Source organism: Leuconostoc citreum (assembly GCF_007954785.1).
Lineage (GTDB): Bacteria > Bacillota > Bacilli > Lactobacillales > Lactobacillaceae > Leuconostoc > Leuconostoc citreum.
The window spans coordinates 1,038,085-1,268,770 of the sequence record NZ_CP042410.1; the positions used below are offsets into that span (position 1 = coordinate 1,038,085).

214 protein-coding genes, 4 tRNA genes, 1 other RNA gene, 1 riboswitch and 2 other annotated features (2 of these 222 running past the window's edge) are annotated in these 230,686 nt (G+C 39.5%); of the genes, 38 read left to right on the forward strand and 181 right to left on the reverse strand.

The window, feature by feature from the left end:
• Positions 1–790: the 3' portion of a helix-turn-helix domain-containing protein gene (locus FGL72_RS05165; protein ID WP_085698926.1), read on the forward strand. It extends 314 nt beyond the left edge of the window; only the last 790 of its 1,104 coding nucleotides appear in the window; its start codon lies beyond the left edge, outside the window; its stop codon occupies positions 788–790.
• 91 nt (positions 791–881) lie between these two features.
• Here the strand turns inward: FGL72_RS05165 and FGL72_RS05170 are convergent, their stop codons facing one another.
• From FGL72_RS05170 to glmS, 16 genes are all read right to left on the reverse strand, one after another.
• Positions 882–1,871 (reverse strand): aldo/keto reductase, encoded by a 990-nt coding sequence (locus tag FGL72_RS05170; protein ID WP_004903445.1) that lies wholly within the window; start codon positions 1,869–1,871, stop codon positions 882–884.
• A 2-nt stretch (positions 1,872–1,873) separates the two neighbouring features.
• The gene (locus FGL72_RS05175) at positions 1,874–2,773 is read right to left on the reverse strand and encodes an SGNH/GDSL hydrolase family protein (RefSeq protein ID WP_085698924.1); all 900 of its coding nucleotides are present in this window, start codon (positions 2,771–2,773) and stop codon (positions 1,874–1,876) included.
• A complete protein-coding gene (locus FGL72_RS05180) occupies positions 2,770–3,744 on the reverse strand; it encodes a ribose-phosphate diphosphokinase (RefSeq protein WP_085698922.1) in 975 nt (324 codons plus the stop codon). The genes FGL72_RS05175 and FGL72_RS05180 overlap by 4 nt, the downstream gene beginning before the upstream one ends.
• A gap of 46 nt (positions 3,745–3,790) precedes the next feature.
• Entirely contained in the window at positions 3,791–6,190 is a 2,400-nt protein-coding gene (gene recD2 / locus FGL72_RS05185; RefSeq protein ID WP_146992835.1) for an SF1B family DNA helicase RecD2, read from the reverse strand.
• Between the two features lie 30 nt (positions 6,191–6,220).
• On the reverse strand, positions 6,221–6,874 hold the full coding sequence (locus FGL72_RS05190; RefSeq protein ID WP_004903453.1) for a histidine phosphatase family protein: 654 nt from the start codon (positions 6,872–6,874) through the stop codon (positions 6,221–6,223).
• Between the two features lies 1 nt (position 6,875).
• On the reverse strand, positions 6,876–7,214 hold the full coding sequence (locus tag FGL72_RS05195) for a DUF1831 domain-containing protein (protein WP_004903455.1): 339 nt from the start codon (positions 7,212–7,214) through the stop codon (positions 6,876–6,878).
• Positions 7,215–7,296: 82 nt separating this feature from the next.
• Positions 7,297–8,412, reverse strand: a complete 1,116-nt coding sequence (locus FGL72_RS05200) for a BMP family lipoprotein (protein WP_040190075.1) — start codon at positions 8,410–8,412, stop codon at positions 7,297–7,299.
• Between the two features lie 124 nt (positions 8,413–8,536).
• Entirely contained in the window at positions 8,537–9,976 is a 1,440-nt protein-coding gene (locus FGL72_RS05205) for an RsmB/NOP family class I SAM-dependent RNA methyltransferase (RefSeq protein WP_004904127.1), read from the reverse strand.
• Positions 9,973–10,887, reverse strand: coding sequence for a ribokinase (gene rbsK, locus FGL72_RS05210; RefSeq protein WP_004903462.1), 915 nt, complete (start codon positions 10,885–10,887; stop codon positions 9,973–9,975). Before rbsK ends, FGL72_RS05205 begins: the two co-directional genes overlap by 4 nt.
• A 185-nt stretch (positions 10,888–11,072) precedes the next feature.
• On the reverse strand, positions 11,073–11,498 hold the full coding sequence (locus FGL72_RS05215) for a phosphate-starvation-inducible protein PsiE (protein ID WP_004907269.1): 426 nt from the start codon (positions 11,496–11,498) through the stop codon (positions 11,073–11,075).
• Between the two features lie 51 nt (positions 11,499–11,549).
• Entirely contained in the window at positions 11,550–15,863 is a 4,314-nt protein-coding gene (locus tag FGL72_RS05220; protein ID WP_085698918.1) for a PolC-type DNA polymerase III, read from the reverse strand.
• 53 nt (positions 15,864–15,916) lie between these two features.
• On the reverse strand, positions 15,917–17,632 hold the full coding sequence (locus tag FGL72_RS05225) for a proline--tRNA ligase (protein ID WP_004907278.1): 1,716 nt from the start codon (positions 17,630–17,632) through the stop codon (positions 15,917–15,919).
• Positions 17,633–17,712: 80 nt separating this feature from the next.
• Positions 17,713–18,969, reverse strand: coding sequence for an RIP metalloprotease RseP (gene rseP, locus FGL72_RS05230; protein WP_085698916.1), 1,257 nt, complete (start codon positions 18,967–18,969; stop codon positions 17,713–17,715).
• 4 nt (positions 18,970–18,973) lie between these two features.
• A complete protein-coding gene (locus FGL72_RS05235) occupies positions 18,974–19,768 on the reverse strand; it encodes a phosphatidate cytidylyltransferase (RefSeq protein ID WP_004903473.1) in 795 nt (264 codons plus the stop codon).
• Positions 19,769–19,771: 3 nt separating this feature from the next.
• On the reverse strand, positions 19,772–20,557 hold the full coding sequence (locus FGL72_RS05240; RefSeq protein WP_004903475.1) for an isoprenyl transferase: 786 nt from the start codon (positions 20,555–20,557) through the stop codon (positions 19,772–19,774).
• A 118-nt stretch (positions 20,558–20,675) separates the two neighbouring features.
• Positions 20,676–22,481, reverse strand: a complete 1,806-nt coding sequence (glmS, locus tag FGL72_RS05245; protein WP_040190069.1) for a glutamine--fructose-6-phosphate transaminase (isomerizing) — start codon at positions 22,479–22,481, stop codon at positions 20,676–20,678.
• A 184-nt stretch (positions 22,482–22,665) separates the two neighbouring features.
• Between glmS and ade the strand changes: the two genes are divergently transcribed.
• On the forward strand, positions 22,666–24,321 hold the full coding sequence (gene ade / locus FGL72_RS05250) for an adenine deaminase (protein WP_004903478.1): 1,656 nt from the start codon (positions 22,666–22,668) through the stop codon (positions 24,319–24,321).
• Positions 24,322–24,323: 2 nt separating this feature from the next.
• Complete coding sequence (locus tag FGL72_RS05255; RefSeq protein WP_004903480.1) at positions 24,324–24,830, forward strand: hypothetical protein; 507 nt, start codon at positions 24,324–24,326, stop codon at positions 24,828–24,830.
• Positions 24,831–24,866: 36 nt separating this feature from the next.
• Here FGL72_RS05255 and FGL72_RS05260 read toward each other — a convergent pair whose 3' ends face one another.
• The 4 genes from FGL72_RS05260 to FGL72_RS05275 all read right to left on the reverse strand — a co-directional run bounded on the left by FGL72_RS05260 (position 24,867) and on the right by FGL72_RS05275 (position 29,222).
• Entirely contained in the window at positions 24,867–27,278 is a 2,412-nt protein-coding gene (locus tag FGL72_RS05260) for an FtsK/SpoIIIE family DNA translocase (RefSeq protein WP_048801372.1), read from the reverse strand.
• 134 nt (positions 27,279–27,412) lie between these two features.
• Positions 27,413–27,484, reverse strand: a tRNA-Glu gene (locus FGL72_RS05265).
• 71 nt (positions 27,485–27,555) lie between these two features.
• Positions 27,556–28,068 (reverse strand): tRNA (cytidine(34)-2'-O)-methyltransferase, encoded by a 513-nt coding sequence (locus FGL72_RS05270; RefSeq protein ID WP_004903484.1) that lies wholly within the window; start codon positions 28,066–28,068, stop codon positions 27,556–27,558.
• On the reverse strand, positions 28,065–29,222 hold the full coding sequence (locus FGL72_RS05275) for an AI-2E family transporter (protein WP_004904145.1): 1,158 nt from the start codon (positions 29,220–29,222) through the stop codon (positions 28,065–28,067). Before FGL72_RS05275 ends, FGL72_RS05270 begins: the two co-directional genes overlap by 4 nt.
• A gap of 173 nt (positions 29,223–29,395) precedes the next feature.
• On the opposite strand from FGL72_RS05275, the gene mvaD reads away from it, so the two are divergent.
• Genes mvaD through fni form a run of 3 tightly spaced genes read left to right on the forward strand, consistent with a single transcriptional unit; the run spans position 29,396 to position 32,423 of the window.
• On the forward strand, positions 29,396–30,346 hold the full coding sequence (gene mvaD / locus FGL72_RS05280) for a diphosphomevalonate decarboxylase (protein ID WP_085698915.1): 951 nt from the start codon (positions 29,396–29,398) through the stop codon (positions 30,344–30,346).
• Positions 30,339–31,358 (forward strand): phosphomevalonate kinase, encoded by a 1,020-nt coding sequence (locus FGL72_RS05285; protein ID WP_004904148.1) that lies wholly within the window; start codon positions 30,339–30,341, stop codon positions 31,356–31,358. Before mvaD ends, FGL72_RS05285 begins: the two co-directional genes overlap by 8 nt.
• 3 nt (positions 31,359–31,361) lie before the next feature.
• Positions 31,362–32,423: a type 2 isopentenyl-diphosphate Delta-isomerase gene (gene fni / locus FGL72_RS05290; protein ID WP_040190060.1), complete on the forward strand. Its 1,062-nt coding sequence runs from the start codon at positions 31,362–31,364 to the stop codon at positions 32,421–32,423.
• Positions 32,424–32,437: 14 nt separating this feature from the next.
• On the opposite strand, the gene hpt is transcribed toward fni, so the two are convergent.
• From hpt to recU, 23 genes are all read right to left on the reverse strand, one after another.
• Entirely contained in the window at positions 32,438–33,001 is a 564-nt protein-coding gene (gene hpt, locus FGL72_RS05295; protein ID WP_085698913.1) for a hypoxanthine phosphoribosyltransferase, read from the reverse strand.
• On the reverse strand, positions 32,998–34,293 hold the full coding sequence (gene purB / locus FGL72_RS05300) for an adenylosuccinate lyase (RefSeq protein WP_004908177.1): 1,296 nt from the start codon (positions 34,291–34,293) through the stop codon (positions 32,998–33,000). The genes hpt and purB overlap by 4 nt, the downstream gene beginning before the upstream one ends.
• Positions 34,294–34,471: 178 nt before the next feature.
• Positions 34,472–35,689: an OFA family MFS transporter gene (locus FGL72_RS05305; RefSeq protein WP_085698911.1), complete on the reverse strand. Its 1,218-nt coding sequence runs from the start codon at positions 35,687–35,689 to the stop codon at positions 34,472–34,474.
• 131 nt (positions 35,690–35,820) lie between these two features.
• A complete protein-coding gene (locus FGL72_RS05310; RefSeq protein ID WP_139987899.1) occupies positions 35,821–36,624 on the reverse strand; it encodes an alpha/beta hydrolase in 804 nt (267 codons plus the stop codon).
• 67 nt (positions 36,625–36,691) lie between these two features.
• A complete protein-coding gene (locus FGL72_RS05315; RefSeq protein ID WP_085698907.1) occupies positions 36,692–38,356 on the reverse strand; it encodes a formate--tetrahydrofolate ligase in 1,665 nt (554 codons plus the stop codon).
• Between the two features lie 41 nt (positions 38,357–38,397).
• Positions 38,398–39,651, reverse strand: coding sequence for a phosphoribosylamine--glycine ligase (gene purD / locus FGL72_RS05320; protein ID WP_085698905.1), 1,254 nt, complete (start codon positions 39,649–39,651; stop codon positions 38,398–38,400).
• A gap of 173 nt (positions 39,652–39,824) precedes the next feature.
• Positions 39,825–40,286: an 8-oxo-dGTP diphosphatase gene (locus tag FGL72_RS05325; protein ID WP_085698903.1), complete on the reverse strand. Its 462-nt coding sequence runs from the start codon at positions 40,284–40,286 to the stop codon at positions 39,825–39,827.
• A gap of 67 nt (positions 40,287–40,353) precedes the next feature.
• Positions 40,354–41,880, reverse strand: coding sequence for a bifunctional phosphoribosylaminoimidazolecarboxamide formyltransferase/IMP cyclohydrolase (gene purH, locus FGL72_RS05330; RefSeq protein WP_085698901.1), 1,527 nt, complete (start codon positions 41,878–41,880; stop codon positions 40,354–40,356).
• Complete coding sequence (purN, locus tag FGL72_RS05335) at positions 41,877–42,467, reverse strand: phosphoribosylglycinamide formyltransferase (protein ID WP_085698899.1); 591 nt, start codon at positions 42,465–42,467, stop codon at positions 41,877–41,879. Before purN ends, purH begins: the two co-directional genes overlap by 4 nt.
• Positions 42,461–43,498, reverse strand: a complete 1,038-nt coding sequence (gene purM / locus FGL72_RS05340) for a phosphoribosylformylglycinamidine cyclo-ligase (RefSeq protein ID WP_085698897.1) — start codon at positions 43,496–43,498, stop codon at positions 42,461–42,463. Before purM ends, purN begins: the two co-directional genes overlap by 7 nt.
• Positions 43,495–45,117, reverse strand: coding sequence for an amidophosphoribosyltransferase (purF, locus tag FGL72_RS05345; protein WP_004904170.1), 1,623 nt, complete (start codon positions 45,115–45,117; stop codon positions 43,495–43,497). The genes purM and purF overlap by 4 nt, the downstream gene beginning before the upstream one ends.
• Positions 45,099–47,321 carry a phosphoribosylformylglycinamidine synthase subunit PurL gene (gene purL / locus FGL72_RS05350; RefSeq protein ID WP_085698895.1) on the reverse strand — a complete coding sequence of 741 codons (2,223 nt, stop codon included), beginning with the start codon at positions 47,319–47,321 and terminating at the stop codon, positions 45,099–45,101. The genes purF and purL overlap by 19 nt, the downstream gene beginning before the upstream one ends.
• A gap of 59 nt (positions 47,322–47,380) precedes the next feature.
• Positions 47,381–48,049, reverse strand: coding sequence for a phosphoribosylformylglycinamidine synthase subunit PurQ (purQ, locus tag FGL72_RS05355; RefSeq protein ID WP_085698893.1), 669 nt, complete (start codon positions 48,047–48,049; stop codon positions 47,381–47,383).
• Positions 48,046–48,312, reverse strand: coding sequence for a phosphoribosylformylglycinamidine synthase subunit PurS (gene purS / locus FGL72_RS05360; RefSeq protein WP_004903526.1), 267 nt, complete (start codon positions 48,310–48,312; stop codon positions 48,046–48,048). The genes purQ and purS overlap by 4 nt, the downstream gene beginning before the upstream one ends.
• A gap of 11 nt (positions 48,313–48,323) precedes the next feature.
• Positions 48,324–49,067, reverse strand: a complete 744-nt coding sequence (locus FGL72_RS05365; RefSeq protein WP_085698891.1) for a phosphoribosylaminoimidazolesuccinocarboxamide synthase — start codon at positions 49,065–49,067, stop codon at positions 48,324–48,326.
• Positions 49,054–50,169 (reverse strand): 5-(carboxyamino)imidazole ribonucleotide synthase, encoded by a 1,116-nt coding sequence (gene purK, locus FGL72_RS05370; RefSeq protein ID WP_040190051.1) that lies wholly within the window; start codon positions 50,167–50,169, stop codon positions 49,054–49,056. Before purK ends, FGL72_RS05365 begins: the two co-directional genes overlap by 14 nt.
• A complete protein-coding gene (purE, locus tag FGL72_RS05375) occupies positions 50,166–50,651 on the reverse strand; it encodes a 5-(carboxyamino)imidazole ribonucleotide mutase (protein ID WP_004904181.1) in 486 nt (161 codons plus the stop codon). Before purE ends, purK begins: the two co-directional genes overlap by 4 nt.
• A gap of 279 nt (positions 50,652–50,930) precedes the next feature.
• On the reverse strand, positions 50,931–52,406 hold the full coding sequence (locus FGL72_RS05380; protein ID WP_004903532.1) for an ABC transporter substrate-binding protein/permease: 1,476 nt from the start codon (positions 52,404–52,406) through the stop codon (positions 50,931–50,933).
• Between the two features lie 168 nt (positions 52,407–52,574).
• An RNA gene (gene rnpB, locus FGL72_RS05385) (RNase P RNA component class B) lies at positions 52,575–52,945 on the reverse strand.
• Between the two features lie 43 nt (positions 52,946–52,988).
• Positions 52,989–53,369 carry a cell division regulator GpsB gene (gpsB, locus tag FGL72_RS05390; protein ID WP_004904184.1) on the reverse strand — a complete coding sequence of 127 codons (381 nt, stop codon included), beginning with the start codon at positions 53,367–53,369 and terminating at the stop codon, positions 52,989–52,991.
• Positions 53,370–53,444: 75 nt separating this feature from the next.
• A complete protein-coding gene (locus FGL72_RS05395; RefSeq protein WP_170167815.1) occupies positions 53,445–54,014 on the reverse strand; it encodes an SLOG family protein in 570 nt (189 codons plus the stop codon).
• A 52-nt stretch (positions 54,015–54,066) separates the two neighbouring features.
• A complete protein-coding gene (locus tag FGL72_RS05400; protein ID WP_004904187.1) occupies positions 54,067–56,223 on the reverse strand; it encodes a transglycosylase domain-containing protein in 2,157 nt (718 codons plus the stop codon).
• Between the two features lie 24 nt (positions 56,224–56,247).
• Positions 56,248–56,865: a Holliday junction resolvase RecU gene (gene recU, locus FGL72_RS05405; protein ID WP_004903542.1), complete on the reverse strand. Its 618-nt coding sequence runs from the start codon at positions 56,863–56,865 to the stop codon at positions 56,248–56,250.
• Positions 56,866–57,077: 212 nt separating this feature from the next.
• On the opposite strand from recU, the gene FGL72_RS05410 reads away from it, so the two are divergent.
• The 4 genes from FGL72_RS05410 (at position 57,078) to FGL72_RS05425 (ending at position 61,497) form a co-directional block, all read left to right on the forward strand.
• Entirely contained in the window at positions 57,078–57,752 is a 675-nt protein-coding gene (locus FGL72_RS05410) for a response regulator transcription factor (RefSeq protein ID WP_004904190.1), read from the forward strand.
• Positions 57,749–58,744, forward strand: coding sequence for a sensor histidine kinase (locus FGL72_RS05415; protein WP_040190044.1), 996 nt, complete (start codon positions 57,749–57,751; stop codon positions 58,742–58,744). The genes FGL72_RS05410 and FGL72_RS05415 overlap by 4 nt, the downstream gene beginning before the upstream one ends.
• A 78-nt stretch (positions 58,745–58,822) precedes the next feature.
• Positions 58,823–59,587, forward strand: coding sequence for an ABC transporter ATP-binding protein (locus FGL72_RS05420; RefSeq protein WP_004904194.1), 765 nt, complete (start codon positions 58,823–58,825; stop codon positions 59,585–59,587).
• The gene (locus FGL72_RS05425) at positions 59,584–61,497 is read left to right on the forward strand and encodes an FtsX-like permease family protein (protein WP_085698885.1); all 1,914 of its coding nucleotides are present in this window, start codon (positions 59,584–59,586) and stop codon (positions 61,495–61,497) included. The genes FGL72_RS05420 and FGL72_RS05425 overlap by 4 nt, the downstream gene beginning before the upstream one ends.
• Before the next feature lie 98 nt (positions 61,498–61,595).
• Here FGL72_RS05425 and FGL72_RS05430 read toward each other — a convergent pair whose 3' ends face one another.
• Positions 61,596–62,078, reverse strand: a complete 483-nt coding sequence (locus FGL72_RS05430) for a kinetochore Spc7 family protein (protein WP_004908142.1) — start codon at positions 62,076–62,078, stop codon at positions 61,596–61,598.
• Positions 62,079–62,518: 440 nt separating this feature from the next.
• Between FGL72_RS05430 and FGL72_RS05435 the strand changes: the two genes are divergently transcribed.
• Together FGL72_RS05435 and FGL72_RS05440 are read left to right on the forward strand one after the other, a co-directional pair.
• Positions 62,519–62,965 (forward strand): hypothetical protein, encoded by a 447-nt coding sequence (locus tag FGL72_RS05435; RefSeq protein ID WP_004904202.1) that lies wholly within the window; start codon positions 62,519–62,521, stop codon positions 62,963–62,965.
• A gap of 276 nt (positions 62,966–63,241) precedes the next feature.
• Positions 63,242–64,336, forward strand: coding sequence for a DNA/RNA non-specific endonuclease (locus FGL72_RS05440; RefSeq protein WP_085698881.1), 1,095 nt, complete (start codon positions 63,242–63,244; stop codon positions 64,334–64,336).
• A gap of 200 nt (positions 64,337–64,536) precedes the next feature.
• On the opposite strand, the gene guaA is transcribed toward FGL72_RS05440, so the two are convergent.
• The 9 genes from guaA to leuS form a co-directional block, all read right to left on the reverse strand.
• A complete protein-coding gene (guaA, locus tag FGL72_RS05445) occupies positions 64,537–66,084 on the reverse strand; it encodes a glutamine-hydrolyzing GMP synthase (protein WP_004908136.1) in 1,548 nt (515 codons plus the stop codon).
• A gap of 34 nt (positions 66,085–66,118) precedes the next feature.
• Positions 66,119–67,099: an IMP dehydrogenase gene (locus tag FGL72_RS05450; protein WP_004904205.1), complete on the reverse strand. Its 981-nt coding sequence runs from the start codon at positions 67,097–67,099 to the stop codon at positions 66,119–66,121.
• Positions 67,100–67,122: 23 nt separating this feature from the next.
• Complete coding sequence (gene guaB / locus FGL72_RS05455; protein WP_085698879.1) at positions 67,123–68,295, reverse strand: IMP dehydrogenase; 1,173 nt, start codon at positions 68,293–68,295, stop codon at positions 67,123–67,125.
• A gap of 199 nt (positions 68,296–68,494) precedes the next feature.
• Positions 68,495–68,591: riboswitch (purine riboswitch) on the reverse strand.
• A gap of 100 nt (positions 68,592–68,691) precedes the next feature.
• Positions 68,692–69,582, reverse strand: a complete 891-nt coding sequence (gene htpX, locus FGL72_RS05460; protein WP_004900296.1) for a zinc metalloprotease HtpX — start codon at positions 69,580–69,582, stop codon at positions 68,692–68,694.
• Positions 69,582–70,130, reverse strand: coding sequence for a LemA family protein (locus FGL72_RS05465; RefSeq protein ID WP_004900299.1), 549 nt, complete (start codon positions 70,128–70,130; stop codon positions 69,582–69,584). Before FGL72_RS05465 ends, htpX begins: the two co-directional genes overlap by 1 nt.
• Before the next feature lie 79 nt (positions 70,131–70,209).
• On the reverse strand, positions 70,210–71,127 hold the full coding sequence (locus FGL72_RS05470) for a hypothetical protein (RefSeq protein ID WP_085698877.1): 918 nt from the start codon (positions 71,125–71,127) through the stop codon (positions 70,210–70,212).
• Between the two features lie 4 nt (positions 71,128–71,131).
• Positions 71,132–71,959: a hydrolase gene (locus tag FGL72_RS05475; RefSeq protein ID WP_085698875.1), complete on the reverse strand. Its 828-nt coding sequence runs from the start codon at positions 71,957–71,959 to the stop codon at positions 71,132–71,134.
• Between the two features lie 123 nt (positions 71,960–72,082).
• A complete protein-coding gene (locus FGL72_RS05480; RefSeq protein WP_085698873.1) occupies positions 72,083–74,047 on the reverse strand; it encodes a putative polysaccharide biosynthesis protein in 1,965 nt (654 codons plus the stop codon).
• Positions 74,048–74,121: 74 nt separating this feature from the next.
• Positions 74,122–76,533 carry a leucine--tRNA ligase gene (leuS, locus tag FGL72_RS05485; protein ID WP_004908127.1) on the reverse strand — a complete coding sequence of 804 codons (2,412 nt, stop codon included), beginning with the start codon at positions 76,531–76,533 and terminating at the stop codon, positions 74,122–74,124.
• A 98-nt stretch (positions 76,534–76,631) separates the two neighbouring features.
• Positions 76,632–76,831, reverse strand: a binding site (T-box leader).
• A 46-nt stretch (positions 76,832–76,877) separates the two neighbouring features.
• On the opposite strand from leuS, the gene FGL72_RS05490 reads away from it, so the two are divergent.
• Genes FGL72_RS05490 through FGL72_RS05500 form a run of 3 tightly spaced genes read left to right on the forward strand, consistent with a single transcriptional unit; the run spans position 76,878 to position 78,825 of the window.
• Positions 76,878–77,516 (forward strand): phosphatase PAP2 family protein, encoded by a 639-nt coding sequence (locus FGL72_RS05490; protein WP_085698871.1) that lies wholly within the window; start codon positions 76,878–76,880, stop codon positions 77,514–77,516.
• On the forward strand, positions 77,500–78,021 hold the full coding sequence (locus FGL72_RS05495; protein WP_085698869.1) for an SAM-dependent methyltransferase: 522 nt from the start codon (positions 77,500–77,502) through the stop codon (positions 78,019–78,021). Before FGL72_RS05490 ends, FGL72_RS05495 begins: the two co-directional genes overlap by 17 nt.
• Positions 78,022–78,036: 15 nt before the next feature.
• Positions 78,037–78,825 carry a peptidylprolyl isomerase gene (locus FGL72_RS05500; protein WP_085698867.1) on the forward strand — a complete coding sequence of 263 codons (789 nt, stop codon included), beginning with the start codon at positions 78,037–78,039 and terminating at the stop codon, positions 78,823–78,825.
• Positions 78,826–78,864: 39 nt separating this feature from the next.
• Here the strand turns inward: FGL72_RS05500 and FGL72_RS05505 are convergent, their stop codons facing one another.
• The 3 genes from FGL72_RS05505 to FGL72_RS05515 form a co-directional block, all read right to left on the reverse strand.
• On the reverse strand, positions 78,865–79,302 hold the full coding sequence (locus tag FGL72_RS05505) for a universal stress protein (RefSeq protein ID WP_004900325.1): 438 nt from the start codon (positions 79,300–79,302) through the stop codon (positions 78,865–78,867).
• A 107-nt stretch (positions 79,303–79,409) separates the two neighbouring features.
• Positions 79,410–80,114: a ribose-5-phosphate isomerase RpiA gene (gene rpiA, locus FGL72_RS05510; protein ID WP_170167816.1), complete on the reverse strand. Its 705-nt coding sequence runs from the start codon at positions 80,112–80,114 to the stop codon at positions 79,410–79,412.
• A 72-nt stretch (positions 80,115–80,186) separates the two neighbouring features.
• A complete protein-coding gene (locus FGL72_RS05515; protein WP_085698865.1) occupies positions 80,187–80,921 on the reverse strand; it encodes an amino acid ABC transporter ATP-binding protein in 735 nt (244 codons plus the stop codon).
• A gap of 140 nt (positions 80,922–81,061) precedes the next feature.
• Here FGL72_RS05515 and FGL72_RS09750 point away from each other — a divergent pair, with 140 nt between their 5' ends.
• Positions 81,062–81,205, forward strand: coding sequence for a hypothetical protein (locus tag FGL72_RS09750; protein ID WP_004900334.1), 144 nt, complete (start codon positions 81,062–81,064; stop codon positions 81,203–81,205).
• Between the two features lie 89 nt (positions 81,206–81,294).
• Here FGL72_RS09750 and tuf read toward each other — a convergent pair whose 3' ends face one another.
• The 3 genes from tuf to FGL72_RS05530 form a co-directional block, all read right to left on the reverse strand.
• On the reverse strand, positions 81,295–82,482 hold the full coding sequence (gene tuf, locus FGL72_RS05520) for an elongation factor Tu (RefSeq protein WP_004900335.1): 1,188 nt from the start codon (positions 82,480–82,482) through the stop codon (positions 81,295–81,297).
• Between the two features lie 163 nt (positions 82,483–82,645).
• Complete coding sequence (locus FGL72_RS05525) at positions 82,646–83,575, reverse strand: type I site-specific restriction-modification system, R (Restriction) subunit (protein WP_040176722.1); 930 nt, start codon at positions 83,573–83,575, stop codon at positions 82,646–82,648.
• Positions 83,576–83,645: 70 nt separating this feature from the next.
• Complete coding sequence (locus FGL72_RS05530; RefSeq protein WP_133286227.1) at positions 83,646–85,463, reverse strand: ribonuclease J; 1,818 nt, start codon at positions 85,461–85,463, stop codon at positions 83,646–83,648.
• 203 nt (positions 85,464–85,666) lie between these two features.
• Here FGL72_RS05530 and FGL72_RS05535 point away from each other — a divergent pair, with 203 nt between their 5' ends.
• On the forward strand, positions 85,667–86,299 hold the full coding sequence (locus FGL72_RS05535) for a hypothetical protein (RefSeq protein ID WP_085698861.1): 633 nt from the start codon (positions 85,667–85,669) through the stop codon (positions 86,297–86,299).
• A 91-nt stretch (positions 86,300–86,390) separates the two neighbouring features.
• Here the strand turns inward: FGL72_RS05535 and rplT are convergent, their stop codons facing one another.
• The 8 genes from rplT to larD all read right to left on the reverse strand — a co-directional run bounded on the left by rplT (position 86,391) and on the right by larD (position 93,304).
• Entirely contained in the window at positions 86,391–86,810 is a 420-nt protein-coding gene (rplT, locus tag FGL72_RS05540; protein ID WP_004900351.1) for a 50S ribosomal protein L20, read from the reverse strand.
• A gap of 81 nt (positions 86,811–86,891) precedes the next feature.
• On the reverse strand, positions 86,892–87,089 hold the full coding sequence (gene rpmI, locus FGL72_RS05545) for a 50S ribosomal protein L35 (protein WP_004900365.1): 198 nt from the start codon (positions 87,087–87,089) through the stop codon (positions 86,892–86,894).
• 62 nt (positions 87,090–87,151) lie between these two features.
• On the reverse strand, positions 87,152–87,691 hold the full coding sequence (gene infC / locus FGL72_RS05550) for a translation initiation factor IF-3 (RefSeq protein ID WP_216769572.1): 540 nt from the start codon (positions 87,689–87,691) through the stop codon (positions 87,152–87,154).
• A gap of 170 nt (positions 87,692–87,861) precedes the next feature.
• Positions 87,862–88,497, reverse strand: coding sequence for a DUF1361 domain-containing protein (locus FGL72_RS05555; protein ID WP_146992837.1), 636 nt, complete (start codon positions 88,495–88,497; stop codon positions 87,862–87,864).
• 96 nt (positions 88,498–88,593) lie between these two features.
• The gene (locus FGL72_RS05560; RefSeq protein WP_004900372.1) at positions 88,594–89,967 is read right to left on the reverse strand and encodes an amino acid permease; all 1,374 of its coding nucleotides are present in this window, start codon (positions 89,965–89,967) and stop codon (positions 88,594–88,596) included.
• Between the two features lie 96 nt (positions 89,968–90,063).
• Entirely contained in the window at positions 90,064–92,025 is a 1,962-nt protein-coding gene (gene thrS / locus FGL72_RS05565; protein ID WP_004908108.1) for a threonine--tRNA ligase, read from the reverse strand.
• A gap of 91 nt (positions 92,026–92,116) precedes the next feature.
• Positions 92,117–92,322: a binding site (T-box leader), on the reverse strand.
• Positions 92,323–92,358: 36 nt separating this feature from the next.
• Positions 92,359–92,481 (reverse strand): hypothetical protein, encoded by a 123-nt coding sequence (locus tag FGL72_RS09910; RefSeq protein ID WP_004900377.1) that lies wholly within the window; start codon positions 92,479–92,481, stop codon positions 92,359–92,361.
• A 103-nt stretch (positions 92,482–92,584) separates the two neighbouring features.
• Entirely contained in the window at positions 92,585–93,304 is a 720-nt protein-coding gene (larD, locus tag FGL72_RS05570) for a D/L-lactic acid transporter LarD (RefSeq protein ID WP_004900379.1), read from the reverse strand.
• A 251-nt stretch (positions 93,305–93,555) separates the two neighbouring features.
• Here larD and FGL72_RS05575 point away from each other — a divergent pair, with 251 nt between their 5' ends.
• Complete coding sequence (locus FGL72_RS05575) at positions 93,556–94,008, forward strand: flavodoxin (RefSeq protein ID WP_133286229.1); 453 nt, start codon at positions 93,556–93,558, stop codon at positions 94,006–94,008.
• A gap of 44 nt (positions 94,009–94,052) precedes the next feature.
• On the opposite strand, the gene FGL72_RS05580 is transcribed toward FGL72_RS05575, so the two are convergent.
• The 4 genes from FGL72_RS05580 to serC all read right to left on the reverse strand — a co-directional run bounded on the left by FGL72_RS05580 (position 94,053) and on the right by serC (position 97,662).
• Positions 94,053–94,775 carry a YebC/PmpR family DNA-binding transcriptional regulator gene (locus FGL72_RS05580; protein WP_004900382.1) on the reverse strand — a complete coding sequence of 241 codons (723 nt, stop codon included), beginning with the start codon at positions 94,773–94,775 and terminating at the stop codon, positions 94,053–94,055.
• 123 nt (positions 94,776–94,898) lie between these two features.
• Positions 94,899–95,387 (reverse strand): phosphatidylglycerophosphatase A, encoded by a 489-nt coding sequence (locus tag FGL72_RS05585; protein ID WP_146992839.1) that lies wholly within the window; start codon positions 95,385–95,387, stop codon positions 94,899–94,901.
• Positions 95,388–95,395: 8 nt separating this feature from the next.
• Positions 95,396–96,574 (reverse strand): 3-phosphoglycerate dehydrogenase family protein, encoded by a 1,179-nt coding sequence (locus FGL72_RS05590; RefSeq protein WP_004900387.1) that lies wholly within the window; start codon positions 96,572–96,574, stop codon positions 95,396–95,398.
• Positions 96,571–97,662 carry a 3-phosphoserine/phosphohydroxythreonine transaminase gene (gene serC, locus FGL72_RS05595; RefSeq protein ID WP_004904228.1) on the reverse strand — a complete coding sequence of 364 codons (1,092 nt, stop codon included), beginning with the start codon at positions 97,660–97,662 and terminating at the stop codon, positions 96,571–96,573. Before serC ends, FGL72_RS05590 begins: the two co-directional genes overlap by 4 nt.
• A gap of 251 nt (positions 97,663–97,913) precedes the next feature.
• On the opposite strand from serC, the gene FGL72_RS05600 reads away from it, so the two are divergent.
• From FGL72_RS05600 to FGL72_RS05610, 3 genes are all read left to right on the forward strand, one after another.
• A tRNA-Leu gene (locus FGL72_RS05600) sits at positions 97,914–97,997 on the forward strand.
• Positions 97,998–98,308: 311 nt separating this feature from the next.
• The gene (locus FGL72_RS05605) at positions 98,309–100,105 is read left to right on the forward strand and encodes an ABC transporter ATP-binding protein (protein WP_085698856.1); all 1,797 of its coding nucleotides are present in this window, start codon (positions 98,309–98,311) and stop codon (positions 100,103–100,105) included.
• Positions 100,106–100,121: 16 nt separating this feature from the next.
• Positions 100,122–100,355: a hypothetical protein gene (locus tag FGL72_RS05610; protein ID WP_243130139.1), complete on the forward strand. Its 234-nt coding sequence runs from the start codon at positions 100,122–100,124 to the stop codon at positions 100,353–100,355.
• A 28-nt stretch (positions 100,356–100,383) separates the two neighbouring features.
• Here the strand turns inward: FGL72_RS05610 and pta are convergent, their stop codons facing one another.
• Positions 100,384–101,376 carry a phosphate acetyltransferase gene (gene pta / locus FGL72_RS05615; protein WP_012305091.1) on the reverse strand — a complete coding sequence of 331 codons (993 nt, stop codon included), beginning with the start codon at positions 101,374–101,376 and terminating at the stop codon, positions 100,384–100,386.
• Between the two features lie 106 nt (positions 101,377–101,482).
• Complete coding sequence (locus FGL72_RS05620) at positions 101,483–102,142, reverse strand: uracil-DNA glycosylase (RefSeq protein WP_146992843.1); 660 nt, start codon at positions 102,140–102,142, stop codon at positions 101,483–101,485.
• A 42-nt stretch (positions 102,143–102,184) separates the two neighbouring features.
• Between FGL72_RS05620 and FGL72_RS05625 the strand changes: the two genes are divergently transcribed.
• Positions 102,185–102,724: an LURP-one-related/scramblase family protein gene (locus tag FGL72_RS05625; protein WP_004900403.1), complete on the forward strand. Its 540-nt coding sequence runs from the start codon at positions 102,185–102,187 to the stop codon at positions 102,722–102,724.
• A 91-nt stretch (positions 102,725–102,815) separates the two neighbouring features.
• Here FGL72_RS05625 and mmuM read toward each other — a convergent pair whose 3' ends face one another.
• The 11 genes from mmuM to FGL72_RS05680 form a co-directional block, all read right to left on the reverse strand.
• The gene (gene mmuM / locus FGL72_RS05630) at positions 102,816–103,730 is read right to left on the reverse strand and encodes a homocysteine S-methyltransferase (protein WP_085698850.1); all 915 of its coding nucleotides are present in this window, start codon (positions 103,728–103,730) and stop codon (positions 102,816–102,818) included.
• A complete protein-coding gene (locus tag FGL72_RS05635) occupies positions 103,717–105,129 on the reverse strand; it encodes an amino acid permease (RefSeq protein ID WP_004904239.1) in 1,413 nt (470 codons plus the stop codon). The genes mmuM and FGL72_RS05635 overlap by 14 nt, the downstream gene beginning before the upstream one ends.
• Before the next feature lie 389 nt (positions 105,130–105,518).
• On the reverse strand, positions 105,519–106,247 hold the full coding sequence (locus tag FGL72_RS05640) for an ABC transporter ATP-binding protein (protein WP_004900410.1): 729 nt from the start codon (positions 106,245–106,247) through the stop codon (positions 105,519–105,521).
• The gene (locus tag FGL72_RS05645) at positions 106,244–107,029 is read right to left on the reverse strand and encodes an ABC transporter ATP-binding protein (protein ID WP_085698848.1); all 786 of its coding nucleotides are present in this window, start codon (positions 107,027–107,029) and stop codon (positions 106,244–106,246) included. Before FGL72_RS05645 ends, FGL72_RS05640 begins: the two co-directional genes overlap by 4 nt.
• Positions 106,995–107,975 (reverse strand): branched-chain amino acid ABC transporter permease, encoded by a 981-nt coding sequence (locus FGL72_RS05650; RefSeq protein WP_004900416.1) that lies wholly within the window; start codon positions 107,973–107,975, stop codon positions 106,995–106,997. Before FGL72_RS05650 ends, FGL72_RS05645 begins: the two co-directional genes overlap by 35 nt.
• Positions 107,976–107,979: 4 nt before the next feature.
• The gene (locus FGL72_RS05655) at positions 107,980–108,858 is read right to left on the reverse strand and encodes a branched-chain amino acid ABC transporter permease (RefSeq protein ID WP_004900420.1); all 879 of its coding nucleotides are present in this window, start codon (positions 108,856–108,858) and stop codon (positions 107,980–107,982) included.
• An 11-nt stretch (positions 108,859–108,869) separates the two neighbouring features.
• The gene (locus tag FGL72_RS05660; RefSeq protein ID WP_085698846.1) at positions 108,870–110,042 is read right to left on the reverse strand and encodes an ABC transporter substrate-binding protein; all 1,173 of its coding nucleotides are present in this window, start codon (positions 110,040–110,042) and stop codon (positions 108,870–108,872) included.
• A gap of 28 nt (positions 110,043–110,070) precedes the next feature.
• Positions 110,071–111,213, reverse strand: a complete 1,143-nt coding sequence (locus FGL72_RS05665) for a PTS sugar transporter subunit IIC (protein ID WP_004904244.1) — start codon at positions 111,211–111,213, stop codon at positions 110,071–110,073.
• A gap of 372 nt (positions 111,214–111,585) precedes the next feature.
• On the reverse strand, positions 111,586–112,215 hold the full coding sequence (gene upp / locus FGL72_RS05670) for a uracil phosphoribosyltransferase (protein WP_036058363.1): 630 nt from the start codon (positions 112,213–112,215) through the stop codon (positions 111,586–111,588).
• A gap of 112 nt (positions 112,216–112,327) precedes the next feature.
• The gene (gene brnQ, locus FGL72_RS05675; protein ID WP_099044953.1) at positions 112,328–113,692 is read right to left on the reverse strand and encodes a branched-chain amino acid transport system II carrier protein; all 1,365 of its coding nucleotides are present in this window, start codon (positions 113,690–113,692) and stop codon (positions 112,328–112,330) included.
• On the reverse strand, positions 113,685–114,488 hold the full coding sequence (locus tag FGL72_RS05680; protein WP_004908082.1) for a 2-keto-4-pentenoate hydratase: 804 nt from the start codon (positions 114,486–114,488) through the stop codon (positions 113,685–113,687). Before FGL72_RS05680 ends, brnQ begins: the two co-directional genes overlap by 8 nt.
• Positions 114,489–114,772: 284 nt before the next feature.
• On the opposite strand from FGL72_RS05680, the gene FGL72_RS05685 reads away from it, so the two are divergent.
• Positions 114,773–114,845, forward strand: a tRNA-Arg gene (locus FGL72_RS05685).
• Between the two features lie 36 nt (positions 114,846–114,881).
• On the opposite strand, the gene FGL72_RS05690 is transcribed toward FGL72_RS05685, so the two are convergent.
• From FGL72_RS05690 to FGL72_RS05780, 19 genes are all read right to left on the reverse strand, one after another.
• Positions 114,882–115,496, reverse strand: a complete 615-nt coding sequence (locus tag FGL72_RS05690) for an ECF transporter S component (protein WP_085698842.1) — start codon at positions 115,494–115,496, stop codon at positions 114,882–114,884.
• A gap of 144 nt (positions 115,497–115,640) precedes the next feature.
• Positions 115,641–115,961 carry a PTS lactose/cellobiose transporter subunit IIA gene (locus FGL72_RS05695; protein ID WP_004900446.1) on the reverse strand — a complete coding sequence of 107 codons (321 nt, stop codon included), beginning with the start codon at positions 115,959–115,961 and terminating at the stop codon, positions 115,641–115,643.
• A gap of 1 nt (position 115,962) precedes the next feature.
• Complete coding sequence (locus FGL72_RS05700; protein ID WP_004900450.1) at positions 115,963–116,283, reverse strand: PTS sugar transporter subunit IIB; 321 nt, start codon at positions 116,281–116,283, stop codon at positions 115,963–115,965.
• 133 nt (positions 116,284–116,416) lie between these two features.
• The gene (gene ileS, locus FGL72_RS05705; RefSeq protein ID WP_146992845.1) at positions 116,417–119,209 is read right to left on the reverse strand and encodes an isoleucine--tRNA ligase; all 2,793 of its coding nucleotides are present in this window, start codon (positions 119,207–119,209) and stop codon (positions 116,417–116,419) included.
• 285 nt (positions 119,210–119,494) lie between these two features.
• A complete protein-coding gene (locus FGL72_RS05710) occupies positions 119,495–120,175 on the reverse strand; it encodes a DivIVA domain-containing protein (RefSeq protein ID WP_085698836.1) in 681 nt (226 codons plus the stop codon).
• A gap of 36 nt (positions 120,176–120,211) precedes the next feature.
• Positions 120,212–121,003, reverse strand: coding sequence for a YlmH family RNA-binding protein (locus tag FGL72_RS05715; protein WP_004904253.1), 792 nt, complete (start codon positions 121,001–121,003; stop codon positions 120,212–120,214).
• 7 nt (positions 121,004–121,010) lie between these two features.
• The gene (locus FGL72_RS05720; RefSeq protein WP_004900463.1) at positions 121,011–121,274 is read right to left on the reverse strand and encodes a YggT family protein; all 264 of its coding nucleotides are present in this window, start codon (positions 121,272–121,274) and stop codon (positions 121,011–121,013) included.
• A gap of 4 nt (positions 121,275–121,278) precedes the next feature.
• The gene (locus FGL72_RS05725) at positions 121,279–121,749 is read right to left on the reverse strand and encodes a cell division protein SepF (protein ID WP_004900466.1); all 471 of its coding nucleotides are present in this window, start codon (positions 121,747–121,749) and stop codon (positions 121,279–121,281) included.
• 119 nt (positions 121,750–121,868) lie between these two features.
• Positions 121,869–123,182 carry a cell division protein FtsZ gene (ftsZ, locus tag FGL72_RS05730; protein WP_085698834.1) on the reverse strand — a complete coding sequence of 438 codons (1,314 nt, stop codon included), beginning with the start codon at positions 123,180–123,182 and terminating at the stop codon, positions 121,869–121,871.
• 21 nt (positions 123,183–123,203) lie between these two features.
• Positions 123,204–124,577 (reverse strand): cell division protein FtsA, encoded by a 1,374-nt coding sequence (ftsA, locus tag FGL72_RS05735; RefSeq protein WP_004900473.1) that lies wholly within the window; start codon positions 124,575–124,577, stop codon positions 123,204–123,206.
• A gap of 127 nt (positions 124,578–124,704) precedes the next feature.
• Entirely contained in the window at positions 124,705–125,415 is a 711-nt protein-coding gene (locus FGL72_RS05740; RefSeq protein ID WP_186727993.1) for a cell division protein FtsQ/DivIB, read from the reverse strand.
• A gap of 31 nt (positions 125,416–125,446) precedes the next feature.
• A complete protein-coding gene (murG, locus tag FGL72_RS05745; protein ID WP_085698828.1) occupies positions 125,447–126,556 on the reverse strand; it encodes an undecaprenyldiphospho-muramoylpentapeptide beta-N-acetylglucosaminyltransferase in 1,110 nt (369 codons plus the stop codon).
• Between the two features lies 1 nt (position 126,557).
• Complete coding sequence (gene murD / locus FGL72_RS05750) at positions 126,558–127,907, reverse strand: UDP-N-acetylmuramoyl-L-alanine--D-glutamate ligase (RefSeq protein ID WP_146992974.1); 1,350 nt, start codon at positions 127,905–127,907, stop codon at positions 126,558–126,560.
• A gap of 51 nt (positions 127,908–127,958) precedes the next feature.
• Positions 127,959–128,921 carry a phospho-N-acetylmuramoyl-pentapeptide-transferase gene (mraY, locus tag FGL72_RS05755; protein ID WP_004900482.1) on the reverse strand — a complete coding sequence of 321 codons (963 nt, stop codon included), beginning with the start codon at positions 128,919–128,921 and terminating at the stop codon, positions 127,959–127,961.
• A gap of 10 nt (positions 128,922–128,931) precedes the next feature.
• A complete protein-coding gene (locus FGL72_RS05760) occupies positions 128,932–131,112 on the reverse strand; it encodes a penicillin-binding transpeptidase domain-containing protein (protein WP_004904266.1) in 2,181 nt (726 codons plus the stop codon).
• A 2-nt stretch (positions 131,113–131,114) separates the two neighbouring features.
• A complete protein-coding gene (ftsL, locus tag FGL72_RS05765) occupies positions 131,115–131,471 on the reverse strand; it encodes a cell division protein FtsL (protein ID WP_004900487.1) in 357 nt (118 codons plus the stop codon).
• A 17-nt stretch (positions 131,472–131,488) separates the two neighbouring features.
• Positions 131,489–132,430 (reverse strand): 16S rRNA (cytosine(1402)-N(4))-methyltransferase RsmH, encoded by a 942-nt coding sequence (gene rsmH / locus FGL72_RS05770; RefSeq protein WP_012305087.1) that lies wholly within the window; start codon positions 132,428–132,430, stop codon positions 131,489–131,491.
• 18 nt (positions 132,431–132,448) lie between these two features.
• On the reverse strand, positions 132,449–132,880 hold the full coding sequence (gene mraZ / locus FGL72_RS05775; protein WP_004900495.1) for a division/cell wall cluster transcriptional repressor MraZ: 432 nt from the start codon (positions 132,878–132,880) through the stop codon (positions 132,449–132,451).
• A gap of 153 nt (positions 132,881–133,033) precedes the next feature.
• Positions 133,034–133,378: a hypothetical protein gene (locus tag FGL72_RS05780; RefSeq protein WP_004900496.1), complete on the reverse strand. Its 345-nt coding sequence runs from the start codon at positions 133,376–133,378 to the stop codon at positions 133,034–133,036.
• Positions 133,379–133,536: 158 nt separating this feature from the next.
• Here FGL72_RS05780 and FGL72_RS05785 point away from each other — a divergent pair, with 158 nt between their 5' ends.
• Positions 133,537–133,743 (forward strand): DUF4044 domain-containing protein, encoded by a 207-nt coding sequence (locus FGL72_RS05785; RefSeq protein WP_004900498.1) that lies wholly within the window; start codon positions 133,537–133,539, stop codon positions 133,741–133,743.
• A 58-nt stretch (positions 133,744–133,801) separates the two neighbouring features.
• Here FGL72_RS05785 and FGL72_RS05790 read toward each other — a convergent pair whose 3' ends face one another.
• The 19 genes from FGL72_RS05790 to pepV form a co-directional block, all read right to left on the reverse strand.
• A complete protein-coding gene (locus FGL72_RS05790) occupies positions 133,802–135,499 on the reverse strand; it encodes a DAK2 domain-containing protein (RefSeq protein WP_146992847.1) in 1,698 nt (565 codons plus the stop codon).
• Positions 135,500–135,506: 7 nt separating this feature from the next.
• Positions 135,507–135,866, reverse strand: a complete 360-nt coding sequence (locus tag FGL72_RS05795) for an Asp23/Gls24 family envelope stress response protein (protein WP_085698822.1) — start codon at positions 135,864–135,866, stop codon at positions 135,507–135,509.
• Positions 135,867–136,030: 164 nt separating this feature from the next.
• The gene (gene rpmB / locus FGL72_RS05800) at positions 136,031–136,231 is read right to left on the reverse strand and encodes a 50S ribosomal protein L28 (RefSeq protein WP_004900506.1); all 201 of its coding nucleotides are present in this window, start codon (positions 136,229–136,231) and stop codon (positions 136,031–136,033) included.
• Positions 136,232–136,319: 88 nt separating this feature from the next.
• A complete protein-coding gene (gene trxA / locus FGL72_RS05805) occupies positions 136,320–136,634 on the reverse strand; it encodes a thioredoxin (RefSeq protein ID WP_004904273.1) in 315 nt (104 codons plus the stop codon).
• A 46-nt stretch (positions 136,635–136,680) separates the two neighbouring features.
• Entirely contained in the window at positions 136,681–137,319 is a 639-nt protein-coding gene (locus FGL72_RS05810) for a thiamine diphosphokinase (RefSeq protein ID WP_004900514.1), read from the reverse strand.
• A complete protein-coding gene (gene rpe, locus FGL72_RS05815; protein WP_085698820.1) occupies positions 137,319–137,975 on the reverse strand; it encodes a ribulose-phosphate 3-epimerase in 657 nt (218 codons plus the stop codon). Before rpe ends, FGL72_RS05810 begins: the two co-directional genes overlap by 1 nt.
• A 16-nt stretch (positions 137,976–137,991) precedes the next feature.
• On the reverse strand, positions 137,992–138,897 hold the full coding sequence (rsgA, locus tag FGL72_RS05820) for a ribosome small subunit-dependent GTPase A (protein ID WP_085698818.1): 906 nt from the start codon (positions 138,895–138,897) through the stop codon (positions 137,992–137,994).
• A gap of 53 nt (positions 138,898–138,950) precedes the next feature.
• Positions 138,951–140,843 (reverse strand): Stk1 family PASTA domain-containing Ser/Thr kinase, encoded by a 1,893-nt coding sequence (gene pknB / locus FGL72_RS05825; RefSeq protein ID WP_004904278.1) that lies wholly within the window; start codon positions 140,841–140,843, stop codon positions 138,951–138,953.
• 2 nt (positions 140,844–140,845) lie between these two features.
• Positions 140,846–141,592, reverse strand: a complete 747-nt coding sequence (locus tag FGL72_RS05830; RefSeq protein ID WP_004904279.1) for a protein phosphatase 2C domain-containing protein — start codon at positions 141,590–141,592, stop codon at positions 140,846–140,848.
• A 30-nt stretch (positions 141,593–141,622) separates the two neighbouring features.
• Positions 141,623–142,975 (reverse strand): 16S rRNA (cytosine(967)-C(5))-methyltransferase RsmB, encoded by a 1,353-nt coding sequence (rsmB, locus tag FGL72_RS05835; protein WP_040176687.1) that lies wholly within the window; start codon positions 142,973–142,975, stop codon positions 141,623–141,625.
• Entirely contained in the window at positions 142,965–143,936 is a 972-nt protein-coding gene (gene fmt, locus FGL72_RS05840) for a methionyl-tRNA formyltransferase (RefSeq protein WP_040176686.1), read from the reverse strand. The genes rsmB and fmt overlap by 11 nt, the downstream gene beginning before the upstream one ends.
• Before the next feature lie 174 nt (positions 143,937–144,110).
• Positions 144,111–146,531: a primosomal protein N' gene (gene priA, locus FGL72_RS05845; protein WP_085698815.1), complete on the reverse strand. Its 2,421-nt coding sequence runs from the start codon at positions 146,529–146,531 to the stop codon at positions 144,111–144,113.
• A gap of 71 nt (positions 146,532–146,602) precedes the next feature.
• Positions 146,603–147,187 carry a ribosome biogenesis GTP-binding protein YihA/YsxC gene (gene yihA / locus FGL72_RS05850; protein WP_004900535.1) on the reverse strand — a complete coding sequence of 195 codons (585 nt, stop codon included), beginning with the start codon at positions 147,185–147,187 and terminating at the stop codon, positions 146,603–146,605.
• 4 nt (positions 147,188–147,191) lie between these two features.
• Positions 147,192–148,439 carry an ATP-dependent Clp protease ATP-binding subunit ClpX gene (gene clpX, locus FGL72_RS05855; RefSeq protein ID WP_040176683.1) on the reverse strand — a complete coding sequence of 416 codons (1,248 nt, stop codon included), beginning with the start codon at positions 148,437–148,439 and terminating at the stop codon, positions 147,192–147,194.
• 215 nt (positions 148,440–148,654) lie between these two features.
• Entirely contained in the window at positions 148,655–149,950 is a 1,296-nt protein-coding gene (gene tig, locus FGL72_RS05860; RefSeq protein ID WP_085698811.1) for a trigger factor, read from the reverse strand.
• 56 nt (positions 149,951–150,006) lie between these two features.
• On the reverse strand, positions 150,007–151,350 hold the full coding sequence (locus FGL72_RS05865; RefSeq protein WP_004904286.1) for a cytosine permease: 1,344 nt from the start codon (positions 151,348–151,350) through the stop codon (positions 150,007–150,009).
• Between the two features lie 95 nt (positions 151,351–151,445).
• Positions 151,446–152,222 (reverse strand): SDR family NAD(P)-dependent oxidoreductase, encoded by a 777-nt coding sequence (locus FGL72_RS05870; protein ID WP_085698808.1) that lies wholly within the window; start codon positions 152,220–152,222, stop codon positions 151,446–151,448.
• Positions 152,223–152,355: 133 nt separating this feature from the next.
• On the reverse strand, positions 152,356–153,498 hold the full coding sequence (locus FGL72_RS05875) for a nicotinamide-nucleotide adenylyltransferase (RefSeq protein ID WP_085699288.1): 1,143 nt from the start codon (positions 153,496–153,498) through the stop codon (positions 152,356–152,358).
• A 339-nt stretch (positions 153,499–153,837) separates the two neighbouring features.
• Positions 153,838–155,253, reverse strand: a complete 1,416-nt coding sequence (gene pepV / locus FGL72_RS05880; protein WP_085698805.1) for a dipeptidase PepV — start codon at positions 155,251–155,253, stop codon at positions 153,838–153,840.
• A gap of 235 nt (positions 155,254–155,488) precedes the next feature.
• On the opposite strand from pepV, the gene FGL72_RS09755 reads away from it, so the two are divergent.
• The 3 genes from FGL72_RS09755 to FGL72_RS05890 are packed head-to-tail and all read left to right on the forward strand — an operon-like array spanning position 155,489 to position 157,379.
• Entirely contained in the window at positions 155,489–155,650 is a 162-nt protein-coding gene (locus tag FGL72_RS09755; protein ID WP_004900552.1) for a hypothetical protein, read from the forward strand.
• A gap of 54 nt (positions 155,651–155,704) precedes the next feature.
• Positions 155,705–156,538, forward strand: coding sequence for an NAD(P)H-hydrate dehydratase (locus FGL72_RS05885; RefSeq protein WP_085698803.1), 834 nt, complete (start codon positions 155,705–155,707; stop codon positions 156,536–156,538).
• Positions 156,539–156,554: 16 nt separating this feature from the next.
• Complete coding sequence (locus tag FGL72_RS05890) at positions 156,555–157,379, forward strand: exodeoxyribonuclease III (protein ID WP_004900556.1); 825 nt, start codon at positions 156,555–156,557, stop codon at positions 157,377–157,379.
• 38 nt (positions 157,380–157,417) lie between these two features.
• Here the strand turns inward: FGL72_RS05890 and FGL72_RS05895 are convergent, their stop codons facing one another.
• The 3 genes from FGL72_RS05895 to tsaE are packed head-to-tail and all read right to left on the reverse strand — an operon-like array spanning position 157,418 to position 158,902.
• Positions 157,418–157,951: a 3'-5' exonuclease gene (locus FGL72_RS05895; protein ID WP_085698801.1), complete on the reverse strand. Its 534-nt coding sequence runs from the start codon at positions 157,949–157,951 to the stop codon at positions 157,418–157,420.
• Between the two features lies 1 nt (position 157,952).
• The gene (locus FGL72_RS05900) at positions 157,953–158,456 is read right to left on the reverse strand and encodes a GNAT family N-acetyltransferase (protein WP_085698799.1); all 504 of its coding nucleotides are present in this window, start codon (positions 158,454–158,456) and stop codon (positions 157,953–157,955) included.
• Positions 158,453–158,902, reverse strand: a complete 450-nt coding sequence (tsaE, locus tag FGL72_RS05905; RefSeq protein WP_170167817.1) for a tRNA (adenosine(37)-N6)-threonylcarbamoyltransferase complex ATPase subunit type 1 TsaE — start codon at positions 158,900–158,902, stop codon at positions 158,453–158,455. The genes FGL72_RS05900 and tsaE overlap by 4 nt, the downstream gene beginning before the upstream one ends.
• 72 nt (positions 158,903–158,974) lie before the next feature.
• Here tsaE and pncB point away from each other — a divergent pair, with 72 nt between their 5' ends.
• From pncB to FGL72_RS05920, 3 genes are read left to right on the forward strand one after another with little or no spacing between them, the layout of a single operon-like run.
• Positions 158,975–160,324: a nicotinate phosphoribosyltransferase gene (gene pncB / locus FGL72_RS05910; RefSeq protein ID WP_085698795.1), complete on the forward strand. Its 1,350-nt coding sequence runs from the start codon at positions 158,975–158,977 to the stop codon at positions 160,322–160,324.
• Position 160,325: 1 nt separating this feature from the next.
• Entirely contained in the window at positions 160,326–161,153 is an 828-nt protein-coding gene (gene nadE, locus FGL72_RS05915) for an ammonia-dependent NAD(+) synthetase (RefSeq protein WP_004906445.1), read from the forward strand.
• A 34-nt stretch (positions 161,154–161,187) separates the two neighbouring features.
• Positions 161,188–161,877, forward strand: coding sequence for a MucBP domain-containing protein (locus FGL72_RS05920; protein WP_004906446.1), 690 nt, complete (start codon positions 161,188–161,190; stop codon positions 161,875–161,877).
• A gap of 36 nt (positions 161,878–161,913) precedes the next feature.
• Here FGL72_RS05920 and FGL72_RS05925 read toward each other — a convergent pair whose 3' ends face one another.
• Genes FGL72_RS05925 through FGL72_RS05955 form a run of 7 tightly spaced genes read right to left on the reverse strand, consistent with a single transcriptional unit; the run spans position 161,914 to position 167,337 of the window.
• A complete protein-coding gene (locus tag FGL72_RS05925; protein ID WP_004908953.1) occupies positions 161,914–162,996 on the reverse strand; it encodes a SepM family pheromone-processing serine protease in 1,083 nt (360 codons plus the stop codon).
• Complete coding sequence (coaD, locus tag FGL72_RS05930; protein ID WP_004903085.1) at positions 162,996–163,472, reverse strand: pantetheine-phosphate adenylyltransferase; 477 nt, start codon at positions 163,470–163,472, stop codon at positions 162,996–162,998. The genes FGL72_RS05925 and coaD overlap by 1 nt, the downstream gene beginning before the upstream one ends.
• A gap of 16 nt (positions 163,473–163,488) precedes the next feature.
• Complete coding sequence (gene rsmD, locus FGL72_RS05935) at positions 163,489–164,049, reverse strand: 16S rRNA (guanine(966)-N(2))-methyltransferase RsmD (RefSeq protein WP_036058562.1); 561 nt, start codon at positions 164,047–164,049, stop codon at positions 163,489–163,491.
• Between the two features lie 29 nt (positions 164,050–164,078).
• Entirely contained in the window at positions 164,079–164,366 is a 288-nt protein-coding gene (locus FGL72_RS05940) for a YlbG family protein (protein WP_004903092.1), read from the reverse strand.
• Complete coding sequence (locus FGL72_RS05945; protein ID WP_100665344.1) at positions 164,363–165,547, reverse strand: FtsW/RodA/SpoVE family cell cycle protein; 1,185 nt, start codon at positions 165,545–165,547, stop codon at positions 164,363–164,365. Before FGL72_RS05945 ends, FGL72_RS05940 begins: the two co-directional genes overlap by 4 nt.
• A gap of 6 nt (positions 165,548–165,553) precedes the next feature.
• Entirely contained in the window at positions 165,554–166,630 is a 1,077-nt protein-coding gene (pepA, locus tag FGL72_RS05950; RefSeq protein WP_085698791.1) for a glutamyl aminopeptidase, read from the reverse strand.
• A 26-nt stretch (positions 166,631–166,656) separates the two neighbouring features.
• Complete coding sequence (locus tag FGL72_RS05955) at positions 166,657–167,337, reverse strand: 2,3-bisphosphoglycerate-dependent phosphoglycerate mutase (protein ID WP_004905620.1); 681 nt, start codon at positions 167,335–167,337, stop codon at positions 166,657–166,659.
• Positions 167,338–167,632: 295 nt separating this feature from the next.
• Between FGL72_RS05955 and FGL72_RS05960 the strand changes: the two genes are divergently transcribed.
• A complete protein-coding gene (locus FGL72_RS05960; protein ID WP_004903102.1) occupies positions 167,633–168,940 on the forward strand; it encodes an NCS2 family permease in 1,308 nt (435 codons plus the stop codon).
• Positions 168,941–169,010: 70 nt separating this feature from the next.
• Here FGL72_RS05960 and recN read toward each other — a convergent pair whose 3' ends face one another.
• The 23 genes from recN to gnd form a co-directional block, all read right to left on the reverse strand.
• Entirely contained in the window at positions 169,011–170,696 is a 1,686-nt protein-coding gene (gene recN, locus FGL72_RS05965; RefSeq protein WP_004908955.1) for a DNA repair protein RecN, read from the reverse strand.
• A 27-nt stretch (positions 170,697–170,723) separates the two neighbouring features.
• Positions 170,724–171,179, reverse strand: coding sequence for an arginine repressor (locus FGL72_RS05970; protein ID WP_146992975.1), 456 nt, complete (start codon positions 171,177–171,179; stop codon positions 170,724–170,726).
• On the reverse strand, positions 171,172–172,014 hold the full coding sequence (locus FGL72_RS05975) for a TlyA family RNA methyltransferase (RefSeq protein ID WP_004905624.1): 843 nt from the start codon (positions 172,012–172,014) through the stop codon (positions 171,172–171,174). Before FGL72_RS05975 ends, FGL72_RS05970 begins: the two co-directional genes overlap by 8 nt.
• Entirely contained in the window at positions 172,011–172,925 is a 915-nt protein-coding gene (locus FGL72_RS05980) for a polyprenyl synthetase family protein (protein ID WP_085698789.1), read from the reverse strand. The genes FGL72_RS05975 and FGL72_RS05980 overlap by 4 nt, the downstream gene beginning before the upstream one ends.
• Complete coding sequence (locus FGL72_RS05985) at positions 172,918–173,142, reverse strand: exodeoxyribonuclease VII small subunit (RefSeq protein WP_004903115.1); 225 nt, start codon at positions 173,140–173,142, stop codon at positions 172,918–172,920. Before FGL72_RS05985 ends, FGL72_RS05980 begins: the two co-directional genes overlap by 8 nt.
• A complete protein-coding gene (gene xseA, locus FGL72_RS05990) occupies positions 173,135–174,421 on the reverse strand; it encodes an exodeoxyribonuclease VII large subunit (protein WP_040189961.1) in 1,287 nt (428 codons plus the stop codon). Before xseA ends, FGL72_RS05985 begins: the two co-directional genes overlap by 8 nt.
• Before the next feature lie 55 nt (positions 174,422–174,476).
• Complete coding sequence (locus FGL72_RS05995) at positions 174,477–175,619, reverse strand: CamS family sex pheromone protein (RefSeq protein ID WP_085698787.1); 1,143 nt, start codon at positions 175,617–175,619, stop codon at positions 174,477–174,479.
• Positions 175,616–177,661, reverse strand: a complete 2,046-nt coding sequence (ligA, locus tag FGL72_RS06000; RefSeq protein ID WP_085698785.1) for an NAD-dependent DNA ligase LigA — start codon at positions 177,659–177,661, stop codon at positions 175,616–175,618. Before ligA ends, FGL72_RS05995 begins: the two co-directional genes overlap by 4 nt.
• Before the next feature lie 72 nt (positions 177,662–177,733).
• Positions 177,734–179,983, reverse strand: a complete 2,250-nt coding sequence (gene pcrA, locus FGL72_RS06005; protein WP_085698783.1) for a DNA helicase PcrA — start codon at positions 179,981–179,983, stop codon at positions 177,734–177,736.
• A 101-nt stretch (positions 179,984–180,084) separates the two neighbouring features.
• Entirely contained in the window at positions 180,085–180,714 is a 630-nt protein-coding gene (locus tag FGL72_RS06010) for a glycoside hydrolase family 73 protein (RefSeq protein WP_004903126.1), read from the reverse strand.
• Positions 180,715–182,439 (reverse strand): thiol reductant ABC exporter subunit CydC, encoded by a 1,725-nt coding sequence (gene cydC, locus FGL72_RS06015; RefSeq protein ID WP_085698781.1) that lies wholly within the window; start codon positions 182,437–182,439, stop codon positions 180,715–180,717. It abuts the gene before it with no gap.
• Positions 182,436–184,163 carry a thiol reductant ABC exporter subunit CydD gene (cydD, locus tag FGL72_RS06020; protein ID WP_146992850.1) on the reverse strand — a complete coding sequence of 576 codons (1,728 nt, stop codon included), beginning with the start codon at positions 184,161–184,163 and terminating at the stop codon, positions 182,436–182,438. The genes cydC and cydD overlap by 4 nt, the downstream gene beginning before the upstream one ends.
• Before the next feature lie 81 nt (positions 184,164–184,244).
• The gene (cydB, locus tag FGL72_RS06025; protein WP_004903133.1) at positions 184,245–185,258 is read right to left on the reverse strand and encodes a cytochrome d ubiquinol oxidase subunit II; all 1,014 of its coding nucleotides are present in this window, start codon (positions 185,256–185,258) and stop codon (positions 184,245–184,247) included.
• Entirely contained in the window at positions 185,258–186,730 is a 1,473-nt protein-coding gene (locus FGL72_RS06030; RefSeq protein WP_004903135.1) for a cytochrome ubiquinol oxidase subunit I, read from the reverse strand. The genes cydB and FGL72_RS06030 overlap by 1 nt, the downstream gene beginning before the upstream one ends.
• Positions 186,731–186,911: 181 nt before the next feature.
• Complete coding sequence (locus tag FGL72_RS06035; RefSeq protein WP_004903137.1) at positions 186,912–187,208, reverse strand: DUF1292 domain-containing protein; 297 nt, start codon at positions 187,206–187,208, stop codon at positions 186,912–186,914.
• A 103-nt stretch (positions 187,209–187,311) separates the two neighbouring features.
• Positions 187,312–187,743 carry a Holliday junction resolvase RuvX gene (ruvX, locus tag FGL72_RS06040; protein WP_004903139.1) on the reverse strand — a complete coding sequence of 144 codons (432 nt, stop codon included), beginning with the start codon at positions 187,741–187,743 and terminating at the stop codon, positions 187,312–187,314.
• Positions 187,743–187,994 (reverse strand): IreB family regulatory phosphoprotein, encoded by a 252-nt coding sequence (locus tag FGL72_RS06045; RefSeq protein WP_004903140.1) that lies wholly within the window; start codon positions 187,992–187,994, stop codon positions 187,743–187,745. Before FGL72_RS06045 ends, ruvX begins: the two co-directional genes overlap by 1 nt.
• Before the next feature lie 106 nt (positions 187,995–188,100).
• Positions 188,101–190,785: an alanine--tRNA ligase gene (alaS, locus tag FGL72_RS06050; RefSeq protein WP_085698777.1), complete on the reverse strand. Its 2,685-nt coding sequence runs from the start codon at positions 190,783–190,785 to the stop codon at positions 188,101–188,103.
• A gap of 261 nt (positions 190,786–191,046) precedes the next feature.
• Positions 191,047–192,381: an aspartate aminotransferase family protein gene (locus FGL72_RS06055; protein ID WP_085698775.1), complete on the reverse strand. Its 1,335-nt coding sequence runs from the start codon at positions 192,379–192,381 to the stop codon at positions 191,047–191,049.
• A gap of 68 nt (positions 192,382–192,449) precedes the next feature.
• Positions 192,450–193,877, reverse strand: coding sequence for an APC family permease (locus FGL72_RS06060; RefSeq protein ID WP_004903146.1), 1,428 nt, complete (start codon positions 193,875–193,877; stop codon positions 192,450–192,452).
• A 102-nt stretch (positions 193,878–193,979) separates the two neighbouring features.
• Entirely contained in the window at positions 193,980–195,362 is a 1,383-nt protein-coding gene (locus FGL72_RS06065; RefSeq protein ID WP_012305075.1) for a gluconate:H+ symporter, read from the reverse strand.
• Positions 195,363–195,422: 60 nt separating this feature from the next.
• Positions 195,423–196,961 carry a gluconokinase gene (gene gntK / locus FGL72_RS06070; RefSeq protein WP_004903151.1) on the reverse strand — a complete coding sequence of 513 codons (1,539 nt, stop codon included), beginning with the start codon at positions 196,959–196,961 and terminating at the stop codon, positions 195,423–195,425.
• 111 nt (positions 196,962–197,072) lie between these two features.
• A complete protein-coding gene (gene gnd / locus FGL72_RS06075; protein ID WP_004903153.1) occupies positions 197,073–197,981 on the reverse strand; it encodes a phosphogluconate dehydrogenase (NAD(+)-dependent, decarboxylating) in 909 nt (302 codons plus the stop codon).
• Between the two features lie 157 nt (positions 197,982–198,138).
• Between gnd and FGL72_RS06080 the strand changes: the two genes are divergently transcribed.
• Positions 198,139–198,990 carry a MurR/RpiR family transcriptional regulator gene (locus tag FGL72_RS06080; RefSeq protein WP_004903155.1) on the forward strand — a complete coding sequence of 284 codons (852 nt, stop codon included), beginning with the start codon at positions 198,139–198,141 and terminating at the stop codon, positions 198,988–198,990.
• Positions 198,991–199,023: 33 nt separating this feature from the next.
• Here FGL72_RS06080 and udk read toward each other — a convergent pair whose 3' ends face one another.
• The 4 genes from udk to ccpA all read right to left on the reverse strand — a co-directional run bounded on the left by udk (position 199,024) and on the right by ccpA (position 203,495).
• The gene (udk, locus tag FGL72_RS06085; protein WP_004903157.1) at positions 199,024–199,656 is read right to left on the reverse strand and encodes a uridine kinase; all 633 of its coding nucleotides are present in this window, start codon (positions 199,654–199,656) and stop codon (positions 199,024–199,026) included.
• Positions 199,656–200,369: an acetolactate decarboxylase gene (budA, locus tag FGL72_RS06090; RefSeq protein ID WP_085699286.1), complete on the reverse strand. Its 714-nt coding sequence runs from the start codon at positions 200,367–200,369 to the stop codon at positions 199,656–199,658. Before budA ends, udk begins: the two co-directional genes overlap by 1 nt.
• A 140-nt stretch (positions 200,370–200,509) precedes the next feature.
• Positions 200,510–202,366, reverse strand: a complete 1,857-nt coding sequence (locus tag FGL72_RS06095; RefSeq protein WP_085698774.1) for an acyltransferase family protein — start codon at positions 202,364–202,366, stop codon at positions 200,510–200,512.
• Between the two features lie 121 nt (positions 202,367–202,487).
• Positions 202,488–203,495, reverse strand: coding sequence for a catabolite control protein A (gene ccpA, locus FGL72_RS06100; RefSeq protein WP_085699284.1), 1,008 nt, complete (start codon positions 203,493–203,495; stop codon positions 202,488–202,490).
• 212 nt (positions 203,496–203,707) lie between these two features.
• Here ccpA and FGL72_RS06105 point away from each other — a divergent pair, with 212 nt between their 5' ends.
• Complete coding sequence (locus FGL72_RS06105; RefSeq protein ID WP_146992852.1) at positions 203,708–204,808, forward strand: M24 family metallopeptidase; 1,101 nt, start codon at positions 203,708–203,710, stop codon at positions 204,806–204,808.
• Between the two features lie 28 nt (positions 204,809–204,836).
• Here FGL72_RS06105 and FGL72_RS06110 read toward each other — a convergent pair whose 3' ends face one another.
• From FGL72_RS06110 to FGL72_RS06170, 13 genes are all read right to left on the reverse strand, one after another.
• On the reverse strand, positions 204,837–205,571 hold the full coding sequence (locus FGL72_RS06110; RefSeq protein ID WP_036061180.1) for a CPBP family intramembrane glutamic endopeptidase: 735 nt from the start codon (positions 205,569–205,571) through the stop codon (positions 204,837–204,839).
• A 203-nt stretch (positions 205,572–205,774) separates the two neighbouring features.
• Positions 205,775–206,605, reverse strand: coding sequence for a Cof-type HAD-IIB family hydrolase (locus FGL72_RS06120; RefSeq protein ID WP_004905735.1), 831 nt, complete (start codon positions 206,603–206,605; stop codon positions 205,775–205,777).
• A 52-nt stretch (positions 206,606–206,657) separates the two neighbouring features.
• Positions 206,658–207,113 carry a SprT family protein gene (locus FGL72_RS06125; RefSeq protein WP_133286233.1) on the reverse strand — a complete coding sequence of 152 codons (456 nt, stop codon included), beginning with the start codon at positions 207,111–207,113 and terminating at the stop codon, positions 206,658–206,660.
• Positions 207,110–208,624, reverse strand: coding sequence for an ABC transporter permease/substrate-binding protein (locus FGL72_RS06130; RefSeq protein WP_146992854.1), 1,515 nt, complete (start codon positions 208,622–208,624; stop codon positions 207,110–207,112). The genes FGL72_RS06125 and FGL72_RS06130 overlap by 4 nt, the downstream gene beginning before the upstream one ends.
• 102 nt (positions 208,625–208,726) lie before the next feature.
• Positions 208,727–210,070 (reverse strand): dihydrolipoyl dehydrogenase family protein, encoded by a 1,344-nt coding sequence (locus FGL72_RS06135; RefSeq protein WP_223245998.1) that lies wholly within the window; start codon positions 210,068–210,070, stop codon positions 208,727–208,729.
• Between the two features lie 49 nt (positions 210,071–210,119).
• On the reverse strand, positions 210,120–210,602 hold the full coding sequence (locus FGL72_RS06140; RefSeq protein WP_004903187.1) for a GAF domain-containing protein: 483 nt from the start codon (positions 210,600–210,602) through the stop codon (positions 210,120–210,122).
• A 366-nt stretch (positions 210,603–210,968) separates the two neighbouring features.
• Positions 210,969–211,220, reverse strand: coding sequence for an acyl carrier protein (locus tag FGL72_RS06145; protein WP_004903188.1), 252 nt, complete (start codon positions 211,218–211,220; stop codon positions 210,969–210,971).
• 54 nt (positions 211,221–211,274) lie between these two features.
• Positions 211,275–212,321: a phosphate acyltransferase PlsX gene (gene plsX, locus FGL72_RS06150; RefSeq protein ID WP_004903191.1), complete on the reverse strand. Its 1,047-nt coding sequence runs from the start codon at positions 212,319–212,321 to the stop codon at positions 211,275–211,277.
• A gap of 107 nt (positions 212,322–212,428) precedes the next feature.
• Complete coding sequence (locus FGL72_RS06155) at positions 212,429–213,811, reverse strand: amino acid permease (protein WP_004903194.1); 1,383 nt, start codon at positions 213,809–213,811, stop codon at positions 212,429–212,431.
• 161 nt (positions 213,812–213,972) lie between these two features.
• Entirely contained in the window at positions 213,973–214,098 is a 126-nt protein-coding gene (locus tag FGL72_RS09915; RefSeq protein ID WP_004905743.1) for a hypothetical protein, read from the reverse strand.
• Positions 214,099–214,248: 150 nt separating this feature from the next.
• Positions 214,249–214,322: transfer RNA gene (locus FGL72_RS06160), tRNA-Lys, on the reverse strand.
• A 161-nt stretch (positions 214,323–214,483) separates the two neighbouring features.
• Positions 214,484–215,065, reverse strand: coding sequence for a DNA-directed RNA polymerase subunit delta (gene rpoE / locus FGL72_RS06165; RefSeq protein WP_004903195.1), 582 nt, complete (start codon positions 215,063–215,065; stop codon positions 214,484–214,486).
• 25 nt (positions 215,066–215,090) lie between these two features.
• Positions 215,091–215,540, reverse strand: a complete 450-nt coding sequence (locus tag FGL72_RS06170; RefSeq protein WP_012305070.1) for a YwiB family protein — start codon at positions 215,538–215,540, stop codon at positions 215,091–215,093.
• Between the two features lie 152 nt (positions 215,541–215,692).
• Between FGL72_RS06170 and FGL72_RS06175 the strand changes: the two genes are divergently transcribed.
• Positions 215,693–217,048 (forward strand): HD domain-containing protein, encoded by a 1,356-nt coding sequence (locus tag FGL72_RS06175; RefSeq protein WP_004909086.1) that lies wholly within the window; start codon positions 215,693–215,695, stop codon positions 217,046–217,048.
• 44 nt (positions 217,049–217,092) lie between these two features.
• On the opposite strand, the gene FGL72_RS06180 is transcribed toward FGL72_RS06175, so the two are convergent.
• From FGL72_RS06180 to FGL72_RS06190, 3 genes are all read right to left on the reverse strand, one after another.
• The gene (locus FGL72_RS06180) at positions 217,093–217,755 is read right to left on the reverse strand and encodes a YceI family protein (RefSeq protein WP_085698767.1); all 663 of its coding nucleotides are present in this window, start codon (positions 217,753–217,755) and stop codon (positions 217,093–217,095) included.
• Between the two features lie 160 nt (positions 217,756–217,915).
• Complete coding sequence (locus tag FGL72_RS06185) at positions 217,916–219,181, reverse strand: MFS transporter (RefSeq protein ID WP_004909090.1); 1,266 nt, start codon at positions 219,179–219,181, stop codon at positions 217,916–217,918.
• Between the two features lie 189 nt (positions 219,182–219,370).
• Positions 219,371–221,905, reverse strand: coding sequence for a M1 family metallopeptidase (locus FGL72_RS06190; RefSeq protein ID WP_085698765.1), 2,535 nt, complete (start codon positions 221,903–221,905; stop codon positions 219,371–219,373).
• Positions 221,906–222,082: 177 nt separating this feature from the next.
• Between FGL72_RS06190 and FGL72_RS06195 the strand changes: the two genes are divergently transcribed.
• Positions 222,083–224,176 carry a cation:proton antiporter gene (locus tag FGL72_RS06195; RefSeq protein ID WP_004909096.1) on the forward strand — a complete coding sequence of 698 codons (2,094 nt, stop codon included), beginning with the start codon at positions 222,083–222,085 and terminating at the stop codon, positions 224,174–224,176.
• Between the two features lie 79 nt (positions 224,177–224,255).
• Here the strand turns inward: FGL72_RS06195 and miaA are convergent, their stop codons facing one another.
• Positions 224,256–225,140 (reverse strand): tRNA (adenosine(37)-N6)-dimethylallyltransferase MiaA, encoded by an 885-nt coding sequence (gene miaA / locus FGL72_RS06200; RefSeq protein ID WP_085698763.1) that lies wholly within the window; start codon positions 225,138–225,140, stop codon positions 224,256–224,258.
• The gene (locus tag FGL72_RS06205) at positions 225,133–225,888 is read right to left on the reverse strand and encodes a glycerophosphodiester phosphodiesterase family protein (protein ID WP_085698761.1); all 756 of its coding nucleotides are present in this window, start codon (positions 225,886–225,888) and stop codon (positions 225,133–225,135) included. Before FGL72_RS06205 ends, miaA begins: the two co-directional genes overlap by 8 nt.
• Before the next feature lie 85 nt (positions 225,889–225,973).
• On the opposite strand from FGL72_RS06205, the gene FGL72_RS06210 reads away from it, so the two are divergent.
• Positions 225,974–226,156, forward strand: a complete 183-nt coding sequence (locus FGL72_RS06210; RefSeq protein ID WP_004903213.1) for a DUF3042 family protein — start codon at positions 225,974–225,976, stop codon at positions 226,154–226,156.
• 28 nt (positions 226,157–226,184) lie between these two features.
• Here the strand turns inward: FGL72_RS06210 and FGL72_RS06215 are convergent, their stop codons facing one another.
• A complete protein-coding gene (locus FGL72_RS06215) occupies positions 226,185–226,796 on the reverse strand; it encodes a TetR/AcrR family transcriptional regulator (RefSeq protein WP_004903216.1) in 612 nt (203 codons plus the stop codon).
• 145 nt (positions 226,797–226,941) lie between these two features.
• Between FGL72_RS06215 and FGL72_RS06220 the strand changes: the two genes are divergently transcribed.
• A complete protein-coding gene (locus FGL72_RS06220; RefSeq protein WP_085698759.1) occupies positions 226,942–228,684 on the forward strand; it encodes an MFS transporter in 1,743 nt (580 codons plus the stop codon).
• 47 nt (positions 228,685–228,731) lie between these two features.
• On the opposite strand, the gene FGL72_RS06225 is transcribed toward FGL72_RS06220, so the two are convergent.
• The 3 genes from FGL72_RS06225 to FGL72_RS06235 form a co-directional block, all read right to left on the reverse strand.
• The gene (locus FGL72_RS06225) at positions 228,732–229,502 is read right to left on the reverse strand and encodes an SDR family oxidoreductase (RefSeq protein ID WP_146992856.1); all 771 of its coding nucleotides are present in this window, start codon (positions 229,500–229,502) and stop codon (positions 228,732–228,734) included.
• Positions 229,503–229,579: 77 nt separating this feature from the next.
• Entirely contained in the window at positions 229,580–229,933 is a 354-nt protein-coding gene (locus FGL72_RS06230) for a hypothetical protein (RefSeq protein ID WP_085698755.1), read from the reverse strand.
• Entirely contained in the window at positions 229,917–230,312 is a 396-nt protein-coding gene (locus FGL72_RS06235) for a TetR/AcrR family transcriptional regulator (RefSeq protein ID WP_085698753.1), read from the reverse strand. The genes FGL72_RS06230 and FGL72_RS06235 overlap by 17 nt, the downstream gene beginning before the upstream one ends.
• A 138-nt stretch (positions 230,313–230,450) precedes the next feature.
• Between FGL72_RS06235 and FGL72_RS06240 the strand changes: the two genes are divergently transcribed.
• A protein-coding gene (locus FGL72_RS06240) for a redoxin domain-containing protein (RefSeq protein ID WP_085698751.1) crosses the window boundary here: on the forward strand, positions 230,451–230,686 show its start. Its footprint extends 331 nt past the window's final position; the window shows 236 of its 567 coding nt (coding positions 1–236); it begins with the start codon at positions 230,451–230,453; its stop codon lies beyond the right edge, outside the window.

The window sequence follows — 230,686 nt, forward strand, 5'->3', positions numbered from 1 at the left end:
GATCATTTATACGTTGAAAACGTCACGAAGCGCACCAGATGAAACGCTACATCTCCAACATATAAGCAAAGTAGACCAGAATGGTATGATCATAAAGTTTGGTTCAGCGGCTTATTACAAAGTAGAAAAAGATATCATCCAAGCCATTATCTATTCTCATCAAAATGACCTCATTAATGCACTGGAAAGAATATCCCAAATTAATTTGTTTAACGTCCAAAATGATAGTTACACAACTTCTCGTTTAGAAAAAAACTATTTAATTTCGTATATTGCTATTTTGAACCGTGCGGTTATTCAATGGGGTTATCCCGTTTCTTTAGCTTTTAAAGTGCATCACGAATTAATGAAAGAGCTTGAATCTATCAAGAAAATTCCAACTTTTTCGCAAGTACTTCAAGGTATTACTTGGTATTATTTTCAAACAATCAAGGAATACCGTACAACAAACTTTCTACCGCTGCACTTACGTATAAAATCATACATTAATGAGCACATTGGCGAAAATATTACTTTAAACGATATTGCAAGTGCGTTACATGCATCAAAAAAAACACTCAACCCTGCATTTAAAAAAGAATATAAACTGACAATTACCCAGTTTATCAGACAACGAAAAGTGGCGGTAGCAAAGGAGTTACTCATCGCCTGTGAATCAAGTACCATCGAAATTTCTGAGTTGTTATCATTTTCGTCACAAAGTTATTTTATTAAAACATTTAAAGACTTAACTGGTACCACGCCTCAATATTTTCGTGAACATTTTTTTGATCAGCACCTGCACCTCTAAAATTTCTCAATGATGCAGGTGCTGATCAAAAAACAGCCAATATGTATTAGCATATTGGCTGTTTTTTATGTGATAGTCACACTTAATTTTGTTAATTTAAAATTTTATTGATTTTTGCTATTTCATCTGTACTAAACGCCATGTGATCACTGAATGATAAATTATCAACCAAATGTTCAATATTACTGGCGCCGATCACGACGCTGGCAACACGTTGATCTTTGAGTAACCAAGCTAACGCCATTTGCGACAGCTTTTGCCCACGGGCTTGTGCAACTAAGTTTAGTGCATTTAGTTTCTCAATCAATTTATCCTTACCATTCTCAAATAAGAACTCATTTGTACGATGGATAGGATAATCATCCGGAATAGCTTTCAGATATCGATCAGTTAAAAGCCCTTCAGCTAACGGACCATATGCAATCAAGCCCGCGTGATGCTTATCAAGGACTGACAATAAGCCATCTTCTTCTGCCGTGCGATTTAACATATTATAAGATACTTGATTACCAATAAATGGTGTGCCCAAATCATCGAATATTTTTGCAATTGCCTCTGTTTGTTCAGCTGTATAATTTGATACACCAACATAAAGTGCTTTACCTTGTCGTACGATTAAATCAAGTGCGCGTGCTGTTTCTTCCAACCTTGTGTTGGGATCCCAACGATGCGCGTAAAAGATATCCACATAATCCAACCCCATACGTTTTAGACTTAAGTCGAGTGCTGCAGTGAGTGTTTTTTTGCCAGAAAATTCGCCTAGCGGACCAGGCCACATGTGATATCCTGCCTTTGTCGTAATGACCAATTCATCGCGATATGGCTTCAAATCACTACGATAAACTTGTCCAAAAGTTTCTTCTGCCGTACCATTACTTGGTCCATAATTAGAGGCATTATCAAAACTAAATATACCGCTATCAAATGCCTTAAGAATTACTTTCTTAGAGTTTTCAAGTGGCATTTGGTCACCTAAATTCCGCCATAAACCAAATGACACGGCTGGTAAAATCAAACCCGAATCACTCACTCGACGGTAAGGTAATTTTTCATAACGCTGTTCATCTGCTGCATATACCATAATTAAATTCCTTTCAAAATATATTCTGCAATTTGTTGATGTTCTAAAATATTTGGGTGGACACGTTCATCTGTTGCGAGCCATTGTGAAGCGTCAAATAACGTAAACTGCGAAAAACGCTTGATTTCTTCTTGGAATACCGTTTTAAATGCCCCATTTAAAGGGACAAGTAAAATAATTCTAGCTGTATGAAAACGTTTGATCAGCTCAAGCAAATAGATACGTAACCCAAAAGCAAAACTGTCGGCCGTTGCATGGTAATTAAAATCATTTGTACCATAGTTCACAATAACTAAATCTGTTATAACGCGTCGTCGCGCAACATTTTCTGCTACGTGCCATAACGCTTCAATAGCTGTTGGCTGCTGAAAAGGCGCATGTGCGGTAAGCCCTGTGCCACCATAAGCAATACGACTCATTGGCTTGTTTAGTGCAGTAGCAACTAAATAGGGATAACTTAATTCCGGATGATGCCCATCAATTGCCATATCTTCGCCAGCAGAAATGGAATCACCAACAAATGTTATAAAGGGTTTATTTATTTCAATTGGTGTTATATCACCTTGATCCACGCTCATACCTAGCAGTATCACTTGCTCTGACCACAGTGTGAGGCTATCACAGGCAATAGTGCGTAGCATGACGGTAATCGCAACATCTGTCATATTATCTGGTACAGCAAAAGATAAAGTTTCACCATCAACAGTGACATCTTGCCAAACTGTGGCACCCATTTTAACAGCAAAAGATAGACCGGGATAAGACCTTTGGAACGTACATTGTACCTTTTTGACATGATGCGCGTTAAATTGAATAGTGGCACCAAATTGCGTGGTTACAGCATGTTGGTCTACCATCCCCCATTCTGGTGATAATAGTGGCTTTATATCAACTGATTTCATAATTTCACATCCAAATTATCCGGACTTTTTAAAATATCTTCAATGCTTTCGCAAGCCGCCACTCGCTTTATCGCTTCAGCAAATGGTTCAGCAACAGAAATTTGCGTTAATTTGTTAAACTGCTTTGTCTCAGGTACTTCAATACTATTGGTTACCAACACCCGCTTAATAGCAGAATTTTCTAATTTAGAAACAGCATGATCAGATAAAACAGCATGCGGCGCGACAGCATATAGTTCCGTAACACCCGCAGCCACTAATGCCTGACTGGCAACCATCATACTTGAGCCAGTATCAATAATATCATCTAAGAGAATTGCTCTTTTTCCTTTGACGTTACCAGTAACACTGTCAGGCTTATTGGTAACCTTTTCTTCAGTACGATGATCCACTACAGCCCATTCGGCATGCAATAATTTCGCAAATTTGCGAGCACGGCTAACACTAGCATGATCTGGTGCAACAACGACGAGGTCATCACCTAATAACTGATTAGCATAAAAATAGTGCCCGAGTGCCGGCATTGAAATTAGGTGGTCAACAGGGATATCAAAAAATCCTTGAACTTGATCAGCGTGTAAATCAAGTGTGATAACCCGCTTAACACCCTGCGATTCTAACATATTAGCAATTAGCCGTGCAACAATCGGTTCGCGAGAGCGCGCTTTACGGTCTGAACGTGCGTAACCAAAGTACGGAATAACCACATTGATTGTTCGAGCAGAGGCGCGTCTTGCGGCGTCAATAAAAATCATCAATTTCATGAAGTTATCATTTACAGGCTCTGTAATACCCTGAATCACATAAACATCACGTCCGCGAACCGTTTGGTGAATACGTTCATAAATTTCATTATCTGCAAACTGTTTGACATCAATAGTGGACAACTCAATGTCTAAAATTTGGGCAATCTCTGTTGCTAATTGTGGATTACTTCCAAGACTAAATATTTGATATTCAGGGGGCGTCATATCATGCTCTCCATTTTTCTTTCTAATTTTATTATAACAGCATTTTTTAATTTAACATGAAATCATCTGGGGTAACCTCGTTCATACCAATCATTGGATCAATGGTTTGCGCCGAAATAATACCAGCTGTCAGTTGGTAAGTTAGAACGGTTTTCTCGGGCTCATCTTGCTTGATAATTGTTTTTTCAGAGGTTTTATTGTCGACAATTGATGCTTGTAAGCGCTGCTTTAAAGTAGTCGCACGTTGTGGCACCGGTGTTTTGGCTGCCCGATTGAAAGCTTGATAATCACCAACCAAAATTAATGCTTCTTTAGCTCGTGTGATTCCTGTGTACAATAGGTTCCTATTCAGCATAAGACCGAATTGAGAGGTCAGGACCATAATGACCAATTTAAATTCATTCCCTTGCGCTTTGTGAACTGTTGTCGCGTATGCCAAAGTAAGTTGACTGAGATCTTTTTTAGTATATGCTAACTCTTTGCCATCAAAATCAACGACCAAACGGTCTTCATGATCTTCATTGCCCTTATCTTGTTTAGATTGAACAGCAATAATTGTGCCCATGTCACCATTGTAAACATCCCGCTCGCTATCGTTTTCCAACTGTAAAACTTTATCACCCTTACGAAAATAGGTGTGCCCAAATTGCAGTGACTTTTTCGTTGCCTTTTCTGGATTAAATAGTGCTTGTGCCATCGTATTTAATGTCAGCACACCAGCTGATGTTTTATAAATGGGTGTTAATATTTGTAGGTCATCTTGTGTATAGTTTTTCTTAATTGCAGCTTGTACAACTTGTTTAATCGCTGTTTCTGCTTGCTCTGGTGATACCATGAACGTGGAACGATCATGTTTATTCTCTAAGAAATCCTCAGGTAATCGGCCACTTTTAATATTTTGTGCTAATGCGGTAATACTACTACCACGGCCTTGTCGATAAATCGTTTCAAGCTCAATGTGTGGCAGAATACCACTGTTAACCAAATCAGCTAAGACATTGCCCGGCCCCACGGAAGGTAGTTGATCTGAATCACCAACGATAATCAATTTCATACCACTAGGAATGGCTGCCAACAACTTAGCCGTTAACTCAATATCCAGCATTGAGGCTTCATCGATGATTAAGAGTCCACCGAAAATTGGATTTTCGTTATCAAATTCCGGCTCCCCCAAATCAGTAATTCCAAGTAAACGATGAATAGTTGTCGCATCATGTCCAGTCACTTCAGTCATCCGTTTAGCTGCTCGACCAGTTGGGGAGGCCATTTTAACGGCATATAACTTTAAAAAATCCTGAGCATTATCGGCAAATTTGGCATGGTGCTGTAGTATTTTTTGCCACGTCGCAACAATTGATTTAACAATAGTGGTTTTACCAGTTCCCGGGCCACCAGTTAATAAAAACACCTGCGCATTAAGCCCTGCTTTGACGGCCGCAATCTGTGTGTCATCTAATATTAATTGGCTTGGTGTGTCAAACCCTGAATCAACATCAGCTGCTGTTAGGTCAATCGGTGCTGGTGCATGGACCAAGCGTGTCAAATGCTGTGCAACCTTATTTTCAGCGACATAAAGGGTCGTTGCGTAAATTTTATCGTCGTCAACTGTTAAAACATGCTGTTCAATCAACATCGTTATCGCTGAATCAATAGCTGAGTCAATCCGATTTTCACGTAATAATTGATAACTTATTTGCCGGAGTTGTTCACGCGTGACGTATGTATGGCCATACTGAAAACTCACATTCATGATGGCCGCATATACTGCAGCCTGTAAACGTTTGGTATCTAATCTGTCGATGCCCAATTGTTGACCGACTACATCAGCTACTTTAAATGATATACCATCAAATTCAAACACGAGACGATAAGGGTCGTGCAACAAAATATCTTGTGCCTCTTGACCGTATTGATCATATAAACGGCCAGTAATATCTGCTCCAATACCAAATTGATTACCAATTTGAAATAGTCGTTCTAACCCTAGATTTAATTGTAAATTACGTACTAACTTTTGTGCTGTCGCAGGCTTTACTAAGCCATCTAACACAGTGGCGTCCTTTAAGATTAAATCTACAGCATTTAAGCCTAGATGTTCGACAATTTTTTCAGCTGTTTTTTGACCAATACCAGAAAATTGCCCACTAGCAAAGTATTTAATTAATCCATTTTCGTCTGGCGGCATTTCATGCTCATACCTCACCACCTTGAGTTGTTTACCATACTTTGGGTGCCGCACGATTGTGCCATAAAAAGCATACATACTGCCTTCCTGAACATCAGCAAATGTCCCAGTAGCAATAATTTCTGGTTCATCCCATTGGTTTAACGTTGCATCATCTATTTGAATAGACAAAATCTTGAAATAAGAGTCATTAGACGCAAAAATCACATGTTGTAACGTACCAGATACCTTATCTAATTGTTGTTCTTCCTGATAAACCATGCGTCGTCTTACTTCAGGTCTCCATTATCACTATATTGTCGTTGTATCGTTCTGTGCTTTATTAAGATAAGACGTATTATTCCAGTCAACAACTTTAAATGTTTGTCCGTCTTCGGTTGACAGTATTGTAGTCGATGTATTACTTAACCCACCTCTTTCACGAATAGCCATTCGTGGTGTCTGAAGTAGCCCATTGATACCAAATGATAATGCCATACCATGAGAGATAATTAAAATATTATCATCCGGATACTTTTCTGCTAAATTTTTGATAAATCGAACAAATCGTTTCTCTGCTTTAGTGTAGCCTTCACCGTCAAATTCTTGTCCTTCAAATTCATCTAAATTTTCACGGTAATTATAGTATGCTGTTGCATATTTTTGTTTCACGTTTGCAACTAATTCGCCTTCCCATTGACCCAACCCAACTTCAGCAATATTAGATCGTAATGAGACATGCCCACGATATTTCATTGTTCGCAAAATGTTTTTTGCAGTTATTCGTGCCCGTCGTAATGGTGAGGCAAAGACATGCGCAAAAGAAACATCTTTTAAGTATTCGCCGACCTTAATCATGTCGTCATAGCTTGAGGGCAATAATTCAGAATCGCCATTGCCACCCTGAAAGCGCCGTTCAAGATTCCATTCAGTTTGACCATGTCGTACAAAGTAAAATTTCGTCATATTAAATCTTTTCCAGCACACCACGTGCTACTAATTCCGTCATAAAAAATTGATACAGTTGTACCATGTTAGTCGCCTGTGCATGCTTAAAAATATCAATACGTGCCAAATCACCAGCAGAAACAGTGCTTAATTTAAAGCCAGTTAACTCTTTATTGACAGTTACTTTTAATTGTATGGCATTTGCCAATGCTTTTTCCGGCTCTAAGGAGCGATGTAACACATAAGCACCGGCGTTATTAGTTATAAAGCCCAAATCACCCAATGTATATTTTTTAATATCTTGACTTATTTGATAAGTTGCATCTCCCGGTATCGATACTTGTTGCTTAAAAGCCATTTGTCTCGCCTTTCTACTTAAAAATACTAATTCCATTATAACAAAAAAGCACCCCTACTCGGACGCTTTTTACGATAACTATTTAGAATTTTTGGTTAAATTGTGACCCCTCAGGGTGATTGGGTACTTTAATTGTACCGTTGATGATTGCTTTTTGAGCTTTTTCTACTGCTGCTTTTTCTGAAGTTGATAACTCTGAATCAGTTAAATAGACACCATGTTCTTTTAAGCCATAGGCAATCGTCTTGCCACCAGGGAATTTTTTAGTTTTATTGTAATCAGTTGCTATATTTTTAACACCATCGCCAACAGAAGTAATTGATGAAGCTAATGTTGAGGTTGCTGACTTACCATCTTTCGAAGTGTATGCCCCGTCAGATTTTTGATCGCGATCGACACCAATAATATAGAGACGGTCCTTTGAATCGGCGGTCAATTTAGTGTTTTCAGCTTTAGCTTCTGAAAATGCACCATTACCAACAAATCCAGCAGCAGCAAAAATTGTCTTGATACCAGATGCATACATTGTTGCAGCGATGGTCTTACCCTTTGCTGAATCTGTAAATGAGTTAGCATATTGTTTTTCAACTTTTAATGTGGGGTCAGTTGCTTTAACACCCGCCTCAAATCCAGCATCAAAGGCATCAATAATGTTTCCATGAATGCCACCAATAAAGCCAAGCGTCTTTTCGCCATTCTCCTTGGCTTTTGTTGCAGCAGCCACACCGGCTAGATACGATGATTGCTCAGAACGAAACATCACTGAAGCGACATTTGGCCGATTAGTCACGATATCATCAACTAACACAAAATTCTGTTTTGGATTAAGCTGAGCTGATTTTGTAATCGCTTGATTCAACGAATAACCGATACCATAAACAATATTATACTTTTTGTTTTTTGTCGCTAAATTGAAGTTTTGATCCAAATCCGAATGATCTGCCGTTGTAAAATAAGTTACCGGTGCATTCTGCCCTGACTTCATATTATTCGCCTTGGCGTAAGCTTTAGCGCCTTCCCAAGCTGACTGATTAAATGAATGGTCGTCAACACCACCTGTATCTAATACAAGACCAAGCTTTGCGCCTTTGTGTGTTTCTGCATCGGATTTTTTTTGACCCGTCGTAGCAGCATAAATACCGCCACCAACAATCACAACTGCAGCAGCACCAATAATAATTTTAGTTGATTGATTCATGGTGATTTTCTCCTTTATCGAGGTATAACATTGTATAGCACCAACCTCTTGTTAATAAGTACAAATTAATATTATAGGTCTTTTTAACTCTTACACAAGCCCAAATAAAGTCATTGACAATGACCTATTGATTATCACTTACCTTATCTTGTTGAACGACGAAACGTAACCCTTTAGGAAAGAAATTTTTAATTTGGCCGTCAACGTAGCGACCCCACCCAGCACCATTACCATTGGCTGTCATTAAAACCCAGCCTTTCTGAAGCTGCTTACTAGGGCGAATAACATCGCCGTGAACATATTTTGCCCATTCTAATGTAGTCATCTCATAGTGCTGGACGAAGTCTTTCGCCGGCAAGGCCAAGGCCAAAGCATGTGCAGGTTCAAAACGATTCTTTTTGAATGTCCCTACCTCAAGTCCCAAGCGTAAAATTTTCAGATTGCTAATATCAGGCGAATCGATTGGCGCTAAGTACAAACGATCCCCAAATAATTGCCATTGGCGTCCTTGCAAATTAAAGTCAATCATCGTGTCATGAAGGAAAGTAATTAGTATTTCTTGTTGTGTGGCATTTAAAGTCACTGACTTCATGCGCTTAACATTGTCTTGTTGCGCTTCTGGGTTAGCCTGTTTTGAGAGCTTAGCTACAAAATGCCCTTCGCCTTGCAAGTGATTGGGCCAAAGTCTAGCTGTCTGTTTAAGTATCTGTTGTGATTGTGTTTGGCTTTGATGATTTGTGCCATCAGTATAAGCTTTATCAGCCCATGCAGGCTCGCCATCATCAATTCGTGCCGATACAGGTTTATTAATGACTTCTAGGCTAAACTCAGGGTATGTTGATAACAACCAGGCAATCATTTGCTCATCTTCTTCCGGAGCAAATGTGCACGTTGAATAAACAATTTGACCACCCGGCTTTAACATTTTAACAGCTTCACTTAAAATATCTCGCTGTAAATCCGCTAATTCTTGAGGGAAATCTTTATGCCACTGCTGAATAGCTGCCTCATTTTTGTGAAACATTCCCTCGCCCGAACAAGGCGCATCTAATAATATTTTATCGAAATATTGGGGTAATTTGGCACTGAGTTCGGCAGGTGTTTGCGAACTGACAATACTGTTTTGGACGCCCATTCGTTCAATATTTTCACTCAATATTTTGGCTCGGTTCAAAAAAATTTCATTCGACCATAGTAAACCTTGTTGCTGCATAAAAGCTGCCAAATGTGTTGACTTACCACCTGGGGCAGCAGCTAAATCTAATACGCGTTCACCAGGTTTTGGATGAAGCACTTCGCCGACAAATTGAGCAGATGGTTCTTGCGAATAAACTACACCTGTAACATGATCCACTGCATGTCCTGACACCGTACCAAAATAACCCCATTCCCCATATGGCACGCGGCCATCATTTGGTGTGTCAAATGTTTTACTGTTCGCTTTTAATGGATTAATACGATAGCCTTTTGCCACAGGTGCATTAAAGGACGCAAAAAAATCAGGCGCTGATTGCCCGAGTAATCGCGTGTATTTATCAATAAAATCTTGTGGTAAATTGGTCATTTAAAAGCCTCTACCTCATCACTTGTTGGAATAGAAGGAATAGCTCCTGCCCGAGTAACAGCTATTGCACTAGCAACACTTGCACGATGTATGGCATCATCTAAATTAGAAAAATCAGGTGCAATAACCGTTGCCAATGTGCCAATAAAAGTATCTCCAGCAGCTGTTGTATCTACCGCCTTAACTTTATTTGGTTTTGCCCACCAGCGTTTCTGACCATCTGCCACAAAAGACCCAGCATCACCTAAGGTGATGACACTGCGCGACACACCCTGAGACAATAGGTCATCACTCACGCGATTCAATACTGCTTCATCATTTTCAACAGTCAACCCTGATAATAGTTGGGCTTCTGTTTCATTTGGCAAAATAATATCTGTCACCGCCATGAGTTCTGGCGTCAAATCATAGACAGCAGGCGCTGGGTTGAGAATTGTCTGAACACCATTAGCCTTAGCAACTTTAAAAGCTGCAATGATGACATCCAACGGCACTTCGAACTGTGCAATGAGTGTGTCAGCATCAGCAATCATTGTTTTGTCTAAATCAGCTACAGTAAGCGCTTGATTGGCGCCACCGTGGATTAATATTGTGTTAGCCCCACTATCTTGTAACATAATATAAGCAGAGCCAGTAGGGACATCCCCATTGGTGGTGACAGCATCAACATTCACACCGTTGGTTAATAGCGTTGCACGCATAAACTGGCCATTAGCATCGTTGCCGACTGCACCTATAAACGATACTTCTGCGCCTTGACGCGCAGCAGCAACTGCCTGATTAGCGCCTTTACCACCAGGTGCAGTAGTGACATCTGTCAACGCCATTGTTTCCCCTTCTAACGGCATACGTGGCATTTTCATAATATTATCGACATTTAAGCTGCCGAGAACTACAATTTTTTTAGTCATGATCTCAGTATGTTGTGTCCTACAACACATTCCTCCGAAAGATTATTACCATTTAATCATAACATATTGACCCTAGTAAAAAACGCGTAATCAGGCGCTTTTTCTTAAGCAAAGAGCCTATAGCTATGCCTGTAATTATTAAAAAAAAAAGCAAATGATTATTACTTATTGATAATAAGTAGTCTTCATTTGCTTTTTTGTAATCTTTTCGTTTTTTCTCGAAAAAAGCGATAAAATGTTAAAGCAATCACGAGTAAAAATATCGATAATGCTAATAATAGCGTTCGCATTGTTTGATCGTGATAGACCAAAATAGCTCGAATTAATGCTGTGACCCCAATATATAGAAAACTTTCCATACTAATATGCGCATCTTTAATAAAGTATTCTCGTATTAAACTCATAAACTCAAAAAACAAAAATACAGCCAAAGTTGACTCAGTGATTTCATTAAAGTCAGCGCGCATATCGTTCACGGTTAGCAGTAAGTGTAATAAATGATAGATTGACCGCAACAAAAAGCCAAATATTACAACACCAATAACAATAATCACAACATTTAAAACATATTCAAAATAATTTGCAACCTTCTGATGCCATTCATGTTTCATAACAATCATATCCTATCGTTGTTTTATAGGTCATATTAAGTGTGCGACTGATTAAAAATCAAACAAACTAAGCTGATTTTCATCAGGCATACCATCAAGGACCGAATTCTGTGATAAATAATCAATAATAGTTTGCGAAACTTTGCCTCGCTTTTTCAAATCCTCTTTACTTAAAAACGGCTTTTCTTGTCGTGCCACAATAATCTGCTTTGCTACGTTTTCACCTAAACTGGGGACAGCTGAGAATGGTGGAATCAACGTATCACCGTCAATCACCCACTCACTTGCTTCCGACCGATACAAATCAACCATGGAGAATTGAATGCCACGTTCTAAAGCTTCATTAGCCATTTCTAACACGGTTAGCAAATTTTTATCGCCGACCGTCGCATCATTGCCCAAAGCACGCAACCGCTTTAAAGCCTCTTTAGTTGCATTTTTTCCACGGCTCATCGCCACAATATCAAATTGGTCGGCCCGCACAGAAAAATACGTAGCATAATATATTGTCGGGAAATAAACCTTAAAATAAGCAATACGAAGCGCCATCAAGACATATGCCGCCGCGTGTGCACGTGGGAACATATACTTAATTTTAAGCATTGATTGGATATACCACTCTGGAATTTTAGCCGCTCTTAATTGCGCCTGATATTCATCAGTAATGCCTTTACCTTTACGGACTTTTTCCATAACGTTAAAAGCATCCGCCGCTGGAAAGCCCCAGTTAATCAAATCGGTCATGATTTTGTCACGTGTTCCAATAACGGTACCGATCGTTGCAGTGCCATTTTCAATTAATTCGTTGGCGTTGCCTAACCAAACATCTGTGCCGTGCGATAGTCCAGAAATCTGTAGTAGCTCGGAATAAGTATGCGGCTGCGTTTCTTCCAACATACCACGGACGAAATTTGTGCCGAACTCTGGTAATCCTAATGTACCCGTTTTAGAAAATATTTGTTCAGGGTTAACCCCAAGCGCATCAGTCGACGTAAACAAGCTCAAAACGCCAGGGTCATTAACTGGTATGGATTGTGGATCAATACCAGACATATCTTTTAACGTACGAACCATGGTAGGATCATCATGACCCAAAATATCCATTTTCAACAGGTTATCATGAATAGCATGATAATCCATGTGTGTGGTCTGCCACAATGACTTTTGATCATCAGCTGGGTATTGTACTGGCGTAAAATCATACACATCATATTCACGCGGCACAATTAAAATACCGCCTGGATGTTGTCCTGTGGTCCGTTTTACCCCTGTAATACCTTGTGCTAATCGTTCTACCTCAGTACCACGATAATTTTTATCATGATCACGTTCAAAGCCTTTAACATACCCAAAAGCAGTTTTTTCTGCTACGGTAGCAATCGTTCCTGCACGGTAAACATTATGTTCACCAAACAATACTTTCATGTAATTATGTGCAATAGGTTGATAATCACCAGAAAAATTCAAATCAATATCGGGCACTTTATCACCCTTGAACCCCATAAAAGTTTCAAATGGAATGTTTTGACCGTCACCAATTAGCATCTCCCCAGGGTGATTCGGGTCAGGCTTATCAGGTAAATCATAACCAGATTCATATATTTTGGGATCAGCTAACTCAAAATAATCACCATGTGCACTACGGTAGTGCGGTGCAAAAGGATTAACTTCAGTTATTCCTGACATTGTAGCGACAAAAGAAGAACCAACTGACCCACGCGAGCCTACTAAGTAGCCATCCTTGTTCGATTTTTCAACTAATTTTTGTGCAATCATGTAGTGTGGCGCAAAGCCATTTCCAATAATCGCCTCTAATTCTTGATCAATTCGAGCCTGTATCACTTCTGGCAAAGGATCACCGTACCATCGTTTCGCATTTTCAAATGTGCGTCTAGTTAATTCGTCCCCAGCTGTCGGAATGTTTGGCGGATATGAACCACTTTTCAATGGTGTAATTGTTTCCAAGCAATTAGCAATTTTATGCGTGTTATCAATTACCAACTGGCGGGCTAAAGTATCACCCATAAAAGCAAAATCGTCCAAAAGTTGTTGTGTTGTTCGAAAATAATTCTCTGGTAGTGCCGTACGATTTTGCGGATTACCGGGCTGCGTGCCAATTAAAATTTGACGATAAATCCGGTCTTCAGGATTTGTGTACTTAATATCACCAGTCACAACAACCGTTTTATCCAGCTCATCACCAATACTGACCATATCTTTTAATATTGATTGCAATTGTGACTCATTAGCAATCAAACCTGATTCTATCATTGGTGCATAATTTGCGGTGGGTTGAATTTCAATAAAATCATAATACTTTGCTTTTTGTAAAGCAGCTACACGGCCCTTTTCAATCAGTGTCATAATCACATCGCCACTGGTGTCACCCGTACCAATCAATAAACCTTCACGCAACTGATTAAGCACGGATCTTGGAATACGTGGTACACGAGCAAAAAACTCAATGTTTGATCGTGACACTAATTTATAAAGATTTTTTAGACCAACTGTATTCTGAACTAATAATGTGGCATGGACTGGGCGGCCATGTTTCCAGGCGTCTCCCTCTGTCATATGATCATTGAGTTGTTCATGGTCTGTTAAAGCATAGGTCGTATTAGCTTCCTTAATTAGTCGCCAAGCAATGTGTCCCGTTGTTTCCGAATCAAAAATTGCTCGATGCGCCTGCTCTAAGTTGATATTAAAACGTTTTGCAATCGTTCCTAAACGGTACGACTTATAATCTGGGTAAAGCCAGCGTGTAAATGGTAAAGTATCAATAATCGGGTTACTGATATCGGGCTGATTGTAGCGACTATAAGCCGCATTCATAAATCCAATATCAAATGTAACATTATGGCCGACTAAAATAGCATCCCCAACCCACGCTCTAAAGCGCGATACTATACTTTCTTCGGTGTCTGCATTAGCCACCATCGCATCAGTAATGGAGGTCAACTCAGTTGTAAAATCAGACAACGGAAATCCCGGATTGATATATTCTGAAAACTTGTCAATCACATTGCCCATCTGCATTTTGACAGCTGATAATTCAATAATTTTGTCCGTAACAGCAGATAATCCGGTGGTTTCTAAATCAAATGCGACATAAATTGTTTCTTTTCCTAAAAGAGGAACTGGCGCAAGGTTAAAGGCAATTGGCTCGCCATCTTCGACAAGATTAGCTTCCATGCCATAAATCATTTTCAAATCATTTTTTTTACCGGCCGCAACAGCTTCTGGAAAGCCTTGAACGTTTGCCGTATCAACCACACCTAAGGCCTCTTGCCCCCAATTTTTTGCTAACTTTGCCAGCGCACCATAATCGGTCACTGCATCCATAGCAGACATTGCCGTGTGGACATGTAACTCAATGTGTTTAGTTTCACCTTGATACGACTCTGCACGATTAGCATGGTCTATCACCTGTAGATCATAAATATTAAGAACTAATTCACGAGCGTATGTATCCTCTTGCACATTACCAGATAAACGAACCCACATACCTGGCTTAATTTGATCAAAAACAGCTTCGTCATTCTCATTATTTGAGAATTTTTTTGCTGAAATCGAACTTGAATAATCAGTTATTTTAATCGTCATTAATTTGCGTCCGGAACGTAATTCACGCACTTCATTAGCAAAAATAAATCCTTCAACAACCACGCGATTTTCTTCAGAATCGATTGTTTCTAGTCGCGTAATATCCGCGTCAGTGGCAATTTTACGGCCAAGCGTGAGTGCAACACCTTCAGCTGTCGTTTTCGGCTTCGCTTGTTCGCTAGCACGAATTGCCTTTTGTAAGTCTTCTTGTGCTTTCGCATGATGTTGGGCAACACTATCTTCAATTTGTTGTGCTAGTGCTTCATCTTGCTGAGGTGTTAAAGTAATTTCAGGAAATCCAAAAGTTTGATATGCTGCAACGATTGAATCGATAACATCTTGATTGAGCGCTTTAAAGAGTGATTCGGCACCAACTGCAACGGTATACTGCGTCTCATCTAGTAATGCCAAGCTTGTATTACTAGCCAATTGTTGCGCTGTCGTATGATTTAATTTTGAATCTGATAAAGCCAGATGCCAGTACTGATTCATCTGTATTTCATTAATACTGCGGTCAGTTGTTGTAATATCTAACTTAATCTGAGCAATGTTTGTAAATGCCGTATGTAACTGTTGTCTAAATTGGACAAACACATTGGCTGGCAAAATAGCTGTTAATGCTATTTTAAACGTCCATAGTTTGTCTTGCTTAGACACAATCACTTGCGTTAAACGACCATTTATAAAGTAGGATTGTAATTCATCTGACAAACCAATCTGTGTCATCAAATGCGTTAATTGTTCTTGTTGGGTTAATGCCATAAATCCCCTCACTATTCTCGAGTAAAAAAGCCGATTATATCGGCTAGTTTTACTTACTTGTCACCATTCAATAATACTGAAACAGAATCAACCACTTCACTGACACGCATTTCAATATTCGTGTTGCTTGCACGCACCTTAACTTCAACAACATCTTCACTAGCTTTTTTACCAACTGTAATACGAATAGGCAATCCAATCAAATCGGCATCAGCAAATTTAACCCCTGCACGTTCTTTACGATCATCAATAAGTACTTCAAGCCCTTGCTTTGTCAGCAATTCTTCAAGCTGACTGGCAACGCGTGCTTGTTCGTCATCTTTTGTATTAACTGGTACGATATGAACATCAAAAGGTGCGACACTGGCTGGCCAAACCAAACCGTCATCATCAGCTTTTTGCTCAACAATGGCGCTCAATAGTCGTGACACACCAATTCCATATGATCCCATAATCATATCCACCTGTCGGCCATTTTCGTCAAGCACTTGTGCGCCCATGGCCTTAGAATATCGTGTTCCAAGCTTAAATATATGCCCTATTTCAATTCCCTTAGTAAACACTAAATGACCATGACCGTCAACAGCGACATCACCTTCTCGTGCCGTTCTGAAATCACCGATATTTTCTTCGGTTAGTTGAACGTCACGTTGCCAATTAATATTAAGATAATGCTTACCATCTTCATTAGCACCAGCTGCAAAATTCACTAAATCAGCTGCCCGTTCGTCAACCAATAATCGAACATTCTCAGGCAATTTAACTGGTCCCAATGAGCCAAAACTGGCACCAATCAACGCTTTGACTTGTCCTTCTTCTGCTAGTTCTAACGTATCAGCCTGCAAGAAATTTTGAACCTTCACGTCATTAACTTCAAAATCGCCAGTTGTTACCACTGCGACCAATTCACCATCTGCCATAAACATAATGGTTTTGGCTAGCTTTTCAGCCGGTACATCAAGTAATTGTGACAACTCTTCAATCGTTTTTTCATTGGGCGTATCAATTTTTTCAAGTGGCTCTGCTGAAAAAGTTGGCTTTTGACGCTCATAAAAATCTTTTGCCATTTCTAAATTAGCTGCATAATCAGTTGTATCGGAGTAAGCAATAATATCTTCTCCGGCTGCAGCGGGTGCAGAAAATTCTTTAGAATCTGAACCACCCATTGCTCCTGCATCACCAACAATGGCACGATAATTTAAACCAATACGATCAAAAACATTGGTATAAGCAGATTCCATATTACGAAAGGCTGTGTCTAATCCTGCTTGGTCAGCACTAAAAGAATAAGCGTCTTTCATAATAAATTCACGTGTACGTAACAAACCAAAACGAGGTCTATTTTCATCACGGAATTTTGGTTGAATTTGATAAACCACCAAAGGTAACTTTTTATATGACTTGATATCGTCAGCCATTAATTGTGTAAAAGTTTCTTCGTGAGTTGGTCCTAAAATAAAGTCACGATCTTGACGATTCTTAAATTTATAAAGATTAGGGCCATAAGTTGTATAACGACCGGATTTTTGCCATAACTCAGCTGGTAAAATTTCTGGTACTAACATCTCATTAGCATCAATACGATCCATTTCTTCACGAATAATCTGCTCGATTTTATTAAGGACGCGCTTAGCCATAGGTAGGTATGAAAACGTGCCTGCTGATACTGGTCGGATAAATCCAGCCTTTAATAATAATTGATGACTCTTAACTTCGGCATCTGCCGGCACTTCTCGTAAAGTTGGCATTAATAGTTTCGACTGTTTCATGGGTATCCTCGATTTTCTTTTTTAATTATGTACGACGCGAAATGCGCCTGTTTTTTTGTTATAAAATAATAATTACTAATTTACCGCAGTAAATCGTTAATTGTTACGGCTACCATTAAAGCAATCATAAATACTGCACCAGCAATGGTTACGCCATTCTCAAATGATGCTGGTAATGGCCGACGGATAATCGCTTCAATTGCGTTTAAAACCAGTTTGCCACCATCTAGTGCTGGGATTGGAATCAAATTCATTATACCTAAATTAACTGATAACATGGCCATAAAAATCAAAATATTTAAGAAGCCTGTTTTGGCAACCGTTGATGTCTGTTTCGCAATTGACACTGGCCCACCAAGCTTATTTAAGCTAAAACCACCCGTAAACAAATGTGATAAAGCGTACCATACACGTTGTACAACTGCAATAGTTGATACTATACCGTACTTAACTCGTGCTCCAAAATCGGTATATGTTTTCGCAGTTATCCCAATGACTTTTTGCTGAGCATCTGAAGATTTTAAATCAATGGGTATCATATGTAGCGTCTTTAATTCACCGTGCCGTTTGACCACAACTGTCAAATTCTGCTGCTTAGTAGCTGAACCAATGATTGTAGACATTTGAAACCATGTCTTCACTTTGTGCTTGTCAATACTGACAATATCATCATTTGCTCGCATACCAGCTCGATCAGCTGGCATATTTGACTGAACATTGCCAACAACTGTGTCATTTAAAGTGACACTTTGCTGTATAAATCCCAAACTAATGAAAATTCCCAACGCTAGTAAAAAGTTCATGACTGGTCCAGCAATATTAATTAACGCACGTTTATAAACAGCTGCGCTCTGAACCCATGTGTCTTGTGGGGCAATTTGCACAGCCACCCCACTTTTTTCAAAAATAATAGCATCGTGCGCAACATTAAATGTCCGTTTTTCAGTGCTATCCTGCAAAAATCCGGTTACTGTTAATTGATTGGTTAAATCAAAACTATCGACTTGAAAAGGTACTCCGGCAACCGCCTCATCAGCACGTGTATCAATTTTAATGACAACTTGATTGTCATTAAATTGCAGACGAATCCTTTGTCCAGCCTCCAAATCAGCTTCTTCATCCATACCTGCCATACGTACATAGCCACCGACTGGCAAAATACGTATGGTATACGTTGTATGATTGCGTCGCCAATTTAACAATTTTGGTCCCATACCAATGGCAAATTCACGCACAAGGACCCCAGATTTCTTAGCCACTATAAAATGCCCAAATTCGTGCACAGTGACTAAAACACCAAAAATAAAAATGAATGCAATAACTGCGGTTAAACTCATATGATTATCCTAACATGCCTAAAATAGACATCAGTGGCATAACAACTAGCATTGAATCAAAGCGGTCTAGTATACCACCATGACCTGGTAAGATATTTCCCGAATCTTTAACACCATAATGTCTTTTAAACCCTGATTCAATCAAATCACCAAGTTGTCCTGCAATAGAAAGCATAATTGTAAAGAATAATAACTCTAAATAATGGTATTCAGGAAGCCAATGACACAATGCAAAAAGTGTTGGCACAACAATAACAGCTACTACACTCCCACCAATCGAGCCTTCCCAGGTTTTGTTAGGGCTAATCTTGGGTGCTAATTTATTTTTCCCAATCGCACGACCCACCATATATGCCCCAGAATCAGTAATCCAAACGATCAACATACCAAACATCACTGTTGATAATCCTACCGTGTCGGCTTGATAGAAGTAGTGAAACCCTATCCCAACATACAGCATTGTGAGTACAAGTGCTCCAGCATCATCGAAATTAAAGCGATTTTTGACAAATATCGTATTTAAGACCATCAAAAATGCCAAAATGTAGAAAACAATGTGCGAACTTCTAATCAGCGGCACTGTCTGCCAAAAACTATTCGGTAAAATAATTGCAACCACACCAATAAAACTAATGATTGCTTCTGCAGATACTAAAAATCGGTGCTTCATACGTAAAATTTCACTAACACCAACGACACCCATAGCAATTGTCAATATTAACAAAGGCCAACTACCGATAATCAGTAGCGGTACAAAAATAATCAAAGCCACTACGGCTGTTATAACGCGTGTTCTCATTTATTAAGACTCACTTTCATACTTTTCAGTTACATTTAAGCCGCCAAAGCGACGATCACGTGCCGTAAAAGAAGCAATCGCTTCTACTAAGTCATCAGCAGTATAATCAGGCCATAACACATTGGTAAAATACAGTTCGGCATAAGCTGATTGATAAGGCATAAAATTGCTTAAACGTAACTCACCTGAGGTACGAATCATCAAATCCGGCGCTGCCAATTCACCCAGAGTTCCTGTTTGTAATGAATCTGCAAATAATTTGGCGTCAATATCTTCAGGCTTGATAAGGCCTTCAGCCACCATGGTCGCAATTTTCTTAGCTGTTGACACAATTTCAATTTGCCCACCGTAATTCAAGGCAAAATTTAAAATCATACCAGTGCCACCAGCCGTTTGGGCAATAGCACGATTTACTGCGCGTTGTGTTTCCGCGGGTAGTTGTGCAATATTCCCCATAACATTGACACGGATGTTATTTTTAATCAAATCCGGTACGAATTCGTTAAAAAAATCAATCGGTAACTTCATCAAAAAACTGACCTCGTCATTAGGACGAGACCAATTCTCTGTTGAAAATGCATATAATGTCAGAACCTTAACGCCTAAGTCACTCGCAGCTGTAGCGATTTTTTTGACAGTATTCATGCCAATTTTATGGCCTGCAACACGTGGCATTAAGCGTTTTTTGGCCCACCTGCCATTACCATCCATTATAATGGCAATATGGTTTGGGATTTTGAGTTGTCCATCGACAACCACCGTATTATTTTTACTTTTAAAAAGCGCCAAGATTGGCCCCTCCTTCATATGCGTTTTTACGCAATGGTATCTACTTAATTTTACCAGATGTCTTGCCAACCTACAAAAAAAACGTGATAAGAATTTTCTTATCACGTGCATTAAAAAATTACTGAACCGTAACAGATTTTGCGAGGTTTCTTGGTCGATCAACATCTAAACCACGATCAAGCGTTGCGTAATAAGCAATGAGCTGTGCTGGAATAACCGTTAACAATGGCATTAATAGTTCATTAACTTCTGGCAAAACATAAGCATCACCAGCTTTAGCCAGCGCTTTACTTGAAATAATGACAGCATTGGCACCGCGAGCGGTCACTTGCGCAATTTCACCACGCACAAGGCCAGCTGTTTTTGTCTGTGTCAATAAAGCAAAGACGGGTGTTCCTTCTTCAATTAATGAGATGGTGCCATGCTTTAATTCTCCGGCGGCAAAACCTTCTGTTTGAACATATGATATTTCTTTTAGCTTTAATGCCGCTTCAACGGCAACAGCTGCATCTAAGCCACGGCCAATATAGAAAGCAGAACGACGGTCACGCAATGCTGATTCCGCAATCGTCTTAAAGGCCTCTTTTTGATCGATAATGACTTGCATTTCAACAGCAACCTTTGCCAACTCATGCTTCAAATCTAAGGTGCTATTTCCAGCGGCATGTGCCAAAATAGCTTCCACAATAATTTGAGCCGTATATGCTTTTGTTGATGCCACAGCGATTTCTGGTCCAGCAAGCAATGGTAGGGCGAAATCAGCTTCACGCGTCAAAGTTGAATTCATCACATTAGCGATAGTCAATGAACCAAAGCCTTGCTTAATGACATTATCTAATACTTCACGGGAATCTGCTGTTTCTCCAGATTGACTTAAGAAAATAAAGAAAGGCTTGTCGCTCAACAATGGCTGATCATAAGCAAATTCTGATGAGATATGAACCTCAGTTGGCTTACCAGTCCATTGCTCAAAGTAACGCTTGCCCACCAAACCAGCATGATAAGATGTGCCTGCTGCAACGATATATAATCGATCAGCTGACTGTATTGCTTCAATAATGGCCGGATCAATGTTTTGAATCTGATTATCATCATCAAAATAATGTTGTGATAATGTTCTGGCGACAATGGCTTGTTCATCAACCTCTTTCAACATGTAATATGGGTAAACACCCTTATCTGTTTCTGAAGCATCGATATCAATATGGAAAGCTTCGCGCGTAATCTCTTGGCCGGCTGCATCAAATAAAGTTACTTTGGCTTTATCAATAATAGCAACTTCACCGTCCATCAATTCGATGAAATTTTGTGTCACATCCAACATTGCTGCTGCATCTGAAGTCACAACATTACCTGAGTCGGATACCCCAATTAGCAATGGTGACTTTTTCTTAGCAGCATACATTAAGTTGGGTGTTTCACGATCCATTAACAAAAAGCCATAAGCTGAATTGTCATCCAACAAAGCAATCATCTTACGGAAAGCATCCAACGTTGACAATTGGTCTTCCTTTGAAAACTTATCAATCAATTGTACCGCGATTTCGGTATCTGTTTCTGAATGCAGTGTCACCCCTTGCAAATAAGTGTCACGTAATTCATCATAATTTTCAATAACACCATTGTGTACCAGATAAAAACGGCCATCTTCTGACATGTGAGGATGCGCATTTTCAACTGATACACCACCGTGTGTCGCCCAGCGCGTATGTGCAATACCTGCTGTCCCAGCAATACCTTTACCTTTTGTTGCAGCTTCTAATTTTGACACGCGGCCTTTTTCACGAATTAAAAAGTCCCCCGCTGCACCGTTACTAACATAAACACCAGCTGAATCATAACCGCGATATTCAAGCTTTTCTAATCCCTTTAATAGGCTAGGCAAAACTTGATTGATACCAGTATATCCAACAATTCCACACATAAATAAATTCCTCTTTTTCAAATTGGTTAAGATTAAATATCAAACTAACACCCACTATTCTAAAGCAATAAAAAGGTTTTGTCAACGAAATCAAATAATTGGTATACCTCTAAAATAAGTAGATAACAGCGTATTCGGCACGCAATTTATGGTAAACTGTTAGAAACTGAAAGAGGGATTTATTGTGGCAAAAACAGTATCATGGCATATTATTAATGCTAAAATTTTAGATGTATTTAATTTAACTTTTGAAACCAGCGAACTATGGATTGATCATGATAAAATTGTCTATCGCGGTCGTCGTTCAGATTTACAAGCTCAGCATACGTTTGATGCGCAAGGACAGTATATTGTTCCCGGGTTAATTGATGCCCATATGCACATCGAAAGTTCTTTGCTGGCCCCAAGTGAATTCAGCAAATTAGTTGTGCCACATGGTATTACACGCGTCATTGCTGATCCACATGAAATAGCTAGTGTTGCTGGCGTATCAGGTATACAATATATGCTTGAAGAAGCTAGACAATCACAACTCCATATCCATTATATGTTACCTTCATCTGTGCCAGCAACACCTTTTGAACACGCTGGCGCAACACTTCATGCGGATGCATTAAAGCCTTTTTACAGTGTTCCAGAAGTAAATGGTCTTGCAGAAGTCATGGATTTTCCGGCAGTTTTCAATGAAGATGAAGATATGCACCAAAAAATCAGCGATGCACAAGCAGCTGGGAAACATGTTGACGGACATGCTTCCGGACTTTCACGAGAACAACTAGCCATTTATCGTAAGTATGGCATTGATACTGACCATGAAAGCGAAAATGCGCAACAAGCACGCGATCGCTTAAATGCTGGCTTTTCAGTATTTGTTCGTGAAGGAACGGTAGAACGCGATGAATCCGCCATTTTACCGGCAATTAGCGTAGCAAACCAAGCGCACTTTTCCTTCGCAACAGATGACAAAACCGCTAATGATATTCAACATGAAGGTGCCATTGATTTTAATGTAAAACTCGCCATCCGATCTGGCATGAGCCCGGCTATGGCTTTTACAATTGCAAGTTATAACGCCGCTACTGCTCATCGGCTAGACAACGTTGGGGCACTCACAGATGGTTATGTTGCTGATCTTGTTATTATTGATTCATTAGACGATTTCAATATCAAAAAAGTGATGATTAGTGGCCAATGGTATGTTGAACCGGAAACCACAGTCTTACCGCTAGCCAATCAATCGCTCAATTTCACACTCACTGTAGATGACCTCAAGCTGCCAATCAACGATAAAAAGCCTGCCCATGTTATCGAAATTATGCCACACCATATTACAACTACCCATTTAGTTGAAGATGTACCAAGCCAAGAAGGCTTGTTTGTCGCCGATAAAACTTATGCTAAAATCGTGGTTGCTGAACGTTATCATAATCTCGGTCATGGTGTTGGTATCATTAAGGGATTCCAAATGACAGATGGCGCTATTGCTTCGACAATAGCCCATGATTCGCATAACATTATTATCGCTGGTACAAATGATGAAGATATGCTTTTGGCAGCAAACAAATTACGTGAAATTGGTGGTGGTGAAGTTGTTGTCAACAACGGACAAATAACCACATTGCCCTTAGCAATTGGTGGTTTGATGTCTGAACAATCGTATACAACTGTTATTCAAGAAAACAACACCCTGCAAGCTGCTTTTTCAAAGATAAGTCATCTTAATTTTGATCCGTTCTTAACTTTGTCTTTCATGGCTTTACCCGTCATCCCTAGCCTAAAAATAACTGATCAAGGGCTATTTGATTTCAATACATTTTCATTTATCAACATTCAGGACTAATTATGCAAACATTAAGTATTTCCCCACAAAACCTCCTAACAATTCTTATCGGGCAACAAACGATTCTCCCTCATGCGCCTAGTGGTCAATTTTTACTGGCAACTCATAAACATGCACAACTAAATTTACCATCTGAGATGGCTGGTTGTATTGTATACATTGATGATCAATCACAGGCAACACTAGTTGCATTGGTTCACCCTTTTCATGTTGCGCAGCACGACAGTATTTTCGACACTGATGACAGACTCATTCATCGGGAACCTTATAATTGGTTTGGACCGCAAGCTCTAGTGATTGAAAAAAAGTTAAATGATTTTTCTAAAACATATGATGGTCCTTTGACTGAGGACGGTGCCATTCCTCGCAATTACATTCCGGATAACATTGCGCAACCAGCACTATTATCAGACGAATACTGGAATAGCTATTTACCATTTGTAAACGACCCGACTGGTTCATTTGCGCAACAAGTACAACCATTATTTAAGCACAATCAAAATAGTTAATATAAAAAAGCCTAACTTTTATCGTTAGGCTTTTTATTAATTAATATCTTGCTGATGTTCTGTCCCAGAACTACCATCACTGATATTCACACGTCTTGGACGCGAGCCATCTGACGGACCAATATAACCGCCAGATTCTAAGTCATCAATTAAACGTGCTGCGCGATTATAACCAATCCTAAAACGACGCTGCAACAAAGATGTTGAAGCTTTCTGCTGTTCAATCACAAATTGTAGCGCTTCTTGGAATAGCTCGTCTTCACTGTTTCCTTGATTTGTACCATCAGTCGATTCTTGTGCAATATCTTCGTCGGTAACGGTCATCGCTTCAGAATATTGAACAGTCTGTTGAGATTTAACAAAGTCAACAACATTCGTAACATCTGTATTACTAATAAAAGCACCTTGTATTCTTTGGCTCGGCTTGCCAGGTGGGGCAAAAATCATATCCCCTTTACCAAGTAACTTTTCAGCACCGTTAGTGTCTAAAATTGTCCGAGAATCAGTACCTGACGCGGTTCGGAATGCGATACGTCCTGGAATATTACTTTTGATTGTGCCATTAATTACTTTAACATCCGGCCGCTGTGTGGCTAAAATCATGTGAATGCCTGCGGCACGTGCTTTGGCGCCTAAACGTGCAATAGACACTTCGATTTCTGATCCTACTGTACTCATTAAATCAGCAAATTCATCAACTATAGCAACAATGTAGGGCATTTTTTGCATGATGGCTGCCCCAGTAGTGGCTGCTTCATCGTTCTGTTTGGCAACAGCTGCGTTATACTCACCAATATTTCTTTTGCCAAATTGTGCCAAAAGCTTATAGCGATTTTCCATTTCGTCAACGACTTTTTGCAAGGACTTAGCAGCTTTACGGGGATCGGATACCACCGGTGTTAATAAATGCGGAATACCATTATAAATTGATAATTCAACAACTTTAGGATCAACCATCATCAATTTTAATTCACTCGGTTTTGCTTTCAACAAAAGCGACACAATAATGCCATTCAAACCAACAGATTTTCCCGAACCAGTTGAGCCAGCAATCAGCAAATGCGGCATATCGGCTAGATTAGCTGTAATGATATTGCCAGTAACATCGCGCCCTAATGGCACACTAAGCAAATGCTTATCATCCTTCGGTGCATGTTCTATCATATCTCTAAAACCAACAACTGCTTGCGTATCATTTGGAACTTCGACACCAACATATGGTTTACCAGGAATTGGTGCTTCAATACGAATCGATTTCGCCGCAAGTGCGAGCGCGAGATCATCAGCTAAATTAGCAATACGGTTGACTTTTACACCTTGTCCTGGCTTCAATTCATATTGTGTAACTGTCGGCCCCAAAGACACACTCGTGACTTCTGCCTCCACGCCAAAACTCGACAGTGTATCATGTACCAAACGTGATTTTTCAGTTAAACTCTGAAACTCGTTGGTTTGGTCAGTTGGCGATACTTGTGTCAATAAATCGGATGATGGTAATTGATAATCTGGATTGTCGATTTCTGGTTGATCTGTCGTCATCACGATATCATCATCGCGTGCTGTTTTGTCAAGGCTGTTTGTTGTTTCGGCTGTTGGTGCTTTTTTAGGTGCGTCCGATTCATTATTTACATCATCAGTCACTGGTCCTTGCCACTTGATTTCCGGCTCAACAAAAGGTTGTGCAGGCTCTTGATGTACCGCGGGCATTTCCGATTGCACAATTTCTGCTTGCTTTTTATGGTGAAGACCTAATGGGTCTTCACCATAATCTGTAATATCTTTCTTGGGCTTTTTTCTAAATAAAGACTGTCGTTTTTCTGGTCTATTTTCACGTTGAGACTGAACATAGGCAACCCCTTCTTGAGCTTTTTCGAAGCCTTTTTGGGTTAAATCACGTGCTGGAATCCTGAAGAAAATCACTACCCCACCAAAAAAAAGTATCAATGAAATAATCCAAGTCCCTATGTTAGAGAGTAGCGTAAATGATACTTGATAGAGTAGTGCGCCAACTACACCACCTCCTACGGGCGTGTTAGCTGATTTGTTGGCGACATCTTGTGCAATCAACCGCAGAATTTCACTAGCAAAACCATTACTATTTTTTATGTCGTACGTGAAAAATAATAGTGATGATAAAGTCAAAAGTGCTACGAAAGCCATAACCAAACCGATAACAAAATGATGTGCCACTTTGATCCATTTTTTAAAGATAAAATAATAACCTAAAGATACGGTTAATGGTAGTAAGGCCACCCAATACAAATTTCCAAATAGAAAACGACCGGCATCAGCCACATAGACACCTAATAAGCCAAGTTTAAAAAGACCTAAAATTCCTAGTAATGTTGCGAGTAAAATAGTGATATTTTTACCAACAACAACACGAGTGCTTGTTTTTTTGCGCGATGTAGTTGTTCGCCTCTTTTGTGGTGTTTTTCGAGTTGCCAATGGTTTTATCCTTTAAAATTAAATTAATATATCATCTTTTATTTTAGCATGAAACAAAAACAAACACATGTTCGTTTTTGTTTTGCTTAACCTCATGCTATATAAAAAGCCGCAACCGAAGTTGCGACTTGATATAGCTCGTGAGAGAATCGAACTCTCGATTCCGCCGTGAAAGGGCAGCGTCTTAGCCACTTGACCAACGAGCCATGGTCAGTGCAGTCTAACTGTGTTAGACAACTATAATATAATACCAAGAAAACATCTAGCTGTCAAGCGCCTACTTCAACTTATCTTGTTCATACGTATGCGTTGTTTCCAAGTTTTGAAAACTTTGTTGACGTAATGCTTCATATAAGACAATCGCAACCGTGTTAGATAAGTTCAATGACCTAATGTGTGTATCATCTTGGGGTATACGAATGGCTTTTTCAGGATTCTGTCGCATAAATACCTCTGGTAAACCAGTCGTTTCTTTACCAAACAAGAAGTAATGGTCACCCTGAGATTCAGCATAATCAGGCTGTGTATAATCCATATTAGCAAACTTCGATACCAGATATAAATGATCTTTTTCAGTCAACGTCTCTAGAAAATCAGGTAAGCTAGCATGCTTGACCAACTGCACATGATCCCAATAATCAAGGCCTGCACGTTTAACATGCTTATCATCTAATTCAAAACCAAGCGGTTCAATGAGATGTAAAACAGCATCAGTCCCTGCTGTGGTACGCGCAATATTACCAGTATTAGCTGGCATCAAGGGTTCAAATAATACGATATGATTTGTCATTTTAATCCATCTTCCAATTCTTCTTTAAAAAATTCTGAGTTACTACGCCACCAAGTATAGATACGCGTGACAATAACTTTAATCACAGCATAAGCTGGAACAGCCAACACGACACCTAACACGCCAAATATGTGACCACTGCTTAGCAGTACAACAATCACAGTTACCGGATGAATTGATAATGCTTCACCAAGAATTTTTGGCGCAATCACATGCCCTTCTATAGGTTGCTCAATAGCTAATACAATAATCGCTAAAATTAATAGTTTTGGTCCACCAGCAATCAAGGCGACCGCAAAGACCGGCACTTGTGCCAAAATAGATCCAACGTAAGGTATCATATTAAAGATACCTGCCATAAGTGCTAGCAAAATACCATACGGTAAACCAATGACCGTATACCCGATACCAAACATCACCATTACAGCGAAAGCCACACCCAATTGGCCTCGAATATACTGCGCAATTTGTTTACTAATATCTGTTAATAATTGCCCAATAGAGCGCTGTGCTTTTCTAGGAAATTTTTCAGATATAAAAGCTGAAAATTTGTGCCCATCTAACAGCATATAGTAAAGAATAAAAGGTGTTGAGACGGCGGTAACCCCTACACTTGTCAAAGTAGAAGCAAACGTACCTATGCCAGCTACACCACTCGTCAAATATTTACGACTCCAGTCGATCATGCTCTGATTGATGTTGGTATTTGTATTATTCAAAAACTCGCGTACTGGCCTAAACTGCGCGGATTTGAAAGTTTCATTAATGAAATTTTGACTCGTACGCCAATAGTCAGGCCAGTTATTAATAAAGGCAATGATTTGGTCACGCAAGACAATGACGACCACCGCTAAAATACCAGCAATGATAGCCAACAGTAAAATCAAAATAATCGCAATAGAAAGTCGACGTGGCATGCGCGTGTATCTACTCATCAAATTGATCAACGGACTCAGCAGATAATATAACACACCGGCAATCAATATTGGTGCACCTACTGCAGTAAATAATGCACGCACTGGCTCAAAAATAAATCGAATTTGCCAACTTAAAAAAATAATTAATAAGATAAGCAAAATAACTAACAGCCCGTTTAAAAGATTATTGCCGGAAAACCAGCGCCTATACCATGATGGCTTTTCGTTGTTTTTCATTGTCAGAAGCCCTCTATTTTTTAGTTTATTAGTTTATAATTTTAGCTTGTAATACCATCATATCATACTCTAAATGTAATCGTTGATTGGTTGTTTCACAATTAAATTGCGTTAGTGTCTCTCCATTAAAATATATGATATTATTAAGTTAGCTTAATTTTAGGAAGAACAATATGCCTTCAACTGCAACAGCCCATACAAATATAGCCCTAATCAAGTATTGGGGCAAAAAAAATACGCGTTTGAATTTACCAACAACGTCGTCAATTTCATTAACACTCGACCAATTTTATACGAAGACAACAGTCACACCAAATAGTCAGGCTGATCAATTATTTATTAATGGCAACGCCACCGACGCAACGCGTGTACACAACTTCTTAAATAATTTGCGCCAATATTTAGGTGATTTTGAACCTTTAACTGTCACTTCCAATAATCATGTCCCCACAAGTGCCGGACTGGCTTCATCGGCATCCGCTTTTGCGGCCTTAACCGCAGCCACAGCACGTGAACTGAACTTCAATTTACCCTTAACGACACTCTCCCGGCTCGCTCGCCGTGGCTCTGGGTCAGCATCACGTTCATTCTATGGCCATTTTGCCATTTGGCATGAAGGTATTGATGATACGTCGTCTTTTGCCGAAAGTTTGAATGCGCCAGCTATGCCAATCGCATTAGTCGTTGCTGAAGTATCTGATGCCGCCAAAAAAGTTGGTTCCACAGAAGGGATGCGGCGCGCCATCACTTCTCCGGACTATCAAGAATGGTTACGTGAAAGTGCTAAACAATTAGTTGATATGAAGCAAGCCATTCAGCACAGTGATATTGAAAAAATTGGTGCCATCGCCGAAAAAAATGCCCTCAGTATGCATGCTTTGAATTTAACCGCACGTCAAAAGCCTTTTACATACTTTACTTGTGACACGCAACGTATTTTATCTATTGTCTCTGATTTGCGTCATCAAGGCATATTAGCTTTTGCTACCTTAGATGCAGGCCCTAATGTTAAAATAATTACAACTTTGGATTCCGCTAAGCTAGTCGAAGCGGCTTTGTTATCTGAATTACCGGCACTTCATGTTCAAACCGCTACAAGCGGTTCAGGTATTATTTATGACTAAAATACTCATCCCCGGCAAACTATTTTTAGCCGGTGAATATGCAATTACACATCCAGGAAATACCGCATTAATTGCGACAACAAAGACTGGTTTATCTGTTGAAATAGAATCAGCCGCCCAAACATCGGTCATACATTCCAATACAATTACTACCGATTGGCATTTCAACATTACAGAAACCGCAATAGTTAGCACTGACGACTGGCGTTATGTCAGAGCAGCCGTCAATATTATGCAAGCTTATACCACAACAAATCAATTCAAACCATTAAGCAATATTAACGTCAACATCACTAGTAATCTTAACAGTCCCTTTGGTAAAATCGGTCTTGGCTCTTCTGCAGCTGTCGTTGTGGGCATAGTTGAAGCTATTAATGCACAATTTAATCTGAAACTACCAATTTTAACACGCTTTAAATTGGCTAGTCTTGCCCATCTACATGTTCAAAAAAACGGGTCCCTGGGTGATATTGCAGCTATTATGTATGGTGGTGTGATTGCCTATCAAAGTCCTGATTTATCCAGTTTTAGACAAAATGATGAAAATTGGCTTAGACCATCATTGGCTAACAAAATTTGGCCAAAATTGCATATTGCGCAGTTGCCTTGGCCGCCAAAGTGGCAGTTACTTTTAGGCGCCACTTTGGAGTCGGCTGATACAAAATCAGCGCTAGAACATTTTATTTTATCAAAACAATTTATTACAGAAAGTCAACAAATAGTCCAAAACCTTATCCACACCATTGCTCAAGAAGATTATCCACAATTAGCACTAGGTTTGCGTCGCAATCAAGAGCTACTGCAAAACAGCTTACCCACAGGCTATATTACGCCTAAACTTGCCCATTTACTCGAAAGCTTGACCAATATAGCTGGTAAAATTAGCGGTGCTGGCTTTGGCGATAATGGCTTTGCGGTACTGCAAAACAATGCTGAACAACTAGAGTCAGTTTGGCAACGATATCAAATTGTTGCACAACCTATTATCATTTCACCACAAAAGCGAGGTTAGTCTATGCGTGAATCAGCTCAAGCTCATCGCAAAGATGAGCATTTGTCACTCGGCGTCAATCTTTGGCGTCAGCAAAATTTTCTCACACCTGGTGCAAGTTACGAAGATGTGAGATGGTTGCCTGTAGTGTTCCCAGAGATGGCCGTATCCGACACCGATGTAAGTGTTGATTTGTTTAATCATCATTTTGACTGGCCTTTTTATATCGAGGCTATGACAGGAGGCTCTGAACTCACCGGACGAATCAATAGTCAGCTAGCCGAAGTGGCTAGAACAACCAACTTAGCCATGGCGGTTGGCTCACAATCTATTGCACTCAAAGAACCCGATCTTGCGAGCACTTTTAAAGTTGCTCGCAAACAGCATCCGGATGGCTTTTTAATTGCTAATTTAGGTGCCGACCATCCAATTGAAAATGTTCGCGCAGCTGTTGATATGATTGATGCCAATGCCATTGAAATGCATGTCAACGTTGCCCAAGAATTAGTCATGGCCGAAGGCGATCGAGAATTTTTTTGGCTAGATAACTTGGCTAACGTTATTGCCAAATCGCCTGTCCCCGTTATCATTAAAGAGGTCGGCTTTGGTATGAGCCAATCAGCTATAAAAACAATTCAACAATTGAATCCAGCTGCAATCAATATCGGTGGCGCTAACGGTACCAACTTTGCAGTAATTGAACGTCGTCGGAATCGCCAAGCTGAAACATTGAACATTGATCAATTTGGTTTATCAACAGTTGAAAGCCTTATTTCTGCTCAAATCATGCAAAATCAATACCCTATTATTGCAACTGGTGGTATTCAATCAGCCAATGATGTGATTACGAGCTTGATGTTGGGTGCAACATTAGTCTCTAGTGCTGGCTTTATGTTAAAAACATTAATGGATGATGGGCAAAGTGCTTTAGTACAACAAATTGAGGGTTGGCAATCTGCTTTACCACGATTACTTACCCTACTGGGTGCGCAATCCAACCAAGAGCTCGCCGAAAAACAACGTCTGTACTCACCCTCTTTACAAAATTTCATCACACAACAAAAAGCGTCACCTGAAAATAGGTGATGCTTTTTGTTAGTTTATTTAATTAAATCAACCTTGTCAAAGTCAACAACAGCAATAACTGGTAGATTGCGGAAAAAATTGTTATAGTCCATACCGTAGCCCACTAAAAATTCGTCAGGCACATCTAAACCAAAATAATCAACTTCAAAGTCAACAACACGTGCTGCTTTTTTATCAGCTAAAGCCACAGTCGTCACACTAGCGGCTCCTTTTAGCTCAAAGTAGTTATGCAACCACTGCATCGTACGTCCTGAATCGATAATTTCATCAACAATCACAACATCTCGACCAGTTAAGTCCATGCTGACATCATGAACCACTTTAACTTGACCTGTTGATGATGCGCCAGTATAACTTTTTACATCAATAAAATCAAAATCAACATCCAATGCCATTTTGCGTAGTAAGTCGGTTGCAAAAATCACCCCACCCTTTAACACAGCAATAAAAACTGGCCGTTGCTCGTGCTCAGCAAATTGCAATGTTAATTCGTTAGCCACCCGTTGCACCTGGGCTTGAATATCTGTTTCGGTTGCTAAAACTGTTTTAATCGCTGGATGGTTAATTAATGATTTCATGCCAAACCCACTCTCTTGAAAATATCATCAACATGACGCAAATGATAATGATAATCAAATGCATCATCAATTTGTGCCTTGCTCAACTTGTCTGTAATTGTGGGATCTGCATCAACCAACTCACGGAACATTAAGCGTTCATCCCAAGAACGTGCTGTTAAAGGTTGCACAGTATCATATGCCTGTTCGCGTGATAATCCGGCATCAATAAGACTCAAAAGTAAACGCTGAGAATAAATTAAACCGTACGTACGATCCATATTTTGACGCATTGTATCAGGGAAAACACCCAAATTATTCAAAATACCTGTTTGGCGGTCCAATATATAGTCTAATATTGCTGTTGCATCAGCTAAAATAATGCGTTCCGCAGAAGAATGAGAAATATCACGTTCGTGCCATAAAGTCACATTTTCAAGTGCTGTCACAGCATAGCCGCGCAACACACGTGCCAAACCAGTAATATTTTCATCACCAATTGGATTACGCTTATGCGGCATAGCGGAAGACCCTTTTTGGCCTTTGGCAAAGCCTTCTTCAACTTCATGAATTTCCGAGCGTTGTAAAGAACGAATTTCTGTTGCTAATTCTTCCATTTGTGTTCCAATCAAGGCAATAGTTTGAATGTAATCCGCATGCAAATCACGTGGCAACACTTGTGATCCAATTGGTTGTGGTGTTAAGCCAAGTTCTTTCATAGCCACAGCCTCAACATAAGGGGGCACGTTGGCAAATGTGCCTACGGCACCAGATAATTTACCGGTTTCCACTTCTGCCGATACACGGTCGAATCGTTCAATGGCACGTGATGCTGACGCGTAAAAACGTGCCATCTTCAAACCAAATGTAGTTGGTTCAGCATGAACACCGTGTGTCCGTCCCATCATCACTGTGTCCTTATACTTTAAAGCTAAAGCTTTTATGGCTGCCTGCCATGCTTTTAAATCTTTCTTGATAATGTCATTGGCCTGTCGCAAACGCAAGGCCTGCGCGGTGTCAACAACATCTGTTGACGTTAAGCCATAATGAATCCATTTACGTTCCTCGCCCAACGATTCAGAAACGTTACGCGTAAAAGCAACGACATCATGACGCGTCGATAATTCAATTTCGGCGATACGATCAACATCAAATGTTGCATGCTTGCGAATTTTGACTAAGTCAGCTGCCGGAATATGCCCTGCGGCAACCCAACCAGCATCAACAGCAATTTCAACATCAAGCCAAGTCTGATATTGATTATGTAATGACCAAATATCACGAAGTGCTTGACGAGAGTAACGTTCTATCATTTTAAGATTTCCTCTGCTTAATTAGTGTTCTATCTTGCAATTCAATTGTACCAGTTAAATGTGCCCTTGCGTTCGTTATTTTATTAGTTTTATCTCACAAACTCCGTTTTTCATCACCTAAAAGCGAACAATGGAGCTGTTTGATGATATCAAGACGAACGTTAGGATTGTAAACGTTTTATTGAATTAATGTTTGCTGGGGTTTAACTACCCAAGTTGCGATGATATAAGCAATAGCGTACAGTACAGCGATTGCAATAAACACGTTTTGGTAGGGCATCTTCAAACCATGTACAATAAAACTGGCTAATTGATTACCTGATAAACCAGCTGCCGCCCAGGCAGTTAAAGCCACGCCATGAATTTTTGAAATTGCTTGCATACCAAAGCGATCCGCGAGCAATGGTGGTAAAGCTGAGAAACCGCCACCATAACCAGCATTAATTAAAAAGAAAGTCATAACTAGTACAATAGGCATGAGGCGACTAGCATCTGGTAAGAAAAATGCGGCCAATGACATCATTAATGACATGGCAAAAATAATACGATAAATCGTGTTGCGGTCACGCAATCTATCTGAAAAAGTAGCAAAGCCAATACGACCTGCGGCGTTAAAAAACGCATCAATACTAACAATCGTAGCAATAGCGGCTACTGAGAAGACGGCTGAACCAGAATCATTATGAAGACCTGACAAAATATCTTTTTCTTGTGAAATAATGGCTAGCCCAGCAGTAATATTTAAATAAAACATCAACCAAATACCAATAAAATTCGTGTTTTTAATCAAAATCATTGGGCTAAAACGATTTTTCAAAGGTTTTTCATGCCAATTAGCTGGTTTTCTAATCAATAACGCCCCACTTAACATCATCAACGCAAAAATGACACTCAAAATCACAAACATTTGCCACAGACCAGCACTTTTTTGCAGTGACATCATAATTGGTGAAAAAATCATTTTTGACAAACCAAATCCAGCAACCGCTAATCCAGTCCCTAGGCCTTTATTGTCTTTAAACCATAACATCAAATTTTTGACCGGTGTCAGATAACCGATACCAAGACCAATGCCCATGATTACCCCATAAAAAATATAAATACCCACCAGCGATTTCTGCTGAATACTGATGCCTGTACCAACCATACCCACAACAAAGAAAGCAGTAGATAACATAGCTGATTTTTTAATATCCCGCTCAACAAAAGGTCCCAAAACTGCAGCTGATAAACCTAAAAACAAAATAGCTATCGAAAATGCCCATTCAACGCTTGGTACCGATTGCCCAATGCTATCAGCAATTGCTTGTTTAAAAACACTCCAAGCATACACTGTTCCAATACTGCCGTGAATGAGTAGCGCTGGCAATGCTGCTCGTAACCACTTATTTTCCATGTGACTGATTCTCCTAATAATTTATCTTATCATTTAATCATATTTTTTAAACGGTGTAAACAAAATACGTATATTTAATAATAAAATGAGATTAATATAATTAAAAACACGAACTTTTTTCAGTTCGTGTTTTACGACAGTCGTTTTTCTTGTTGATAATTAATCGGTAGCCACTCAAGCACACGCTCAATTTGTTTATCCCAGTAATACCATTCATGTTCACCGTGACTTGTTTCAAAAACAACATCATATCCCAACGCTTTAATTTGCGCTATCGATTGCTGATTATTTTCAAACAAATAATCTTCTTCACCAATCCATGCATATAATTTTGGTAGGTTCGTCTGTTGTTGCGTTTGTTGCTGTGCAAGCGCCAGCAAATCATTTTCTGACCCCTCAAATTTTGACAAATCACCAAAAATACCACGCCAGTAAGCATCATTTTGCCATGTACTACGCTCAGGAAAATTTGGATTGCCCATTAAAGCACCAGATAATGAAGCTGCATAACTAAATTGTTGGCTGCTAAAAGCCATTTTAAAGGCCCCATAACCGCCCATTGACAAACCTGCAACAAAATTTTTCTCCCGCCTACGAGATAGTTGTGGTAATAAAGTAGCCACTTTTTCAGGTAATTCTTGTAATAGTGCATCAAAATACGCCATACCGTATTGCGTATTGGTATACCAAGCCAAATCTGTGGATGGCATAACAATAGCCACTGGTGTTTGCCGAACCAGTCTTTCAATGCTTGTCCGACGTGACCAAACTGCCTGATCACCTGACATACCATGCAAAAGATAAAGGACTGGAATATCTTGCAAGTCCGCGTTTCTCCATTGTGGATTATGATCAGACAATTCAGGTAAAATCACATGCATGATACGATCCATACCCAAAATTTGGGAGTAATAATTAATTTGTAAATACGCCATTCAAATTATCCTTTCCTCAATTTATACAACGCAAACAAGCGTTACCAGCTAGCAGACCAACATATTCTTAAAACAGACCTGTAATTTTCCCTGTCTCATCAATGTCAATATCAAGTGCCGCTGGATGTTTTGGTAACCCTGGCATCGTTAAAATAGACCCAGTCATCGCCACGAGAAAACCTGCGCCTAATTTGGGCACAAACTCACGAACATGTATCACAAAGTCTTTGGGTGCGCCCAATCGTTTAGGATCATCAGAAAACGAATATTGCGTTTTAGCCATAATAATCGGCAATTTGTCCCACCCTTGCGCCTTAAAAGCCATGAGTTGTTTTTGCGCTGTTGCCGATAATTCAACGCCTAACCCACCATAAATTGTGGTGACAATCGCATTAAGCTTATCAATTGCTTCATCTTCTGGTTGATAGAGTGGTGTGTAGTCTGCTTCTTGATCAGCTGCTTCAATAACCGCTGCTGCCAAATCTTGTGCTCCGGCGCCACCTTCTGCCCAAACTGTTGTCGTATAAGCTGCTGCACCAAAGGCCTGTGCATAGTCCTTAATCGCTTGAATTTCCGAATCAGTATCAGCAGAAAAACGATTAATAGCAACAACAACAGGTACACCGTATCGGCCCATTGCCTTAAGATGCTGACCTAAGTTTTCTAAACCAGCTGCTAGTGCTGTTAAATTTTCATTATTCAAGTCAGCTAAAGCCACACCCCCATGATGCTTTAAAGCACGCACTGTGGCAACTACCACAATTGTATCAGGTGTCTTGCCTAGTATTGGGACTTTAACATCCAAAAACTTTTCACCACCCAAATCAGCACCAAAGCCACCCTCAGTGACTGTATAGTCAGCTAATTGCAGCGCTGTTTTAGTCGCCAAAATTGAGTTTGTTCCCTGTGCAATATTAGCGAATGGGCCACCATGAACAATCGCTGGTGTATGTGCCAGCGTCTGAACTAAATTAGGCATAATTGCGTCTTTTAATAGCACAGCTAAAGCACCTGAGACACCTAAATCAGCGACTGTTACAGGTACTTTCTCATAAGTATAACCAACCACAATACGTGCAACACGCGCTTTTAAATCCATTAAATCCGTAGATAATGTTAAAATAGCCATCAACTCAGAAGCTACCGTAATATCGAAGCCGTCTTCTCTTGGCACGCCCGATGTTGGGCCTCCCATACCAATTGTGATATGGCGCAAAGCGCGATCATTGATGTCCAAGACACGTTTCCAAATGATGCGACGTGGGTCAATATTTAATGGGTTGCCTTGTTGTAGGCTATTATCTACAACAGCAGCCAAGGTGTCATGTGCGGCAGTTAAGGCATGAAAATCACCTGTAAAATGGAGGTTAATATCAGCCATCGGTATCACTTGTGACATACCACCACCCGTTGCACCACCTTTCATTCCCATCACAGGTCCAAGGGACGGTTCACGCAAAGCAATCATTGTTTTTTTACCAGCTAACGCCAGTGCATCAGCTAGACCAACTGTCACGGTTGATTTTCCTTCACCTGCTGGCGTTGGATTGATAGATGTTACCAAAATCAACTTCCCTAAGTCCTTTTTGCGGGAAATTGTAGGATCTAATTTAATTTTAGCTTTATCATAACCATAAGGTAAAATTTCATTTGGTTTCAAACCGGCTTTTTCGGCAATTTGTGTGATTGGTAATATTTCAGCTGATTGCGCAATGGCGATATCGGTCTGCATCGTTTTAACTCCTCGTTCCGTCATAGTAAGTATTAACTAGCTCATTCTTTCGCTTCGTGTGCTATTGCCTGATAAGCAATATCATGTCTGTATTGAAGTGATGTATCTAATTGATCAATTTTATTATAAACTTTTTGTTGTGCCAACGTGGTGTTCACATCATGGGCTACCACTGTTGCAACGCGCCCACCACTGGCAATGCCGTTTTTCACACCAGCAAAATTAATTACTAACGGTGCAACATCTTTATCTGTTGGCACTTGTGCGCCTTTTATAGGCGCTTCCGGATAGCCCTCAGCCGCTAGAACAACACCAACATAAACATCAGAGGTTTGCCAGTCAGATGTGATTTGCTCACCATGACATAATTGGTTGATTAAATTATAAAAATCACCAGTGTATTGTGGCAAAACTACTTGTGCTTCTGGATCCCCAAAGCGCACATTAAATTCAATGACCTTTGGCCCATCGGCAGTCAGCATGACCCCTGTGTATAACACACCAGAAAACGGTGTGCCCTCCGTTGTCATTGCTGCAATCGTTGGCATCACAAGTTCAGCAATTGCACGTTGACGCGTTACGCTATTAATCCAGCGTACGGGACTATATGCGCCCATTCCACCAGTATTAGGTCCTTTATCGTGATCAAAGCGTCGCTTATGATCTTGAGCCAGCGGTGCGTGTGTCACAATCCCGTTTTGCCCCACCAATGAAAAAATAGAAAATTCGACACCTTCTAAATATTCTTCAATAACTAATTTAGCTTTGGGTTGATGCTTATATACTTTAGATAAATAAGCTTTTGCATCGGCTTCACTTGTAATAATAGACACACCTTTACCCAAAGCTAAACCATCTAATTTAAAAACAATTGGCAACCCGAGTTTTTCTACAGCAGCTATAGCGTCAGCCATTGAAGATACTGTGCAAGATTGGGCTGTTGGGATGTGATACTTTTCTAAGATGTGTTTCGTAAATGACTTTGACCCTTCTAGTTGTGCTGCGACTTTACTAGGTCCAAAAATAGTTAATCCCGATGCTTGAAAAACATCGACTACGCCAAGTGTTAATGGTTCCTCGTTACCAACAAATGTCAAATCAACAGCCTGTTGAATTGCTAACTCACGTAAGCCAATTAAATCAGTTACGGCAACCTCAGCCAGTTGGATTCCCGTATCACGCATCCCATCATTTCCTGGTGCAACAATAACCGTTGTTACTTGTTCACTACGTAAAAATGCCTGTGCTAAAGCATGCTCTCTTGCCCCTGAACCAATGATTAATATTTTTTTCATCTTATCCTCTGAATGTTCGTTTTATGACCTTATACATTCCTAGTTTACCAAAAAAAAAAGCCTTTGTGTTCGTATATAAATTATCTTTTTCTAACAAAACAAAAAATCATTCGTAAATAACGAACAATCAGACGTTTTTTTAGTTACTAAACGAACGTTTGTATTTTAACCATCTACAACCAATTGAGCGTGGTTTCTCCGGTACTCGTTTGATCAAGTGACAGTTCACTAATTGTTGGTTGGTCAAAAACCGGTAGCATGGCCATAAAAGTTGGTGGGGTTACCATGTCTTTTAATGCCTCACGCGTCGTCCAAAAAATATGCCCCTCACGACTAGTCTTGATATCGCCATGATAGTGGTTCGTTTTGAACAACATCACAATATATCGACCATTTGCTGTCAAAGGCCACTCTTTAATACCTACAAATCTCAAATGATTAACATGTAAGCCTGTCTCTTCAAAAGCCTCACGAATCACACTGGCAACAATTGTCTCACCATTTTCAATATGACCACCAGGAAATGTCACCCCAGGCCAAGCAGGATTTTTGCGATCTTCAACCAAAATTTCTTTTGTTTTTGGATTTTCAATCATAATCATATTCGTTAATTCAATCGGTATTGTACGGTCCATAATAACTCCTTATCAAAAGTATAGCATAAAAAAAACACCCATTAGTGGCTGGGTGTTTTAGCTAATTTTAGTGCTTAAAATGACGTGTACCTGAAAAGACTAAGGCAATGCCTAATTCATCTGCTTTGGCAATTGAATCTTTGTCTTTAATAGAGCCTCCTGGTTCAACAACGGCTCTAATACCATTTTCTGCCGCATACTGTACTGAATCATCCATTGGGAAGAATGCATCAGACGCCAAAACAGCTTCATCAAAGCCAGACTTAACTGCCGCTTTTTGGATTGCATAAACTACGGAGTCAATACGGTTAGGCTGACCTGCACCCATACCTAAAGTCTGCCCATCACGGGCAACAATAATTGCATTTGATTTCACATGTTTAACAACTTTTTGCGCAAAAATCATGGCACGTAACTGTGCCTCAGTCGGCTGTACTTTTGACACAACTTCAAAGTTAGCTTTTGATTCAGTATACAAATCACGTTCTTGCACAACAACACCGCCTAATACAGATGTCACTTCTAACTTTTGCGGTACGGTTGTCGTAAATGGTACCGTCAACAAACGCAAATTCTTTTTAGCTGACAGAATGTCAAACGCTTCCGGTGTAAAGCTTGGTGCAATAATAATTTCCAAGAAAATAGCGTGCATTTTTTCAGCAGTAGCAGCATCCACTTCACGATTCAAAGCCACAATACCGCCAAAGATAGAAACATCATCTGCAGCAAAAGCCTTATCCCAAGCTGTTTCAATTGTTGATCCCTGGCCGATACCTGCAGGATTCATATGCTTAACAGTCACAACCGTTGTTTCTTCGAATTCAGCAATAATACGTAACGCAGCATCCGCATCGCGAATGTTATTATAAGACAATTGTTTACCGTGCAAAATATTGGCATTCAAAACAGAATAATCTTCAGGCAAAGCTGTTTTGTAAGCTGCTGCTTTTTGATGTGGGTTTTCGCCATAACGCATATCATCAAACTTTTCATAAGGTAGCGTCAAGTTATTTGGAAATTCTGATACAGTCAAATAGTCAGCAATTAATGCATCGTAAGCTGCCGTATGTTGAAACACTTTGGCTGCCAATGATTTACGGTAATCAGCATCTACTGAACCAGACTGTAACTTATCTACGACGACATCATAATCGGCGGGATCAACAATCGGCAAAACACCAGCAAAATTTTTTGCGGCTGATCGTAACATTGAAGGACCACCAATATCAATATTTTCAATGGCCTCAGCTTCTGTCACACCGTCTTTTTGAATTGTTGACTTGAAAGGATACAAATTAACAACTACCATATCAATTGGTGTAATGTCGAATTCCGCCAGTTTTGCCATATGTTCTGGTAAATCGCGACGCGCTAACAAGCCTGCATGAACACGGGGATGCAATGTCTTAACACGCCCATCCAACATTTCCGGAAAATCAGTCACATCGTCAATGGCGATCACATCCAAACCGGCTGCTGCCAGTACACGATGTGTCCCACCTGTTGACACCAATTCATAACCCAAAGCCACCAATTTTTCGGCAAATGGGACAAGTCCTGTTTTATCTGAAACACTCAATAATGCACGGGTCATTTTAAAAATACTCCTTCGTTAAGTAACTTTTCTAAGGTATTAGGGTATAAAACATGTTCAACATGATGAATACGTGTCTCTAAATCAAGCAAGGTATCACTAGAAAAACGTGGCACAGATTGTTGCGCAATAATTTCACCTGTGTCAATGCCATTATCGACAAAGTGCACTGTAACACCAGTCTCATCAACACCGGATTCATAAGCATCCAAGATACTATGTCGTCCAGGAAACTGAGGTAACAGTGCTGGATGTAAGTTGACAATTTTGCCAGCATAAGCATCAATGAGTTTTGGTGTTAAAATACGCATATAACCTGCTAGTAAAATACCATCCACTTCATCTTGGGTGAGTTGATCCAAGATTACCTGTTCAGCATCGATTTTTGTATCATAATCTGAATATTTAATAAAAGTTGCTGGTACACCAAATAATTTGGCCAAATTTAATGCCCCTGCACTTGATTTGTCAACAATCAAGCGCACGACTTCAGCATTTAACTGACGTTGTAAAATGGCATCATGTAACGCTTGAAAATTTGTCCCAGTACCGGAAGCAAATATTGCTAACTTGACTTTTCTTACCATGGGGCATCCCCAGTCCACACAACAGGGTTATCTTGACGTGACGTCATTTGCCCAATGACAAATGCAGATTGACCACTTTCTGACAGCATTGTCAAAACACGTTGTTTATCTGCTGGTTTGATAATTAATACCATGCCTAAGCCATTGTTAAAAGTCAATAACATATCTTCGATTGACAACTGACCTGCCGACTGTAAAGTATTGAAAATTGATAAAATTGGCCAACTACCCCAAGCAATTTCTGCTGATAGCTGTGATGAAAACGCTCGTGGTAGATTTTCAGTGATGCCACCACCAGTAATATGTGCCATCGATTGAACTAAACCAGCGGATACCAGTGGCCAAACTGCTGCCGCATACAATGCAGTAGGTGTCATTAGTGCTGTCTTTTGTTCGTCAGGTAATGCATTAAAGTCATCTGCTGTTTGTATACCTAATACGTGGCGCACTAGTGAATAACCATTTGAGTGAATGCCAGAAGATGGTAGGCCAATTAAAACATCACCAACACTAGCATTGTCAGGCCTCAACAATTGTGCCTTTTCAGCAATGCCAACTGCAAAGGCTGCAAGATCATAATGATTTGGTGCATATAAACCGGGTAGTTCCGCACTCTCACCACCAATTAACGCCATACCTGATGCTTTTGCTGCTTTTGCAATACCTGTGACAATTTCAGCGACGATTTCTGGTCGCATCTTATCTACAGCTAAGTAATCCAACATAAAAGCTGGCTTAGCCCCTTGCGCCAAAATATCATTAGCCACCATGGCTACCAAATCTTGGCCAATTGTTTGATGTTGATTGGCTGCAATAGCTAATAATAATTTTGTGCCAACACCATCAGCCCCAGAAACCAATACCGGATTTTTATAGTTTTGTCCCAAAGCAAAGGCTGCCCCAAAACCACCTATACCATCCAAAACATTTGGTGTGTATGTATCAGCCACTGCATCTTTCATTAACTCAACAGCACGTTCGCCTGCCTTAATGTCAACACCAGCTTGTTGATAAGCATTTTGTTCACTCATGCTTCTACTCCCTGAATTGTTTGTGAATCTAAATGAATTGTCCCATCATCCTGTAAGGCTTCATTTCGCAATGAAGCAACTTGTCTCGGATGGTATGTTGTCGTTGGTTCTTCAGTAAAATCAACACTACCCGCTGCAATAAACTGAGATAAACTTGCTTCATAATCATAAATTGGACTGGGATAATGACCGTCAAAATAAGCCGTTGTTAAGCCTGTGCCTTTCCCGTCATAAGGTAAATCAATTGCTTTAACAAGTGCCTTAACCGATAAGAAACCAAGCGAATCTGCTTCAATTTTTGTACGCATTTCGTCTAACGTGTTATTGGCACCCATTAATTCATCGGTTGTTTGCATATCAATACCATAAAAAGATGGAAACTTGAATACTGGACTAGCAATGCGGACATGCACCGACTTGGCGCCAGCTTCTTTTAACATGCGTATGATATACATTGATGTTGTCCCACGAACAATCGAATCATCAACTAAGACCACGTTTTTATTGCGAACAACATCCTTCACTGCACTCAATTTCATGCGAACAGCACGTTCACGTTTATCTTGAGTTGGCTCAATAAACGTACGCGCAATATACTGATTTTTCACTAAACCTAATTCGTTTGGTAGGCCAGTTGCTTCCGCAAAACCAGCGGCCGCTGATAAACTAGAATTTGGTACACCTACCACAATATCTGCTTCAGGTACAGGTTGCTCCGCTGCCAAAGCTGCCCCCATACGTTTACGTGCTTTGTGGACATTGACACCATAAATCGTTGAGTCTGGCCTTGCAAAATAGATATATTCCATCGCGTCAATATTCAATGTGGTTTTATCGGTATAGGTGTCAATAGTCAAACCATCATCATTAATGATTAGTAATTCCCCTGGTTGTACATCACGCACGAAACGTGCCCCAATAACATCTAAAGCAGCTGTTTCCGAAGTAACAATATAATTTCCTTCTGGCATTTGTCCGACAACAAAAGGACGGAATGCATGTGGATCAAGTGCGGCATATAATCCTTCAGGCGTCAGCAGCAAATATGCAAAGCCACCTTTCACAGTGTTTAATGATTCTTTTAACTTATCCACAAATGTAGTCGCTTTAGAACGGCGAATTAAATGCAGAAGAATTTCTGAATCTGATGAACTTTGGAAAATTGAACCGTCTTCTTCCAGTTGCTCTCTCAGTGACATCGCATTCGTCAAATTACCGTTATGAGCTAAAGCCAGTTGCATATCATGAAAGTTCACCATTAAAGGTTGAATATTTTCAACACCGTGTGATCCGGCAGTTGCATAACGTACATGCCCAATCGCACTCTTGCCCACTAAAGCTTTGATACGTTCAGGGTCGCGGAAAACATCGCTTAGTAAACCCAAGCCTCGTTCTTGCCATAAATGGCCATTGTTATTGGCGACAATTCCTGCCCCTTCTTGACCACGATGTTGCAAGGCATGCAACCCATAATAGGTTAACTGGGCCGCATCCTCGCATCCCCAGACACCAAAAATACCACATTCTTCATTTAAACTACGTACATTGACACGCGTCTTTTCGCTTTCACGGGCATGTTGTTCTATCGCTTGCTTTTGCGCTATGCTTTTAATTGACATGCGAGACTCTCCTGATATACCTTTTTTGTTGCTGTACGAGATAGCATAATGGTTTGATTGGTTGTCACTACTTTTAGGACGTCATCATCTGTCACAATACCAATTTTAGTTGCTTGTGTCCCTGCTAATTGTTCAAACGCTTCGGCTTTTTCGGCCGCTACGCTGACAACAAAACGGCTTGGTGTTTCGGCAAATAAATACTTATCTGCCTGTTTTGTCTGAACATCAAAACTCAAATCACCAGCGAAACTACTTTCAAGCAAACCAACAATTAACCCCCCCTCTGATAAATCATGCGCACTCGATAACAGTTGCTTTGAAATAGCTGAATAAACTAATTTTTGGGCAGCTATTTCGGCTGTGTCGTCAAACGCAAATAATTGACCTGTTAACTCACCGTGCTGCATCTTTTGAATTTCTGATCCATTAAAACTGTCATTGGTTTCACCAATAACGTAAATGCTATCACCAGCATGCTTAAAATCAACCGTTGTCGCATTTGTAATATCAGATAACAGACCAACCATGCCAATCATTGGTGTTGGATAAATCGCCTGACCATCCGTTTCGTTATACAGTGACACATTTCCTGAAATAATTGGTGTATTGAGTTGCTTTGCTAACGCGTTAATACCGGCTGCCGCTTGATCGAGTTCATAATATACTTCTGGATTGTCTGGTGAACCAAAGTTCAAACCATCAGTAATGCCAATTGGCAAAGCGCCTGTTGCCACAATATTACGAGCAGCTTCAGCCACAGCCATCTGGGCGCCTACAAATGGATCCAAATAAAGATAACGTGCATTCACGTCTGTAGTCATAGCTAACGCTTTTTTTGTACCACGTACGCGTACCAAACTGGCGTCACCACCTGGTTTAATGGCCGTATCAGCACGTACCATTGAATCAAAATGACGGAATAACGCGGTTTTAGAAGCAATGGTTGGTTGCGCAATCAAGTCTAAAATTGTTTGTTTCACGTCGTTAACGGCTGGTTCAAACTGTGCTGATGAAAATCCAGCGATGCGCTTAGGTTCAGCCATTGGCAAATTTTGCTTCGGTGCATGTGTCAAAAAGTCAATTGGTACATCAGCAACTATTTCATCATCAAAGGTTAAAATATAGCGACCATTATCAGTGACATTACCAATGATTACTGCATCCAAATCAGCGGCTTGGAACAAATCAATTATTGCCTGTTCCTCACCACGTTTAACAACGAGTAGCATCCGTTCTTGTGATTCTGACAACATCAATTCATACGGTGTCATGTTTGTTTCACGTTGTGGCACACTATCAAGATTAAGCGTGATACCCATACCCGCTTTTGCTGCCATTTCCGAACTTGAAGATAACAAGCCAGCCGCACCCATATCTTGAATACCGACAATAATATCAGAATGTTCACGCACAGCTTGCAACGTTGCATCCATGACTAATTTCTCTAAAAATGGATCACCAACCTGAACAGCCGAACGATCTGACTCATGTGCTGTTGAAAATTCAGCTGATGCAAACGACGCGCCATTGATACCATCTCGCCCTGTTTTAGCGCCTACATAAATAATTGAATTACCAACGCCCTTCGCTTGCCCAACTTGCATAGCTGCTTGATCCATCAGGCCAACAGCCATCACGTTAACTAGCGGATTGCCTGCGTATACCGGATCAAAACTAATTTCACCACCAACTGTTGGGATACCAATGGCATTGCCATAACCGGCAATACCGGCAATTACCCCATCAACAATGTGTCGTGTATGTGCATCATCTAGTTCCCCAAAACGAAGCGAATCAAGCACTGCAATTGGTTGTGCACCCATTGAGAAGATATCACGTAAAATGCCACCGACACCAGTCGCAGCACCCTCATAAGGTTCTACAAAACTTGGATGATTATGGCTTTCAGCTTTGAATACAACTGCTTGCCCATCCCCAATATCTAAAATACCAGCACCCTCACCTGGCCCTTGCAATACCCGTTCATTAGTTGACCAAAATTTTCGTAAAATCGGTTTTGATTTTTTATAGGAAACATGTTCCGACCACATACCAGAAAAAATACCTGTTTCTGTAAAATTGGGCAATCGTTTTAGTTCAGATACAATCAGCTCATATTCAGCTTCAGTTAATCCCCATTGTGTATATATTTTTGAATCACGAACTTGCTCAGGTGTAAGTTCATTATTAGTGACCGTTGTCATACGTCTATTGCCTTTCATATCTTAGCTATTTAAAACTCGTTAATCGGTTGATTGAAAAATTAAGCCTTTGTGAGAATCCCTGATAAAATACTTTTAAAGAATTTTTGCCCATCAATATTTCCCGTTACTTGATCAACTGCTCTTTCTGGGTGTGGCATCATACCAAAAACATTCCCCTTCTCATTCATAATACCGGCAATATCATGTGCTGAACCATTTGGGTTATCAACATAACGAAAAACAATTTGGTGATTTTCTTCAAGTTTGTCCAAAGTTGTTTCATCAGCGAAATAATTTCCCTCACCATGAGCAATAGGAATTAAAATCGTATCGTCATTGTCATAAGCGTTGGTATAGGCCGTATTAGGATTAGCAATTTCTAACTCAACTTCATCGCAGATAAATCCTGGTGTTGCGTTCATCAATAATTGGCCGGGTAACAAACCTGCTTCAGTTAAAATTTGAAAGCCATTACAAACGCCAACAATCAGTTTACCGGCATTAGCGGCCTGTGTAACTGCCGACATGATTGGTGAAAAATGGGCAATAGCGCCTGTTCTAAGATAATCACCATAAGAAAAACCACCTGGTAAAAAAATAGCATCAAAACCAGTAAGATCATTTTTTTTGGCGGAAATAATTTGCGCATCAACGCCAAAATCTTGCAGTGCGTATAACATATCAAAGTCGCAGTTTGATCCAGGAAAACTAATAACTGCCGCTTTCATAGCGTCACCTCATCTTCTACCAAACTCAAGTCAAAGCGATAGGTTTCTGTATTTTGGTTGATTAACAAAGCAGTCGTAAAACTCTCTACTTCAGCTGTAGCAGCATCAACATCTTTAGCGTTTAATTTTACTTCGAAGTATTTACCCTGTGTCACTTGTGAAATGCCTGCATAGTCCATACGGTGCAAGGCTGATTTAATCACCTCACCCTGCGGGTCTAAAATCGATGGCTTATAAGTAACATAGATTTTTGCTAAATACATGAATTTTCTCCTCAATCTTCCTGTTGTAAACGTGTTAAAACATCTTGATAGCCAATGGTCACATCACCAGAATGCTGACGAAATACATCTTTATCAAGTGATGCACCTGTACGCATATCGACAAGTCGCATATTATCTGGTGATAATTCATCTGCTAAAATCACTTTACCGGCTCGTGTACGACCAAATTCTAACTTGAAGTCAACTAGATGAATCCCAATTTTTTCAAAACGTGCGCGTAATAATTGGTTCACATCTTGTGATTTTTGACGTAGTTGTGCCAATTCAACCGCGTTAGCATAACCCAAAGCTAAGATTTGTGAGTCATTGATAAATGGATCATCTAATGCATCAGATTTATAATAAAACTCTTGGACGGTTGGCGTTAATTGTTGCATAGGTGTGACGTCAAACTTACTAACAAAGTGTCCTGACGCATAATTTCGTGTCACAACTTCAATTGGTAGAATATCTAATGTAGTGACTAACTCATCTGTTTTGGAAACTGCTGTTAAATAATGATTTTCAATACCGTTTTGAGTGAGATAATCAAACAGCAGATGACTAATCGCACTATTGAGTTCACCCTTACCTGCAATCATTTCTTTAACTTTACCGTTCAAAGCGGTTGCCTGATCCATATAATGTACCCAAAGAATATCTGAATCATTTGTTTGAAATACCTGTTTAGCTTTGCCCTGATAACGCAATGCTTGCTTTTCAATTGTTTGCCCTTGATAATCAATGCTGACCATGTGTTTCTCCCCATTTTCGTAAAGCACTAATGTTTTCTTTGCCTAAAACAGTAATATGACCCATTTTGCGATTGGCCTTAATTGTTGCTTTACCATAATCATGAAAATGCCATTCTGGATGATTAACCAGGTCTTCACGAGCTTGCGTCAATTCATCACCCAGTAAATTTAACATCAGCGAAGGCTCATATAATGTCACATCAGACAACGGTAAACCTGTAATACTTCTAATATGTCCTTCAAACTGAGAAATAGACGTTGCTTCAATCGTATAGTGGCCTGAATTATGTGGGCGTGGTGCCAGTTCATTAACCCAAACCTGACTGCCATTAACAAATAACTCAATACCAAGCACACCACGTAACGTTAATGCTTCAGCAATACGGGTGGCAATACGTTCGATATTTTCAGTATCCTCACTGCTAATTGCTGCAGGTGCATCACTTGTTTTCAAAATATGATTGACATGCACGTTCTCAGCAATTGGCCAATGGGTCACCTGACCTTTTGCATCACGGGCAACCATGATACTCAATTCTTTTTTAAATGGGACACACTGTTCTAAAATTAACTGACCACTAGGCCAATTGTTTAATAAGTCAGCCACATCATGATCATTATTTATTGACCATTGGCCGTGACCGTCATAACCACCACTAACCGTTTTTAAAATAGCTGGTAAGGTAACTTGTTTAATCGCCGCTTTAAACATTGCTGGTGAATCCACGGCCACAAAATTAGCAACTGGCACCTTAGCAATATCTCGAATAAATGACTTTTCCGTCAACCGATTACTTGTTATTTCAAGTAATTTTGTCCCTTGCGGCAAGGCAACCTTTTGCTGTGACAATGCCGCTACATCAACGTTTTCAAATTCGTATGTCAACACATCACTACGTTCAGATAATTGCGTTAAAGCAACGATATCGTTATAGGCAGCGACAATTTGAAAGTCTGCAACCTGACCTGCTGGTGCTGCTGGCGTTGGATCTAACACCCCAACTTTATAACCCATTGCTTTAGCAGAAAGAGCCATCATTTGACCTAATTGTCCCCCACCAATAATGCCTATTGTGGCTGGCGGTAATATTGGTGAAGTCATATTAAGTCATCCTCACTATCTACTGACTGTTGCGTTTGCCTTGCACGAAATGTTGTTAGTGCTTTCAAAATTGTATTGTCTTGTAAGGCAATGATTTGCGCTGCTAATAACGCTGCATTCTTAGCGCCCGCTTCTCCAATGGCTACTGTAGCTACTGGTATGCCTGCTGGCATTTGCACAATAGACAGTAACGAATCAATGCCATTTAAAGCATGTGATTGCATTGGAACACCAATAACTGGCACTAACGTATTAGCGGCTAACATACCAGGTAAATGTGCTGCACCACCAGCACCAGCAATAATAGCTTTTAAACCTTTGTTTTGTGCTTGTTGCCCAAACACTTGTAAGTGTTGAGGCATACGATGCGCTGAAATAATATGTTTTTCGTATGTCACACCTAATTCATCCAACAATACTGTTGTCTTTTGCATTGCTGGCCAATCACTCGTTGATCCCATGACAACTGCAACCTGAGCCATAAATCCCTCCATTGTTCGCTTTTTAACAGCAAGAACATGATTTAATCTTAATTAGTTCGTTTACAATTTAAATTTAACAGAAAAAAGAACAAAATGCTTCGCTTTTAAATAAGAATATTCACACAATAAAAAAAATCGTTCGTTTATACCGAACGATTCACCTAATTTGTAATTGATATACGAACGTTAGCTTTGTAAGTGTTTTCAATATTGATAAAACTTAATATTCGGAAATTTATGGTCAAAAAAAGCACCAACAATAGTTGATGCCTTGAAATGTTAACGGCCCGTACGCGCCATACGCTTTTCAGCATAACCTAATGCACGGCTAATACCAAATGTTAACACAAAGTATATCATTGATGTAATCAAAAGTGGGAAGAAGGGTTTAAAACTTGCCCCTTGCACAACCCCAGTCTGGAACATCAATTCGCCAACACCAATAACCGAAACGACAGATCCTTCTTTGATGACTGTCACAAATTCATTACCCAATGCCGGCAAAATATTCTTAATAGCCTGTGGTAAAATAATGAACCGCATGGTCTTGCCTTTAGAAAGACCGAGTGAACGTGCAGCTTCAGTTTGACCATAGTTGACTGAGTTAATACCAGAACGAATAATTTCTGCAACATAGGCTGCAGAGTTCAGTCCCATAGCTAAAGCACCCGCAGCAAAGGCTGATAAATTAAGTCCTATAACTTGCGTTCCAAAGAAAACCATAAACGCTTGCACCAAGAGCGGTGTACCACGAACATATTCAACATAGATATTACCAACGGCCTTTAATAGGAAGTTGGGTGACAACTTAAATAATGCAAATACAGTACCTAAAATTGAGCCAATGACAACTGCCACAGCAGCCAACGCCAACGTGATTAGCGTTCCTTTAATGAACAAATTACCATATTTCGACCAAAAAGACTGCTTAGCAAACATCAAGGTATTTGCTTCTTTCTTATAAGCTTTCAATTTACCTGATGACACAATATCATCAATAGCCTGATTAATTTTTTCTTTTAGCACTGGTGAGTTTTTAGGCATTGCAACTGAAACTGCGCCTTCAGCTTCGTTTGGTTGCGGATAAATCACTTTTAAAGCTTTATTTTGTTGTGCGTATGCCTCTGATATTGGATCATTTAATACAACACCAGCTATTTTACCTGCTGATAACTGTGAAACAAGGTCCGGCACTTTTTGAAGACTAACTAAGGTGGCACTAGACATATTATTTTGCACAAAGGTCTCTTGTGTTGTCTGACGTTGTGCTCCAACCTTTTTACCAGCAAATGAATTCACATTTGAAGTAAATTGGGCTGCATTTTTCTTTAACACCAGTACCGTCTGCTTTGGTGATAAATAAGACTTTGAAAAATCAACAACCTTTTCACGATCTGGTGTTGCATTAATACCGGAAATAATCACATCGATCTTGCCAGTTTGCACGGCACCAATCAGACCATCAAAACCCATTTCTTTAATTTGAAGCTTGACCCCCAAATCTTTAGCAATCTGCTTAGCCATTGAAACCTCAAAGCCAACAATCTGGTCACGTCCTTGAACCGTGGCATGAAACTCAAACGGTGCATAATCAGCTGATAAGCCGACTACCAACACACCACGTTTTTTGATAGCAGAATAGGCAGGGTCTGTTTCAGCTGCTTGTGCCTTTGGTGTTGCAACCATCATTAATGGTAACAACAAGATAATGCTCATCATTAATAATGATATTTTTTTCAATGTTTTATTTATCATACGGTATTCTCCCTAGAATCTATACTATTAACGTTTTTAATCATAACCCGCTCTGAATTTTTATGCAACATTTTCAGGCGAATATACGAAATAAGCTTGTATATTACATGTACATATGTATAAAACGCCATAAAAAAACGCCACAAAGTGGCGTCACCTGCTGTAAGCATCTATAGGCCATGTTTTGTTCCAGTGATATGCAGGTACATATCACTTTCGGTAATCATCTATCTAAGTTTGTAATCAAACCATACCAACCATCGCTTCAATTCGCTAGATTAGCCGCCCCTACCAAAAGTTTGGGTTGCCCGCTTGTGGGGTTTACCTCGTCTCAAACGCTAACTTTCATTAACGCATACGTTTCTATGGCACCTTCGAGCCTATTTAGACATAGCTAGAAGCCTTAGCCCTTTCGACCGCCGTGGCATTACTGCCCCTGGGTTTATTTTTTATCCCAGCACAATCACTACAACCATCTCAGGTTGTGCGAGCATGGACCTTCCTCACGCTAGAAATATAACGCGCAATTACCCGATACTTACATGTCGTGTATAAAAATTTAATTATTAAATGACGTGGTAATTAGATATTATCAGAATCATGTCCAAAGACTGCACGTTCAAGATTAGCAACGCGCTTAATCAAATCTAAGTTCGTCACAACTTGAGCAGCTTTTGGTGTTTCAACTACTGGTGTCACTGGTGCCTCAACTACTGGTTCAGCAGCAACATTAGTCTGTTGTTGCTTAATTGCAACTAACTGATCCTGTGATGCTTTCAAAGCCGTCTGTAATCTCGCGACTTCACCCTGTAATTGTTCAATACGACCAGCAAAAGCGCCATAGTCCTTGATAATATCATCTAGAAAGCTGTCAACATCGGCGGGATCGTAACCTACACCCATTCGCTTTTGCTTGAAAACGCGTTCTAAAATATCTTTTTGCGTGTACTTTACTTGTTCCACAAGTCACACCTCATTTACTTTTTTACTTAACCTATATTACCAATAAATCGATTAAATTACAAGTTTATAACACATTTATTCAAAGAAATCGTTTTCGGCTTGCTGTTCACTATACGTCGTTGCATAATCTTGTAATTGATCCATGTCAATTAGCGTCAAAGGATATGGCGTTTTACGTTGATGTTGTTGAATAATTTTGTAGTCATATTTAGCTTTGCCTTCAAACTCAGGATCGTAAAATAGCAATGCAGCGTCTGTATGGTTTAACATAAAAGCTTGATAATTTTGTAATTGCCCTGGCCCTTGATATGTTGCATGCGAGACACTGTCAACAAAATCAACGCCTTGTTTAAGTACCTGTAATTTACTTTGACTATTGGGATGCCATTGACTGCCAAAATCTTCGAAAGGCAACATCATGGCCACTTTAAGCATTGGCCAATCCTTTTTGAGTGCTAGGACGACTTCAATAGTCCATTGCTCAACACCGAGTTGCCCGCCAGTTAGTACCCATTCCAACCCATTTTCAAGTTGCTGACGTACCAATTGTTCTATAGCATATTTCATAACCAATATTTTAGGATCTTTATCGCCAAAAGTGCCCATCTCATAACTGCGATATCCTGTTATCCAGAGTCTTGACATCCCACCACCTCGAATAAAAAGCCTTGCATGTGCAAGACTTCCAAACATAAAATTAATGACTATTATTATTACCAACTTCAGCTGGCGTTGCACCTGATTGTGGTATTGAGTTAACAGATGGTAAGCCACCATTACTCCACTTAGCACCCTTAACTTCATATTCTACAATGTTGCCACGTACCTTAGATGTCACTGTATCAGGCATCGTCCAATCTGTATTTGGCTTATTTTGCATAGCATATGACATCACACGTTGGTAGAATTGCGCCGGTAAATCTTGATAAGACCACGGAATGTAATTTTCCCGTGGCACATCATATCCTGTCCAGACTGACAACGCATATGACTTAGTATATCCGGTAAACCACGCATCCTTAATAGCTTGGTTAGGCATGCCTTCATCATCACCATAACCAACCAAGCCAGATTTACCTGCCTGATGTAATCCAGGAATAATAGCATCACTGGCTGTCGCATTAGGCTTAATAACACCTTTCATCATATCAGTTAACATGAAAGCAGTACTTGTCTTCATAGCACGTTGACCATTGACACTATAATTATGGGTAGAGCCATCCGCTGTCACAATTTTTGTGATATAGGTTGGCTTATAATATGTGCCACCATTTGCTATAGCGCCAAAGGCTCCAGCTTCTTGTTCAGTAGAGGCTGTAATACCAATCGCATCAGCACCACCAGGCGTATGATCAATTGGCACGCCAATACCATTAATAAACTTACCAGCATCAGTCCCACCAACATCTTCCAACGTACGTGCTGCTGGTGTGTTACGTGACTGCGTCAGCGCTGTTCGCATGGTGATATTACCCATGAATTTGCCATCCCAGTTTGACAGATTTTTATCTGTGCCGGCATACTTATATTCTTTATCTTCAACTGTTCGATAAGTTGGCCAATTCAAGTATTCAATAGCAGGACCATAATCTAATAGTGGCTTGATTGATGAGCCTGACGAACGTGTCTTCAATCGGGCGTGGTTAGTGCCTTGTAATGTTTTAAGATTACGACCACCAATTTGCGCAACAACGTTACCGTTGTTTGGATCAGTCATTGTTGCCCCAATTTGCGTATCTGCTGATGGGAAAGTCACAGCGGTTCCATTGGCATTATCATACATGGATTGTTGTAAATTAGAATCCATATTCGTATAAATTTTCAGACCTGATTTATTCGTATCATAACCGAGTGAAGCGGCTTCTGCGAGTGTTGATTGTACATAAGCATCGACAACTTTACGATTTGTATTAGCTAACGCTGTTTTTGATGTCAAATCTTGCAAGCCGTCATTAATCGGTACCTTGATGGCATCATCTGCTTCTTTTTTGGTAATTGCCCCATACTTAACCATTGCCAACAAGACTGTATTACGACGTTCTTTAGCAGCTGAATTATCTTTAAGGTACGGGTCATAATTTGTTGGTGATTGTGGCATACCTGCTAGTAAAGCTAGTTGAGGTAATGACAATTCTGTCAATGGTTTGCCGTAGAAATACTCCGCAGCTGTTTTCATACCAGAAACACCATGCCCCATATAAACTTTGTTCATATAGAACGTTAAAATTTCATCTTTACTGAAATTTTTCTCAACGCGCAAAGCGAGCCATGCCTCTTGTGCCTTTCGTTTCAATGTTTGGTCAGCCGTTGACGTACTAAATACAGACAATTTAACCAGTTGCTGTGTTAAAGTTGATCCGCCTTGCATACCCAATGATGAGCCACGTAAGTTGGCTAATGCAGCACCAGCAATACGAACTGGATCGACGCCGTTATGTTTATAAAAACGACGATCCTCGATTGAGACAACTGCTTGTTTTAAGGACTTAGGAATTTCATTAGAATTAGCGTAATCTCTCTCAACAGCAGATAACTTCCAAATTGGATTACCTTGACTATCGTATATCGCGCTAGATGGTTCTGAAGCTAGATTAGAAGCTGTAATGTTAGGTGCATCATTCGCATAAGTCACAAAAACAGCTGCGCCTGCTAACACCCCAATGAAGCCAATAACTAAGAGCCATAAAATAGTGGCTAAAATCCAACGTCGCTTTTTCTTTTTTGGTTTTTGGGGGCCACCCGTGCTATTACCATTGCCATTATTGGGTGGCATAGTAGGCGGTTCAGTCGCCGGATGGTTATCGTACATATTTTGGTTACGGTTGACACGCGACCACTGATTCTTATTTGCCATAATTGACGACATACTCCTAAATAATTAGTTAAGGTTCTCAAAATATTGATCGACAGCTTTTAGATAATCTAAACTTGGATTCAGACTTTCTGGCACACGATAGCCTTCAGCAATGATATCTTGGTAAGCGATTGACTGTTTACCACGTAACTTCTCCCATTGCCTAATCAGTGCTTGTGCTGGGTAAATATAGGATTCATCTAAACTGGTAAATTTGATAATCACAAAGCCAACCCCATTTTGAGACAATACATTGGCTAAATGCACAATTTGATGTTCGTGGAAATTTTTGAGTGGGAAAGAAGTTTTATTTTTTGTTTCTTTTGCGTCAAAGTCAATATATCTACCTTGATAGACACCATTGTAATCCGTTGTTGACGCTTGCTTAAAGTAAGCTTCAGTAATTTTTGCTGCTGAGCGCGCTGGATAATCAACTTTAACAATCGTAATGGGTGTCGGTTTCTTATGTATCACCGCTAGATGATTGGCGAGATAATAATCATTAGCTAGATTAATCTCGTCTTCTAGACCCATACCTCGTTTGCCAAATGTTAACGCTTTTTTAGTTGTTTTGCCCGTACGCATTGTATTTTTTGCTTGCGCAGTTCGTCGTCGTGTGCCGGCCGGATAATTAATTGCCATTAATCCCCTCAACGTTAAATTAAACTATATATTTTCTATTTTACCATAAAAGGGAAAATGACAAACTAGTTTTTTCGACGCTTTATTATGCGACGCAATAACAGCCTGTGACTTTCCAGCCGGCGCAACTATGCTAAAATAATCATTGATAACTACGTGCTGGTCATCTTGAAAACATCATTTGAACAGCACAATAGATTGGAGTATGAACCATGCAAAAAGTTTATATTATTGAAGATGATGAAGGCATCACCCAACAAATGAGGCAAGCACTTGAAAAATGGCATTTTGCCGTGTCTAGTGTAGCCGATTTTGAGGCAATTGATACTGAAGTTAAACAGTGCCAGCCAAACATTATCGTCATGGATATTACCCTACCTTACTTTGATGGCTTCTTCTGGACGCAAAAAATTCGTACCTTTTCACAGGTACCTATTATTTTTGTTTCGGCAGCTAGCTTAGATCCTAATGCTATCAGGGCAATAGCCATTGGTGCCGACGATTACTTAACTAAACCTTTTTCAACAGCGGTTTTTATTTCTAAAATTCAAGCAATTTTACGACGCATAGGTCAATATGATGACTTCACTGATACAATTACATGTGGCAACTATAGTTTAAGTATTGTGACAAATATCCTGCAAACCCCAACAAATTTTATCAAACTGACTGCAACAGAAAGTATCATTTTGAGATTATTAATGCTTAATCCAAACCAGACTATTTCCAAAGAAAAGATCATCAAACGTATTTGGCAAAATGGTGATTTTACAGATGAAAACATTCTAAATGTTAATATCAGTCGTCTTCGTGATAAACTAACGCAAGTTGGGCTAAAAAATAGGCTTACCACTGAATACGGGAAAGGTTATAAATTTATCTCATGAGCACTGTCAAGCTTTATGCCAAAATCAGCATATCTGAATGGCCTATCATCTTAGCCTATAGCCTATTGATGCTACTGTTAAGCTTTTTAGGCTATCTTTACAAAATTGATTTAGTTATCATAATCGACCTCATACGTTATTCTATCATTCCTCTTTTGATTATCGTTAGCACACGAATCTATCAAAAAATCATTGATACAAAGCAGGTTCAAAAAGCAATCATTGAACAGAAAGCCACAAATATCAAAATGCACGGGTTCTATGGTCACTTATGCGCCAAGACCCTAACAACTTTTATGAACAAAGCACAAGCTGATAACCGACAACTCATAGAAGCGTTCAAAGAACGTCAAGATTACTTGACTTTATGGAGTCACGAAATGAAGACCCCTTTAACTACCTTAACCTTAGCAGCTGAAAATAATACCGTTGTACCAAGTGATTTGGTTAGCGAAAAAGCCGACCTACTGACATATCATATTGAGCAACTCTTAACGATTGATCGTTTGGCTGATTTTAACAAAGACCTTTATTTCGAGTATATATCTCTGTCTACTTGTGTTACCGATGTTGTTAAACAAAACACCTCTTATTTTTTATCCCACAAAGTAGTACCTATAATTACCCTACCAGAAGTTATGGTGTTATCTGACCAAAAATGGTTGTGTGTCATGCTAACACAACTGATTAGTAATGCAATTAAATATTCATCTCAAAATAGTCGAATTGTGTTAACTTTTGACGACCACACTTTATGGATTAAAGATTTTGGCGTTGGCATTTCGCAAAGCGACCTACCTCGTATTTTTGACCAAGGTTTTACCGGGACAAATGGCCGTCTTAATAGTGAAGCCACAGGTATGGGACTTTATATCGTGCAAAGAATTGCTGCTATATTAGATATTCAAGTCATTATCCAATCACATCAACAAAAGGGAACCAGTGTTGCGATCCAATTCAATCCTAAAAAATTAAAATATAACAAACTGTAAGTATTCTCTCGCTTTTGTAACTACAACCAATCGTAAATCTTCTTTATACTCAGGGTATCAATAAAAGGAGTTTTGATTATGAGTTTATTAAATTTAAAACATATTAAAAAGGTTTTTACCGAGGGAAATACTAATCAGATTGTTGCCCTCAGAGATATTGATCTTTCAGTTGAGAAAGGTGAGTTTGTAGCTATCATGGGTGAGTCTGGTGCCGGTAAGTCAACACTACTCAATATTATTGCTACACTTGATCAGCCTACTAGTGGCACAATAACGCTTAATCAAACTGACCTTAGTCATCTATCAGAAAAAGACTCGTCCCAGTTTCGCAGAGAACATTTGGGTTTCGTCTTTCAAAGCTTTAATTTACTGGATACATTTAATAATCGTGATAATATTTTTTTGCCTCTGGTTTTATCAAAAGCCAAACATGAATTCATGATAGAACGTATCAAACCATTATCCAAAGCTTTAGGTATTGATAACCTATTAGATCGTCAGCCATCTGAAATTTCCGGTGGACAAAAACAGCGTATTGCGATTGCCCGAGCATTAATTACACAGCCGGATTTATTATTAGCCGATGAACCGACGGGCGCTTTGGATTCCGGTAACAGCGAAAAAATCTTGCAATTATTTAATCACATTAATCACAGTGGACAAACAATCCTAATGGTGACACACAGTGCTGAGGCGGCAAGCTATGCTCAACGCACATTATTTATTAAAGATGGCATCATTTACAATGAACTCTATCGTGGTGATCAAAACCGCAGTCACTACCTCGAACAAATCATCAACAGTCTAGCTGCTTTACAAAGTAGAGAGGTGACTAGCCAATGATTCAATTTAAGCTCGCCTATCATCATCTTGTTAAGAATAAAAATCAAAGCCTACCCTTTATTTTCTCCAATACCATTTGGGTAGCTGTTGTTTATATCTTTTTAGCAATGTTATATGATACCAACCTGAAAAATATTTCTTTTGGTGCGATAGCTGTTGCGCTTATGCAACTTGGCCTTGGCTTTGTCATATTAGTTTCAGGTTTAGCCATTATTTATGCTGAACAAACCTTGAGTAAACAACGTACTAAAGAACTTGGGTTGTACAGTATGCTTGGTTTAAACAAGCACAACTTACGGCAAGTCATCGGCATTGAAAATTTACTTTTTTATGCCATCAGTACAGGTCTTGGACTAATTATTGGTATTACCTTTTCCAAACTTTCTGTAATGAGTTTACGTGTGCTGCTTAATTTTGAACATCTTCATCAAACACTCACCATAAAACCTATTGCTATCGCTGCTATCATTTTTGCCATTATTTTCTTATTACTGACGCTATACGATTTTTGGGGGCTACGCCACATTAATCCTATTACACTATGGCATAAAGCTTCCAAAGCGGAAACAGTACCGAAAGGACATACATTTTTAGCAATCACTGGCTTAATCGTGCTCATCATGGGTTATTATATTTCTATTTCATCCCGAGCATCACTCTCGGCATTTTTGCAGATGATGGTCGCTATTATGCTTGTCGTGGCTGGTACCTATCTGATTTTTATCATTGGAAGTATTGTGTTTCTAAAGCTATTAAAGCAGAATGAAAATTACTATTATAAACCTAAAAATTTTATTGCTGTCGCCAACATGCTTTTTCGAATGAAGCAAAACGGTGCTGGCCTAGCAACAATCAGTCTTTTGTGTACCGCCACCTTAGTATCAATTATTGCCTCTGTCTCACTTGTCGCAGGCCAAAATAATCTACTCAATTTGTGGAGTCAAAGAGATATTCAAATTGTTTCTACGTCACCAATTAACCTTGTCCAGAATGAACAAATAACACAATTTGCTAGCAAAACAAATATAAGCCTTCAATCGCGGCGCCAAATGACTGTGACGATGCCAACAAACGGTGAACTGAAAAATAACTATTTTAAAGCCAATAATTCTTTAAAAACTGAAGTGGCGATATCGTCGCTGGACTTACAACAATATAATCACATAGAAGGCACACATTATCATCTGGCTGATGACGAAATTCTCTTGTACAGTCCAGACAACACTTATCAAGGCAAGGAGATTATAATTCATGGTCACAAATACAAAGTTAAACCAGTGACATCATTTAACACTTCTTTTGTATACAACCATAGCACCTATAAACCAATTTTTATTATCGCTAAATCACAAGCAATCGCACAAAAAATTAATCCCACACCTGTACTTTACGTCACCAGTTTTAACACTGTTGGAACTAAATCGGCTTGTAAACAATTTGGTGAAAAACTTCCTAATCTGCTCAACGCCGACCCTGCCAGCATCACGTCACGCTTTGTCATTAAAGATTTGTTTGGTTCACTGTTTGGTGGTTTCTTATTTATTGGTGTGCTCATTAGTTTAGTGATGATTTGCGCGACCGCTATGATTATTTACTACAAACAAGTTTCTGAGGGTTATTCAGACAAGGCAAACTATGCGATTATGCGGCAATTGGGTCTTAGTCAACAGGAAACAAGAAAAGCAATTAATAGCCAAGTACTTACTGTTTTTCTCTTACCAATTGTTGGTGCTGTCATCAATTTAGCTTTTGCACTACCTGTACTCAAAAATGTTTTATCGGTTTTTTCAATGTATAATATTAATATTTTGATAAGTGTTAGTTTCATTTGCATTGCCCTGCTCATCACCATTTATATGTTAATATATTGGGCTACAACAGCAGTCTATAAACAAATTATTGTTTCATAACAAAAAAACATCGTGTTAACAAGTATGCGTTAGCACGATGCTTTTTATAACATTAAATGGACTATGACACTTATATCCCGAAACGCATGCCAGATTATTTACTTGGTTTGCGCCACAGCTTGATCAGACTTATTCTTTAAATTTTGCGCATCTTGCAGTGCCTGCAAGAGATTATCTTCTGAATGTTTTTTATCATCTAATTGTTTATTTAAATCACTAATTTTGCTATTCAATTGATCTACCTCTTGTTGCTTTGCAGCGACTTTTTGATTGCCTTCGTCAATTTTTTGCTGAATCTCCTTTTTCAGGGCTTCTTCTTCATTGTTTTTCTGGTTGACTAAGTCCTGATATTGCTGTTGTTGGCTCTTTAACTGATTTTTCAAATCAGCCAGCTCTTGTTGATTTTGGGAAGCCTCCCCTTTTAAGCTATTAATACGATTAACTAATTTATCAATATTATCAGCAGTGGCTTGCATGTTTTGATGGCCAACTGTCCAATCAATTGCTGCTTTAACACCAATGACTGAGCTAAAAAACGCAATCACTACTATTGATGCAACAATTATTTTTTTGAAACGCATTATTCTTCTCCATACTACTTATCTTACTGTTAATGACAACGACAACTAATATTTTCTATTTACGACATAATAACCACCTACCTTTTTGATATATGCCCACAGCCATGGCTTTATCGTCAGGGTCGCGATAGTAACAGGTCTAGACGCAACTTTTGATTTTTTAAATAAATTCATCAAACATTACGTCTGTTATTATATTAACGTCAATTAATATATTTTCGATTAAAATAGTATTTTTTAAATAAAAAAACATGTACTTAAATGCCATATTTAATAATCCGTCAGTAGTTTGGCCTCAGTCATTAGCATCAGCGCCCACTTTATTCTGGTTTCAATATACGATACAATGGGAATATTACTAATAATAATAAAAGCAGTCGTATGTTTAATTTTTTTGTTAAACGTTAAACAGCACAAAAAACTTTTTAAGGAAAATAACAATGAAAAAAATTATATTAGTTGTCGTCGTTATAGTAGCAATTATCACTGTTCTAATCATGACATCTAAAACAGATACCTCTTCTAGTACCCAGTCTTTTGCAAGTCAAAAATTACAAACCACAACTGAAGCACAGGACGATAAAGTGATACTAAATAAAGTTTCCGTTGATCTCAAACAAACTTCTGATACAATGTTAAATGATTTCAATGCGTCGTTAAAAAACGCTCCTCAAGATATTGAAGGGCGAAAAAAAATGACAGAAACGCATGTTCAAAAATTACAAGATATGGCCAAGAATGGCTTAAGTCAGTTAGATAAAGTACGGTCTGAAAAAGGTAAAAATAATCAGAATTATAATGATTACGCTACCCAGATTAAGAATTTATATTCCGAAAAAAGCAAAACATTAATTGATGCTTATAACAATTCAATTAAAACACAATAACCATAAAAGCAAGCTTATCTGGGCTTGCTTTTTTATATGCCTATCCCACTGTTTTCAGATATATTATGGCCAAAGCTGGCTAGTTGATTGTTCTTTTTCGATAATTAAGTGTATATTTAATTCATAAGTGTTATAAAACTTAATTAATAGTTAGGACACTGGGGAGAAACATGACATTCTATACGGAACAACTATAAAAACAATTAGTCAGTATTTGATGTCTTACACTACGTTGAACGTGCCAAGCAAACACGATAAAAGGTTTGGGAGAAGATTATGTTTAAAATACTCAGAAAAACACTGTTAGTACTGGCCATCTCGAGTCTCGCAGGCCTAGCATCTGCTGATACAATTTCAGCAGATAACAGTTACAGAGACACTAGTTTAACAAATCCAGATCAACATCCCCTTAACTTTAATCACTCAAAACAACTGGTACTAAAAGACAAAGACAACCATCAACGTGCTACTGATGCGCATATTCAACTATCTTATTCAGAAAAGCCATCGGCAAAACGCGCAGCACGTCTCGAGTACAATCCTGTTGGTTGGCATAACTATCGTTTTAAGTACGAAAAAAGTAACGGTAAAATTAGTAAAGCTTGGTTATTTAATCGCGGTCACCTTGTTGGTTATCAATTTAGTGGTTTAAACGATGAGGCGCGTAACCTAGTTCCTGAAACTGCTTATTTAAATGCTGGTGCGCTGAAAAGTACTAATGCTTCTAATAAGAAAAGCATGCTTTACTATGAGAACCATCTAGCTACTTGGCTTAAGGCAAACAAGGGTTATCGCCTGGATTATCAGGTTACACCATTGTATAGAAATAACGAACTTTTACCACGTCAAATTCGCTTAGCCTATGTTGGTTACAAAGAAAGTGGTAAAAAAGTAACGATTAACCTGCATTCTTATCGTGAAGAAAAAGGCAATGATGAAACAACAGTTGTTTATCTTGATAATGACAGTCCAAATGCCATTATTGATTATTCAACAGGCACCGCACGTAATACACTAAACAAAGAAAAAACGCTTAAAGAAGAAAAAGAAGCCGCTGATAAAGCTAGTTCAGAAGCAGTCGCCTCTGCCGAAAAGGTTTCACATGAAGCAAGTAAGTCATTATCACGTGAATTAGCTCATTCAGAGTCCCGTGCAAAAGAAGCAGCCGATACAGCAGCACAACAACAAGCACAAACTTATGTTACGCCTGATCCATCACCGTCCTCAGCCGCAGATGGCAACATTAATAATACCGGTGCCTACAAGTGGGCCATTCAAGATGGCTTTAACTGGCAAACAAGAAAAGGACATTCAACGCGAATTGCACCTGGTGGTGCACTGCCTGCTGGCTACCACTGGCAAGTTCAGTAACTTTAAACATACACTATTACAATAAATATTAAACAATACTTATTTTTAAAATAGAAAGTATCTCTTAAATTTTTGAAATTAACATTTTGCTAGGCAAAATAAAAAGAGCAAGCACAAAGTAGGCTTGCTCTTTTTATTTATCGGCTGAAAAAACTATAACTGATATAATACACTAATGATCATTATACCCTTAGCATTGCTTATTCCCACTCAACAGTTGCTGGTGGCTTAGCCGTAATGTCGTAGACGACACGATTAATGTGTCCAACTTCATTGACAATACGTGCTGAAATCTTTTGCAGCAATGGCCAAGGTAATTGGGCAAAATCAGCTGTCATACCGTCAACAGAAGTGATGGCACGAATGGCAATTGTATAATCATACGTACGATAATCGCCCATTACACCAACAGAGCGAACACCTGTCAAGACAGTAAAATACTGCCAAACATCGCCTTCAAGACCTGCTTTTGCAATTTCATCACGCAAAATCCAATCAGAATCACGGACGATTTCTAGCTTATCTTCGGTAATATCACCTAAAATTCGAATACCTAAGCCAGGACCTGGGAATGGCTGACGCCAAACCATTTCGTGTGGCATATTCAATGCTTCACCCAACTCACGAACTTCATCTTTAAAGAGTGTGTTCAATGGTTCAATCAACTTAAACTGCATATCTTCTGGCAACCCACCAACATTATGATGAGACTTAATTGTTTGTGCCGTATCCGTACCAGACTCGATAACATCGGTATAAAGTGTTCCTTGTGCTAAGAAATCGATATCTTTTAACTTAGTTGCTTCATCGTTGAAGACTTCAATAAATTCATTACCAATGATTTTACGTTTTTGTTCAGGATCTGTGACACCAGCTAATTTTGAAAGGAAACGATCTTGTGCATCGACTTTAATGATATTCAAACCAAATTGGTCGCCCATCATTGTCATGACTTGTTCTGCCTCGTTTTTGCGCAGCAGACCATGATCTACAAAGATGGAAGTTAATTGATTACCAATAGCTTTATGTAATAGTACACCAACAACTGATGAATCAACACCACCTGATAAGCCCAACAAAACTTTTTTATCACCCACAGTTTCGCGAATTCGGGCAATTTGTTCATCAATGAATCCACTCATGTCCCAATTTGCTTCTGCTTGTGCAATATCTAATACAAAGTTTTGGAGAATTTGCTTACCGTGTTCAGATAGTGTCGTTTCAGCGTGAAACTGGACACCATATAAGCGTCGCTCATCATTAGCAATTGCCGCAATTGGTGTTTTGTCTGATCCACCAGCAACAACAAACCCTTCTGGTAAGGAAACAACATTGTCTGAATGACTCATCAACACAGTTTGCGATTCGGGCGTATGCGCAAATAAACGACCAGCTGACTCTGTTTTCTTTAGAGCGGTTTGGCCAAATTCACCATTACCAGGATTAGCTTCGACCTGACCACCAAGGTTTTGAGCCATCAATTGCATGCCGTAGCAAACACCCAGTACAGGAATACCTAATTCAAAGATACCATTATCAATCGCGAAAGCATCGGTTTCATACACTGACTTTGGCCCACCAGATAAGACAATTGCTTTAGGATTATATGCTTTAACTTCCTCAGCAGTCATATGACGCGACTTCAATTCTGAAAAAACACCCATCTCACGAATGCGGCGGGTAATTAATTGGTTATATTGGCTACCGTAGTCTAAAACTAGGACCTTATCGGCATTTACTTCAGCCATTTGGTTACTCTCCCTTTTTGATCTAATGTTATCATCACTTAGCGTAGTTTGGTGCAATTTTTGTAATTTCGACATCGTGTGGATGTGATTCTCTCAAACCATTATCTGTGATTTGCACGAATTGTGCGCCCAGCTTTAAATCCAAAATAGTAGATGATCCTGTGTACCCCATACCAGCACGTAAGCCACCATCTGCTTGGAAGATTGCATCATCAATTGACATGTCACCACCAACAAATGTGCCATCAGCTTCAAGGACTTCACCCTTGAGTAAATCAGTAACCAAAATAGCATCAGCACCAGCAGAAATCGCTTTAACTACATCTCCTGAATAATGGACACCACCTGAGGCAATAACCGTCTTATCAAACTCTGAGGCTACTTCTGCAATTGCCATTGTTGTTGTTAAGAATGGGTACAATGCATTATTTGGCAATGGTGAGTTCACTGAACGCCCAGCAATCACTGCATCAACACCATCTTGATACAAAGCACCAGCAATACCCTGGTCTTCCACCGCACCAACTGCTAAGAAAGTTTTTGGAAAGGCTTTACGAACAGCTTTGACAATAGCATTTGTTTCTTGATTTAAGTCATCTTGCAAATAGAAGAAAATAGCATCAGCACCAGCGGCCACAAGTTTATCCACACGTGCCTGTGCACCTGTAGTCAACCAAACTTCGGCTGCTACACGGACACGACCTTTATCGTCAACAAACGCATTAGGATATTTCTCATTGTCTACTTCTGTTGCTTTAGCAGCAGAGATCACAGCCATTTGTGCTGCAATATCTTCTTGTTCGGCTACCACACCTAAGCCACCATTTAAAGCAGTTGCCACAACACGATTATCTGTTGCTGTACCGTTGGCTTCTGAAACTAATGGCATGTTCAAAACAAAGCCATCTGCCAATCGTGTTGCCAAAGATACTGTGTGAGGGAGCACATTCGAAGCTCCTGGAACTAATAATACTTGGTCATAACCCAAGCCTTTGTTTTCATTATTTTCAGACATATTTTTTCTCCGTGATACAAACATTAAAATGTTGGCATTATATAAGACTTTTTGACATGTGCTACTTCCGCTTCATAGTCAATCACACTGATATCACGTGTCATACGACCATTTTTTGATAAGTCAGCAACTGAGCTTTCGTCCATCTTAGCCATTTCTTCACGGATAGCGGTCATCATCTTGGCTAATACATCTGCCAAAGCCCCCTTGTAAGCGACGCGGGCTTCGATACCTTCTGGTACCATTTTTTTAGCTTCATTGACTTCCCCTTGGAAGTAGCGGTCTTTAGAACCAGCTTCCATTGCAGCAATTGACCCCATGCCACGGTATGTTTTGTATCGCTTACCATTGTCTTCAAAAACGTCGCCTGGTGTTTCTTCTGTACCAGAGAACATTGAACCGAGCATAACCGCATTTCCCCCAGCAGCTAATGCCTTTGTAATGTCTTTTGCAGTTTTAGCACCACCATCAGCGATAATAGCTTTACCACGGCGTGCCCCTTCTTCAGCTGCATCACGCACAGCAGAAAGTTGTGGCACACCAATCCCTGCAACAACACGTGTTGTGCAAATTGAACCAGGTCCAATACCAATTTTAACCACATCTGCACCGGCATCATACAAAGCAGCAGCGCCTGAAGTTGTCGCAATATTACCAGCAATAATGTTCAAAGTTGGGAACGCGTCACGCACCTCGGAAACTTTACGCAATACACCTTCTGAATGACCATGAGCAGAGTCAAGTACAATCGCATCAACACCGACAGCAGCCATGGCTTCGACACGTTTTACCGTATCAGAAGTCACGCCTACCGCACCGGCAACTAAAAGACGTCCTTGATTATCTGTTGCAGCATTAGGATAAATATCTGAGTCAAAAGTAGCTGTTTTCACACGCTTCACTTCATCAGCCTGCTCGGCAATAGTCATGTTCTTATGAATAACACCAAGACCACCCAATTTAGCCAATTCTGTCGCAAAACGTGCTTCTGTGACAGTGTCCATGGCCGCTGAAATTAATGGTAATTTCAGCTTCAATGTCGGTGTCAACACAGTGCTAACATCTATGTCAGCTGACTTAACTGTTGCGTTTTGATCATAAACTAACTTCATATCATCAAACGTCAAGCCCATCTTAGCAAACTTATTGCGTGAGCTGAACTTAGGCTTTTCATCGTCTAAGAAAAATTTTTGCATGAGATCCTCCAGATTTAAATGTCATCAGTAAATTGTGCAATGATTTACTGATTCTGACTTATCATGTTAGGCCTTTTTGTTAACACAATTGTTAACGGATCCGCCGAGTATATTTTAGAATGAAACTAAACACATTTTATTGACAGTAAAAAAGCATTCGGGACACGACAGATCCACAAATGCTTCAACGACAAAAATATATCGGTTCACATTTGCGGATAGTCACGACTTTTGGGGCGTGGTAGAAACTGCTGGCCATTCCCCAGCGATATATCTGCAAACAAAAGATTTAGTTGTTGATATCACTTTACAGGTTTTTATGAGAAAAATCAACCCTAGAAAAAAGCAATTAATTGCTTCACAAATAAAAAACACCTAGTCATTAACTAGATGTTCTTACATTTTTTCTAACCTTGCAATTCGTTCTTCAATCGGTGGGTGTGTATCAAATAAGCGCGCCTTTTTCTTTAGTGGGTCGCTAATATATAATGCTGCCGATGATTCATCTACATGTGACATTGGTGGTGCAGAATTCAACTTACGTAAAGCAGCAATTAATTCTTGTGGATTACGTGTCAACGCTACACTACCAGCATCAGCTAAATATTCACGATTCCGTGAGATAGCCATTTGAATAACAGCCGCTACTAGAGGTGCAAAAATCATGACTACTAACGATAATATAAAAACCAATAGTTGCCCACCACCGCCACTATCGCGATTATCACGATCACGGCTACCCGAACCGAAAAGCCACCAATTACTGCCTAAATTAATCAAAAACGATATGGCAGCTGTTAGTGCCAAGGCAATTGTCGATATGCGGATATCATAGTTCCGGACATGACTGATTTCATGACCAATAACGCCTTCTAATTCATTTCGGTTCATTAAGGCGATTAATCCTGTTGTTGCAGCAACAGCAGCATTCTTGGGATTATTACCAGTTGCAAACGCGTTTGGACTCTCATCTTCAATAATAAAAACCCGCGGCATAGGTACTTGCGCAACCATTGCCATATCCTCAACTGTGTGCCAGAGCTCTGGTGCTTGATCAGCTGAAGTGACTTCTGTGCCATGGTTCATTGCCATAACAACATCTGTTGCGTTACTAATCATAATGACTGCATAAATTACACCAACAAGTAGAGCACCAATAATACCAGTCACTAAAGATTTTAGAAGTAAATAACCGACCGCAGCCCCTACAATACCAACCAGCGCCAAAAAACCAATTAATAAGAAAACCGTTCGACGTTTATTAGATTGTATCTGCTCGTATAACATTAAAACTTAACCGTAGGTACTTCTTTTTCTGTTTCAGGTACAGCAATAAACTCACTTGGTTCAAAGTGATGAATGCCCGCAATAACGTTACTTGGAAAGGTCTGAAGCTTGGCATTATAGCTAGCTGTTGTTGTATTAAACAACTGACGAGAATAGGCAATCTTATTTTCGGTGTTAGTCAACTCTTCTTGCAATTTGGTAAAGTTGTTGCTAGCTTTTAGTTCTGGATAAGCTTCTGCCACAGCAAACAAGTGCGTCAAGGCACCAGATAACTGATCAGACGCTACCATAGTATCAGCTGGTCCTTGCGCATTGTTAACTTTTGTACGCGCATCTGTGACAGCTTGCAATGTTGACTTCTCAAAGTCTGCATAACCCTTCACGGTATTTACTAAGTTTGGAATCAAATCATTTCGACGTTTGAGTTGTACATCTATTTGACTCCAAGACTCTTTTGTGTGCATCCGTGACTTAACCAAGCCGTTATATACACTAATCCAAATAATTGCAACAATGGCAATTACTGCAATGATAATCAGAAATGTCATGAGCGTTCCCCTTTTAAATTAGCATTTGCTAATATTTTTTTGTTAATACTATAACATAATAATCATCTCATATATTGGCTTATTCCACAAATACTTCGCGCTTATCTTTCAAACCAACTTGGTCAATATGCGCGATGTACCATTGGTAAAAGAAAGGTAGTTGCTGTAGTAGTGTAAAAATTGTGACCTGTTGATTATCATCAACAATGGCATAAACCCATTGTTGATGCCCTGAGTCATTGAATACTTGTGTTAATCTGATAGCAATTTCTCCAACAGCAATTTCCACCCCAATTTGTTGGCCTTGCGCTCGCTTTAACACAAATTGCTGCTTGGCTGCTGTGACAAATAAACTATCTAAAACAACCGACGGCAACTCTCTTTCAACCATCACCAAATCTCGTTGATGTTGGGCAGCAAGTCCTGGTAAATCAATGCTAAACTCTTCTGACGCTAGCTGCTCAGCAATAGCTATGAGGCGTTTTTGAAAAATCGCTAATGCTTGGACCCCGGCTAACTGTACAGCTTCTGTTTGCACTAACTTAGCAAACTGTTGTGTGTCTAAATAAAAACGCTTATGTACAATATCCCAATATAATACCCGCAATTCTTGTGCTGTTTCTTCCAAATAAAAACCACCTGACGCTAAAGGCGCCGGTACGAATTTGAAAGCCGCATTTGGCCATTCATCAAAATGTAACTCAGCCGATTTTTGTCCCCTTGGCAAAACAGTTTCAGTATTTGATAGTGAGGCAGTTTCGGCCAGACGTGCAAAGGCTACCGTCACCCAATGCGTACTTGGAAACCAATAATCATTTGCAATTCGTAACATCGTTGATTCATGGATATCAAAAGCCAATATTTTCTCAACAACTTCTAATAAATCTGCCGTCTCATCAACATCGCCCAAAGTAGCAATTAAAATTTGCCAACGATTAAAGAGCGTCAAATCTTGTTTTAGTCTTTCACTGTAAACCTGTGTATCAAAATCTGCCATATCATTACCCTTTTTTGAGGTTATCTAAGTAAACATCATGTAATTGTGATATCGCTGCCACAAATGCTGCCACATTTGAATATTGCGACAAAATTGCCTGCAACTCTAACTGTCTCAAGGCGTCATCTTTTTCGTAAGCTAATAATTCATTTTCTTGATCAACTAATTTACGTTCAACTTCTGGTATGCGCTTCTGAGTCGCCTCTAATAATTCGCGCTTTTTTTCTAAAGCTTCACGTGTATTTTTGTCATTACGATTAAATAAGCCTGACTTGTTGGCTGACAATTCTGTAAGCTGATCTTTGACAACTTGTAACTCTAACGTTCGTTTTGTATTATCTGCTAAGAACGCTTTTAGTCCTTTAATATTTTCGTTGATTTCTTGAACTTTACTTTCATTAATACTTTGGCCCTCTGACAACTTTTCGGTTGCCTGAAGTTCGGTTATCATTTGCTTTTCCAAAGACAGTGTTATCGACAAAATGTTTAACGTGCCTAATTGCCGATGGTGCCACCAATCACCTAAAAAAACGTCATAAGTATCGCTAATCGTGCTTGAAGGCGTAAGCGATAAAAAGGGTAACTTTTCAGCAAAAAAGTGCATTAATTCTGGTGCTAGAAAATCAGATAGTTCGTCTGTTAAATCAGACACAATTAAAGGTAACTGTTGTCCAGATGACAGCGAATCATTATTTGTTGCTAATAGTTCATAAACTTCAGCAACATGTTGCTTTGTAATGGCCAATTGTAATTGCCCTAAGTATAAGATTTTATTATCAATACGGTTAAGCAAATCTGGTTGTAAGGTTGTTTGTGTTTCTTGATTTGTCATCACGATACCTCCATTCGGTACAAAACTTAATCTTAGCATACACCAAGTAGATGGTTAAAAATAGCCTGTTAATATTTTTTTATGACTTCGTCGAGAGAAAATAAAAAACGATAATTATCACAATTATCGTTTTGGACGTAAGATTGCTGGGATACGATTAATGCGCGAACCTAATAGTTCATCGCCAAACCCCATACGTAAGTATAGTAAACAAACAACGGCACCACCAACACCTGCACTAATTAATGCTGTTAGGGTTACTGATAATTTGCTGTCTAATGGGAATATGAACTGACGCATCACAACAACAATGAGATAAGCGATAACTGCCATCACAACCGCACCAATAAATAGCTGCCAAAGTTCATCCGCAATATCACTTAGAGACACTTGATAGGCTGTTTTCAAATAACTAAGCATAAACGCAATAGCAATTACCATGCCAACGACGCTTGACATCAAAGCGCCCATCCCTTCAAAATAACGAATAAACGGTACTTGCAAAGCAACTTTAACTAATAATCCAAAAACAAACGCTTTTATTACAATGGACACTTCGGACAGTGCTTGCAAAATAAAGGAAAGTAACATAAACAGGCTAAAGACAACGGCCAAAACTGTCGAATATTGTAAAAGATATATGCCTTCTTGATTAGACACGTCAATAGGATAAAACATTTTATATAGTGGGCCAGCGATAGCAAACATACCTAATGCACTGGGAAGCATCACCAATGCAAATAATTTAATCACCTGTCGTAATTGTATTTGAATATCTTCACGCGTAAGTGTGGCTTTACTCCCAGATAACATTGGTAATGCTGTGGCTGCAATGCTAGTAGAAAACGGCACAATAATCATAATTAGCTTATTCGGATTGGCACTAAACAATGCAAACTCCACCTGTAGCTGTTCATTAGTATAAGCAAAAAAATGATTCATAATATCAAAGTACGTATACTGATCAACAAGTTGAAATAAAGTAATTGCTGAACCAATAATAATAAAAGGCCATGATTCTTTCAAAATACTAAAAATTAACCCCCATGTCGAAGCCGCTTCATGCGGTTGGGTTGTATCGAGTGGCTGAGATAAAATACGATGATATCTCAACCATCCCCATATCAAGACCATCATACTGAAAATAGCCCCGATAAACGCGGCAAATGTTGATTGCACAACCACACCACTCCAGTTTCCTGGGTTAATTTTTAAAATTGCTACAGCCGTAACCAGCATGTAAATCACACGAGCAATTTGCTCAACAACTTGTGATAGTGCTGAAATACTCATCAACTGATACCCTTGAAAAATACCTCGAATCATTGACATTAATGGAAAAATAGCGACAGCAGGGGCTAGAGAACGTAGCACTGGCACAAAGTTGCTATTACCCTTAGATAACCAGGGACTCAAAATATAAATGGCTCCGCCAAATACAATTCCTAGTATCACGCCAAGCAATAATGATTGTCGTGTGAGTTGACGTGATTGGTAAACATCATGTCTTGCGTTATATTCTGCAACTAACTTAGATATTGCTGCTGGAACACCAAACGTTGCGATTGCCAAAAACATCGCATAAATATTATAACCTTGCCCAAATAAGGCATTAGCACGATTGGAATTAGATCCTAATAAGGCCATCCAAGGTACGATATATACTGCCCCCAAAATACGTGATAACATATTGCCTGCTGATAACCAAGCAGAACCTTTAACGAGCGTAGCCTGACTTGCATCTTGGCTACTTTCTTCTCTTTTTGGTGTTTGATTGGCAGCAATTGTCTCAATTTCAGCAGCAAATGGATCTGGCGTTTGAATTTTATTCAAGTTTGGTTTTTTAGCTATAATCCGTTGCCGAGATTGTTGATTTTGGGCTTGAATAGCTGCAATCTCAGACACCGATTGCCTTGGTATGTCACGCGCTTGTATACGTTGTGATTGAGGTTGAACTTGCTTTTGTTGTGCCCGTTGACGTGCACGTGCCAGTATTTCGTCAGCACTTAATATTTGACCATCCACATTAATTTTATCAACATGTTGACCGCGTATATTCTGATCTTCGGGACGTTGTTCATCCGTCATTTGTCTACTCCTCTTAAACTATTATGTACGCTGACTATACTTAGTCAGCCTATTTTTATCACACAATAACTTTATTAACTAACAACAATATTGACAAACTTACCAGGAATAGCAATAACCTTACGAACGGTTTTACCCGTAATGAAGTTTTGTACATTATCATCAGCTTTAGCTGCAGTAATCATGTCATCTTGATTAATATCACGCGCGACGGTCGCTTTACCACGAACTTTACCATTAACCTGAAAAATAATTTCAACTGTATCATCAACCAACTTTGTGTCATCGTACGTTGGCCAAGAGACGTATGAAATTGATTCACGATTGCCTAAGCGAACCCAAAGTTCTTCTGCTAAGTGAGGGGCAAATGGTGCCAATAATTGGATAAAGCCATTCATATAAGTCACAGGTAAGGCATCAGACTTATACGCGTCATTAACAAAAACCATCATTTGTGAAATTGCTGTATTAAAGCGCATATTTTCTAAATCATCTGTCACTTTTTTAACTGTCTGATGATAAATTTTATCCAAATCACCAGGATTAACAGTTGTCACATGATCGCGTAATTGCCCTTCATCGTCAATTAACAATCGCCAAACACGATCTAACCAGCGACGAGAACCGGTAATGCCTTCTTCAGACCAAGGCTTACTTTGTGTCAAAGGTCCCATGAACATCTCGTAAACACGTAGCGTGTCAGCACCATATTCACGGACAATATCATCTGGATTGACTACATTTCCCTTTGATTTTGACATTTTTTCGTGGTTAGCACCCAAAATCATCCCTTGGTTCACTAACTTTTGGAATGGTTCTTTAGTTGGTACAACACCCAAATCATATAAGAATTTATGCCAGAAGCGAGCGTACAATAAGTGTAACACAGCATGTTCAGCACCACCAACGTATAAGTCAACATTCATCCAATACTTCAATTTTTCAGGGTCTGCTAGTTGGTGATCATTATGTGGATCAATATAACGTAAGAAGTACCAGGATGAGCCTGCCCACTGAGGCATTGTATTTGTTTCACGACGACCTTTAACGCCATCGTCACGTGTCACTTCTAACCAATCGGTTAAGTTAGCTAGTGGTGACTCCCCACTACCTGATGGTCGTAATTCTGTGGCATGTGGCAACAAAAGTGGTAACTCATTTTCTGGTACTAAGCTTGTTGTCCCATCTTCCCAATGAATGACAGGAATCGGTTCGCCCCAGTAACGCTGACGAGAAAAAATCCAATCACGTAGTCTAAAGTTGGTTTGTGCATGTCCAGCTTGATGTGCTTCTAACCAGTCAATCGCTTGATCGATAGCGGTTGCTTTGTCCAAGCCGTCTAGGAAATCAGAATTGATGTGTACCCCATCGCCAGTATATGCAACATCATCATTCTCGCCACCAGCAATCACAGGCTTAATCGCCAAATCAAACTTTTTTGCAAACTCAAAATCGCGGTCATCATGCGCTGGAACGGCCATGATTGCACCTGTGCCATACGAAGCTAAAACATAATCGGCAATCCAAATTGGCAATTTTTCACCATTGATTGGATTGATACCATAAGCACCTGTAAAGACACCTGTTTTATCCTTGTTCAAATCTGTACGTTCAAGATCTGACTTAGCAGCAATTGCTGCACGATAATCTGCGACAGCTTGTTTTTGCTCTGCTGTGACAATACTGTCAACTAGTTCATGTTCAGGAGCCAAAACCATATACGTAGCGCCAAATAAGGTATCTGGTCTCGTTGTGTAAACTTCAATTTTAGCATCTGCGTGATCAACATTAAAGAACACTGCAGCACCCTTGGAACGGCCAATCCAATTACGTTGCTGTTCCTTAATCGCTTCTGGCCAATCCAAATCATCTAAGTCATCAACTAATCGGTCAGCATAGGCTGTGATTTTCAGTACCCATTGTCGCAAGGCTTTTCGCTCAACCTTATTTCCAGAACGTTCTGACTTACCATCAATCACTTCTTCATTAGCCAAGACAACACGGTCAATTGGATCCCAATTGACCATCATGTTAGACTCGTATGCTAGACCTTTTTCATATAATTTTTCAAAAATCCACTGAGTCCACTTATAATAAGATGGATCTGTCGTATTTATCTCACGATTCCAATCGTATGAGAGGCCCAATGATTTTATTTGCTCACGAAAATGATCAATATTTTGACTCGTAAAGTCAGCTGGATTATGCCCTGTTTTCATTGCATACTGTTCTGCTGGCAAGCCAAAAGCATCCCATCCCATAGGGTGTAAGACATTAAATCCCTTAGCTCGCTTAAAACGGCTCATAATGTCTGTTGCTGTATAACCTTCTGGATGGCCAACATGTAAGCCCTGTCCTGACGGATAAGGAAACATGTCAACAGCATAATACTTTGGCTTATCAGTTGTATCAGAGGTAGCAAAAGTTTGATTATCATCCCAAAACTTTTGCCACTTTTGTTCAATTTGTTGATGTTCGTATGGCATATTTTTTCATACAGCAATTTACTAGAATCGCTGCATATCCTCCTTAAAATAATTAAAGTAAAAACGAAAAATCACCCTATATCACACTAAAAAGCATGACATAGGGCGAATTAATCGCGGTACCACCTATGTTTACGTATTGCTACGCCTCAAAACGTCTTAACGCGACGATACGTTGAAAGTTACTAAAGTTTCGCTTTCAAGGTGATTTAACCGAGTTCAACATGTTGTTCGGTAAACTTTCACCACCGCTTACTCTCTAACACACCACGCCATGTCTACTACTGTTAAATATAATGCTCTAATTATATCACGTTTAATCAAAATCAGGTATACTGTATGTTATGATTATAAAGCAAAAAACACAGATTATATTGGCGCTAATTACTTTTAGCATTTTTCTCTGTCTAACGATTGGCTTGGTATCACAAGCTTTGTGGTTTGAACAGCTCAATAGTATCGGTCAACATTTAATACAACAGCGATCACCATTAGCAGATATGATTCTAATCAATATTACGCAACTTGGTAGTGTCACATTTATTGGATTAAGCACGTTAATCTTGATTATTTTCTTAAGTTATAAGAAAGCTTACCCTGCATTGCAGTTTTTACTGGTCAATATTTTTTTATATGCAGGGTTAACGACACAAATAACCAAACGTATTATTCGCAACCCACGTCCAATACCACAGTTAATTCCAGAGCACGGCTTTAGTTTTCCTTCTGGACACACGATGGTTGCTATTTTATTCTATGGTACATTAATCGTGCTAACCAAGCGTTATGTGTCAAAAAGTTGGTTGCAACTAACAGCAATTACTATTTTCACCTTGCTACTCTTTGTCATCCCAATCAGTCGTATCTATGTCAATGTACATTACCCGACTGACATTATCGCTGCACTGTCGTTAGGCTATAGTTTACTCACTCTTTCAAAATATCTATTTTTAACAGGAGATTCCTATGATACCATCAATTGAGACACTCGCACACCAACTCATTGAACAAACTGTAAAAGTTGGCGATATTGTGATTGACGGGACGACTGCCAATGGCATTAATACGCGTTTTCTAGCGACAAGGGTCGGCAAGTCTGGCAAAGTATTAAGTTACACGGCGACAAAAGATAATGCAAATGCAACAGCTGCCTCACTATTTATGAGTGGCTTGTCTGAACGCGTCACTTTGCTCGGTAAAACGCTAGATCGTTCTTTTTTACAAGAAATCGGCTCACAGAGTCAAGCAAGTATTGGTATTTTTGACTACTCAGATGATGCACAAAATAAGAATCAATATCCTAATGACTACACTGATCAAATCAATCGTGTGTTGCCACGACTCGAACACGGTGGCCTTATGCTCATTAAATTTCAAGACATACCTACCGACTGGCTAGCCTATCTTGATACACTAATCAAAGCTGACTATGCGCAAGCAACCTACCGAACTAAAAAAGAGACCCTATTTATTATTGAACGTATTTAATCATTAGGAGGCAACATGAATAAAGAAAAACAATATGTGACGATTGCTGCAATGGTCACGATACTTGTGGGACTAATCATCGCTATTTTCCTGCTAACATCTCAAAAAAATAGTGGTTCATCCAACGATACGGCTAAGCAACAAACCTCTCAAGTAAAAAGGGATCCCAAGCTTGATCAGATGACATTGCCGCAACTTAATACGACTATTGCTGATGACGAGAGCGAAGTGAGACTTGTTACCACTGCCGGTGACATCACACTCAAGCTATTTAATCGCTATGCGCCGCTTGCAGTTGAGAATTTTATTAGTCATGCTAAAGCAGGTTATTACAACAACACAACGTTTCATCGCGTACTTGCAGATTTCATGATCCAGGGTGGCGATCCACAAGGAACTGGTAAAGGTGGTGAATCAATCTGGCATAACAAAGATAAAAATATCGATAGTGGCCAAGGTTTTAAAAATGAAATCAGCTCTTCTTTATACAATATCCGTGGCGCATTATCTATGGCTAACGCTGGTCCCAACACTAATGGTTCTCAATTCTTTATTAACCAAAATAAACAAGACCAATCTCAAAAACTTAATACAAATCAATATCCAAAAAAAATTGTAGCGGCCTACAAAAATGGTGGTAATCCCTCTTTAGATGGTAGCTATACCGTGTTTGGCCAAGTCATATCTGGCATGGCTGTCGTTGACAACATTGCTTCAGCCAAGGTCAAATCCGAGGGCGAGGGCTCTACGCCTATTGATCCCATTAAAATCAAAAATATTGTTATTCTAAAAGAAACGAAATAAAAAGCAGTGATTAATCACTGCTTTTTACTTTGCTTAAAATTATGATTCACTCACGCGCATAATCAAAACATCGGTACGCGATGCTTGGGTTACAAAGGAAGGCACCGTGCCCGCCATAACGCGTTGCAATGGGCTCAAACCTGTTTCCCCAACGACAATCAAATCGCTCTTATGATCTTTAGGAAAATCACGTGCAATAACTTGTTTTGGTGTTCCAAAACGTACGTGGACATCAACGTCATTGTGTCCAATTTGGTGAGCATACTCGTAAGATTTATTAATAACTACCTCAGCATCCTGCTCCATCTGATAAATAATATCGGCGTTCATAACAATGGTACCAAAGTAACCACCTGATGTGTCTACTACATTTAAAATATCAATGTGCGCATCGGGTGCGAATTCATGCACTTTCTTGATGAGAACATTTGATACATCTGAACCATCAATTGCAACTAAAATATTCTTGTATGCCATAATCTCTTACTATGCTGCGCCTATCACGCGACATGCTCCTTTGTTTATTTCTTTACAAGTTCATTATACCGCTTATGGATAAAAGATGTAAGCGCTTTAGTCCATTGTTACATTTTTTTCTGTAAATCAGTGCGTCGTAAGTAACTAACACCCTGTTGTGACCCAACAATGACTTCATCGGCAATATCTAAAAATAAACCATGCTCAACAACACCAATCCGTCCGTCTAGATATCGGCTTAACTCGTAGGGCTGATCAATAACTTGTAAATCCAGGTCAACAATATAATGCCCCATATCAGTCACAACTGGTTGCCCATATGCTCCTGTACGCAATTTTGGATACAAATGATGTTGTTCAAATTCAGTAATCAATTTACCACTTCCAAATGGCACAACTTCAACAGGTAACGGAAACTGACCTAACTTATCATGTACTTTAAGACTATCAACAATCCAAACCACACGTTTAGAATTCTTCGCTACAATTTTTTCCATTAAAAACGCCGCGCCACCACCTTTAATACCATTCAGTTCTGTATCAACTTCATCTGCGCCATCTATTGTTAAATCAATCATGGGTGCACTGTCGATATCTTGTATTTGAATGCCTAATTCTTTGGCACGATCAGCTGTTTTAAAAGAGGTCGTTACACCAATAATATTTAGCTTCTCATGTTGTACACGCTCAGCTAAGGCATCTAAAAAGAAGGCAATTGTCGACCCTGTGCCCAAGCCAACTGTCATACCATCTTTGACTAACTTTGAAGCAGCAATCGCCGCCTTTTTTTTTGCCACTAATATATTGTCCATGTGCCTATCATAACAGAAATAAAAAAAGATTGATAGTAATCGTATGTGACATACGATTACTATCAATCACTATTATAAGACTTTCTTCAAAAATTCCTGTGCACGCTTAGTTTGTGGTTGACTAAAGAACTTTTCGGGTGTGGCAACTTCTTGTAGTCCGCCATCTGCCATGAACCAAATTGTGTCTGCCACTTCACGAGCAAAGCCCATTTCATGTGTGACGACTAACATTGTCATACCAGCCTCAGCTAAAGATTTCATAACATTAAGTACTTCACCAACCATTTCAGGATCCAATGCACTTGTTGGTTCATCGAACAGCATCACGTCTGGCGACATGGCTAACGCTCTTGCAATGGCCACACGTTGCTGTTGTCCGCCAGAAAGACTTGTTGGATAAACATAATATTTATCAGATAATCCAACCTGAGTTAACAACTGTTTGGCTAATTGTGTTGCTGCGTCATCTGCCAAACCTTTCACTTTCATCGGTGCCAATTTAACGTTTTCTAAAACAGATAAATTTGGAAATAAATTAAAGCTTTGGAATACCATACCCATTTTTTCGCGCAGCTGATTTAGTGCATTTTCACCTAAATTAGTGAGTTCACTACCTTCAAAGGTAATTTGACCACTCGTTGGTGAATCTAATAAATTAACAGCACGTAAAAAGGTAGATTTACCGGCCCCTGACGGCCCTAAAATTGCAATCACTTCACCTTGTTTAACTGTTGCATTAACATTATCAAAAACAATTTTGTCACCGTATTGTTTCTTTAAATTGGCTATAGTTAATAAATTGTCCATATTAATTACTCCCTTTGGTCTCTAAGTAATAGTATACATGAATGCAGTTTATATGCATTAAATATACTTTTTATAACTGAATAATTGTATATTATTGCATAAAAAGTAGCGTATACTTAACTCACACGGAGGTATATAAGATGGCAAAAATTATGAATAATGAGACATCTGTCACACAGTCGATTGATGATTTATTTCAGCTACCCGCTGATCAAAAAGAAAAAAGTAATTATTCTCGCGATGCGATGCTTGGTCGTGAGAACAACAAAGATCAAAAAAAATAAAGAAAACTATTACTTTACCATACTTGGAGATGTTAAAGTGATAGTTTTTTTAACAAAAAAAAACACGCTTACGCGTGTTTTCAAAATAATTAGTCTTCGATTTCAGTAACTGTTCCGGCACCAACAGTGTGGCCACCTTCACGAACAGTAAACTTCAAGCCTTGTTCGATAGCAACAGGTGAAATCAATTCGATTTCGAATGTTACTTGGTCACCAGGCATAACCATTTCTACACCAGCTGGCAATTCAACAACACCTGTAACGTCAGTTGTGTGGAAGTAGAATTGTGGACGGTAGTTAGTAAAGAATGGTGTGTGACGTCCGCCTTCTTCCTTAGAAAGAACATAAACTTCAGCCTTGAACTTCTTGTGTGTCTTGATTGAACCTGGCTTTGCCAAAACTTGGCCACGTTCGATTTCGTTACGGTCAACACCACGCAACAATGCACCGATGTTATCACCAGCTTGTGCTTCGTCAAGTGTCTTACGGAACATTTCAATTCCTGTAACAGTCGTTTTCTTGATTTCGTCTTTCAAACCAACGATTTCAATTTCTGTACCAGTAGTCAATACACCACGGTCAACACGACCAGAAGCAACTGTACCACGACCAGTGATTGTAAATACGTCTTCGACAGGCATCAAGAAAGGCTTGTCAGTTTCACGCTTTGGTTCTGGAATGTATGAATCAACAGTATCCATCAATTCTTCGATAACCTTAACTTGTTCAGGGTCACCTTCAAGGGCCTTCAAAGCTGAACCTTTAATTACAGGAATATCATCGCCTGGGAAGTCATATTCTGACAACAATTCGCGAACTTCCATTTCAACCAATTCAACTAATTCTTCATCATCAACCAAATCAGTCTTGTTCAAGAATACAACAAGATATTCAACACCAACTTGACGTGCCAACAAAATGTGTTCACGTGTCTGTGGCATAGGACCATCAGTTGCAGCAACAACCAAGATAGCACCGTCCATTTGAGCGGCACCAGTGATCATGTTCTTAACGTAATCGGCGTGACCAGGGGCATCGATATGAGCATAGTGACGTGTTTCTGTTTCGTATTCGATGTGTGAAGTGTTAATCGTGATACCACGTTCTTTTTCTTCAGGCGCGTTATCGATTTCAGCAAAATCAGTAGCTGTGATACCTTGCTTTTCAGCCAATACCTTTGAGATTGCGGCTGTCAAAGTCGTCTTTCCGTGATCGACGTGTCCAATAGTACCAATGTTAACGTGGGGCTTAGTGCGAACGTAAGTTTCCTTAGCCAATGTAGTTTCCTCCAAAATTCATTTATCAGTATTCTGAAAAATGTTTATAAATATATTTTACAACGCAAGCCGTCAAAAGACAACAGTTAATTGCGTTTTTCCGGCTCTTGAAGCCAAAAATTATTATACCGAGTTATTAAGAAAATGTAAATAGTTTTACGAATTAATTTGCAAAAAATGAGGCAATCAAGCTACGAACATGTTGATGCCATTTTCGCTGTTCAGCAGGCTCATTATCCGTACTTTTATCGTAATATTGGGCAATACTTGCTGTTACCCACGCTTCTGGATTAGTAATAATTTCTGTCACACGTGGATAAAGTAATGTCATTTCAAATCGTACTTGCTGGGCTAACATATCCATTGCAATGGGATCATCATGGCCAAGGCGTTCATCTAAGAGATCTGCAACTGTCTCAAAAATAGGTGAATCGACTAATAAGCTCACTTGACTTAAATTAATCGTATATGTCTTATCATCTAACCAACGATAGGCGATATCCCCCTCAACCTGTAATTTTTGTAAATCTTCAAATAAGGTAGCTCGGATGATGGGTGTTACATAAGGGTCAACAAGTAAAAATTGTGCCCCTTTTACAAATTCAGCCACTGGCAAATGCCTAGCCGATTCATAACGATCGCGCTGTTGAAGCATATCATAATCACTCAAATGATAAAATTGTCGGCCAATGGTCTGAAAAGTGGTGGCCATGGTCTCTTGTGCTACGGATTCAGCACGCCGTATATCTTTAAGGACTGCCGATTTAACAACCTCATCATGCCATAATACGGCTATTTGTTGCGCATAGACAAAGTTTTGATTTTGGATGGCAAGCGTCACAACCATTCGAAAATCGGTTTCTTCTTCTAAGTAATTATATAAAAAATCATCAGCATATGAAGCGGCTAATTGATACTGCTCATCCATGAATAGTGCAGTAACTAACCGGTAATTAATATCAAACGTTGTTAATGATTCATACACAGTGATTAAAGTTTCCGCAGCATCATGCCAATTTTTTTGTGACATCTCTGTCTGTGCGCGATCGATTAATTGCTTGATTTCAGGTGATAGATGATCTTCCAATGTCATACGATACCATAGCTATTATTAAAACAATAACTATTATCCTTTCCAACCTTTCAAATGATGCTAAATTATGTTATTTCTCTGCCTTCACAACAACCTTTTTAGCTTTCTTCTTAGGTGTGTTATTTTTTTCTTTATTTAATTTAACGTTTTGTGCTTGACGCGTTTTAGTTTTATTATTGGCATTATTGCTCTTATGTGACGTTGGCCGACGATTCTGGTTAACTTCCATTACAACTGGCATCACCATCGGACGACGACGCGTTTGATCAAATAAATAACGCGACAAGACCTCTCGAACGCCGTTCTTCAATTCATTCCAATCAAAGTTTTTAGTTGTATTGAGATAATTTTCAATCTGCTTAACCGTTATTTCTGACGCTTCTTTCATCAAGTCACGGTTAGCCTTCACGTAGACAAAACCGCGAGAAGTCAATTTTGGCTTAGAAACCACTTGTCGTTTCTTACGATCAATCGTCACAACAGAAACGAAAATACCATCTTCAGACAAAATGCGACGATCACGCAAGACTACGTTACCAATGTCCCCAATACCAGCCCCATCAATTAGCGTTTCGCCAATCGTAAATGAATCTTGTAACTCGAAATGATCGTCAAGCCATTTGAATTGATCACCCTTCATTGCCATCATAATATGGTCTGTTGCAATATTCACTTCTTCTGCAGCAGACTTAGCAGAAGACATCACGCGATATTCACCTTGAATTGGCATGAAATAATCTGGTTTTAAGACATTAATCATCATTTGCAAGTCGTTACGTGATGCATGACCACTTGAGCGTAAGTCACTGCTGATTTGCTTAACATTGGCGCCTTGCTTGAAGAGCATATCACGTGTTTTGGCAACAACACTTTCCATTGCCGTAGAAGGTGTTGTCGTAATAAAGACAAGGTCATCTTCTCCTATACGAACATAAGGATCTTCACCATTAGCCATGCGATTCAAATGCTTGATGGGCTCTCCCATACGTCCTGTTTCCAGAATCACTGTCTCTGAAGCAGCTAAGTTTTTAGCATTTTTAAGATTAACAAGTAATTTACTTTCCGGTACGGGAAGGTATAATTTACGAAGGCGGATAGCTGTTCGAACAACATTTTCAATATCATTACCGGACAACACTAGTTTACGCTTTGTTGCCACAGTGGCGTCAATGACCTGTTGAATACGTTGAATATTAGAAGCAACTGCAGCAATAATAATGCGTTTCTTTTTATTATCACGGAATGTCTCTAAAATGTAATCACTAATTTTAGATTCATTAACAGAGTCAGTATCCCCTTCTGTCCCTGCAGCATCGGCAAGTAATGCTAATACTTTACCTTGACCAATTTCGACTAGTCGAGCAATGTCAGTTCGATAATTTTTTTCTGCTGTTTGGTCAAACTTAAAATCGCCCGTATAAACAATTTGTCCAAACGGTGTGCCTAACACAATGCCCATTGAATCTGGAATGGAATGTGTTGTATTAAAAAACGATACAGTCACAGTTCCAAAGTCAATTTCAGTTTTTGCATTGACAACATGGTAATCGTCGTAATCCTTGAGCGCTTCTTGATCTTTGATAGCTAACTTAGCTAACTCAATCGTTAGTTCTGAACCAAATATTGGCGCTTGTACTTGTTGCAAAAAATAAGGTAAGGCACCAATAGCATCAGCGTGACCATGTGTCAAAAAAACACCGGCAATTTTATCACTATTTTTTATTAAATAATCAAAATCAGGTACGACAACATCCACACCTAATTGATCTGTTTCCGGATATTTCAAACCAGCGTCAAAAATAAAAATTTCATCATTTACTGTAATTGCGTACATGTTTTTACCATTTTCGCGGACACCGCCAAATGGAATAATACTTAAATCTGTCATCTTTTTCCCTTTATAAATAGACTTATGCTATAAGCCATAATTTTTTCGTAAATATAAACAAGTGGATACTGCTGGTTTCTAAAACGCGGAGTCATCCTATTTTTTGTCTCGATACGTAATTATATCCATTTTAACATACTTTAAGCATTTTCTGTTATCATTATCTAAGGAAAGGAACAGGACAATGCGTCCTGATTTTAATTATGCAACGCAAACCATTTAAGCAGTCTCACCGCCTTCGTTACTTACTTGTCGGTCTTCTAATTGTCGCCGTTATTATTGTGGCAACCGTGATTTTAGGTCAACATGGTGGTAAAAAAACATCAGAAACATCACAATCGACTAGTCAATCTTCTCAAAGCCAGAACAAATCAAACAGCACTGGTTCAACTAGTGCTACTAGCTCCAATGCGCCTGTGTCATCGACTGATGAAGCCTCTTCAGTTGTTGTCCCATCTGTTCCTAGTTCAGCAGCCTCAGAAGCCATTCATGCAGTGGTCAATGATGGCACACAAACACCGATTGCCGATAACCAGACGTCTGCACCGCAAGTCGCAGCGTCAAGCAGTGTAGCAACACCAGCACCAGCCCCTAAAGCTGTTACATTTGGTAATTGGACCCTTGCTAATTTTAATACGGTGAAGTTAGGTAGTGCTACCTATGATCAAGTTAAAGCAAGCTACGGGAACCCTACTAATTTAGTTGCTTCTGACACGGTCACTGCTAACTGGATTAGTACGAGTGGCGCAAAAGTTACAATTGTCTTTACACCAACTGGCGATAACAAAAATTTGCAATTGGTTGCTAATTATAAAGTACAATCTGGTTTACAATAACACTAAAAAATAGCCCTTAAGTAGGCTATTTTTTTTGCTGTGTTTATAGTAAATAAAAAAGTGTGGCGTCATGCCACACTTTTGATTATTCTTAACGGTCAACCTTAACAGTTGTTTCCAATGTTGCGGCAACGCGTTCTTGAACTAATACGTTGTCTGATGCTAAAGCTGCTTTAGCTTGGTCAGCCAACTTTGCAAATGTATCAAAATCAGTTACAGCGATTTCAGCTAACATCTTACGATTTAATTCAACACCGGCAAGTGTCAAACCGTGCATCAACTTTGAATATGACAAACCGTTCATACGTGCTGCTGCGTTAATACGCGCAATCCACAACTTACGGAAGTTACGCTTTGTGTTCTTACGATCACGGTATGCGTACAAGTATGACTTCCAAACTTGTTGCTTAGCAACCTTAAAATTAATACGACGTTGGCCACGGTAACCCTTGGCCAACTTAACCATCTTTTTACGACGTGCGCGTGAAACTGTACCACCCTTAACTCGCATGGGTAATTCCTCCTAGAATTTTAAAAATAACTTGTTGGACTAAAATCCAAAATGTAGATAGATGAACTATCGCAACGCGAATTAGATGTTTGACAACATCTTAGCGTATGTCTTAACAGTCGTTGAATCCATCATGCGTGTGCCACGCAATTGACGACGTTGCTTCTTTGTCTTACCGTGGAAACGGTGTGAAGTATAAGCTGAAGCTGACTTCAAGCCACCGTTGGCTGTCTTTTTAAAGCGCTTTGCTGATGCGCGGTGTGTCTTCATCTTTGGCATGTGACTAATTCTCCTACTTTGTGATTTTGTTTAAGCTTGTAAACAAGCAATTAAACCTTTAATTACTTGGCGTCTTTAGGTGCCAAGACCAAAAACATTTGGCGGCCGTCCATCTTGGCACGTTGCTCAACCTTGGCAATGTCATCAAGTTCTGCGGCCATACGGTCTAATACTTGACGTCCGATGTCTTGGTGGGTAATCATACGACCACGGAAACGCAAATTAAGCTTCACTTTGTTACCTTGTCCAAGGAACTTAATAGCAGCTTTCTTACGTGTTTCGAAATCGCCTGAATCAATGACCGGTGACATACGAACTTCCTTCACTTGCACGATTTTTTGGTTTTTGCGTTGTTCTTTTTGCTTTTTTTGCGCTTCGAACTTAGCTTTTCCCCAATCCATGATTTTGGCAACTGGTGGTTCAGCGTTAGCTTGAACCAATACCAAATCCTGGTCTAAATCATTAGCAATCTGTTGTGCGTCTCGCGTAGACATTTCTGTCTGCTTACCTTCATGGATAAGCAATACGCGAGGTGCGCGAATATTATCGTTGATTAAATCAACTTGTCGTGGTTGACGTGCTATTGTCAGGCACCTCCAAATTTATTTTGTGAATCAAGAAGAAAAGTGGACAAAGAACCTAATCTTTACCCACTTCAACACTTGCAATCCATACGGATAACTGTATCTGCCAAGCAACACAATCACTTGGCGAGAAGCGGGTGCTCCTACTTGTTCAACAGTTATTATTCTATCTTACTATTAAGTTATTGTCAAGCTTGAGTTTGCTCTAATTTAATCATGCGAATACCATAGTGAAATACTACCAAGACGGCAAACTGGGCGCCAGCAAATAAAATGACAAAAGTAAACATGTGGTAACCCATTGACATGGCGATGTTACGTAAAACAACATGAAAATTCACAAAAATATCCCAGGAGTTCAAGCGTAGGTACCGTCCAATATATATCCCTAAAGCAGATAATACTGATACCAGTGCGGTAATACTAAAATAAGTGAGGTGAACACGACGATGAAAAACTGCTCGTGTCATAATTTCTAAACTCAAGACCCCCAAGCCAACGCCAATAAATATGCCCGTCGCTAAAATAGCATAATTGAAATACTGTCCCGCTTGGCTCAAATCAGAACCAATGGCATAGAGATGAATAAAATCCGTCATCATATACATGGTGTTGGGAAAGAATAATAGCCACAATACACCAAACAAACACTTTAGAAGTCGGCTTGGAACAATCGAAACAATGACGGCAAAATCAAATGGTAGTAAAGCTAAAAAAACATTCCAGTTCAAAAAAGTAAAACGTGTTGGTGTGGTATGAACGAATAGGAAAAATAGGAAAACAACCAAATGGATAATACTGAGATTCAAAATTTTATTATTCATGCCTTGCGTCCCCTTTTTTTGCAATGCCTCTAGTTTATCATAATCAATAAAAGCTATTCAATCTAAATTTAAATTGAATAGCTTTTATATTAAAGATTATTTTTTTAACGTTTTAGGCTGGCGGGAAGCTATCCAACCAAAGATAACTAGCCATAATGTTGCGCCAATTGCTGGCACGCGGGAATCCGGGTTAAAGAATAACGTCACAAAAATAAAGGCAAAAAACACAATTGCTAATGGTACTAACACACGTGGTGCAATCACGAGAAAGCCATCTGGCATATAACGATCTGACTTACGATATTTCATGTAGGCTATCAATATCAAAATATAAATCATCAAAAACAAATCTGTTGAAGCACTTGTGACAAAGCTAAATGCGTTGGTCACTGCCGGAACAACTGATATAACCGCTGAAAAGCCAACCATCAATGCCGTGAAAAGAACCGCATTGGTTGGTAATTGTGTCTTAGACATTTTTCTAAAAGGCTTTAAAAAGGCAGATTTCGATTGAAAAGACAAAGCATAAAAATTACGACTTGCACTAAACAATACTGAATTCAATGCAGATGCTGCACTGGTTAACACCACAAAATTAATTAATGCAGCCGCCCACTTAACACCAGCTAATTGAAAAACCATAACAAATGGGCTCTGATCAGCGGGAATTTTTTGCCAAGGATAGATTGTCATAATAATAAACAAGGCACCTAAGTAGAAAAACAAAATACGCCAAGGTATCTGGTTAATTGCCTTAGGTAGAACAGCCCGTGGATTATCTGTCTCTGCTGTGGTCATACCAATAAATTCCATACCAACGAAAGCAAACATGACCATTTGAAAGGCATTAATAAAATTACCAACGCCGTTTGGGAAAAGCGACAAATGTTGCCAGACATTACTAAACGCAACATCGCCCACTGGGGTCTTAAAACCTGTTAATGCCATAATGATACCAGTCACAATCAAAGCAAGTATGGCAACAATTTTGATCATAGCAAACCAGAACTCAGTTTCGCCGTAAAGTGCCACGGCAACTAAATTAACACTTGTTAGTACTACAAGCATGATAATTTGAATAAGCCAACTGGGCATACCTGGCAGCCAATATTGAATATATTTAGCAACAGCTGTTAATTCCGCCATGCCCATGAAGACAATCGTTAGCCAATAAGACCAACGCGCAAAAAAGCCGGTACGATTGCCGATATATCTCGTTATAAAAGTAATAAATGTATGTTGGGTAGGGTCGGCATAAAGTAATTCACCAACCGCCCGCATCATCACAAACATGAATAAACCAATGGTCAAATAGACTAGTAATATTGCTGGGCCAGCATAATGAATGGAATTCCCTGCCCCCATAAATAGCCCAGTCCCAATAGTACCGCCAATAGCAATAAGCTGCACATGCCGATTTTGTAAACCTCGTTTGGCAGGTTGACCATTGTCTTCTGTTGTTTCTGACATAAAAAAATATCTCCTCTTTATACTACAATTAACGTTTAACACACTATGTACAAAGCACTGAACGACTTTGTGTTCAATGCTTTACAAATCAATTAGTTAGTCATTTACTGGACGTGAGTAATTGGCAACATCAGCTAGAATTTCACTTTGGAAATCTGCAAAACGCATTGTTCTTGTTTTTTCTTCACCGTACTTACGTACTGTAACTGTCTGTCCGTCAACTTCCGAATCACCTAATACTAATGTATATGGGATTTTATTAGTTTGTGCTTCACGAATCAAATAACCCATTTTAGCATCTTTTGTTTCAACGTGTGCTCTAAGTCCCGCAGCTTGTAGCTGTGCTTGAATGTCATTAGCATAATCGCCATGAGCACCAAGGTTAACCGGAATAATTTGCACTTGTAATGGTGATAACCATGTTGGGAAAGCGCCCTTATACATTTCAATAAGGTACGCTGTGAAACGTTCCATCGTTCCAACAATACCACGATGGAGCATCACAGGGCGATGATTGTCTTGGCCATCTGCGCCAATATATGTCAAATTAAATCGTTCTGGCAATAGGAAGTCTAATTGAATAGTAGACATCGTTTCTTCACTGCCCAAAGCTGTTTTCGTTTGAACATCTAACTTTGGTCCGTAGAAAGCAGCTTCACCTTCTGCTTCATAGTAATCCAATTTCAAATCGTCCATGGCACGTTTCAACTGTGCTTGAGATTTTTCCCACATATCGTCATCATCAAAATATTTTTCAGTATTTTCAGGATCACGATAAGACAAGCGGAAACGATAGTCAGTGATATTGAAGTCACGATAAACGCCCATCATCATCGTCAAAATTGATTTAAATTCTTCTTCAAGCTTTTCTGGTTCAACAAATGTATGACCATCGTTAAGCGTCATTTCGCGAACACGTGATAGCCCTGTTAAAGCACCTGACTTTTCATAACGATGCATCATGCCTAATTCGGCAATACGTATTGGTAACTCACGGTATGATCGTGGCTTATGATTGAAAACCATGATATGTGATGGGCAATTCATTGGTCGTAATTCTAAAAATTCTCCCTCGCCCATGTCCATTGGTGGGAACATATCTTCACGATAATGATCCCAATGGCCTGAAGTTTTGTATAAGTTCAAATTTGACAAAACTGGTGTGTACACATGCTGATAACCATTAGCTAATTCTTTATCAATGATATAGCGTTCTACCTGACGGCGAATCGTTGCACCGTTTGGTAACCAAACGGGCAAGCCAGAGCCGACTTCTTGACTAGTAAAGAACAAATCCATGTCACGCCCAATCGTACGATGATCGCGTTCTTTTGCCTCTTCGCGTCGTTGAATTTCAGCATCAACATCTGCTTGCTTCCATTCAGCAACACCGTAGATTCTTTGCATCATCGGATTGGATGATTTTCCACGCCAGTAGGCACCAGCAACAGAAGTCAACTTAAAATGCTTAATCCAGCCAGTAGATGGCACCAGGCCCCCTTTATCCAATTCGATATGATCCCCTTGAACCGCAATCGTAATTTTTTCATCTTCTGGCAAATCAGAGATTAACGCAATTTTATAAGGATCTTCCGCAAACATGCTTAACGCTTCTTCACGGGTAATTTCACGTGATACGATTGGCAAATCTTCTTTAACTATTTTATGCATCATAGCTTCGATTTCAGGGAAATCCTCCACAGAAACCTGGTTACCAGCCCCATTGTCAGTGTCATAATAGAAACCATTGTCAATAAATGGTCCGACACCAAAATGCATATTAGCAAACTTTGGTATCCGCTTCAAGGCTTGTGCCAATAAATGTGAAGCAGCATGACGCAATAATGATATTGCTTCATCATCACTAGTCGTAATTAATTGGAAATCGCCTGATGCTGGTATCATGTCGTGCATACCCACATAAGCCCCATGCAACTTAGCCGATACAGATTTTTTGGCTAATGACTTTGATATACTTTCTGCAACAGCTAAAGGTGTCGTCCCCTCGGGAAAAACTTTAACGGCACCATCTGGAAAAGTAAGACTAATTTCTGACATATTAACAATATTCCTTTCATTTGACGTTTGTTTTAATGCAAACGTTTCTGACATTTATAAAAACAAAAACGTCCCCTTGAGTCATGCGACTCAAAGGGACGTTTCACCGTGGTACCACCCAAGTTTAGCACATAAAGTGCGACTTAAATGACAGCTAACGGTGTCACCCGAATGGTTTTCAAAACTTACTTACCACTACTCAAAGGTAGTCTTTTCCGTGCAAATTACCCATTTTCACCAAACATGGATTCTCTTAAAAATTGCAAACAGTCCAGTTGTCCTTATCAACGTTATTGTGATTATTTTAGCACTGTTCACACCGTTGTGCAACAATTACTTTGGGTTGATTTCTGTTAATACAAGCGCTAATGCTTCCTTAGCCACTGCATCATGATCTAAAATACCATTGTCAAAAGCCGTTTTTAATGCATCATACTGCTGTTTTGTTAGTGTCATAATATCTTCTCTCTAAAAAATAAATTAATACTTTAATTATAACGAAGGGACGGCAAAATTCAAGTACAAACAGGTCCACTGAATTGTAAATAAAAAGGTCTCACTAGAGACCTAGATAATATTTTGAAAACAGTGCTGCAAAAATGGCACCAACAAAAGGTGCTAGTCCTGGTACCAAGACACCATACTTAAAATCAGCATCTGCGCGATTTTGCCATGGTAACATGGCATAGGCCAAACGCGGCCCCATATCTCGCGCTAGATTCATTGCAAAGCCAGTTGTGCCACCCATTCCCATGCCAACTGCCCAAACAAGAAAACCAATGGCTAATGGCACCATTCCTGGTACATGACCTGCTCTTGCTGAAATGGCTAGAATACTAGTCAAAAACACAAATGTCGCAAAAGCTTCCACAAAGAAATTACGTGGTAGGTTGCGAATAGCTGGCGCAGTTGAGAAAATATTGCGGACAATGACTGGATCAATATCTTTTTCTGATAATTTAAATTGGTCAGCATACATCACGTAAACAATTAAAGAACCCGCAATTCCCCCTAACACTTCGACCACACTAACAATTAAAAAATAAGTTATATCTATTTTGCCCAATACCAGCTGAACCATCGCCATTGCTGGATTAATAAACACATCCCCAAATACAAATAGCACAATTGTGATACCAAATCCCCAAGTCGTAATCGCAAAAATATGCCCTGAACCGTGATATTTCGTCCGGTTTAATACCTCGTCAGCGTGTACGCCAACACCAAAAATGATCATTAGGGCTGTGCCCATGAACTCAGCCAACAACTGGTGTATCATTTGTAATCTCCTAAGCGGTCGCAAATCTATCAAGAAGTCGCGGTTTTTTATGTTATTTTTCCATTCCTTATATTAAGGCCTTGAATAGGCGCTGTAAAGCCTTTTTATAGTTTTGTCAACAAACCGTCACATTTCGTGTTTTGTTTCACGAAGTATGATGATACTTTTTTAAGTCATCTTGCCTTATAATGGAAAGTAATATATTAATGGGAGGATGGCCATAACAAACGATGTATGGTCAACGATAAGTTATGAATGCACACGTTGTTTATGCAACAATCACCGGAAACAATGAGGATGTCGCTGATGTTATCATCACGGCCTTAAGAGCTGCCCATGTGACTGTCAAAAAAACAGAAATATCACAGACTGAGGTAGAAGAGTTAGCAGAAAGTGATATTGCTGTCGTTGTGCCCTACACCTATGATAATGGTTCATTACCTGATGAGGGCTTAGACTTCTTTGAAGAATTAGCCGATGTTGATTTAGATAATGTCATTTATGGCGTTGCAGGTTCTGGAGACACCTATTACTTGGATGATTTCTGCGTTGCCGTTCCAAAATTCGAAGCCCAATTTGCTAAGACGCATGCCATTAAAGGTGCTGAAGGGGTTAAAATTAACCTCAGACCAGACGAAAAAGATACACTGACACTCAATGCGTTTGCACAGCAATTAATTAAAGCTGCACAAGCACGGTCATAATAAAAAGCACTATCTTGATCAAGATAGTGCTTTTTATATACGAATCAATCAGCCGTTGTATAAACTGCCAAAACATCTTCGTTTTCTTCTAACTCATCGACTAGCTTATCAAGCTTGTCACGATCGTCATCAGAAATTTCAGCTGGATTTTGTGCAATCATCGTTACTTCTGCTTCTTCAAAAACATAACCATCAGCTGTCAAAGCAGCTTCAACAGTTTGAAAATCAGCTGGCGTTGTATAAATTTCAAACACTTCATCTTGTGTCTGTACATCCTCCGCGCCAGCTTCCAATGCGGCTTCTAGCACCGTGTCTTCGTCAAGATCAGGAAAATCCGTACGATTAATAGCCAAATAGCCCTTGCGATCAAATTGAAATGCGACTGAACCTGTCGTTCCTAAAGCACCGCCAAAATGCTTAAATGAGTTACGAATACTTGATACTGTACGATTGATATTGTCAGTTGATGTTTCAACCAAAATGGCTACACCAGCTGTCCCATAACCTTCATAAGTTACTTCTTCAAACTTTTGGCCACCAGCACCTGAAGCCTTATCTAACGCACGTTGGATATTGTCTTTTGGCATATTAGCAGATTTAGCCTTTTCAACAACTAAACGCAACGAAGCGTTCATTTCTGGGTCGGCGCCACCAGCTTTTGCAGCCACATATAAATCATGTGCTAGTTTTTGGAAAATTTTACCACGCTTAGCATCTTGGGCATTTTTTCGGCCCTGGATGTTATGCCACTTACTATGTCCTGACATGTTAACATCTCCTTGAAATTGTCAATATAATTTTAATTTTAACAAAAAAAAGTAACAATGACTAGTTTTAGTGATAAATTTAACACAAAAAGCCTTTGCTACTTTATTATTTTTGAAATCAACTTAATAAGTATTACCACCAAGCAGTTCCAGATATGTCATCGCAGCACTTGCAATTAGAGCAGCTAGAATATCATCTAGGTAAACATTAATCGTATCGGTTCGATCATTAATTTCGCCAATTAATCCTGGCTTAAGATCATCTAATAGACCATAATGGACTGTTGCTGCTGCTGAAAACTGTTGGGTAATCGCAATAGCTAAAATTTCATCAACATTGTGTCCATTCGCATCACGCTGTAACCGTGCTTTTAGAGGTTGACTATCTGGCATTGTTTCAGCTTGTTCATCAAGATAAAGCGCTGTCAAAATGATGTCAGCTACTTCGTCCTTGTGCAACACTTTTGCAATGGATGACATCAATGTCGTGTCGTCAACAGCATCTTTATACTTTTCTGACAGAAATATGCGTGTACCATCGGCTATATCATCAATGGTCACACCACGTTCTGCTAGTTTGATTATTACTGCTTCTTGTAAATCTTTCATCATTTTACTCCTCAATAATCTTCATTCAAGTAGCGTCGTGTCAAAATAACATGTGGAATCTCATCCAAAGCAGTCTTAACATACGCTTGTTGTTCATCTGTGAAATCGTTAATTGCAACCAACGTATAGGCGTAAGCGCCAACAGCACGATTACTTAATTGCTCGATGTTAATCCCATTGTCACCAAAAAACTTTGAAATTTGGCTAATCATATTAGGAACATTTTCATGGATAATGCCCACGCGGTATTTTGTTACAAACGGCTCATTAATATCCGGGTAATTAACTGAATTGACAATATTCCCTGTTGTTAAGTATGTGTCTAATTGGCGAGCAGCCATTAAAGCACTAGTATCTTCTGCTTCTACAGTAGACCCACCAATATGTGGCGTAATAATCACTTTGGGATGATCGAATAAGGCTTCATCGGCAAAGTCTGTAATGTAGACACGTAACTTATCTTGATCCAATGCCGCTTTAGCTGCCAAATCATCGACAATTCCGCCACGAGACATATTCAGTAACGCAGCGCCGGGCTTCATTTTTGAAAGGCTATCAGCAGCAATAAAGAATTTGTTTTTTTCAGTTAGTGGGATGTGAACTGTAACATAATCTGATTGTTGCAACACTTCATCAACACTTTTAGCATGTGCAATATGCCGGTCAATACGCCAAGCTGTATTGGCGTTCAAACCAGGGTCATAGCCAATAACATCCATATCTAATGCTAAAGCCGTATTTGCAACTTTCGAACCCACATTACCTAAACCAATAACCCCTAATGTTTTGCCTGCTAATTCTGTACCGCGATAACCACCTTTATTCACTTCTGTTCGCAATGACACATCTCCACCGCGTGTCTCATTAGCAAAACCAATAGCGCCAACTACTGGTCGGGCAGCTAAAATCAATGACGCAATAGTTAATTCTTTCACAGCATTAGCATTGCCACCTGGTGTATTAAAGACAACAATACCGCGTTTTGACAACTCATCAACGGGAATATTATTAAAGCCGGCGCCAGCACGGACAACTGCACGCACGCTATCAGCAATAGTTTCCTGATGCAAATTTTGAGAACGTAACAGAATCGCTTTCGGCTCTTCAGTGGTATCAATTTCATAGCCATGAGTTGTTAAATAGTTTAAGCCTTTTGCACTAATGGCATTATATGTTTTAATATTTGTCATACTTGCTCTTTTTCAACTTTCTTCAAAAATGTTATCAATGCGTCAACAGCTGCCATAGATTGTGCATTATACAGAGATGCTCTAAAGCCACCAACTGAGCGGTGACCATTCAAATTAAATAGTCCTTCTGACTCAGCACGCTTAGCAATCATTTTGTCGCGTGTCAAATCGCCTGTGGTAAATACCACGTTGGTTAATGAACGTGCAGTTGTTTCAACCGGAGCTGTATAAAAATCCGACTGGTCTAAGAAGGCGTAGAGTTTGTGGGCTTTTGCTAGATTGCGCCGATGCATTTCAGTGACACCGCCTTGCGCAACAACCCAATCCAATACAAGGTTAAGCGCATAAATTGAAAACACTGGTGATGTGTTATACATGGATTGTTTGTCAATATGATTTTGATAGCGCATCATCGGTCCAACATGACGTACATCTTGCTGTGCTAACCAGTCTTTTTTAATGATGGCAACTGTCACACCAGCTGGGCCAAGATTTTTTTGACCACCAGCAAAGACAGCATCAAATGCGTTAATATCATAGGGTTCAGCTAAAATATTGGAACTCATATCGGCTACAAGTCGGCCTGTTGTACTTGGCAAATTGTCCTGATGAAATGTTGTGCCTTCGATAGTGTTATTAGTTACAATATGCAAATAATCGTAAAGTTCAGGGTCGAAATGTTCGGGTAAAATTGGTAGTTTTTGATAATTTATTCCCTTTGTACTGTTCAATACTGTGGCTTGTTTCCCTAACATTTCTGCTGCTTCACTTGCTTTAGCTGCAAAGTTGCCCGAATCAAGAATGGCAATATGTGACTGATTTGTTGCAAAATTAAGTGGAATCATCTCAAACTGCGTTGACCCACCGCCTTGCAAAAATATAACGGCATAGTCTTCTGGAATAGCCATTAACTCACGCAACTTTTGCTCAGCTTCGGTAACTATGGCTTGAAATTGTGCGGATCGATGAGATATTTCAATAATACTCATATGTGTGTGTTCGTTACGTTCGAATTCTTGCTTAATCTGGGTAATGACTTCATCTGGCAAAACACCAGGACCCGCAGAAAAATTATAAGTTTTTGCCATAATTTCGTGCTAGCGCACATCCTTCCTTAATAAAAAACAATTTTCAAAATAGACGTCAACAATTTAACGAACATTTAGAAAAAAAACAGCTGAATAATGACAATAATTCGCAAAAAAGCTAAAATAAAATCAATTTTAGAACAAAAAAACAAACTTTATTGCAATTCAAGTCACTGTTTTCATGTTACTATATCTTTAATTAAAGTCAATCTTTTATTTTAATACTTTTTTTAGTATAATGAATGAGTAATGCCGCTGTGGCGGAACTGGCAGACGCGTACCGTTCAGGTCGGTATGAGAGCAATCTCGTGCAGGTTCGATTCCTGTCAGCGGCATCATTATAAAAAGGCAGCTTGTTAAATCAAGCTGCCTTTTTATTAAGAAATATTAAAAAAACATATTATTTTCTAAACAATCCCTTATTGTTACACAGTCGTCATATAATCAGATTATATTAGGATAAAATAACAATCGGAGTATTGTAATATGGGACGACGACCTACTGTAAAGCGCCACATCAAATGGTGGCGTATCATTGGTTGGCTTTATCTAACAGGTTTATTACTATATGGAAGCTATATTATTTTAACTAGCCTCAAACATTAAAAAAACATTTATAACGTAATTAGCGTATAATAATGCCATTATGATAAATGGACCTGGGCGAATGAGCCCCTCTCAAATTAAAGAACAACTAGCAGCCTCTGACACCACAACTAGCGAAATGATTCGTTTTGTATTCGGGTCCGTTTTAAAGCGCCGTGGTCTTGTAGCCCTTAACGTTGCGCTTTTGACGATGATGGCTGGCTTAAATTTTGTTGTGCCACAGTTTACAAAAAATATTATTGATCATGCCCTACCACATTCAATCACAACTGAGCTGTACCGCAATGTTACGTTATTAATTTTGACGACAATTTTACTTGGCATAATAACATTTGCCTCAACTTATATGATGCAAATGTTATCACAACGCGCCATTACTGAATTACGTATTAAAACTTACCAATTTATTTTAAAGCAAGACTATGCTTTTTTTCAAGATACTAAGACTGGTGATTTAATGGTCAGACTCACTAGCGATATTAGCAACCTACAAATGTTAATCAGTGCGAATACTTTTGGCATTATTGGTAATTTATTTACTTTTGTCGGCGTATTATGCTTCTTATTTTGGCAAAATTGGCAGTTGGCAGCACTAGTGTCTGTGACTTTTCCTATTCTATTCATTACGATACGGTTTTTCCGGACGCGGATTCGCGAGTCATTTGCCAATGTTCGTACCGCCCAAAGTAAAATTAATAATCAACTACAAGCAACACTCACCGAAATTGAACTCATTAAATCGTATACTACTGAAATACCCGAAACGCAAAAATTTGAATCCATCGCCAACGAATCCAACACATACTCCCTTACTGCAACTAAGTGGCAAGCTATTTTTCAACCGTTGGTTACCTTAATCAATACCATTGGTACAGCTACCGTACTATTGTTCGGTGCCTTATTAGTGATGAACCATCAGATGACTATTGGTGACTTAGTGGCTTATCTAGCCTACGTTACTATGTTACAAGATCCTATTCGTTCATTTTCAATGCTCATGAACGTCTTCCAAACAGCACAAGTATCCTATGATCGCATTAAAAATATCCTAAGCTATACGCCGACGATTACAGAAATTACGCAACCGGCGCCATTTCCACTGCCGCTTTCTACCAGTATTCAACTTCATGATGTTAACTTTGATTATCAATCAGGTACTGATTACGCTTTAAAAAATGTATCTCTGACTATACCAGTTGGTCAAACTACTGCATTAGTTGGCCGATCCGGTTCCGGAAAATCAACTATTGTCAAATTACTGACACGTTTATATGATTGCTCTAGCGGGCACATTACTTTTGATAATATAAATATAAAGTCATTTGCCCTAAAAGATTTACGTCAAAATATTGCCGTAGTGAGCCAAGAGGTTACAATTATTGATGGCACAATCGGTGATAACATTACCTATGGCAGTCAACCAACCGACGCAGCAGCTATTTGGCGAGCTGCTGAATTAGCTGACATTGCCAGTTTTATCTCACAATTACCACAACAGCTAGACACGCCCGTTGGCGAACGTGGTATTAAACTTTCAGGTGGGCAAAAGCAACGACTGTCCATTGCACGCGCCTTGTTAAAGGATGCACCAATTGTCATTTTAGATGAAGCAACCGCGGCACTAGATAATGAATCTGAAAAGGCCATTCAGCATGCATTAGATAATCTAATGGTCACCAAAACTTCTATTGTGATTGCACATCGTCTGAGTACTGTTCATAAAGCTAATCAAATTATTGTGATGGATGAGGGTCAAGTAGCTGAATCCGGTACTCACGATACACTACTAAAAAATAAAGGTATTTATAAGAAATTATACGATGCACAATTCGAATAATAAAAGCGTCCAACAAATGATAACAGTCCAAACTATTCAAGATAAATTACGCCAAAAACCCGGTGTCTCTGCCTCAATCCAATTCTATGATATGGCTGACCGCTATTTTCTCACAATTGGTGCCTATCATCAAGAATTGTCTGATAGTGAAGCTAAGCGTCTCTTATCAGAATTACAAAAAGATAAGCAATCAATATTAACCACTAAAAATAACCACCCTGCGCTGTTGATTACAAATAAAAAACACTGAGCGAATCTCAGTGTTTTTTATTTGTGCTTTATACTAATGCCTGTGCTGCTGTAATAATTGCAACTTTGTACACATCCTCTTCATTTGCGCCACGTGACAAGTCAGAAACTGGCTTGGCTAGTCCTTGCAAAATAGGCCCAATTGCTTCAAAACCGCCTAGACGTTGCGCAATTTTATAACCAATATTACCAGCCTCTAAACTTGGGAAAATAAATGTGTTGGCATGGCCAGCAACTTTTGAGTTTGGTGCCTTTGCCTCACCAACAGAAGCTACAAAAGCCGCATCAAATTGTAACTCACCATCGATACTATCAGCTAAATCAGGTGCCAGTTTTTTAGCTATAGCCGTAGCTTCTGCAACCTTATCGACTAGTGGTGATTTTGCAGAGCCTTTAGTTGAAAATGATAACATGGCCACTTTTGGTTCAATGTCAAAGACTTGTGCAGTTTTGGCTGATTGTACAGCAATTTCAGCCATTGTTTCTGCATCAACATCTATATTAATAGCTGCATCAGAGAATACATAACGTGCCTCACCTTTTTGCATAATAAAGGCACCTGAAATACGTGACGAGCCTGGCGCTGTTTTAATAATTTGTAATGCCGGCCGAACTGTATCACCGGTTGGATGTGTGGCACCCGAAACCATGCCGTCAGCTTGACCAGTGTAAACCAGCATTGTGCCGAAGTAATTAACATCAGCCAACCACTTTGCTGCCGTTTCTGCATCAGTTTTTCCTTTGCGACGGTCAACTAAGGCGGCATTTAATTTGGCAAGCGCTTTTTCATCATATGTTGCTGGATCAATGATTACTAAGTCCGATAAATCATAGTTATTGGCAACCGCTGTTGCTTCAATAGCCTTTTGTGCGCCCAACAAAATTGGCTTAATTAGGCCTTCAGCAGCCAAACGCACCGCTGCGCCCTGAATACGAACATCTTCACCCTCAGGAAAAACAATCACTTTGTTTTGACCGCTAATTTTCCCCTTCAATTGTTCAAATAATTCCACCACAAGCATTCCCTCCAGCGTGTTCAAACAAACACTGTTTTTAATTTACAACTTCATTGTAACAGAACACATGCCATTTGTCTGTGATTTTACTACATTTTGTGATTTTATTCACTCACTCTAACCAGTGGATACTGTCGCGCCCATTTTGCGTTAAAAATTGGTTTGCTTTGGAAAACGGATGGCTACCAAAAAAACCACGATATGCTGATAATGGACTCGGATGGGCCGCCGCCAGTACTAAGTGTTTTGACTCATCAATATACTGTCGTTTTGACTGCGCAAATTTTCCCCATAAAATGAATACGGTTGGCTCGCCTGCGTCAGATACAGCTTGAATAATAGCATCTGTTAACGGCTCCCAAACTAAGCCAGCATGCGCGTTAGCCTGGCCTTCAGGAACAGTCAACACCGCATTTAAAAGTAAGACCCCTTGTTTAGCCCACGATGTTAAGTCATGTGAAGCACGCGGCCCAATATCAGTTGCTAATTCTTTTAAAATATTTTGCAATGATGGTGGTGCAGGTACAGCGTCTGGTACAGAAAAGCTGAGCCCTTGTGCCTGCCCTAAGCCATGATAAGGATCCTGCCCCATGATCACAACTTTTGTATGATCAAGCGACGTCATTGACAAGGCAGCAAAGACTTTTTCTTTTGATGGAAATATGGATTGCTCCTGATATTGCACATCTAAAAACTGCTTAATATTATTAATTTGTTCAGGTGTTAACTTGGCATTAATATAAGGTGCCCAAGTTGTATGAGATAATGGCATAATTTGACTACTTTCATGTTAAAATGAGTGCAAGAGGCGATCATGACAAAATATTATTTAAGACAACGGCATAGCATTGATGACGGCGTCAATATCGTGTTTGATGAAAACTTTCAAGCAAGTTATTTAGTATCTGGCCGTACAGGGAAAAAACATGATGAATTGCATGTTCAGGATATGTCCGGTCGTGTTTTAGTGCGTATTCAACAAACTTCTTATGGCATGTTACCACGCTTTTCATTACGCTATCGTGGACACACAGTTGGCTCGATTAGTTTCACCCTCGGTCATCTTGGCGATCTTGTCTATGTTCGTCAACTTGGCTGGCTAATCTCTGGCAATTTTATGGCTGGTCGATACCTCACTACACATAATACCAAAAAATTACTTTCCGTGAAGCCTAACATTCGTCCTGACGGTATTTATAATCAACTGACTGTAACCTTTGACTCCCAAGCACCAGTTCATATTGCGATTGCCGCGTTACTCGATATATGGGGGACAAAATCTAATCCACTGACGCGTTTTAAATGGCTACCCGGCCAATCAGAAAATTACAAACTAACTTATTGTCGTCACTAAACGCAAAAGCTAACGCTGTGCGCATTAACGACGTAAAAAGGCCTGAAAAGAGCGTGACTCTTTTCAGGCTTTTTTACGCAACATGATGGCTTTATTGCTTTTGTAAAATGTCGTGAATTTCACGAATATCTTCCGGACTTGTTCGGCAACAACCGCCAATGATGTCAGCACCAGCATGTTGCCACAACGGCACCAATCGTCGCCAGTTAATTGGTTCGTTATTAGTCACCCAGCGTTTTGTTTCTGGATTATACACTTCACCAGCATTAGGATAAACAATTACTTTTTTATCCGTATTGGGTTTGATTCGCGTGATGGCAGGTAAAATGTTATCTGGTGCTGTACAATTGATGCCAATGGCCTTAATTTGCTCGAATTGATTAAAATAAGCTACAGCATGTGCTAAACGTGTGCCATCCCACAAATAATCTCCTGCTTCGGTAGCAAATGATAAATAGGCTTCAACCTCAGGAAATTCGTTTTGTAACAATAGCGCTATCGCTTGAGCTTCTTTAAAGTTAGGCATAGTTTCTAAAGCCAATATATCGACATTATTGTGCACTAAGCGCTTTATTCGCTGTCTATGAAATGCCTGATATGCCTGGATTGAGAGGTCATAATCACCGGTATATTCAGCCCCATTGGCTAGATACGCCCCATAAGGTCCCACTGAACCAGCAATGATACCTGATGATTTCTCTGATTTTTTCAAACCATCTCGTGCCAATGCAACAGCTAAATCAATGAGTTCATAGGCTTCATTTTCTGATAGGCCCGAATCCACAAATGTCTGTGGGTGTGCTTGGTACGTATCGACAATAGCAATTTGTGCTCCTGCATTAAAATATGATTGATGTATATCACGCACAAGATTGGGTGCCTGTATTAGTGCAGAAGCAGACCATAAATTATTGGCCACAGCAATATGTTGCTTGTCAATTTCACTTCCCAAACCACCATCTAAAATTACTGGTCCCTGAAATAATAACTCACTAAACTTTGTCATGAACTTGTCTCTCCTGTGATATTTTAATGCGTTTGTGTTGATATTTGTTCAATAGTTTAAATCTCAATGCATAATATCCATACACTAATAGTATGAACGGTATCGACCACAATAGTGCCATGCGTTGCGCTGGGTCAAATATGACTAATATGACTGATAATGATGATCCAGCAAATCCAGCTAGCGGTAAGATTGGATAAGCCCACTTTGGGTATCGCAATTGGTTTAACTGGTGTGCTTTTTTTAATTTAAGATAATACTGGTAGTGAGACCAACTAATCGCAATCCAAACAAAGACAACTGCTAAGCCAGAGACTTCCACTAAAATCAAATACAGTTGTCCAGCAGCCATAAAGCTTGATCCTAATGCCAAGACTCCACCAAGTAAGCTCACAAATAAAGCTAATTGTGGTATTCCATGTTTATTAGTTACTGTAAATTTTGATGAAATAAGCCCTTCATGTCCTAAAGACCATAGCATTCGTGTTGAAGCATATAACCCTGAGTTCGCCATAGATAAAATTCCTGTCAAAATCACAAAGTTCATGATGTCTGCTGCATACGGAATACCAGCCATACTAAAAACTGTCACAAAGGGACTCTCAGTCACACCAGCCTTTTCGTAAGGAATAACCGCTGCTAAAATAACAATGCTGCCAATGAAGAAAATAATTTGCCGCCACCAGACTGCTTTAATGGCTTTAGGAATCGCTTTTTCAGGATTTTCGACTTCACCAGCTGTGATACCCATTAATTCCGTGCCACTAAAAGCAAAATTAACAGCCAATATCGTGGTGAATACGGCCCATATACCATTTGGAAAAGCACCATGACTTAAAATGTTTTGAAAGCCGGCAGAAGCCGTACGTGGTGAATGAATTATTCCGGTCAGAATCAAGACACCAACAAGCAAAAAGATAACAATAGCCACGACTTTTATTGCCGCTAGCCAATACTCACTCTCACCGAAGATGCGAGCAGAAAAAAAGTTACTTAATAAAATCACCAGCAAAAATAGACCAGAAAAAGACCAAACTGGTAAATGAGGCAACCACCTTTGCATGATAATACCAGCCGCTGTAAATTCTGAACCTAAGGCAATTGTCCAAGTTAGCCAGTAAGCAATCGCTACAAAAAATCCTGTCGCTGGACCAATTAACTGCTGCGCATGATAATGAAAGGCGCCAGTAGCTGGCATTGCAATAGATAACTCTGCAACACTCAACATCACCAAATACACTAATAAAGCGCCAATACTGTAAGCAATAATTGTGCCAAGTGCCCCAGCTGTATGAATTGTATAGGCAGATGACAAGAATAATCCTGTGCCAATACCGCTTGCTAGACCAATCATTTGAATATGTCTAGTCCGCATTGTTCTTTTTAATGTTGTCGCCATAATTTCCCCCTTAATGTTACACATGTCATTGCTAAAAAAAGCCCCGCAATCTAAATATCATTAGACTGCGGGACGATGATGATTCGTGGTACCACCCGTTATTTATGTGTTCAGAACACACCTTTGAAAAACAGCAATGCAATGTATTCTGACACATTTTAATTGCTGAATTAAATGGAGCTATATCGCGCTGAACCGATAATCGCTAACCTTATCCCAAACCTTGTACCGGGGATTTGCTCACGACAATGACACTCCAAGACCATCAACTTATCCAGGCAGGCCTTTATCTCAGCAATTATCGGCTCTCTTTTGCTACCATAATAATAAGTATCATCTCTTCTAAGTTATTTTTATGATACCAATAAAAGATTTTAATGTCAAACGTTTCATTTAATTAAAACGTCACTACCTAAATAAGCGCGTTTCACATCATCAGATACTAATAAAGCTTCTCCGGTATCCGTGGCAATAATTTTACCACTTTCTATAACATATCCCCTATCAGCAATGCGTAGTGCTTGTGCTGCATTTTGTTCAATAACTAGCACTGTGACACCACGGTTACGTATATTTTCAATAATATCAAATATTTTTTGAATATATAACGGTGCCAGGCCCATAGATGGTTCATCCAATAAAATCATCTTTGGATTAGCCATCAGGGCACGGCCAATAGCCAGCATTTGTTGCTCGCCACCTGATAATGTTGCAGCATCCTGATTTAAACGCGCTTTTAAAATGGGAAATTGTTCATACACAGTATCAAAGGCGGCATGTACTTGATGTTTATCTTTGACTGAAAATGCACCTAATTGGAGATTTTCTTGTACCGTCATTCCTGGAAAAACACGTCTACCTTCAGGCACTAACACAACACCATTTTGGACACGTTTATCAGAAGGCATACGATTGAACCCTTGATTTTCAAAAGTAATAAGGCCACTAGCTACTTTTTCGAGCCCAGCTATTGTTCGCAAAATTGTACTTTTCCCAGCACCATTTGCCCCAATCAATGTCACAATTTCACCACGATTAACTGACAAGCTGACACCTTGGACTGCTTTGATTGCACCATAATTGACACTTAAATTATTAACTGTTAGTAATTGTGTCATGGCATATCGTCCCCCAAATAAGCTTTAATCACTGCTGGATTTTGTTGAATTTCTGTTGGCGTCCCCGTTGCTAAGATTTTGCCATATTCTAGAACATACACACGCTGACTCACCGTCATGACCAAATTCATATCGTGTTCAATTAAAATAATCGTTAATTGGAATTGCTGTTGAATTTGCTTAATTAAAGCTGTTAGTGCAGCGGTTTCTTGTGGATTCATACCAGCAGCCGGTTCATCAAGAAACAATATTTTTGGATTTGTAGCTAATGCGCGAACGATTTCTAAACGACGCTGTTGCCCATAAGGTAAATTGCTTGCTAATTCATCAGCCACATGTGCCATATTAAAAATGTCAAGCAGAGCCATAGCATGTTGGCGTTTTTTCGCTTCGTGTTGATAAAAGCTTGGCGTTCTAAAAATAGCGTGAATTGTTTTGGCTGCCGTTTGATTTGTCATAGCAATTAAAACATTCTCAATCACCGTACGTGTTTTAAATAAACGAATATTTTGAAATGTGCGAGCAATGCCTAACTGAGCTCTTTTATAAGCTGACACGTGATTAACTTGAGCCAACTTTTCACCATTAAAAAGTGATACCGTGCCGTGTGTTGGTTGATAAACACCAGTTAATAAGTTAAATAGTGTCGTTTTGCCGGCACCATTTGGCCCAATTAAACCAATCAACTCATTATCATGTGCTTCAATATTGACACAATCAACCGCAGTAACCCCACCAAATTTAATACTAAGATCGTGCGTTTTTAGAATCGTTGTGGTCATGTGATCCTCCTGAATCAAATAGCAACTTTTGTAACGAAAATTCCGTGGTTCCTAATAACCCTTTTGGTCTAAAAATCATCACAATAATCAAGACTAAGGCATAAATAACCATACGTAGTGTCCCAAAATTTTGTAAAATGACATCGAGAACGCCCAATATTATTGCCGTTACCACGGTACCACTAATCGAACCAATACCACCAAGCACAACAATAATCAGAATAGTGATGCTCTGCATAAATGTATAATCTTGTGGCGATACTGATTGAATGAAGCTCGCACGTAAGCCACCTGCAATCGCTGCCAGTATTGCCCCGGCTACGAATGCCATGACTTTGTATTTTGTCGTATTAATACCTAATGACTCTGCTGCAATATCATTATCTCGTACAGCTATAATTGCTTGCCCGCTTGTACTACGCACAAAATTGACCACAATGATAATTACTATAACACTTAGGACAAATACCATCTGCCAATTGACAAAGGCAGGTATGCCAAATATACCTGCAGGGCCACGCGTGATTTTCATATTAATAATAATGATTCGAATAATTTCTGAGACCCCTAGTGTCGCAATAGCTAAATAATCGCCGCGTAGCCTTAACGTTGGTATACCGACAGCCAATGCCACAAGTCCACTAATTAAGCCGCCAACTAATAAACTCAGTATAAATCCATAAATTGATGGTAATGCTGTCGTCATTAATGCTGTCGCATAAGCACCGATAGCCATGAAGCCTGCGTGACCCAGTGAAAATTGACCCGACATGCCAATCACCAAATTAAGACCAACTGCGGCGATTAAATTGATGCCAATTAACACAATTGTTGTGATACCATACTGCCCAATAATATCGAATACAGTTAATAATTCAATTAGTACAAAGAGCATCGTGATAAGCAGTGCCCAAGTCAAAGTATATTTTAGATGTTTTCTATCCATGCGTTTAAACCTTCTCCCGCTTGTTTTTACCCAAAATACCTGTTGGCTTAAAGAGCAGAATAATAATCAAGATAGCATAGACCACCGCATCTTTATAGTCTGATAGCCCAATAGCCTGCGTCATGGTTTCTAAGATACCAATTAACCATCCTCCTAAAGCTGCGCCCGGAATTAAACCAATTCCTCCTAAAACAGCAGCAACAAAAGCCTTAATACCTGGTGTCATCCCCATTAGCGGATCAATATTGTTGTAATATAGACCAATCAACACCCCACCAGCAGCGGCCAATGCCGACCCAATAGCAAACGTAAATGAAATTGTTCGGTTAACATCGATGCCCATTAAAATGGCTGCTTCTTGATCAGCAGACACAGCACGCATGGCACGCCCCATTTTAGTTTTTTGCACAATAATTGTTAAAAGAATCATTAACGTGATAGCCGTTGAAATAATCAACAGCTGAATATTTGAAATTTGTAAACTGCCAATATGATATTGGATAGTACGAATTGCTTGTGGAAATGCTTTTTTGTCAGAGCCGTAAAAATAACTCATACCATTTTCAAGTAAAAAAGAAACGCCTAAAGCCGAAATTAAGACAGCAATTCGTGGTGAATGACGCAAAGGTCGATAGGCTACGAATTCAATTAACATACCAAGTAACGCACTAACAGCCATTGATAACACTAAAGCAATGAAAAAATTAAGGTGCAAGACTTGAATAAAGAAATAACCAAAATAAGCGCCTAACATATACACATCGCCATGTGCAAAGTTAATTAACTTAATAATGCCATAAACCATGGTATAGCCCAATGCTAGCAATGCATAGACACTACCTAAAATAATACCGTTGATCAGTTGTTGTATGATATTTGACAAGGCACTTACCTTTATTTAACCACAGTAGCTGTGGTATCTTTCCCATTTGTTACCCCAACCATTACAATTGACTTTTTAGGATTATGAAAATCATCCATGGTCATTTTCCCTGTGACACCATTGAAGTTTTTAATTTTAGCTAATCCTTCAGTGATTTTCATTTTGTCAGTAGACTTTTCATCTTCAATAGCTTGTTTAATCATATAAACAGCATCGTAAGCCAAAGCTGTAAATTGTGATGGCTCTTGATTATAGGCTTTCTTATACTCTGTTACGAATGGTGTTGCAGCATCTGTCGCTGGCGCCTGCGTTGAAAAGTGTGCAGCATAGTAAACATTACTTGTATTTTGATTACCAGCAATTTCTGCCAACTTTGGATCGCCCAAGCCATCAGGTCCAATTACTGGTACATTAATACCCATATCTCGTGCCTGCTTCAAAATAGCCCCTGCTTCTGTATAATAGCCGTTAATCACAATGGCATCGAATTTTTTGTTCTTAATCTTAGTCAACATTGCTTGAAAGTCTTTGTCACCAGCTTGATATGAATCCGTCTCAACAATATTGCCCTTATAAGCTTTCTTAAAAGCATTAGTAATACCTGTACCATAATCTGAAGAGTTATCTTGGAAGATCACGACATCTTTAGCCTTCACTGTGTCCGTTGTGAATTGCGCCATTTTAGTGCCTAAATATGAATTTTTAAACTGTGCGCGGAAAACATATGGTTGTACCTTACCATCCTTTTGAACCGTAATATTATCAGCACCCGCGGTTGGTGACATCATGGGTGTTTTACCCTTTGTCGCTGCTGGTACAGCTGCCTGAACTGCAGACGTTGTCACGGGTCCAACAATGGCATTTACCTTGTTATTACTAATCAAGTTTGTTGTCACTGATGCTGATTCGGTATTATCGGACTTACTATCTTTGTTAACCATTTGCATCTTATAAGTTTTACCGTTAACCTTAACGCCACCAGCAGCATTAATACGTTTAACAGCAAAGTCTGCACCTTTTTGTTCAGCCTGCCCATAAGCCCCCGCGGCACCTGATGTGTCAAATACGCCACCAATCTTAATGGTAGTACTGGATTTATCAGCTGATTTTTTAGCGATGCCAATCCCTATTCCCCCCCCAACAACGACAACAAACGCAACAATAATCGCAATAATTTTTTTCATGATATGTCTCCCAAGATTTTTTGTTATATTAAATCATTTCCAAATGTAACTGGTTTGGCTTTGCCCAACCCATCTTACGCATCACACGGTAACCGATGAAAGATACAATCACCGGCACGACAACCCCAACAATCATGTAAGCAGCAAAAGCAACGGGATTTGATCCTGCCAATGCCAAGGGGACAATGAATGAATTAAAGCCAATACCAGCCATAGCAAATGGGGCCGTCACATGAAATGCCATTGTTGCAATGGGCGCCGCAATTGCTGCACCAATCATTGGTGGCACAATCAGTGCTGGGTTCTCTGTTAAATTTGGAAATTGAATTTTCGGTGTAACAATACCTTGTGCAATTGTGGCACCAATTTTATTTTCATGGAAAGACATGGCTGGAAAACCAACAAACACAGCAGTAGTACCGATTAAAATTGCACCGGCAGCTTCTGGCGAGGTTACCCCAGTCGCGCCAATGGCAACTGCCAATGCAGCAGCTGAAGCAGGCGTCATTGTCAAAGCACCAAAGACCATGGCTACTACAGCCGTACCAATAATTGGGTTGATGGCTACACTCGAAGCAATGAAGTGACCAATAGCTACCAAGGCAGGTGTGGTTACCATTGCCAAGTAATAACCACTAACTGTACCCACAATTGTTGTTGCCGCTGGGACAATCACCATATCTAATGGCGTCTTACCACTTAACCATTTACCGAACAGAACAGCAATAACGGCTGCAATAACGGCAGATATCGGTTGTCCAGTCGTGATAATAGTTGAACCAACAGCTTGTGTACCAGCAAATCCTGTGGCTGTTACACCTTGAACAGCTGTTTTACTAAAGAATATAGCATTTGCACCAACTGTTGACGCTGCCATCGCACTAAACATGACCATTGTATTAGTTTTCATTTGTGATGCAACTGCGGCTCCAAAAGCTGCTGGCAACATCACTTTAGTGATTGCCCCCATTTGTACCATTGGTGCCCAATGAATAAAACCAGCGATTGTTTGTAACAACAAGCCCATACCCAATGTTACTAAAATGGCGTTTGAAACTGCCGCTGAGGTGTTATAAACCAAATCTCGAACTGATTCCTTTGCTTCACCTACTTTTTCTTGAATTTTTTCCGTGTCAATTTGACGTTCATTTGCTACCGCGTTTTGTGCCATAATGTTTTCTCCCTTTACTTACACTTCAAATGAGCAGTGCAATCATTGGAGACAAAGAAAACGCCCCAACGATTGCTCGTTAGGACGTTTTCACGTATTTTTCCTAACCAGCTACTAACCTTGCGAAAAGTCTAGTAGCTGATCTTGCTCAAATAACAACCTACTAGACTCAGATGAGAAGGAGGTTGAGGAGAAGTGCGTTATTAACTTGCTTATTGAATGTGTTAGTCATGTGCTGTCTCCCTTGTTGAGCAATTACTTGCTGTTTCTTTATGAGTATTACTATACATAGGTTAATTTAAAATGTCAACACTTTTATTTAAAATCAGAATATTCTCATAAAAAAAGATAACACAAGCTGTGTTATCTTTTTTACATCGTACCGAACAGACGATCACCGGCATCCCCCAAACCTGGGACAATATAACCATTCTCATTTAACTTTTCATCAAGCGAACCTGTATAGATATCAACATCGGGATGCGCTTCTTGAACAGCTTTAACACCTTCCGGAGCAGAAACTAGTGTAATCAATTTGATATGCTTTGCACCGCGCTTCTTCAATGCCGAAATGGCATCCTTTGCTGAACCACCTGTTGCCAACATTGGATCCACGAGCAAAACATCACGTTGATCAATATCTTCAGGCAGCTTAATAAAATATTCAACCGGTTCTAATGTTTCTTCATCACGGTACATACCAATATGGCCTATTTTTGCCGCAGGAATCAACTGAACAATGCCATCAACCATGCCTAAACCAGCCCGTAAAATTGGCACAACAGCCAACTTTTTTCCAGCTAACTGCTTCTTAGTCGTTGTTGCCACTGGCGTTTCTACGACAACATCTTCTAATTGCAAGTCGCGACTCGCTTCATAAGTCATCAACATTGCAATTTCATCAACTAATGCACGAAAATCCTTGGTACCAACATTTTTGTTTCGAATCATTGTCAGTTTATGTTGGATGAGGGGATGATCCATTTCGACAAATTTTCCCATGATTATTATTTCAAGCTGTGTATTATTGACAAACAGCTCTTCCTTCCAAGTTAGTTACTGTGTCTATTATAACAAAAATTAACTTATTCTGGAAACCAGTACAGATGCTAAATTAGTCTCCTTCAATGATTTGATTTTGCCTTTGCGCGACACGACTAGCGCCGAGTAATACTTCGCCCATCACTGCGCCCAGTAAGGCTGGTACAACCCAACCAAAACCAAGTGATGATAGTGGTACGACTTGATGATATGCGCCTATAAGTTGTTGTGCGGTGTGACTCGACATGAAGGGAGAAGCAGCTAAAGCATCTAAAAAAGCTGGCATAGCCACGAAGCCAACAACACTTCGGTAAACTAGTGGTGACTTATCGAAAAATTTGCCCGTCAAAGACAATAAAATCAATACTAATGCAAAAGGATAAAGAAGCATTAACACTGGTACAGACCAAGCCACAATGTTAGTTAATCCTGCATTCGCTGTGACAAATGATCCCAAAGCAATAATACGTAAAAACCATAGATAACTCACCTTTGGAAAAGCCAAATGTAAATCTTGTGCAAAAGACACAAATAATCCCATTGCGGTCGTAAAGACAGCTAGAGTCACAACTACACCTGTTAGTGCTGTGCCAAAATTACCTGCATAATGCGCGATAATTTGAGCAAAAGCATCCCCACCATTTGCCGCAACTTTAAATTGGCCCAAACTGGATACGCCCAATAGAACAAGTGCTGTGTATAAGATAGCTTCTGCAACAATGCTTAACAAGCCTGCTTTTGCTAAAACAGATGATACTTGATGGTCTCGAAAGCCTAATCCTCTGACAGCGTAAACAACAGAAACAGCCACAGCTAACAAGGCAATGCCATCCATCGTGTTGTATCCGTCTAATAGACCCTGAAAGGTGGCATGACTTTGATAGGCTGAACTAACAGCTTGTGATGTGTTACCCATTGGCATAAATAGAGCCATTAATAAGACGATGAGCAAAAGTATCATAAACACCGGATTCAAGTACTTGCCAACCCACTTCATCAAGCCTGTTTCTTTGACAGTTAAAAAATAAGCTAATCCGAAGAATAATGCTGAGAAAATTAACATACCCAAACTTTGATACTTGGGCGCAATAAACGGTGCGATTCCCATTGAAAAAGCAGTTGCAGCCGTACGCGGAGTTCCAAAGAATGGCCCAATTGTTAAATGAATAGCTACTAGAAATGCCAGACCAAACCAATGGCCTACGGGCGTTGCAACATCATAAACACTACGACTACGTGTGACACTCACGGCCAGCATGGCTAAAAATGGGACAACTGTGCCAGTTACTAAAAAGCCAATTGTCGCTAATACCCAATGACCACCCGATAGTTGACCAAGTTGTACTGGAAAAATTAAATTACCAGCACCAAAAAACATGCCAAAGATAAGTGAGGCGACTAGCACCAATTCACGCCAAGTTAATTTTTTGTCATGCATTAGCGCTCACCTCCGTGACGACATTTAACACAACATCACTAAAGCCGCCGGTAAATGTCGCGCGCCACTCGCCTATTCTCAGTGTTGGCGGTAGTAAAAATGTACCAGTAGTAGCACGCGTGCCCGCTTTAAATAATTTACCTTGTGATGCCAGTTTTGTAACTAACCATTGTAATGATTCTAAAGGGTTCCCTAATACTTCTGAACCGAATCCTGAAGCTACTTTGTCGCCATTATGGTAAAGCGTTGCTTCAACGGTTGCTAAGTCATCAACCGTCATTTGTTTCCCATCACGTGGCCTAGCGGAAACAACAGCACCACCGACTGCTGAATCACTTAACACTAAAAATTTGTCTAACTTAGGAAACCAGTTTTTGAACCGCGCATCTGGTACTTCCAGAGTCGGCGCAACAGTTGTGTTAGCTAAAAGGTCTGTTAATGACATTTCTGGGGTTAAATCAGCTTTAGCTGTAAATTGTAATTCAACTTCAACCAGTGGTTCATTATATTTTGTTAAATCGAGTGTATAAGGCGAGGTAACGAAACGACTGGCAACCTGTGCGCCATAAAGTGGCGCATCTGTATGAAACATGGCTTGTGTTTCTGGTGAAGTTAATGATACTTTATATCCTGCCGTGGCTTCGCTTTTTTTTGCCATAACAGCGTCTTGCACATCATAGGCTGTTTTAAAATCATTCACCACACCGATGTAAGTGTCACGATGCAATGGTTTGTTATGCACCCAGGCCTCGTATAACTTCTGTGCTAGTTGTTGCTGCTCTAATGATAATCCCATATTCTCACTCTTCCTTTAGAAAATAAAAAAGGCATACTGCTTAAGTTAAGCAGCATGCCTTTTGCATGAAAATCAGCTGCCTATCATATCTGATAGGCTCAACAAATTGTCAGCACCTATCACGAAATAATGATAATGCTGATAATAATTTGTACATTTGTCTTAGCTGAATTGACCATGTTATTTTCCCTTTTTTATTTGATGTTTTTATTAAAACATAATGAACAAAATGTGTCAAGTCTCATTTTATTTTTCAACTGACTTACGGTATAATAAAATAGCTTGCACTAATAGTTTAACAGGATAAAACGGGGACCTCCTAAGTCTTTGCTCCCAGTTCGAGTCTGGGTTAGTGCATTAGAAAAGCGACTAGACACGCTCTAGTCGCTTTTTTTACCCCTTAATTCCTGCCCTCTCAGCAATAGGCAACAATATATTTCCAATGAGCATGACTAATATAAAGCCAACAATCATTTCGAAAATGGCATTAAATGATACAATGCCGATTAACCAGCTCAAAATATTATGATTGGGAATGCCTGTAAAGTTCGTATGCATCACAGTAAAACCAATTGTGGTTAAGATAACAACCCCGACCGTGTTAACGAGCGCAGCTAAAACGCCTAGTATGCCTAAACCAATTGTCCGAGTCACTATTGGCCTTTGGCGTAAAAAATAATTAAACAACCAACCAATGACTAAACCAACTAAAATACGCGGAATAAATGCCGTCGCCGGATTTTGAAACATTAACGAGCCAATCGTGCCAGGATGTGTTAATGCATTAATAAATGATAAACCGCCCCAAAAGAAACCCACGACTGCGCCATACTTAGGACCAAGGATTATACCTGACAGTGCTACAGTGAACTGTATAATGGTAGCACTTGCGCCAATAATAAAAGCACCCAATGGCATGATTCCTAGCCATGGTATGAGCATCTGTAATAGAACAATAGCAACAAACAAAGTTGTCACAATGTAGTAAGCTGTTTTTTTATTTGTCATGTGATTAATCCATCTTAAATTTTAATACTTCTATTGTATCGTAGCGTGGCTAGATAACACAACATTTAACGTATAAATTAGCTTGAGAACGAAAAAAATGGCGCTTACCAGAAATAAAGTGGTAATAAGCCATTTTTATTTTGCCTATTTATCAGTTATCTTTTGATAAATAGCAATCATTTCAACTGCCAAATCACGGAACGTAATCCCATTCATAACGTGATCTTGCGCGTGAACCATATATAAATCTACTTTTGCATGCTCGCCTTGCGCCTCTTTGGTCAACATATCAGTTTGCGTATCATGAGCTGCTTTAATCGACTGATCTGCTTGGGCAATGGCAGCTTTTGCACCATCAAAGTCACCTACTTTTGCTAGTTGAATTGCTTGAAAAGCTTGTGATTTGGCGTTACCACCATGCATAATTAAGCCCATGATGACTTGCATGCGTTCGTCTTCTACCATACTATACTCCCATCAAAGTTTCTGCTGCTTTAAGTACATTATCACCTTTCATCATGCCGTAATCCATCATATTAATCACATCAAGCGGTATACCAGCCTTATCAGTTTGCCCTTTAACTTCCTCTTTCATATATGCCACTTGTGGACCAAGTAAAACGACATCTGGATGTTTTTCATTTAGTTTTGCATCAACATCAGCCGTTGATGTTGCAAAAATTTCATAATCTTTTCCTTGGGATTCGGCAGCTTTTTGCATATTGGCTACTAATAATGAAGTCGACATACCTGCCGCGCAAGCTAACATAATCGTTTTTGTTGCCATAATACTTGTTCTCCTTAGGTCATACTATCAATTTGCTACACCTTCATTATACTGTTTTCCAAAGACTATGTAAACGCTTTCATTTAAATAAAAAAACAACGCAATAATACCATGTTATTGCGTTGTGTCGAAATTATTCAAACCCTTCAGTCAAAGCTTGGGGATAAAATTCACGAATAATTTCTGCTTCATGTTTTGATAATTCTGGGAAGGCTGGATCGGCGCCTAAATCTTCATGGAACATTCTATCACGTGGTGAAACACCACCCGTTGCATGCTGTACTGAAATTAAAAAGCCATCATAATCTTTTATTGCCGACGCGTTAGAAGCATCTTCGATATGCAGTTGCGATACCATTAATAACAAACGGACATCAGCATGGAGATTAGCTAATAATTGTTGTTGCTCTGGTGTCAAGTACAATGTCAATGCGGCCTCGGCATTTTTACCGATTAACTCAGCAGCACGCGCCTCTTCTAATGCTTTATTCACGGAATCACGCAATGACATAAAGTCAGCCCAATGTGACAATAATGCACGTGTATCACCAAAATCTTGCACTTCAGGCATATCTGACAAATAGGCAAATTCAGTTTTCTCGTTTGGTAAATACTCCCAAACTTCTTCAGCTGTATGTGGCAAAATTGGTAAGAGTAACTTAGTCAAGGCTAGTAATGTATCATAAAAGACTGTTTGCATTGAACGACGTGCGTGGCCAGTTGGTGCTTCAACATAAACAACATCTTTCGCGATATCCAAGTAAAATGCTGACAAATCAACATTGACAAAGTTAATGACGCGCTTAAAAATATCATTAAATTGATAGTTATCATATGATGCTCGGACATCTTTAACAAAGTCATTTAAAACAACTGAGAAATATTGATCATGCCCCGCCCTATCTTCAAAAGCAATCGCATCGGTTGCATAGTTAAAGTCAGAAGTATTGGCCATTAAGAAGCGCAACGTATTACGAATTTTACGATAACTTTCTGATACTTGTTTCAAAATATCATTTGATACTGGCATATCTTGCGATGTATCAACAGAAATTGTCCAAAGACGCAAAATTTCAATCCCCATTTGATCAGCAACAGCTAATGGCGAGATAGTATTGCCAAGTGACTTAGACATCTTATTGCCCTTACCATCTAATGTAAAGCCTTGTGATAACACATTCTTATATGGTGCATGTCCAGTAGCCGCCACAGAAGTAATCAAAGATGAGTTAAACCAACCACGATATTGATCTGAGCCTTCTAAGTAGAGATCCGCTGGATAATCAAGTTGATCACGCGTGTTCATGACACCCGCCCAAGATGAACCAGAGTCAAACCAAACATCCATAATATCTTCTTCTTTTGTGAATAGCCCATTTGGTGAATGTTCATTCGTATAACCTTCAGGCAATAAATCTTTAGCCTCGTGTTCAAACCAATAGTTTGAACCGTGTTTTTCAAATAAATCTGCCACATGGTTAATTATAGATTGATCTAAAATAGGCGTTTGATCTTCGGCATAAAAAATTGGCAATGGCACGCCCCACACGCGTTGACGAGAAATAACCCAGTCACCGCGATCACGTATCATATTGTATAAACGCTTCTTACCCCACTCAGGATAAAAGTTCACATTGTCTAATTCATTCAAAATATTTTGACGGAATTTTTCAACTGATGCAAACCATTGCGGCACTGCACGCCAGATAATTGGCTTTTTGGTACGCCAATCGAATGGGTAAGAATGCGTAATTTTTTCTTTGGCTAAAAATAGATTAGCGGCCGTTAATTTATTGATTACTAAACCGACAACATCGTCATAAAACTTGCCTTCAAAATCAGCGCCAGCACTTTTCGTCATGTAACCTTTTTCGTCAACTGTCACAGCGACTTCGAGACCATAGGTTTTACCAACATTAAAATCGTCTTCACCAAAACCAGGTGCTGTATGGACCAAACCAGTACCAGAATCTAGCGTCACATGGTCGGCATTCATAACAAGTTCTTCAGCCGCTTCATCCCAAGGATGATAAGCTGTGATGCGGTCTAATTCCTGTCCCTTATATGTTGCCAGTGTTTCATAATTTGTCCAACCAAACTTAGGCGCAATAGCTTCTAAACGACCAACTGCCACAACAAATTTGCGCGTCTCACCTTCTGGTCGAATAACCGCATACGACATGTCAGGACCTAATGTAATCCCTCGTGATGCTGTTACTGTAAATGGCGTGGTTGTCCAAACAACAAAATACGTGTCATTGTCCAAAATACCTTTACCATCTTTGACTCTGTTAGCATAGTACAAAGATGTTGAATCAATATCGTGATATTCAATTTCAGCTTCAGCTAAAGCTGATTCAGATGACCATGACCAGTAAACTGGCTTTGAGCCTTTAAAAATATAGCCTTTACCTGCCATTTCGCCAAAAACACGAACTTGTGCGGCTTCAAATTCAGGTTGTAACGTGATATATGGGTGCTGCCAGTCTGCCATAATACCCAACCGTTTAAAGTCATTACGCTGCTTATCGACTTGAGCCAAAGCAAAGTCTTTAGCTAAATTACGCCAAGCAGCCTTAGGCATTGATTTACGATCATGCCCTGCCTTAGTTAGCTGTTGCTCAATAGGCAAACCATGCGTATCCCACCCAGGAACATAAGGTGCATAAAAACCAGCCATATTTTTGTAGCGCACAATAATATCTTTGGAGATTTTATTCAAGGCATGACCGAGATGAATATTTCCATTGGCATATGGTGGTCCATCATGCAAATTAAAATGTGGCTTTTTCTCGTTTTGAGATAATCTTTGCTGATACAAATCGGCATCGTACCATTTTTGTTGACGCAATGGTTCTGTTTTAGGCAATGACCCACGCATGGGAAATCCTGTTTTTCCTAGATTTAATGTATCTTTATATTTCATACTGTTTCTCCTCTAATATCGCAGTAATAATCATTATGTATCAAAAAAATAAAAAAGCGTCCCTGTGTCAATCGACACAGGGACGCTTACGCGTGGTACCACCCATACATTCGGCTATACTCATAAAATAACCCTCAAATCAGTTTTAACGATCTGCACCGTTTGAACTTACTTAAAATTCAGTTCAACAAACTTGTAACTGATCTGAAAGGCTACAGGGACGATCATCTCTAACCACCATGACTCGCTGCGCGTATGTACGCCAATCTTGCTGTGTTACGCTTTTTATGATTTATTATCTGCTGTGTCTTCCGTCTCTGGAAACACAACTACTGGTCCTTGTTCAACCGTCGTATCAGACGTTGCTGCGTCGTCAACTATCTCGTCAGCAACATTAGTTGCTGCTTCAGCTGCTGAATTCAAATCAGCTTTTTCAATACGAGCGGCAGTTGCCTGACCCATTGGCAAACGATGAACTGCCTCGGCTAACTCATCGTTGTCTAATAGTGTACGCTGAACTGTCAATAATTTCAAGAACGAATCTTTAAAACTTTCAACTTCTTGACGTAATTCGTTTTGCTCGGCAACTAAATCAGCATTTTCTTGTGCCAACTTTGTGGCTTCTGCCTCAGCTTTTGTACGTGCATCACTAATAATCTTTGTGGCTGACTCTTGTGCATGCATTAATTGCTTTTTTACTTCTGCATCAGCATCTTTTTTCAAGCGCTCAGCCGCTTCTTGTGCCACAAAGATGGACTGGTTAACTTGCTCACGCTTAGCTTCTAGCTCATCAACCTTAACTTGTAACTGTTCCTTTTCATTTGCAAAACGATCACGCTCTGCAATAATTGCTTCATAATCACCGTTTACTTGGTCTAAAAAGGCGTCAACTTCGGATGCAATATAAGCACGAGAGCCTTTCTTAGTAAAATCATGATTTAATATTTCGTCAGGTGTTAGTGCCATCATACTCTCCTTTTAATTACAGTATAGCCATGCTAATCAACGCCGAATAACATTTACTACCGTTTTAATTTTATCTTTTTTGCTTAATCCGTCAAGCATTTTTGGTTGAATACGACCATATCCACGTACAGAAATAACATCACCAACGGTCACAGTAGTATCCGGCTTAATGACTGTGTGCCAATTCAAACGAACTTGCTGTTGTTCAACCAAACTTTTCGTCACGCTTCTCGGTAAATCAAAAATGGTAGCAATTACCGTATCAATACGTAGAGAAGCTAGTAATACAAAGGTCTCTTCCCAATCATCCTTGGGTTGAATCGCATGATTCAGTGTTGTCGCTACCAATGATACTTTGGTACGTCCCACTGTCAAAACTGTTTGCTGGATATAAGCTAACATTTTTTTATCCACAATAATTTGCCACTGCTGTGCATCATTTAGGATATCCCCAATAATAGCACGTTTAATGCCTGAATGCATTAAAGTACCTAGAATCGTACTATGATGTAATGTTGTAAACTTTTTTGGATATTTAATCTCGAACACAGCTAATTCAAAATCATCAAGTTCTGGTGAATAAAAGTTTGGCGAAATAATTGCTCGTTGGCTTTCAGCGCCATCAACGCCACCATTAAATACTACTTTCAAATCGTTCATTCGGTTAACGAGTGTCTTTAAAATATATTGCTCTCGTGGATTTAAAAAGTAAGTTAAAATAAACCGATACTCATCTTGACTTTGTCTTATCCAATCACCTGCTTGTTGTATAAAGTCTGCCTCATCTGGTCTAAAATGCTGTTCAATTGCTATAGAAACATCTGACATGGTCGCACTAGACCAACAATAAGATAAGATGTGCTAGGCCACTGACTGCAAAATTCCAAGCTAATATAGCAACAATTGGCGAGATATCAATGATACCGGCTATCGGTGGTATGACTCTAAATAAATTAAGATATGGTAACACAATGCGACCTAACCACCGACCCACTGGAGACTGTTGAGCCCCCGGTAGCCATGACATTAAAACATAAATAATTATTGCATACTCATAATAACGTGCAATGCGAATAATCCAATCTAAAATTTCCAGCATAGGCTTAGTACCTTGTATTTGGTTCTAAATTATCAGTCAATGTACCCGAAATTTCAAACGTGTCTGGCGTGACTAAGAAAATAGATTGTCCAATGCGTTCGATTTCGCCATTGACAGCATAAATTGCACCACCTAGAAAATCTAAAATTCGCTTGGCTTGCGCTTCATCAATTTGTGTAAAATTCACAATGACGGCTTCTCCACCTAAAATCTGTGATGCAATAGCACGCGAATCGGAATAAACTTTCGGTTCAAATAAGGCAATCTTGCTATTTGCATTATTTGGATCCGTCATAGCAGACTGTTGCACTGTTTGTCGACCAGCAAAATAAGACGCTGTTTGTTGTTGCGATTGACGCTGTGCTGTCTGCTGTGGCTGAGGTTGCTCTTGATATGCTGTACTGCCATAATTTTTTTCATATAAATCGTCTTCTTCATTACTAAATAGACGCTTAATTGTGTCGACTACTGCCATGTTTTCTCCTTAAACACGCAACTGGGGCTTGTCATGTGGCCAATAGTTCAAACGCAATCAAGGCGCTAGTCTTAGTTGACACGATTCATGATTAGTTGCACCAATTCACGATTCCTTTTTTAACGTTTTTTAAAGAATGGTGGTTGTTCATTATCATCATCTGTACTTGAGAAATCAACGGATGAAGTATTTGATGTAGGGGTATTGAATACATCAAATGACTGCTTTTGCACACCGTCAAAACGATTATCTTCTGCAAAAGCATCCTTCGAAGCACCACTGATATTCCAATCAGCAAATGGATCTTTTTGTGTTGGTTGTACTAGTTGACTAGTCTGCTCCGTAGCTGGCTTTTCAAACACTGACGACTGTGGCGCCGAAGTTGATGTCTTGTTATCAGTGTTAGCCGCATTACCGAAAACGCTAGCTGCGTTAGCTTTAGGGTTAGCCCCCTTCTTTTGCGTGCCATCACTTGTAATGTTTTGAAGGCCAGTTGCAATAACCGTTACGCGGATTGAATCTTCAAGATTTTCATCAATCGATGTACCAAAAATAACATTGACTTCACGACCGGCCTCTTGAGCAATAACTTCAGAAGCTGTTTGTGCTTCAAACAAAGACATGTCCAAGCCACCAGTAATGTTGAGCAAAACGTCTTCTGCACCCGACATATCAACTTCTAATAATGGTGATGAAATTGCCTGTTTTGTTGCATCAGCAGCACGTGTTTCACCGCTAGCTTGACCAACACCCATTAATGCAGGGCCGGCATCTTGCATAACTGTTTTAACGTCAGCAAAGTCCAGATTAATGAACCCTGGATTAGTAATTAATTCTGAAATACCACGAACACCTTGTGCCACGACTTCATCAACCACCTTAAAGGCTTCTGATAGTGGTGTGCGTAAATCAATACGATCTTTCAAACGTTCGTTCGTGATAACAATTAGTGAATCAACTGATTCTGATAGTGCTTGGAGCCCTTCAGCTGCAAAACGACCGCGCTTTGGTCCTTCCCATTTAAATGGTCGTGTTACAACGGCAACTGTCAATGCCCCTTGCTCTTTGGCAATACGTGCCACAACGGGTGCAGCGCCGTTTCCAGTACCACCACCCATACCAGCAGTGATAACAACCATATCTGCGCCTGAAAGTGCAGAGGCAATATCTTCGGCACTTTCTTCTGCGGCTTTTGTACCACGTTCAGGATTAGAACCAGCACCCAAACCACCAGTTAACTTGGGACCAATTTGAATTTTAACGTCGGCTTTTGATTTGTCCAAAGCCTGTACATCTGTATTAGCAACGATGAATTCAACACCGTTAACCCCTTCTTCAATCATGTGATTGACAGCATTAGAACCGCCGCCACCAACACCGATAACTTTAATGATTGCGCCTGCTTGTTGGGCGTCATCAATTGAAAAATCCATGAGTTGTCTCCTTAAACTATACTAGTCTTCTCTAAATAAATTTTTAATTGTCTGCATCCAGCGCCCAAAGAAACCTTTTTTAGGCTGCTCTATTTGATTACCTTGATTACTATTATAGTGATACTCATCAAAACCTTGTGCTTGTGTATTTGACTCGGAAGTCTCGATATAAGTCACAGGAGCCTGACTTGTAACTTGTGACGTTGGCTGTACATAACTTGTGTCATCATGTCGTGCCATAATCACTTGCTTAATCACTTGTTGTGTCATACTTTCACGTGATGCAAACATCGCATAAGCCATTGCTCTAGTATAAGATGGATGTCTTAAGCCAATTTGATCTGGTACAAATAAACGCACATTTTCGCCCAAAATTGTTTTTGCAAAATCAACCATACGGGGTAATGCAGCATTTCCACCAGTAAGAACAAAGCCACCAGGCATATTTAAGCCATTTACAGTATTCAATGGTTCAAATGCCCTAGTAAAAATTTGTTCTAGCCGAGCTGCAATAATTTCTGAAAGATAATGTTCATTTGCGGTTCTAGGTGTTGCATCACCAACAACTTCAACTGCAAATTCATTTTTAACGTTTGTTTGCGTTGGGTCAGCAAACCCATAATCGCGCTTTAGCTTTTCGGCATTGGCATAAGAGGTACTTAATACAGTTGAAATGTCTTTTGTGACGTTGTCACCACCCTCTAAGTCAACACTATTAAATTTCAGTTTGCGATCGTGAATAATTGAAGTAGTAGTTTGACCGCCACCCAAATCAATCAATACTGTGCCAAAGTCTTGCTCGCCATCGTTTAAGATACTTGTCCCAACAGCTAATGGAGCCAACACGAATTCTCGCAATGTCAAGCCAGCTTTTTGGATCGCCATACGTGTATTATCTAGTATTTTAGTTGGCCCAAGGTAAGCAGTTCCGTGCATTTCAAGGCGAACACCAATCATTTCGTGGGGATCTTTAATACCATCAAAACCGTCAACACTAAATTCTTCAGCGATTAAATCTATTACATCACGATCTGAGGGCAAGCTATTTGACAATGCTTGTTGTGCAACGTGCTGCACATCTTCATACGTAATACGTTTATTTTGATTTGCAATGGAAACGAGTCCATCAACATGTAACATTTCAATTTGGTTTGCTGGCACACCAGCAACGACTTCATTAATTTGAAAATTAGCTTTTTCTTGTGCTTGATCAATGGCTTCACGAATTGCACCGGCTGTTGCATCAATATCAACAATTACACCCTTATGCAAACCACGAGAAGGTGCATTACCTGCGCCAATCACATTGAATTGGTTGCCAGTTGTTTGTGCAATGACAACTTTAATCGATGTTGTGCCAATGTCTAAACCAACTGTCACGCCTGAGTTATTCATGCGTCGTGCCCCTTTACAATTTTTTTTAATAAATTATACCTAATAATAATAATATCATAAATGACGCACTTCCCGCTACCAATTAGCTGGTTTCATTTGCTTTCATTTTATGACTTTTTAATACATATTATTTCTTTTTGTTATCATCTTTTTGCGCATTGGTCCCATACTTATATGAATAGGCGCCAAACTGTAAATCAACAATGCCTTTATCTGGCATCTGGGCGGCAATACCTGGATAAAAACTAATCTTCTTGCCAAAAGTATCCTGTGTCGCATAGACTGTGTTGCCATCATCCATGACAATAACTAATCGTTTTGCATTGTCTTTGACTGGTGAAAAAGTAATCTGACTTATATTTTGGCGCAACGTCAATTCCAAAGTGACAAATTGCGTTGCCACTTCTTGCAGTGCTGTCTGTGTTCGAAAACCAGCATAAATTGGCGCATCCCCTTTTGGTTGTCCAATTGTTGTTAAATACCCATTGCGATCAATAAGATACCATTGTCCTTTTTTCTGAATATATCCAGCGGTTACTTTTTCGATCACTTTAATGGTCACATGGGTACCTTGCTGCTTCACTTGCGCAGAATCAATTTTATCACTGCTTTTTACTAGACGCTCAGCAATAAATTGCGTTTGCCCAGCCACTTGCCAATAAGGTGTGCCCACCATGACTTGCGCGTATGTCTGCACCTTTTTGTCTGGCAATTCCATGGCGTTAACAGTCACTTGTTTAATAGATTGCCAAGGCCGAATGATTGCCAACGTCCCTATAATCAAAATGGCAAAAATAACGAGACTAAGCCATAACTGTCTTGGTCGCCGAGTCATTATTCTGTTGTTAAACTGTTCAACATTCAATTCACTAATCTTTCTTATTAGCCATCGCCTGTAAAATTAATTGATACAAGCGCTCACCCGCATCTGGCATACCAACTTTTGTTGCCTGAGCGGCCATCTTATCACTCACATTTTCATCTAATAACAATGTGTCAACCGCCGCAATCAAACTCTGTCCATTCAAATCAGATTCATTAATGTTAATTGCAGCACCAACATCTACTAAGCTTTGTGCATTTTTAGTTTGATGATCACCTGTCACATGTAGACTCGGTATTAATATTGAAGGAATTCCCAATGCTGTAATTTCAGCAATTGACGTTGCCCCGGCACGAGATACAATGGCGTCTGTTTGCTTTAATACATTCGGCATATTATCAATATAAGGCAATATACGAATATTATCAGCGGCCTCAATGTTTCTCTCACGCAATAAATCTAGCACATTATCGTAACGTTTTGGTCCAGTCACAATAACAACTTGATAGCTACGTTCATTAAATTCTGGTATAGCATCGATAACGGCTAGATTAATGGCTGGCGCCCCTTGAGACCCACCAAATATAAGTACCGTTGCTTTATCATCCCGCAAGCCAATTGTCTGCCATGAAAATGTTGACTTTAACTGCGCAACCTGCTGTGCTCTTGGGTTACCAACCAAAACGACTTTTTCACTCGGAAATTGTTGCTTGGCAACTTCGAAGGCCACACCGATTTTTGTGGCACCACGTGCTAAAAATTTATTTGTTACACCTGCAACAGAGTTCTGTTCATGAATGACTGTCGGAATATTCATGCGCTGTGCAGCATAGACAACCGCCCCAGCAACATAGCCGCCTGTGCCAATGACAACATCTGGTTTAAACTCTTTAATAATTTTTTTAGATACTTTGACCGCTTTCAGGAATAGTTGCACAGTTTTAATATTATGTAAAGAAAGTGATCGACTAAAACCCTGAACTGCAAGTTGCTTAAATGCCATTCCCGTTTTTGGTACAATATTAGCTTCTACGCCACGTTCTGAGCCAACATACAAAAATTCTGCATCTGGTTCATGCTGCTTAATAACCTCTGCCAAAGCAAGTGCTGGATAAATGTGACCACCTGTACCACCACCAGATAAAATAACACGCATATTATACCCCCAAATTTTCTTTCAATTCATTGACAAATTCATCACCGCGGACTTCAAAGTTGGGATATTCGTCCCAACTCGCCGCCGCTGGCGAAAGCAAAACAACATCTCCAGCTGAAGAACTACTGATGGCAACTGGCACCGCTTCTTTAACACTTGTAACTGTAATAACTGGCTTATGTGCTTGACGTGCTATGGCAACAACTTTTTGTTGCGTTTCACCAAATGCAATGACTAGCTTAACATGCGATAAGTTTGGTATTAATCGTGTTAAGTCGTCACCACGGTCTAGCCCACCCGCCAACCAAATTGTTGGTTCGTGAAAACTATCTAGCGCTGTTTGTGTCGCTTCTATATCAGTGGCCTTCGAATCGTTATAATATCTAACCCCATTTTCAGTCAAAAGGTATTGTAACCGATGTGGCACCCCGCCAAACACTTCAAGTACTGACTTAATAGCCTCATTAGTGACCCCAGCTATTTTAGAGACGGTGATAGCTGCCAAAATATTTTCTAAGTTATGTGGTCCAACTAACTTAATTGCTGTTAGTGGCATAACATGTTCTCCTTCAATAATTAAATCGTGGCCATCGGTCCATGCCATATCAGAGGAATTATCTCGTGAAAACAAGACGACTTGTGCTTGTGTTTTGGCAGCAAAGTCTGGGGTGTCAGCGCCATCCGCATTTAGAATTAACTTTTGATTTGCTGTTTGATTTTTTGTAATTTGATATTTGGCAGCAACGTAATGTGCCCGATCGCCATGATAATCCAGATGGTTAGCAAATATATTGGTAATGAGTGCAATATCAGGTTTAATATCTGGTAAGCCCATTAATTGAAAGCTAGACAACTCGAGTAATAAGGTATCTTGGCTAGTTAATGGACCAACAACTTCACTGACAGGCGTGCCAATATTACCTGCAGTTGTGACTGTTTGTCCACTTGCCTTTAGCATGTCACGTATCAAAGACGTCGTTGTGGTTTTGCCATTTGATCCCGTCACAGCAATGAGTCGTCCATCAAACGAACTTAGCGCCACTTCAACTTCTGTTAAGACCGGAATATCAAGACCAAGTGCTTTTTTAACGATTGCCGTTTCATATGGAATGCCAGGATTCTTCACCAAAAAATCAAATGATTTATCTATTGCTTGATCATCATCATGATTGATAAATGTTACGCCTGCTGCTAGCAACTTTTGATAAATTGTCTCGTCGGTATCAAATGCGCCACCATTAACAACAGTCACAATGGCTGACAACTCTACTAAACGTTGCGCAGCAGCTTTACCTGAGCGTGCCCAACCAAATACCATCACTTTTTTATTTTTAAAATCTTGTATTTTCATCATTAACCTGATTTCTTAAAAATTTAATATGTACGCGACATACATCGCTTGTTAATTCATGTAGAATATACCGGCTACAGCCAAGATTGATGAAACAATCCAAAATAGCAAATCAATTTGCCATTCGCTCCAACCAAACTTCTCAAATGAATGATGGATTGGCGCCATAGGGAAAATTCTTTTATGCCAAAAATGATAACCGACTGTTTGGATAATCACTGATAGTGTCTCAATCACAAATATCAAACCAAACCAGATCAACGAAAATGGTACCCCAAGCAAAATTGATTCAATAGCTAAACCAGCACCCAGAGCCAACGATCCCGTATCACCCATGAAAATTTTTGCTTTTGGTCGATTAAAGATTAAGAAACCTAACAAACCACCAATAATTGAAAAATTAAATAAAACAATGATATGGTTATGCATATGCATGGCAATAACTGTATAAGCGGCATATACAACCACACTATTACCTGCAAGCAAACCATCTAACCCATCGGTTAAATTGGTTGCATTTGACCAGCCAACTAACCAAAACCACAGGAAAACAAAGTAGAAAAGCCCTAAATTAATTGTTCCAATCATGGGAATATAGAGCGTAAACGGCACTCCTAACAGCCACATGATTAACATAATAACTACTGCACTTAAGGTTTGTGCTAGGAGTTTGGGCTTAAAGGCAAACCCATCATCAGCATGATTAATGAGTTTCAATGCGTCGTCAATGCCGCCTATAATAGCATAAGCGACTAATGCAAATACAGGAATAATCATAGCAACAACACCAGACATGCCATGATATGCAGCGCCACCAATAAACGCACTAATCGCTGCAGCTAAAACAAACAAGAGACCACCCATACTTGGTGTGCCAGCTTTTGACTGGTGATCAGGTCCCAATTTTCGAATAACCGCTTGTTCTTTGGATTGTTTCAAAAATTTAATTAAGAATGGCATGAAAACCACAGTAATAATAAACGCTCGTGCTAGTGCCCATAAATTATCAGACATTTTTCTCTCCCTATTGCTTCTCTTTTAATTCAATTGCAACCTTGCTATTGCCCACAACGAGTTGATCTTTGGGGGTCAATTGTCTTGTCACATATCCCGACCCAGACCAAGTTAAGTCAAAACCAGCCGCATGAGCAAATGCCTGTGCATCAGTTAAACTCCAACCAGTCATATCGGGCAGATGCGTGTTACCTTTGGCAGTTAGAATCACTAATTGATTGGTTAATGACTTTTGCTGTGGTAACAACGATTGTTCCGTCACTTTTCCGTTACTACCCACAACAGCTACTCTGAAGCCAGCCTTTGTTAAATCATCAGATGCCTGCTTGATTGACTGCCCCATGACATTTGGTACAGTCTGTTTCGTTGTCTTTGATTTTATCGCACTATCGCTATCATTTAAAGCTTGTAGCATTAATGGCTGAAAAACCTTATTCATTGTTGTCTGAATTGTTGGATCTGGGAAGACCTTTGGTTGCTTAACAGCCAAATAAAAAATGTACTTAGGATTTTTTTCAGGTGCCAACACCATGACTGAGTGAATCGCATTATTTAGCCCTTGTAGATACTGACCATGCTCAGCCACTTGTGCAGTACCAGTCTTAGCAGCAATCTGATAGCCATAAGGTCGCAAATCAAATTCTTTTGCCGTTCCCGTTGGCTGGTTGACAACATCAATCATATATTGCCGTACTTGTTCAGCTGTACTGGCTTTAATAGGTTTAGCAACGTTTTCAGTTTTATTTTGCTTAATAACCGCACCAGTACTAGCATTAACAACCTTATCCACAAAGTATGGCTTCACTTCTTGACCATTATTAGCAATGGCTGAGTAAGCCTGTATCATTTGCAGGGGTGTCACACTAATCCCTTGACCATAGGCCGTGTTGGCTTGATCAATTGGATAAGTAAATGAAATACCACCAGATTGCTCGCCATTCAATCCAGAATTTGTTGACTGTAAAAATCTAAACTTTTCCAAATAATTACGCCAAACTGTCGGTCCTAGTTGCTGCTCTACACGTGCAAAGGCGACGTTAGATGAACGCCAAAAACCTTCACGGTAGGTTAACATGCCTTGGTCTTGACCAAACGCATCAACCACTTTTTTGCCATCAATCAACAACGTCCCTGATTGATAGGTATCCTCTGGCCGCCACTTACCAGTTTCAATGGCAGCAGCTAAAGTAATGCCTTTCATTGTCGAACCAGGCTCAAAAGGATTTTGATCTAATAAATTCGCCCAAAGCTTGGGCGCCACCGGCTTGTCATTTGCATTAAAATTAGGGCGCTGCGTCGCAGCAACAATGCGACCTGTCTTAGCTTCCATTAACACACCCACAGCAGAGTCAGCCTTTGTTTTGTCAAACAATTCTGACATACGTGTCTCTAAGGTATTTTGCAGGCCAGAATCCAATGTTAAGTAGACGTCGTGCCCATTTTCAACTGTTTTACTATCTTGTATATTTTCCGTCTGGCCATCATACTTCTTCACACCATTTTTACCAGATAAGACACTGTTTTCTGCTGCCTCTATTCCCATAAAACCATATTGTGTTGGTTGACCTGTTTTAGCATCTTCATCTGTTTTCATTGTACCAATTAAATGAGAAGCTGTACTGTCTTCAGGGTAAACACGTGATGGATGTGGTGTGAAATTAATGCCTGGTAAATTAAACGCCTGTATTTTCTTGTATTGTTCAATGCTAAGGTTTTTACTAGCTTGTGCTTTGTCTGAGATAAATTCAACTTGATAAGCTTTTTTATCTAGTCGCTTTAAAATATCTTCTTTACTCATATTAATCACTTGACTTAACTTATCAGCTGTTGCTTCTTTATCAACAACATGACCTGAACCAGCCACATATTTACCAGTCTTAGCATCTTTCACACGCGTTGCTTTCTTGTCCAACACCGCATACATATCATAAACTGTTGTATTTTCGGCCAAAACTTGCCCAGTAGCATCATAAATTTTACCACGGCTAGCCGGTACTATCTGTTTAGCCATAAAGGCTTGGCGTGTGGCATCATTTAAGTTATGGCCATCAACTGAACCACCAGCAATAATAAAAAGACGCACGCCAAGTCCAAGAATCACGATGGTCATTGCACCCAACAATACACCGCCAAAAATCTTGGCATTTTTTGTGACTCTTTTATTTGGTATCCGTCTCACTTTATTTCTCATAATTATTGATTAATATTTCTGACATTATTATTTGATAACGTCATATTATACTTTTTGGCGACCTCATCTAGATTTTTCTTGCTTGTCTTACTCTGGATATCGCTACGCAAGGCATCATTTGATTCTTTTGTTGCATCTATTTTTGATTGCATTGTTGCTGCGTTTGTACGTGCCGCATTTGCTTGCATACTTGAAAACACAACACCAATCATTAGTATCATAATAACTGCAGAAACAAACGTCACCATTAATCGTTCACGTCTTGTCCAACGTGCTGCCTTATATTTAACACGTGTCTGAGATGGTGCAAAGGGAATTGCTTCTGCTGATGTTGTATATTGATATGCATTCTGTGCCATGCGACAGCTCCTAACTCTTATTGTCGTTCAATACCACGTAACTTTGCTGATTCTGACCGATGGTTATCAGTCATTTCAGTTTCACTTGGCAAAATTGGTTTACGCGTTAATAACTTATAATCTGGTTCAAATTGCCCGGGCAATACTGGTAAGCCTGCTGGCAAGTCAGGCATACTTGTTTTTTCCCGAAACATTTGTTTAACAAGCCGATCTTCCAGTGACTGGAAAGTAATCACACTAATGCGACCACTGGGTGCTAACAACTCTAACGCTTGCGTCAATGAATCCTCTAATGCACCCAGTTCGTCATTCACAGCGACACGCAAAGCCTGAAATGTGCGTTTTGCTGGATGTCCGCCCTTACGACGGGCCGGTGCAGGAATCGCCTCTTTGATAATATCAACAAGCTCAAATGTTGTATTGATGGGTCCTTTATCACGATGCTGCTCAATTTTCCGTGCCACCTGTTTTGGAAAGCGATCTTCACCATAGCGACTCAGGACACGCAATATATCATTAAAGGGCCAATCATTAACAATAGTCTTGGCCGTTAACGTTTGACGTTGATCCATTCTCATGTCTAATTCAGCATCATAGTTATAACTAAAACCACGTTGACCATCATCAAATTGTACCGAACTAACGCCTAAATCATAAACAATGCCGTCAACAGCTGTTACATGTTGTTCTGCTAATGCAACCTTTAATTGTCGAAAATTTTGATGTATTAAGATTAATTTACCTGCAGCAATCTCATCCGCATAACGCGTTTGATTGTACTTAATTGCGGTATCATCTTGGTCAAAACTGTACAATTTCCCAGTAGTCAATTGTTTTAATATTTCACCTGTATGGCCACCACCGCCCAATGTTGCATCAACATATGTGCCAGTGGGATTTATAGCTAATAAAGCTACTGCTTCGTGCAATAATACTGTGACATGTTCAAATTCAGCCATTAACATCCGTCCTTTTGTTTAGAAATCAAAGTCCACAAGTCCTTCGGCAATGTCATCAAAATTTTCAGCAGTCTCAGCTGTATATGATTGCCAATTCTCATCGCTCCAAATTTCAAATGAGTCGCCCGATCCTGTAACAATCACATTTTTTGCCAGTCCAGCATACGTTTTTAAATTAGATGGGATAATGATACGTCCCTGTTTGTCAATTTCAGCTTCCATCGCACCAGCCATAACAAAACGCTTAAATTGACGTGCTTCTTTTTTTCCTAATGGTAATTGATTGAGTTGTTGTTCTAATTTTTCCCAAACAGGCATTGGCATAGCACGTAATGCATGCTCCATCCAACGTGTTACGATAAATTTTTCGCCTAATTGGTTTCGAAATTTCGCCGGAATTATAAGTCGCCCCTTGACATCGAGCGTATGTGAATATTCGCCCATGAACATCGGGACCACCTCCATTAAAAATTCTATACTATTAATTTACCACATTTCCCCATTTCCCTCCACCTAATTATCAATTTGTCATATTTTAGTAAATTTCAAGACACTAAAAAGCACTGTTATCTAATAGATAACAGTGCTTTTTATAAGTGGGGATTAGTGGTATACAAAACCCAATATTGTCACAATGATTAATAACACACAGGCTAATAAACCAGTCCATACCCAATATTTACGCCAAAAACTTCTAAAAGACCAGCCATTAGACATCAAGAACCAAGCCAATATAGCACCCACAAACCACCAAATGAGTAAAAACCATAATACATAACTTGTACCAAAACGCGAACCCATAGTTTCATGCACAATATACCACATCGGCACAACCAAAATATCAATCACTTGTATACGGTATCGTTGCGGTATACGCAACCAACGACAAATAACAATTGTTAGAATTATTAACCCGATTGCCAAAATTGGCCAAGTCCACCAATGCATTACTTTACCTCATTTATTTCTTTATCCTAATAACCATACCTGAACCCGCTTTAAAAAACAAGTTTCAAAAGCTAACCTAACGCGATATATAGGATATTATTGCATGCCGAGCTAAAACTATGTTAAACTTACCTTTGAAAATAATGTCGAGGTGAATTATGGCAGAAAAAATGAATCAATCAGCTGGTAACGCAAAATTACAAGCCGAAATTGATGCAAAGCTGAATCAACATCGTATGCCCAAGTACGAACAGAAATCACGAACACGCATTGAAAAGATGACACTTGTCATGTCATGGTTTATGGTCGTCTTAATGGTTGGTGGTATTTTTTATGCCGCTGCCAACGCATTAGGCTGGTTCTAATAACATGACAAAAAGGAAGTCGCAGATGATCTGCGACTTCCTTTTTGTCATGTTTCATTTATTCAACTGAAATCAAAAATGGATACAAAGGTTGCTTCCCTTCATGAACTTCGATTTCTAGGTCATCATCAAGTGCCTCAATGGCTTTTTTTAATCTATCAGCATCTTTTAATTTAGTGCCTTCACCAACGATAATTGTTACTATTTCTGAATCTGAATCCAACATTTTGGCAACTGATTCAATGGCTGTATCCTGTAATTTCTTAGACACAACAGCAATATCACCATCGATAATACCCATCCAATCACCATGATGAATCTCGACACCGTCTAACATGGTATCGCGTACAGCTTGTGTGACCTGTAAAGACTTAACCTCAGTCATCATAGCTGCCATCTCACGTACATTATCATCCAACTTAGCTTCTGGATTATAACCCATCATTGCTGTTAGGCCTTGTTGAATAGTCCGCGTTTTCACTACTTGTGCAGGAATGTCCACCAAATCAACGGCTTGTTCTGCAGCCATAAAAATATTTGAATTGTTAGGCAAAATAATAACTTGTTTAGCATCACTGGCATTGATAGCATCCACGAGGTCTGACGTTGCTGGATTCATAGTTTGTCCGCCAGATATCACAGTTTGGACACCTAAACTTTTAAACAACGCTGCAATACCATCGCCGGCAGCAATAGTAATAACAGCTGTATCAACTTGTTTTTGCGTCATCGCTATTTTAGCGACTTGGACTTCTTCAGCACGTTGCGCATCAATCACGGCCTGTTGTTGGTCACGCATATTATCAACTTTCACTTTAACAAGTGAGCCAAAATGCGTGCCCCAACTAATAACTTCACCAGGGTTTTCAGTATGAACGTGTACCTTCACAATCTCGTCATCGTTGATAACCAGAAGTGAGTCACCTAATTCAGCTAAATGATTATAAAATGTGTCGTAATCAAACTCATGATCATAGGTCGTCCCTTTGCCAATTTGTACCATAACTTCAGTACAGTAGCCATAGGCAATATCATTAGGATCAAGATTAACATTTGCTTGAGCCCCAGCATGAAGTTCTTTGACCATTTGGTCTAACTCAGCATTATCAGGCGTTTTGAGCTCATCTTCGTTAAATTCGCCACTTAAAACTTGGTAGAAAGCATTCAAAACAAAAACAAGGCCCTGCCCACCAGAATCCACAACCCCAACTTCTTTTAATACAGGCAATAGGTCAGGTGTCGATGCTAAAGCTACTTGAGCTGCTTCGTCTACTGCACGCATCAAAACAACAATATCGTCTGATTCATTAGCTACTTGATTAGCTTTTGCAGCAGCTTCACGAATAACCGTTAGGATTGTCCCTTCTGTCGGCTTCATCACTGATTTATAGGCAATTTGTGCACCAGACATCAATGCATCAGCTAAGTCGCGCGCGGTTAATGTCTCTTTATTTTCAACTGAAGTAGCAAACCCACGAAAAATTTGTGACAGAATAACACCTGAATTACCACGGGCACCCATAAGCAAGCCCTTTGAGGTCGCCTTCGCCAATGCCCCGATATGTGTATCTAACGCATCACGCTCATACTGTGCACCACTTGCCATCGATAAGCTCATATTCGTACCAGTATCACCATCTGGTACCGGAAAAACATTTAATTTGTTAATTTTTGCAGCATTAGCCGCAAGCGCAGCTGAAGCCGCATTAATCATTTTACCAAACTCAACATTGGTAATCACTGTTATTTTACTCATGACACTCCTAGTCTGTGACACGCACGCCTTGAACAATCACGTTAACTTCAGCTGCGTGAATGCCCAAGAGCGCATCAAGATTATATCTCACTTTTCCTTGAACCGATTTCGAAATTTCTGATAATTTAGTGCCATACTGTGCAACTAAATACACGTCAACACTAACCCCGCTGCCTCCTTGATGAACAACAACACCCTTAGCGTAATTTTCACGATTTAAAATTTGATTCATACCATCACGAAAAGCGGCTTTAGATGCCATGCCCACAACACCTGGATTCTCAATGGCCGATCCACCAACTATTGTTGCGATAACATCGTTTTCAATTGTAATGTCACCATTTTTAGCTTTGATTTTGATTGCCATAATATTCAAAACAATAATACGCTGACTATTTAGTGTATTATTGCATTTCCTCCTTAAAGGTTTACTGCTACTATTTTAACATAAAAAAACCACCAGTAAGGTGGTCGTTTTATGTCAACTATGCTTATCTTAAGCAAGTCATTGCAATAAATTACAATAATTGATTAAACGCGTTCGATAGAACCGTTCTTCAACCCGGCCTTCAAAGTACGCGCTGTCAAGTAAACTTTCTTTGCGGCAGCACCGTTAATCTTAACAGTCACTTTTTGCAAGTTTGGCTTCCAGCTACGACGACTTGAATTCAACGCGTGTGAACGTTGGTTACCAAAACGTGTGCGTGCGCCTGTAATAGCATCCTTTGCCATGTTCGACCCTCCTTTTCGAGCCATTAGTTTTAAAAAGCTCTTTCTACAACATTAGTAAATTTTACCAGATTTTAAATACTTTGGCAAGTTAATTTGTGTATTTTGCCAAAACTTTGGCCAACTGATCTTTTGTATGAAAGCCAGTTAGGCGTTCAACAACTTCACCATCTTTTTGTACTAATAGTGTTGGGATTGCACGAATACTAAATGCAGAAGGTGTTTCCGGGTTCTGATCAACGTCCATCTTAACAAAATTAACATGTTCTGTTTCTTCAGACAGTGCTTCCAAGACTGGTGATTGCATACGACATGGGCCACACCAAGTAGCCCAAAAATCAGTAATACTAACACCCTTAGCTGTGTCTTCCTTAAATTCGGCGTCTGTAATTGCTTTAACTACCATATTTGTTACCTCCTATTAATCCTTACATTGTTCTTTATTGATTATATCAGTCTTTTGTCTGCGTTATCATGATTATGCCTGTGTCAAAGCTAATATGAACCGTGTCTTCTAAAAATTCATTGGAAGACCACATTTTGGCGATGTTGCTCGTTAATCTCAATGGATACTTAGCATCTATTATATGAAAATTTTCAACTTGATTTAAAGGCATGAATCCGAGATATTTGATTGCCGGTTGCCGATGTACTGTAACATTTCCTGGCAATGCATAGGCTATATGATTCACGCGATCAACAAAAGTAACTCTGTCAACGATATCCTTAAATACTGGGTTAGCCATTAGCCAAAGATTACTCAGCAAGTGATCGATACGGCCACCTGTTGCACCAAAAACCGTAATGTGATCAGGTCGTTTTTTTTGTGCATATAGTAATGCTAATTCAGTATCCGTTTCATCTTTTTCCGCCTTGACACGAACAATCTTATGCGCAGATAGATGAGTCGTTAATTCTTGATACTCACTGGGTGTCAGTGAGTCAAAATCCCCCACTGCCATTTGCATGGGAATACCGTGTTGATATAACCACCACGCCCCTCTATCAGCACCTATCCAGTCGCCTGATGTTTCAAATAAATTATCTGGCCATAATGTCTTGGGACCACCCGCCAAGATATTAATTTGCATTAATCTGTCAACGCTTTCAATGTTGCAATTTTAGCAGCTGGATCAACTTTATCATAAACATATGAACCGGCTACAAAAACATTTGCCCCTGCTTCATAGGCAGCTGTAATAGTTTCATTATTGACGCCACCATCAATTTCTATATCAAATTGATAACCCATAGCATCTTTCAACGCTTTTAATTGTGCAATCTTTTTAATTGTTGATGGCAAAAACTTTTGTCCACCAAATCCTGGATTAACCGTCATTACAAGGACTTGGTCAACCATGTCTAAAACAGGTTCAATCGCGGTTACTGGTGTCCCAGGATTAATTACAACCTCAGCCTTAACCCCTTTATTTTTAATCATTTGTAGGGCACGATGAATATGTGCTGTCGCCTCAACATGGACACCAATAATATTTGCACCAGCATCGGCAAACGCATCAACAATTTTTTCAGGATTGATAACCATCAAATGAACGTCCAATATCATATCTGTTTCTGGGCGTAATTGTTTGACCCAATTTGGTCCATAAGAAATTGAAGGTACAAAACTACCATCCATGACATCAATATGTAAGTATTCAGCACCGGCCTTTTCAACTAACTTAACATCACGTTCTAAATTAGTATAGTCCGCGCTCAAAATCGATGGTGAAATAATTCCTGACATTATTGTTTCCTTCTTCCTAAAAATTCCGATTATCTGTTTTGTATTTTGGCTTTTGCGATTTGATTAATTCGTAGAACGCCTTGTAACTATTATACCGTGATTCGGGTATTGCGCCAAGAGAGACGGCTTCTTTCACAGCACAAGCAGGCTCATTTAAATGTAAGCAACCACGAAAACGACAGCCATCGCGTACCGCCACAAATTCTGGAAAGTAGTCATCTAATGCCTCCGCTGGAAAATCAAATACCTCGTATGATGAAAATCCAGGCGTATCAGCAATTAAGGCATCGTTAACTTTAATTAGCGTAACTTGACGCGTAGTATGTTTACCACGGCTCAGTGCTTTTGAAACGATACCGGTCTCTAAACCTAATTTAGGCGATAATTGGTTGAGTAGGGTCGATTTTCCAGCGCCAGTCTGCCCCATAAATACTGATACTCGCCCGTCCAAAAGGCTTTGTAGCGCTTGACGTGCAACAACATTATTGTTGCTTGCTGGCAAAAGAACAGTATACCCAATTTGACGATAGTCCTCAGCAATTGTTGTTATTGCCGCGTAAGCCTCGTCAGTTAACAAATCAGCTTTTGAAAAATAAATGACCGGCTTTACATGTGCAGCTTCTAAAGCCACCAATTGTCTGTCCAATAAATTCGCAGCAAAATTTGGCTCTTTTAGCGCAGTGACAATCACAGCAATATCAATATTTGCAATTGGCGGCCTCACTAAAGCGTTGATGCGCGGATAAATTTTCCAAATTAACCCGTCATCATTCTCACTTTCGAAATCAACGAAGTCACCCACAATTGGCTTTTGACCTGATTTTCTAAATTCCCCACGCGCCCGCGTACGCTGAATTTTACCTTTGTCTGTTTCTATATCATAATAACCGCTCAACGAGCGAATAATGCGTCCTTTTTCCATATATTTATTGTAACAAAAAAAGCCGATATTAATCGACTTTCATTAACGATATACTAGTTTTTATGACTGCTGTCACTACTACTTGCTGAACTAGAGCTACTTTTTGATGCGTCACTACTACTTGATGATGAACTAACACTAGACGACGAACTACTATCTGTTTGTGGGCCACGAGAGATTGTTACCAGCAAAACCATATCTTTTGTAATATTAGAGCCACCGCGAATTGATTGGCTAATGACGTAATCTTTTTTAGTTGTGCCATCGTACTGCGTGTTGAAATTCACAACAATATCGTGTTGTGACGCCCAGTCTTGCACTTGTTGTTGTGTTGCTTTATTTGTAAAATCTGGTACTGTGACTTTAGCTGCACCAGTTGAAACGGTAAACACAACTGTCGTTGATGTCGGATCAACTTTTCCGTCGGCATCAACAGATTGTGACATAATCTTACCTTCAGCCACATCATCAGATGCGCTATCCTGTTTATTCACCGTATAGCCCTGTGCTCTTAATTGTGCTGCTGTCATCGCATAATCTGAGCCAACATAGTCACCAAAACGTACTTTAGCACGACCAGAAGAAATAATGAGGTTAATGGTATCGCCCTTTTTGGCTTCTGATCCGCTCTTAGGACTTGTTCTAACCACATTTCCCTTATCAACTGTCGTTGAAGTCGTTGAACTGACACTGCCCACTGTCAAACCAGCTTTCTGCAATTTGTTCGTTGCACTATCCTGCGTCAGATTGGTTACATCAGGCACGACCAATTTACTGGATTGATAATTTAAAAACATCACAACCAATGTGCCCAAGATGACTACGCCCAAAATGGCCCACGGCCATTTTGGCGCTTTACGAAATTTAATGCCATTTTCTTTCAATACTTGACGGACATAACTTGGGGTGCGATCAACCATTTTAGCAATACTTTTAACCGCATATCCCTTTTTACCATGCTCGATAATCGCATCTTTAATCGATGGCTCTTCTGGCGCGTCATCAGGTAAGGATTTATCGGACGAAACACCAGTTTTTAATTGATCCTGAATTTGCGCCATCGGTATGATTCGTGTCTCATCAGTGGTTTCAGACATCGGCGCAAATCGTTCTTCATCAGATCTTCTTGGTGATAGTGCCGTACTCAAATCATCTGACATCGCAGCTGCACTGCTATAACGATCTTGTGGTCGTTTGGCTGTTGCTTTGAGTATGACATTTTCAAGTGCCTGTGGGATACGTGGATCAAAATCGCGCACAGAAGGCATGTCTTCTGTAGCATGTTTCATCGCAACAGCGACAGGTGTATCGCCTTCATACGGGACTTGTTTAGTCAGCATCTCATAAAGCATGACGCCAAGTGCATAAATATCTGACTTAGTAGAAGCCATGCCACCACGTGTCTGTTCGGGTGACAAATAGTGAACTGAGCCAATAACTGTATTGGTTTGCGTCATATTTTGCAGTGACTTAGCAACAGCTATACCAAAATCAGTAATTTTGACCTGCCCAGCATCATTGATTAGAATATTTTGTGGTTTAAGGTCACGATGAATAATATCAGCAGCGTGGGCGGCTTGAACGGCACTTAAAATCTGTGTCATAATGTCAACGACTTGCTGATAAGGAATTGGAAAATTATCGGTAATGAATGTTTTTAAATCCATCCCCTCAACATATTCCATCACCAAATACTGTGTCCCTTCATATTCACCAGTATCATAGACTTGCACAATATTATCATGCACAAGCTCTGTTGCAGCAATTGCTTCACGTTTAAAACGCTTAGCCAGATTGGTATCGTCTTTCATATCCAATCGCATCATTTTAAATGTCACGTGGCGATTAAGAAACTTATCATAAGCCAAGTAAACATTGGCCATGCCCCCGCCACCAAGCGACTTGATAATTTTATAACGATTGTCTATCACTGTATCTGGTAACATAGTTAGTTTGTATCCTTTTCGTCATCACGGCTAACAAGTAGTGCAGTGACATTGTCTGGTGCGCCTTGCTGATTGGCGGACGCAATTAATTTTTTTGCACGCAAATCAAGCGATATTTTTTCTTGCATAATGCGTTTAATGTTGGTATTGCTTAATACTTTAGTAATACCATCTGAAGTTAAAAAGAGCATATCTTTTTGCAAAAATGGATGTTGATCTATCTCAATATTTGTCTGATCATCAACACCAAGAAAGCGCGTGACACTATCACCATTTGGCAGTTCCTCTGCCGCTTTTTTGGTAATTGTCCCTGCTCGTAACAATTCATTTCTTAAATTATGATCAAAAGAAATTTGTTTTAATCTATTTTTGTGTAGTAAGAATGCTTTAGAGTCACCGAGATTACCAATTATTATCTGGTCATCAAAAATAACGGCCAAAACTAAGGTGGTTGCCATCCTATTCAAGTCTTCATAACGTTGACTAGCTGCTAAAATAACATCATTGACATAGACTGCTGTCTCTTTTAGCCAAGTACTAATTGCTAGCATGCTATTACATGTCGTTTGTTCCCAAGCATGACCAAAATGCTCAACAGCCATAGCGCTTGCAACATCGCCCCCTTCAGTTGAAGTAACCCCATCAGCTACCATAACCATGACACGATTAACTTGATTTGTAAAAGCCCCAACGTAATCTTGATTCTCTTGTCGTTTAATTCCCGAATCAGTGTGAAATGCGATTTGCATAAACTACCTTATCTTTTTAATACATACTATTTACTGAACTGTTTTCTTTTTGAGTGTAGCGACAAAAAAGCCATCTGTATGATAATCATTAGGATAAATATGTAATACTGTTTCCTGTCGGTTTGATTTCAAGGCTTTGTTTGTCATTGTTGGTACCAATTCGAAATCAGTGTGTTTTGATAAAAAGCGTGCAATCACATCATCATTTTCTTGTCGTAAAATGGTGCATGTGCTGTAAACTATCATACCATTGTCGGCAACATTTTGGCTAACTGAATCCAAAATCTCCCCTTGTAAGCTTGCTAAATTCATAACATCTTCTAATGTTTTATCATAGCGAATTTCTGGCTTACGACGCAATAAACCAAAACCGGAACAAGGCGCATCGACCAAAATACGATCAAACTTTGTTGTCAATTGGTTGGCAGTTTGGCGCGCATCTAAAACTTGCGCTGTTATTTTGTCTGACACATGTAGTCGCTTAGCATTAGCCTCAATTAGGCGAATCTTATGTGCATGAATATCGAGTGCTGTAATTGTTGCATCGTCAGCAATATACTGTGCAATTTGTGTTGTTTTGCCACCAGGTGCAGCTGCTGCATCCAAAACAGTCTTAACCTGCGTTGTAATTTGTAAAGCCTCAACAGGTAACATGGCACTTTCATCTTGCAACGTCAATAGGCCATCTTGATAGGCCTTTGACCCTGCTACGTGCCCACCAGTAACAACATAAGCATGATCAGCAACCTTAGATTTCACAAAAGTAAAATGCTCATCTAACAGTGCTTGCTCTACCGCTTCGTCAGTTGAAAGTACCGTATTGACCCGAATTGCTTGGGCAGGAGCGTCATTAATTGAGCCAATTATTTGACGTGTCTTTGCTTCGCCGTTTTGTTCAACTAGCGTTTCAATTAACCAGACGGGCAAACTAGCCTCGACAGACAAACGTTGAATAGGGTTTTGGATTGCATTAATATCTGGCAACCCTTGTCGACTAATATTATGCAGAATGGCAGTAACAAACTTTGCTGTACCAATATGACCAAGTGTCTTAGCTACTTCAATTGATTCATTAAAAATCGCATGTTGCGGTATTTTATCTAAATATTGTAACTGAAACAGTGCTGTATAAAGTAATTCTCGCACCCATGGTTCAATCTTTTTTTGCTTAATAAACGACGTTAACCAGTAATCAAATGTGAGGCGATGCTGAATGACACCATAGACTAAAGTTGTTAAAAGGCGCTTATCTGAGTCATTCAGCGCATGTTTTTTAATGACTTGATTTAGTTGTAGATTAGAGTATGCACCGTTTTTAATTTTGGCTAGTGTCTGTACTGCCAAAACACGAGGGTTATTACTGTATACGCGTTTATCGCTCATTTTTAATTTTCTCCGCCCATGGCTGGCCTACAACATATGCTTTGCCAGCACCATTGAGATAGGCTTGAATCGGCATTTCTGATTTTCCAGCTGGTTGTAATCTTAGCACCCGCAACACCGTATGATTGGCAGCGGCTATTTTTAATTCTTTTTTATTTTTCTCAACAACATAGCCTGCTGGCTGCGTGGTTGTTTCGTCAAGTGGTTGAACCTGAGTAATTTTTATTCTTTGACCAGCAACTTGAACATAAGCAGGATGTGTTGGATAGAGACCTCGCACATGCCAATCAAGCTGTTTTGCCGTTTCAACTTCAAAATTCAAGTTTTGCTTATCATGTGGAATATTGGGTGAAAAAGTCACATCGTCAATCGCTTGTTTAACAGGTGAAATATTACCTGCCACTATTTTAGGTAATGTTGCTAGCAATAAATCACGTCCAGCAAGACTTAACTTGTCAAACATTGTGCCAACATTATCAGTTGACGTTATTGGTACTTTGACAACATCAATAACATCCCCCGCATCCATTTCTTTCACCATATACATAATCGAAACACCTGTTTCATTATCGCCATTCATAATAGCGTAGTGTACTGGTGCACCACCACGATATTTCGGTAATAAGGAAGCATGCGTATTAACAGCCGCTATCTGAGCTGCCGCTAGTAATTTAGTTGGCAAGAATTGCCCAAAGGCTGCTGTAATAATAAAATCCGGTTGCCAGTTAATAATTTGCGCCATTTCACTTGAACCGGCAATTTTTTCAGGTTGTAGCACAGGCAATTTGTGAGCTAAAGCGGCAACTTTAACTGGACTTGGTGTCAAAATATGTTTACGGCCCTGTGGACGATCCGGTTGTGTTACGACGGCTAAGACATCATAATTGTCATCCGCCACTAATGCTTCTAAAATTGGTACTGCAAATTGCGGTGTCCCCATTAGTACAACAGTATGTGTCATATATGCCTCTTTTCTCACTTAATACTAACTTTATCTACTGCGCTCAGCGATAGATCATACGATGCCTCGCTAATTAATATTTAAACCACATAGCGCGTTTTAATCCAACAAAAAACACCCGTTAAACCGAGTATCTTAATTACCATTATATCATATAATATTGTAATCTATTTGTCACAAAAAAGAAACAGGGTCACGATCTACACTTAATTGCAAATCATCTTTTGCTTTTTGCGCACGGTTATAAAGTGTCGTCAACAAAACATCCATCTCATCGCGTTGTTTGAATTTTAAAATAATTTGAAAATAGTAGCGATTACGTAATTTCGCAATTGGTTTGGGTGACGGCCCTAAGATAATTACATCATTACTAGCACGCGATTTTAACCAGCGTACTATCTGAAACATTTGCTTAGCTATCGTATTTTCATCTGTGTGGCTAGCCTGAATTTGTATCGTATAAAAATAAGGCGCATAGTTTCCGGCATGACGAACAGCCATTTCTTGCTGATAAAAACCTTCATAATCATGGTTTTTAGCATAAGCAATTGCGTAGTGTGTTGGGTTAAACGTTTGCACAAATACTTTACCCGCTTTTTTTGCACGACCTGCACGGCCACTCACCTGTGTTAATAACTGAAAAGTGCGCTCACTTGCATGAAAATCAGGTAGTCCCAATGCTGTATCCGCGTTTAAAACGCCAACAAGTGTGACATTTGCAAAGTCCAGACCCTTGGCAATCATCTGCGTCCCCAATAAAATGTCGGCTTCATGTTGGCCAAAACGTGTCAACATTTTGGTCATGCTGCCTTTCTTACGGGTTGTGTCTTGATCCATGCGTATAACGCGTGCCTGCGGTAATAGTGTCGCTAACTCAGCTTCAACTTTTTCTGTTCCTGTACCATAATAACGAATACGTTTAGAGCCACAGTGCGCACATTGCGTTGGAATTGCTTCTTCATGCCCACAATAGTGACATTTTAAAGTCTTGGTATCCATATGTAAAGTCATCGCCAAATTACAATTAGGGTCTCGCGGAACGTAGCCACAATCACGACACATCACAAAACTAGAATACCCCCGACGATTTAACATTAAAATGGCTTGTTCGCCGCGCGCAAGACAGTCATTCAATGCCTGGCGCAGCTGATCTGAAAAATTTGTTTCTGGGCCAGCAGCTAAAGTCTCTTTCATGTCGATAATTTCGACTTGTGGCAAGCGCGCCCCCACTGCAGCGCGGTTGGTTAATTGACACAAGGCATAGACCCCCCGTTGTGCACGTGCACGGGTTTCAAGTGAAGGTGTTGCTGATCCTAATACAACCGGAATACGATGATATTCACCACGCCAAAGTGCCACATCACGTGCATTGTAACGCGGATTATCGCTTTGTTTATAAGTCGTTTCATGTTCTTCGTCAACAATAATCAAACCCAAATGTCGTAACGGTGCAAAAACTGCTGAGCGTGCACCGACAACAATTTTCACATCATCACGTTCAATACGACGCCATTCATCATAACGTTCACCATCTGATAAACCTGAGTGTAAAACAGCTGTTTGCGCACCAAAACGTGACTTCACACGCTGCACCATTTGTGGCGTTAAAGCAATTTCTGGCACCAAAAATAATATGGTTTTTCCCTGATTATAAACATGTTGCGCTGCCTGCAAGTAAACTTCTGTTTTACCGGAACCCGTGATCCCTTCGAGTAAAAATGGTTGATATTGCCCTTCATCTGCAGCATGTATAATGGCTTCAAAAGCAGACTGCTGTTCACTATTGAGTGCCAGCGGACTAGTAGGCCCAACAGCAACCGTTGCTAGAGGGTCACGTAATTGTTCAATCCGTGTCTTCGTTAGCCATTGATGCGTTACAGCATGATTTAGAACAGCATCATGAACTGCAAGTTGCGCTTGAAGATCACGCTTAGACCATTTCTCGCCCATATGACCTAAAATAAACGTCAATAATTGCCGTTGTTTTTTTGCATTTGTTTTTAACGCTTGATATTCATTTTCCAAAAATTCAATATCAGCAGACATTTGATAAGCCAATTGTGTTTTGATATTGGCTTTGTTATTAACTTTAACAGTAACTTCAATTTTCCCTGCACGTCTGAGTCGTGTTATTTTTTCAATGTCTTCAGTTGTCCATTCACGTGCCTGATAAGTTACTTGGTCTAACCCTTTAAATAAACGTTGCTGTGTATCATCGTCAACCTCATCTATCAATGTCAAAATACGCTCATAAGAAGCTTTTAATGCATTGGGAAGCATCGTTTGAAGAATTGTTATGCGAAAAGCAAATGTCTCCGCAGCCAAATAATCAGATAACCGTAGTAGTTCTTCATTTAATACAGGAGTTAAATCAAGTATATGCGTGATCGTTTTTAGTTGTTGTACTGGTACATCGGTATCGGATACGAGGGCAATAACAAAACCCATCACATGACGTCCACCAAACGGGACATCAACGCGCATACCTGCTTGTATGATACCAACCATGTTGTCTGGGACTTGATATGTGTAGGGTTGGTTTGTTTGCATTGTTGGCACATCAACAATGATTTGTGCAAATTGCTTGTTACTCATATTTTTATTGTATCAGACGTGTCTATAAAATGCCGTTTAAAGCAATTAAAAAAAACCAACAAGTGTTGGCTTTACATATGTGCAGTTATCCATTCCCAGACAGAATCTCTACCATACTTTGTTTCTGATGAAAAGAACAAGAAATCACTGGCTGACGAATCAAACCCTAGTTGCTTTTTAATGTTATTTTCATATTTATTAAATTTACTTTTAGAGATTTTATCCGATTTTGTTGCAACAACTAAGATTGGAATATTATAGTAATGTAACCACTCGTACATGGCAACATCATCTTCACTTGGATCATGGCGAGCATCCACCAGACTAATGACGCCACGCAATTGCTTGCGGCTTGTAATGTACTCTTCAATCATGTTACCAAAGGCTTCACGTTGTTTCTTAGATACTTTAGCATAACCATATCCTGGCACATCAACAAAATACAATTGATTTTCAACATCATAAAAATTTAACGTTTGCGTCTTTCCTGGCTGAGAAGATGTTCGTGCAAAATTTTTGCGTTGAATTAGTGTATTTGTTAATGATGATTTACCAACATTTGATCTCCCGACTAAAGCAATTTCAGGTTTGCCATCTGTCGGATACTGCGCTGCGGAGACAGCACTCATCACCATCTCAACATTATTCACATTCATAATGTTAACCTACCTTTTTCAAATGCAACTCAGGCGCGATACCATTTTGTACACTAGCTTTTGTTATAATAACTTTTTCAACATCATCTCTGCTTGGAATGTCGAACATAATATCTTTCATAACAGATTCAATAATCGATCGCAAACCACGAGCACCTGTATGACGCTTAATAGCTAACTCGGCCATTGCTTCTAATGCTTCAGGTTGAAAGACAAGCTCAACATCATCAAGACCTAGTAATGCTGTATATTGTTTAATCAGCGCATTTTTTGGTTCAGTCAATATCCTAGTTAAATCGTCTACTTTAAGTTCATCCAACACAGTCACAATTGGCAAGCGACCAATAAACTCAGGAATTAAACCAAACTTAGTCATATCTTCTGGTTGTACATGTTCTAGGATATTTTCAGAATCTAAAGCGACGGCATTATCGTTCGCATCTGATCCAAAACCAATGACACGCTCACCAAGACGTTCTTTAATAATTGTATCAATACCAGCAAACGCACCACCAACAATGAATAAGATATTCGTGGTATCGACTTGGATTAATTCTTGTTGTGGATGCTTACGACCACCTTGTGGTGGTACGCTGGCATTTGTTCCCTCAAGCAACTTAAGCAAAGCTTGTTGAACCCCTTCGCCAGAAACATCGCGAGTAATCGAGACATTCTCAGATTTTTTAGCAATTTTATCAATTTCATCAATGTAAATAATGCCATGTTGTGCCGCTTCAATATCAAAATTAGCTGACTGCAATAGCTTTAAAATAATATTTTCAACATCTTCACCAACATAACCGGCTTCAGTCAAAGTTGTTGCATCCGCAATTGCAAATGGCACATTTAAAATACGTGCTAGGCTTTGCGCTAAGTATGTTTTTCCTGATCCAGTTGGGCCAATTAAAGCAATATTTGATTTTTGTAATTCAACATCTGTTGTTGGCGAAACATTTTCATTAATACGCTTATAGTGGTTGTAAACTGCAACGGCTAATGTTTTTTTGGCGTCTTCTTGTCCAATCACATAATCATTAAGCTCTGCCACAATTTGATGTGGTGTTGGCAAAGATAACACTTGTGCTGCTTGGTCCACAGTTAGTTCTTCATTAATAATATTTTGAGCAAGTGCAACACACTCATTGCAAATGAAAACATCATTTGGACCAGCCACAATCTTTTTAACTTCGTTTGATGATTTACCACAAAAACTGCAGTAAATTTCTTCTTCAAATTCTGGTGTCTGCGCCATAATCCATCCTTAAATAATCTTTTTAGTAGATAACTAATAATTAAATACTATTACATTTTACCAGATTGCACTAAAATATACTGAAAAATTATTCCAGTATCGTATGCAACCATGCCTACTGTAAAGTAATCAGTATAACACAGTGACATATAACTTGAAAAATATAGTGATTAACAGAGGCAAAATAAAAAAGCCTGACGGCCTTTTTAACAAAATTACTTTGCCTTTGCTGAGTCAGTAATCTTCTTGATTACTTCACGCATTGCAATATCATGCTTTAATAATGAATCTGATAATGATGAACGCACTTGTTCAGCATCCATGTTATATTGTGTTGCCAAGTTGTTAATTTCTTCAGTAACTTGTTCTGCTGATGGCTCAATCCCTTCAGCCTTAACAATGGCTTCAAGCACCAAGTTTGTCTTAACACGTGTAGCGGCACCTTCTTCGAATTGCTTATGCAAATCTTCTTCAGTTTGGCCTGAAATTTGGAAGAACATTTCACGTGAAATACCTTGTTGTTGTAGTTGTCCCAAATATTGATCAACTTGACGATGAACGTCTTCTTCAATCATTGCCTCTGGAATAGTATCTCCATCAACACTTGCATTATCAACAGCCTTTGTAATAACTGCATCTTCAAAGGCTGACTTAGCTGCAGCTTCTTTGTCATCAGCTAGCTTCTTAGCAGTCTTTTCTTTTAATTCTGCTAATGTTTCAACTTCTTCATCAACATCCTTAGCAAATTCATCATCTAATTCTGGCAATTCCTTGCGCTTCAATTCATGAATTTTAACTTCGAACAATGCTTCTTTTCCTGCAAGATCGGCTGCTTGATAATCTTCTGGGAAAGTAACCTTAACTTCAACGTCTTCACCAGCTGTGTGGCCGACAAGTTGTTCTTCAAATCCAGGAATAAATTGTCCTGAGCCAAGTGCCAATGAAAAGTCGTTGGCTTGACCACCATCAAAATGGTCACCGTCAACAGAGCCATCAAAATCAATAACTACTGTATCACCGTCTTCAGCTTTAACTGACTCTTCTTGCAAAACTAATTCTGCTTGACCATCTTGCAAGCGCTTAATTTCAGCATCGACATCTGCGTCAGACACAGCTGTGTCTTCTGCTGCAACTTCTAGGTTCAAATATTCTCCCAGCTTAATTGCTGGCGCAGTTGTTACTTCAGCCTTCAATGTCCAAGCTTCACCCTTATTCATTGAAACTGGTTCAATGTTAGGACGACCAACTGGCGTGATACCGGCTTCTTCAACAGCTGCTTCATAAGCAGCTGGCAACACAATATCCATTGCTTCTTGGTACAAAGCTTCTTCGCCAAACTTTGAGAAGAACAATGCCTTAGTTACTTTACCCTTACGAAATCCAGGGATAGAAACTTGGTTTTTGTTGCGTTGGAATGCTTTTTCCAACCCTTCTTCAACTTGTGTGCGTGAAATTTCAAATTCTAAAGTGCCTTGGTTCTTTTGATCCGCAGCTGGTGTCCAGTTAGACATTGTCAGTCCTCCAAATGTTTTAAATACTTACTAATTTTATCTTAAAAGCTACTAAATCACAACATTTTTGTCATTTTTTTAGAAAGAAGATAATAAATAATTCCTGCAAAAATCATTGTCAGCCAATTTGATCCGACCGTTCCAACAATAAACGGCACATTTTGAAGACCAATATAAAATAATATACTGATAACCCAAACACCATAGGCGCTAAGATTTACCCCATTTGTGTACCAATATATTGTACGTTTATCGAAAGCTGTGACATCATATTGTCGTCGTCGAACAAAGTAGAAATCAACAACCAAAATCGCAATTTCCGGTCCCAAAATCATACCAATGAGATCTAAAAATTTGATAAAGGTATCAATAAAACCACCCGCAAACAATGGGATAAAACTCATTAACGTAGCGACCAATGTGACTAGCCACAAACTAGTCGTTAATTTAAAGCGTGGCAACATGTTGTTTAATGCTGAACCAGCTGCCATTAAATTCACGGCATTAGCGGTTGTTGATGTCAACATGATAACAACTAGCGCGAGTATCCCTAGCCCTAATCTTGCGGCAATCGTTGAGGGATCAGAGGCGTTCGGGTCGAAAGCACTTTCCGATACTGCTGCAGCGATTGTTGTCAACGTCCCAACAATCGCAAACCAATAAACGCCAATTGTCGCTCCCAAAAAAGGTGCCCAGGTTGCTGCTGATTTTTTTGAAGCAAACCGTGTAAAATCAGCCCCTGCCGTTACCCAGGCAAGATTAAAGGCAGCAAATATATCCAGCGCTTTACCAAAGGGCAATATATGATGATCTGGCACCTGCCATTTGGCAATAGCTGTCAATGGTACTTCGCGTAGCACAATGCTTGTTTCCCAAATAACCAACAAAATGACTAAAACAATGCCAATGCGCTCAATCAGCCGAATAGACCGTTGCCCCAACGAAATAGACATCACATGCAGTAATCCCATAACAATGACACCAATAATGATACCTTTCATACCAGCCGGCTTAAATTGTTGTTTACCAAAAATAGCTGCTAACAAATAACTGACAGAAATAGCCGCAATATACGTGTTAACAGCTGCCCAACCCATGAACTGAATCACATTAATGAATGACGGTCCCAACGAGCCCTTGACACCAAAAACTGGACGCATTAAACGCATAGTCGATGATTTTGTTATAAAGCCGATATAACCTACTAGCGCTAAAAACAAATATGCAATCGGCCCTGAAATAAAAATGACCATCAGTGCCCCAACTAATCCAAGCGCCGCTAAAACACCACCTACATACCACGTACCATTATTAGCATTAGCACCAATCCAAGTGGCAAGCTGATCCCAAAAACCCATATTTGTCGTTTTTTCTACACTCACACGCTCTTTATTGTCCACCCGTATTTTCTCCTATCATTGTCCACTCAGATTTTATGATAGCAAAAAACGTTCACCTCGGCAAACGTTCGTTCGTGTTCTATTAAACCACTTTGTTATTGAAATTTAATGCCACCATCGACTGCTAATGATTGTCCCGTAATATAATCCCCTTGATCAGAAACTAAGAACGACACATATTTTGCAATGTCTTCTGGCTCCTCACCACGCCCCAAAAGAATGCCATCGATAAATGACTGACGGGTTGCCCCAAGTGGCACATTTTTACGCTCAGCGAAGCGCGCATCAATTTCATCCCACATTGGTGTTAACACAATGCCTGGGTTATAGGCATTCACACGGATATGGTCAGCTGCCAGTTCTTTTGCAGCAGCTTGCACCAAGCCTCGTGTCGCAAATTTTGTGGCAGAATACACACCAAGCAGCTCAAAGCCCTCCATACCTGCAATAGAAGATGCCAGAATAATATTACCACCCGCCGAGCCATTTTTTCTCATTGCTGATGGTGCAGCTTGTAACGCCCAAATCTGAGACTTCAAGTTAATATTCAACACATTGTCAACTTCAGCTTCTGGTGTTTCTTCAATACTATCCACCCAATCAATCCCAGCATTAGCGACAAACACATCTAATCGACCATAGGTCGTCATCGCAAACTGAACCATATCGATATTGACTTGGCGACTTTGTACGTCACCAACGAAGCTCACAGCTTGACCCCCTTGGGCAGTAATATGTGCAACGACACTATCAAGCTTGTTTTTTGTTCTACCATTCACAATAACCGCATAACCATCATGCGCCAATCGCTCTGCAATACCAGCTCCTATACCTTGACCACCGCCCGTTACAATTGCTACTTTATCTGACATGCTACTTCACCTTTCTTAATTGTGATTTTTATAACAACTTTATTTTATACCTTTCTTTTTCAATAAACAAGTGATTAAAATCACAATTTAATATAAAAAAATAAACACATTTAATGTATGCTTTTTTTACAAATTAAATGTGTTTAATATTAAACCCAGTACGGGATTGGATTGCATCTAATGCTTGTAAATAACGAGCGTAATAACCATAAGGATCATCAGCATCGCCTTTGGCATCAAGTAACACAACTTTATCCATAAAGCCATAATGTTCAATGACTTTCATCAATTCACGATGAAAAGCCCAGCGTGAATCTTGGTCAGCATTGGCCATATTTCGAAAACCATCATCAACATAAGGTGTAACTGGTGGAATAACCAGAATTAAATCAATCAGCTCTTCACAAATCGTATTATCAAATAACGGTTGTAGTTGCGCACTGTCTGATTTGTTCAGCCACATATCTGCATAAACCTTAGTCACCATCGCATCAGTGTCGAAAATGGTTAAACCATTATTTGCTGGCGAATTAATTTCTCTTGAATTGGCATCATACTGACCTTGAATCAAACGAATATAATCTTTGACAATCAATTCATCATCGCTGACATTCGATCGTTCTTGATATTCACGTGCATATTCCTCAGAAAACGGCGAATTACTCGTTCTGGCCAAGCGACGAACTAATGTTGATTTACCAGTTGATGCAGAACCCATCACTGTCACTTTTTTAGTAAAATGACGACGAAATACACGATTAATATAATCCCAATTACCAATTGGATCTTTTCTAATGTCTGTTGCAGAAATTTTTAAGACCGTACGATCCATTAAGCTCACTTTAAATTGACGCGTCTGTGGTAATCTTTTTTCTAACTCTGCCTTATATTCTGCTTCACCAGTATAAAAAGTAATTTGGGCCTCTGGATTAACAATATTACGCTTCACCGTATCAACTAAGATGTTCGTCCACTCATCCCATCCCGCAGGCATCTGAGGAATATTATCTTCGTTAATATAATCGACTTTAATCGCTGTTTCATCGCTAAAAGCTTCCCTTAAATATCTGAATCTTTTTTCAACTGAAAGTCCCATTTGGTCACCACGATCACCTGTGTAGCCTGATGCAATCACAACAACCCCATCATTCAAGGCAGATGCCTTATAAATCTCGGCTTGATGACCTACGTGCATTGGCGCTAATGTACCAAAAAAAACACCAATATTGTCACCTTCAAGATCATCTTTGTAAAGATTTCCAGCAAAAGTTCTCATGTTCATCATGTACTTCTGTCGTTCATAGCCTTTGCTATAACGTTTCCGTACCCTCACTTTCCTTCAATTACGATAATTCGTCCTTATTGCTATAAGGTTGTTTCTAATTATACCAAGTTACCACACAAAATACCTAATCATTAAAGAAAAACTGTTAAGTAGCCTGCTTTAATTCATCTAAGTTGGTATGCCATGCAGTAACTCGAAAGGTTACGCTAAGAAAACCCTAAATCTGAGTTAGGTCACATTTACGTAGAAAACACAAGAAATCAATGTGCCTATCGTACTTGTTAACTTAGCAAAAAAGTGATGGTGCCCAATTAGCACCATCACTTTTTATTAATCAATAGCAGTCAATTCAGCAATTGCTTGCGCATAAATGGCAATTGATCGATACAAATCATCAAGTAACGCAAACTCATTAACCTGATGCATTGTATCTGGCGAATCAGGGAACAGCGCCCCAAACGCAACACCACGCGCCATCAAACGACCATAAGTCCCGCCACCAATAACCTGATCGTGAGCTGGTAATCCAGTTTGTTCATGATAGACACGCAATAATGTATCGACAACCGGATCAGTTGGTGATACATAATGTGGCACCTGTGCATGTCCCCCAACTGTTGGTACGACATCCCAGTCACCTAATTGTGAGGCTAAACCAGTGACAATCTCATCCGGTGTAATCCCTTTAGGATAGCGAAAATTAAAGTTAATAAATGCTTCCTCACCATCAACAAATTTTTGAATACCCACATTCATTGACAATGGCCCCATCACGTCATCGGTATAATTCACACCAAATTTCTGACCAATCGTATCCTGATGTGCTGGTGTCCCTAAATATGTTAAGAATGATTTAGCTGTACCGCCAAATGCAAAGTTTTGCAAAAAGTGCGCTAAATAGGTGCCGGCATTTTCGCCAGTTTCAGGCATAGCACCGTGAACCTGCTTGCCATTTACTACAAAATGCATCTCATCCCCATTCGTTTCGATAGCACCTGAAATTTGTGGATTCGCGGCCAAAAACTTTTCAAATTCAGCAGTCAGGTTATCAACTTGCGCTGATTTAACGGTCGCACGTGCAATACCTGGTACCATGTTAGTGCGTAGCCCAGCTTCAAAAGTCACCAACGTCTCTGTACCGATATTATTTGCTTGACTTTTAAGCTCAACCTGTACATTCCCTTTTTCACCATTAATAATTGGATATTCAGCATCTGGTGAAAAACCAAAGATTGGGGCAGGCTCAACTTCAAAGTAACGTGTCATACCTAGCCAATCATTTTCTTCGTCTGTTCCAAAAATCAAACGTACACGACGCTTTAGTGGCACATCAAGTTCAGCTAAAATTTTGAAGGCATAATAAGCAGCCATCCCCGGACCTTTATCATCTGAGGCGCCGCGAGCGATAATCTTATCTTCAGTCACGACAGGTTCAAATGGTGCAGTCTCCCATCCCTCACCAGCAGGCATCACATCAACGTGAGACAAGATTGCAACGTAATCTTTGGCATCTTTGGGACCAATTTCAATATAACCAACAATATTATCAATATTTTTGGTCGTAAAACCGTCACGTTCGGCCAAACGTAACATGGCCAATAACGCTTCTTTAGGTCCAGGTCCTAAAGGCGCATCTGCACTGGCTTGTGTGTCGTCACGGACAGATTCTATTGCTAAAAGATGTTTTAAATCATTAATAAAACTAGTTTGACGGGTTTGAGCTTCTTTTTTCCAATCTATTGTCATATTATTCTAAGTAACCTTTCACTATATTTATAATTTTATTATACTGTTTGTCACAATTATAGCAAATTTTCATTTACGGGCATTAACCACCAGCATGCAGACAAAATCACCGTCCAATCATGCAGTTTGTAAATCAATAGACAATCCTTTACAATGAAAGTATATACAGCGTCATCTTTTGGTTACGTTACTATAACGAACCAATCACTATAAACAAAAGATAGGCTATTCAATCATGAAAAAATCAGATCTTTATATGGTAATTATTGCGATTATATTAATGTTTATTTCTTTGACTAGTTGGGTACTTAACCAGTCAAACTTGGCAATTCTAAGTGCCAATTTTGGCGTCGTTTTACTTGTGGTTATGATGCTTTGGCAGCATCGCGAGTCATAATTCACTTGATTGCGTGAAATGTGCTACCTAAAATGACTTACGAGGTGTTAAGTTATGAAACAACTGTCAGAAAAAATCCTATATCAAGTGATTACGCCACGTCCAGCACAATCACATAAAGGTACATTTGGTCGCGTATTGATTATTGGTGGTACAGCAGAGTTTGGTGGTGCTGTTATTATGAATGCCATGGCAGCTGTTTATGCTGGTGCTGGTCTAGTGACTGTAGCGACTGATACCGCTAATTTTACGGCACTACATAGCCATTTACCAGAAGCAATGGTCGTTGATTTCAATCAAGACCTCACGACGCTAATACAAAATAATGATGTTATTTTAATCGGTTCGGGCTTAGGAGATCGTTTAGACATCTTACAGGCAACTTTTCGGGCTGTCTTTCCAAAACAGATTTTAATTGTCGATGGCTCAGCATTAACTTTATTAGCCGAAAACCACATTAACTTACCACACGCACGTCTCGTTTTAACCCCCCATCAAATGGAATGGCAACGTATAACAGGTATTTCAATTGCACAACAAGCGTTTGAAGCCTTTAACGTACTTGGACGAGACCGCCTCAAGCAGATGCCTATTGTTGTTTTAAAACAGCACCATACCCAGATTTATACATCAAAGGATATATATGAATTACCAATAGGTGGTCCTTATCAAGCTACTGGCGGCATGGGTGACACACTAGCAGGTATTATTGCTGGTTTTGCCGCCCAATTTTTTCTCGCCTCACTTTCTGATGTTGTCTTAGCCGCTGTCTATAGTCACTCTGCTATTGCAGATGAGCTGGCCGAAACACAATACATTGTTTTACCAACGCAAATCAGCCAGCAGCTGCCAAAGTTTATGAAGCATTACGCTGTTACAAAACCATAAAAAGGATTTCAACAATATGCAACTCATCTCATGGAATATCGACTCAATCAATGCCGCCGTAGAGCACAAATCAGCCCGTGGTGAAATGACTTGGGACGTTCTCAACCAAATTGCCGCACGTCAACCCGACATTTTTGCTATTCAAGAAACAAAATTAAAAGCTGTTGGCTTAACTAAAAAGCAGGCACAAACAATCACTGACCTCTTCCCTGATTATCATATCTATACGAATTCTAGCACCGCGCGTTCTGGTTACTCGGGCACTATGATGTTATCACGTCAAGAGCCGCTATCTGTAGATTATCCCATCATCAATGCCCCGGGTGATATGGACTTAGAAGGCCGTATTATCACATTAGAATTTGAGAATTATTATGTGTCTACTGTTTATACGCCTAATTCAGGATCCGGATTAGCGCGACTAGAAGAGCGTGGCGCTTGGGATGATGCGTATCGTGCATATATTCAAGCATTAGATGCTCAAAAGCCTGTTATTTTCAGTGGTGATATGAATGTTGCCCATGAAGAAATTGACCTCAAAAATCCGAAAACTAACCATAATTCTGCCGGTTTCACAGATCAAGAGCGTGAAAAATTTAGTGCCTTATTAAGGGCTGGATTTACGGATACAATGCGTTCTCAATATCCTGACCAGACTGGCCTCTATACATGGTGGGCACAAATTAGTAAGACAAGTAAAATTAATAATTCTGGTTGGCGAATCGATTATTATCTAGTAAGTGAAAGATTGGCACCGAAAGTCAAAACAACCGCAGTCATTGATACCGGATTACGTCAAGATCATGCCCCTATTACTTTAGAAATAACTATAAATAAGTAAAAACAAATAACGCATTGCACTATAATTCGTGCAATGCGTTATTTGTTTTTGACAAAACGTTTTAAACTCTCTACACCAAAATGATCTGCTTCATAAATTAAAATATTAGCCGCTGCAACAGCATCATCGAGTGCATTATGATGATGATCAAGTGTGATGCCTAAATTTTGAGCAACTGTATTCAACTTATGATTCTTAAAGTCAGGAAATAATTGACGACTACTACGAACTGTGTCTAATAACATATAGTGTGGCTCTGCTATGTCATAATAATCTAAAGTACCCTTCAAAATACCATTATCAAACGCTGCATTATGAGCAACTACCAACTTATCTTCCGTAAAAAGTGGGGCAATCATATCCCAAACCTCTGGAAATTTCGGGGCTTGTGCCACATCAGCAGCCGTAATGCCATGAATAGCAGTATTTCTAGCGCTAAAATAAGTTTCCGGCTTAATCAAACTGTAAAATTCATCAACAACCTGGTTATCACGCACAACCGCAAGCGCAATTGACACAGCCGAATGTTTTTCATGATTGGCGGTTTCAAAGTCTAATGCAGTAAAATTCATATCAGCTTTCCTTATCTTCCAGTATTTTAATCATTCTTTGCAATGTTGTCTCTCGGCCATTAGGTAACGTTAATTGACGAGGCACCCCTTGTATCATAAATTCAAATTTACGATAAATATGCACAGCTGGCTGATTATCTGTCTGCACATCCAACCAGACAGATGCTAGGCCCACGTGGCTAGCCCAATCCAATAAGGTGTTCATGAGTTCTTGACCCAAACCTGCACCTTGGAATTGTTTTAAAATAGCCATACCCAGCTCGCCATTATCAATAGATCCCATACCTACGGGCAAACGACTATCTGCTTGCTCAGCTATTAGTAGTAAGGTTATTGCTGGTGTATCAACCACTTCTGTTCTTGAATAACCATCACGTATGCCACCAATCATAAAGGTATCTGTCTCTGACATCAATTGTTGAATAAGCGCCTGCCATTGTGAGGCAAGCGCTAAGTTTGCTACTTCGACCTCAAAAGTTATCGGTTGTGTCATGTCAAATGTCATAGTTTGTCCTCAATAGCAGCCGCTTGACCTAAACCAGTTACTTTGATAAGACGCTCATCATCAGTCACACCACGTGACAATGTGATGTCTAGCCGATTGTTTGGTAACAAGTCAGACATATACTGTGGCCATTCGATTAGTGTTACCCCATCTGTACCAATATAATCCTCAAATCCTTGATCTTCTGCCCCTGTTTCTTCTAAGCGGTAAGCATCAAAATGGTAGATCGGTATCTGATGACTTTGATACGTATTCATAATATTAAATGTTGGGCTTTTAACCCGAGCTGTCACACCTAATTTTTGGGCAAAACCTTGTGTAAAAGTTGTTTTACCAGCACCTAAATCACCAGTTAAAGTAATCACTAAACCTGGATAAACTGATTGTGCAACAAGGGCTGCCAATTTTTGGGTTTCTATTGTATTATGCATCAAGAATTCTTTCATGTGTTCATTATAACACGGCTTTTAGGTCTTATTTTTGCTATAATGAGTTTAATCTTCTTAAAGGACAGAACTATGGTATATCCAGACGATTCATTAACTTTACATACTGATCTCTATCAAATCAATATGATTTATACTTATTGGCAAACTGGCATTGATCAACAGCCGGTTGTTTTCGAGGCTTATTTTAGAAATAAGCCTTTTAACAATGGTTATGTTATTTTTGCTGGTTTAGAACATACAATCACTTATTTAAAAAAAATCAAATTTAGTGCGAGTGACCTTGATTATCTCCGCTCACTTAATCTTTACACGGCAGCATTTTTAGAATATTTGGCCCAGTGGCGTTTCACTGCAACATTACGTGCGCCACATGAAGGTGAAGTGATGTTTGATCATGAACCACTGTTACAAGTTGAAGGACCACTAGTTGATGCCCAGCTACTTGAAACAGCATTACTCAACATAATTAATTTTCAAACACTCATTGCAACTAAAGCTTCACGCATTGTCTCTGCTGCTAAGGGAGAACCTTTACTTGAGTTTGGTACAAGGCGCGCACAAGAACTAGACGCTGCCCTTTGGGGGACAAGAGCTGCATATATTGGTGGTTTTAATGCAACCTCAAATGTCCGTGCTGGTAAGCTTTTCAATCTCCCTGTATCAGGTACGCATGCGCACGCGTTAGTACAAGCATATAAAAACGACTATGATGCCTTTACTGCATATGCTAAAACACATCACAACGTGGTCTTTTTGGTTGACACATTTGACACTTTAAAATCTGGTGTACCAAATGCAATCAAAGTGGCACGCGAGTTTGGTGACAAGATTAATTTTCAAGGCGTTCGAATCGACTCAGGTGATATGGTTGGCTTGTCACAAACAATTCGTCAAGAATTAGATAAAGCTGGTTTCCCCAACGCCAAAATTTATGCTTCAAATGACCTAGATGAATATGCCATTACAAATTTGAAAAAGCAAAACGCAAAAATTGACGTGTGGGGTGTTGGTACAAAATTAATTACCGCTTTTGATCAACCTGCCTTGGGTGCTGTTTATAAAATGGTCAGCATCTCTGGGGATAATACCATTAAATTGTCGGATGATGACGAAAAAATATCTACCCCCGGTAAAAAGCAAATTTGGCGAACTGACACAGGTGATATGCTTACGCTGTTTGACGAACAAGGTGTCGGACGGCCTATTTTGCAAGATATTTTTGTTCACGGTAAGCAAATTTATCAAATACCAACAGCACAAGCAGTACAGCGTTACGCCAAGGACAGCTTATCAGCCATTCCTGCGCCTTTCAAACGCATCGATTCACCAGAAAAATATTCAGTATCACTCTCAAAACGTCTAATCGAAGCCAAAAACACAACGATTCAACACGTTAAAAATATGATTAAGGAGTTTTAATATGCGATCATTACAAGCAAAAATTATTGCCACCTTGCACGTTCAACCAATCATTGATCCTAAACAGGAAATTAGCAGATCCGTTGATTTTCTTAAGCAATATTTGCGCCTTAACCCACAGTACCAGAGCTACGTCATTGCCGTTTCTGGTGGGCAAGATTCAACCTTAGCAGGTAAATTGGCCCAAATTGCTATTCAAGAACTTAATAGCGAAAATCATTTGCAGCAATATGAACTAATTGCTGTACGCCAACCGTATGGCGAACAACGTGACGAAGCTGACGCACAAGCAGCGTTAGCTTTTATCGAACCAAACCAAGTCATTACGACAAATATTAAAACTGCCACTGACGCCATGACAACTGCTTTGCGAACAAGTGGTTTGGCCGTTGATGACATGAGTCGTGGCTCTATTAAGCCTAAAATGCGTATGATTGCACAATATGCTGTTGCACGAGAACACCAAGGTGTCGTTATTGGAACGGATCATGCTGCTGAAGCCTTTGCTGGTTTCTTTACAAAATATGGTGATGGTGGCACAGATATTAATCCATTATGGCGTTTAAATAAACGTCAAGGCCGTCAGATGTTAGCTGCTCTTCAAGCACCACATTCACTATACGAAAAAGTTCCCACTGCCGACCTTGAAGATGAGCGTCCGCAATTAGCTGATGAAGCAGCTTTAGGTGTCAGTTACGACGACATTGATGATTACTTGGAAGGTAAAGTAATTGCTGAGCATGCTGCTAAAACAATTGAAAACTTATATTTAGCAAGTGAACAAAAACGTCATGAGCCGGTAACAATATATGACACATGGTTTTATTAATTATTTGGTATAATGAGCTCAGAGGTTTAAATTCATGACAACTGAAGCACCCGTTTGGGTTTATTACGAAAATATTGCAACCAAAGAACAGTTACAAACACCGGTAAGACTTGACGGCCATATCGGCGCGCAATATCTGATTGAAACACCAGATATCGCAGACTTCACATATGTCGATAATTCTGGTAATTTAACCGGTGTCTTTGGTAATTTACCACAAGCATTACATCTTTATTATCGTCCTGCTACATGGCGCGCTGTTCATCGCGTTATGATGTACATTAAAGTTAATTTTGATGTGATTGCTTTTAGTGAGCCTGAAGACAATGCTGAACCCGCAGCTACACTCACTACTGGCACTTACTGGGCAACATCATTACGAGCGATTTCTGCCAATGGTCAATTCTGGTATCAAATTGGAGATCATGCTTGGCTACCCTACAATGACAGTCAAATGATATTATCAGATACTGCACCGACTGCAGAGAATATTAATTATATTAATGATCAGGCTATTGAAAATAACCAACCAAATGCTCTCGTAAATTTCTTACCAGGACAATCAACAGAAGTTTTTTCTGAACCTTATGGCATTCCTGTTGGTAGCGTTCTTGATGGCGACTTTGTGGCTATTGCAAAAGAAGAACATCATGACAATGGGATTGTTTGGTATAAACTCGCTGACCTTGGTTGGATTAACAGCCTCTATATTGATAAGTTATAAAAAAGGATTGCCCTTAGGCAATCCTTTTTTATAACTTTAGTTAACAGTTTGAATTATTTTACCTGTCTCTAAATAATTCACAGCATCATCAAAGGTTCTTACTGGTACTACCTTCACATTTGGTGCATACTTTTTTGCAGTTTGTCGTGCGAGCTGGTAGTTGGTTTGATGTTTTTCCTCATACTTCAATATTTCAGCGTTGGGCGCTACATAAGGTGCAAAAAATACGGTTGACCCTGCTGCCTTAGCAGCCATAACCTTTTTATCAATACCGCCGATTTCGCCTACATATCCGTTAGCGTTCATTGTGCCTGTTCCAGAAATGTTACGCCCACGTGATAATTTATCACCTGTTAATTGATCATAAATTTGCAAGGTAAACATCAGCCCACCAGACGGGCCGCCAATTTGTCCAGGGTCTACAGTAACCGTTGGCGTTGTTTTTACCGTAACATTATCTGTCAAAATAATGCCGATGCCTGATCGACCATTTGGATATTCAGATGATTTGCTACTTGCCAACTTAATGGTATCCCCAGATGTATTGCCGGCCTTACCATCACGTAAATAATCGATTTGCACCTTAATGTCTTTTGGTTTATTCGCCAAGTATTTAATAAACCCATCGGCATTTTCAAAATGGTGCCCATCAATGGCTGTAATGGTATCGCCAACTTGAATTGACTTTTTAAAATGGGAGTCTTTAGTCACATTAAGAACATAAATACCTTGATATGTTGTCGTAATTGGCTGGTTTGCTTTTTTAAAAGCAACCTGTTCAGCACTGGCAATGGCACTTTGCATATAAAAATTTTGTACCTTGGCAAATACTGCTGAACTTTCACCACCAGTTACATCGGCTGTTTTGGCAAAAGATAGGTGTGGATTAATCAAAGTCTGTAGATAGCCTAGTCCATTAGCTTTGGACAAATAAACCGAGGTAATGTTATAACGCCCTTTGCTATTATCTGTCTTCCCATCAATTTTGACAAATTGTGCTAAGTTATCAGCTTGCCCTGGCGCTTCAATATAACCATCAATAGGCCATAATAAGCCACCGATACCTATGACAACAAAAACAGCCGCAATTGCGGCAATAATTTTACTTTTTTTTCGCATTAATTTAACCGTTCCTTTAAAGCATCAACGACTACTTTAGGAACAAACTTCGCCATATTATCAGCGCCCATGCTCCCTATTTCTTTAACCATTGAACTTGAAATATTTTGATTCTCGGGTTTAGCCAATAATAAAATCGTTTCAACATCAGCCAATGCACTATTGACACCAGCAATATCTCGCTCATATTCAAAGTCCTTACTATTGCGTAACCCCCGCACAATAAAACGTGCCCCAATTTCGGCCATAAACTGTACGGTTAAGCCATGCATAATGGCTACTTCAACATTTGGCAAATCAGACACCACTTCAGAAATTAGCGCAAGTTTTTCTTCAGGTGTAAATAAAGCTTTTTTTCCTGTATTATAGCCGACACCGACCACGACTTTATCAAACATCAGACTAGCACGTTCAATGATATCTAAATGTCCATTCGTTAGTGGATCAAAGCTGCCTGGAAATAGTGCGATACTCATGAAAAATCCCCTTCTATTAGTCCTTTGCTTGATAGCGATAAATTGTTACAACGGTTATCCCATAATGCTTTTGTTGTATAATCATAAAATTCTGATCTTCTTGTGGCAAATTAGCATCATCATCACTCTCGACAAGAATGATTGCTTGTGGCGCTAACAACTGATTTTCTGCCATGTAACGCATATCACCCCGCAAGGTTTCCTTTGCATAGGGTGGGTCTAAAAATACCAAATCAAACTGTTGCCGCGCCAGCGCAAATTTTTCAAGCGCTTGCTTTGCTGGTGATTTAATTACTGTAAAAGCAGCGATATCATGTGTTTTTTCAATATTATTTTGAATCACTTTAATTGCTTGAAATTGACGGTCAACTAATGTGGCATGTGCCATCCCACGTGAAACTGCCTCAATACTCAATCCGCCTGTACCGGCATATAGGTCTAATACCTCGCCACCATTCAAATATGGTGTTAACATGCTGAACATCGCTTCTTTAACCTTGTCAGTTGTTGGTCGTGTTTTATCGCCAGAAACAGCGTCTAAACGCGTACCCCGAAAACGTCCCGATACTACTCGCATAACTATTTGTGCCATGGCTGAATAGCCACTTAACGCGCACTCTCCTCATCATAATTTTCAAAGAAAATATCATCATGCATATCATCCAAATCCGGATTAATATCCGGACGCGGTGATGAGACAACATCTTTTACAAACTTATATTGCTTAATTTTTTCAATTTGTTGCGTAATGGCAGTATCATCAACATAAATCATTGCAAAGCCCATTTTACGTGAAACATAGACAATTTGACCAAATTTTTTAAGTTGTGAAACGTGTCGCATCTGCTTTAAATAAATATACAGGCCCCGCCTGGGTTGTATTGCAAATGTCATTGGTAATCCTTTCTAGCAAGTGTATCTGCTGGGTGAATGTCTGGTAGTTTCTTTTGTGTTGCTGCTATATTAAGCGTTAAACCAATTGCCGCACTGAATACGATATACGACGAACCACCGCCTGATATGAATGGGAAAACAACACCTGTAATAGGTAGCACACCAACAACACCACCCAAATTAACTAACGCCTGAATAAAGAGTAATGCTGCAATACCAAATAATAATAAGCGATAGTATTGGCTGCGCTGCCGTATACCAAGAATAACCATACGACCAATTAAAATGAGCAATAACAGTAATACAATTGTCGTTGTCACGGCGCCTAATTCCTCCGTCATCACGGCCATTATAAAATCTGTGTTGGATTCAGGCAAATAGGGTTTGATTAACGAATTTCCCAGTCCTACCCCCAAGAAACCGCCGTGTGCTATTGCATAATAACCATATAATAACTGTCGGCTAGCATCGGCTGCACCTGGTTGCCATGGGTCTACAAAACTTGTCAATCGGGCAAACGTATAGTGTTGACTTCCATTAAGACCAAATACTTGGTTAACGATTCTTAAAATAGTCTGTAAAAAGCCAAATCCTAAACCGCCAAAGGCAGCAACAGCAGCAATAAACCAACGCCGTACGCCAGAGGACATAAACAACACAAACCAGATAACAAAAGTAATTAGGCCGTTACCATTGTCTGGCATAATAAAGACTAACACCAGCGCAATCCCCGGTAATCCTAAAACATGAAATTGAAACAACGGTTGATTTCTGATACGTAAATGCGTCTGCCAAGGTACTTTATCAAAAAAATCGGCAAAATATAGAATAATTGCTAGTTTTAAGAATTCAGCAGGTTGCAGCGTGATAGGGCCTAAACTAATCCACCCATTGGCGCCGTTAACCGCAGGCATAATAAATTTAGCAACCAATAAAGCACCAATAATGATTAACATCGTCATCCGCAGCAACTTTTTTTGTCGTAACGCTTTTAAATTAAAATGGTAGAGAAAAAAAGCACCCGTCAAGCCCAACACAACAAAAATCGCTTGTTTAATAAAATTACTTAAAGCTGTACTTGTACCTTGAGTTGCAGAAAAAACCATGACAATACCAAGCATACTCAATATGGCATAAGGTACAGCAATCCAATAATCTAATTTTCGTAATTTTTTAAACATAAAACATTAATCACCTATAATTGTTTGTAAGTTTGTGTTGTCTAAAGATTTTGCAATTGCAATAACAAAAGCCTTAGCGGCCTCAAAATCAGCTATGGACCAGACCGTTTGATGGGTGTGGATGTAACGAGAAGCCACACCTAGAGCAACAGAAGGTATCCCATTATGCGCGGTTTGAGCAGCAGCTGCATCTGTACCGCCTTTAGAAACAAAATACTGATAAGGAATGTGATTGTCTTCAGCTACCGATAGCAAAAACTCACGTAGACGCAGTGGTGTGACAACAGTCGGATCAAATACACGCAATAACGTTCCTTGATCAAGTACACCTTGATGTCCCTGTGATTCAGCATTATCATCAGCTGCACTAGAATCTACCGCAAAAAATATATCAGGCTTTAGTAAGTTAACTGCACCATGGGCACCACGTAGGCCAACTTCTTCCTGGACATTTGCCCCCATGATTAGCGTATTCGGTGTGGGTTCATTAACTAGTGCTTCTAATGCTTCAAGTATGGTTACCACGCCAAAGCGATTATCCCATGCCTTAGATATTACCCGCTTTTTATTGGCAGTTAAAATTGTTTTAACCTCAGGCACAATGAAGTCCCCAGGTCTCACACCGTAAGCCCATGCTTCATCATAATCAACAAAGCCCCCATCAAATAAAATGTCATCAATAGTAGGTAATTGTGGTGCATGCCCTGTGCCGCGCAATAAATGCGGTGATACAGAACTTGAAACAACTGGATAGGTGCCTTTACTCGTAAATAAGGTGAAACGTTGTGAAGAAATGACTACAGGATTCCAACCGCCAATGGTGGCTACTTTAAACGTGCCAGTAGGCAAAATATCCGTAACAATAAAGCCGACTTCATCCATATGCGCCGCAAACATGACGCGCGGTGCATCAATCTGTTTATTGTTTTTAACACCGAAAATACCACCTAAGCCATCTTGATGAATTTCATCAACTAATGGTTGCATATCTTGGCGCAAAGCTTGCCGCACTAAATGCTCTTGCCCAGATGTGCCTTGATGCTCCGTATATTTTTTTATTCGTGCCCATGTTTTATCGTTCATTTTTCACTCCTTATATGGTCTTTATTTTATTTAACATCTGCCTGCAGGTACTGGCGTGGACTAATTTCAAATTTTTCATTAAATGTGTAACAAATTGGTTCACCATTGCCAACTTCTAAACCATCGATGGCTTCATCACTAATATTTTCTAAGTATTTAATCAGTGCCCGTAATGAACTGCCATGTGCCACCACAAGCTGATGACGACCAGCACGTAGCGCCGGTTCAATCGTAGAATGCCAATAAGGTAATAAGCGATCACTGGCCATTGCTAAACTTTCTCCGAGTGGCTCGATTTGGTTAGGATAGCGGCGATCTGGTGTCACACGATCTAATAACGGTGGCACGGCTGTATAACTTCTTCGCCATAATTGTACAGCCGAAACACCATATTTCTGACGTGCTGCATCCTTATTTAAACCACGCAGCGCACCATAATGCCGCTCATTTAAACGCCAAGTTTTATGGATTGGCACCCAAGACTGATGAGACTCATATAAAATAATGTTAGCCGTTGAAATCGCACGCTGTAAATAGGATGTATGGACATCATCAAAGGTCATTGCTTTATCAGCCAATAATTGTCCTACCTTTTTTGCTTGTGCACGCCCCTTTGCAGTAAGTGGTACATCTGTCCACCCAGTAAATTGATTATCGCGATTAGCGGTTGACTCCCCATGACGAACTAACACAAGTTGTGCTACCATAATACAACTTCCTTCAGTAAAAGATGTTTCTATTATAACATTAAATAAGCCATCACATTCTATCCTAGCCACAGCTAACGGATAGTCACATTGTTAGCTAGTGAATTCGGTTATCTTTAACTAATAAACGAACATTAAGCCTTTATTATTCGTTTATTAAGCGCTTTCAACAATAAATCAACGGCAACGATCGGTTTAAACGGTAAATTCTAACGTTTTTATATTTTAATTCGCCTTTTATACTGTTAAACTAGTATAGAACGTTTAGGCGTTACAATATTTTTGGGAGGCAATCATGTCTACGATTGCAAATTATTTTAAACTTGATGAACTGAACACGTCAATACGTACAGAGTTCATCGCTGGGCTAACGACCTTTGCGTCCATGGCCTATATTCTATTTGTTAACCCCACTGTCCTCGGTGCTGCTGGCATGGATAAGGGTGCGGTATTCACGGCAACAGCTGTTGCATCAGCTGTTGCGACGCTATTCATGGGCATCGTTGCATTATATCCGATTGCTATCGCACCAGGTTTGGGTGTTAATGCTTTCTTCGCTTATTCTGTTGTTATTGGTATGGGTGTCAAATGGCAAACAGCAATGGCAGGTGTATTCGTTGCTGCTATCATCTTTCTCGTATTAACTTTCTTCAAAATACGAGAAAAAATTATTAACATTATTCCTCAAAATTTAAAGTTAGCCATCGCATCTGGTATTGGTTTATTTATCGCTTTTATTGGCTTACATAATGCTGGTCTAATTGTTGCCAACAAAGACACAATGGTTTCTCTTGGTCATTTAACCACGCCAACCTCATTATTGGCTATCTTTGGTATTATTGTAACCTTCATTTTGTTGTCACGTAAAATTCCAGCTGCCATTTTTATTGGTATGGTGATGACGTCAGTTGTTGGCATCATTTTTGGTCTTATCAAACTACCAAGCGCACTTATTTCTTCAGCCCCTTCTTTGGCACCAACCTTTGGTGCTGGGGTCACACACATCGGTGACATCAATTCACTACAAATGGTGACTGTTGTCGTTACTTTCTTACTCGTCACTTTCTTTGACACAGCGGGAACAATGATTGGTCTTGCTACACAGGCTGGTTTCATGAGAAATAACGAAATGCCACGCGCCGGAAGAGCATTAATGGCCGACGCTGTTGGTATGACTGTTGGTGCTGTCATCGGAACATCCCCAACCTCAGCCTATGTCGAATCATCATCTGGTATCGCTGTTGGTGGTCGTTCCGGATTAACAAGTGTCTTTACTGGTATCTTTTTCTTAATCGCATTATTCTTTTCACCACTGCTAACTGTTGTTACATCACAGGTCACAGCACCGGCACTCGTTGTTGTCGGGGTGTTAATGGCGAAAAGCCTACGTCAAATTGATTGGGAAGACTTTGCTATCGCAGCACCAGCGTTCCTCATTGTTATTGGTATGCCTTTAACTTACTCAATCTCTGATGGTATCGCCCTTGGTTTCATTCTCTATCCAATTACTATGATTAGTACTGGTCGTGGTAAAAAAGTACATCCACTAATGTATGCTTTGGCTATTTTATTCGTACTTTTCTTGGTCATTATTGCACATTAATATTTAGATATTAAAAAGACTGAACTCATATGAATGAGTTCAGTCTTTTTAGTTATTAGATGGCATGCTATTATTTGGTTGCGTCTTTGGTATATTGGCGCCGCAAATCTTTGGCATTGGCAAGTGCCGTTTTAGAAACTTTATCGCCCGATAACATCATGGCAATGGCGCGCTCACGACCTGATTCATCTAGTGACGAAACCTGAGTTATTGTACGATCGTGTTCTGTTGTTTTAGCAATTAGAAAATGATGTGTGGCTGCAGCAGCAACTTGTGGTAAATGCGTAATCGCAAAAACCTGCGAGTCAGCTGCAATTGTCAACATTTTCTTAGCAATCGCCTGGGCTACACGTCCGGAAACACCGGTGTCTGCTTCATCAAACACAATTGAAATAATATGTTGCTGTTTAGCAAACGTCGTCTTCAATGCTAGCATTAATCGTGCTGTTTCACCGCCAGAAGCAATTTTAACTAATGGGGCCATACCTTCACCAACATTTGTCTGAACATAAAATTCTACGCTATCAGAGCCAGATGAAATAAAACCTTCAATGGGCTCAAAATGTACCGCAAATTCTGACCCTGTCATCAATAAGTCTGACAATTGCTGATTAACATCCTGTTCTAACTGACGTGCCACTTGCTGTCTAACTTCACGTAGTCTCATCGCTTTTTGACGCAAAGATTGACGTAAACTATTTTGCTTGACTTGTAACTTATCCACATTAAATGAATCATCTACCAACGTTGCAAGTTCAGCATTAACTTTTTCTTGAAAAGCCAAAACATCGGCCACTGTTGTCCCATATTTTCTTTCCAAACCATGAATCAACTGTAAGCGTTCTTCAATACGTAATAATTCTGATTCATCATAGGTTAATGCGCCTATCTGTTCATCAACATCTCGACCGACTTCTTGCGCCGTGTAATAACTATCGGCAATCGTTTTAGCTAGCTCAGCATAGGTATTATCATACGCCGCAATTTCTTGTAACTCGTGCATCGCTTCTGCCAATAGGTCTATTGCACCAGTTTGTTCGCCATTCAGCGCAAACTGTGTATTTTGTAAGCGATCAGCAATTTTCTTGTAATTTAACAATTTACCACGGGCATCCAATAAATCATTTTCTTCATTCAAACTCAAATCCGCTTCCATTAACTCTTGCTGCTGAAATTGTAGCAGGTCTAGTCGTTGCGTCATTTCTTGCTGTGATGTTTGAATTTTACGAATACGTTGGGTAATTGCACGAAACTCCAAAAATTCGCTTTGATAAGCTGACTTGACCTGCAACAACATGTCCCCACCAAATGCATCAAGCAACTGTATATGCTCATCTACATTAAGTAGTTGCTGTGTATCGTTTTGTCCTTGAATGTCGACCAGCTGTCGACCAATAATCGATAACGTTTTTAAGTTAATTAAAACACCATTGATTCTGATCACACTACGTCCGTTATGATTCAGCTCACGGTAAATAATCATTTGTCCATCATCAGCTTCAATGCCATGTTGGCTTAAAAGCGTTAGTAACGATTGATTGGTTGTAATACTAAATACAGCTTGTAAAATAGCTTTTTTGCTGCCATGTCGAACCATTTCAGAACTCGCACGACCGCCGGTTAATAGTAGTAAAGCGCCAATAATAATTGATTTACCTGCACCCGTTTCACCCGTTAAAACGGTCATGCCATCTTCAAATTGTAAATCAATTTTCTCAATAATGGCAAAATTTTCAATGACAAGATTTTCTAGCATATTCGCTTTCATGCTCCTAATACATTTCTATTTTTCCAGTAATTTCTGAATAATACTCGTCATTTCTGCTGTTGTCACACCATCTTTTAATAATACGAGTACCGTACCATCATCACTCAAAGTACCAAAAACCTCTGGAAAATTGACTTTTTCAAACAAGTTAGCAATTAACTGTGCACTACCAGGCTGTATTTTTAATAAAATTTGACCGCGTTGTGCACGTTGACTTAAAAATGATTGCTGCAACGCACGACGTAAACGTTGCAAATGCGGTCGGTCATCTTGTTTTGGCAAATGATAGTGAAAACCGCCATGAGCATTAGGGACCTTAATCAGTCCCAACTCATTGATATCTCGTGAAATAGTTGCTTGTGTCACTGTTTCGCCCAAGGTCTCAAAATAAGCAACAATGTCTTCTTGACGTCCTAGCGGTTGATTTTGAATAAGTGTCATGAGTATTTTTTGACGTGTTTTTTTATTCATCATCCTTATTTCCTACATGGTTTAATTGCGCATAGGTTTGTTCGAGTAGCTTATCAATATCAATATCTGTATTCATAGTTGCTGTCTGTTCGCGCATCAAGATAGCTAAAAATTCAATATTGCCCTGCCCGCCCTTAATTGGTGAGTAGGTTAACCCTTTAATTGAAAAACCTTCTGCAAGCATCATTTGTACAGTCTTTTGTAACACATGCTTATGAACGTGTGGATCTTTAATAATCCCATTTTTACCGACATGCTCGCGACCCGCTTCAAACTGAGGCTTAATCAGTGCAACAACATGTCCGCCAGACGTAATAATTTGAGATAATGGTGGCAAAATTAGTCCAAGAGAAATAAATGACACATCAATCGTTGCAAATTGTGGTTGCCCAAACTTAAAATCATTTAATTGTGAGTAACGAAAATTAGTATTTTCCATCACTTTAACGCGCTCATCTGAACGCAATTTCCATGCTAATTGATTCGTCCCTACATCCAATGCATACACTAATTTGGCCCCATTTTGAAGGGCAACATCAGTAAAGCCACCTGTAGACGAGCCAATATCTAAAACAACTTTATCAGCGACCGAAATATCAAAATCATTGAGCGCTTTTTCTAACTTTAATCCGCCACGTGATACGTATTTTAGTTTTTCACCTTTAAAATGCAATTCCGTTGTAACAGGTATTTTCTGACCTGCTTTATCTAAACGTTCTTCATTGTCACCTAGTATTTCCCCCGCCATCACTGCTCGCTTAGCTTGTTCACGTGAGTCAAATAGGCCCTGTTGTACTAACAATATATCAACACGCTCTTTTTCTACAGCACTCATACTGATTCTCCAATTAAATCTAAAAATTCATCTAACAATTGCCGATCAAAACTGGCCTCACGCTGCGCAATATTAGTTAATCGTTGCCGTGCATCAGCAAGTAAATCATTTCGTGTACGCTTTGCAGCAGCCATACCTACAAGATGTGGTAATGAGTCAACAGCTTCGTCATTATCTTGATCAAAGTCATCAATATCATCTTGAATTTGAAAGGCTAGGCCAAAATCATAACCAAACTGATATAAATCATACTGCGTTTTCGGGTGTACTACTGTTGAAGCCATTTCCTGAGATAGTTTACCACCGATATCAGTTGCATAACTAATTAGTGCTGCTGTTTTCGGGGCATATACATCATTTAATAGCCAATCATAAGTCACATCAGATTTTTGATGGCCATGGTTCTGCATATCATGTATTTGACCAATAACCATACCATTAGCACCAGCATATCGTGATAACTGCCGTATGATGGTTATCACCTGCTCATCACTCACTTTTTGTACGTTCGCTGCCAACGCATTTGCTTCAGAAACAACCTGAAAAGCACCAGTTAACAAAGCATCACCAACTAAAATAGCTGATGATTCTCCAAATTTAGCATGAACACTTGGTTGTCCGCGACGCCAAAGATCATTATCCATGGCAGGTAAATCATCGTGCACAAGCGAATAAGAATGCACCCACTCCACCGCCGTTGCCAATTTTAGTAAATTGGGTGTCACGGACACATTAAAGCTGGATAGTACTGCCAAAGTTAATAACGGACGTAAACGTTTTCCGCCATTTAGCACAGCATAACACATCATCTGCGCAAATTCAGCATCGTCAGATATAGCAATTAAATCCGTCTGTAACTGTTGGTCAATTTTTGGACGCCAAATCGCTTGAAAATTTTTTAGATTAGTCATTAGTTAGTTCCAAATCGGTTAGTTTATCATCATCACTCATCACTTTAGCCAATGTTTCTTCTGCATGTTTGAGCGTGCCTTGCAATTCTTTTACCAAACCGACACCAGTTTGAAAATCAGCCAGAGCCGTCTCTAAAGGACGATCACCCTTCTCTAATTCACTAACAATGCCTTCTAATTGCTGTAACTTATCTTCGAATGTCTTTGTTTCACTCATGTGTTAGTTTGCTCGTTTCTATTATTTTTGCTTTTGCCACGCCATCGCTCAAGCGCAGATTAACTTGATCCTCTGCAGCAATTTCTTGAATACTTTTCACAACTTGTTGTTCTTTTTCCATCACTACAAAGCCACGGACTAATATTTTCAATGGGCTCATTGAGTCTAATTTAGCTGCTAGCAGCTGTAGTTTTTCTCTTGGTTGTTGTAATATCTGTTGGCTCATCTGCGATTGCCTCTGGGAAACAACTGTGAGACGGTGTCGAGCTGCAACAATGTGTTGTTGCATTAGTTGCTCAAGATCATGTCGTAATTGATCCACACGTTGATTATAGCCAACATACAAACGGTCTGGTTGTTGAAAAATGACGTGATTAGCTACGCGCGCAACGCGTTGACGTTTGACATCAATCTGCTGTTGCAGCGTTAATTGTAAACGCACTTGTAATTCGTTTAAACGTGTTATCAACTGTGTCAAGGTAACTGGCGTGGCTAACTCAGCTGCTGCTGTTGGCGTAGCCGCACGATGGTCTGCGACGAAATCAATCAGTGTATTATCTGTTTCGTGGCCGACTGAACTAACCACAGGAATGCTAAGCTCGGCGACAGTTCGTGCCAACATTTCATCATTGAATGCCCATAAGTCCTCTATGGAACCCCCACCACGACCAACAATCAATGTGTCATATTGATTTGATTTATCAATACGTTGGATTTGTTTAATAATCGTTTTTGCTGCTTTCTCTCCCTGAACAACGGCTGGATACAAAACAACTTGCGCACTTGGAAAACGACGTTGCACTGTTCTAACTATATCCTCAATGACGGCCCCAGTCGGCGAAGTTACCACTGCGATTTTTCGTGGTAATAGCGGTAATTTTTTCTTAGGAAAACTAAACAACCCTTCGGCTGATAATTTTTTCTTCAACTGTTCATATGCTAGAAATAAGGCTCCCACACCATCGGGTGTCATATCGTCCAAAATAATTGCATAGGTACCATTTGGCTCGTACAATTGTACATGGCCAACCGCATTTATTTTCATACCTTCTTCTGGCTGAAATTTTAGTCGATTAGCATACGAGAACATCGCAGCAGAAATTACGGCACGCCCACTTGGATCTTTAATTGAAAAGTAAAGATGCCGGCCACGCCGACGGCCCATATTAGAAATTTCACCAGTAACATAGACTTTTTGTAAATATGGATCTGCATCAAATTTACGCTTTAAATATGCTGTAAGTGCACTAATTGTTAAATATTTTTGAGTTTCAGACATAGTTTAATTATACCATTTTCATGTATATATACAAAAAAGCATAGCTAGACTATGCTTAATTTAATACTGTTACTGTGAATGTTTTATCGTTAGCATTGCGGATGAGAATCGCTTGCAATTCATTAGCCGTTTGGACCACAATACGGACTGGTACATTACTTGGTAAGAATTTAAGAGCGGACTGGGATACATATGTTGTAAAACTTTCGATTTCTGTTTGAGAATAGAACTGCGTATTCACTTTTACATCTAGACGTGTCAATGTACCAGACTTAAAATTAGCAACTGCTGTTGCGCCAGCAATATTAGGGAAAAAATTAGCAATATCGTTTTTAAAGTTTGCAAAACCACTATTTTCATCACTACCTAATTTAGATGTATCTGTGGCTTCTTTAGGTAAAACAATTGATTTGTCGCTAATTGTCGTCCAATCACTCAAAGTGTCTCCATGTGAGCTCTTAGCTTCAGCGTAAAAACCACCGGGCGCCAAAGAATCAGCTGGCGAATTAGCATACATTGCGATAACAATCGGGGTACTGTCAGATACGCCTGATTGCGCCCTCACCTTTGCGATGATTTTTGGCGCTATTTTTTTGCCATAGGCTACACGGTCTGCATCAGAAATGTTTTGCGTATAATTAGCACCATACTTTTCTTTTTGATACTGATCTTGGGTGTTCATCGCCACGCCAATAACCATACCGGATAGTTTTAAGTCGTTACCTTGCTTTGACATAAAATCTTGTTCCGTTAATGTCTGTACATAGGTTGGATTACGTGAGTCGTCGGTCTTTCCATTATCTTCAGGGTTCAAGCCATTTGGATTATCATTGCTTTGGCGGGCCAATAAATTAGTCACTGTATCAGCTGTTAAATATTGTCCCTCTTGAAAAATATATTGTGCTGGCTTAAACTGACTTTTTGACAACTCGAGTAAACTGGACTCAAAGTGCTTAACATCTAGCTGATTGGGTTCGGAAGTTGCTGTAATACCACGCGCAGCACTAACTAAATACCTGCCATCTTTAATCACTGTCTGATATTGTCCTGGCGTACTCTGTGTAATTTGGACACCGCTTGCTTTTTTGGTTGCAGTCGGTGACACACGGTTCATATTAAAAAAATAGAGTCCCCCGACAGTAAGAATTAAAATACCTACTGCAATTACCATATAACCGCGAAAACCAATTTTTCTCATTTATCAGTACCCTCTTTTGCTTGTGCTTCAATAAACGCCTGCTCATCCCAAACTGTCACACCAAGCGCATTAGCCTTATCTAATTTACTACCGGCGTCTTCACCAGCAATCAACAGGTCTGTCTTGGCTGAAACTGACCCCGTGACCTGTGCACCATGATCTTGTAGCCACTTTGTTGCTTCGGTCCGACTACCCTTTTCTAGTTTACCAGTTAAAACAATCTTTTTACCATAGAAAAATGACGTTTCATCAACGATGACATCAGATAAGTAGGTTTGGTTGACACCAGCTTCTCGTAATTCAATCAGCAATTGCTTGGCTTCAGGTGTTTTAAAATATTGTACCACTGAAAGCGCAATTGTTTCACCAATACCCGCAATACTAGCAATATCGATTACTGATGCATCAGCTATGGCTTGTAACGTTTTAAATTTTTCTGCAATCAGTCTTGCGGCCTTAGCACCAACCATCCGAATACCCAAGCCAAAAAGCAAACGTTCTAACGAATTACTTTTTGACGTCGTAATTGCAGATAAAAGATTGGTCACAGATTTTTCTTTAAACTTGTCTAAAGAAAGCAGTTGTGTTTCCTGAAGACGATATATCGAAGCCACATCTTGAATATAATTGGCCTTGAGCAACTGACTAACAACTCTAGGACCCATACCATCAATATTCATGGCATTGCGAGAAGCAAAATGTGTGAGCTTTTCTTGGATTTGTGCCACACAAAATGGGTTAATGCATCTCAAGGCCACTTCCCCATCTAAGTGCACTAACTCTGAGTGACATGCCGGACAAAATGTTGGGATATCATATACCTGATTATTTGCTGGTCGCTCAGCTAACAGCACTTGTCCAATTTCTGGAATAATATCGCCAGCTTTATGCAAAGTTACTGTGTCTCCTATTCGAATGTCTTTGGCATTCAAATAATCTGGATTGTGCAAGCTAGCGCGCTGCACAGTTGTGCCGGCTAATTGGACTGGATCCATCACAGCAGTAGGGGTAACTGCCCCAGTACGGCCGACTGTCCATTCGATGTCAAGCACAACAGTCAAAGCCTCTTCGGGTGGAAATTTATAAGCAATTGCCCAACGTGGAATTTTAACAGTGTGTCCTAAATCGAGTTGATTGTCTAAGTGATTGACTTTAACAACCACACCATCTATGCCATAAGCCAATCGCTCACGTTGCGAGGTATACTCAGCAATATAGGCATCAATATCAGCCATTTTGGCGATGACACGGTTATGGTCATCCGTTGGTAAACCAAGCGCTGCAAAGCGCTCTAGAGCACCGCTCTGTGTTGTTACCCCAATGGCATCTGGATCAGCTGTATAGTAAACAAAAGCTGATAACTCACGTTTTTTCGTGATAGCAACGTTTAATTGTCTTAGCGAACCCGCTGCAGCATTACGTGGATTAGCGAAGGGCTCTAACCCATCAGCCTCACGCTGTTTGTTTAAGGTTGCAAAGCTTGATTTGGGCATATAAATTTCGCCGCGCACCTCAATGGTTATTGGCTCAGTTAGCGTTTGAGGAATACTACGAATTGTTTTCACATTCGCCGTAACATCTTCTCCAATACTACCATTACCACGCGTAGAAGCTTGTACAAGTTTACCATCAACGTAAGTTAGTGCGACAGCTAAACCATCAATTTTCAACTCTAAATTATATTCAGATTGAAAACCCAAAGTTTTTGTTGTCCGTTCATCCCATTCTTGCAACTCCTCTAAACTAAAAACGTCCCCTAACGATAGCATTGGTGCCGGATGAACAACTTTTGCCAATCCTGATTTAACTTTTGCGCCACCAACATTTTGTGTTGGCGAATCAGGTGTCACAAACTGTGGAAACTGTGCTTCTAGTAACACTAGCCGAGCATAAAACGCGTCATAAATGTAATCTTCAACAAGTGGCGCATCTTCTTCATAGTATGCTACACCATAATCGGTAAGTCTTTTTTGCAAAGTGGCAATTTCTTGCTGTGCCATCTGCGTGGTTAAATTATTCACTGGTGTAAATTCTGGTAACATATTTTTTCCTAATTTCATCACAATGATATAAAAGTGGTCCTAAAATTGTCTCATACAATTCAGAAGCCTAGCCTAGTCCACTTTCTGAATTGGGGCAAAAGCCGCTAATAACTGCTTCACCCCTTCAGATGGAAAAGCTACTTTTAATTCTTGATCATCAGCACGACCAGACACTGAAATTACTGTGCCAACGCCCCATTTTTTATGTGATACCTTATCACCAGTCGACCATGAAGTTTGATCGCCGCCGGTAACACCATTTGTAATTTTAGTGACCGGTGTCGCCTGATACGTTGTTGCTGTTGCAAGCTGCATTTTACGGTCAAATGGCAAGGTTTTTTTCTGTGTCTTGTCTCGTGATAGACCAGAATACGCTGTTTCCAATAGTTCTGGTGAAATTTCAGCAATAAAACGCGACGGCTCGTTGGCTTGAGTACGTCCGTATAGTAATCTTGAAAAAGCATTTGTTAAAAACAGCTTTTTCATAGCACGCGTAATGCCAACATATGCCAAGCGACGCTCCTCTTCCAATAAATCTTCATCCATCATGGCACGTGATAGAGGAAAAATACCTTCCTCTAGACCAATTAAGAATACCACAGGAAATTCCAACCCTTTGGCAGCATGTAATGTCATCAAAGTAACTGCACCATCACCCTCTTCAAAGTCGTCCAAATCACTCATCAAAGCAGTCGTGCCAAGAAAATCCGTCACTGGGTCGATAGACTCGGGATCTTCTGGTTGATATTTATCATCAAACTCTTTAGTCACAGACAAGAATTCTTCTAAGTTTTCCAAACGCGCTTGACTATCAGGATCATTTTTCTCGGCTAACATTTGCCGGTAACCAGACTGCGTCATGACAAGTTCTGTTAATTCAGTTACATTTAAAAATTCTGATTGTTGGCGTAAATTATGCATTATTTCAGCAAAAGTCAAAAACTTACTTGCTGCCTTTGTTGTAATAGATGGTGCTAATTCGATACTTTCAATGGCTTTCATATAAGATACATTTAAGCGATTAGCCAATTCCCGTAACCGAGTTAAGGATGTCGCCCCTAATCCGCGCTTTGGCTCATTAACAACCCGCTCAAAAGCAGCATTATCATCTGGATTAGTAATTAAACTCATGTAAGCCATAATATCTAAGATTTCTTTACGTTCGTAGAATTTATGACCGCCGACCATACTATAAGGCATATTAGCCTTAACAAGTGATTCTTCTATATTACGCGACTGCGCATTTGTCCGATAAAGCACTGCAAAATCACTATAAGCCATATGTTTCGTCTCACGTAACTGCTGTATATTTGACAAAATAAAATTTGCTTCATCATGCTCTGTCTGTGCACGGTAATATGTAATTTGATCGCCTTTACCGTTTTCAGTCCACAATTTTTTAGGTACACGTTCATTATTATGATTAATGACTGCATTGGCTGCGTCTAAAATATTTTGCGTTGAACGGTAATTTTGCTCTAACATAACTGTATGGGCATTTGGATAATCTTTTTCGAAATTCAAAATATTATTCATATTTGCCCCACGCCAACCATAGATTGACTGGTCGGCATCACCGACAACGGCCAAATTTTTAGAGCGTTGCGCTAATAAATTAACAATTGTATATTGGGCATCATTGGTATCCTGATATTCATCAACATGCAGGTATTCAAACTGTTGCTGATAGCGCGCTAACACATCTGGCGCCGATTGAAAAAGGTCAATAGTGAGCATAATTAAGTCATCAAAATCAACACTTTGAGAACGCTTTAATTCAGCTTGGTAAGCAGTATAGACCTCTGCCACAGTTTCTTGAAAAGCATTATCAGCAGCTTTAGCATAATCACGTGGTCGCAACATGTCATTTTTTGCGTTGGAAATCATGCCTAGGATTGTGCGCGGATCGTACTGATTTGTATCCAGATTCAAATCATTAATCACCCGCTTCATTAATGTGCGCTGTGCACTGGTATCAATAATTGTAAAATTCTTTGCTAACCCAATAGCTTCGCCGTCCCGACGTAAAATTCGCACCGCTAGAGCATGAAAAGTTGACACCCAAATATCACGAGCAACATCTTCAGACAACAATGCCGCAATTCTTTCACGCATTTCACGCGCTGCTTTATTGGTAAAAGTAATCGCTAAAATACGCCACGGAAAAACATTAAGGTCTTGTACTAGGTGGGCAATACGATGTGTCAAAACACGTGTTTTACCAGAACCGGCACCGGCCATAATTAAGAGTGGCCCTTCTGTTGTCTGAACTGCTTCAGCTTGTTTATTATTCATTCCATTGGTGAGTGTTTCTACTGACATGTGTGCTCCTATAGTGTAAATTAACTCTTATTATTATAACAGATTTGAATATGAACAAACGTTCGTATTAGAGAAAATAAAAAAACGGAACATTTCCGTTTTTATTTTTGTGGTACATCAAAGCGCGACAAATGCCACGTCTGAATAATTGCGATGAGCTTTTCTGCATAAGTTGGATCAGTGGCATACCCATCTTTTGTCAATGCATTAGCTGCTGCCTGATAATCTTTGGCCGCTAAAACATGCTGATATTGGGCCGCATTCCAACTCGTGCCATGATAAAGTAATTCAGCATGCGCCTTCATACTCTCTTGCCATGAATCATAAGCTGCAAAGCGCCCTTGAATAGTGACCCATTCGCCATTTTGAAACTCCTGGGTTGGTAAAACAACACTTTTTTGCCCTGCGTCAGCTTTAATGCCGAATAAATTATTATACTGTGTCGATAGCGTCGAAGTATGCCAATCTGACTCTAAAATAGCCTGCGCGATACTAATTGACGCAATCACACCGTACTTTTCTTGCATTAATCGCGCATATGGTGCTAGTTGATTAATCCAAGCTATTTTTTGTTGACGCACAACGTCTTGTCCTTGTGCATTTTCTTTGTTGTATATTAGCGTTTGCGACCAAAAAGTTGCGCCAATTGCCAACACTAAAATACTGCTTATCCATAACCAGAGATTCAAACGAAATATTTTCTTTTTGCCACGTCTTTTTCTTTTTGCCATTTAACCCAAATCATCCATTGCTAATAGTTGTTGAAAGTGTGTTGCATTTTTTGCTAAATCAGTAGGTGTCCCCGACAAAGTAAATTGCCCTTTTTCAAGAAAATAAACTTGATCAGCTGCCCAAATACCCGTCAAATGATGTGTCACCCAGATAATTGTGCGATCTGCTAATACAGTAAATATTTGCTGTAACACCTCATGCTCTGTTTTAGGATCTAAACTCACGGTGGGTTCATCTAAGATGACTATTGGTGCATCTTGCAGTAAAATACGTGCCAAAGCAAAACGTTGGCGCTCACCACCAGAAAAACGTGTGCCTGCTTCTTGCATAGATGTGTTATAACCACTAGGCAATCGGTCAATTAAAGGCTGCAATCCCGCTTGTTGAATAGCAATTTTGATTTGCTCATCTGTCGCTGAGAGATTGCCCATACGCACATTGTTTAAAATGCTGGTATCAAATAAATAAGCTTGTTGGTCTAATACCGCTACTAATTGAGAGAGCTGTTGTTGTAAAGCGCTGACATCATGACCGCCAATTGTGACTTGACCACTCACTGGTAAAATATCACCGGTAATTAACTTTAACAACGTCGTTTTCCCGGAACCAGAACGTCCTAACAGAGCAATCTTTTGACCAGGTACAACTGTTAGGTTAAGTTGACGAATAATCGCTTTATCATCATATTTAAAAGTAACATTTTTCAAAGCAACGGTTTCATCTGTCACATCAAGATGTGGTGTTGCTTTGATTGTATTTTCAGGTAGTGCATTCAATCGTTTGATACTATCTTCATAAAATGACGATTCACTGACGCCCTGATTAACACCAAGAAAGCTATCAACCAAAGGAAAAACAGCCAAAGTAAAGGCAGCAATAAAATTGATAGCAATATGATTATTTGAGAATTGTGCGCCAGCCCAAAATAAAGTGGTAATCACTAAAATTAGCGATAGCATTTGAATTAGAAAATCACGCCACCAGCCAAAATGCATACTGTTATTCTTAGTTGCCGCTAAATCAGCCATCACTCGCCCTTGGTAAGTCACAAGATCTCGTTGTCGTCCGGATGATATCCAATCCTGTAAACCTAAGATTGCATCAGTTGCATCGGTGTAAAGTTGCGCTTGCAATTGCTTTTGCCGGTGAACCCGTGATCGATTAGCTAACAGACTTAAGAGTGGCACAATAATCATAATCACCGCTAACATGACAAACCACCATAACATAAATAACCAGTTAACAACACCAAAGCCAATGGCAACGAATAGATAGAGTAGAATTCCTGCGCCTAAGGGAAATATTGTTCTTAGGTAAAGATTTTGTAAGCGATCCAAATCATCAGCCAATAAGCTGAGGACTTCACCTGTTTGTAGCTGACCACGGATTTTACTAGCTGAACTGGCAACACTATCATACAAACGTTGACGTGATTTTGATACAAATCGCAACACCCAGTTATGAGATACTAACCGCTGTGCATATCGAAAAATTGGTCTTGCAATACCAAAGCCACGTGTCAAGACGATAGGGACATAAATCAGTAAAATGTTATCTGGCCGTTGCGCTGCACGTGAGATTAAATAGCCAGAAATAAACATCAAGCCAGCAGCAGCAAAAATAGTCATAAAACTTAAAATAATGGACCAAAACAAACCTGTTTTTTGCTGTTTTAAAAATGGTACAAGCCATCTATCTTGTTGCAGCATTTTTTTTACTTTCATGATGACGCGCCTCTCAATTCAGAACGTAGTTGATTTAAAGCACTTTCCGTGTCTGCTAATAATTTATTAGGCTCGCCTTGTTCCACTATGACACCATTGTGCATAACAAGAACGTAATCCATCTGATCTAACCAATGTAATCGATGCGTTGCAAAGAAAACAAGATGAGACGCTAAAATAGGTGCCATCGTTTGCTTCAAGTCATATTCTGTTTCAACATCTAAATGCGCAGTTGGTTCATCAAATAGTAAGACTTTTCGTTGTGTGTCTAACAATAGTCTGGCCAATGCAATACGTTGTGCTTGACCACCGGACACCTGTCGCCCGCTTTCACCCATCATTGTATCTAAGCCATCAGGCAATTCTGCCACAAATGGTGCCAAGCCAGCTTGTGTCACTGCACGCTCGATTAGCTTGTCACTGACATCAGGTGCATAAAAAGTAATATTCTTTTTTAAAGTCTCATGAAAAATATAAGGTTGTTGTGGCATATAGAAAAATTGTGATTGCCAGTCCTTTTGCGCTAAGTGTGGTAAGGTTTGGTGATTGATGCTTATTTTACCATCGCTGAGTTGCAAAAAGCCACCAATGACACTTAGCAATGTCGATTTTCCCGAACCACTTTCACCAACAATAGCAATTTTTTGATATCCAGTTGCTTCGATATTAATAGCCTTCAGCATTGGTTCGCCCTCAGTATAGCTAAATGACATATCTTGTAAAGTTAATTGACTGTCACTCGTCCATGCATCTAGCGTAAGCACATTTTGATCAGCAATATCTGGCCGTTCAATCATTGATAAGACATCTGTTAAGGCATTTTTCCCATTCAAAGTTGCATGATAATCATCAGAAAAGTTCCGTAATGGCAAAAAGTATTCTGGTGCTAAAATCAAAATCGTCAACGCTGGCAACAAAGTCATATGACCATCTAATAAATCAAATCCTAAAAAAACGGCAACAACCGCAATAGAGAGCGTTGTAAAAAAATCCAAAGCAAAGGTCGAAGTCATTGCAATACGCAAAGTGCGCATAGTTGTTTTACGATAGTCCTCAGAAATATCATAAATTTCATCACTGTAAGAGTCAGCTAAACCCAATTGCTTTAATGTCGGTAACCCTCTTAACGCATCGACAAAACGGTTATTCAGATTTTTAAAGTTAGCAAATTCTGCATCAGCTTTACTTTGTGCTGCTAAACCTAAAATGACAAAAAATAAAATGATGACTGGAAATATGAGTAGTAAGAATAAGCCTTGTTCCCATTTGATGTAGAAAATATAAAGTAAGATTAACCAGGGAATAATACCCAAATCAAATACTTTAATTAACAATAACTGGAAATAATTTTTTACATTATCTAACCCTGCACCAAGTGTTGTCACAGCATTACCAGTTCCCTGCTCAATCGTTAATGTTGAACCCAAAGCTGTATATTTAGTTAATAGTTGTTGCCGATAAGTTTCAACTGCCTCATCCGCATATTTTGACATATAGTGATTCTTAAATACAACCAATAATTGACGTACAACAAAAGCAATTGCAAAAAAAGCAATTGCTGATGTCGTTTGACTAATCGCTTTACCCTGCCACAAATTGACAATCGCAATTGCCATAAAAATGCCTTGGGCTAAGATAGCTAAAGCTTGAATACCGGTCATCATAACCAAACCAACTAATATACCAATAATGCCTTTTAATTTAAATAGCCTTTTATCTATCATTTAATTATTCCTAAATTCGTTTATCATACTGCTATTTTAAAACAAAAAACGTCTACTTAATTGTAAACGTTTTTTGCCGTTTTATTCAACTACTTTATGAGAGACAATGCGCTTGCGGAAAACCCAGAAGCTCCAGATTTGGTAACCAAGGGTTACCGGCAAAGCTGTAACGACAACGATTGTCATTACTTTCAAAGTATAAGTGGAAGACGACGTGTTCATGATGTTGAGTGTGTGTAACGGATTGTTGGCAACCATGACTCGTGGGAAAAGGCCAACAAAGAGTAAGACAACAACTTCAACTAAAGTTAAGCCAGACAACACAAACGGCAATTTTTCCATTTTCTGTTTGATTGCCAAGAGCCAACCGATAACTGTGGTCAAAACAATGACGACTAAGATACTTAATGTCCATACAGTTTGCGTTTGAATAAAATCAGTATAGAAGAATAGTAACACAGCAAACAATGCTTCACCTGCCAATAAAATTGGATACAGATACTCTAATTGTTTTAGTGCACGTGTTCTCAACTTACCATCAATTCGCAATCGTGTATAATTCAACCCATGAACATAACTCATCAATGATACCGCAACACCACCAACTAAGGAAAAGGGTGTCACATAATCAAAGAAACCGGCAGAAAGATTACCCCGAGCATCAATTGGCATACCTGAGACCATGGCTGTAAAAATCATACCCAAGAAAAACGGTACTAAAAATGATGTTAGCGCGATTAATCGTTCCCAAAGTTGTGTGCCTTGAATGGTTGGCATATGTTCACGGAATTCAAATGATACACCACGATAAATCAAAGACAATAAAACAATGAACAACATGAGATAGAAGCCTGAGAAAAGAGAGGCATACCATGCTGGAAAGGCAGCAAAAGTTGCACCACCTGCTGTAACCAACCACACTTCGTTAGCATCCCAATTAGGACCAATAGCTTGGTAAAGCGCTTCACGATCTTTTTGATCTCTGGCATTTAACGCAAATTGCATGCCAATACCAAAGTCAAAGCCTTCTAAGAAAAAGAACCCTGCCCACAAGACACCAATCAATACAAACCATATAATTTCTAAAATAGTCATTAAGCTTCAGCCCCCTTTGCTAAATTATCATAAGGGTCACTAGGTGATAATTCTTCTGTTTCCTCTGCATTTGGTCCTGCATGTAGCACACGGCGTGACAGCCAAATCATGATTCCGCCTAACGTTGCAAAAGTCAGGAAGTAGATGATATTTGAAATCAACAATGACAGGACAGATACATTTGGTGAGACAGCAGCACTAATTGGCATTAAGCCATAAACAACCCAAGGATACCGTCCTAATTCCGTCACTAGCCAACCTGCTGTATTAATGATAAATGGTACAAAGGTCGCAATTCCTAATATCCAAAGGAACCAACGCTGGGTGTGGATAAGTTGTGTTTTACGACGATTCATCCATAATGCGACAAGGCCAAGCATCATTAAGCCACCTGCGCCGACTGCCATGACACGGAAAGCGTAGAACAATGTATTTTCAGGGACATAATAATTTTTAATATCCCCGTGCGTTTTACCGTATTGCTTTTCGAGTTGCTTTTCAAGTTCAGTTGTACCTGTTGTGTTTCCACCTGTCAAAGAATGATTACCCAAAATAGACAGAACATATGGAATTTCAATACGTGCAATCACTTTATGTGTATCCGGGTTTGTAACCGAAATCAGTGACCACGGTTGTGCCTTATCCTTACGTTCAGACGATGTGATTGTTTTATCAACACCTTCCATAGCAGCATATTTCATAGGTTGCATCGATTGTAATTCAAATGCATGCTTGTCACCAGTAGCCAACGCCCCAACGACACCAACCAAACCAACAATTAAAGCAATATTAATTGATTTACGGAAAAACAATACTTCCTTGTCGTTTTTCTTCAATTTCAATAGTTTGAAGGCAGACATACCAGCCACTAAGAAACCGGCAGTAACTAGCGTACCCACAACAACGTGTGGAAACTCAACCCAGAGTTGCCTATTTGATAGCAAAGCACCAAAACTCTTTAATTCGGCACGTCCCATGTGGTTATCAATAGCATAACCAACTGGGTTTTGCATAAACGAATTGGCAGCTAAAATCCACAGTGATGAGATAGCCGACCCAATGGTTGTTATCCAAATAAACAGAACATGAATACTTGGCTTGAAGCGATCCCATGTAAACGACCAAAGACCAATAAATGTTGATTCTGCAAAGAAAGCAACCAACGCTTCAATCGCCAATAATGACCCGAAGATATCACCAACATAGCGCGAATATTCAGACCAATTCATACCAAATTGAAATTCCTGTATCAAACCAGTCACAACGCCGACGGCAAAACTCAATAGGAAAATTTTACCCCAAAATTGCGCCATTTTTTTGTATATCTCATCTTTTTTGATGACATACATTGTTTCCATGATTGACACAACAACCCCTAAACCAATCGACATTGGCACAAAGAAAAAGTGGAATATCGTTGTCATTGCGAATTGGAAACGTGCGAGATCTAAAATCCCTACTAAAGTAACCATTTGTTCCTCCAACGTACTCATAATACACAATAATCAACGAGATTGATGTGTTATTATGGGCACAACTTAAATATTCAAGACATTATTATTGCCTTCTCTAATATCTAGTTTATCACTTGATAAACTAAGATGTTGTTAAAATTTTGTAACAAAAAAAACGCAAATGGCGTTTTTTTAACCTTTATGCAAAATTTGAGTCATCAGCTAGGAATGTATTGAGTACTTCTTCAACCATATCCCATTCTTTATCATCTTCAATTTGGATGAGATCTTCTTCAGTAGCATCCCCATTACTATCAGGATGGAAGATATAAGCTTGAATATCAACCTCTTCATCCTCTTCTACACCCTCTGGGACTAACAAAATGTAGTCTTTGCTATATTCTTCAGAGTGAAACGTAAATAAAACTTCATATAAAGCTTCATCCCCATTTTCATCTATCAAGGTAATTTTTTGAACATCGTCGTTATTTGTCATGATTTTAAGTATTAGTCACTTAAGCGTCACTAATTTATTCCCTTCAAAGTGTATCTATATTATAACGTAAAAACAACATTTCTGTGCGAAATGTTGTTTTCATCTATTTAGTGAGTGGACCATTAGCATCTAAATAATTTTGCAAGATAAATTCAGCTGCAATTTTATCAATCACTTGTTTTCGCTTTTTACGAGACACATCTGCTTCTTCAACCAGCATGCGCTCAGCTTGAACAGTTGTCAAACGCTCATCTTGAAAATCAGTTGGCAAGTTAAATTGGTCTTCGACCATTTGCGCATATTGTCGCGCTGCTTCAGCACGAGGACCTTCTGAGTTATTCATGTTTTTTGGCAAACCAACGACAACACCCTTGGCCTGCTTCTCTTTAATGATTTCACCGAGACGAGCTAAGCCGAACTCTTTTTCATCTTCATTAATGCGAATAATTTCAACACCTTGAGCTGTCCAGCCCATAGGGTCACTTACCGCTACACCAACCGTACGGCTCCCTACATCTAATCCTAATAATCGCATTACTTTTTTAAATAGACGCGTACAAGTTCCTCAATGATTTCGTCACGTTCGTGACGCTTAATCAAGTTACGTGCGTCATTTAAGCGCGGAATATATGCTGGATCACCAGACATTAAGTAGCCAACAATCTGATTAATTGGGTTATAGCCCTTTTCTTCTAACGCATTATATACTATCTCTAATGTGTCATGAATATCTTTTGGCATCTGGTTACCAAAATCAAATATGGTTGTTTCATCTCCTACTGACATCGTACACGCTCCTTTCTTCCTAATTTTTTAATAACTAATCTACTGTCCTAGTACTATTTTACCTAATTATTATGACAAATATATAACAATAAGATAAAAAGATACGTTAAGCTAGCTCGTCAAGAAATGTTGATACTGCACTGAATGCATCGTTAATACCCGCAGGATTTTTACCACCAGCTTGCGCCATATCTGGACGGCCACCGCCACCGCCACCTATCTTTGGCGCAATTGCTTTGATTAAATCACCGGCCTTAAGTCCTTTTTTGTTGGCTTCTGGTGAAGCTGCAACAATTAAACTCACTTTGTCATCAACGTGAGTTGCCAACACTAATACGTCTGATGGATAGTTTTCACGCCATGTATCAACGACTTGTCGTAAACCATCCATACCTGATACTTGGAGTTGCGCTGTGATATATTGATAACCATTTTGCGTTTTAACATCTTTAAAGACATCTTGAGCTGCTGCGTTAGCAAGTTGTGCTTCCACAGAGGTCAAATGACGTTGTAGGGTTTTTATCTCAACCTGTAAATCTTCAACTTTAGCTGGTGCATCCGTTAGCTTTTGTGCTTTCAAACTGTCAGCAATTACCTTTAATGCTTGTTCTTCTGCTTTAAATTGAGATAATGCTGCGAGACCCGTAACCGCTTCAATGCGTCTTACACCAGCACCAATACCAGACTCTGACACAATTTTAAACAAACCGAGTTCTGCGGTACTTTGTGCATGAGTACCACCGTCAAATTCTTTGTTGAAATCACCGATAGATACCACACGAACAACATCGCCATATTTTTCACCAAAGACAGCGACTGCACCCATTTTTTTTGCACTCTCGATATCAGTCTCTACCCATGTGATTGGTAAATTATTGGCAATTACTTGGTTAACCATAGTTTCGATTTTTTCAAGATTTTGTTCAGAAACAGGGCCTTCATGAGTAAAATCAAAACGCAAATATTCTGGTTCAACTAAGGAACCAGCTTGATGAACGTCACCACCTATCACATTACGTAACGTTTGGTCTAACAGATGTGTTGCTGTATGATTTTTCGAGATGGCCACATGTCTTGCTAAATTAACTTTTAACGCGACCTGGTCGCCCAACTTAAATGAAGTCACTACTTCGACGGTATGCACATGTTGTCCATTAGGTGCGCTTTGGGTATCAGTAACGCGAGCGACAACCTCACCTTGCTTGTTCAAAACCTCACCTTGATCGGCAACTTGTCCACCCATCTCTGCATAAAATGGCGTCTTATCAAACACCAGTTGTACACTATCTCCCGGCTCAGCATTTGCGAGTAGCGCATCCACGCCTTGGTTATCATGACCTATAATCGCGACAATTGCTGCATTTGACACCTCTGTTTCAGACCAGCCAACATAATCTGATGGCACTTTTAAGTCTGTTAAAACTGCATTTTGAACCCCCATTGATTTATCGTTGGAACGCGCAGCACGAGCCCTAGTACGCTGTGCTTGCAATGCGTCATTGAAACCGACTACATCAACAGTCAAGCCTTCATCTGCAGCTTGCTCTTGTGTCAACTCAAGTGGAAAACCATACGTATCAGATAACTTGAAAGCATCTGCACCCGAAATCACTTGTTGCCCTGATGCTTTTGCCTTTGCTATAACATCATTTAGTAATGACAAACCACCTGTGAGTGTAGCATTAAAACGTTTTTCTTCGGCAGCAATGGTCTTTTGAATTTTTTCAGTGTTATCAGCAATTTCAGGGTAATAACTCTGCATAATCTCAGCAACGATTGGGACTAACTTGGTTAGGAATTCACCTTGAATACCTAATTTTTGTCCATGCAAAACTGCGCGACGTAATAAACGACGAATGACATAGCCACGACCTTCATTGGCAGGTAACGCTCCGTCACCAATAGCAAATGTGATGGCCCGAATGTGATCAGCAATCACTTTAAAACTTGTATTACTTTCTGAATCTTTTGTCGCATCGTAAGTATAGTCGGGCGACATTTTTTCAGTTGCACGGATAATTGGCAAGAAGAGATCAGTGTCAAAATTTGTACGGCCGTTCTGGAATACTGATACGAGACGTTCTAATCCCATACCCGTATCAATATTTTTATGTGGTAATTCAGGATATTGTGCATTATCAGTTAAACCAGGCAAATGATTGAACTGGGAAAAAACAATATTCCATATTTCCAAGTAACGTTCATTTTCACCACCTGGATACATTTCAGGATCATTGTCAGGCAAATTTTGAAAAGCAGGCCCACGGTCGAAGAAAATTTCTGAATCTGGTCCTGAAGGCCCTTCACCAATATCCCAAAAGTTATCTTCCACTTCATAGATATGGCCTTCAGGCAAATCTGTTTTTTCTAGCCAAATCTTTTTTGCTTCTTGGTCTTTAGGGTAGACTGTGACATAGAGTAAATCTTTGTCTAAGCCATACCATTCAGGACTGGTTAATAACTCCCAAGCCCATGGTATTACTTCTGCTTTAAAATAATCACCAACAGAAAAATTACCCATCATTTCAAATAATGTATGGTGACGTGCTGTTTTACCAACATTTTCAATATCGTTTGTACGAATCGCCTTCTGGGCATTAGTAATACGCGGATTTTTGGGTATGACCGAACCATCGAAATATTTTTTCAAAGTCGCTACCCCCGAGTTAATCCATAATAACGTTGGATCATCTTGCGGGATTAGATTTTTTGATGGCACAATTTCATGCCCTTTTGATGCAAAAAAGTCCAAGAACATCTGGCGGACTTCTGATGACGTGAGTTCTTTCATCACTAATTTCTCCTTTAGTTGGTTAAAAATATAAAAAGACCAAAACAAAGTGCGGACGCGTGACCGTGGTACCACCGCAATTTGTAATGATCTTTCATCTTTACCTTCATAAGCTCATAACGCTGAGTCGCGGCATCTTTTCAGACACAATCATGACCTGGGAGCGTAAAATTAACGTTGTGTGTTTTTCATCAACCAACACATTTCTAACTGCCAAACGTAAATTTTATATATCCAGATTTCTTAAATTATTATAGCACATTACCAGCCAATGTGATTATCCGTTTCTGGCAACGTAAGCTGACCAGCTTCAAGCTCTGAAAACGCCTGGGATATCATAGCAAATGCTGATTCTAGTGCTGCTTGCGTTATCACAAGTGGTGGCTGAAAACGCAGCGTATTGCCACGTAAACTAATCATAATTGCCCCTAATTCAAAAATACGATAAATTAATTTAGTTGTCGCTTCATCATCTGGTTGCCCTTGTGAATCAACGATATCAATGCCCCCATTTAAACCGTACATACGAACATCACCAATAAAATCATAACGCTTAGCTGCTTTTTCAAAAAATGCTTTGGCAAAATTTCCTATTCGCTCTGAACGCGCCACTAATTTTTCGGTTTCAATCACATCTAACGTGGCCATCGCAGCGGCAGCTGTTACTGGATTCCCCGCTGTTGTATAGACATTAGCCGGTGCTGATAAACTAGCCATAATTTCTCGCCGACCAATCACTGCACTAAGCGGTAACCCACTAGCTATTGACTTCCCAACGCTCATCAAATCCGGCGCAATACCAAAATGATCAATTGACCATAACTTACCCGTACGTCCTAAGCCTTGATTTACTTCGTCTACTGCAAAAACAATGCCATGATCTCGCGTAAACTGGTAGACCAAATCCATATATTTCTGTGGCGCTTTGACAATGCCACCATCGCCTTGAATTGGTTCGATAATGACTAACGCGACATCTTCTGCCGGCAAATAAGTTTCAAATGGTAATTTAAATTGCTTAAATAAGCGTTCTGAAAAATCATCATCACTTTCATTTGCCAGTCGTTGATTTTGATCGGGAAAAGGCACTTTGACAACTTCTGGCAATAAAGGGCCGATTTTTCGCGTCATATTTAAGCTCACACCAGATATCGATATGGCACCGTAAGTCGAACCATGATAAGCACCAGTAAAACTCACAATATATTGTCTGCCTGTATATGCACGTGCAAACTTAATAATAGCATCGTTGGCATCTGATCCTGAATTACCAAATACCACTTGTTTTTCAAATTGGCCGGGTGCTAGTTTAGCCAAACGTTGTGTCAATTTGGCCGTCGTTGTATTAGCAAAATATGCAGGTGTATACTGAATCAGTTTCTCCGCTTGCTCGGCAATGGCTGCAACAACATGTGGATGTGAATGTCCTGTATTTGTGGCACTAGCACTAGCTAATAAATCGATATAATCACGCCCATCAGCGTCTGTAATTGTTGCGCCTTTACCATGATCAATGACAACATCGAAATATTTTACTCGTGAGGTATCTGCCAAATATCGTTTTTCTTCCGCTAAAATTTTTTTATTGCTAGACATATTCCCCGCCCCATTTCTCTATTTTTGTACAATAAAAGCCCTGTATAAACAGGACTTCGGTGTGATTATTAACGTGAAATTTTGCTATGACGTGCACCATAAGCTGCATAAATAATCAAACCAAGGACAAACCAACCAAAAGCATATAACTTTGCTTGATTATCCAACTGATAGAAAATGAATCCTGATCCAAGGGCTGCTAGAGCAGGCAGTACAGGATAAAGTGGCATTTTAAAGCCAGGAACTGGAATATCCTTTCCTTCACGCGGACGCAAAGCGTAAACCCCTAATGACACAATAATAAAGGCGATTAACGTACCAGCAGAAATTAAACCTGCCAATTCAGTAAAGCTAAAGACTGAACCAATTAAAATGGCAATCACAGATAAGACTAACAAAGCGTTATTAGGCAAACCTTTGTCATTGACCTTACCTAGAAATTTAGGTAGCAAACCATCACGGCCAAAAGCATAAAGCAAACGTGATCCAGCTAGCATCATCCCAATAATCGCAGTAAACATACCAACTAAGGCGACAACAGATAGCAAGTTTGAAGTGAATTCATGGCCAGAGTTAAGCAATGCCCATGCAGCTGGTGCGGCATTGTTAGCATACTTTGAATAATGGAACATACCAACCAATACTAAAGCAACCGTTACAAACAATATTGTGGCAATAACTAATGAGCCGATAATCCCACGCGGCATTGTCTTTTTCGGATCTTTTGCTTCTGCTGAATTAGCAGCAATAGAGTCAAAACCAATATAAGCTAAAAAGATTTGTGCTGCGCCGGCAAAAATACCTTGCCAACCACCAAAATCGGTACCAGGCTTATGCGCTGGAATAAATGGGACATAGTTTGCAGGATGAATAGCCGTCAAACCAACACCAATGAAAATCAGTATAACTAACACCTTACCGATAACCAAAACATTTTCAACCCGCGCTGTTGTATTGGTACCACGCCACAATAAGATTGTCACAATAAGCACTGCAAAGAGGGCCGAAAGATCGATCACACCACCGTTGCCTGCCGCAAATGAACCTGCTAAAGCAGGTGGTAAAGCAAGTTGATGTGATGCCAAGAATAGTTTGAAATTAGCAGACCAACCTGAAGCAACAAAGGCTACGGCGATAAAATATTCAGCTAGTAGTGCCCAACCGGCAATCCACCCAAATACTTCACCGAAAACAACGTTAGCCCATGAATATGCTGAGCCGGCAAAAGGCAAAGCCGAAGCAAATTCAGCATAAGCAAATGCTGCAAGGCCAGAAACAACAGCAGCAATTACGAATGAAATTGCTACCGCTGGACCTGCATGCTTAGCTGCAACAATTCCTGGTAACGTGAAAATTGCTGTTGACACAATAGTACCAATACCAAGTGCCAGCATTTCTTTCACACCAAGAGTTTTTTGCAGGTGTGCATCACTTATTTCAAAACTTGACGGACTGGCTTTATGAAACCAGCCGCCTCTCGGTTTAGATTCCGACATATTTATCCCTCCAAAGGTTACAAAAGTTACTTGGATAATATTAACATTTTCTAATATTTCTGTCAATAAAAAAACAGAATTAAAATTCTGTTTTCTGAAAACTTATGCAAATATTGTTGTCATGATTAATATGACAATCAAACCTGTTACAGAGATAATCGTTTCAAGCACTGTCCAGATTTGAAAAGTTTGCTTAACGGATAAATCAAAGAATTCTTTAAAAATCCAAAATCCAGCATCATTAACGTGGGAAGCAATTAATGATCCCGCGCCGATGGCTAATGCGACAAATACCGGTAATAATGTATTTCCTGGGTTGGCTGCTAAGATACCTGTTACGATACCTGCAGCAGTCATACCTGCGACAGTTGCTGAACCAACGGATACGCGCAAAACAGCAGCAACTCCCCACGCAAATAAGACAATTGCAATAGGGCTCATGGCGCCACCTGCCTGGAATGTTGTCGCAATCTTATCTGACAAACCAGATGTTACCAACACACCACGCAAAGCACCACCACCACCAACAATAAGTAAGATACCTGCTACTGCCGACATCCCTTCATTTAATGATTTACCAACTTCAGTCATTGACTTATGTTGCCAAATGCCCATTGTAAATATAGCAAAAATCAAGGCAATAGTCATAGCTACCGCAGGATTAGCAGCAAACTCAACGATTTGATCGACTAGCGTAGGATTCTTAGGCGTTACTCCGCCAGTATAAATTAATTTATAGACGGTCGCAATAATCATAAATACTAACGGGAATACAGATGTCAAAACAGATAAACCAAAGTTAGGTGTTGTATTTAAATCGTATTCTTTAACCGGACCAACAGCTTCAATTTCTGTTTTAAATTGGAATGCATCTGGCGCATATTTTTGTGCTAATTTTGTAAAAGCTGGTCCTGCCACAACTGCAGTAATTACAGCAACAATTAAACCAAAAATCAACATCATCCCAATATTAGCGCCTAAGGCTGAAGCAACAGCTGTTGGTGCTGGCTGTGGTGGCAAAAAGCCTTGTGCTGATGACAATGCTGCTGTCATTGAGACACCAAGGTACAACAAAGGTACCCCTGCTTCAATAGCTACCGCAAAAACAATTGGAATCAACAAGACCATGCCGACACCAAATATCATTGAAATTCCAATAATAAATGACGCAATCAGAACTGCCCATTGTAATCGTTTCACACCGAACCAATCAATTAACGTTTTAGCAATGCGATACGATCCACCTGCATCAGCAACCAAACGCCCTATCATGCCACCAAAAATAAAGATAACAGAATTGGGACCTAAAATATTCCCAACACCCTGAGCGCCAAGGACTGCATCAGGAATTTTCATTGGCGCCATGCCTAATAGTAAAGCCAAAATAAAGGCTGTAATAATTAAAGCAACAAATGTGTTCAATTTAAATTTAGCAATCAAAACAAGCAAAATTAAAATTGAAATAATTAACATGACAAATTCCATGTTTTAATATGTAACGCGTGACATACGCAGCGCGTTTTCTCCTAACCTCTATAAAATAATTTATTTAGAATGCTTACGTTGATAATTTGCTATGTTTTCGTATTCAGTCTGTAACTGACGTGACAAGCGAATGAAAATTGGTGCCAGTTCACGATATGCCTGAAAGTTTTCAGGCATTGGTTGATACGTGTTCGCTGAGCCGATGTACTTCTCAATTTCATTAAGATTATCAATCTGACCCAATGCTTTTTGTGCCACAATAACGGCAGCCAAAGCACCTGATTCAAATGCTTCAGGCACAGTCACTGGTTGCTCAAAAATATCTGCAAACATTTGACGCCATAATGGTGACCGCGCAAAACCACCCGTGGCCTGAATAGACTTCAAATCGCCAACTACTTCTTCAAGTGCTAAGCTCACCATGTAAACATTAAATGTAATGCCTTCCAAAACTGATCGCAACATATGTGCTCGTGTGTGACCATGATTTAGACCAAAGAATGACCCACGAGCATTAGCATCCCAGATTGGCGCACGCTCGCCACCTAAGTAAGGATGGAATATTAAGCCTTCTGAACCAGCTGGTACGCGTGCAGCGATTTGTGTCATCAAATCATATGCATCTGTACCAAGCAAGGCAGCAGTTGACTTTTCGGCGTCAAACATATTATCTCGCGCCCAACGGAAAACATCCCCACCGTTATTAACCGGTCCACCAACTACCCAATGTTCTTTGTCTAAAGCATAAGTAAAGGTTCGACCTTTCGGATCAATCACCGGATGATCAGCAACTACTCGAATAGCACCAGACGTACCAATGGTAATAGCTGCAACACCTGGCTGAATCGCATTAACACCCAAGTTTGACAATGGGCCATCGCCAGCACCGTAGACAAACGGTGTATCAGCAGGTATCCCAATAACAGCTGCATATTCTGCTGCCATATTTGTTTCATAGGCATAAGGCTCTACAGTCATTGGCAATTGTGCTTTTTGTAACCCTGTTACTGATAAAGCTTGTTCGTCCCAATCTAAATTGAAAATATTAAACAAACCTGTACCAGAAGCTAGAGAAATATCCATTTTATTGACACCAAACAAACGGTGGAAAAGGTATTCTTTAATGCCAAGATAATGTGCTGCTTGGTTATAAACATCTTCGTGTTCCGTCTTTAACCATAGTAGCTTTGACAAAGGGGCCATCGGGTGAATTGGTGTACCAGTTTTTTGATAAATCTCTTGGCCAAGACCTGTTCGTTTAAGTTCTTCAGTGTATTTGACAGCACGCGTATCAGCCCATGTTATCACGCGTGTTAACGGCTGCCAGTTCTTATCGAAGGCAATTAATGAATGCATAGCTGATGAAAATGATACAGCTGATATTTTATTGCCTTCTGATAAGTTAGCCTGTCGAACGACATCACTTAAGGCATCAATCAAAGCTTCAAATATCTCATTCAAATCTTCTTCGGCCATATCTGGTATATCACGATAAAGTTGATACCCCTTATTAGCGCTAGCTACAACTTGGTTGCGATCATCAAACAAAACTGCTTTAGTTGATGTTGTGCCAAGATCGACACCAATCATATATTCCATAATTCACCTCATATCTATTGATAAGCGTTAATCAAATGCTAAACCAAACAGAAAAAGCTCCCTACTCGGGAGCTGCCACTCAAAATATCTTGAGCAGGTTTAATCATTATATTACTTAGCTGAATCCATTGCGTGGCCACCAAAGCCATTACGCAAAGCTGAGACAACCTTACCTGTAAATGTATCATCTTGCAATGAACGGTAACGCATAGCAAGTGACAAGTAAATAACAGGTGCTGGTACATCAAGATCCAATGATTCTTGAACTGTCCACTTACCTTCACCAGATGAGTGCATACGACCAGCAATAGCATCCAACTTAGGATCCTTTGCGAATTGTTCTTCAGCCAATTCCATCAACCATGAGCGGATAACTGAACCATGATTCCACAACTTTGAAACAGCTTCATAGTCATAATCAAATTGAGAAGCTTCCAAGACTTCGAATCCTTCAGCAATTGCTTGCATCATACCGTATTCGATACCGTTGTGAACCATCTTCAAATAGTGACCTGAACCCAAACGACCTGTGTACAAGTAACCATCTTCTTCGGCAATTGACTTGAACAATGGTTCGATAATCTTCCATGATTCGGCATCATCGCCACCAATCATGAAGTTACCACCGTTACGGGCACCATTCATACCACCTGAAGTACCGGCGTCAAAGAACTTAATACCTGCAGCAGTTGTACGCTTGTTTTGTTCCAAGTTGTCTTTATAGTTTGAGTTACCACCATCAATGATGATATCGCCCTTGTCCATCTTTGAAATCAATGTATCAATTGTTGAGTTAGTTGGTACACCAGCTGGTACCATTACCCAAACAGCCTTTGGTGAAGGCAACTTTGATAGCATGTCGTCAATATCTGATGCCCCTTCAATTGCTGATGAGTAATCAGTTGCTGCCTTAACAAAGTCAGCGTTCAAATCAAACGCAACAACTTCGTGACCGTTATCAACGGCGTTCTTTACCAAGTTCAAGCCCATCTTACCAAGGCCGATCATCGCAAACTTCATGGTTCACTTACCTCTTATATGTTTTGTATTTTTACTACTATTTCATTATATGAAAATTTTTTACATATTGCAACCCTGTTATTGTAAATATTTTTCTTTTCTTGTATAGTTAACTATAATAAGTTATTCACATTATGTAATTATCGGAGAATGGCATATGGCTCAAAATATCATTGAACAATTACGTGCACAAAAAAAACAATATAATAGCACCGAAAATAAGTTAATTGACTATATTTTGCAAGACACTGTTCGCGCAAGAGAAGCAACCATTAGGGAACTCTCTAATGGTTCAGGCGTTTCAACCGCAACGATTTCACGTTTTGCTAAAAAAATTGGATTTGACTCCTTTCGTGATTTTTCAATGTCATTGGCCAGTGCCACCACAACGCTTTCGCCTGTCGATTTTTTTGGTGAAATTACAGATAATGATGACACTGATGCGATTGCTCAAAAAGTTTTTGCTGGGGCCAGCAACGCCCTCAAGGCGACTGTTAATCATTTAACAGCAAGTATGTTAGACACAGCAACACACTATCTAGTGGCTGCTAATCGTGTCGGCTTTTTTGGTATTGGCGGCTCATCTTTAGTTGCGTTTAATGCATATCATAAATTTTTACGTACACCATTAAATGTCATCGCCCATCCCGACTACGATATTCAACTCATGCAAGCTGTCAAACTAAATAATCATGACGCCGCTGTCGTGATTTCTCATTCCGGACGCAACAAAGATACCTTACTTATTGCACAAAAATTAAAAGAAAATCACGTTAAAGTAATTGCTATTACGGCTTTTGCTGAATCGCCCTTAGCCAAATCAGCTGACCTAGTCTTATTATCCTTGGCTGAAGAAATTAATTTTCGTAGTGAATCAATGAGTTCGCTGATTGCCCAAATTACTATCATTGACACGTTGTTTACATTAGTTGGTTCGCAATTATCGACACGCACACAAGATGTAGTCGATACCATGCGGACAACTATCGAAGAAACACGTGCACATTAAAAGCGCTGACAATGTTGTCAGCGCTTTTAATATTTAATTTTGTTTTAACATGGCCTTTGCCTGATTAGTCAACATGTCAATAGCAACTAAATTCTCGCCCCCTTCTGGGACAATAATATTAGCATATCGTTTAGTTGGTTCAACGAATTGATGATACATAGGCTTAACAGTTGCCAAATACTGGTCAATGACACCGCGTACTGTTCTACCACGTTCATCAATATCGCGTTCCAAACGACGCAAAAAGCGAATATCATCATCTGTATCAACAAATATTTTCATATCTAATAAGTCACGTACACGCGAATCGTTAAATAACAAAACGCCATCTACAATGATGACATCTGCTGGCTCAACAGGTTCAACTTCTTTGGCGCGCGTATGATTTGGATAATCATATATTGGCTTACTAATTGCTTCATGACGTAATAAACGTCGTAAGTCAGATACAAATAAATCTGTTTCGAAAGAATCTGGATGATCATAATTTGTCTTAACACGTTCTGACATTGGTTTGTCAGATTGATCTTTATAGTAAGAATCTTGCTGAAGTAATATAGCTGAAGAACCATCTTCTGTCAATCGGCGTACTAACTCACGACTAACAGTCGTTTTCCCCGAACCGGAACCACCTGTAATACCAATCACTAAGGGTTTCAATCCCATTATTGTTTTCCTCCCTCACTAGTAGCAATATCATCTGACAAGCCCTCTAGGTTAAGAGACATATCTCTAAAATCACTATCTTCAAGTGGGAAATGTTGTCTAAATTCATCGAAAATCTGTAACGTCCCGTCAATGTTCTGGCCTTCAAAATCAAGAATGTGGCCACCAAACTTTTTATCATCTGACAAAAAGTGAATATGCCACCCTGCAGCCGTAGGACCACTAAAGACGCTAGGGGCAAAATAACCGATAATGGTGCCACTAATATTTTTCTCTTGAAATTCTGATTGGTTTGTTGCAACTTCTAATAGACTTGGATATGGTGTTTCTTGTTTCTGTGCGACACGAACATGCATATTTGAAAAGTCACCATGGAATTTGACTGCGGCAAAAATATTAGTCAACTTTTCTGACTTTAGTTGTTGACTTAATGTGTTGGTTGATGTCTCGGAAAAAGGTAGTCGGCGCGTTGGCTGATCAAAATGTACCGACACAAATGGCATCTTGGTATCCTTATCAGTGATATGGTTCAGTTTGCCATCACTTGTTGCTTGATAAACCTCACCATCTAAAACAATAACTTCGCCATCTAGACCAGTTAAAGTGCCAATACCTGTATCCCCGTGTGTTAATAACTCCGCGACTGTAATGGTGCCTTGTAATTGTTTGCCCATAAGCATGGCTAAAGTACCGTGTTGATATAAACTACTCATTATGTTCATCTACTATGCATCCTATCTGACGCACTTCCTCCATATCTTATTAACTTCATTTTAAGCGAATAAAAATGGACTGTAAAGCCTTTACTGAACTGTTTAACAATTTCAAACAAAAAAAGCGACCTTTCGGTAGCTTAATGACTGTTTTTAGTGCGTGCAACACTTTCAACTAGCAAACGAACATAATTGCGATCACCAGTTGGCCCAGGATGCACACCATCATCAGCGAACCAGTCTAAATGCTGTTTTGCTAAATCAAACCAATCAATCACATGTAAATTACTGTATTGTTTCTGCGCATCAGCTAACATCTGATTATTATCATTCTGCCAAGAACGGCTTTGAACAAAATTATTAAACCAATAAACTTGTCTCTTTTTACCAAATGTCTGCATCATTTTGTCAAGATCTTGTCGTTTAATATCACCATTTGTCCCCAAACCAATCACAATATTAGAGGCTAACTTACCTTGTGATGACATCTGGGCAACAAGGTCCGGTGTTTGGTAAGATTGACGTCCCACAGCAGCATCAACGAATATATTTTCATTTACTTCTTGTAAGTAAGGAGCTGCATCTAACATCACTGAGTCCCCAATTGCTGTAAATGACATCTCTTTAAAGGCCAAATATTGTGATTTTTTCAATCCATAGCTTGAAATAATTGTTTGCTGTGCCGGTGTCAATTTAGTTGATTCAGAGGCATCATGTTTATTAGTTTTGCCTTGTGCCGCCTTAGCGTTCCGTTGCGCAACTTTTTGTTGATTAGATTTGAGTTGCTTTTGCAATTTGGTTTCTGGCTGTGCCATACCCGCCCGATGATCAAGTAAGCCATTACCAATAAACACCGTCAGACAAACAAGCGCAATCATGACAGCAAAAAACAAATTGCGTGATCTCGCCAGGCGCATGATGACAAATTTAAAGGCAGCGGGCTGACGAAAAATATTCTCCACAAAACGATAACTCAGTTCACTGAGTAAAAGCACAATCGCAACTTCAATGACCATATTGAGCAGATTAGGCTGATAATTTGGGATTAATTTTTCATAAAAAACAAAAACTGGCAACTGATATAAGTAAATGCTATAACTCCGGGTGCCTAAGTAATTCAAGATTGGTTGGTCGAGTAGATGACCATACCACGACGCTGGATGCGCCGTGACGGCAATTAATATCGCAACAACTAAGGTAAACAAATACATCAAACCATAGTAAGTACCTTGATGTTGCCCATTAAGCCACAGAAAACCACAAATTGTTAATATGAAGGCTATTGTCCCTGTCGTATTTAAAAAATCACGCGTTTTTGGCTGAACCGCCGGATTGAGTCGGTTAGATGGCCATAAAAATGCCAAAGACGTTCCAATTAGAATAGCAAACATGCGCGTATCTGTCCCATAATAAGCGCGATTGATTGCCTCTGGCTGATATAATACTGCCATGGCTATCGCACTCAATAACGATAAAAATAGCAACATAATCGCAATATATGGTCGCTTAAGCTGTTTTTTTAATAACCACCATACGATGAACGGCCAAATTAAATAAAATTGTCCCTCTATTGATAATGACCATAAGTGCGTAAACGGTGAAGCCCCACCGAATTGTTGAAAATAAGATTCACCATGACCAATAGCCCAGAAATTATAGACGTAAAACAAATTAGTAACGACTGTATAGCGTAAATTATAAATAAGCTGTTGATCACATAATAAAATAATCACAATGCTCAATAAGAGCATACCTAATAATGCTGGATACAGTCTTTTTAACCGCCGCATATAAAATGTCACTGCAGCAATTCGTTGCTTATCATCAAATTCTTGGATTAAAAGGTCGGTAATTAAATATCCTGACAAAACAAAAAAAAGTGGTACCCCTAACCAACCGCCAACGAGCTTGTCAGGCATCAAATGAAAAGCTATTACACCAATAACTGCTAAGGCTCTTAGCCCATCAAACCCCTTAATATAACGCTTTTTTGTCATTTGAAATATGAACCTTCCATCGTAAATTTGTTCAAAATAAAAAGCAAACCACTTTTAATAGTTTACTTTTTTAACGTTTAAATGTCAAATGTTACTATTATATTTCTAAACAATGATATTATTAATTAATTGTTGTGCCACGACGTTCCAAAGTGTGTGGCAACTTAACTTGCGTGTCATCAATAATTTCATTATTCATCAGCTTGGTCAACATTCGCATAGCCACAGCACCGATATCGTACTTTGGTTGCCCGATAGATGTGAGTTCTGGTCGTGTGACAATAGTAAATTTAGTATCATTTGAAGTAATAATCTCAAAATCTTCAGGGATACGTTTGCCATGCTCGCGCATGTAATTCATAATACCTAGTGCCACTTCGTCATCATAAGCAATAACACCATCGGCCTCTGCTGCTAAAATTTTCTCAGCAATCTGAAGGCCTGCGGCATAATCTTGATGCGCGACAAAGAGAAGTTTGTCATCAAAGACAATATCAGCCTTTTCTAAAGCAGTTTGGTACCCAACTAAACGATGTAATTTATTGATGGCATGCGTCATAGGACCAGTGACAAGTGCGATGCGCTTGTGCTTATTTTTGACCATTGTATCAACAGCTTCTTCAACTGCTTTAACATAATCAACATTAACACTTGGTAGTTGGCCTTCAGCGTCAATCGATCCCGCCAATACAACTGGTGCATCGGCGCCCGCAATCGTATTTAAAACTTCACGATCTAATTCGTTCCCCATAAAAATAATGCCATCAACTTGCTTACTAGCCAAGTTATTGACTGCCATGGTTTCTCGTACCGGATCTTCATCTGTATTAGTCAATAGGACATCATAGTGGTACATATTTGCAACATCATCAATACCACGTGCCAATTCTGAATAATACATATCCGTCACATCAGGCATAACAACACCAATGGTTGTTGTCTTTTTGGAAGCTAAACCACGTGCTACAGCATTAGGATGATAACCTAATTCTTCAATGGCGTCTAATACTTTGCGTTTAGTTGATTCACGCACATTACTATTGCCATTGACGACGCGCGACACTGTTGCCAATGATACCCCAACGCGATTAGCGACATCATAAATTGTTGCTGAACTTTTTTTCTGCATCATTTAACCTTCTTCAATCATCATATATCTCATAAAACATCAACGTGTTAATATACCTCTGTCTATTATAGCAAAAAAAGTCAGAATTGCAAACGCTTACAACGTTATATTTACGAGTTTTCATCAATGTTTCTGTTTGTTACAAGAAAGGAACGTCAAAGCTAAAAGTGTTAAAATGTAATTAACATTAAGTGAAGAAGGAATAATATCTTATGGTAAATCAACAAAAATTAACTCATTTTGTCTCATGGCTTAATCAAAATGAACTGTCTGGTGCTATTATCACCAATTTTCATAATGTTGCTTATTTTTCAGGCTTTGAATCGGATCCCATCGAACGTGTTCTCGCACTCGTTGTTTTTTCCGACCACGAGCCACTATTATTTGGTCCTGTGCTCGAAGTCAATAGTATGCGCGCTAGTGGTTGGCCATTTGCCGCATTTGGCTATGCTGATCATGAAAATCCTTGGCTTATCCTTGCGCAACACATTAAACAGACAACGTCAGGGACAAAATTTGGTATTGAATATGACCATTTAAGCGTTGCCCGCTTTAATGCATTGCAAACAGCCTTACCAAGCTTATCCTTTAAAACTGATGTCACAAATGAAGTCAACCAACTACGATTACTTAAAACCCCAGCAGAAATTGAGCATATGATGGCTGCTGGAAAGGATGCTGATCGTGCTTTGACCATAGGCTTTCAAGCTTTGACCTCTGGTATATCTGAATTAGCTGTATCAGCTAAGATAGAATATGAGTTAAAAAAATCAGGTGTCGCAGCCATGAGTTTTGACACGTTAGTCCAATTTGGAACACATGCTGCCGACCCTCATGGTGCCACTGCGACACGTGAATTAGCAACAGGTGAAATGGCCCTTTTTGATCTAGGTACAATAACCGAAGGGTATGCATCTGACGTCTCACGAACCATTGCGTTTGGACAGGTTGACCCCAAATTACAAGAAATTCATGCTGTTACATTGGCAGCACAACAAGAAGCGCAATCACAGGCAAAAGTTGGCATGACAGCCGCTGAACTGGATGGCATTGCTCGGCAAATTATAACTGATGCCGGCTATGGTGACTATTTTGTGCATCGATTAGGTCATGGCTTAGGCACATCAGTTCACGAGTACCCATCAATTATGGCAGGCAATAACATAACATTACAAGAAGGCATGGCCTTTTCAATTGAGCCAGGTATATATATACCTGGTCTGGGCGGTGTCCGTATCGAAGATTCAGGTTATATGAGCCACACTGGTTTTATCCCATTTACAACAACATCTAAATCACTGTACCAATTATAAAAAGCTATGTCTATCAAGACATAGCTTTTTATAATGCTTTAACAAATGCCATGATTAATATTGGCATCATTGTCACAAAATTATTGACAAAATGCACGGCAATACTATCTTGTAAGTTCCCTGTATGCTTATAGACATAGGCTAGAAACATCCCCATCGACATGTAGACAAGATAACTTAAGCCATCTGATAAATTCGTTGGTATTTTACCCATATGCGGAAAGGCAAATAAAATACCCGATAGAATGATACTTGCCCACCACCAAGATTTTCTGAAAAAATAATTAATTACCAGTCCGCGAAAAACAATTTCTTCCACTACCGGTGCTAGAAAGATAGCATAAATCATCATAGCAATCATAACTAAATTGATATGTGCTGTAAGTGATTGTATGGCTGCTTGATTTTCAGTTGTCGTATCGCCAGTCAATGTGAGACGTAAAAAATTAACAACCATTTCAATGCCCAACATCGCAAAAAACAGGCCAATGATATACCATATATGTTGCCAGTGCCTAACGTTAATACGATGAAATACCGGCGCTGTTGTTGTGCGCCTTAACAGGCGATAAGCGTAATAGCCAATCGCTAAATAAGATAAAAATAACATCATGATAAACAAGATTTGCAGCCAAACTGACTTTTGCATAGCTGCAATTTGTAAGAATGCTGGCGACAGCATCAATAAGAATGCAACAACGATGAAATTAACAATACGCTGCCACAGATATTTAGGTGTTGGTTGGGTTGTTAAATTAAGCAAATTACTCTTCCTTATCCAAATGTTCTTTTCGCGCATAATAGAATAACACGATATACCCGATATTGATAATTAAAAAAAGCACAATGGCTAAAATTAGCGTTACATGTAATGGCCAGTGAGCTGAACGACTCACAAAAAATAGCAGTATGAAAAATACTGCTGAAAACAGACCAAGTAAAATTCGTAGTATGAGGTTTGTCATATTACTGACCTGCATACTGATTAATAAAATCAGCAACAGCACCTTGATTATTAGTCGTTTTTAATACAACATCAGCAATGGCTTTGATTTCAGGTTTAGCATTCGCTACAGCAACGCCGACACCTGCTTTTTTAATTTGCGCTGCATCATTCAAATTATCTCCCAATGCAGCAGTACGCTCATGAGAAATATTTAAAATATCAGCTAATTCCAATGCAGCCGTGCCTTTATCGACACCTTCTGGATTGAATTCAACATAACGTTCTGAACTAAACGTCAACAACACGTCTTTTTCAACCACCGCAGTAACTGCATCAGCTATTTTCTGACGTACTGCTGGATCTGGGTGTTCGAAGATGACTTTCATAATGGGTGCTTCTTCTGATAAAAACGTCAGGTTATCATCAGTTAGTGCTGTATAGGGTACTTGCCGTTCTGCCATATATTTCTTATCCGATGGTGAAATATTATAAATAAACAGTTTGTCTAGCGTGTAGATATGTGTATCAACATCAGCTTGTACCTGTCCCAACTTAAATATTTTTTTTGCTAAGTCAAGTGACATACCATGTTGCAAAATCACCTTTTCAACACCAGCCGGTGATATCGCAACGATAGCACCACCATTGTACGATATCACGTATTGTGTCTGCTGATTAAGGCCTAATGTATTGAGTGTGCCATAAACTGATTTATATGAGCGTCCCGTATTTGGGACGAAATAACCACCGTTTTTTGTAAAATCTTGGATTGCCTCGATATTTTTAGGGTTGATACTACCATCATCATTAAGTAATGTTTCATCTAAATCTGATAAAATTAACTGAATCATGTATTTTCACCTTTCAACTGTCATTAATTACATTATACCTAAACTAGCCAATTTATTCGTGATTAACTTGGCCAATAAAATTAAATCGCTCACCACATTTTGCACAACGGTAGTTTGCCGTATTAAAGCGACGTTGTCGATAAACTGAGTGTTGATTTTGACAACGATACAACCATAAACGATAATGCTTTTTGCTATCTGATAGTTTTGGCGCGTATCTTAAGCCTGCAACACGCTGTAGCAACTGTTTAAAATCTAAATCACGATGTTGATAACCTTTGTTTGCTATGTGTAAATGATAGTGTACCAGCTCATGCTTAATGATACCGATAAATTCTGGTAGATCAGACATGCTAGGATTAAATTCCAAGTTATGAGTTTGTAGTAAATAACGTCCGCCCGTAGTTTTTAAACGACGATTAAAGGACGCCTTGTGTTGAAATGTCAGGTTAAAATAACTGATGGACACTTGTTTCACTAAATTTTGTAATTCTATTTCTGTCATCATTTCAATAGGCCATGCGCAACCAAGTATGCTTTAGCAACTTTTGACGCGCTCTCATGCTTAACATTAACCGCATAGTTCATTTTCTGCATATCGGTATTAGAAATTCGATTATCTAAGCGATTTAGGGCTTTAATAATATGTGGATTGCGACTTGCAAACTCAGACTTCATCAAAGCGGCACCCTGATAAAATGGGAAAAAGTGTTTGTCGTCGGTAAGCACTTTTAATTTGTAGGCCACCAATTGTGAATCAGTAGCATAAGCATCAACAACATTGACTTGATCTTGGTTAATTGCTTGGTAACGTAATGCTGGATCCAAACTAACTGTTGGCATTTTTAACCCATACATTTTTTCAGCCCCAGGCATGCCATCAGAGCGATCTAAAAATTCTGCCGTCATACCTGCTTTGGCATTTGGTAACTTAGTCAAATCGCCGATACTATTCAGCCCGTATTTTTGAGCAGCTTTTTGTGTCACCGCAATAGCATAAGTATCATTAAAACGCATTGGTTTGGTTAACAGAAGACCTTGTTGTTTCGCTACTTTTTGTGCAGCATTATAAGTAGTTTGTGCATCAGCGCCAATCGGTAACTTAACAGGGTTTTTAGCAAGAGAAGCTGTTACTGTGCCTGTAAATTCAGGGTAAATGTCAATTTTATTACTTTTTAATGCTTGATATAAAAATGTTGTCACACCAAAGCTTGGCTTTAAAATAACCTTAGTATTAGGTTGTTCTGCTTTAATTAACTGTGCATACATATTAATTAAAATTTCTGGTTCGGATCCAAGCTTACCAGCAACCGTGATAGTCTGCGGTGCTGACTTATCTGGCAGTAATGGCACAACACTGCCACCAATAAACAAAATAAGCAACAAGGATAAGGTGATACGACGTAGCCAACCTCGCAGGCGAAACAGCCAATTGATGAGTTGACCGCCTAATATTGCTAAAATTGCCGAAGCAATCGCACCAATCAAAATCAAGTCAGTATTATTGCGATCGATGCCAAGTAGAATAAAATCACCTAAGCCACCTGCGCCAATCAGGGAAGCCAAAGTAGCGGTTCCGATAATTAGCACTGTTGCTGTACGAATTCCAGCTATAATGTTGGGCATAGCCAAAGGAATTTGAATCAATCTTAATACACGACGTCTGGATAATCCGAGTGCCTTTCCTGCGTTTAAGGTATCTTGTGGTACACCGCTTAAACCCAGATAAGTATTTTGAAAAATTGGCAGTAGCGCATAAATGATTAGCGCGATAAGTGCCGCCGGTGTACCAATGCCAACTAGTGGTATTAATAGTCCCAAGACAGCTAAAGACGGTAATGTCTGAAATACGCCGGTAATCTGTAAAAGCCATTCTGCATAACGCCGGTGTTTTTCTGACCAAACCGCAAGCGGAATGGCAATTAGAGAGGCAATAATAATTGCAACGACTGTTAATTGAATATGCTGCCACAAGGCTGCCAGAAACTCACTGTGACGCGTAATCAATGTATGCCACATATTTTACTGTCCTTTCTTCATCCATAATTTATTGTATAGAGCCCATTGTACAGATAAAAAAGCGATGACGCAAAAGCAAATGAACGTTACACCACAAAATGATTAAAAGAAGTAAGGTAAATCAGAGGCGATTGTCGGGTAAGCATAAATATGATTGGTTACGTCTTGATAATTTGCTTTTTGGTTAATTGCTGATGTGAGATAGTTAATTAATTCATCAGCATGTGTGCCAATTACAGTCGCACCAACAATAACCCCAGCATCATCAAGGATTATTTTAGCATGAACAACTGGTTCGCCCATACGATAATAGCTAAACCAATTTGTCATATCTAAACTGTGACTAGTAAGATTTGGCTGGTTTTCAGCTTGTTCAAGCGTTACACCAACTTGAGCTAACTTAGGTGTGCCATAGACAACAACTGGTATGGCAGGATAATTAATTGGTGATTGCTGAGCGTTAACAATTACCTTAGCTACATAACGCCCTTCGTAAGCACCTACAGGCGTAAGCTTTGCAACACCAGAGTTAGCGACATCTCCAACAGCATAAATATGAGGATTGGTTGTTCTGAGATACTGATTTACTCTCACGCCAGAATGCTCATACATCACACCCGCGTGATTTAAGGCTAACGTATCTGCATTACTGAGTCTACCGACAGCACTGATAACTTTTCCGACTTTTATACCACTATTCTGGTTGCTATGAACAACAAAATCATGATTGTCTTGACTGATGGCACTAACTTGCATATTGTAGTGAATAATTACCCCGCGTTTTTCGAGTGCATTGACTAAGCGCTTGACAAGTTCTTCGTTGAATTGCTTCAAAGGTCTTTGATTGTGCACAATCAAATGTACCTCGGCACCTGCGCCTGCTGCTATGGCCGCAAATTCAAATGCAATATAGCCCCCACCAATAATGGCAATGGCCTTTGGCATTGTGGCTAGGCTCAAAAATGCTTCAGAATCAATCGCCAAATCAGCACCCGGTACAGTCAATTTTGCTGGCCGTTGACCAACGGCAATAACCCAGTCGGTCGCCTTGATAGTAGTATCTGTTGCCCCAATTTTAACTGTATTATGATTCACAAATTGCGCTTGACCAAAAGCATGATCAATCTCATTTGTTGCTAAAGAAGCCAATGTGCTTTCTGATACTTTTGATGTAAATTGAGTTTTATGCGCCATTAATGCCGACCAATCAATTGCGTTGTGTCCTTTAACACCCTTATCGGCTAAGAAAGTAACACTTTCTTTGGCTTCCACAGCAGCCAGTAGTAATTTTTTAGGATCGCAACCATAGTTTGGACATGTTCCACCCCAAAGATATTTTTCGATGACAACAACTGACTTACCTGCTTTTTTTAAATCTTGCGCGGCTGCTAAACCAGCTGGCCCAGAACCAATAATACCTACATCATATTTTTTAATAGTCATCATCTTACCCCGTCACTTTCATTCCTGATAAAACGCAAGGTACTATCACATTTTACTTATACACATATTCTAACAAAGTCTGGACAAAATGCTCCAAACTTACTTGATCTTCTAGGGTAAAGCGATTCAGCTCAGGCGAGTCAATGTCTAAAACACCAAGGCGTTTACCATCTCTCGTTATGATTGGCACCACAATCTCTGACTTAGATTCAGGATCACAAACAATATGACCTGAAAAACTATGAACATCTGAAACGATAATCGTTTTCTGAGCAGAAAAAGCTTTGCCTACAACCCCTGACTCTGGCGAAATAAGTGCCACGGCTGGTTTACCCAAAAACGGTCCCACAACTAATTTATCGGATTCTTCATCATAAAGATAGAAACCAACCCAATTTAACTGCTTCATATTTTGAAATAGAATTGCAGCTGCATTTGAATAATTAGCGAGTTGATAATTTTGACTTACTTCACCTTGAATCCAGGTCTCTAATAGTTGTGAAATCAAAGGTACTCTATTTTGTTCTTCTAACATTGTAATTCACCTCAACAGTTATCTATTATTATCAAAAAAATGAAAAAGCATCCCTGCATAAAAAATTTACGCAGGGACGCTTAGCGTGGTACCACCCATGTTCATAACCACAAAACTGGTTATCTTAAGACGCAAATTTTTAGCCTAACAATCTAAAAATTTACCTCAGAAAGATAACGGTTTCTACCGGATCACTAGCTTTCACCAGGTTAGATGTTACATGAGTTCATCTTCACACAAACAACTTGACTGTTTTCACCAAACACAGCTCTCTTAGCAACTCACTCGTGCAACGCTTCTCAACATTTATTTGATTAACTTGAGCTTTAGTATACACTAACGTTTAGTAAGTGTCAAACAACCTTTTTAGGTTGTTTGATGCGTTACAATATAGTCAACAGTTTGTTGCAAGGTAACAAGGCTTTCAGCATCTTCATCAGAAATACTGACATTAAACATGTCTTCGACTTCTAACACTAATTCCACAAAATCAATTGAATCAGCATCAATATCTGTTAAAAAATTCAAGTCCGGGGTAATTGCATCTCGGTTAACATTAAATCGTTGCGCAATTTCGTCTGCCATCATATTATAAATAGCGTCTTTTTCCATAGCCATTATGTGATCTCCAATATCATTCAATCATTAACTCCAAAATAGTATACCACATATTTAAGCGTTTATTTGCGCATTAAGCGCTTCCTTACCGGCTTGTAATTCTTCTGTATGTGTATCAATATAATTTTGAATATCACTGACCAAATGCTGATCAATCATTGTCTTAATTTGTCCCATTGTATTCGCAACTGCTGTCGCTTTAGCCGAACCATGCGTCTTAACCACTGGCGCCTTAACGCCTAATATAACAGCGCCGCCAGCCTCATTATAGTCTAATTTCTTTTGAATCGATTTGAAAGCTGGCTTTAGCAACGCACCGCCCATTTTACCGCGCGTACCTGAATCCATAATTGCTGCTTTGATTTGCTTAAGCATCATCAAAGCAGTGCCTTCGGTTGCCTTCAAAGCAGCATTACCAGAAAAACCATCAGCCACAACAACGTCAGCAGTGCCTTCCAATAATTCACGTGCTTCAATATTGCCTAAAAAGTTAAACGATGGCGCATTTTTCATTAATTGATGCGCTACTTTATGCACTTCATCGCCTTTATCTTCTTCTGCACCATTATTAAGCAACCGAACTGTGGGTGATTGGATGCCTAACACATGAGAAGCGTAAAAACTGCCTAAAATACCATATTGATATAAGTGTGCTGGTTTACTATCTGCGTTAGCACCCAAATCCATGAAGACGAACTGATCGTGTTCACCTTCAAAGCTAGGTAGCGCCGTTGCCAATGCAGGTCGATCTACACCTTTAATACGTCCTACCAAAAAGATGGCACTTGATAGTAACGCACCTGTATTACCTGCACTAAATAATGCATCAGCGTGCCCTTCTTTAACAGCAAGCGCAGCGCGTACCATCGAAGAATCTTTTTTACGGCGCATAGCCTTAACTGGTTCGTCACCCATTTCGATCACTTCAGTGGTGGGTATGAGTTCAATACGTTCCCAATTAGTCACGAGTGGTTTCACTTCAGAGGCGGTCCCATAGAGTTGAAAATCAATATCATCGTAACGATCACGTGCTATTTCAATCCCTTTAACGATTTCAAGTGGTGCAAAATCACCACCCATCGCATCTACTGCTATTTTCATATATTTAAAATCTACTAGCTACTATTACTCGAGCTAGAGATATCCTCCAAATTATTAATCTGTTCTCTATTCTATCATTTATTCCGTTACAACGTCGACTATTCACACTATTTCGCTTGATGATGCTTACGTGTTAAGAAAAATACAATCGACATAATAATCAAGAAGCCCAAGCCTATAAACAAAGGTATCCTTGTTGCAGGATTGACAACCATATAAGCCAAAGTCACCAGTAACATGATTATCGCAAAATAATTTGTAAATGGTGCTAGTGGCATCTTAAACGGATGATCAGCCATATGATGTTTATTATCATGTCTGAATTTAATTTGACACCATAAAATGACAAACCACGGAATCATACCAGGCAATGTACTAGCAGAATAGACTAATACGAAAATACTTGAACTACCATGCCAAAATAACGGCAATAAAGCATTAAGTATAATACCAATTAGAATTCCACCCGACATGGCCAAAACCGGTAAAGTCGGCACACGATGCTTTGATAATTTCAAAAATTTTGGTGACAATTCTTTATTCAGAGCTAATGTGTATAACATACGGCTAGAACTAAAGATCCCCGAATTTAGAGCTGACATAGCAGCCGTCAACATGACGAAATTAATAATACCAGCTGCTGCTGTAATCCCTACGCGTGAGAACGTTTCTACAAAGGGTGAACCAAGCTGATCCAACTTATTCCATGGATAAATCGTCACAATAACAAAAATTGCCCCAATATAAAATATCAAGATACGAGCAACAATTGATCGAATTGCTGCAACAATCGCATGTTTAGGATTTTCAGTTTCTCCGGCGGTAATACCAATAATTTCAATACCTTGATAGGACGTCATCACAATCGATAAAGCGAACATGAAGCCATTAAAACCACCAGCAAAGAATGGTCCATGTGACCATAAGTTTGAAAAGCCAATGGGATGCCAACCATTACCAAAGCCAAGTAGAATAACCATTAAGCCCAAAATGATCATTAAGATAATTGTGACCACCTTAATCATTGAGAACCATGACTCCATGTTACCGTAAGCTTTAACCGTTGTCATATTAGCTAATGTCAAGGTCCCCAAAACAACAATCCCAGTAACCCAATTAGGCACACCTGGGAACCAATAGTTGAGATATAGACCAACCGCAATTGTTTCTGACACACCAACGGTCAACCACTGGAAGACATTTGACCACACAGTCAAGTATCCGGCTAATGGATGAATGTATTTTGTAGCATAATTGGCAAAAGAACCAACCGTTGGATCAACGTATAACATTTCTCCCAATGCACGCATGACGAGATAAAGCACAACGCCAGCTAAAGCATAGGCTAAAACAACAGAAACCCCTGTCCACTTAATTGTTGAGGAAGACCCCATAAATAAACCAACACCAATCGTTCCGCCTAAGGCGATCATCTGCATTTGATTGGATGACAAATCTCTATTTAAGCCACCATTATTTTTTCCTGCCATACGTACTCCCTTGCCATATTCATTCAAATAAAAACCAATGTGTTAAATGCCAGCGTCAAAAAAAAGCGCCCCTAGAACATATTATGATGTTCTAGGGGCGCTTTTGCGCGGTACCAACCCAATTTTGGACATTCTGGAACGCCCATCTTACGATAATTAGGTTAACGACCAATTACACCGACATTGCTTTCAGTACATAACCTAATCACAATATGCTTCAACGGTAGTTTTTCGTCAGCTACTTTCACCACTTTCAGCAACCGTGGTGTCTCTTTAAAAGTAAACATAACTAATCGTCCGTCTCAACGCTTGTAACAATAATACTATGGTTTTTGTATTTTTGCAAATACTTTTTTCATTACAATAAAAAAGCAAGTAACTTTGAAGTTACTTGCTTTTTATGGAATATCCCAAAGGTCTCCTGATAGTTATATCAGTGCTCCCTCTCGGACTCGAACCGAGGACCTTGGGATTAAAAATCCCCTACTCTAACCAACTGAGTTAAAGGAGCAAACATGCCTTAGCACATTTATATATATTACAGAGTTTCATGAAAAAAAGCAACCCTTTTTCAAAACTTTTTTAATTATCTTTTTAATAGTTCCTCAAAGTGCTGATACACCAACTATTACAGCAAATAAAAAACACCACTTTCATGGTGTTTTTTATGGTTTACTTTTCAATGTCGCCATCACTTAAATCATCTAAATCATTGGTTCCAGTTAATTCTGTTAGATTATCGTCGATTGTTTCGTCGTCACCAACAGCAATTTCTTCTTCTTCGTCGTCTTCAACCTCGACTTCAGAATCATCAACATCAACATCTGTTTCTTCTTCGGTAACTTCACCGAAATCTTCATCTTCAGGATCATCATCGTTATAGTCAATAACGTCATCGTCAGCCGCTGAGTCTGCAAACACATTAACTTTTTTAGCGGCCTTTTTACGCTTTGGTGCGTCGTCATCATCATCGATTTCATGAATAGATTCATCAATTGCATCAACAGGATACCAAGCACGCAAGCCCCATTCATTATTACCTAATGAGATAAATGAACCATCTGTATTTAAATCCGTATAAAATTGCGAGAGGCGTGACTGGAACGTCTCTGCATCAACTGCCAAAAAGTCTTGAATTTCTTCAACTAATGAGCTAAATGGCATAACCGTCTTATGTTCTGATAAAATTGCAGTTGCAATTTCAACCAATGCTAATTCTTCTTTTGGGTGATTGCCTAATTGTGTGAGTGCCATAGTGCACGTCCTTTCGAGTTTCTAACTAATTAAGTTTACTAGATTTATCAGCAAATTGCAACTGAATATCATACTCACCAACAATTGTATCATGTGCATACAACTGATAACTCAATGCGAGAGTCCCTTGTGTTTGCGTCAAGTCAACATCTACAGTCATCATTTTGGTGTCAGTCATTAATTGCATCTGGCCAGCTGGTGTCTGATAATAAGCTGGTAACCGTTGTGCCAATGCAAATGTTAATTTGGTGGTACTGTCACCAACACGATGCAACCTTACAGCATCTTTTTCAAATTTAAATAGGACTTGCGTAGGTGACTGATCGGCTATGATCTCCGTATAGCGCAAAAAAATAGCGTGTTGCTTAATTAGTAACTCGCCACCGATATTAAATTCAAACGTTTCTGTGTCATCATTTTGCTTTACGGTTGTTTTCAAGCGAATCATGACAATTTTTTTTTCAGTATCTGGCATTCTGTCCTCAATATTAGTAAATCAATTATTTTTTCGTACTATAACCATATGTTATTTTATTATTTCTTTGTAAAAATTAGCACGAATACAACTTTTATTATTATTTTGTTTAACAATCTATTATAATATAATAAAGACTAAAAGGGCAGCTTATGTTATCAGAAAAATTATTAAATGAAAAAGTGCTTCGTGATCCTATTCACAACTTTGTTCATATCCAAGACCGCGTCATATTAGATCTCATTAATACCACAGAATTTCAGCGCTTACGACGTGTGCAACAACTTGGCATTACCGGTAGTGTTTTTCATGGCGCTGAACATTCACGGTTTGGTCATTCGGTTGGTGCTTATGAAATTGCAAGACGTATCACAGAACATTTTGAGCAATACTACGCTTCAAAAGAAGCTAATGACGGTCTTTGGCAAGCAGATGAACGATTACTAACGTTATCTGCCGCTTTGTTACATGACATTGGTCACGGTGCTTTTTCTCATACATTTGAACATTTATTTAACACTGATCACGAAGCTATGACACGCGCCATTATTACCGGCGACACCGAAATCAATCAAATACTATCACAAGTCTCACCTGATTTTCCAAATAAAGTGGCTAGTGTCATCGCCAAAACCTACCCCAATCCGCAAGTTGTCCAACTGATTTCTAGTCAATTAGACGTTGATCGCATGGATTACCTATTGCGCGATGCTTACTTCACTGGCACAAAATATGGCGAATTCGATATTGACCGCATATTGCGTACAATGAAGCCAACAGTAACTGGCATAGCGTTTGATATTGCTGGCATGCACGCGGTTGAAGATTACGTTGTCAGTCGTTACCAAATGTATTTACAAGTTTATTTCCATCCAGTTTCTCGCGGTATGGAAGTACTGTTAGAGCATTTATTGCACCGTGCGCGAGAACTCTACCTAAATGCGCATGACAGCGAACGTGATTTTGTTGGGCCACTACTACAGCCACTATTTAGTGGAGAATCTTTATCAGTAGCAGATTATCTGAAATTAGACGATCATGTCTTTATGACTTACATTAATATGTGGCGAAACCATCCAGATGCTATTTTGTCTGATCTTTCTCGTCGTTTCTTAGATCGTAAACCACTAAAATCAATCGTTATTGACGACAACACAGCCCCATTATTAGAGGACCTAGAAAAACTTGTTGCCTACGCTGGTTATAATCCTGCTTATTACACTGCCCGCAATGATGCGTATGATTTACCATATGATGACTATAAGCCCAATGTGGCAAAACCTCGTACCCAAATTGACTTTCTTCTTGGTGATGGGACGCATCGTGAACTATCTGAATTATCACCTCTAGTTGCCGCAATTAAAGGTCAAGTCTCTTTTGATAAGCGTTTCTTTTTTCCAAAAGATATGCTCAATATTGAACCTGATGAGCTATTCGCTGATACATTCAAAACTTTTAGGAGTTATATTCATAACAATGCCTTGACAACACCTAATCCGGAAAGTTAATCATCAATATCATTATAAAAACACATGAAATCATTCATGTGTTTTTATTTTGTGAGTGAGAGAAATACCTCAACCTTGCCATGATCCTCAACTTTTACAAAGCCTAAACTTGGGGCATTAACATTAAAATCTTTAAAAGTCACAGGTATGCTACTAGCCAATTGTACGCGTTGGTTGTGATAGCCTGTTTTAATCGGTATCGTCAGTGTTTTTTTCACGCCATGTATCATCATCGTGCCGGTCACATTATAAGTGGCAGCCCCTTTATCCAATTTCACTGGCTGACTTAATACGAAAGTCGCATCCGGATATTTTGACGTTTCTAACGCTTTAGTTCGAAAATAGTCATCACGTTTCGAAGCATCAGTCTTAATATCAGCTACTTTTAAGTTAATTGTGGCAGATTCCAGTGTCTTATTCTTAACGACAATATTTCCCGATACTTTTTTCGTTCTACCAGTCACTGTGACATCTGTGCCATTTAATACTTCATTGACACGATAACCCGCATAGCTACCATCCCCAACATGCCATTCGCCAGCTAGATCAGCGACTTTTACTGTATCCTGATTATCAGAAATTTTACTTTCAGGTGATTTATCTGCCTTTTTAACAAAATAATCACGATAAATTTTTGGTCCAATAACTGCCCCAATACCGCCTATCACAACGACAAGGATTATAACCACTAAAAGTTTATTTTTCATAGGCCACTCCTATTCATTTTTAGACCTGTTCTTCTCTTAATCATACTATATTATGACCAGACTGGCAGTTTTTTTGCTTACAAATAATCAGTGTTGTAGATAAAAAAGACGATTACTTTGCTTGTCAACAAAGTAATCGTCTTTCCTAAGGTTAAATATATTATTTGTGTAGTGTTCCTAATTTTTTAAAGTCGGGAATAGTCAGCATAAATACTAAACTAATGACATACATTGCAGCTAAACTCATTAATACTGCAGATACGCTATAATGATCCATAATCCAACCAATGACAACAGATGAGAAAGCGCCAATAGCACGGCCTGATCCCATTAGAGTATTAGCAGCGGTCGCTCTAATTTCAGAGGGATAAAGCCGACTGATAACTGCCCCAAAACCACCATACATACCATTAGAGAAGAACCCAACAACTGCTCCCAAAATGGTTAATGTCCACATATTATAAGCAAATGTAAACGCGTAGATCATGAGTGCTGAAGCAATCAAAAAGATGGTAAACGCAATTCGAGGACCGATCTTATCTAAAATAGTCCCAAATGTTAGCATGCCAATAGCCATACCAATAATAATCGGAATCATGCCTAGGTTAACATAGCCTGCCGTCACGGTAGCTGTAATTCCCAGTTGCTTACGCATAATTGTTGGTAACCAATTCATCAAGCCATAGTAACCTGCTGTTTGAATGGTTAGCATGATAATAAGTACAAATGATGTGTAAGCACGTTTTGGTGTGTTAGCAATATAAGCAAAACTGAATTTCTTTTTTCCTGACTGATAATCAGATTTTAATTGCTCAAATTCTGGTGTTTCCTTCATATGCCGACGTACAATATAAACAACAATTAAAGGCAAGAAACCTATCATGAATAAGCCTCGCCAGCCAAATGCTGGCATAATCATTGTCGCCAATATGGCGGCCAATATAGCTCCAACCTGACCACCTATGGCAGTAATAGAACTAATACGTCCGACTTTATTGGCTTTAAAACTTTCGGCAATTAATGCCATACTCACACCGTACTCACCGCCTGTTCCCATACCAAGTAGGAAACGTGAGGCATAGATTGTATGCGCATTATCTAAGAAAGCAAGTATGACAGTTGCAAATGTCACTAATATAATAGTATAAGATAGCACACGGACACGACCAATGCGATCAGCCAATATACCAAATAAAACACTACCAATAAGTGCGCCCCAGTTTGACATGGCAGCAATAATACCACCCTGTGCACCACTAATATGTAATTCAGCAATCATGGGTGCCAACGCAAATGATAAGAATGTTGCATCCATATGGTCGAGTGTAAATCCAAGCGTTGTTGATCCAAGCACTACTTTTTGATCTGGCGTCATTTTATTAGAGACTGCCTCATCGGCATTACTACTGAACTGACTGATAGACATTTAATTTTTCCTCCAAAATGGTTGTTCACTGGCAACCGTTATTTTGTCTGATAATCATTAAACCATAAAATCAAACGTTAAGCAATCAAACGTTTAACATAAATAATAACCAAAACCTAAAGACCAATCATCTGTAAAAGTATATTAATTCTCCATTAAAAAACAGACCGCTAGCAGTCTGTTTTTTAATTAAATATTGTCGCGAATAGCATCTATAACTTGTTTTTTCTCATTTTCAACTAACGTCACACGCGTTTCAATCACACGTCTATCCATTGTAATTTCACGTGTTAATGCTGGTTGCGATAACTTTGGTGTAAAGAAATTATTAAACTCATCAAGTCTTTCAGGTGTTTTCAATATATTAGCAATGACAGTAATAAACGAAGTAAACTCCATGTCACCACCAACCGTTGCCTCCAACCAAGACCATTCTTTTCTTATCCAGTCCCAAGCCAACCGTTCACCACGGGAATTATTTAATAGACCAGCAAACCAACCACGCAAATCTTGCGGCTTGATCACATCGGCATTTTTAAACTCCTTTATTATTTTTCTAATCATGTCGTGATCCTGTGTACTTGTCAGCGCTAAACGTAAATCTTGCTTATAACTGGCATCAGTTGCAGCCACATAATGAGACAAAAGTTGGTCAATCAACTGCGTCTTACCGTAGTTTGTTACTTCATTTAACAAAACAAAAGCCCTTGTGTCAGCCGTTAAAGCCATTAAATCTTCCTGATTAGCCATAAAAATTTCATGTGCTTGTGCAATGGCTACTTTATTATCTGCATACAATGCTGCTGACAATATATATGGTCGCGTTAACTGGTCAGCCACTGGTTCATTAGGTATAGTGGGTGCCCAGCCTAATCGTTCAAACTGGTCCTGACTTAGTTGATGATAAAGCTGCTTTAAATTTTTCTCCGTATCACTATCCGGTGCCACAAACTGCTTTAAACCACTAGCTAAACGATACAAAGCATTATTGACGATATCTGAATGACTATCGCCAAACTTCTTTAATAATGGCACAACTTTCGCATAAGACATTTGGTTTGCTTCCGATAACAATCGCCAATCCTGCAATAACTGTAACTGACTAATCGCGTCGAGCTGATTATCATACGCTAAAATGTCTTTTAATAATGTCTCATCGTAAGAAACAACAACGTGCGCGTTATTGCCAATATTTAAGCGGAAAGGCACACCTGCTGCTTGTCGTAATGACTGGTAGTCACCAACATTAATAGATGGTTCCGATAATAATGTTGGTATATCAGCATAATTGCTAGTTAAAGGGACTTGCCATAAGCGCGATTCCGATTGTCCATCCCCAATAAAGAACTGTTTTTGTGATAACTTTAGTTGTCCATCAATGACTTCAGCAGTGATGACAGGATAACCTGGTTGCTCCAGCCAAGAGCCCATAATGGCTGAAACATCTTGTCCTGAAGCCTCTCCTAAGGCTCGCCAAAGGTCTGCCCCCGTTGCATTACCATACTGATGTGCAGCAAAGTATGCCTTCAATCCCTGCCGTAATGCTTCATCGCCAATTAACGCACGTACCATGACCAACATACGCGCGCCTTTAGCATAAACTATGGCCGGATCAAATAACGCATCAATTTCATCTGGATGATTAACCTGAACATGAACAGGTTGTACTCCGTCTGTCGCATCACGCCTTAAAGCCGCTGGCACGTCAGATGATTGGAAAGTTTCCCAAATATGCCAGTCAGGCGCCAGAGCATCAATCGCAACATATTCCATCATATTAGCAAAACTTTCATTTAGCCATAAATCGTCCCACCATTTCATGGTTACCAGATCACCAAACCACTGGTGTGCCAATTCATGCGCTATAACAGTTGCTACGACTTGTTTCGTAGGTAAAGCTGTATTATCAGGATCAAGTAACAAATAGGCCTCACGATAGGTGACTAAACCCCAGTTTTCCATGGCGCCTGCAGAAAAATCAGGCAAAGCTAATTGATTCGACTGAGGCAATGGATATGGCGTATGATAAAACGTCTCAAAAAACTCAATTGATCGTTTCGCAATATCAAGCGCAAAATTGAGATTTTTAACCGGATGTGCTTTTGTAGCATACACACCTACTTTAACGCCACTTGCTGTTGTTGTTTCTAAATGCTGTAATTCACCAAATGCAAAAGCGACAAGATAAGTTGACATGCGAACGGTTGTATCAAAATAATGAACCCCGTTATCAACCCGTTTCTCCGGCATGTTAGCCAAAACTGTTTCACCAGGCTGCTCATCAAATTTTAGTGCTAAGTCGAATGTGGCTTTTGCCTCGGGTTCATCAATACTTGGAAACGCCTGACGAGCAAAATTGGTCTCAAATTGCGTCCCAATAATCTGCTGTTTACGCCCATTGATGTCATAATATGATGGATAAATACCCATCATAGTATCTGTTAGTGTCGCATGATAAATAATATCAATCTTTACGGTCCCTGTTTTTGGTAAAACAAGATGTAGGGCGTCCTGCGCAGAGTCAATTTTATAGGTGATTGTTTGACCATCTACCTTCACTGCTGTAATGACTAAATTCTTTTGATGAAGTGCTATTTCCGGCACTGTGGCATTGCCCAAGATGGTTGTTTGCCCATTAAACTGTTTATTCTGTCGATCAATATCTAGATAAATATCATAATGTTGCGGTTGGAAATTATTGTAAAATCGTGTGAATTCTGCCATGTTTTCTCCTAGTTTTTGTTAGAATAATTTTATTATACACTTTTCCCCATTGACAAACGAGTAAGCAAATCTTCGAAATAATTTTCGAAATTACTAGGATATCATCAATTTACTATCGTTTTTTTGTTATAATACGTCATAGTTATTATTAATATTATTGTCACAGAGAAGGACCCCATGAGCGCACTTTATACGTTATCATTACTGGTTATTGGTGTAATCGGTACAAATATCATTAAACAATTCATACCTAAAATACCAGAAGCTTTTATTTTGATTGTTGTCGGCGTGCTACTATCTTTTACGCGTATATTTAATCACTTCGAACTCGAACCAGAGTTTTTCATGCTTGCTGTCATCGCCCCACTAATGTTTTTAGATGGTCAACAACAATCTTTCAAAAAAATCAGACAGCGCTTCAGTATTATTCTGTTGTTATCTGTTGTGTTGGCCGTCGCTTCAGCTGCAGCAGTCGGTGTATTAGCGAATTGGCTTGAATCGAGCTGGTCATTGCCATTAGCTATTGCTTTAGCTGCCATTGTGGTGCCTACTGATGCAGTAGCTGTCAAATCACTTACTTCTGACACCCAAATGCCTGAGGGCGTGAATGAGGCATTGGAACTTGAGTCTTTGTTTAATGATGCCACCGGTTTAGTGATGTTAGATTTAGCACTCTCTGTCTTACAAAAAGGTGCTTTTTCATTGACTACTGGGTTAATGCACTTTTTATTTGTCGCTATTGGCGGTGTTATAATTGGTATTTTAAGTGGCTTTATACTAGTTTGGTTGCGTAGTAGTATCGCTTTTAGAATGGCGCAACCGGAAACAACAATTATTCCAATTAGTTTGCTCACACCTTTCGCCGTTTATTTCATGGCAGAAACATGGCATACATCTGGTATTTTAGCAGTCGTGGCCACAGGAATTGTACACAATTGGGAATCAAGCAAGCTAAAATTAACTTCCACCAATGTTCAATTAACCCAGACAACAGTTTGGCAAACATTTTCAAACATATTAAACAGCATCGTTTTCTTGATTCTTGGTATTTCTCTACCAACTGTGTTTCACGAAATCGCTAGAATTGGCCTCAATGTCACCATACAACTCATTGGTTTAGCAAGTTTAATTTATCTCACGATGTTCATTGTTCGCTTTATTTGGGCAAGATATGAAGACAATAAAAGTTCCGAACACTTTTTTGGTCCCCGACATGCCCCACAACATAATTTTTATTCTCGTGTCTTTGCCATCAGTGGTGTGCATGGTACAGTGACGCTCGCTATGGCTTTCTCCTTACCTACACATATTGGCCACCAACCGTTTCCCTACCGCGAGCAATTAATTATTGTCGCAACAGCAGTCATTCTAATTAGTATGATTATTAGTGCTATTGCCCTCCCACTTATGTTACCAGCACAAGTGACTAGTTACACACCTGATGAGTTGAATCAAACACGAAATGATATGGTTGATTTTGCAACGTTACAAATGCGACGGATCATTTCAGATCATGACCAGCGTGAAATTGTAACCGCGCAGCTTCAGTCACAAAAAGGCTGGCATCAAATAACAGACCGTGAAACTATCAAAAATAATTATCAGTCGCTATTAACTGATACCCAAAACTTTATTTCTGATTACCTTCATAGTGACCAGGTGACCACTCATTATCAAGTAGAAGTTATCAATGCTTACCAAAAAATTATCACACGTTTTGATGCTAACCATCAACGACTATCATTGGGTCGTATGCGCCTGCTAAAAAGAATCACACATCGTCTGGCCAAGTCTTTAAAACATACTACGTGGCATCTTGGCCATCGGCAGTTTACTAAAAAACAAAAGCAATTGGCACGCCAAAAATGGTTAACGCAACACGCTGATAAACAACAACAATGGGCAGATATGAAAAGTGGTCTATTAGCTCTCAATGACGAAGTCATTAATGCAGTAGATCATTATTTAGATGATGTATTAGCTAATAACATTGCCAATAATCATACCGAAAATCAGCATATCGATTTTGTGCGACGTGATTTAGATCGCTATTTCACACTCATTCGACGCGACTACAGCAAAAACACGCCTGTGATTGCTAGCACAGTTTATATTGAAGCTTTTCAAGCGGAGTATAATTTTATTCAAGACCAAGTTAAACAAGGCAAGATTCCGGCTACTATGGCTAGTCTGCTCTATACCGAGATTAACCAAGCTCAAACCCTCCAGCTGCAACAAGCCGAGCAACTAGAAGGGCTTGGCGACCAGTAAAAAGCACCCCAACTTTTTGTCGGAGTGCTTTTTATATATGCTGATGATTACTGAGACTTCATTTATACTACATGTTTACTTAATCTAGCCAGGCTTTTACTTCGCTTGTCAACTTTGTCGCCGCATCAGTCCCATGTAACCAAATCAAACCAGGAATTTGATGCCTGAGATAAGTCAACTGGCGTTTCGCGTAGCGTCTAGAATCCTGCTGCACGGCTAACAGCGCTTGCTCTCGTGTAACTTCACCCCGGATATAAGGAAAAAATTCTTTATAGCCAATGGCTTTCCCCGCTTGAATTGATTCACCACCGACTGACATGATATGCTCAACTTCAGATAGCAAACCATCATCCAACATTTTTTGAGCACGACGATTAATACGTTCATATAAAATCTCTCGTGGCCAATCGATTCCGACAATCAAAGCATCGTAAGTTGGCCGCGAAATATCTTCTTGCCGCTTACCATGCCTCGCAATTTGTATCGCTCGAATCACGCGTTGTTTATTATTTAAATCGACACGTGATGCTAGTATCGCATCAGCTGCTTTAAGCATTGTCACCAATGCTGGTAATGACTTTTGTTTTAACAATGCCACTTCTGCTTCATCACTCGCAACAAAATCTAGTGGTTGCTGGCCAAGTAATGCTTTAACGTAAAATCCTGTGCCACCAGCAATAACTGGTAATTTACCGCGCTTGGCAATATCATTAATCACTTGGTCAGCACGTGTGACAAATTCAGCCACTGAAAATTTATCGGTCATATCGACAATGTCAATCAAATGGTGTGGCACAAGTTCTCGTTCTGCTTTAGTAACTTTAGCAGTACCAATATCTAAACCACGATAAATCTGCATGGCATCAGCCGAGACAATTTCGCCATTAAAGCGCTGCGCCACACTAATCGCTAAATCACTTTTCCCAGAAGCTGTCGGTCCTGCGATGACAACAATTTTAGTCATTTTTGTCTCCTTGAATTTCTTCACGTAATCTTGTTGCCAATGCCAATTGATTAGTAATAATACCCCGTAGACCAGCGCGATAAACCCGGCGCATATCTTTTTCCTTATCGACAGTCCAAGCCCTTAAATGCCAGTTAGATCGCCAAAAAACTGTTGGTTTCTGTTTTAATATACGGATATCGGCATGTATGTAATCAAATACTCCCCGCCACTTTAACCAATAAACTTTTGGTGTTGGCCAGTAGACTAATGCTGCAATTTCTGCATGCTCATCTAAGCGACGTATTATTTTGAGTGTTTCAAGGTTGAAACTTTGGTAAATAATGCGATACTCAGGCTGAAAACTGGCTATCATATCTAAAATTTCTTTTTCAATCCCTGAGTAGTTGATATGGTCTGTTTTAATTTCTAGTAACAATGTTTTATCAAATTGTTGATCACGCAAAAAACACAATAATTCTGCCAAAGTGGGCACTTTGACATCATTCATTTTAGGCATTTTATACTCACCGGCATTTAATTGCTTAATCTCTGACAACGTGAGGTCCTGTACCAAACCAGTGCCATCCGTTGTGCGGTCGACTTTTTCGTCATGAATAATGACTAAATGACCATCTTTGGTACGATGAACATCTGTTTCAAGCATATCGGGATGATAAGCAAGTGCAGCTTCAAAAGCTGGTATTGTATTTTCTGGTGCAACAACGCGATAACCTCGGTGTGCAATAATTTGTGTCTGTCTTGTCATAATTTAATTATACTAAACTCATTTACAAATATAACAAAATAGTTGATAATAGACTTTAGAAAAACTTAAGAAAAGAGTGCAAATTATGAAGTCATTTAAATCAGGCGTTATCGTTGGTATTATTGGTTCAGCTCTTGTTGCAGCAGCTTCCGCAATCAGTTATCGTCAAACAGTAATTAAGCCTGCGCAAAAAGCTGAAGAACATCATGACGAAGTATCAAAACAAGCTATTCGTCGTAGTATTGCTGCACATCAATCTCGTTTTTAATCTTTCATCATTCAAAACCTTTCCAAGCTCATTTTTGGAAAGGTTTTTTAGTCTCATCTTGAGTCATGTAAGCTGTAAAGTTACCAACATCCCCCAAACGCTGCATAGAAGCAATCAGTGTTTTGGCGACCTGTTCTGGCATAACCGGTTCATCACTAGCCAACCATGTTTCTAATAATTGCCACAAACCACCAAAAGAAAAAGCTGTGACAAAATTAATTTCTTGTGGGGTTCCCTCAATATGCCAAGGGGCACTGTACTTTGTGTACAGTTTACCCGAGTGACTGCTCAAACGTGTGGAAATTACATGAAACATACCCCTATCAATTAATATTTTTACCACCTGCCGATCTTGCCACCAAAAATTCAGAAATAAGTTAACAATGTCTTCAAAACTCATTTGTCGGCCATTTTGTGCATTTAATTGACTCACATAGCGTTGCACACATTGATCTGAATAATAATCCAGCAGGTCGTACTTATCCTTATACAAACGATAAAAAGTGCGTCTGGAAACACCTGCTTTATCAGCAATAGCTGTAACGGATATCGTTTGAAATGTTTGATTTTTTAGTAATTCAAACAAGGCTTCTAATAGCCATTGTTTAGACTGTAAAGCTAGTTTTTGATGTCCATCCATTTTGTTCTACTCCTTGTCACGATTCATTCTTCAATGTGCCACTTCAATTAATTGACTAGTAATTTATTATTATCAATTTTATACTTTGTTTAGAGATGTCGCACGTGAGACACTTTAAGTTTAACAAAGTTAAGGAGCATTGCAAATGAACAAACTTAAATATGTATTACCAATTTTATTGGTAGGTAATATTTTATGTATGATGGATGTCTCGATTATGACTATCGTTATTCCAGAAATACAAACAGCCTTTAGCGTCAGTCTATCTGATCTTTCTTGGACTGTAAACGTCTATACGATTGTTTTTGCGGCACTAATTATCCCTTTTGGCCGCTTAGCTGAGCGCTGGGGACAACATCGTATCGTGTTTCTTGGTCTGATGACCTTTGGTTTTGGATCGCTGATGACTGGTCTGGCACCAAATTTGGCCTTTATGCTTGTTGCACGTGGGATTCAAAGTATTGGCGCAGCAATCATCATTCCAACAAGTATGGTTATCGCTCTAGACTTGAGCAATGCAGATAACCGCAATAAAGTTGTGGCTGCATTGGCTGGGTCTCAAGGTCTAGCAGTTGCGCTTGGCCCAGCAGTGGGCGGTTTTGTGGCACAATATCTGGATTGGCGATGGGTTTTTTATATTAACTTACCATTTATTATCGTATTACTAGTTATCTATCCTTTCGTACTAAATATTCGCCGCGAAACACGACGTGCTGTAAAAATTGATTGGCTCGGTGCCAGCCTTAGCTGTATTTTCTTGACAACACTGTCACTTGGTTTGATTAAAGCAAACGATTGGGGCTGGACTTCATTAACCATTGTGACGATGTTTATTGTTTCCGGCTTAACTTTTATTTTATTTATTGTACAAGAGCTTCACACACCATCACCAATGATTAATTTATCTCTCTTCAAAAACAGGAACTTTACAGCGTCAGGCATTGCCCTATTACTCTCAAATTATTTGCTTGGTGGTATGGTCATTCTAATACCAACTTTATTAACCAAAGTTCAAGGTGAAACGGAGCTGAATGCCGCGCTATTAATCACACCTTATTCTGTTTCAGTGATGCTAACGGTCATTATGACATCTTTACTAATCAAAAGAATCAATCAAAAAATACTAATTGGTTTGGGTTTTATCATTATTGCTGGTAGTTATTTATTAATTGCGCATTTGAATTTATCACAGGGCTATCACCGTCTCATTATTGCAGACATTTTACTGGGTATTGGCTATGGTTTAGTTGCTGCGACAGCTAACATTCTGGTGGCTTCTGATTTTCATGGGCGTGCCTTGACTGATTCACAGAGTGTGGCAAATATTTTACGCCAAGTTGGTTTTATCATTGCCATTGCCCTATTTACTTCAGTTTTATCCACCAACATCAACACTGCAAAACAAAACACTATCACCTATGCACATCAGCAGATTCAAACACTAGATATTCAGCAGGCACTTAAAAACAAAATGCTTACTAAAGTTGACCAAAAATTAAGTCCTAATGATTCACAAAGTAATCGTGCAAACAACAACACTATGTCTATATCTGTTGACACAACTAAAATTAAGCACCAAGCACTAGATACAGCTTATCAAAAGCAGTTACAATTAGCCGCTACACAGTTGCATACAAACATCGATAATATACCTGAACCTGTTAAACATATCATTTACCAAAAAGTATCAAATGTTGCACTGCCTCGTATTGAACAAGACATCCAGCAGACAAAAAACCAGCTTAATACAACGATTAGTCACATTAAAGACCACTTCATTATTGAATCAAGACAAGCCTTTATGTCTGTTTATCAGGTCATGATTATTGTTCCAATCTTATCGTTATTGCTATTGTTTGTATTTAAAAAAATGCAGCCTAAACGTTAACCATGACGTCACTAAAAAAGAGACCCTCAACAGGTGGTCTCTTTTTTTTAACGTAATAAGTAGCCGCCATCAACAGGAATCGTTGCGCCAATGACATAATTAGAAGCTGAACTAGCGAGATAGACTATCGTCCCCATTAGTTCCGACGGTTGTGCCCAGTGTTCAGCTGGAATATGATTAAGAATCTCTGTATTGCGTGTTTCATCTGCCTGCAAAGCTTTCGTCATATCTGTGTCGATATAACCTGGTGCTAACGCATTGACCTGTATGCCATAAGGCGCCAGCGCGTCTGCATAAGCTTTGGTTAAACCAACGACAGCATGTTTGCTAGCTGCATAGGGATAAATATATTTTCCAGCTCGAAACGATTGCATGGAGCCAATGTTGATAATTTTCCCAGATTTTTGTGTAATCATCACTTTAGAGGCTTCATGTGACAAATAATACAGTGCATTAAGATTAATATCAATCACTTTTTGCCAATCTTCATCCCGATAACTCACGATATCGTTGCGAATTTGAACACCTGCATTATTAATCAAAATGTCTAACGATTCAAAATGCTTTTTAAATTCAGTAATGACATTAATAGCGGCTTGTTCAGCAGTTAAATCTTGTGTCATAAACACAACTTGTCGCCCATGTTGTGCTGCAAACTGCCGGAGTTCCTGCCAACCTTTTTCGGAACGGCTAACCACAAAAACATCGGTGCCAGCACCAATCAAAGCCTGCGCATAGTATTGACCAAGTCCTGATGCCCCACCTGTGACAATCGCAGCTCGACCTGTTAAATCAAATAATTCAGGAATCGTTGTCATTTCAAGCCTCCATGATGTTTACTGATTATTATTTATTTTCTCTATTTTATGCCTACCACCAAAAATTGTCAAAAATATCATGATAACGCATGATTATTAATCAAAGTAACTAACTCACGTGGCTTATCGACGCCTAGTACCAAACGCGTATATTTTTCATCTTTAAGTTGAATAACAACCGGTAAGCTCGTGTGTTTAATGTTAAAAAAGGTCATTTCATCATTTTTTCGAAACGTACCTGCCCAGTAACCGGGTATGGCTGTTCCCGGCATTCTGAATCCCTTACTCTCATTGATTATGCCAGTATCGATTGAAGCACCAACAACGTGCGTCAATGGTATCGCAATACGCTCTTTAAGTGCTGCAATTTTAGTTAATCCGACTGGTTCAATCACTAATTGCCCATTTTGTATATTAACTACGTTTTCCATTGTCGTTATCCCCCGATAAAATATGACTATGCTTCAACACCTGTTGTCCTAATTGCGTTGCTATATTAGGACTATTCTGTTTGGCGTACCACTGACTGACGATTTCATTCACAGCTTGGCTATTTGACGTTAATTCTAGCATTGCCACAAGCAATAAACGCCATGTGACATCATCTAATGGTTGCTTCTTCAAATTTGCTTTTAAACACGCCATAAACATGCCCTGTTTACTACCAAATTCACTATAAAGGCTGCCACGTAATAATCCTGTCGCTGTGACTAAATCATCTAAAGATGTTCCTTCAAAACCACGCTGCACAAACAATGTACTCATTTGTGCAACGACAATATGTTGATCAAAACTTTTTTTTCTACCCATGCCCTTAGTATAGTTTTATTTGACTGATTGGTCAAGTAAAATAATAATTAATTTAATATCCCCTTGATTTTTTTATTAATAGCGTTGTATACTGAAGTTAGTTTAGAATGATTATAATTTAAAAGGAGGAAAATCATTATGACTAACTTTATTGACCAAGAAATCGCAGACTTTTCTGTCAACGCCTATCACGACGGTGATGTCACACAAGTTACTAAGCAAGATACTCTAGGAAAATGGGGCGTGTATTTCTTTTATCCCGCTGACTTTTCATTTGTTTGCCCGACAGAGCTAGGTGACTTAGCTGACCATTATACTGATTTCCAAAAGGCTAATGCTGAAATTTATTCGGTTTCGGAAGATAGCGAATTTGT

Excerpts from the sequence above, each read along its gene's own strand:
- FGL72_RS05170 (WP_004903445.1), bottom strand. The coding sequence starts at position 1,871 with ATGGTATATGCAGCAGATGAACAGCGTTATGAAAAATTACCTTACCGT.
- FGL72_RS05175 (WP_085698924.1), bottom strand. The coding sequence starts at position 2,773 with ATGAAATCAGTTGATATAAAGCCACTATTATCACCAGAATGGGGGATG.
- FGL72_RS05180 (WP_085698922.1), bottom strand. The coding sequence starts at position 3,744 with ATGACGCCCCCTGAATATCAAATATTTAGTCTTGGAAGTAATCCACAA.
- recD2 (WP_146992835.1), bottom strand. The coding sequence starts at position 6,190 with ATGGTTTATCAGGAAGAACAACAATTAGATAAGGTATCTGGTACGTTA.
- FGL72_RS05190 (WP_004903453.1), bottom strand. The coding sequence starts at position 6,874 with ATGACGAAATTTTACTTTGTACGACATGGTCAAACTGAATGGAATCTT.
- FGL72_RS05195 (WP_004903455.1), bottom strand. The coding sequence starts at position 7,214 with ATGGCTTTTAAGCAACAAGTATCGATACCGGGAGATGCAACTTATCAA.
- FGL72_RS05200 (WP_040190075.1), bottom strand. The coding sequence starts at position 8,412 with ATGAATCAATCAACTAAAATTATTATTGGTGCTGCTGCAGTTGTGATT.
- FGL72_RS05205 (WP_004904127.1), bottom strand. The coding sequence starts at position 9,976 with ATGACCAATTTACCACAAGATTTTATTGATAAATACACGCGATTACTC.
- rbsK (WP_004903462.1), bottom strand. The coding sequence starts at position 10,887 with ATGACTAAAAAAATTGTAGTTCTCGGCAGCTTAAATGTCGATAATATT.
- FGL72_RS05215 (WP_004907269.1), bottom strand. The coding sequence starts at position 11,498 with ATGAAACATGAATGGCATCAGAAGGTTGCAAATTATTTTGAATATGTT.
- FGL72_RS05220 (WP_085698918.1), bottom strand. The coding sequence starts at position 15,863 with ATGGCATTAACCCAACAAGAACAATTAACGCATTTGATGACACAGATT.
- FGL72_RS05225 (WP_004907278.1), bottom strand. The coding sequence starts at position 17,632 with ATGAAACAGTCGAAACTATTAATGCCAACTTTACGAGAAGTGCCGGCA.
- rseP (WP_085698916.1), bottom strand. The coding sequence starts at position 18,969 with ATGAGTTTAACCGCAGTTATTGCATTCATTTTTATTTTTGGTGTTTTA.
- FGL72_RS05235 (WP_004903473.1), bottom strand. The coding sequence starts at position 19,768 with ATGAGAACACGCGTTATAACAGCCGTAGTGGCTTTGATTATTTTTGTA.
- glmS (WP_040190069.1), bottom strand. The coding sequence starts at position 22,481 with ATGTGTGGAATTGTTGGATATACTGGTATCAATCAAGTTTTGCCTAGC.
- FGL72_RS05255 (WP_004903480.1), top strand. The coding sequence starts at position 24,324 with ATGCAAACATTAAGTATTTCCCCACAAAACCTCCTAACAATTCTTATC.
- FGL72_RS05270 (WP_004903484.1), bottom strand. The coding sequence starts at position 28,068 with ATGACAAATCATATCGTATTATTTGAACCCTTGATGCCAGCTAATACT.
- FGL72_RS05275 (WP_004904145.1), bottom strand. The coding sequence starts at position 29,222 with ATGAAAAACAACGAAAAGCCATCATGGTATAGGCGCTGGTTTTCCGGC.
- mvaD (WP_085698915.1), top strand. The coding sequence starts at position 29,396 with ATGCCTTCAACTGCAACAGCCCATACAAATATAGCCCTAATCAAGTAT.
- FGL72_RS05285 (WP_004904148.1), top strand. The coding sequence starts at position 30,339 with ATGACTAAAATACTCATCCCCGGCAAACTATTTTTAGCCGGTGAATAT.
- fni (WP_040190060.1), top strand. The coding sequence starts at position 31,362 with ATGCGTGAATCAGCTCAAGCTCATCGCAAAGATGAGCATTTGTCACTC.
- hpt (WP_085698913.1), bottom strand. The coding sequence starts at position 33,001 with ATGAAATCATTAATTAACCATCCAGCGATTAAAACAGTTTTAGCAACC.
- purB (WP_004908177.1), bottom strand. The coding sequence starts at position 34,293 with ATGATAGAACGTTACTCTCGTCAAGCACTTCGTGATATTTGGTCATTA.
- FGL72_RS05305 (WP_085698911.1), bottom strand. The coding sequence starts at position 35,689 with ATGGAAAATAAGTGGTTACGAGCAGCATTGCCAGCGCTACTCATTCAC.
- FGL72_RS05310 (WP_139987899.1), bottom strand. The coding sequence starts at position 36,624 with ATGGCGTATTTACAAATTAATTATTACTCCCAAATTTTGGGTATGGAT.
- FGL72_RS05315 (WP_085698907.1), bottom strand. The coding sequence starts at position 38,356 with ATGCAGACCGATATCGCCATTGCGCAATCAGCTGAAATATTACCAATC.
- purD (WP_085698905.1), bottom strand. The coding sequence starts at position 39,651 with ATGAAAAAAATATTAATCATTGGTTCAGGGGCAAGAGAGCATGCTTTA.
- FGL72_RS05325 (WP_085698903.1), bottom strand. The coding sequence starts at position 40,286 with ATGGACCGTACAATACCGATTGAATTAACGAATATGATTATGATTGAA.
- purH (WP_085698901.1), bottom strand. The coding sequence starts at position 41,880 with ATGACCCGTGCATTATTGAGTGTTTCAGATAAAACAGGACTTGTCCCA.
- purN (WP_085698899.1), bottom strand. The coding sequence starts at position 42,467 with ATGGTAAGAAAAGTCAAGTTAGCAATATTTGCTTCCGGTACTGGGACA.
- purM (WP_085698897.1), bottom strand. The coding sequence starts at position 43,498 with ATGAGTGAACAAAATGCTTATCAACAAGCTGGTGTTGACATTAAGGCA.
- purF (WP_004904170.1), bottom strand. The coding sequence starts at position 45,117 with ATGTCAATTAAAAGCATAGCGCAAAAGCAAGCGATAGAACAACATGCC.
- purL (WP_085698895.1), bottom strand. The coding sequence starts at position 47,321 with ATGACAACGGTCACTAATAATGAACTTACACCTGAGCAAGTTCGTGAT.
- purQ (WP_085698893.1), bottom strand. The coding sequence starts at position 48,049 with ATGAAAGCGGCAGTTATTAGTTTTCCTGGATCAAACTGCGACTTTGAT.
- purS (WP_004903526.1), bottom strand. The coding sequence starts at position 48,312 with ATGTATTTAGCAAAAATCTATGTTACTTATAAGCCATCGATTTTAGAC.
- FGL72_RS05365 (WP_085698891.1), bottom strand. The coding sequence starts at position 49,067 with ATGGTCAGCATTGATTATCAAGGGCAAACAATTGAAAAGCAAGCATTG.
- purK (WP_040190051.1), bottom strand. The coding sequence starts at position 50,169 with ATGACTTCACCAATATTACCGCCAGCCACAATAGGCATTATTGGTGGG.
- purE (WP_004904181.1), bottom strand. The coding sequence starts at position 50,651 with ATGGCTCAGGTTGCAGTTGTCATGGGATCAACGAGTGATTGGCCAGCA.
- FGL72_RS05380 (WP_004903532.1), bottom strand. The coding sequence starts at position 52,406 with ATGATAAATAAAACATTGAAAAAAATATCATTATTAATGATGAGCATT.
- FGL72_RS05395 (WP_170167815.1), bottom strand. The coding sequence starts at position 54,014 with ATGTCAAGACTCTGGATAACAGGATATCGCAGTTATGAGATGGGCACT.
- FGL72_RS05400 (WP_004904187.1), bottom strand. The coding sequence starts at position 56,223 with ATGGCAAATAAGAATCAGTGGTCGCGTGTCAACCGTAACCAAAATATG.
- recU (WP_004903542.1), bottom strand. The coding sequence starts at position 56,865 with ATGGCAATTAATTATCCGGCCGGCACACGACGACGAACTGCGCAAGCA.
- FGL72_RS05410 (WP_004904190.1), top strand. The coding sequence starts at position 57,078 with ATGCAAAAAGTTTATATTATTGAAGATGATGAAGGCATCACCCAACAA.
- FGL72_RS05415 (WP_040190044.1), top strand. The coding sequence starts at position 57,749 with ATGAGCACTGTCAAGCTTTATGCCAAAATCAGCATATCTGAATGGCCT.
- FGL72_RS05420 (WP_004904194.1), top strand. The coding sequence starts at position 58,823 with ATGAGTTTATTAAATTTAAAACATATTAAAAAGGTTTTTACCGAGGGA.
- FGL72_RS05425 (WP_085698885.1), top strand. The coding sequence starts at position 59,584 with ATGATTCAATTTAAGCTCGCCTATCATCATCTTGTTAAGAATAAAAAT.
- FGL72_RS05430 (WP_004908142.1), bottom strand. The coding sequence starts at position 62,078 with ATGCGTTTCAAAAAAATAATTGTTGCATCAATAGTAGTGATTGCGTTT.
- FGL72_RS05435 (WP_004904202.1), top strand. The coding sequence starts at position 62,519 with ATGAAAAAAATTATATTAGTTGTCGTCGTTATAGTAGCAATTATCACT.
- FGL72_RS05440 (WP_085698881.1), top strand. The coding sequence starts at position 63,242 with ATGTTTAAAATACTCAGAAAAACACTGTTAGTACTGGCCATCTCGAGT.
- guaA (WP_004908136.1), bottom strand. The coding sequence starts at position 66,084 with ATGGCTGAAGTAAATGCCGATAAGGTCCTAGTTTTAGACTACGGTAGC.
- FGL72_RS05450 (WP_004904205.1), bottom strand. The coding sequence starts at position 67,099 with ATGTCTGAAAATAATGAAAACAAAGGCTTGGGTTATGACCAAGTATTA.
- guaB (WP_085698879.1), bottom strand. The coding sequence starts at position 68,295 with ATGCAAAAATTTTTCTTAGACGATGAAAAGCCTAAGTTCAGCTCACGC.
- htpX (WP_004900296.1), bottom strand. The coding sequence starts at position 69,582 with ATGTTATACGAGCAGATACAATCTAATAAACGTCGAACGGTTTTCTTA.
- FGL72_RS05465 (WP_004900299.1), bottom strand. The coding sequence starts at position 70,130 with ATGACATTTCTGATTATCATTGCAGTAATTGCCATTGTTGCAATTATT.
- FGL72_RS05470 (WP_085698877.1), bottom strand. The coding sequence starts at position 71,127 with ATGGCAGATTTTGATACACAGGTTTACAGTGAAAGACTAAAACAAGAT.
- FGL72_RS05475 (WP_085698875.1), bottom strand. The coding sequence starts at position 71,959 with ATGACAAATCAAGAAACACAAACAACCTTACAACCAGATTTGCTTAAC.
- FGL72_RS05480 (WP_085698873.1), bottom strand. The coding sequence starts at position 74,047 with ATGACGGATGAACAACGTCCCGAAGATCAGAATATACGCGGTCAACAT.
- leuS (WP_004908127.1), bottom strand. The coding sequence starts at position 76,533 with ATGCCATACGAACATCAACAAATTGAACAAAAGTGGCAAAAGTTTTGG.
- FGL72_RS05490 (WP_085698871.1), top strand. The coding sequence starts at position 76,878 with ATGATTATAAAGCAAAAAACACAGATTATATTGGCGCTAATTACTTTT.
- FGL72_RS05495 (WP_085698869.1), top strand. The coding sequence starts at position 77,500 with ATGATACCATCAATTGAGACACTCGCACACCAACTCATTGAACAAACT.
- FGL72_RS05500 (WP_085698867.1), top strand. The coding sequence starts at position 78,037 with ATGAATAAAGAAAAACAATATGTGACGATTGCTGCAATGGTCACGATA.
- FGL72_RS05505 (WP_004900325.1), bottom strand. The coding sequence starts at position 79,302 with ATGGCATACAAGAATATTTTAGTTGCAATTGATGGTTCAGATGTATCA.
- rpiA (WP_170167816.1), bottom strand. The coding sequence starts at position 80,114 with ATGGACAATATATTAGTGGCAAAAAAAAAGGCGGCGATTGCTGCTTCA.
- FGL72_RS05515 (WP_085698865.1), bottom strand. The coding sequence starts at position 80,921 with ATGGACAATTTATTAACTATAGCCAATTTAAAGAAACAATACGGTGAC.
- FGL72_RS09750 (WP_004900334.1), top strand. The coding sequence starts at position 81,062 with ATGGCAAAAATTATGAATAATGAGACATCTGTCACACAGTCGATTGAT.
- FGL72_RS05525 (WP_040176722.1), bottom strand. The coding sequence starts at position 83,575 with ATGACATTGGAAGATCATCTATCACCTGAAATCAAGCAATTAATCGAT.
- FGL72_RS05530 (WP_133286227.1), bottom strand. The coding sequence starts at position 85,463 with ATGACAGATTTAAGTATTATTCCATTTGGCGGTGTCCGCGAAAATGGT.
- FGL72_RS05535 (WP_085698861.1), top strand. The coding sequence starts at position 85,667 with ATGCAACGCAAACCATTTAAGCAGTCTCACCGCCTTCGTTACTTACTT.
- rplT (WP_004900351.1), bottom strand. The coding sequence starts at position 86,810 with ATGCGAGTTAAGGGTGGTACAGTTTCACGCGCACGTCGTAAAAAGATG.
- rpmI (WP_004900365.1), bottom strand. The coding sequence starts at position 87,089 with ATGCCAAAGATGAAGACACACCGCGCATCAGCAAAGCGCTTTAAAAAG.
- FGL72_RS05555 (WP_146992837.1), bottom strand. The coding sequence starts at position 88,497 with ATGAATAATAAAATTTTGAATCTCAGTATTATCCATTTGGTTGTTTTC.
- FGL72_RS05560 (WP_004900372.1), bottom strand. The coding sequence starts at position 89,967 with ATGTCAGAAACAACAGAAGACAATGGTCAACCTGCCAAACGAGGTTTA.
- thrS (WP_004908108.1), bottom strand. The coding sequence starts at position 92,025 with ATGTCAGAAATTAGTCTTACTTTTCCAGATGGTGCCGTTAAAGTTTTT.
- FGL72_RS09910 (WP_004900377.1), bottom strand. The coding sequence starts at position 92,481 with ATGACACTAACAAAACAGCAGTATGATGCATTAAAAACGGCTTTTGAC.
- larD (WP_004900379.1), bottom strand. The coding sequence starts at position 93,304 with ATGATACACCAGTTGTTGGCTGAGTTCATGGGCACAGCCCTAATGATC.
- FGL72_RS05575 (WP_133286229.1), top strand. The coding sequence starts at position 93,556 with ATGAATGCACACGTTGTTTATGCAACAATCACCGGAAACAATGAGGAT.
- FGL72_RS05580 (WP_004900382.1), bottom strand. The coding sequence starts at position 94,775 with ATGTCAGGACATAGTAAGTGGCATAACATCCAGGGCCGAAAAAATGCC.
- FGL72_RS05585 (WP_146992839.1), bottom strand. The coding sequence starts at position 95,387 with ATGATGAAAGATTTACAAGAAGCAGTAATAATCAAACTAGCAGAACGT.
- FGL72_RS05590 (WP_004900387.1), bottom strand. The coding sequence starts at position 96,574 with ATGACAAATATTAAAACATATAATGCCATTAGTGCAAAAGGCTTAAAC.
- serC (WP_004904228.1), bottom strand. The coding sequence starts at position 97,662 with ATGGCAAAAACTTATAATTTTTCTGCGGGTCCTGGTGTTTTGCCAGAT.
- FGL72_RS05605 (WP_085698856.1), top strand. The coding sequence starts at position 98,309 with ATGATAAATGGACCTGGGCGAATGAGCCCCTCTCAAATTAAAGAACAA.
- FGL72_RS05610 (WP_243130139.1), top strand. The coding sequence starts at position 100,122 with ATGATAACAGTCCAAACTATTCAAGATAAATTACGCCAAAAACCCGGT.
- pta (WP_012305091.1), bottom strand. The coding sequence starts at position 101,376 with ATGCTTGTGGTGGAATTATTTGAACAATTGAAGGGGAAAATTAGCGGT.
- FGL72_RS05620 (WP_146992843.1), bottom strand. The coding sequence starts at position 102,142 with ATGCCATTATCTCATACAACTTGGGCACCTTATATTAATGCCAAGTTA.
- FGL72_RS05625 (WP_004900403.1), top strand. The coding sequence starts at position 102,185 with ATGACAAAATATTATTTAAGACAACGGCATAGCATTGATGACGGCGTC.
- mmuM (WP_085698850.1), bottom strand. The coding sequence starts at position 103,730 with ATGACAAAGTTTAGTGAGTTATTATTTCAGGGACCAGTAATTTTAGAT.
- FGL72_RS05635 (WP_004904239.1), bottom strand. The coding sequence starts at position 105,129 with ATGGCGACAACATTAAAAAGAACAATGCGGACTAGACATATTCAAATG.
- FGL72_RS05640 (WP_004900410.1), bottom strand. The coding sequence starts at position 106,247 with ATGACACAATTACTAACAGTTAATAATTTAAGTGTCAATTATGGTGCA.
- FGL72_RS05645 (WP_085698848.1), bottom strand. The coding sequence starts at position 107,029 with ATGACCACAACGATTCTAAAAACGCACGATCTTAGTATTAAATTTGGT.
- FGL72_RS05650 (WP_004900416.1), bottom strand. The coding sequence starts at position 107,975 with ATGGATAGAAAACATCTAAAATATACTTTGACTTGGGCACTGCTTATC.
- FGL72_RS05660 (WP_085698846.1), bottom strand. The coding sequence starts at position 110,042 with ATGAAAAAAATTATTGCGATTATTGTTGCGTTTGTTGTCGTTGTTGGG.
- FGL72_RS05665 (WP_004904244.1), bottom strand. The coding sequence starts at position 111,213 with ATGGCACAAAACGCGGTAGCAAATGAACGTCAAATTGACACGGAAAAA.
- upp (WP_036058363.1), bottom strand. The coding sequence starts at position 112,215 with ATGGGAAAATTTGTCGAAATGGATCATCCCCTCATCCAACATAAACTG.
- brnQ (WP_099044953.1), bottom strand. The coding sequence starts at position 113,692 with ATGCATGACAAAAAATTAACTTGGCGTGAATTGGTGCTAGTCGCCTCA.
- FGL72_RS05680 (WP_004908082.1), bottom strand. The coding sequence starts at position 114,488 with ATGGGATTATCATTAGAGCAGCAACAACTAGCACAGAAGTTATACGAG.
- FGL72_RS05690 (WP_085698842.1), bottom strand. The coding sequence starts at position 115,496 with ATGACAAATAAAAAAACAGCTTACTACATTGTGACAACTTTGTTTGTT.
- FGL72_RS05695 (WP_004900446.1), bottom strand. The coding sequence starts at position 115,961 with ATGGTAGAAGACGAACGCATGCAAGTCATCATGGGCTTAATTATGCAT.
- FGL72_RS05700 (WP_004900450.1), bottom strand. The coding sequence starts at position 116,283 with ATGGCAACAAAAACGATTATGTTAGCTTGCGCGGCAGGTATGTCGACT.
- ileS (WP_146992845.1), bottom strand. The coding sequence starts at position 119,209 with ATGAAATATAAAGATACATTAAATCTAGGAAAAACAGGATTTCCCATG.
- FGL72_RS05710 (WP_085698836.1), bottom strand. The coding sequence starts at position 120,175 with ATGGCACTAACACCTGACGAAATATTAAATCATGATTTTACTAAGAAA.
- FGL72_RS05715 (WP_004904253.1), bottom strand. The coding sequence starts at position 121,003 with ATGTCAGATGTTTCTATAGCAATTGAACAGCATTTTAGACCAGATGAG.
- FGL72_RS05720 (WP_004900463.1), bottom strand. The coding sequence starts at position 121,274 with ATGCTGGAAATTTTAGATTGGATTATTCGCATTGCACGTTATTATGAG.
- FGL72_RS05725 (WP_004900466.1), bottom strand. The coding sequence starts at position 121,749 with ATGGCAGTAGTCGACACAATTAAGCGTCTATTTAGTAATGAAGAAGAC.
- ftsZ (WP_085698834.1), bottom strand. The coding sequence starts at position 123,182 with ATGGATTTTTCAATTGATGACGCCCAACAAGCAGGCGCAATCATTAAA.
- ftsA (WP_004900473.1), bottom strand. The coding sequence starts at position 124,577 with ATGAATAACTCAGGCGTGACAGTTGGTTTAGACATTGGCACAACATCG.
- murG (WP_085698828.1), bottom strand. The coding sequence starts at position 126,556 with ATGCGTGTTATTTTATCTGGTGGTGGTACAGGTGGTCACATTTATCCA.
- murD (WP_146992974.1), bottom strand. The coding sequence starts at position 127,907 with ATGAAAATACAAGATTTTAAAAATAAAAAAGTGATGGTATTTGGTTGG.
- mraY (WP_004900482.1), bottom strand. The coding sequence starts at position 128,921 with ATGTCTGATAATTTATGGGCACTAGCACGAGCGTTTATTATTACTGTG.
- FGL72_RS05760 (WP_004904266.1), bottom strand. The coding sequence starts at position 131,112 with ATGAGAAATAAAGTGAGACGGATACCAAATAAAAGAGTCACAAAAAAT.
- ftsL (WP_004900487.1), bottom strand. The coding sequence starts at position 131,471 with ATGGCACAGAATGCATATCAATATACAACATCAGCAGAAGCAATTCCC.
- rsmH (WP_012305087.1), bottom strand. The coding sequence starts at position 132,430 with ATGGCTGAATTTGAACATGTCACAGTATTATTGCACGAAGCAGTAGCT.
- mraZ (WP_004900495.1), bottom strand. The coding sequence starts at position 132,880 with ATGTTCATGGGCGAATATTCACATACGCTCGATGTCAAGGGGCGACTT.
- FGL72_RS05780 (WP_004900496.1), bottom strand. The coding sequence starts at position 133,378 with ATGCATTGGTGGACTTGGCCAATTTTGGCAATCGGGTTAATAATTCTA.
- FGL72_RS05785 (WP_004900498.1), top strand. The coding sequence starts at position 133,537 with ATGGCAGAAAAAATGAATCAATCAGCTGGTAACGCAAAATTACAAGCC.
- FGL72_RS05790 (WP_146992847.1), bottom strand. The coding sequence starts at position 135,499 with ATGAGTAAAATAACAGTGATTACCAATGTTGAGTTTGGTAAAATGATT.
- FGL72_RS05795 (WP_085698822.1), bottom strand. The coding sequence starts at position 135,866 with ATGGCAATCAAAATCAAAGCTAAAAATGGTGACATTACAATTGAAAAC.
- rpmB (WP_004900506.1), bottom strand. The coding sequence starts at position 136,231 with ATGGCAAAGGATGCTATTACAGGCGCACGCACACGTTTTGGTAACCAA.
- trxA (WP_004904273.1), bottom strand. The coding sequence starts at position 136,634 with ATGGTAGTTAAAGCAATTACAGACGCCGAATTTAAGGAAGACACAGCT.
- FGL72_RS05810 (WP_004900514.1), bottom strand. The coding sequence starts at position 137,319 with ATGCAAATTAATATCTTGGCGGGTGGTCCCAAGACATTATGGCCAGAT.
- rpe (WP_085698820.1), bottom strand. The coding sequence starts at position 137,975 with ATGTCAGGAATTATTTCACCATCGATTTTGAGCGCGGACTATACTAAT.
- rsgA (WP_085698818.1), bottom strand. The coding sequence starts at position 138,897 with ATGGAAAAAGGACGCATTATTCGCTCGTTGAGCGGTTATTATGATATA.
- pknB (WP_004904278.1), bottom strand. The coding sequence starts at position 140,843 with ATGTTACCAGATACAGTGATAGACAATCGTTATAAAATTATCAAGTCG.
- FGL72_RS05830 (WP_004904279.1), bottom strand. The coding sequence starts at position 141,592 with ATGCAAATCGCATTTCACACTGATTCGGGAATTAAACGACAAGAGAAT.
- rsmB (WP_040176687.1), bottom strand. The coding sequence starts at position 142,975 with ATGAGCGATAAACGCGTATACAGTAATAACCCTCGTGTTTTGGCAGTA.
- fmt (WP_040176686.1), bottom strand. The coding sequence starts at position 143,936 with ATGACACATACTGTTGTACTAATGGGGACACCGCAATTTGCAGTACCA.
- priA (WP_085698815.1), bottom strand. The coding sequence starts at position 146,531 with ATGAGTAACAAGCAATTTGCACAAATCATTGTTGATGTGCCAACAATG.
- yihA (WP_004900535.1), bottom strand. The coding sequence starts at position 147,187 with ATGAATGTGAATAATGTTGAGATGGTGATGAGTGCTGTCTCCGCAGCG.
- clpX (WP_040176683.1), bottom strand. The coding sequence starts at position 148,439 with ATGGCGCAGACACCAGAATTTGAAGAAGAAATTTACTGCAGTTTTTGT.
- tig (WP_085698811.1), bottom strand. The coding sequence starts at position 149,950 with ATGTCTAACTGGACACCAGCTGCGGATCAAAAGAACCAAGGCACTTTA.
- FGL72_RS05870 (WP_085698808.1), bottom strand. The coding sequence starts at position 152,222 with ATGTCAGATAAAGTAGCAATTGTAACGGGCGGTGGTCAAGGTATAGGA.
- FGL72_RS05875 (WP_085699288.1), bottom strand. The coding sequence starts at position 153,498 with ATGAGAACTTTTGCTGGAAATCTTTACAAAGATGATCTTGAAGGTGAC.
- pepV (WP_085698805.1), bottom strand. The coding sequence starts at position 155,253 with ATGACAATAGATTGGAAAAAAGAAGCTCAAACCCGTCAAACTAGTTTT.
- FGL72_RS09755 (WP_004900552.1), top strand. The coding sequence starts at position 155,489 with ATGAAAAAATCAGATCTTTATATGGTAATTATTGCGATTATATTAATG.
- FGL72_RS05885 (WP_085698803.1), top strand. The coding sequence starts at position 155,705 with ATGAAACAACTGTCAGAAAAAATCCTATATCAAGTGATTACGCCACGT.
- FGL72_RS05890 (WP_004900556.1), top strand. The coding sequence starts at position 156,555 with ATGCAACTCATCTCATGGAATATCGACTCAATCAATGCCGCCGTAGAG.
- FGL72_RS05895 (WP_085698801.1), bottom strand. The coding sequence starts at position 157,951 with ATGAATTTTACTGCATTAGACTTTGAAACCGCCAATCATGAAAAACAT.
- FGL72_RS05900 (WP_085698799.1), bottom strand. The coding sequence starts at position 158,456 with ATGACATTTGACATGACACAACCGATAACTTTTGAGGTCGAAGTAGCA.
- tsaE (WP_170167817.1), bottom strand. The coding sequence starts at position 158,902 with ATGAAAGAATTCTTGATGCATAATACAATAGAAACCCAAAAATTGGCA.
- pncB (WP_085698795.1), top strand. The coding sequence starts at position 158,975 with ATGGTATATCCAGACGATTCATTAACTTTACATACTGATCTCTATCAA.
- nadE (WP_004906445.1), top strand. The coding sequence starts at position 160,326 with ATGCGATCATTACAAGCAAAAATTATTGCCACCTTGCACGTTCAACCA.
- FGL72_RS05920 (WP_004906446.1), top strand. The coding sequence starts at position 161,188 with ATGACAACTGAAGCACCCGTTTGGGTTTATTACGAAAATATTGCAACC.
- FGL72_RS05925 (WP_004908953.1), bottom strand. The coding sequence starts at position 162,996 with ATGCGAAAAAAAAGTAAAATTATTGCCGCAATTGCGGCTGTTTTTGTT.
- coaD (WP_004903085.1), bottom strand. The coding sequence starts at position 163,472 with ATGAGTATCGCACTATTTCCAGGCAGCTTTGATCCACTAACGAATGGA.
- rsmD (WP_036058562.1), bottom strand. The coding sequence starts at position 164,049 with ATGCGAGTAGTATCGGGACGTTTTCGGGGTACGCGTTTAGACGCTGTT.
- FGL72_RS05940 (WP_004903092.1), bottom strand. The coding sequence starts at position 164,366 with ATGACATTTGCAATACAACCCAGGCGGGGCCTGTATATTTATTTAAAG.
- FGL72_RS05945 (WP_100665344.1), bottom strand. The coding sequence starts at position 165,547 with ATGTTTAAAAAATTACGAAAATTAGATTATTGGATTGCTGTACCTTAT.
- pepA (WP_085698791.1), bottom strand. The coding sequence starts at position 166,630 with ATGAACGATAAAACATGGGCACGAATAAAAAAATATACGGAGCATCAA.
- FGL72_RS05955 (WP_004905620.1), bottom strand. The coding sequence starts at position 167,337 with ATGGTAGCACAACTTGTGTTAGTTCGTCATGGGGAGTCAACCGCTAAT.
- FGL72_RS05960 (WP_004903102.1), top strand. The coding sequence starts at position 167,633 with ATGTCTACGATTGCAAATTATTTTAAACTTGATGAACTGAACACGTCA.
- recN (WP_004908955.1), bottom strand. The coding sequence starts at position 170,696 with ATGCTAGAAAATCTTGTCATTGAAAATTTTGCCATTATTGAGAAAATT.
- FGL72_RS05970 (WP_146992975.1), bottom strand. The coding sequence starts at position 171,179 with ATGAATAAAAAAACACGTCAAAAAATACTCATGACACTTATTCAAAAT.
- FGL72_RS05975 (WP_004905624.1), bottom strand. The coding sequence starts at position 172,014 with ATGAGTGCTGTAGAAAAAGAGCGTGTTGATATATTGTTAGTACAACAG.
- FGL72_RS05980 (WP_085698789.1), bottom strand. The coding sequence starts at position 172,925 with ATGACTAATCTAAAAAATTTTCAAGCGATTTGGCGTCCAAAAATTGAC.
- FGL72_RS05985 (WP_004903115.1), bottom strand. The coding sequence starts at position 173,142 with ATGAGTGAAACAAAGACATTCGAAGATAAGTTACAGCAATTAGAAGGC.
- xseA (WP_040189961.1), bottom strand. The coding sequence starts at position 174,421 with ATGTCTGAAACTCAAAAATATTTAACAATTAGTGCACTTACAGCATAT.
- FGL72_RS05995 (WP_085698787.1), bottom strand. The coding sequence starts at position 175,619 with ATGAGAAAAATTGGTTTTCGCGGTTATATGGTAATTGCAGTAGGTATT.
- ligA (WP_085698785.1), bottom strand. The coding sequence starts at position 177,661 with ATGTTACCAGAATTTACACCAGTGAATAATTTAACCACGCAGATGGCA.
- pcrA (WP_085698783.1), bottom strand. The coding sequence starts at position 179,983 with ATGTCAGTAGAAACACTCACCAATGGAATGAATAATAAACAAGCTGAA.
- FGL72_RS06010 (WP_004903126.1), bottom strand. The coding sequence starts at position 180,714 with ATGGCAAAAAGAAAAAGACGTGGCAAAAAGAAAATATTTCGTTTGAAT.
- cydC (WP_085698781.1), bottom strand. The coding sequence starts at position 182,439 with ATGAAAGTAAAAAAAATGCTGCAACAAGATAGATGGCTTGTACCATTT.
- cydD (WP_146992850.1), bottom strand. The coding sequence starts at position 184,163 with ATGATAGATAAAAGGCTATTTAAATTAAAAGGCATTATTGGTATATTA.
- cydB (WP_004903133.1), bottom strand. The coding sequence starts at position 185,258 with ATGACTATTTTAGAAATTATATGGTTTGTATTGATTGGTGTCTTGTGG.
- FGL72_RS06030 (WP_004903135.1), bottom strand. The coding sequence starts at position 186,730 with ATGGTTACTTTAGTAGGGATTTTAGATCTCGCACGTTTCCAATTCGCA.
- FGL72_RS06035 (WP_004903137.1), bottom strand. The coding sequence starts at position 187,208 with ATGACAAATAACGACGATGTTCAAAAAATTACCTTGATAGATGAAAAT.
- ruvX (WP_004903139.1), bottom strand. The coding sequence starts at position 187,743 with ATGCGATTATTAGGATTAGATGTAGGGAGCCGTACGGTTGGTGTAGCG.
- FGL72_RS06045 (WP_004903140.1), bottom strand. The coding sequence starts at position 187,994 with ATGTCAGTAGGAGATGAAACAACCATATTTGATTTTGGTAACCAGATG.
- alaS (WP_085698777.1), bottom strand. The coding sequence starts at position 190,785 with ATGAAAGAACTCACGTCATCAGAAGTCCGCCAGATGTTCTTGGACTTT.
- FGL72_RS06055 (WP_085698775.1), bottom strand. The coding sequence starts at position 192,381 with ATGTCTAGCAATAAAAAAATTTTAGCGGAAGAAAAACGATATTTGGCA.
- FGL72_RS06060 (WP_004903146.1), bottom strand. The coding sequence starts at position 193,877 with ATGTCGGAATCTAAACCGAGAGGCGGCTGGTTTCATAAAGCCAGTCCG.
- FGL72_RS06065 (WP_012305075.1), bottom strand. The coding sequence starts at position 195,362 with ATGGAATTTGTCATGTTAATTATTTCAATTTTAATTTTGCTTGTTTTG.
- gntK (WP_004903151.1), bottom strand. The coding sequence starts at position 196,961 with ATGGAATATATGATTGGTGTCGATCTTGGCACAACATCAACTAAAGCA.
- gnd (WP_004903153.1), bottom strand. The coding sequence starts at position 197,981 with ATGAAGTTTGCGATGATCGGCCTTGGTAAGATGGGCTTGAACTTGGTA.
- FGL72_RS06080 (WP_004903155.1), top strand. The coding sequence starts at position 198,139 with ATGGCTCAAAATATCATTGAACAATTACGTGCACAAAAAAAACAATAT.
- udk (WP_004903157.1), bottom strand. The coding sequence starts at position 199,656 with ATGGGATTGAAACCCTTAGTGATTGGTATTACAGGTGGTTCCGGTTCG.
- budA (WP_085699286.1), bottom strand. The coding sequence starts at position 200,369 with ATGAGTAGTTTATATCAACACGGTACTTTAGCCATGCTTATGGGCAAA.
- FGL72_RS06095 (WP_085698774.1), bottom strand. The coding sequence starts at position 202,366 with ATGACAAAAAAGCGTTATATTAAGGGGTTTGATGGGCTAAGAGCCTTA.
- ccpA (WP_085699284.1), bottom strand. The coding sequence starts at position 203,495 with ATGCAGAAAAAAAGTTCAGCAACAATTTATGATGTCGCTAATCGCGTT.
- FGL72_RS06105 (WP_146992852.1), top strand. The coding sequence starts at position 203,708 with ATGGTAAATCAACAAAAATTAACTCATTTTGTCTCATGGCTTAATCAA.
- FGL72_RS06120 (WP_004905735.1), bottom strand. The coding sequence starts at position 206,605 with ATGATTCAGTTAATTTTATCAGATTTAGATGAAACATTACTTAATGAT.
- FGL72_RS06125 (WP_133286233.1), bottom strand. The coding sequence starts at position 207,113 with ATGATGACAGAAATAGAATTACAAAATTTAGTGAAACAAGTGTCCATC.
- FGL72_RS06130 (WP_146992854.1), bottom strand. The coding sequence starts at position 208,624 with ATGTGGCATACATTGATTACGCGTCACAGTGAGTTTCTGGCAGCCTTG.
- FGL72_RS06135 (WP_223245998.1), bottom strand. The coding sequence starts at position 210,070 with ATGATGACTATTAAAAAATATGATGTAGGTATTATTGGTTCTGGGCCA.
- FGL72_RS06140 (WP_004903187.1), bottom strand. The coding sequence starts at position 210,602 with ATGTTAGAAGAACAAAATAGAGTACCTTTGATTTCACAACTATTAGAG.
- FGL72_RS06145 (WP_004903188.1), bottom strand. The coding sequence starts at position 211,220 with ATGGCTATGGAAAAAGACGCTATTTATAATATGATGGCAGACGAAATT.
- plsX (WP_004903191.1), bottom strand. The coding sequence starts at position 212,321 with ATGAAAATAGCAGTAGATGCGATGGGTGGTGATTTTGCACCACTTGAA.
- FGL72_RS06155 (WP_004903194.1), bottom strand. The coding sequence starts at position 213,811 with ATGGCAGGAAAAAATAATGGTGGCTTAAATAGAGATTTGTCATCCAAT.
- FGL72_RS09915 (WP_004905743.1), bottom strand. The coding sequence starts at position 214,098 with ATGTTTACTTTTAAAGAGACACCACGGTTGCTGAAAGTGGTGAAAGTA.
- rpoE (WP_004903195.1), bottom strand. The coding sequence starts at position 215,065 with ATGGCACTCACACAATTAGGCAATCACCCAAAAGAAGAATTAGCATTG.
- FGL72_RS06170 (WP_012305070.1), bottom strand. The coding sequence starts at position 215,540 with ATGCCAGATACTGAAAAAAAAATTGTCATGATTCGCTTGAAAACAACC.
- FGL72_RS06175 (WP_004909086.1), top strand. The coding sequence starts at position 215,693 with ATGTTATCAGAAAAATTATTAAATGAAAAAGTGCTTCGTGATCCTATT.
- FGL72_RS06180 (WP_085698767.1), bottom strand. The coding sequence starts at position 217,755 with ATGAAAAATAAACTTTTAGTGGTTATAATCCTTGTCGTTGTGATAGGC.
- FGL72_RS06185 (WP_004909090.1), bottom strand. The coding sequence starts at position 219,181 with ATGTCTATCAGTCAGTTCAGTAGTAATGCCGATGAGGCAGTCTCTAAT.
- FGL72_RS06190 (WP_085698765.1), bottom strand. The coding sequence starts at position 221,905 with ATGGCAGAATTCACACGATTTTACAATAATTTCCAACCGCAACATTAT.
- FGL72_RS06195 (WP_004909096.1), top strand. The coding sequence starts at position 222,083 with ATGAGCGCACTTTATACGTTATCATTACTGGTTATTGGTGTAATCGGT.
- miaA (WP_085698763.1), bottom strand. The coding sequence starts at position 225,140 with ATGACTAAAATTGTTGTCATCGCAGGACCGACAGCTTCTGGGAAAAGT.
- FGL72_RS06205 (WP_085698761.1), bottom strand. The coding sequence starts at position 225,888 with ATGACAAGACAGACACAAATTATTGCACACCGAGGTTATCGCGTTGTT.
- FGL72_RS06210 (WP_004903213.1), top strand. The coding sequence starts at position 225,974 with ATGAAGTCATTTAAATCAGGCGTTATCGTTGGTATTATTGGTTCAGCT.
- FGL72_RS06215 (WP_004903216.1), bottom strand. The coding sequence starts at position 226,796 with ATGGATGGACATCAAAAACTAGCTTTACAGTCTAAACAATGGCTATTA.
- FGL72_RS06220 (WP_085698759.1), top strand. The coding sequence starts at position 226,942 with ATGAACAAACTTAAATATGTATTACCAATTTTATTGGTAGGTAATATT.
- FGL72_RS06225 (WP_146992856.1), bottom strand. The coding sequence starts at position 229,502 with ATGACAACGATTCCTGAATTATTTGATTTAACAGGTCGAGCTGCGATT.
- FGL72_RS06230 (WP_085698755.1), bottom strand. The coding sequence starts at position 229,933 with ATGGAAAACGTAGTTAATATACAAAATGGGCAATTAGTGATTGAACCA.
- FGL72_RS06235 (WP_085698753.1), bottom strand. The coding sequence starts at position 230,312 with ATGGGTAGAAAAAAAAGTTTTGATCAACATATTGTCGTTGCACAAATG.